The organism is Bacillus sp. Au-Bac7 (assembly GCF_021341655.1).
Taxonomy (GTDB): domain Bacteria; phylum Bacillota; class Bacilli; order Bacillales; family Cytobacillaceae; genus Niallia.
Genome location: NZ_JAJTTG010000003.1, coordinates 1 through 230686, shown reverse-complemented (window position 1 = coordinate 230686; position 230686 = coordinate 1). Strand labels below are relative to the sequence as shown.

Annotated in this window: 217 protein-coding genes, 6 pseudogenes and 3 riboswitches (1 of these 226 cut by a window edge); of the genes and pseudogenes, 174 read left to right on the top strand and 49 right to left on the bottom strand. The window is 38.8% G+C overall.

Annotated features, from left to right (window positions below):
• The 10 genes from LXM54_RS14210 to LXM54_RS14165 all read left to right on the top strand — a co-directional run.
• A protein-coding gene (locus LXM54_RS14210; RefSeq protein ID WP_233315865.1) for a YhgE/Pip domain-containing protein crosses the window boundary here: on the top strand, positions 1-1050 show its 3' portion. It extends 132 nt beyond the left edge of the window; only the last 1050 of its 1182 coding nucleotides appear in the window; its start codon lies off the left edge, out of view; its stop codon occupies positions 1048-1050.
• A gap of 132 nt (positions 1051-1182) precedes the next feature.
• Positions 1183-1647: a hypothetical protein gene (locus LXM54_RS14205; protein ID WP_233315864.1), complete on the top strand. Its 465-nt coding sequence runs from the start codon at positions 1183-1185 to the stop codon at positions 1645-1647.
• A 349-nt stretch (positions 1648-1996) separates the two neighbouring features.
• Positions 1997-2830: a transketolase gene (locus LXM54_RS14200; protein ID WP_233315863.1), complete on the top strand. Its 834-nt coding sequence runs from the start codon at positions 1997-1999 to the stop codon at positions 2828-2830.
• Entirely contained in the window at positions 2830-3774 is a 945-nt protein-coding gene (locus LXM54_RS14195) for a transketolase family protein (RefSeq protein ID WP_233315862.1), read from the top strand. The genes LXM54_RS14200 and LXM54_RS14195 overlap by 1 nt, the downstream gene beginning before the upstream one ends.
• Positions 3775-3797: 23 nt before the next feature.
• Positions 3798-4556, top strand: a complete 759-nt coding sequence (locus LXM54_RS14190) for an SDR family NAD(P)-dependent oxidoreductase (protein ID WP_233315861.1) — start codon at positions 3798-3800, stop codon at positions 4554-4556.
• A 194-nt stretch (positions 4557-4750) separates the two neighbouring features.
• A complete protein-coding gene (locus LXM54_RS14185) occupies positions 4751-5413 on the top strand; it encodes a FadR/GntR family transcriptional regulator (RefSeq protein ID WP_233316148.1) in 663 nt (220 codons plus the stop codon).
• A 239-nt stretch (positions 5414-5652) separates the two neighbouring features.
• Entirely contained in the window at positions 5653-7002 is a 1350-nt protein-coding gene (locus LXM54_RS14180) for a gluconate:H+ symporter (RefSeq protein WP_233315860.1), read from the top strand.
• A 22-nt stretch (positions 7003-7024) separates the two neighbouring features.
• Complete coding sequence (rpiB, locus tag LXM54_RS14175; protein ID WP_233315859.1) at positions 7025-7474, top strand: ribose 5-phosphate isomerase B; 450 nt, start codon at positions 7025-7027, stop codon at positions 7472-7474.
• Between the two features lie 21 nt (positions 7475-7495).
• A complete protein-coding gene (locus LXM54_RS14170) occupies positions 7496-8422 on the top strand; it encodes an ATP-dependent 6-phosphofructokinase (RefSeq protein WP_233315858.1) in 927 nt (308 codons plus the stop codon).
• Positions 8423-8528: 106 nt separating this feature from the next.
• On the top strand, positions 8529-8795 hold the full coding sequence (locus LXM54_RS14165; RefSeq protein WP_233315857.1) for a hypothetical protein: 267 nt from the start codon (positions 8529-8531) through the stop codon (positions 8793-8795).
• A 36-nt stretch (positions 8796-8831) separates the two neighbouring features.
• On the opposite strand, the gene LXM54_RS14160 is transcribed toward LXM54_RS14165, so the two are convergent.
• The 3 genes from LXM54_RS14160 to LXM54_RS14150 form a co-directional block, all read right to left on the bottom strand.
• Positions 8832-8993 (bottom strand): hypothetical protein, encoded by a 162-nt coding sequence (locus LXM54_RS14160; protein ID WP_233315856.1) that lies wholly within the window; start codon positions 8991-8993, stop codon positions 8832-8834.
• An 82-nt stretch (positions 8994-9075) separates the two neighbouring features.
• Positions 9076-9309, bottom strand: a complete 234-nt coding sequence (locus LXM54_RS14155; protein WP_233315855.1) for a hypothetical protein — start codon at positions 9307-9309, stop codon at positions 9076-9078.
• Between the two features lie 66 nt (positions 9310-9375).
• Entirely contained in the window at positions 9376-9645 is a 270-nt protein-coding gene (locus LXM54_RS14150; RefSeq protein ID WP_233315854.1) for a DUF3949 domain-containing protein, read from the bottom strand.
• A gap of 181 nt (positions 9646-9826) precedes the next feature.
• Between LXM54_RS14150 and LXM54_RS14145 the strand changes: the two genes are divergently transcribed.
• The 5 genes from LXM54_RS14145 to LXM54_RS14125 all read left to right on the top strand — a co-directional run bounded on the left by LXM54_RS14145 (position 9827) and on the right by LXM54_RS14125 (position 16078).
• On the top strand, positions 9827-11857 hold the full coding sequence (locus LXM54_RS14145) for a Na+/H+ antiporter (protein ID WP_233315853.1): 2031 nt from the start codon (positions 9827-9829) through the stop codon (positions 11855-11857).
• Positions 11858-11964: 107 nt separating this feature from the next.
• Positions 11965-13887, top strand: coding sequence for a BglG family transcription antiterminator (locus LXM54_RS14140; protein ID WP_233315852.1), 1923 nt, complete (start codon positions 11965-11967; stop codon positions 13885-13887).
• A gap of 136 nt (positions 13888-14023) precedes the next feature.
• The gene (locus LXM54_RS14135; protein WP_285109765.1) at positions 14024-14338 is read left to right on the top strand and encodes a PTS sugar transporter subunit IIB; all 315 of its coding nucleotides are present in this window, start codon (positions 14024-14026) and stop codon (positions 14336-14338) included.
• A 36-nt stretch (positions 14339-14374) separates the two neighbouring features.
• Complete coding sequence (locus LXM54_RS14130; protein ID WP_233315851.1) at positions 14375-15694, top strand: PTS sugar transporter subunit IIC; 1320 nt, start codon at positions 14375-14377, stop codon at positions 15692-15694.
• Positions 15695-15736: 42 nt separating this feature from the next.
• Complete coding sequence (locus LXM54_RS14125) at positions 15737-16078, top strand: PTS lactose/cellobiose transporter subunit IIA (protein ID WP_233315850.1); 342 nt, start codon at positions 15737-15739, stop codon at positions 16076-16078.
• Between the two features lie 14 nt (positions 16079-16092).
• On the opposite strand, the gene LXM54_RS14120 is transcribed toward LXM54_RS14125, so the two are convergent.
• Positions 16093-17523, bottom strand: a complete 1431-nt coding sequence (locus LXM54_RS14120) for an aminotransferase-like domain-containing protein (RefSeq protein WP_233315849.1) — start codon at positions 17521-17523, stop codon at positions 16093-16095.
• Positions 17524-17646: 123 nt separating this feature from the next.
• Here LXM54_RS14120 and LXM54_RS14115 point away from each other — a divergent pair, with 123 nt between their 5' ends.
• The 5 genes from LXM54_RS14115 (at position 17647) to LXM54_RS14095 (ending at position 23687) form a co-directional block, all read left to right on the top strand.
• Positions 17647-18249, top strand: coding sequence for a LysE/ArgO family amino acid transporter (locus LXM54_RS14115; protein WP_233315848.1), 603 nt, complete (start codon positions 17647-17649; stop codon positions 18247-18249).
• A 72-nt stretch (positions 18250-18321) separates the two neighbouring features.
• Complete coding sequence (locus LXM54_RS14110; protein WP_233315847.1) at positions 18322-18864, top strand: YdhK family protein; 543 nt, start codon at positions 18322-18324, stop codon at positions 18862-18864.
• Positions 18865-19545: 681 nt separating this feature from the next.
• Entirely contained in the window at positions 19546-20943 is a 1398-nt protein-coding gene (locus tag LXM54_RS14105) for an NCS1 family transporter (protein WP_233315846.1), read from the top strand.
• A gap of 35 nt (positions 20944-20978) precedes the next feature.
• Positions 20979-22346, top strand: coding sequence for an allantoinase AllB (gene allB / locus LXM54_RS14100; RefSeq protein ID WP_267913401.1), 1368 nt, complete (start codon positions 20979-20981; stop codon positions 22344-22346).
• 81 nt (positions 22347-22427) lie between these two features.
• Complete coding sequence (locus tag LXM54_RS14095; RefSeq protein WP_233315845.1) at positions 22428-23687, top strand: hypothetical protein; 1260 nt, start codon at positions 22428-22430, stop codon at positions 23685-23687.
• Between the two features lie 39 nt (positions 23688-23726).
• On the opposite strand, the gene LXM54_RS14090 is transcribed toward LXM54_RS14095, so the two are convergent.
• Positions 23727-24353, bottom strand: a complete 627-nt coding sequence (locus LXM54_RS14090) for an FMN-dependent NADH-azoreductase (RefSeq protein WP_233315844.1) — start codon at positions 24351-24353, stop codon at positions 23727-23729.
• 215 nt (positions 24354-24568) lie between these two features.
• Between LXM54_RS14090 and LXM54_RS14085 the strand changes: the two genes are divergently transcribed.
• Positions 24569-25147: a TetR/AcrR family transcriptional regulator gene (locus LXM54_RS14085; RefSeq protein WP_233315843.1), complete on the top strand. Its 579-nt coding sequence runs from the start codon at positions 24569-24571 to the stop codon at positions 25145-25147.
• A gap of 94 nt (positions 25148-25241) precedes the next feature.
• On the opposite strand, the gene LXM54_RS14080 is transcribed toward LXM54_RS14085, so the two are convergent.
• Positions 25242-26135 (bottom strand): helix-turn-helix domain-containing protein, encoded by an 894-nt coding sequence (locus LXM54_RS14080; RefSeq protein WP_233315842.1) that lies wholly within the window; start codon positions 26133-26135, stop codon positions 25242-25244.
• Between the two features lie 337 nt (positions 26136-26472).
• On the opposite strand from LXM54_RS14080, the gene LXM54_RS14075 reads away from it, so the two are divergent.
• Positions 26473-26634: a hypothetical protein gene (locus LXM54_RS14075; RefSeq protein ID WP_233315841.1), complete on the top strand. Its 162-nt coding sequence runs from the start codon at positions 26473-26475 to the stop codon at positions 26632-26634.
• Between the two features lie 273 nt (positions 26635-26907).
• On the opposite strand, the gene LXM54_RS14070 is transcribed toward LXM54_RS14075, so the two are convergent.
• Positions 26908-27777, bottom strand: coding sequence for an AraC family transcriptional regulator (locus tag LXM54_RS14070; protein ID WP_233315840.1), 870 nt, complete (start codon positions 27775-27777; stop codon positions 26908-26910).
• A gap of 208 nt (positions 27778-27985) precedes the next feature.
• Between LXM54_RS14070 and LXM54_RS14065 the strand changes: the two genes are divergently transcribed.
• The 4 genes from LXM54_RS14065 (at position 27986) to LXM54_RS14050 (ending at position 33453) form a co-directional block, all read left to right on the top strand.
• Positions 27986-30385 (top strand): hypothetical protein, encoded by a 2400-nt coding sequence (locus LXM54_RS14065; protein ID WP_233315839.1) that lies wholly within the window; start codon positions 27986-27988, stop codon positions 30383-30385.
• Positions 30386-30390: 5 nt separating this feature from the next.
• Positions 30391-31770: an MFS transporter gene (locus LXM54_RS14060; protein WP_233315838.1), complete on the top strand. Its 1380-nt coding sequence runs from the start codon at positions 30391-30393 to the stop codon at positions 31768-31770.
• A gap of 290 nt (positions 31771-32060) precedes the next feature.
• Complete coding sequence (locus LXM54_RS14055; protein WP_233315837.1) at positions 32061-32591, top strand: RNA polymerase sigma factor; 531 nt, start codon at positions 32061-32063, stop codon at positions 32589-32591.
• The gene (locus tag LXM54_RS14050; RefSeq protein ID WP_233315836.1) at positions 32551-33453 is read left to right on the top strand and encodes a hypothetical protein; all 903 of its coding nucleotides are present in this window, start codon (positions 32551-32553) and stop codon (positions 33451-33453) included. Before LXM54_RS14055 ends, LXM54_RS14050 begins: the two co-directional genes overlap by 41 nt.
• Before the next feature lie 264 nt (positions 33454-33717).
• Here the strand turns inward: LXM54_RS14050 and LXM54_RS14045 are convergent, their stop codons facing one another.
• Entirely contained in the window at positions 33718-34017 is a 300-nt protein-coding gene (locus tag LXM54_RS14045) for a hypothetical protein (protein ID WP_233315835.1), read from the bottom strand.
• A 700-nt stretch (positions 34018-34717) separates the two neighbouring features.
• Here LXM54_RS14045 and chvE point away from each other — a divergent pair.
• The 3 genes from chvE to mmsB all read left to right on the top strand — a co-directional run bounded on the left by chvE (position 34718) and on the right by mmsB (position 38594).
• A complete protein-coding gene (gene chvE, locus LXM54_RS14040; RefSeq protein WP_233315834.1) occupies positions 34718-35797 on the top strand; it encodes a multiple monosaccharide ABC transporter substrate-binding protein in 1080 nt (359 codons plus the stop codon).
• Positions 35798-35862: 65 nt separating this feature from the next.
• Entirely contained in the window at positions 35863-37365 is a 1503-nt protein-coding gene (gene mmsA, locus LXM54_RS14035) for a multiple monosaccharide ABC transporter ATP-binding protein (protein WP_233315833.1), read from the top strand.
• A gap of 110 nt (positions 37366-37475) precedes the next feature.
• Positions 37476-38594 carry a multiple monosaccharide ABC transporter permease gene (gene mmsB, locus LXM54_RS14030; protein ID WP_233316145.1) on the top strand — a complete coding sequence of 373 codons (1119 nt, stop codon included), beginning with the start codon at positions 37476-37478 and terminating at the stop codon, positions 38592-38594.
• 52 nt (positions 38595-38646) lie between these two features.
• Here mmsB and LXM54_RS14025 read toward each other — a convergent pair whose 3' ends face one another.
• Positions 38647-39669: a zinc-binding alcohol dehydrogenase family protein gene (locus LXM54_RS14025; protein WP_233315832.1), complete on the bottom strand. Its 1023-nt coding sequence runs from the start codon at positions 39667-39669 to the stop codon at positions 38647-38649.
• Positions 39670-39791: 122 nt separating this feature from the next.
• Here LXM54_RS14025 and LXM54_RS14020 point away from each other — a divergent pair, with 122 nt between their 5' ends.
• Positions 39792-40142, top strand: coding sequence for a winged helix-turn-helix transcriptional regulator (locus tag LXM54_RS14020; protein WP_233315831.1), 351 nt, complete (start codon positions 39792-39794; stop codon positions 40140-40142).
• Between the two features lie 28 nt (positions 40143-40170).
• On the opposite strand, the gene LXM54_RS14015 is transcribed toward LXM54_RS14020, so the two are convergent.
• Complete coding sequence (locus LXM54_RS14015; protein WP_233315830.1) at positions 40171-41088, bottom strand: ArsR/SmtB family transcription factor; 918 nt, start codon at positions 41086-41088, stop codon at positions 40171-40173.
• A gap of 36 nt (positions 41089-41124) precedes the next feature.
• Positions 41125-41751, bottom strand: coding sequence for a YesL family protein (locus tag LXM54_RS14010; RefSeq protein WP_233315829.1), 627 nt, complete (start codon positions 41749-41751; stop codon positions 41125-41127).
• Between the two features lie 350 nt (positions 41752-42101).
• On the opposite strand from LXM54_RS14010, the gene LXM54_RS14005 reads away from it, so the two are divergent.
• The 4 genes from LXM54_RS14005 to arfA are packed head-to-tail and all read left to right on the top strand — an operon-like array spanning position 42102 to position 46763.
• Positions 42102-43403 carry an ABC transporter substrate-binding protein gene (locus tag LXM54_RS14005; protein WP_233315828.1) on the top strand — a complete coding sequence of 434 codons (1302 nt, stop codon included), beginning with the start codon at positions 42102-42104 and terminating at the stop codon, positions 43401-43403.
• 55 nt (positions 43404-43458) lie between these two features.
• Positions 43459-44388 (top strand): carbohydrate ABC transporter permease, encoded by a 930-nt coding sequence (locus LXM54_RS14000; protein WP_233315827.1) that lies wholly within the window; start codon positions 43459-43461, stop codon positions 44386-44388.
• On the top strand, positions 44385-45227 hold the full coding sequence (locus LXM54_RS13995) for a carbohydrate ABC transporter permease (RefSeq protein WP_233315826.1): 843 nt from the start codon (positions 44385-44387) through the stop codon (positions 45225-45227). Before LXM54_RS14000 ends, LXM54_RS13995 begins: the two co-directional genes overlap by 4 nt.
• Before the next feature lie 30 nt (positions 45228-45257).
• Positions 45258-46763, top strand: a complete 1506-nt coding sequence (arfA, locus tag LXM54_RS13990; RefSeq protein ID WP_233315825.1) for an arabinosylfuranosidase ArfA — start codon at positions 45258-45260, stop codon at positions 46761-46763.
• Between the two features lie 195 nt (positions 46764-46958).
• On the opposite strand, the gene LXM54_RS13985 is transcribed toward arfA, so the two are convergent.
• Entirely contained in the window at positions 46959-47123 is a 165-nt protein-coding gene (locus LXM54_RS13985; protein WP_233315824.1) for a hypothetical protein, read from the bottom strand.
• Positions 47124-47208: 85 nt separating this feature from the next.
• Positions 47209-47970, bottom strand: coding sequence for a PAS domain S-box protein (locus LXM54_RS13980; protein WP_233315823.1), 762 nt, complete (start codon positions 47968-47970; stop codon positions 47209-47211).
• A gap of 316 nt (positions 47971-48286) precedes the next feature.
• Here LXM54_RS13980 and galU (LXM54_RS13975) point away from each other — a divergent pair, with 316 nt between their 5' ends.
• Positions 48287-49183, top strand: coding sequence for a UTP--glucose-1-phosphate uridylyltransferase GalU (gene galU / locus LXM54_RS13975; RefSeq protein WP_233315822.1), 897 nt, complete (start codon positions 48287-48289; stop codon positions 49181-49183).
• 298 nt (positions 49184-49481) lie between these two features.
• Here the strand turns inward: galU (LXM54_RS13975) and LXM54_RS13970 are convergent, their stop codons facing one another.
• Positions 49482-53009, bottom strand: a complete 3528-nt coding sequence (locus LXM54_RS13970; protein ID WP_233315821.1) for a S8 family peptidase — start codon at positions 53007-53009, stop codon at positions 49482-49484.
• Between the two features lie 213 nt (positions 53010-53222).
• Between LXM54_RS13970 and LXM54_RS13965 the strand changes: the two genes are divergently transcribed.
• The 18 genes and pseudogenes from LXM54_RS13965 to LXM54_RS13885 all read left to right on the top strand — a co-directional run bounded on the left by LXM54_RS13965 (position 53223) and on the right by LXM54_RS13885 (position 68873).
• Positions 53223-53552 carry a hypothetical protein gene (locus tag LXM54_RS13965; protein ID WP_233315820.1) on the top strand — a complete coding sequence of 110 codons (330 nt, stop codon included), beginning with the start codon at positions 53223-53225 and terminating at the stop codon, positions 53550-53552.
• A 90-nt stretch (positions 53553-53642) separates the two neighbouring features.
• Positions 53643-54575: a glycoside hydrolase domain-containing protein gene (locus LXM54_RS13960; RefSeq protein ID WP_233315819.1), complete on the top strand. Its 933-nt coding sequence runs from the start codon at positions 53643-53645 to the stop codon at positions 54573-54575.
• 166 nt (positions 54576-54741) lie between these two features.
• On the top strand, positions 54742-55116 hold the full coding sequence (locus LXM54_RS13955) for a YkvA family protein (RefSeq protein ID WP_233316143.1): 375 nt from the start codon (positions 54742-54744) through the stop codon (positions 55114-55116).
• Between the two features lie 188 nt (positions 55117-55304).
• Positions 55305-57185 carry a ribonuclease YeeF family protein gene (locus LXM54_RS13950; protein WP_233315818.1) on the top strand — a complete coding sequence of 627 codons (1881 nt, stop codon included), beginning with the start codon at positions 55305-55307 and terminating at the stop codon, positions 57183-57185.
• A 73-nt stretch (positions 57186-57258) separates the two neighbouring features.
• A complete protein-coding gene (locus LXM54_RS13945; RefSeq protein ID WP_233315817.1) occupies positions 57259-57726 on the top strand; it encodes an Imm30 family immunity protein in 468 nt (155 codons plus the stop codon).
• Positions 57727-57756: 30 nt separating this feature from the next.
• Complete coding sequence (locus LXM54_RS13940) at positions 57757-58491, top strand: DUF4261 domain-containing protein (RefSeq protein ID WP_233315816.1); 735 nt, start codon at positions 57757-57759, stop codon at positions 58489-58491.
• A 162-nt stretch (positions 58492-58653) separates the two neighbouring features.
• A pseudogene (locus tag LXM54_RS28525) lies at positions 58654-58941 on the top strand (YxiF family protein).
• A 17-nt stretch (positions 58942-58958) separates the two neighbouring features.
• Positions 58959-59510: an SUKH-4 family immunity protein gene (locus tag LXM54_RS13935; RefSeq protein ID WP_233315815.1), complete on the top strand. Its 552-nt coding sequence runs from the start codon at positions 58959-58961 to the stop codon at positions 59508-59510.
• A gap of 490 nt (positions 59511-60000) precedes the next feature.
• Positions 60001-60162: a hypothetical protein gene (locus LXM54_RS13930; RefSeq protein ID WP_233315814.1), complete on the top strand. Its 162-nt coding sequence runs from the start codon at positions 60001-60003 to the stop codon at positions 60160-60162.
• Positions 60163-60248: 86 nt separating this feature from the next.
• Positions 60249-60736, top strand: a pseudogene (locus tag LXM54_RS13925) (SMI1/KNR4 family protein).
• 32 nt (positions 60737-60768) lie between these two features.
• Positions 60769-60996, top strand: coding sequence for an immunity protein YezG family protein (locus tag LXM54_RS13920; protein WP_233315813.1), 228 nt, complete (start codon positions 60769-60771; stop codon positions 60994-60996).
• Positions 60997-62055: 1059 nt separating this feature from the next.
• The gene (locus LXM54_RS13915) at positions 62056-62484 is read left to right on the top strand and encodes an SMI1/KNR4 family protein (protein WP_233315812.1); all 429 of its coding nucleotides are present in this window, start codon (positions 62056-62058) and stop codon (positions 62482-62484) included.
• Positions 62485-62509: 25 nt separating this feature from the next.
• Positions 62510-62962, top strand: coding sequence for an SMI1/KNR4 family protein (locus tag LXM54_RS13910; RefSeq protein ID WP_233316142.1), 453 nt, complete (start codon positions 62510-62512; stop codon positions 62960-62962).
• Between the two features lie 516 nt (positions 62963-63478).
• Positions 63479-64011 (top strand): annotated as a pseudogene (locus LXM54_RS13905) (T6SS immunity protein Tdi1 domain-containing protein).
• 87 nt (positions 64012-64098) lie between these two features.
• Positions 64099-65073: a hypothetical protein gene (locus LXM54_RS13900; protein WP_233315811.1), complete on the top strand. Its 975-nt coding sequence runs from the start codon at positions 64099-64101 to the stop codon at positions 65071-65073.
• A 31-nt stretch (positions 65074-65104) separates the two neighbouring features.
• Positions 65105-65320 (top strand): annotated as a pseudogene (locus LXM54_RS28290) (hypothetical protein); the annotation flags it as partial.
• Positions 65321-66722: 1402 nt separating this feature from the next.
• A riboswitch (cyclic di-GMP riboswitch) is annotated at positions 66723-66804 on the top strand.
• A 675-nt stretch (positions 66805-67479) separates the two neighbouring features.
• Positions 67480-68715: a YHYH domain-containing protein gene (locus LXM54_RS13890; protein ID WP_233315810.1), complete on the top strand. Its 1236-nt coding sequence runs from the start codon at positions 67480-67482 to the stop codon at positions 68713-68715.
• An 11-nt stretch (positions 68716-68726) separates the two neighbouring features.
• Positions 68727-68873: a hypothetical protein gene (locus LXM54_RS13885; protein WP_233315809.1), complete on the top strand. Its 147-nt coding sequence runs from the start codon at positions 68727-68729 to the stop codon at positions 68871-68873.
• 239 nt (positions 68874-69112) lie between these two features.
• Here LXM54_RS13885 and LXM54_RS13880 read toward each other — a convergent pair whose 3' ends face one another.
• On the bottom strand, positions 69113-69340 hold the full coding sequence (locus LXM54_RS13880) for a hypothetical protein (protein ID WP_233315808.1): 228 nt from the start codon (positions 69338-69340) through the stop codon (positions 69113-69115).
• 134 nt (positions 69341-69474) lie between these two features.
• On the opposite strand from LXM54_RS13880, the gene LXM54_RS13875 reads away from it, so the two are divergent.
• Positions 69475-70344: a PhzF family phenazine biosynthesis protein gene (locus LXM54_RS13875; RefSeq protein ID WP_233315807.1), complete on the top strand. Its 870-nt coding sequence runs from the start codon at positions 69475-69477 to the stop codon at positions 70342-70344.
• Positions 70345-70370: 26 nt separating this feature from the next.
• On the opposite strand, the gene LXM54_RS13870 is transcribed toward LXM54_RS13875, so the two are convergent.
• Entirely contained in the window at positions 70371-70673 is a 303-nt protein-coding gene (locus LXM54_RS13870; protein ID WP_233315806.1) for a hypothetical protein, read from the bottom strand.
• 181 nt (positions 70674-70854) lie between these two features.
• Here LXM54_RS13870 and LXM54_RS13865 point away from each other — a divergent pair, with 181 nt between their 5' ends.
• Complete coding sequence (locus LXM54_RS13865; protein WP_233315805.1) at positions 70855-71265, top strand: VOC family protein; 411 nt, start codon at positions 70855-70857, stop codon at positions 71263-71265.
• Positions 71266-71308: 43 nt separating this feature from the next.
• Here the strand turns inward: LXM54_RS13865 and LXM54_RS28520 are convergent, their stop codons facing one another.
• Both LXM54_RS28520 and LXM54_RS13855 read right to left on the bottom strand, forming a co-directional pair.
• Complete coding sequence (locus tag LXM54_RS28520; RefSeq protein ID WP_442780490.1) at positions 71309-72394, bottom strand: methyl-accepting chemotaxis protein; 1086 nt, start codon at positions 72392-72394, stop codon at positions 71309-71311.
• A gap of 1139 nt (positions 72395-73533) precedes the next feature.
• Complete coding sequence (locus LXM54_RS13855; RefSeq protein WP_233315803.1) at positions 73534-74310, bottom strand: SGNH/GDSL hydrolase family protein; 777 nt, start codon at positions 74308-74310, stop codon at positions 73534-73536.
• Positions 74311-74552: 242 nt separating this feature from the next.
• On the opposite strand from LXM54_RS13855, the gene LXM54_RS13850 reads away from it, so the two are divergent.
• The 15 genes from LXM54_RS13850 (at position 74553) to LXM54_RS13780 (ending at position 89000) form a co-directional block, all read left to right on the top strand.
• Positions 74553-75284: a YveK family protein gene (locus LXM54_RS13850; protein ID WP_233315802.1), complete on the top strand. Its 732-nt coding sequence runs from the start codon at positions 74553-74555 to the stop codon at positions 75282-75284.
• Between the two features lie 9 nt (positions 75285-75293).
• Entirely contained in the window at positions 75294-75989 is a 696-nt protein-coding gene (locus tag LXM54_RS13845; protein WP_325169579.1) for a CpsD/CapB family tyrosine-protein kinase, read from the top strand.
• An 85-nt stretch (positions 75990-76074) separates the two neighbouring features.
• The gene (locus tag LXM54_RS13840; protein ID WP_233315801.1) at positions 76075-76839 is read left to right on the top strand and encodes a tyrosine-protein phosphatase; all 765 of its coding nucleotides are present in this window, start codon (positions 76075-76077) and stop codon (positions 76837-76839) included.
• A 137-nt stretch (positions 76840-76976) separates the two neighbouring features.
• Positions 76977-77594 (top strand): sugar transferase, encoded by a 618-nt coding sequence (locus tag LXM54_RS13835; protein WP_233316139.1) that lies wholly within the window; start codon positions 76977-76979, stop codon positions 77592-77594.
• Between the two features lie 48 nt (positions 77595-77642).
• Positions 77643-78608 (top strand): glycosyltransferase family 2 protein, encoded by a 966-nt coding sequence (locus tag LXM54_RS13830; protein ID WP_233315800.1) that lies wholly within the window; start codon positions 77643-77645, stop codon positions 78606-78608.
• A gap of 21 nt (positions 78609-78629) precedes the next feature.
• Positions 78630-79079, top strand: a complete 450-nt coding sequence (pssD, locus tag LXM54_RS13825) for a PssD/Cps14F family polysaccharide biosynthesis glycosyltransferase (protein ID WP_233315799.1) — start codon at positions 78630-78632, stop codon at positions 79077-79079.
• Positions 79076-79573, top strand: a complete 498-nt coding sequence (locus LXM54_RS13820) for a glycosyltransferase (protein ID WP_233315798.1) — start codon at positions 79076-79078, stop codon at positions 79571-79573. Before pssD ends, LXM54_RS13820 begins: the two co-directional genes overlap by 4 nt.
• A gap of 38 nt (positions 79574-79611) precedes the next feature.
• Entirely contained in the window at positions 79612-80511 is a 900-nt protein-coding gene (locus tag LXM54_RS13815) for a glycosyltransferase family 2 protein (RefSeq protein WP_233315797.1), read from the top strand.
• 73 nt (positions 80512-80584) lie between these two features.
• Entirely contained in the window at positions 80585-82012 is a 1428-nt protein-coding gene (locus LXM54_RS13810; RefSeq protein ID WP_233315796.1) for a hypothetical protein, read from the top strand.
• 67 nt (positions 82013-82079) lie between these two features.
• Complete coding sequence (gene rfbA / locus LXM54_RS13805; RefSeq protein WP_233315795.1) at positions 82080-82958, top strand: glucose-1-phosphate thymidylyltransferase RfbA; 879 nt, start codon at positions 82080-82082, stop codon at positions 82956-82958.
• 14 nt (positions 82959-82972) lie between these two features.
• A complete protein-coding gene (gene rfbC / locus LXM54_RS13800) occupies positions 82973-83539 on the top strand; it encodes a dTDP-4-dehydrorhamnose 3,5-epimerase (protein ID WP_233315794.1) in 567 nt (188 codons plus the stop codon).
• The gene (gene rfbD / locus LXM54_RS13795; RefSeq protein WP_233315793.1) at positions 83536-84390 is read left to right on the top strand and encodes a dTDP-4-dehydrorhamnose reductase; all 855 of its coding nucleotides are present in this window, start codon (positions 83536-83538) and stop codon (positions 84388-84390) included. The genes rfbC and rfbD overlap by 4 nt, the downstream gene beginning before the upstream one ends.
• Complete coding sequence (gene rfbB, locus LXM54_RS13790) at positions 84391-85410, top strand: dTDP-glucose 4,6-dehydratase (protein WP_233315792.1); 1020 nt, start codon at positions 84391-84393, stop codon at positions 85408-85410.
• A 73-nt stretch (positions 85411-85483) separates the two neighbouring features.
• Positions 85484-86824, top strand: a complete 1341-nt coding sequence (locus tag LXM54_RS13785; RefSeq protein WP_233315791.1) for a UDP-glucose dehydrogenase family protein — start codon at positions 85484-85486, stop codon at positions 86822-86824.
• 238 nt (positions 86825-87062) lie between these two features.
• Positions 87063-89000: a heparinase II/III domain-containing protein gene (locus tag LXM54_RS13780; RefSeq protein WP_233315790.1), complete on the top strand. Its 1938-nt coding sequence runs from the start codon at positions 87063-87065 to the stop codon at positions 88998-89000.
• Between the two features lie 556 nt (positions 89001-89556).
• On the opposite strand, the gene LXM54_RS28285 is transcribed toward LXM54_RS13780, so the two are convergent.
• On the bottom strand, positions 89557-90864 hold the full coding sequence (locus LXM54_RS28285; RefSeq protein ID WP_233315789.1) for an O-antigen ligase family protein: 1308 nt from the start codon (positions 90862-90864) through the stop codon (positions 89557-89559).
• Positions 90865-91124: 260 nt separating this feature from the next.
• On the opposite strand from LXM54_RS28285, the gene LXM54_RS13770 reads away from it, so the two are divergent.
• The 6 genes from LXM54_RS13770 to LXM54_RS13745 are packed head-to-tail and all read left to right on the top strand — an operon-like array spanning position 91125 to position 96366.
• Positions 91125-92627, top strand: coding sequence for a BglG family transcription antiterminator (locus LXM54_RS13770; protein ID WP_233315788.1), 1503 nt, complete (start codon positions 91125-91127; stop codon positions 92625-92627).
• Positions 92628-92664: 37 nt separating this feature from the next.
• Positions 92665-93135, top strand: coding sequence for a PTS sugar transporter subunit IIA (locus LXM54_RS13765; RefSeq protein WP_396953783.1), 471 nt, complete (start codon positions 92665-92667; stop codon positions 93133-93135).
• 15 nt (positions 93136-93150) lie between these two features.
• Positions 93151-93468, top strand: a complete 318-nt coding sequence (locus LXM54_RS13760) for a PTS fructose transporter subunit IIB (RefSeq protein ID WP_233315786.1) — start codon at positions 93151-93153, stop codon at positions 93466-93468.
• Positions 93469-93484: 16 nt separating this feature from the next.
• Positions 93485-94567, top strand: a complete 1083-nt coding sequence (locus LXM54_RS13755; RefSeq protein WP_233316138.1) for a PTS fructose transporter subunit IIC — start codon at positions 93485-93487, stop codon at positions 94565-94567.
• Between the two features lie 18 nt (positions 94568-94585).
• Positions 94586-95440, top strand: a complete 855-nt coding sequence (locus LXM54_RS13750; protein ID WP_233315785.1) for a class II fructose-bisphosphate aldolase — start codon at positions 94586-94588, stop codon at positions 95438-95440.
• 26 nt (positions 95441-95466) lie between these two features.
• A complete protein-coding gene (locus LXM54_RS13745) occupies positions 95467-96366 on the top strand; it encodes a ketose-bisphosphate aldolase (RefSeq protein WP_233315784.1) in 900 nt (299 codons plus the stop codon).
• A 309-nt stretch (positions 96367-96675) separates the two neighbouring features.
• On the opposite strand, the gene sinI is transcribed toward LXM54_RS13745, so the two are convergent.
• Entirely contained in the window at positions 96676-96792 is a 117-nt protein-coding gene (sinI, locus tag LXM54_RS13740; protein ID WP_233316137.1) for a DNA-binding anti-repressor SinI, read from the bottom strand.
• 284 nt (positions 96793-97076) lie between these two features.
• Between sinI and LXM54_RS13735 the strand changes: the two genes are divergently transcribed.
• The 7 genes from LXM54_RS13735 to LXM54_RS13710 all read left to right on the top strand — a co-directional run bounded on the left by LXM54_RS13735 (position 97077) and on the right by LXM54_RS13710 (position 101304).
• A complete protein-coding gene (locus tag LXM54_RS13735) occupies positions 97077-97625 on the top strand; it encodes a hypothetical protein (protein ID WP_233315783.1) in 549 nt (182 codons plus the stop codon).
• A gap of 146 nt (positions 97626-97771) precedes the next feature.
• Positions 97772-98059, top strand: coding sequence for a hypothetical protein (locus tag LXM54_RS13730; RefSeq protein WP_233315782.1), 288 nt, complete (start codon positions 97772-97774; stop codon positions 98057-98059).
• Between the two features lie 373 nt (positions 98060-98432).
• A complete protein-coding gene (locus tag LXM54_RS13725) occupies positions 98433-98573 on the top strand; it encodes a hypothetical protein (RefSeq protein WP_233315781.1) in 141 nt (46 codons plus the stop codon).
• A gap of 280 nt (positions 98574-98853) precedes the next feature.
• A complete protein-coding gene (locus LXM54_RS28015) occupies positions 98854-98982 on the top strand; it encodes a hypothetical protein (protein ID WP_267913398.1) in 129 nt (42 codons plus the stop codon).
• Positions 98983-99020: 38 nt separating this feature from the next.
• Positions 99021-99215 (top strand): hypothetical protein, encoded by a 195-nt coding sequence (locus LXM54_RS13720; protein WP_233315780.1) that lies wholly within the window; start codon positions 99021-99023, stop codon positions 99213-99215.
• A gap of 229 nt (positions 99216-99444) precedes the next feature.
• The gene (locus LXM54_RS13715) at positions 99445-100623 is read left to right on the top strand and encodes a processed acidic surface protein (RefSeq protein ID WP_233315779.1); all 1179 of its coding nucleotides are present in this window, start codon (positions 99445-99447) and stop codon (positions 100621-100623) included.
• A 3-nt stretch (positions 100624-100626) separates the two neighbouring features.
• Positions 100627-101304 (top strand): class D sortase, encoded by a 678-nt coding sequence (locus tag LXM54_RS13710; RefSeq protein WP_233315778.1) that lies wholly within the window; start codon positions 100627-100629, stop codon positions 101302-101304.
• A gap of 126 nt (positions 101305-101430) precedes the next feature.
• On the opposite strand, the gene LXM54_RS13705 is transcribed toward LXM54_RS13710, so the two are convergent.
• Complete coding sequence (locus LXM54_RS13705; RefSeq protein ID WP_233315777.1) at positions 101431-104259, bottom strand: Ig-like domain-containing protein; 2829 nt, start codon at positions 104257-104259, stop codon at positions 101431-101433.
• 464 nt (positions 104260-104723) lie between these two features.
• On the opposite strand from LXM54_RS13705, the gene LXM54_RS13700 reads away from it, so the two are divergent.
• Both LXM54_RS13700 and LXM54_RS13695 read left to right on the top strand, forming a co-directional pair.
• Positions 104724-105533: a zinc ribbon domain-containing protein gene (locus LXM54_RS13700; RefSeq protein WP_233315776.1), complete on the top strand. Its 810-nt coding sequence runs from the start codon at positions 104724-104726 to the stop codon at positions 105531-105533.
• A 68-nt stretch (positions 105534-105601) separates the two neighbouring features.
• The gene (locus LXM54_RS13695; protein WP_233315775.1) at positions 105602-106957 is read left to right on the top strand and encodes a zinc ribbon domain-containing protein; all 1356 of its coding nucleotides are present in this window, start codon (positions 105602-105604) and stop codon (positions 106955-106957) included.
• Between the two features lie 41 nt (positions 106958-106998).
• Here the strand turns inward: LXM54_RS13695 and LXM54_RS13690 are convergent, their stop codons facing one another.
• From LXM54_RS13690 to LXM54_RS13680, 3 genes are all read right to left on the bottom strand, one after another.
• Complete coding sequence (locus LXM54_RS13690) at positions 106999-107421, bottom strand: hypothetical protein (RefSeq protein ID WP_233315774.1); 423 nt, start codon at positions 107419-107421, stop codon at positions 106999-107001.
• Between the two features lie 64 nt (positions 107422-107485).
• Positions 107486-107968: a competence protein ComK gene (locus LXM54_RS13685; protein WP_233315773.1), complete on the bottom strand. Its 483-nt coding sequence runs from the start codon at positions 107966-107968 to the stop codon at positions 107486-107488.
• 166 nt (positions 107969-108134) lie between these two features.
• Positions 108135-108380 (bottom strand): helix-turn-helix domain-containing protein, encoded by a 246-nt coding sequence (locus LXM54_RS13680; RefSeq protein WP_233315772.1) that lies wholly within the window; start codon positions 108378-108380, stop codon positions 108135-108137.
• Positions 108381-108713: 333 nt separating this feature from the next.
• On the opposite strand from LXM54_RS13680, the gene LXM54_RS13675 reads away from it, so the two are divergent.
• Positions 108714-109511: a hypothetical protein gene (locus LXM54_RS13675; protein ID WP_233315771.1), complete on the top strand. Its 798-nt coding sequence runs from the start codon at positions 108714-108716 to the stop codon at positions 109509-109511.
• Positions 109512-109548: 37 nt separating this feature from the next.
• On the opposite strand, the gene LXM54_RS28010 is transcribed toward LXM54_RS13675, so the two are convergent.
• A complete protein-coding gene (locus LXM54_RS28010) occupies positions 109549-109677 on the bottom strand; it encodes a hypothetical protein (protein ID WP_267913397.1) in 129 nt (42 codons plus the stop codon).
• Between the two features lie 268 nt (positions 109678-109945).
• Between LXM54_RS28010 and LXM54_RS13670 the strand changes: the two genes are divergently transcribed.
• From LXM54_RS13670 to LXM54_RS13640, 7 genes are all read left to right on the top strand, one after another.
• Positions 109946-110923: a glycosyltransferase family 2 protein gene (locus tag LXM54_RS13670; RefSeq protein WP_233315770.1), complete on the top strand. Its 978-nt coding sequence runs from the start codon at positions 109946-109948 to the stop codon at positions 110921-110923.
• 43 nt (positions 110924-110966) lie between these two features.
• Positions 110967-112058, top strand: coding sequence for a polysaccharide pyruvyl transferase family protein (locus LXM54_RS13665; RefSeq protein ID WP_233315769.1), 1092 nt, complete (start codon positions 110967-110969; stop codon positions 112056-112058).
• A 12-nt stretch (positions 112059-112070) separates the two neighbouring features.
• Positions 112071-113597, top strand: a complete 1527-nt coding sequence (locus LXM54_RS13660) for a sugar isomerase (protein WP_233315768.1) — start codon at positions 112071-112073, stop codon at positions 113595-113597.
• Between the two features lie 15 nt (positions 113598-113612).
• On the top strand, positions 113613-114926 hold the full coding sequence (locus tag LXM54_RS13655) for a glycosyltransferase family 2 protein (RefSeq protein ID WP_233315767.1): 1314 nt from the start codon (positions 113613-113615) through the stop codon (positions 114924-114926).
• 320 nt (positions 114927-115246) lie between these two features.
• On the top strand, positions 115247-116359 hold the full coding sequence (locus LXM54_RS13650) for a DUF2599 domain-containing protein (RefSeq protein WP_233315766.1): 1113 nt from the start codon (positions 115247-115249) through the stop codon (positions 116357-116359).
• Between the two features lie 13 nt (positions 116360-116372).
• Positions 116373-116705, top strand: coding sequence for a hypothetical protein (locus LXM54_RS13645; protein WP_233315765.1), 333 nt, complete (start codon positions 116373-116375; stop codon positions 116703-116705).
• Between the two features lie 83 nt (positions 116706-116788).
• Positions 116789-117127, top strand: coding sequence for a hypothetical protein (locus LXM54_RS13640; RefSeq protein WP_233315764.1), 339 nt, complete (start codon positions 116789-116791; stop codon positions 117125-117127).
• Between the two features lie 41 nt (positions 117128-117168).
• Here LXM54_RS13640 and LXM54_RS13635 read toward each other — a convergent pair whose 3' ends face one another.
• Positions 117169-118560 (bottom strand): amino acid permease, encoded by a 1392-nt coding sequence (locus tag LXM54_RS13635; RefSeq protein WP_233315763.1) that lies wholly within the window; start codon positions 118558-118560, stop codon positions 117169-117171.
• Positions 118561-119078: 518 nt separating this feature from the next.
• On the opposite strand from LXM54_RS13635, the gene LXM54_RS13630 reads away from it, so the two are divergent.
• Positions 119079-120353, top strand: coding sequence for an ATP-binding protein (locus LXM54_RS13630; RefSeq protein ID WP_233315762.1), 1275 nt, complete (start codon positions 119079-119081; stop codon positions 120351-120353).
• A 43-nt stretch (positions 120354-120396) separates the two neighbouring features.
• On the opposite strand, the gene LXM54_RS13625 is transcribed toward LXM54_RS13630, so the two are convergent.
• The 5 genes from LXM54_RS13625 to LXM54_RS13605 all read right to left on the bottom strand — a co-directional run bounded on the left by LXM54_RS13625 (position 120397) and on the right by LXM54_RS13605 (position 125117).
• Positions 120397-120534, bottom strand: coding sequence for a hypothetical protein (locus LXM54_RS13625; RefSeq protein ID WP_233315761.1), 138 nt, complete (start codon positions 120532-120534; stop codon positions 120397-120399).
• 81 nt (positions 120535-120615) lie between these two features.
• Positions 120616-122559, bottom strand: coding sequence for an ABC transporter permease (locus tag LXM54_RS13620; protein ID WP_233315760.1), 1944 nt, complete (start codon positions 122557-122559; stop codon positions 120616-120618).
• Positions 122549-123310: an ABC transporter ATP-binding protein gene (locus LXM54_RS13615; RefSeq protein ID WP_233315759.1), complete on the bottom strand. Its 762-nt coding sequence runs from the start codon at positions 123308-123310 to the stop codon at positions 122549-122551. The genes LXM54_RS13620 and LXM54_RS13615 overlap by 11 nt, the downstream gene beginning before the upstream one ends.
• Positions 123311-123417: 107 nt before the next feature.
• Positions 123418-124431 carry a sensor histidine kinase gene (locus LXM54_RS13610; RefSeq protein ID WP_233315758.1) on the bottom strand — a complete coding sequence of 338 codons (1014 nt, stop codon included), beginning with the start codon at positions 124429-124431 and terminating at the stop codon, positions 123418-123420.
• The gene (locus tag LXM54_RS13605; protein ID WP_233315757.1) at positions 124428-125117 is read right to left on the bottom strand and encodes a response regulator transcription factor; all 690 of its coding nucleotides are present in this window, start codon (positions 125115-125117) and stop codon (positions 124428-124430) included. Before LXM54_RS13605 ends, LXM54_RS13610 begins: the two co-directional genes overlap by 4 nt.
• A gap of 177 nt (positions 125118-125294) precedes the next feature.
• Between LXM54_RS13605 and LXM54_RS13600 the strand changes: the two genes are divergently transcribed.
• The 3 genes from LXM54_RS13600 (at position 125295) to LXM54_RS13590 (ending at position 126510) form a co-directional block, all read left to right on the top strand.
• Positions 125295-126068, top strand: a complete 774-nt coding sequence (locus LXM54_RS13600; RefSeq protein WP_442780489.1) for a methyl-accepting chemotaxis protein — start codon at positions 125295-125297, stop codon at positions 126066-126068.
• Between the two features lie 74 nt (positions 126069-126142).
• Entirely contained in the window at positions 126143-126319 is a 177-nt protein-coding gene (locus LXM54_RS13595) for a hypothetical protein (protein WP_233315755.1), read from the top strand.
• On the top strand, positions 126319-126510 hold the full coding sequence (locus LXM54_RS13590; RefSeq protein ID WP_233315754.1) for a YwbE family protein: 192 nt from the start codon (positions 126319-126321) through the stop codon (positions 126508-126510). Before LXM54_RS13595 ends, LXM54_RS13590 begins: the two co-directional genes overlap by 1 nt.
• Before the next feature lie 402 nt (positions 126511-126912).
• On the opposite strand, the gene LXM54_RS13585 is transcribed toward LXM54_RS13590, so the two are convergent.
• The gene (locus LXM54_RS13585) at positions 126913-127296 is read right to left on the bottom strand and encodes a UPF0715 family protein (protein WP_233315753.1); all 384 of its coding nucleotides are present in this window, start codon (positions 127294-127296) and stop codon (positions 126913-126915) included.
• 234 nt (positions 127297-127530) lie between these two features.
• On the opposite strand from LXM54_RS13585, the gene LXM54_RS13580 reads away from it, so the two are divergent.
• The 4 genes and pseudogenes from LXM54_RS13580 to LXM54_RS13565 all read left to right on the top strand — a co-directional run bounded on the left by LXM54_RS13580 (position 127531) and on the right by LXM54_RS13565 (position 131550).
• A complete protein-coding gene (locus tag LXM54_RS13580; RefSeq protein ID WP_233315752.1) occupies positions 127531-128142 on the top strand; it encodes a PH domain-containing protein in 612 nt (203 codons plus the stop codon).
• 155 nt (positions 128143-128297) lie between these two features.
• The gene (locus LXM54_RS13575) at positions 128298-129110 is read left to right on the top strand and encodes an alpha/beta fold hydrolase (RefSeq protein ID WP_233315751.1); all 813 of its coding nucleotides are present in this window, start codon (positions 128298-128300) and stop codon (positions 129108-129110) included.
• 20 nt (positions 129111-129130) lie between these two features.
• Positions 129131-130333, top strand: a complete 1203-nt coding sequence (locus LXM54_RS13570) for a SpoIIE family protein phosphatase (RefSeq protein ID WP_233315750.1) — start codon at positions 129131-129133, stop codon at positions 130331-130333.
• Positions 130334-130424: 91 nt separating this feature from the next.
• Positions 130425-131550: pseudogene (locus tag LXM54_RS13565) on the top strand (MFS transporter).
• Positions 131551-131590: 40 nt separating this feature from the next.
• Here the strand turns inward: LXM54_RS13565 and LXM54_RS13560 are convergent.
• Positions 131591-133315, bottom strand: a complete 1725-nt coding sequence (locus tag LXM54_RS13560) for a sensor histidine kinase (RefSeq protein WP_233315749.1) — start codon at positions 133313-133315, stop codon at positions 131591-131593.
• Positions 133316-134017 (bottom strand): response regulator transcription factor, encoded by a 702-nt coding sequence (locus LXM54_RS13555; protein ID WP_233315748.1) that lies wholly within the window; start codon positions 134015-134017, stop codon positions 133316-133318.
• A gap of 151 nt (positions 134018-134168) precedes the next feature.
• Between LXM54_RS13555 and LXM54_RS13550 the strand changes: the two genes are divergently transcribed.
• From LXM54_RS13550 to LXM54_RS13495, 12 genes are all read left to right on the top strand, one after another.
• Positions 134169-134342, top strand: a complete 174-nt coding sequence (locus LXM54_RS13550; RefSeq protein ID WP_233315747.1) for a hypothetical protein — start codon at positions 134169-134171, stop codon at positions 134340-134342.
• A gap of 122 nt (positions 134343-134464) precedes the next feature.
• Positions 134465-135145: an ABC transporter permease gene (locus LXM54_RS13545; protein WP_233315746.1), complete on the top strand. Its 681-nt coding sequence runs from the start codon at positions 134465-134467 to the stop codon at positions 135143-135145.
• Positions 135145-136047: an ABC transporter ATP-binding protein gene (locus LXM54_RS13540; RefSeq protein WP_233315745.1), complete on the top strand. Its 903-nt coding sequence runs from the start codon at positions 135145-135147 to the stop codon at positions 136045-136047. The genes LXM54_RS13545 and LXM54_RS13540 overlap by 1 nt, the downstream gene beginning before the upstream one ends.
• 129 nt (positions 136048-136176) lie before the next feature.
• Positions 136177-137082 (top strand): ABC transporter ATP-binding protein, encoded by a 906-nt coding sequence (locus tag LXM54_RS13535; protein WP_233315744.1) that lies wholly within the window; start codon positions 136177-136179, stop codon positions 137080-137082.
• Positions 137079-137813 (top strand): ABC transporter permease, encoded by a 735-nt coding sequence (locus tag LXM54_RS13530; protein ID WP_233315743.1) that lies wholly within the window; start codon positions 137079-137081, stop codon positions 137811-137813. Before LXM54_RS13535 ends, LXM54_RS13530 begins: the two co-directional genes overlap by 4 nt.
• A 9-nt stretch (positions 137814-137822) precedes the next feature.
• Entirely contained in the window at positions 137823-138956 is a 1134-nt protein-coding gene (locus tag LXM54_RS13525; RefSeq protein WP_233315742.1) for a sensor histidine kinase, read from the top strand.
• Positions 138953-139555: a response regulator transcription factor gene (locus LXM54_RS13520; RefSeq protein ID WP_233315741.1), complete on the top strand. Its 603-nt coding sequence runs from the start codon at positions 138953-138955 to the stop codon at positions 139553-139555. Before LXM54_RS13525 ends, LXM54_RS13520 begins: the two co-directional genes overlap by 4 nt.
• Before the next feature lie 283 nt (positions 139556-139838).
• The gene (locus LXM54_RS13515) at positions 139839-144956 is read left to right on the top strand and encodes a PA14 domain-containing protein (RefSeq protein WP_233315740.1); all 5118 of its coding nucleotides are present in this window, start codon (positions 139839-139841) and stop codon (positions 144954-144956) included.
• Positions 144957-145145: 189 nt separating this feature from the next.
• A riboswitch (purine riboswitch) is annotated at positions 145146-145247 on the top strand.
• Between the two features lie 114 nt (positions 145248-145361).
• Positions 145362-145970: a xanthine phosphoribosyltransferase gene (locus tag LXM54_RS13510; protein WP_233315739.1), complete on the top strand. Its 609-nt coding sequence runs from the start codon at positions 145362-145364 to the stop codon at positions 145968-145970.
• Between the two features lie 4 nt (positions 145971-145974).
• Positions 145975-147276, top strand: coding sequence for a nucleobase:cation symporter-2 family protein (locus LXM54_RS13505; protein ID WP_233315738.1), 1302 nt, complete (start codon positions 145975-145977; stop codon positions 147274-147276).
• Positions 147277-147647: 371 nt separating this feature from the next.
• Positions 147648-148829 carry a NupC/NupG family nucleoside CNT transporter gene (locus tag LXM54_RS13500; protein WP_233315737.1) on the top strand — a complete coding sequence of 394 codons (1182 nt, stop codon included), beginning with the start codon at positions 147648-147650 and terminating at the stop codon, positions 148827-148829.
• A gap of 139 nt (positions 148830-148968) precedes the next feature.
• Positions 148969-150027 (top strand): M42 family metallopeptidase, encoded by a 1059-nt coding sequence (locus LXM54_RS13495; protein WP_233315736.1) that lies wholly within the window; start codon positions 148969-148971, stop codon positions 150025-150027.
• A gap of 30 nt (positions 150028-150057) precedes the next feature.
• Here LXM54_RS13495 and LXM54_RS13490 read toward each other — a convergent pair whose 3' ends face one another.
• Positions 150058-150546, bottom strand: a complete 489-nt coding sequence (locus LXM54_RS13490) for a sigma-70 family RNA polymerase sigma factor (protein WP_233315735.1) — start codon at positions 150544-150546, stop codon at positions 150058-150060.
• Positions 150547-150834: 288 nt separating this feature from the next.
• On the opposite strand from LXM54_RS13490, the gene LXM54_RS13485 reads away from it, so the two are divergent.
• Entirely contained in the window at positions 150835-152160 is a 1326-nt protein-coding gene (locus LXM54_RS13485; RefSeq protein WP_233315734.1) for a UDP-glucose dehydrogenase family protein, read from the top strand.
• Between the two features lie 30 nt (positions 152161-152190).
• On the opposite strand, the gene LXM54_RS13480 is transcribed toward LXM54_RS13485, so the two are convergent.
• Positions 152191-152397 (bottom strand): hypothetical protein, encoded by a 207-nt coding sequence (locus LXM54_RS13480; protein WP_233315733.1) that lies wholly within the window; start codon positions 152395-152397, stop codon positions 152191-152193.
• Between the two features lie 177 nt (positions 152398-152574).
• On the opposite strand from LXM54_RS13480, the gene LXM54_RS13475 reads away from it, so the two are divergent.
• The 5 genes from LXM54_RS13475 to LXM54_RS13455 all read left to right on the top strand — a co-directional run bounded on the left by LXM54_RS13475 (position 152575) and on the right by LXM54_RS13455 (position 157811).
• Positions 152575-154266 (top strand): spore germination protein, encoded by a 1692-nt coding sequence (locus LXM54_RS13475; RefSeq protein WP_233315732.1) that lies wholly within the window; start codon positions 152575-152577, stop codon positions 154264-154266.
• Positions 154263-155480, top strand: a complete 1218-nt coding sequence (locus tag LXM54_RS13470; RefSeq protein WP_233315731.1) for a Ger(x)C family spore germination protein — start codon at positions 154263-154265, stop codon at positions 155478-155480. Before LXM54_RS13475 ends, LXM54_RS13470 begins: the two co-directional genes overlap by 4 nt.
• Positions 155477-156589 (top strand): GerAB/ArcD/ProY family transporter, encoded by a 1113-nt coding sequence (locus tag LXM54_RS13465; RefSeq protein WP_233315730.1) that lies wholly within the window; start codon positions 155477-155479, stop codon positions 156587-156589. The genes LXM54_RS13470 and LXM54_RS13465 overlap by 4 nt, the downstream gene beginning before the upstream one ends.
• Before the next feature lie 256 nt (positions 156590-156845).
• Positions 156846-157229 carry a VOC family protein gene (locus LXM54_RS13460; RefSeq protein ID WP_233315729.1) on the top strand — a complete coding sequence of 128 codons (384 nt, stop codon included), beginning with the start codon at positions 156846-156848 and terminating at the stop codon, positions 157227-157229.
• A 108-nt stretch (positions 157230-157337) separates the two neighbouring features.
• The gene (locus LXM54_RS13455) at positions 157338-157811 is read left to right on the top strand and encodes a hypothetical protein (protein WP_233315728.1); all 474 of its coding nucleotides are present in this window, start codon (positions 157338-157340) and stop codon (positions 157809-157811) included.
• Position 157812: 1 nt separating this feature from the next.
• Here LXM54_RS13455 and LXM54_RS13450 read toward each other — a convergent pair whose 3' ends face one another.
• Entirely contained in the window at positions 157813-159438 is a 1626-nt protein-coding gene (locus tag LXM54_RS13450) for a PucR family transcriptional regulator (RefSeq protein WP_233316136.1), read from the bottom strand.
• A 159-nt stretch (positions 159439-159597) separates the two neighbouring features.
• Between LXM54_RS13450 and LXM54_RS13445 the strand changes: the two genes are divergently transcribed.
• The 7 genes from LXM54_RS13445 (at position 159598) to LXM54_RS13415 (ending at position 168468) form a co-directional block, all read left to right on the top strand.
• Positions 159598-160959 (top strand): aspartate aminotransferase family protein, encoded by a 1362-nt coding sequence (locus LXM54_RS13445; protein WP_233315727.1) that lies wholly within the window; start codon positions 159598-159600, stop codon positions 160957-160959.
• Between the two features lie 320 nt (positions 160960-161279).
• Positions 161280-162638, top strand: a complete 1359-nt coding sequence (locus LXM54_RS13440; RefSeq protein ID WP_233315726.1) for an NAD(P)-dependent oxidoreductase — start codon at positions 161280-161282, stop codon at positions 162636-162638.
• Between the two features lie 37 nt (positions 162639-162675).
• On the top strand, positions 162676-163953 hold the full coding sequence (gene preA / locus LXM54_RS13435; RefSeq protein ID WP_233315725.1) for an NAD-dependent dihydropyrimidine dehydrogenase subunit PreA: 1278 nt from the start codon (positions 162676-162678) through the stop codon (positions 163951-163953).
• A 23-nt stretch (positions 163954-163976) separates the two neighbouring features.
• Positions 163977-165395 (top strand): dihydropyrimidinase, encoded by a 1419-nt coding sequence (gene hydA, locus LXM54_RS13430; protein ID WP_233315724.1) that lies wholly within the window; start codon positions 163977-163979, stop codon positions 165393-165395.
• Positions 165396-165483: 88 nt separating this feature from the next.
• The gene (locus tag LXM54_RS13425; RefSeq protein WP_233315723.1) at positions 165484-166959 is read left to right on the top strand and encodes an NCS1 family transporter; all 1476 of its coding nucleotides are present in this window, start codon (positions 165484-165486) and stop codon (positions 166957-166959) included.
• A gap of 16 nt (positions 166960-166975) precedes the next feature.
• Positions 166976-167212: a hypothetical protein gene (locus LXM54_RS13420; RefSeq protein ID WP_233315722.1), complete on the top strand. Its 237-nt coding sequence runs from the start codon at positions 166976-166978 to the stop codon at positions 167210-167212.
• A 23-nt stretch (positions 167213-167235) separates the two neighbouring features.
• The gene (locus tag LXM54_RS13415) at positions 167236-168468 is read left to right on the top strand and encodes a Zn-dependent hydrolase (protein ID WP_233315721.1); all 1233 of its coding nucleotides are present in this window, start codon (positions 167236-167238) and stop codon (positions 168466-168468) included.
• A gap of 21 nt (positions 168469-168489) precedes the next feature.
• On the opposite strand, the gene LXM54_RS13410 is transcribed toward LXM54_RS13415, so the two are convergent.
• The 3 genes from LXM54_RS13410 to LXM54_RS13400 form a co-directional block, all read right to left on the bottom strand.
• A complete protein-coding gene (locus tag LXM54_RS13410; RefSeq protein WP_233315720.1) occupies positions 168490-168714 on the bottom strand; it encodes a hypothetical protein in 225 nt (74 codons plus the stop codon).
• 134 nt (positions 168715-168848) lie between these two features.
• Entirely contained in the window at positions 168849-169508 is a 660-nt protein-coding gene (locus LXM54_RS13405; protein ID WP_233315719.1) for a methionine ABC transporter permease, read from the bottom strand.
• Positions 169508-170527, bottom strand: a complete 1020-nt coding sequence (locus LXM54_RS13400) for a methionine ABC transporter ATP-binding protein (RefSeq protein WP_233315718.1) — start codon at positions 170525-170527, stop codon at positions 169508-169510. Before LXM54_RS13400 ends, LXM54_RS13405 begins: the two co-directional genes overlap by 1 nt.
• A gap of 371 nt (positions 170528-170898) precedes the next feature.
• Between LXM54_RS13400 and LXM54_RS13395 the strand changes: the two genes are divergently transcribed.
• From LXM54_RS13395 to LXM54_RS13365, 7 genes are all read left to right on the top strand, one after another.
• Positions 170899-172428, top strand: a complete 1530-nt coding sequence (locus LXM54_RS13395; protein ID WP_233315717.1) for a glycosyltransferase family 2 protein — start codon at positions 170899-170901, stop codon at positions 172426-172428.
• A 355-nt stretch (positions 172429-172783) separates the two neighbouring features.
• Positions 172784-173614, top strand: a complete 831-nt coding sequence (locus LXM54_RS13390) for a transporter substrate-binding domain-containing protein (protein ID WP_233315716.1) — start codon at positions 172784-172786, stop codon at positions 173612-173614.
• A 112-nt stretch (positions 173615-173726) separates the two neighbouring features.
• A complete protein-coding gene (locus LXM54_RS13385) occupies positions 173727-174389 on the top strand; it encodes an amino acid ABC transporter permease (protein ID WP_233315715.1) in 663 nt (220 codons plus the stop codon).
• Positions 174376-175098: an amino acid ABC transporter ATP-binding protein gene (locus LXM54_RS13380; RefSeq protein ID WP_233315714.1), complete on the top strand. Its 723-nt coding sequence runs from the start codon at positions 174376-174378 to the stop codon at positions 175096-175098. The genes LXM54_RS13385 and LXM54_RS13380 overlap by 14 nt, the downstream gene beginning before the upstream one ends.
• A gap of 14 nt (positions 175099-175112) precedes the next feature.
• A complete protein-coding gene (locus LXM54_RS13375) occupies positions 175113-175958 on the top strand; it encodes a PfkB family carbohydrate kinase (RefSeq protein ID WP_233315713.1) in 846 nt (281 codons plus the stop codon).
• A 22-nt stretch (positions 175959-175980) separates the two neighbouring features.
• Positions 175981-176817 (top strand): sugar phosphate isomerase/epimerase family protein, encoded by an 837-nt coding sequence (locus tag LXM54_RS13370; protein ID WP_233315712.1) that lies wholly within the window; start codon positions 175981-175983, stop codon positions 176815-176817.
• A gap of 67 nt (positions 176818-176884) precedes the next feature.
• Positions 176885-177853 carry an SIS domain-containing protein gene (locus LXM54_RS13365; protein WP_233315711.1) on the top strand — a complete coding sequence of 323 codons (969 nt, stop codon included), beginning with the start codon at positions 176885-176887 and terminating at the stop codon, positions 177851-177853.
• A 41-nt stretch (positions 177854-177894) separates the two neighbouring features.
• On the opposite strand, the gene LXM54_RS13360 is transcribed toward LXM54_RS13365, so the two are convergent.
• Positions 177895-178629 carry a GntR family transcriptional regulator gene (locus LXM54_RS13360; protein ID WP_233315710.1) on the bottom strand — a complete coding sequence of 245 codons (735 nt, stop codon included), beginning with the start codon at positions 178627-178629 and terminating at the stop codon, positions 177895-177897.
• Positions 178630-178873: 244 nt separating this feature from the next.
• Between LXM54_RS13360 and LXM54_RS13355 the strand changes: the two genes are divergently transcribed.
• The 9 genes from LXM54_RS13355 to LXM54_RS13315 all read left to right on the top strand — a co-directional run bounded on the left by LXM54_RS13355 (position 178874) and on the right by LXM54_RS13315 (position 189904).
• Positions 178874-179605, top strand: coding sequence for a ZIP family metal transporter (locus LXM54_RS13355; protein WP_233315709.1), 732 nt, complete (start codon positions 178874-178876; stop codon positions 179603-179605).
• 85 nt (positions 179606-179690) lie between these two features.
• Positions 179691-180542, top strand: coding sequence for an NAD(P)-dependent oxidoreductase (locus LXM54_RS13350; protein ID WP_233315708.1), 852 nt, complete (start codon positions 179691-179693; stop codon positions 180540-180542).
• Between the two features lie 158 nt (positions 180543-180700).
• Positions 180701-181504: a MurR/RpiR family transcriptional regulator gene (locus LXM54_RS13345; protein ID WP_233315707.1), complete on the top strand. Its 804-nt coding sequence runs from the start codon at positions 180701-180703 to the stop codon at positions 181502-181504.
• A 153-nt stretch (positions 181505-181657) separates the two neighbouring features.
• Positions 181658-182101, top strand: coding sequence for a VanZ family protein (locus LXM54_RS13340; RefSeq protein WP_233315706.1), 444 nt, complete (start codon positions 181658-181660; stop codon positions 182099-182101).
• Between the two features lie 250 nt (positions 182102-182351).
• Entirely contained in the window at positions 182352-184559 is a 2208-nt protein-coding gene (locus tag LXM54_RS13335) for a GAP1-M domain-containing protein (protein WP_233315705.1), read from the top strand.
• 139 nt (positions 184560-184698) lie between these two features.
• Positions 184699-186309, top strand: a complete 1611-nt coding sequence (locus LXM54_RS13330; protein WP_233315704.1) for a gamma-glutamyltransferase family protein — start codon at positions 184699-184701, stop codon at positions 186307-186309.
• A gap of 114 nt (positions 186310-186423) precedes the next feature.
• Positions 186424-187344, top strand: coding sequence for an LCP family glycopolymer transferase (locus LXM54_RS13325; protein WP_233315703.1), 921 nt, complete (start codon positions 186424-186426; stop codon positions 187342-187344).
• A gap of 366 nt (positions 187345-187710) precedes the next feature.
• Positions 187711-189141 carry an NAD-dependent succinate-semialdehyde dehydrogenase gene (locus tag LXM54_RS13320; protein ID WP_442780488.1) on the top strand — a complete coding sequence of 477 codons (1431 nt, stop codon included), beginning with the start codon at positions 187711-187713 and terminating at the stop codon, positions 189139-189141.
• Between the two features lie 136 nt (positions 189142-189277).
• A complete protein-coding gene (locus tag LXM54_RS13315) occupies positions 189278-189904 on the top strand; it encodes a cysteine hydrolase family protein (RefSeq protein ID WP_233315701.1) in 627 nt (208 codons plus the stop codon).
• A 90-nt stretch (positions 189905-189994) separates the two neighbouring features.
• Here the strand turns inward: LXM54_RS13315 and LXM54_RS13310 are convergent, their stop codons facing one another.
• Positions 189995-191695: a methyl-accepting chemotaxis protein gene (locus LXM54_RS13310; protein WP_233315700.1), complete on the bottom strand. Its 1701-nt coding sequence runs from the start codon at positions 191693-191695 to the stop codon at positions 189995-189997.
• 243 nt (positions 191696-191938) lie between these two features.
• Here LXM54_RS13310 and LXM54_RS13305 point away from each other — a divergent pair, with 243 nt between their 5' ends.
• The 7 genes from LXM54_RS13305 to galU (LXM54_RS13275) all read left to right on the top strand — a co-directional run bounded on the left by LXM54_RS13305 (position 191939) and on the right by galU (LXM54_RS13275) (position 198145).
• Entirely contained in the window at positions 191939-192448 is a 510-nt protein-coding gene (locus LXM54_RS13305; RefSeq protein WP_233315699.1) for a cupin domain-containing protein, read from the top strand.
• 121 nt (positions 192449-192569) lie between these two features.
• Entirely contained in the window at positions 192570-194306 is a 1737-nt protein-coding gene (locus LXM54_RS13300; protein ID WP_233315698.1) for a phospho-sugar mutase, read from the top strand.
• 216 nt (positions 194307-194522) lie between these two features.
• Positions 194523-194867, top strand: coding sequence for a single-stranded DNA-binding protein (locus tag LXM54_RS13295; RefSeq protein ID WP_233315697.1), 345 nt, complete (start codon positions 194523-194525; stop codon positions 194865-194867).
• Positions 194868-194905: 38 nt separating this feature from the next.
• On the top strand, positions 194906-195067 hold the full coding sequence (locus LXM54_RS13290) for a hypothetical protein (RefSeq protein ID WP_233315696.1): 162 nt from the start codon (positions 194906-194908) through the stop codon (positions 195065-195067).
• Between the two features lie 302 nt (positions 195068-195369).
• Positions 195370-196251, top strand: a complete 882-nt coding sequence (locus LXM54_RS13285) for an ABC transporter permease subunit (RefSeq protein ID WP_233315695.1) — start codon at positions 195370-195372, stop codon at positions 196249-196251.
• On the top strand, positions 196244-197167 hold the full coding sequence (locus LXM54_RS13280; protein WP_233315694.1) for an ABC transporter permease: 924 nt from the start codon (positions 196244-196246) through the stop codon (positions 197165-197167). The genes LXM54_RS13285 and LXM54_RS13280 overlap by 8 nt, the downstream gene beginning before the upstream one ends.
• Before the next feature lie 72 nt (positions 197168-197239).
• Positions 197240-198145, top strand: coding sequence for a UTP--glucose-1-phosphate uridylyltransferase GalU (gene galU, locus LXM54_RS13275; RefSeq protein ID WP_233315693.1), 906 nt, complete (start codon positions 197240-197242; stop codon positions 198143-198145).
• Between the two features lie 135 nt (positions 198146-198280).
• On the opposite strand, the gene LXM54_RS13270 is transcribed toward galU (LXM54_RS13275), so the two are convergent.
• Positions 198281-198436, bottom strand: a complete 156-nt coding sequence (locus LXM54_RS13270; protein WP_233315692.1) for an anti-repressor SinI family protein — start codon at positions 198434-198436, stop codon at positions 198281-198283.
• Positions 198437-198462: 26 nt separating this feature from the next.
• Positions 198463-198551: riboswitch (cyclic di-GMP riboswitch) on the bottom strand.
• A 237-nt stretch (positions 198552-198788) separates the two neighbouring features.
• Here LXM54_RS13270 and LXM54_RS13265 point away from each other — a divergent pair.
• The 3 genes from LXM54_RS13265 to gloA2 all read left to right on the top strand — a co-directional run bounded on the left by LXM54_RS13265 (position 198789) and on the right by gloA2 (position 201161).
• Entirely contained in the window at positions 198789-199547 is a 759-nt protein-coding gene (locus tag LXM54_RS13265) for a WecB/TagA/CpsF family glycosyltransferase (protein WP_233315691.1), read from the top strand.
• Positions 199548-199727: 180 nt separating this feature from the next.
• Positions 199728-200693, top strand: a complete 966-nt coding sequence (gene galE, locus LXM54_RS13260) for a UDP-glucose 4-epimerase GalE (RefSeq protein WP_233315690.1) — start codon at positions 199728-199730, stop codon at positions 200691-200693.
• Positions 200694-200774: 81 nt separating this feature from the next.
• Entirely contained in the window at positions 200775-201161 is a 387-nt protein-coding gene (gloA2, locus tag LXM54_RS13255) for an SMU1112c/YaeR family gloxylase I-like metalloprotein (RefSeq protein ID WP_233315689.1), read from the top strand.
• 416 nt (positions 201162-201577) lie between these two features.
• Here gloA2 and LXM54_RS13250 read toward each other — a convergent pair whose 3' ends face one another.
• The 3 genes from LXM54_RS13250 to tagU form a co-directional block, all read right to left on the bottom strand.
• Positions 201578-202750 carry a CDP-glycerol glycerophosphotransferase family protein gene (locus tag LXM54_RS13250; protein WP_233315688.1) on the bottom strand — a complete coding sequence of 391 codons (1173 nt, stop codon included), beginning with the start codon at positions 202748-202750 and terminating at the stop codon, positions 201578-201580.
• A 1-nt stretch (position 202751) separates the two neighbouring features.
• Entirely contained in the window at positions 202752-203144 is a 393-nt protein-coding gene (gene tagD / locus LXM54_RS13245) for a glycerol-3-phosphate cytidylyltransferase (RefSeq protein ID WP_233315687.1), read from the bottom strand.
• Positions 203145-203474: 330 nt separating this feature from the next.
• A complete protein-coding gene (tagU, locus tag LXM54_RS13240; protein ID WP_233315686.1) occupies positions 203475-204404 on the bottom strand; it encodes a polyisoprenyl-teichoic acid--peptidoglycan teichoic acid transferase TagU in 930 nt (309 codons plus the stop codon).
• A gap of 311 nt (positions 204405-204715) precedes the next feature.
• Between tagU and galU (LXM54_RS13235) the strand changes: the two genes are divergently transcribed.
• From galU (LXM54_RS13235) to LXM54_RS13200, 7 genes are all read left to right on the top strand, one after another.
• Complete coding sequence (gene galU, locus LXM54_RS13235) at positions 204716-205609, top strand: UTP--glucose-1-phosphate uridylyltransferase GalU (RefSeq protein ID WP_233315685.1); 894 nt, start codon at positions 204716-204718, stop codon at positions 205607-205609.
• Positions 205610-205758: 149 nt separating this feature from the next.
• The gene (locus tag LXM54_RS13230) at positions 205759-209664 is read left to right on the top strand and encodes a PA14 domain-containing protein (protein ID WP_325169577.1); all 3906 of its coding nucleotides are present in this window, start codon (positions 205759-205761) and stop codon (positions 209662-209664) included.
• A gap of 233 nt (positions 209665-209897) precedes the next feature.
• Positions 209898-211442 carry a glycosyltransferase family 2 protein gene (locus LXM54_RS13220; protein WP_233315684.1) on the top strand — a complete coding sequence of 515 codons (1545 nt, stop codon included), beginning with the start codon at positions 209898-209900 and terminating at the stop codon, positions 211440-211442.
• Positions 211443-211640: 198 nt separating this feature from the next.
• A complete protein-coding gene (locus tag LXM54_RS28280) occupies positions 211641-213752 on the top strand; it encodes a CDP-glycerol glycerophosphotransferase family protein (RefSeq protein ID WP_282581404.1) in 2112 nt (703 codons plus the stop codon).
• Positions 213753-213826: 74 nt separating this feature from the next.
• The gene (locus LXM54_RS13210; RefSeq protein ID WP_233315683.1) at positions 213827-214648 is read left to right on the top strand and encodes an ABC transporter permease; all 822 of its coding nucleotides are present in this window, start codon (positions 213827-213829) and stop codon (positions 214646-214648) included.
• Positions 214649-214661: 13 nt separating this feature from the next.
• The gene (gene tagH, locus LXM54_RS13205) at positions 214662-215471 is read left to right on the top strand and encodes a teichoic acids export ABC transporter ATP-binding subunit TagH (protein ID WP_233315682.1); all 810 of its coding nucleotides are present in this window, start codon (positions 214662-214664) and stop codon (positions 215469-215471) included.
• A 356-nt stretch (positions 215472-215827) separates the two neighbouring features.
• On the top strand, positions 215828-216889 hold the full coding sequence (locus tag LXM54_RS13200; RefSeq protein WP_233315681.1) for a glycosyltransferase family 4 protein: 1062 nt from the start codon (positions 215828-215830) through the stop codon (positions 216887-216889).
• A gap of 53 nt (positions 216890-216942) precedes the next feature.
• Here the strand turns inward: LXM54_RS13200 and LXM54_RS28005 are convergent, their stop codons facing one another.
• The 3 genes from LXM54_RS28005 to LXM54_RS13190 all read right to left on the bottom strand — a co-directional run bounded on the left by LXM54_RS28005 (position 216943) and on the right by LXM54_RS13190 (position 219116).
• Positions 216943-217077, bottom strand: coding sequence for a hypothetical protein (locus LXM54_RS28005; RefSeq protein WP_267913391.1), 135 nt, complete (start codon positions 217075-217077; stop codon positions 216943-216945).
• A 124-nt stretch (positions 217078-217201) separates the two neighbouring features.
• The gene (locus LXM54_RS13195) at positions 217202-218350 is read right to left on the bottom strand and encodes an LCP family protein (RefSeq protein ID WP_233315680.1); all 1149 of its coding nucleotides are present in this window, start codon (positions 218348-218350) and stop codon (positions 217202-217204) included.
• Between the two features lie 133 nt (positions 218351-218483).
• A complete protein-coding gene (locus LXM54_RS13190; RefSeq protein WP_233315679.1) occupies positions 218484-219116 on the bottom strand; it encodes a YigZ family protein in 633 nt (210 codons plus the stop codon).
• A gap of 490 nt (positions 219117-219606) precedes the next feature.
• Here LXM54_RS13190 and LXM54_RS13185 point away from each other — a divergent pair, with 490 nt between their 5' ends.
• From LXM54_RS13185 to LXM54_RS13115, 15 genes and pseudogenes are all read left to right on the top strand, one after another.
• Complete coding sequence (locus LXM54_RS13185) at positions 219607-220752, top strand: sensor histidine kinase (RefSeq protein ID WP_233315678.1); 1146 nt, start codon at positions 219607-219609, stop codon at positions 220750-220752.
• 33 nt (positions 220753-220785) lie between these two features.
• Positions 220786-221475, top strand: a complete 690-nt coding sequence (locus tag LXM54_RS13180; RefSeq protein ID WP_233315677.1) for a response regulator — start codon at positions 220786-220788, stop codon at positions 221473-221475.
• Positions 221476-221652: 177 nt separating this feature from the next.
• Positions 221653-221784 carry a sporulation histidine kinase inhibitor Sda gene (sda, locus tag LXM54_RS13175; protein ID WP_233315676.1) on the top strand — a complete coding sequence of 44 codons (132 nt, stop codon included), beginning with the start codon at positions 221653-221655 and terminating at the stop codon, positions 221782-221784.
• A gap of 152 nt (positions 221785-221936) precedes the next feature.
• Positions 221937-222776, top strand: coding sequence for a DegV family protein (locus LXM54_RS13170; protein WP_233315675.1), 840 nt, complete (start codon positions 221937-221939; stop codon positions 222774-222776).
• A 116-nt stretch (positions 222777-222892) separates the two neighbouring features.
• Positions 222893-224383 carry a DEAD/DEAH box helicase gene (locus tag LXM54_RS13165; protein ID WP_325169576.1) on the top strand — a complete coding sequence of 497 codons (1491 nt, stop codon included), beginning with the start codon at positions 222893-222895 and terminating at the stop codon, positions 224381-224383.
• Between the two features lie 11 nt (positions 224384-224394).
• Positions 224395-225087, top strand: coding sequence for a ComF family protein (locus tag LXM54_RS28275; protein WP_233315674.1), 693 nt, complete (start codon positions 224395-224397; stop codon positions 225085-225087).
• Between the two features lie 26 nt (positions 225088-225113).
• A complete protein-coding gene (locus LXM54_RS13155) occupies positions 225114-225512 on the top strand; it encodes a TIGR03826 family flagellar region protein (protein ID WP_233315673.1) in 399 nt (132 codons plus the stop codon).
• A 254-nt stretch (positions 225513-225766) separates the two neighbouring features.
• Positions 225767-226045, top strand: coding sequence for a flagellar biosynthesis anti-sigma factor FlgM (flgM, locus tag LXM54_RS13150; RefSeq protein ID WP_233315672.1), 279 nt, complete (start codon positions 225767-225769; stop codon positions 226043-226045).
• A 20-nt stretch (positions 226046-226065) separates the two neighbouring features.
• Positions 226066-226563: a flagellar protein FlgN gene (locus LXM54_RS13145; RefSeq protein ID WP_233315671.1), complete on the top strand. Its 498-nt coding sequence runs from the start codon at positions 226066-226068 to the stop codon at positions 226561-226563.
• 13 nt (positions 226564-226576) lie between these two features.
• On the top strand, positions 226577-228139 hold the full coding sequence (gene flgK / locus LXM54_RS13140) for a flagellar hook-associated protein FlgK (protein WP_233315670.1): 1563 nt from the start codon (positions 226577-226579) through the stop codon (positions 228137-228139).
• 11 nt (positions 228140-228150) lie between these two features.
• Positions 228151-229038, top strand: coding sequence for a flagellar hook-associated protein FlgL (gene flgL / locus LXM54_RS13135; protein WP_233315669.1), 888 nt, complete (start codon positions 228151-228153; stop codon positions 229036-229038).
• 141 nt (positions 229039-229179) lie between these two features.
• Positions 229180-229770 carry a DUF6470 family protein gene (locus LXM54_RS13130; protein ID WP_233315668.1) on the top strand — a complete coding sequence of 197 codons (591 nt, stop codon included), beginning with the start codon at positions 229180-229182 and terminating at the stop codon, positions 229768-229770.
• A gap of 14 nt (positions 229771-229784) precedes the next feature.
• On the top strand, positions 229785-230234 hold the full coding sequence (gene fliW / locus LXM54_RS13125; protein WP_233315667.1) for a flagellar assembly protein FliW: 450 nt from the start codon (positions 229785-229787) through the stop codon (positions 230232-230234).
• 4 nt (positions 230235-230238) lie between these two features.
• Positions 230239-230460, top strand: a complete 222-nt coding sequence (csrA, locus tag LXM54_RS13120) for a carbon storage regulator CsrA (RefSeq protein WP_233315666.1) — start codon at positions 230239-230241, stop codon at positions 230458-230460.
• A gap of 130 nt (positions 230461-230590) precedes the next feature.
• Positions 230591-230686: pseudogene (locus tag LXM54_RS13115) on the top strand (flagellin); the annotation flags it as partial.

The window sequence follows — 230686 nt, the reverse complement described above, 5'->3', positions numbered from 1 at the left end:
GCTGGAGTGAAGATACCAGATCAATCAGAAATGAATGTGGGCAAAACAATAGTGGAAATGATTAAAGAAAATTCACAGACAACTTCAGACCAAGAAGACCCTGCAGTCAAATGGATTGAAGTAAGTAGTCTTAAGGAAGTTCAAAAAGGATTAGATAACCAGGAATATTATGCAGCCATGGTTATTCCGAAAGATTTTAGTGCTAACCAGGCTTCTTTACAAACAGCAGCACCTGCTTCACCATCTGAACTTCAAATCTTTATTAATCAAGGTATGAATACAATGGCATCAACATTGGCAGGGCAAATTTTGAACGGTGTAGTGGACAATATAAACAGCAATGTTCGTACACAACTACTAAATGGACTAGAAAAACAAGGAACAGCAATAAGCATACAACAAGCTGAAGCCCTGGCAACACCTATCACTTCAAAAGTTACTAATGTTAATGAAACTGGTACTAAAAGTGCTAATGGCAATGCACCTGTTTCTTTATTCCAGCCTCTTTGGATGGCAAGCTTAGCGAGTGCTGCCATTATTTTTATTTCACTTAAAAAGACAACCATAACTAGTCGAAAAGAAAGTTTAGTAGTGAGATGTGTGCAGGTTTTTATTGGAGCAATTATCACACTGGTCGTAGGATTTGGATTAACTTGGCTGGCAGATGGAATGGTAGGACTTCATATTCCTGATTTTTTGAGTACAGCTTTATTTTTATCGATAACATCCTTTAGCTATTTTCTAATGATTTCAGCTGTCCTTTCCATTATGGGACTAAGAGGTATGCCTATTTTTATCTTAATGCTATTCTTTGGTGCACCATTACTGGCAATGGCTCCAGAAATGATGTCACCATTCTATCAAAACTGGGTCTATTCTTGGTTACCGATGCGATTTATGGTAGAAGGCTTACGAGAACTACTATTCTTTGATAAAGGTTTAACTTGGGATTCTGTTTCTACCCTTGTTTGGATTGGAGTTGTAGGCTTTGTCGTCATCTTAGCTTCTGCGTTAAAATTCAAAGCAACAAATAAGCAAACCCAAAATTAAAAATTAGAAAAAATCCCAGCTTATCAGAAGTAGGGTTATGGTCAAATGAAAGAGGTATTTTCGTTCTAGACAATCAACCGTTTTGAACTGCGATGCATATAATTTATCTATGTCGGTTTTTAGGTGAGTGTAATGAAGCTGGAGGACAAAACCTTAGATTGTCGTTTATTAAGGGAAATACAACGGGATATTGATATTGTGATTGCTTCGTTGCTTTTAACTGGGCAAATAACCGTTAGCCGAATTTACTTTGGTCCAGGTTACTTTGGTTTTACAGTCGGCGGGCCAATTACAGGTGGATCTAGGCTAGAAGCGAAAAAGGGCAATCAGTTTGCTGATATTTCATTAGATGTTATTGATATTATCTTAGCCATTCTGTTGATAAAGGACGAAATTAATCTTGTTGGTCTGTTTATCTCATCAGATGCGAGATTTTCTTTAAGTATCAGCGGACCCATTTTTGGAAGGGAAAAGGTAGTTCCGGTTCTTCCATACTTAAAAAAGAATCAAAGGGAATTCAGAAATATTGTCAATAACAGCTTTCGTCTCGATACACAGCTAGTGGATAAACTTAAAAAAGCTAGTGAGGTGTTCTAAATGAGTTTAACAGATTTGCCTGTCATTAAAGGAACGAGCAGTACAGGGAAGTTTCTAATCGCATTATCTCTCGTGATTTTTATTTTCTTTTTTACTCAAGATAAGGAAATGGATAAATAAATACTTTCAAACGCTAAACAGCAAAGCTGCTTAGCGTTTTTTGTTGTCGTTAAATAGTGAAAATTCTAATAAATACTAGAAAAATAACAAATCCACCCAAATAAATCGTTTACATTTCTGTTGACAAATGTTGAAAACGTTTTATAATGGTAAACAAAGGTAACTTAGTATACAAGTAGACAAGTAAATAAGTATACAGGTTAAAATTCAATTCCTTGGGGTGATTAATATGAATGCAACAATTATTGAAGAGTTAAAGCAAAATGCAGTTGATCTTAGAAAAACGGCACTGACGATGATTCATAAGGCACAATCAGGGCATCCTGGAGGTTCATTTTCGGCGGCTGATATTATTGCGGCACTGTATTTTAAGGAAATGAACATCGATCCAAACAATCCTAATTGGGAAGATAGAGACCGTTTCGTTTTATCAAAAGGGCATGTTTGTCCAATTCAATACTCGGCTTTAGCGCTAAGAGGGTTTGTTGAGTATGACACCATTTATACACTTCGCCAAATGGGGTCTCCATTCCAAGGTCATCCGGATATGAAGAAGTGTCCAGGAATTGATATTTCTACAGGCTCTTTAGGTCAAGGTCTTTCATGTGCAGTCGGAATGGCGTTGGCAGGAAAAAGAGACGAAAAAGAATATAGAGTGTTTGCAATGGTTGGTGATGGCGAATGTCAGGAAGGACAGATTTGGGAAGCTGCACAAAGCGCCGTTAAATATGAATTAGATAACTTAGTAGTTTTTGTGGATGATAATGGACTGCAAATTGATGGTCCAACAGAAGAAATTATGCCGAACCAAGATCTTGAGCTGAAGTTTAAGTCCTTTGGTTTTGAAACAACAAGAATAGACGGCCACTCAATGGAGGAAATTGTTGCAGCACTAGACAGCGCAAGAAACTCTAAGAATAACAAACCGAAATGTATTGTTTGTAACACTGTAAAGGGAAAAGGTGTTTCCTTTATGGAACATTCGGTAACTTGGCACGGAATTGCTCCTAATGATGAAGAATACCAAAAAGCATTGGCAGAATTAGAGGGAGGGCTAAAATAATGAGTGAAAACAAAGTGTTACAAAAGAAAGCAACAAGAGAAGCCTTTGGTGATGAAATTGTCCGTCTTGGCGGATTAAATAAAGATATTTACGTTGTAGATATTGATATCGGTAAGTCTTGTAAAACAACAGAATTTGCCAATAAGTTCCCGAAACAGCATGTTAATGTCGGGATTGCTGAACAAAATGGCGCTGGATTAGCAGCAGGTCTAGCGACTACAGGCAAAATTCCTTTTGTAAGCACTTACGCGGTCTTCGGCTCGATGAGAATGGCAGAACAAATTAGACAGGAAATTTGTTACCCGAACTTGAATGTGAAAATTGCTTGTTCACATGGCGGTCTGACGCCAGCAAACGACGGTGCGAGCCATCAAGCGATTGAAGATATGGGTGTTTTGCGAACAATCCCTAACATGACAGTTGTGATGGGTGCTGATTATCATTCCACAAGAAAATTGGTGGCGCAAGCTGCTGAGAAATATGGTCCTGTCTATCTTCGTTTTACACGAGATACGATGCCATTCATTTACGATGAGAATGAAGAGTTTATTATCGGCAAAGCGAAGCGATTAAAGGAAGGCCATGATATCGCCATTATTGCAAATGGAGATACTGTCTATCTTGCCTTGGAAGCGGCGAAGCAATTAGAAAGTAAAGGTATCTCTGTGAAACTGCTGGATATGCATACGATTAAGCCATTAGACAGAGACGCAGTTGTAGAGTGTGTGAATATCGGCAAAATCATCACTGTAGAGGATCACAATATTATCAATGGATTAGGCAGCGCTGTATGTGAGGTCGTTGCAGAAGAAGGAAGAGGGAAAGTGCGCAGAATCGGTGTTCAAGACCAGTTTGGGCAATCTGCTCCATATGAAAAATTATTAGAGCTGAACGGCATAACAATAGAAAATATCGTAAACACAGCGCAAGAATTGCTTCAATAATACTATTAAAGGGAGAGAATACTATGTTTAAATTAGATAATAGAGTTGCGATTGTAACAGGAAGCGGTTCGAAAAAGGGAATTGGACGCACGATTGCTTTAACACTTGCGAAACAAGGTGCCATTGTCGTAGTTGCTGATTTAAATGAAGAAGGAATCGAAGACACAGTTAATGCCATTAAAACACAAGGTGGAGAGGCATTTGGTGTGCTGTTGAATGTTACCAGCCAAGAATCCAATGATACAATGGTTCAAAAAGTCTTAGATAAGTATGGCCGCATAGATATCTTAATTAACAATGCTGGAATCTCTCAAAAAGTAACAGTTGAAGACATGACAATTGAGGATATTACAAAAGTATTTAACGTAAATATGTTTGGATTATTCTTATGTACACAAGCAGTCCTAGACACAATGAAAAAACAAAATTTCGGCAGAATCATCAGTCTGTCTTCCGTGTCAGCAAAACGAGGCGGCGGTGTGTTCGGGGGAGCTCATTACTCTGCATCAAAAGCGGCTGTTCTAGGATTTTCGAAAAACTTAGCTCGTGAAGTGGCACAGCACGGAATCACAGTCAACTGTGTTGCTCCTGGTCTTGTAAACACAGATATTTGGAAGTCACTTCCGGAAGAACAGGCAGCTAAAGTAATTGATGGAATTCCAATGGGCAGACCTGGTGAAACAGAGGAAGTGGCTGCAGCCATTGCGTTTTTAGCAACGGAAGAGGCATCCTATATCACTGGGGAAGAAATAGATATTAACGGCGGATCACATATGGACTAATTAACCACTTTCTAAAAATAAATCATAGCCTTAGATAAAAGAAGCTTCGGCTATGATTTATTTTACTTTTATTGCGCTTACATATTTTTATTTTATATAATAACCTTAATAGTATAATAGGTTATCTAATAATATTAACGCAGAGAGAAGTGGTTATTATTAATTTTAATCCAGTTTCCAGCAAAAAATTGTATATGCAAATATATCAGCAAATCTTATCAGAGATTGAGTCAGGAACTTTTAAAGTAGGAGATAAGCTGCCTGCAGAAAGAGAATTATGTGAGCAGTTTGGTGTCAGCCGTGCTCCAGTTCGTCAGGCACTGAGTGCATTGGAGTTAAATGGATTCATTTATTCCCGCCAAGGCGAAGGCGTTTATGTAAAAAGCAATCAAAACCAAGCTAACAATTCCCACGATCCTATCTCATTTGATTCTGTTTCTCCAGAAGAAATAGTAGAGGTTAGAATGAACATCGAGCCTTTAATCATTAAGTTTGCCGCACAGCGTGCTACAGATGAGGAAATTGCTGTGCTCAGGGAAACAATAAACAAGATGGAAGAGGAAACAAAGTCAGGTGTTTACGTTCCGGAAACAGACGAAGCACTTCACTATAATATTGCAAAAGCCTCTCATAATGAATTGTTCATCAATATTATGGCAGCAATCATTAATGCGATGAAGAAACAGGAAATGTGGCAGTTCATACGAGATCGTACTGTAACAAGACCAGATTATTTGGAAGTAAATTTAAATGAACATAAACAAATCATCGAGGCTATAGAAAAACGAGATGAAAAAAAAGCGACAGACATTATGACTAACCATATGCAAAACTTATATGACCGTTATTGGAAATGATGAGCTGCTTTTATTACATAATTTGTTGAGATAGCCTAAACAGGATTGCTTAGGAATGGCTTTAGGCGCTCTCAACATATTATTTAATAGTAACTGCTTTATTTTTTTAGTGTACTTAGCATACAAGAAGATAAGTATACAAATGTTAAGTAAAAAAGAAAGCGTATTCAAATATAATGCTAGACTGATAGATTCATTGTAGTGAAGTTCGAACCAATAAAAAGGCTGAGGTGAATAATATGCCATTACTTTACGTATCTGTTGGGGTAATAATATTAATCTTTTTAATTATGAAGCTGAAATTAAATACCTTCTTCTCACTGATTATTGTCTCTTTTATCGTTGCCCTGCTTTTAGGGATACCTTTAGAAGAGATTGGACTAATTGTTGAAAATGGATTAGGCAGTACATTAGGACATATAGCGTTAATCTTTGGACTTGGTGCTATGCTAGGTAAATTAATCGCTGATGCTGGCGGAGCAAACCGGATTGCGATGACGCTTATCAATAAGTTCGGAAAAAATAAAATTCATTGGGCGGTTGTTATTGCTTCCTTTATCGTCGGTATCGCCTTGTTTTATGAAGTAGCCTTTGTGTTAATCGTACCGATTATATTCACAATCGCAAAAGAAGTGAAAATCTCGATTGTTAAATTGATTTTGCATATGAGTGCGGCTTTGCTGATCACACACAGTTTTTTGCCGCCGCATCCAGGTATTACGACAGTTGCGAACGGACTTGGCGCAGATGTTGGGACTGTTCTTTTATACGGGCTGATTATTTCGATTCCTTGTGTGATTATCGCAGGAGTCATCTATCCGAATATTGCTAAAAGAATCGTGCCAAGTGCCTTTGAAAAGGTTACCCCAGACGGAGTTTTTAAGGAAGAGAAATCTTTTAAATTAGAAGAAACACCAGGCTTTGGCATCAGTGTATTTACAGCGATGCTGCCAGTAATTCTGCTGGCAATTGCTGCTGTTATTAAAATTATTGAAGAAGCACTGAATTATCATGACGGCCTTATTTTTAAGGTGCTGCAATTTCTTGGTGAGCCTTCCACTGCAATGATTATTTCGCTGTTAGTTGCGATTTATACAATGGGCATAAAAAGAAACATTGCTATGGTGGATTTAATGAAATCCTGTACGAAATCTATTAATTCGATTGGGATGATGCTGCTAATTATCGGCGGAGGCGGTGCCTTTAAACAAGTCATCATTGAAGGCGGTGTTGGCGAATATATCGCAGAACTATTTGAAGGCTCTGCATTATCACCAGTTTTATTTGCGTGGATTGTGGCTGCGATATTAAGAATAGCTCTTGGGTCTGGAACGGTTGCGGCCATCTCCACAGTTGGTTTAGTCACACCAATGCTTGCAATGCACCCAGAAGTTAATTTAGCGCTCGTAACTTTGGCAATAGGCTGCGGCAGCACGATTTGTTCTCACGTTAATGATGCTGCGTTTTGGATCGTGAAGGAATATTCGGGCATGACGCTGAAAGAAACATTTGGAACATATACCGTTCTTTCCACAATTTCTTCTGTTATTGGCTTGGTTTGCACGCTGATTTTAGACTTATTTGTATAAACTATAATTAGGAGGTTTTACGATGAAAATAGCAATTGGATGTGACCATGGCGGCGATGATTTAAGACCTGTTATCGCGGAATATTTACAAGAATTAGGGCATGATGTAATAGAGTATTCACCTAAGTCAGGAGAAAGCACAGACTACCCTCAATATGGCAAAATGGTTGCAGAGGATGTTGTGGCAAATAAAGTAGATGCAGGTATTTTAATTTGTGGAACGGGTGTGGGCATATCGATTGCTGCCAATAAGGTCAAAGGCATCCGAGCAGTAGTCTGCAGTGAACCGGCAACAGCAAGGCTATCAAAACAGCATAATAATACGAATATTTTAGCGTTTGGCGGAAGAATAGTCGGCAGTGTTTTAGCAAAAGAAATTGTAAAGGCTTGGTTAGATGCAGAATTCGAGGGAGGCAGACATGCAAGAAGAATTGGCATGATTGCTGATATCGAAGAAGAATTCCTATGCTAAGAAGTATTGGAGGAAGTTACTATGAAGAAGCTCGCAGTCATTACGAGCGGCGGTGATTCACCAGGCATGAATGCTGCCCTGTTTGGAGTCGTAAAGGAAGCAGCACGCCATGAAATACAAGTTTTTGGCTGTGTAAATGGCTATATTGGCATCATAAAGGAAGAGTTTATGCTGTTAACTGAATCAGAGCTGTTTAAAGTCATTGATATTGGCGGAACCATTCTCGGTACGCAACGCTTTCCCGAGTTTGCAGACAAAGACATCCAAACAAAAGCAGTAGATATCTTAAGGAAGCATGAAATAGACGGGCTTGTTGTAATTGGCGGAGACGGCAGTTATCAAGGCGCTAAAGCCTTGTCCCAATTGGGCTTCCCTGTTGCTGCCATACCTGGCACGATAGATAATGATATTGCCCTTACGGATATCACACTTGGCTTTCACACTGCTGTAGAAAATGCCGTTGATGCCATTGATAAAATAAAAACATCAGCAGCAAGCCATAAGCATATTTTTGGTATAGAAGTAATGGGCCGTGAAGCCTCTGATATCGCCATCTGGGCCGGCCTGGCAACAGCTGCTGACGGCATCATCGGCACAAGCGAAGACTGGAACTTAGAAAAAGTGCTAGAAGGAATGAGAAGTTCTGCTGGAAAAAGCCAAATTTATATTTTGGCGGAGGGTGCGATTAGTGCAGAAAAGTTTAAAGCAGAAATCGAAAGTCATTCCGAATTTAAAATCCATCCACTAGTGCTTGGTCATATTCAACGAGGCGGAAAACCTTCTGTTACCGATCGTATCATGGGCATTAAATTCGGTGAAAAAAGTGTGGAAACATTGCTTGCAGGCAAAAGCGGCATATGCCTTGCTGTTCACGCTAATGCTATAGTTGAATTGGAATTAGGGAAGGTGCTTTCTAGTACAAATAAAGAGCCGTTTTTGCCTTATTAAATTTGTAAAGATTTTTTAGAAAGCTGCTGATGGCAGCTTTTTTTGCTATTATCATTGTATATTATCATTAACAGAAAATGAAAAACGCAATATACGAGGTACATAAATGTACGAATTTGAACAGGAATCCAGAAAAAAAGCGAAAGGTTCTAACACTTATATAGTCTTATTTGTTATATCTTTTTTTGTAAATCTTCTTTTTTTCCTAATAGAAGGAAATATCATTCGCAGCTTATTCAGTTTTGTATTTTTCCTGCTAGTACTTGTGTTTGGACTGCGAAAGAAATTATGGGCGCTGATTATTATTAAATATACAGTTTGGCTTCATTTAGTCGCTCTTGTTCTGTTAGCTGTCGGTGCTATCTTTAAATAAAAGGAAGGAAGATACAAATCAGTCTTCCTTCCTTTTCTATGTAGCATCCTTCTTCATTAATGCCGCAATATTTAAGACAATAAACAATAAGACAATGATTACACCTGCCGCATTCATTGTATGATGGCCAATTACTTTATAAGTAATGGCGGCAAGAAATAAAAATAAAGAAATAACATTTAACCACTTAGTATTCATCTAACGCTCCTTTTTACAAATATATCCATATATTTATTTTACCATAAAAATACATATATGTGTGTTGAATACTAAATATTACTTAATTGGTGGTTTCTCGCTTTTTAAATAGGTTTGGCAGTAAAATTCCGAGCCCGATAAGCAAGGCAATCACACTAAGAGTAAGCAAGGGTCCGCCATGTTCTTCAAGTGAATCGTGAAAATTTGCTGCTGAAGTGTTTTGAGTGGTACATAAGATGGCTATAAACATATAACGGGTAGAAAATAATAGCACAGAAGACAGGATACATGCAGCACTGATGATCGTTGTTTTCATAGAGCCTCCATTTAGTGTAATAGGGTAAAAAATCAAAGCAGCCTTGTGGAGGCTGCTAAAGGTTCCTTATATGCTTGTCTTTGGATGTTTTATTTTATAAACGATGGATGCCATAATATTGGCAAGGAAGAATAGAGCATTTCCTTGATTATGGCTGTGCAGCACTAATTCACCTGCATTCATCTCGTCGTACATTTCTCCCTGTGTTTTGCCTTTTGCTTTGTACTTACGTTCTTCTTCCTTTAATGCTACGAGAAAGCGGTATTGAACTGGCAGCATTACAATGGAAAGCAGCACATAAATACCAATCACGGTGAAGAAAATAGTGGAGTACATTTCAGTTACCTCCTTTACAGTAAAATGGGAATTTTCCGTTACTTGTAAATATTATAACATTAAATGTAATTTATTTCCTCTTGAATACTGGTTTTCATTTCACATTCGTTAACGTACTAACATAAAAGTTCCTTACAAGACAAAAACTATGCCAAATTTCATTTTTTCAAGGGAGAATGCCATGGATTTACTGATTACGATTATTTTACTGTTATTATCCTTGCTGATATCTAATATTATCAGTCACTACATACCTTCCATTCCAACGGCGCTCACTCAAATTGCGTTTGGAATGCTGTTAGCTTTCTTTTTTGAGGATATCTCCTTTGAAATAGAAACAGAATGGTTTCTGCTGCTGTTTGTAGCACCGCTTCTTTATAATGACGGACGGTATTTTCCTAGAGAGGAGCTGTGGAATATGAGGGCGCCGATTTTCGGAAATGCGATTATCCTTGTTATCCTGACAGCAATCGGCGGCGGTTATTTCATTCATTGGATGATACCGGTCATACCTCTCGCTGCAGCATTTGCACTTGCAGCCATCCTGTCACCGACAGATCCTGTCGCTGTTAATGGAATTGCCAAACGCATTCACATTCCAGCTGGCGTGCTTCATCTTGTCAGAGGAGAATCGCTGATTAATGATGCCTCTGGCTTAGTTGCCTTTAACTATGCTGTTGCGGCAGTTGTGACAGGTTATTTCTCCTTGCATGAGGCAACTCTTGATTTTGTATATAAATTTATATTAGGAGCTTTGCTTGGAGCGGCGTTGGCGTTGCTAATCACATGGGTGCGATTTATTTTACGCAAACAAGGAATCAATGATGTTACTTTTCATTCCTTGCTGCATATCATTACTCCGTTCATCATTTTTATCGTGACAGAGGATTTGCTTCACGCATCTGGCGTAATCGCTGTCGTTGTTGGCGGGATCGTTCATTCATTAGTAAGGGAAAGGCGCGAATCTGCAAGCCCTGAAGAACAGGTGCTGACAGAGAATATTTGGTCGCTTATTCTGTTTACATTAAATGGAGTTGTGTTCTTACTGTTAGGCTTGAACATTCCATCCTCGATGAGAGAGACCGTTTCAGATCCAAGTATCGGCAATTGGCTCGTTATCGGCTATTGTCTCGCCATCGGCCTTGTTATATTAGGCATTCGTTTTGTTTGGGCATATGTGTTTGCTCATTTTGAATATCGTTATTTGAACAAGGGTGCTAAAAAACCAGATATAAAAAATGCCTTGTTCGTCTGTTTAACAGGTGTGCGCGGTGCTGTGACAATGGCAGGTATATTATCGATTCCCTACTTTTTAGACAGCGGAGATCCTTTCCCAGCAAGGTCCTTGCTCTTGTTTTTAGCAGCAGGAGTTATTCTGTTTACATTAATTGTAGCAACCGTGTTTCTTCCAGTCTTAAGTAAAGGAGAAGATATGGAGGATGCAGAAGGAGAAAAGGATTTGTCTCCATTTAAGCAGAGACTGCTAGAGAAAGCTGTCGACCAGATCAGGTCTGTAGTCAATGAGGAAAATAAGACAGCCGCTTACGAGCTAATCGGAGAATACCGGCGCCGAATTCGTGAACTGGCAAGAGACCAAGGCAAGAAGATTTCGGCAACAGATGTGGAATTGGATGTGAAAACGGAAATCCGCATCAAGGCAGTCAAAGCAGAAAGAAGATATATCCAGTCACTAATGGATAAGAACAAAATCGATGAAGAGCTTTTCTGTACATTTGAGAGGTCGCTTGAATACAGGGAAGAGGCATTAGCTGGCAGTTTGCAGTCTGGTACCCTTTATCTTGTCGGAAGAATGCTGAGAAAGTGGAAAAAGGTAAGAAAGTTTTATCGTAAAGATAAGGAATTGGCGATTGCCAAGCTGGAGAAAGGCAAGGATGTTCAGCTGCAGGCCATGCAGGCAGCAATCGATTTCCTAAAGGACTATGCAGAGGAAATGGAAGAGCTCAAACAGCAGATTCATGCAGTTATCCTTGATTACAAGCTCATGATGGAAAGACTGCGAACATCATCGCGAAATTATGACGAAATACAGGAAGAGCAGAAGGAAGAGCTTCGTATAAAGGTGCTTGATGTAGAAAGAGCAGAAATTCAAAGTATGTATGAAAGTGGAGAGATTAACAGGGACCAGGTAAAGGAGCTTAGACGATTTATTAATTACGTCGAAAGTGCCGCTTTACATGAGCATGCAGAATAAAGACTAACGGCAGCCTATTTTTTACAGGCTGCTGTTTATTTTTCGGAAACAAGAAAGCGGTTTCTGTTATAATGAGAGGAAATACTGCAGGCGAAGGGAGGATTGGCATGCTGTCTGGGAGACAAAGGGGAATCTTGCTGCTGCTGAGCAGACATAAGGAACCGGTTACGGCTGAATGGATAGCGAAAGAGCTGAGTGTGAGCGACAGAACGATTCGCAAGGAATTGAAGAATATGCAGGGTGACTGCAAACAACTTGGAGTGAGCATCAGCCCTATTAAGGGAAAAGGCTACTGTCTACATATATTAGACCATGAAGTGTTCCAGCAGGAAATCAATCCGATTCTGACGGAAGCCGATTCAGGAGGCTATGATTTTTCTGACCAAAAGACAAGGGTGCATTTTCTCTTGAAACATCTTTTGCTGCAGGAGGGTTATGTAAAGCTGGAGCAGTTTGAGAGAGAAATGTATGTTTCGAAATCAACTATTCAAAAGGATCTTCGGCATGTTCGGGAAATGCTTGGTAAATATAAGCTGTCACTGCTAGTCAAGCCTCACTATGGTGTAAATGTCGCTGGGAGTGAATACAGAAAGCGATTATGCTTCGCCAACTACAGGCTGATGGAAGACTCTTCTAAAAACAATAGCAGGTTATCAGAGAAAGCCTTTGCTGACCAAATAAAAAGAATCATTATTAATAAAGTAAATGTTCATAAAATTGAAATTTCTGATGTTGCCTTAGGTAATCTGACAAATCATATTGTGATTGCTTGCAAACGGATGGAACAAGGCTTTGCGATGGGAGAGCTGGAGCATACAATCGGGGAGGCGCATCCCTTCGAGAAAAAAGTAGCGTTAGAAATTATTGGAGAGGTAGAAGCGCTAGCAGGCTTCTCGTTTCCTAGTGCGGAGCTTGAATATATAATTATCCACTTGATGGGCACGAAGCTTCTGCATGAAAATGCGCTGACAGAGTATCGCGAATTTGATGAGACACGAGAAATTGTCAGCTGTATGGTAACAAGGCTGAAAGAGGAGCTCAATTGGGATTTCACATCAGACCGGGAGTTTTTACACGCTTTGGCGCTCCATATTAGGCCTGCCATTAACCGGCTGCGCTTTGAAATGAATATTCGCAATCCGCTCGTTAATGATATTAAAGTGAAATACCCAAGTGCCTTTGAAGGAGCCATCATTGCCAGCAAATGTTTGGAAGACTGGCTGTCCGTTAAAGTGGAAGAAGATGAAATCGGCTATATTGCCCTTCATATCGGTGTTGCACTTGAGCGTATGAAAAGAAAAGCCAGGAAGCAAAAGCGTGTTATTCTTGTATGTGCTTCAGGTGTGGGAAGTGCAAAGCTGCTGTCCTACAGGCTGCAGGAGCAGTTTAGCAGAGAGCTGGAAATTGTGGAATGCATTAATTACTATAAGCTGGCAGACTATGATCTTTCTGCAATTGACCTTGTTATCAGCACGATTCCGATAGCGGAAAGGTTAGCAGCACCTGTGCAAGTTGTCAGCAACTTTCTTGAAGCAGACGATATAAAAGGAATAAAAAAGCGCCTTACCTCAACAAAGAAGGCTACTAAAGACAGTTATCTTGCTGAAGACCATGTGTTTATCGGTAAACAGCTGGAAACGAAGGAAGCTGTTATCGAATTTTTGAGCAATATCCTTTATGAACAAGGTCTTGTTTCCAAACAGTATGGAAGGCTTGTGCTCGAGCGGGAAGGAATTGCCTCCACTAGCTTTGGCAATTTGGTTGCAATCCCTCATCCGACCATGCCGGAAACAAAAGATACATTCTGGACTGTTTGCACATTAGCAAAGCCGATAAGCTGGAATGAAAATCAGATGGTTCAGGTTGTCTGCTTGTTAAATATAAGCAAGGACGCAAAGGGAGATTTAGAGGAAATGTATGAGCAGCTCATTTCCATCATTGAAGATAAAAAGGTGATACAGCAAGTAATCAAGGCAAAGTCCAAAACGGAAGTCATCGAGTTATTTCAAACAGAAACAGTAAGAAGCTAATTGTTTGTGCAATTAGCTTCTTTTTATTTCATGTAGAGATTTCCGCTTCTAAGCGGAAAATGCAAATATGATAAATTAAGCGCTTTCATTATACAATGAGGAAGTAGAGAAATTCCTTATAAGGGGGACAAAAAAAGTGAAGACAGTCATGCTCGTGTGTGCTGCGGGAATGAGCACAAGTTTGCTTGTGACGAAGATGCGCCGGGCAGCTCACGCAAAAGGCTTGGATATCACCATCTTTGCCGTATCTGCAACAGAGATAGATGATGTCCTTGAGACCAGAAAGGTTGATGCCTTGCTGCTCGGCCCGCAAGTGAAGTTCAGAAGGGAAGAAATAGAAGCAAGGTTGCAAGGAGAGAATATTCTGCTTGATGAAATCAACATCCAGCATTATGGCATGATGGATGGAGAAAAAGTACTGCAGCAAGCACTGAGTCTTGTAGGAAGCTAGTATTTTCATAAAACTTAGAAGAAACGAGGGGAGAACATGCAGAAACTTATTGAGAACCTGGAAAGCAAGATGGGTCCACTTGCAATGAAGCTTGATGGAAACAGGTATATTACGGCAATTAAAGACGGATTTTTTGGTGTTATGTCCCTATTGATTATCGGTTCAATCTTTTTGCTGCTTGGCAATATTCCAATCGGCGGCTATGCCGAATTCATGAGTTCCCTGTTAGGGGAAGATTGGGCATCCTACTTTACTGTTCCTTATGATGTGACAATGAATGTGATGACAGTGTATGTCATCATTGCAATGGCAAGAAGTCTTTCGCGCACATATAAGCTCGATGGCATTGCCTGTATCAGCATTGTTGTCGTAGCATTCCTCATTCTAACACCGATGTTAGAGCTGAAAGACGGCGGATTAGGTATCCCTGTAACTAATCTTGGCGCAAGCGGCTTATTCCTAGGGATGATTGTTGCGATTGCAGCTGTTGAAATCGTCCGTTATATCGATAAAAAAGGCTGGAAAATCAAGATGCCTGATTCTGTTCCTGAAAATGTGGCCAGATCCTTTTCAGCACTTATTCCAGCATTGTTTGTTATTATCGTCTTCAATCTTGTCCGCATCATCTTTTCATTAACACCATTTGGGACAGTTCAAGCCTTCATTTATCATTATCTTCAAGTTCCACTCCTGTATTTAGGAGACACATTGCCGGCGACTTTAATTGTTACCGTCTTTGAAGGAGTTCTATGGAGCTTCGGTATTCACGGTTCCAATGTTGTCAGCGGTATTATGAAGCCAATCTGGCTTGCTTTAACAGCAGACAATGCAGCTGCATTCAGTGCAGGTGAAGCCATTCCGCATATTATCAACTTCCAGTTTTACGCGAACTTCATGAAGGTCGGCGGCTTTGGAGGCACACTTGGACTTGCTATTATTTTGTTATTGTTCGCTAAATCAAAGCAGTATAAAACATTAGGCAAGCTGGCGATTGGACCTGGGATTTTCGGTATTAACGAACCGCTTATTTTCGGGATTCCGATTGTTTTAAACCCAATTATGATGATTCCGTTTATTTTAAATCCGCTGATTTTGGCAACAGTTGCATACTTTGCAATGGCATCTGGAATCGTGCCGCTGACAAATGGCACGAATATCCCTTGGACGACACCGCCGATTATTGCCGGCTTTCTCGTCAGCGGCTGGAAAGGCGCATTACTTAACGTCGTGCAAATCGGTATTTCTATCCTTCTGTACTATCCATTCTTCAAATCTGTCGACAGAATAGCATTGCAGAATGAGAAGGAGCAAGAAAAAACAGAAATCTCCAATGATGGCGGAGTTAACTTCAACTAATGAAATGCCAAATAAAAGGCAGGAAAAGGACGTGATATAGAAATGGCAGAGGATGCAATGGAGCTGACAGGCTTTACAATTATCAGCAATGTGGGAATGGCAAAAAGCCTCGTCATGGAAGCTCTCTATGCAGCGAAAAAAGGAGAATATGAGCTGGCAGAACAGAAACTGAAAGAATCTCAAAACTTTTTCCTCATCAGCCACAAGACACATAGCGCATTGATTCAAAGGGAAGCAAACGGCGAAAGCCTGCCGTTTTCCCTCCTCTTCATGCACGCAGAAGACCAGCTTATGAGCGCTGAGACAACTTATGAGCTGGTCAAAGAAATGATTGATATGTATAAACGATTAGATGTAATAGAAAAAGGCAGTGTCAACAGCTGACACTGCCTTTTTTTTTATGCGCGAAAATTCCTAATTATTGTCGCGAGCGTAATCAGGCCCTCCTCGAGCTCCTCGAAGGAAGCGTACGAATAAGACAGGCGGATATGGCTGTTGAAGTTGCCGTAAAGTGTGCCTGGATTAATAAGAATACCGTGCTGAAGGGCTTTTTTAAAAAGCAGCTGCAGCGGGATGTCCTTTATTAGTGACAGCCATATATAAAAGCCGCCTGCCGGCTGTTCCCAAACAGCAAGATCTGCGAAATAGGTGGACAGAAGCTTCTGTACAAAATCCCGTCTAACCTTCAGTTCATGCCGCATTTTCTCTATATGCATGTCATATTGGCCATTTGTTAAAAGCTTTGTGACAGCAAACTGGGAGAGTGTACTCGAGCCGTAATCTGTTTGCATCTTAATGTCTGCGAGCCTTTCAATGACAGGCTCTGGGGCTGCGATAAATCCGATGCGAAGTCCTGGCCCTAACACCTTCGACATGCTGCCTACATACAAAACATTGCCATGTTTATCAAGTGCCTTTAAGGGAGGCGGCGGTGGTGAGTCAAACCATAAATCACCGTAAACATCATCTTCCAAAATAGGCATTCGTTCTTTAGCACATGCCTCCAGCAGCTCCATCCGTTTCGTTTCTGCCATGCAGTAACCTGTTGGGTTATGAAAGGTAGGCGTCGTATACAGCAGTGCCGTATTATGCAGCCGTTTTGCCCGGCTAATCGCCGAGAAAGACAGCTCACCGTTAAGTGGAACCATCCGAATTCCTGCCGATGGAAACACCATAATGGAATTTAAATAAGACGGTGATTCTGTCAAAATGGCAGAATTTTGGTCGAGCAGGCCGACTGAAATCAGCTGCAATGCCTGAATGGCTCCAGAAACAATCATTATGGAATTTGGTGTCGTGCCAATCCCCTTTTTTTGCAAATAGTCACTTACAGCCTTTCTTAAGAGAAAGCTGCCTTTTCCTTCTGGATAGCTTAATGACAAAGCAGCTGTTTCTGCGAAGGCCTGCTGAATCATCGCAGTCGGCAGAAGGCTTGGAGACAGCTCACCTGTTCCAAGTCTAATGATATTAGGGGAGAATTCTGCTTTGTTTATCTCTTGAATCATTTGAATATTAGGCAGATGAGTTCCTGATTGAACATAAGTTTTCCAGTCGGCACGTGATCCTGCTGTAAGCGAACTCCATGTATTTTGACAAACGACTGTGCCTCGTCCGACTTGTGATTCAATCCAGCCATCTGCCTTCAGCTCCTCTAACGCATACACAACCGTGCTTCTGTTGACCTGGAAATTGTCAGCTAACTCTCGTTGGGGAGGCAGCTTGTAGCCAACAGGCCAGTTCCCTGAACTAATCTGTTTTTGAATAAATTCGTAAATTTGCTGATAGAGAGGAAGAGCACCCTGCTTGCTTGGCTTCCAGTGATTATCCATACTTGTTCTCCTGTTTTTGTCTCATTATATAAAATGGTTGGGGAGATTACCAACCAATTGGTTGGAGACAAGGACGAAGTGTTGCCGTAAACTGATGGATATTAACGATTTGGAGGGAATATCATGCTAGAAGCAGCTATTCATGGAATGTTATTAGCACTAGGGCTCATCCTGCCTTTAGGTGTGCAAAATATATTTATTTTTAACCAAGGAGCAGGCCACAGGAAGTTCCGCAGCAGTTTGCCTGCCATTTTGACAGCAAGCATTTGTGACACCTTGTTGATTTTGCTTGCAGTATTAGGAGTATCGTTGTTTTTATTTCAATTCATTTGGCTGAAAAACCTCCTCTTTATAGCAGGGGCTTGCTTCCTTATCTATATGGGCTATGCAATATGGAAAAGCAAGCCGAAGACAGACGGCGGCCACACACTAACACCTTGTAAGCAAGTCGGCTTTGCCATGTCCGTTTCGCTGTTGAATCCACATGCAATTATGGATACAGTCGGAGTAATCGGCACAAGCTCGCTTATCTACAGCGGCACAGAAAAGCAGCTGTTTACTCTAGCCTGCATCGCCGTATCTTGGGTTTGGTTTTTCTGCTTGGCAATTGCCGGAAGAATGCTAGGCAAAGCAGATAAGTCAGGAAAGCTGCTTGTTCTGCTCAACAAAGCTTCCGCTCTCGTTATGTGGGCAATGGCAATTGTGATGGTCAAACAGCTTCTATAACAACCCTTCATGTTTAAAACCCCTCCTTTAGTGATAACAATAGGAATAATACATAAAGGAGGAATTTTACAGATGAAGTGGAGAATGCTAGGATTGCCAATACTAGCAGTTGCCATCATTATGGGCAGTTGTACTGCAAATAACGATAATGAAACAGACCATAATCATACAGATGAAGAACATACACATACAGGCACTGCTGAACTGCCAGAAGGATTAGAGCTTGCCGCTGAACCAAAATTCATTGACGGCAGCCAAGTGACCATCCTCGCTGATCATATGAAGGGCATGAAAGATGCTGAAGGAACGGTGCTAAGCTCCTATGATACGATTGCATATGAAGTATCCTATACTCCTGTTGGCGGAGGCGAAATGGTGCATAACCACAAATGGGTCGTGCAGGAGGAAATAAAAGACGCCGGCAACGAAAAGCTTGCCCCAGGAACAGAAGTAACCCTAGAAGCGGACCATATGGAAGGTATGAAAGGCGCAGAAGCAGTGATCGATGCAGCGGTAGAAACTACTGTTTACATGGTCGACTATACACCAGCAAACGGTGGAGAAAAAGTGACGAATCATAAGTGGCTGACAGAGGATGAACTCGAGGCTAGATAGTGAGGGAAGGAAGCTTGTTATAAGGACAGGCTTCTTTTTTTCTTAACTGTAAAAATATAGGTCAGCTAACAAATAAGCTCAGCTGTTGTTAAGCTTATCCATTTATTAGTCTATTAAACGAACATAACTAAGATAACATCCTTCTCACCAATCATTTTTATAATAAAAGAAATATTGAAATACTGCGGCAATAAGGGGTTATCGTATTTAGCATAGCTATTATAAGTAAGATTTATAGTAGTGCATTTATGCTTAAACTTAGTTCGCGTGAATTTTTTCATGATTTTTACCTCTTCTTATATGTAAAAAAGCTTACATTTGGTTCTGCCATAATAACACTAATAACTGAAAGAAGTAGAGGTGTATTCAGAATAGGGTAACTCCATTTTTTGTGTTGTTAACTAAATGCTTACTTCAAAAGCCGATCTTCCTCCAAAAATGTGCAAACAGTCTAGAAATCTTGTGTAAATTTTACATTTTCTCCAATGCTTTTCAAAAACAACTCTTATATTATTAACACATATTAAAATATGTTAGGTTTATTAACAACTATTGTCACTTTTTATAACGGATGGAAAGGAGCATTTGTCAGACTGTAAAAGGCTCTTTATAACTTAAATTTTCATAATAATCATAATATTCAAGTTGTTGAATCACTTATTTAAAAGGAGATGATGGAACATGTCTACAAACTTGGCAAGTCAACCAATTGCAGAAGCAACACTTCCAAATGGGGGAGATGTAGATGAATCATTAAGACCGAAATCGGTTGAAGAAAGAAGTGTCGGTAAGCTTTCGTACATGTTCATGTGGATTGGTGATGGCGTTAATTTAGGGAATATGACCTTAGGTGCAAGCTTGATTGTCGCTGGAGCAGCAACGCTGAATCTTATGCAAACATTCGTAGCTGCGATTATTGCGATTGGAATTATATCTATATTTTTTACATTGAATGACCGGCTCGGTTATAAAACGGGAGTTCCTTATGTTATGCAGCTGCGGATGTCTTTTGGGATCAAGGGTTCTGCCATTACAGCTTTATTGCGTGGAGTTCCTGCCATCATCTGGTTTGGCTTCCAAAGCTGGCTTGGCGGTACAGCTTTGAATGAGATTGCGAAAATAGTGACAGGCGGTGCTTTTGATAATACGGTTATCTGCTTTGTAGTGATACAGCTAGTGCAAATTGTTCTTTCTTTATATGGATTCCACGCAATTAAATGGGTCGAGATTTTAGCATCTGTTGTTATCATGCTGGGACTTGTTTATGTGTTTTATCTTCTTATGGCATCACACCGCGAAATTATTGCAGAAAGATGGGTTCATTCTGAAGGGACATGGGGGCTGCCATTCTTTGCATTCATCATGGTGTTCCTCGGCAACTATGCAGCCATTTTCCTAAGTGCAGCAGATTACTCTCGTGAGTTGAAATCAGGTGTCAGCAGCACAAAGCGCGGCTTCTTATACTTCTCACCAATCTTCATTGCTTATGGTTTTGTTCTTACAATCGGTGCGATGCTTGCATCAGCAACAGGTATCTCAAATCCGGTCAAAGCATTTGCAGTAGTGGTTGATAATCCTTATATAACGGCAGCTGTTTCGGCATTTATTGTGATTGGTGCTATTGCTGTAAATATGGTAGCGAACATCATTCCGCCAACATATGTGATTACCATGCTGACAAAAGCGAAATACAAAGTTGCTGTCATCATTACTGGCCTGCTTGCATTTGGTTCATTCCCATGGGTGCTTGTCCAAGATGATTCAGCAGCCGGCTTGAACACATTTGTGTTAATCTACTCCGCCTTTTTAGGTCCAATTGTTGCCATCTTGCTCGTAGAATATTATCTATTGCGAAGACAAACGGTGAATGTTGCTGATTTATATGACGAAACCGGCCCGTTTGCAGGCTTCAATCCTTGTGCAATTATTGCGATGCTGCTCGGTGCAGGTGCTGCATTTATTGAAGTAGATCTCGGCTGGATTGTTGGAGTTATTGTTGGCGGATTGTCGTACTTCCTGTTGATGAAATATACCTTTAAAGATTCGGTCTTCAAGAAAGGAACAATATTCGAGCGGTAATGGTATAAACATATGAGAAAAAAGGAGAGATAGTAATGTTTGATATGCTGATTAAGAACGGAAAGGTTGTTTTTCCTGATAAAGTACAGACAACAAATATCGGAGTTAAAGACGGCAGGATTGTGGCGATTGGTGCTGAGTTAGCAGGAGCAGACTCTGTTATTGATGCAGCTGGACAGTATGTTTTTCCAGGCATGATTGATGTGCATGTTCATTTCAGTGATCCTGGCCGTGATTATTGGGAAGGCTTTTGCACAGGCTCACAAATGATGGCAGCTGGCGGTGTGACAACCTTCTTTGATATGCCACTAAACGGCATTCCTTCTACTGTAAACAAAGAAGCTCTTTACTTGAAAAGTGACAGAGGAAAGGCAGAATCTTACACAGATTTCGCCTTATGGGGCGGACTTGTTCCTGGCAATGAAGAGGATTTAGTAGAGCTTGCAGAAGAGGGCGTGATTGGCTTTAAGGCATTCCTGTCTACAACAGGCAATAAGGAATTCGAAAATGTCGATGATATCACCTTGCTGAATGGAATGAAGATTATCGCCGGCTTAGGGAAGGTGCTTGCGCTTCACTCTGAAAGCGGTCCGATTACAGACTGGCTTGCTGCCCGTAAGATAGAGGCAGGACATGTAACAGCAGATGATTATTTAGAAACACGTCCGGTTGCTGCCGAAGCAGAAGCAGTACAGCGTGCTTTGTATTATGCAGAAGTAACTGGCTGTCCCTTGCATTTTGTTCATATCAGCTCACATGAGGCAATCACAAAGATTGAAGAGGCAAAGAAAAAAGGCATGGATGTTACCGTCGAAACATGCCCGCATTATTTGCTGTTTAACCATGAAGCACTGCGTGAGTACGGTCCTGTTGCTAAATGTGCTCCGCCTTTGCGCAAACAAGACGAACAGGAAAAGCTCATCAAACTCCTGATCGACCAGAAATTTGATATGATTTCCTCCGATCACTCCCCATGTACAAGTGATTTGAAGGACTCGGCTGTATATAATATTTTTCAAGCATGGGGCGGCATTAGCGGCGGCCAGTTTTCCTTCTTGTCGATGATGGAATTAGCGTTAAAATACGAGATTCCGTTTGAACAAATCGCCAATATCACAGCCTTAAATCCAGCCGAACGATTTGGACTGAAAGCAAAAGGAAAAATTGCTGAAGGCTATGACGCTGACTTTATCCTTGTGTCTACAGATAAACCATTTACTGTGAGTGAAGATAACTTCTTTGCGAAAAATAAAATCAGCTTATATATAGGCCATACTTTTCCTTGCAGAATAAACAGCACGATTAATCGAGGCAAACTTCTATTTCATGATGGAAGGATTCAGGCAGCTGGCCCTGAAGGAGAATGGATTAAACCAGTACAACAAATAGAAATCAAATCCTAAACCAAAAGTGTTTAGGATTTTTTCTATGTTAGTTAATGGTATAATTTACCTTAAGAGATTATGTACGAGGAGGAAAACAGAGTGGATGCCAGAATACAAGCATTGGTAGATTATACGAAAGAGAAGCTTAGTTTAGGAAACTATTATCTTTACTCCTGTGACCTTGATAGAAAAGTAACAAATCAGAACAAAACAGTGTACTCATTGGAAATGGAATGGCTGCCTGAGCATATTAAAGCATATGATGAGGAGGACGAGGTTCCAGAAGGGACAGCTTCTGTCAGTATTTACATGGATTCAAGGAAGTTTAACAGTATCATCTTTGTCGGCGGTAAATCTTTTTTGAACAAGCCTATTCTACATGTAAAAGATAAAGCGGGGATTATCGATTGGCTAGAGGCGGAAACAGGTTTGACTTATGAGAAGGATTTTGTATTTTGGAAGGAAGAGGAGGATAGGCTTTCTTTTAAAAGAATCATCAATGGTGTGCAAATTTCACCAATAGAGTGGATAGATATCGAGTTTGATGAAGATGGCAGCCTTGTGTTTTTCAGTATGTATGGGGATTTTATAAACAAACTCCCTGTAAAAGAAGAGATATACACACTTGACCTTCACAAAGCAGAGCATATTGCGAAACAACAATTTCAACAATGGGATTTTCCTTTAGATGAGCAAAAGCAAATTATTTCTCTCTATGGATTAGAAGAGATTTATATCCGCAATGACCTTAGCGGAACATTCCCTATGGGGCTAACCCTGAATTCAAAGGATATCGATTATGTAATGGAATGGGATGAGCCTATACATAAATCTTTCACACGGAAGCCAGTTGAATTTACGAGGGAAATAACACTAGAACAGGCTTTAGCATGTGAACCGCATCCGGAAACCTTCCCACTAACGGATGGAGACATTCAAATGTGCGTAAAAGAGGTGCGAAGTTTCTTGCAACAGGTGTATCCACATGATTCAGGAAATTGGAGAATGACTAATATTCACCGTCATTATGACTTTATTGACGTGAAGCTTGTCCAAACAGACATATCTAAAAATATCTTTAAGAGAAAACTACTAATCATGCTGGATGGCAGCAGCTTCAAAGCATTTAATTATATGGATAATGAACCTATGTTTGAAAGATTTTCAGAGTATAAAAAGCCGAGGGAAATCAAAATTTCCCAAGAGGAAGCATATGAAGCAATAAAGGATTACCTCATTTTGAAGCCATGCTATGTTTACGACAAAGAAAAAGAAGAATACGTCTTATGCGGATTCCTTGACTGCCACCATTATGTAGACGGAGAAACAGGCAAAGTCGGACTCTTAAATGACCTGTGAGAACATAAAAAAGGGCTGCTAGATAGCAGCCCTTTATAATTAGAATTTTGCAGCAGCAGTTGCAGCTTTAGAAACACCAGCAGCAATGATTTCTGCAGCTTGATCTGGGTTTTGGTTGTGTCCTTCAATGATAATTGTTTCAGGATTTTGTACGCCCCAGAATGCAAGGATTGTTTTTACATAACGAACTGCTAATTCAACAGAAGCAGCAGGTCCTTCAGAGTAAACGCCGCCAGCAGCGTTCAATAGCATAACTTTCTTATCGCCAACAAGGCCTTCTGGACCTTCAGCAGTGTAACGGAAAGTTTTGCCTGCTTGGCTCAAGTAGTCAAGGTATGTGTGCAATACTGCAGGCACAGTGAAGTTCCACAATGGGAAACCGAATACTACTTTATCAGCAGCAAGGAATTGATCCAAGTATTTAGTTACTAGGTCAGATGCAGCTTTTTCGCCTTCTGTTAATTCCATTCCTCTAGCAAGCTTGAACATACCGTTGATTTTGTCGTTGTCCAAGTAAGGAAGGTTTTCTTGGAAAAGATCCAATTCAGTGATTGTGTCTTCTGGATGAGTTTCTTTGTAGCTTTGCAAGAAAGCATCATATAACTGAACGCTCACTGCTTGATCAGCTGGACGTGAGTTTGCTTTTATGAATAATACGTTTGCCATTCTTAAACACCTCTATTTTAAATTTTATATATTTCTAGCAGTTATAGTTAAACGCTTATCGTTTAAACAACATGTGTTGCTTACTTTATGATAGAATATAATTATACTAGTAGCAATCGTCATTATTTTTAATATGTAGCCTAAACAACATAAGTCGAAAAATGTCGTTTAGTTCAATATATAGAACATTTTTTTTACATATGGAGGTGGGGAAAATGGAAACGACCACAACAAAAAGCGACCCAAGAGTACTTAGAACGAGACAGCTTATTTTGGATGCCTTTACTGTTTTAATCCAGGAGAAGGATTTCAAAGACATAACCGTCAAGGATATCACGGAAAAAGCAACCATCAACAGAGCAACCTTTTATGCACATTTCCTCGATAAATATGAGCTGTTGGACCTGACATTACTTGATGGTTTCAGAGAAACATTGCATCAGCGTCTTTCTTGTCATGCCGTCTTCAACGAAAATTCACTGAGCAGCCTATTTTACGTGATGTGCCAATACCATCAAGAATTAAGCGGCCAATGTGCCAAAAACTATGAATCTCTCGGCGACCACTTCCAGAATAAGATGATTGAGGCAGTTTACGATGTCATCCTTCATCTTCTGGAGCATGAGACAAATCCGAAGGACGAGCATATCGCAATAGCCACCTCATTAAGCTGGGGCATTTACGGAGCGAGTTACACTTGGAATAAAGAAGGCAGAAAAAGATCTGTAGAAGAGCTTATTGAGCAGGTTGTACCGATGTGGACAAGCGGTTTAGAGCATTATTTTAAGGGATAAGTTAAAACAGAAAAAACACCGTCAATTCGGATGATATTGGCGGTGTTTTTTCTTCTATCTTAAATTAGGAATTTAGTTTTTTCCAAGTACATCTTTACATAGAAGAGAAGATATCCTGTTTTTGTTCCTTCACCATAGCTGCATACTGTTCATTTCCAAGCAGTTCAAAGATAAAAAGCGACTTCCTGTATGCCTCTTTGACAGCATCCAAGTCCTCATCCAATTCTTCTAAGCATTCTCCCCGCTGGAAATACAGCTGGCCGGCCATTGAGATATCTTCCTTTTGTTTAGTAAGAGCGATGCCGCTGTCGGCATGCTCTAAGGACCGTATATATTCTTTTTGCAGAAAGAATAATTTCGAAATATTATAATGAAGCTTAATTTGGAATTTATGCTGCTGTTTCAAAAATTCTTGATAAGAAAGGATTTTTTTATATTGCCGCAGGCTTTTCTGAAACAGGCTGTTTTCTGCATAGATGATAGCGATGCTGTTTTGAATACGGAAATCAATGAAGTCTTGCCCGAAAAGGGGATGATCATCATCGAGAAGATTCTCCAGTTCCTTGATAGCGATTCGATAATCGTATTTTTGCAGATAATAACCAGACACAATATGCACCCACGCTATCAGCTGTTCGAATTTATAGCCGAGATTTCTGTTTCCTTGCTTTCGTTCACTTTGACAAATTTCATAGGCTTCTTTATAATTTTTTTGTTTCATTAAATCTTCCAGAAACTCTTCTGTTTCTTTAATATAATCCTCGGCATCATTTAAGAGAATTTTATATAAATATTCTAGTGTTACCTTCAAGCGAATAGAGATAATATACAGAATATCCACACTTGGATAGCCCCTGCCAGCTTCAATGCCGCTGATTGTCGCCTGTGTACAGATTCCGTCTGCAAGCTGTGTTTGTGAAAGCTTATTCAGTTTCCGCAGCCGCTTAACCTCTTCCCCAAGTGCTTTAGCGTTCAACTCTACCATCATTCTCACCATTTTATAAAAATTTTTATATTTTTTGAGGGAAATCCAGCTTTTCTGCCTCTCATTATAGCATATCCGTTGAGACAAGCTCTCATCATAAACGCACCGATTCTTCAGCCAAAGTATACTGGAAAAAAAGCGAAAGATGAGGGTGATCTTATGAAAAAACTATTTGCAGCCATTTTGTTGTTTGGTCTATTGATCTCACCATTTGGAAACATAACTCAATCCTTAGACACTTCAATCGTTAAGGCAGCCGGACTGCCATTTGAGCATTGATAAGTTTTGCAGATATTCACCATGAGTCGCTAATCTCATTCTAAATAGGAGGTTCAACCATATGCTGTCATTGGGAAAAAAGGTCAAATATAAAGGGAGAAAATACCGAATTATACATATCTATAACTCTGGTTTCCTGGAAATAAAGGATCTTCAGCAAAACAGCTATACGGTAGAGCTTGTCAGACGGTCAGAAATTGAGCTGGTTGGTGGAACAGAATAATAGATAGTGAGCTGCTAATTTGCGGCTCTTTTTTTATGCAGTTTTGGTATCATTCGCTAAACAATGATGTTATTAATATTTCAATTATGGATTGTTTAGTTTCGTAAAAGAATTACTGGCAATTGAACCTTATGCATATAAAGGGGACTATACAACCGTGATTAATTGGATTTTTATGATGCACCGTAATAAACTTGCATATTATGAAAAAAGGGGCATACTAGCTGCCAACAAATGAAAATAAAGGTGAATAAAGCCATACGAAGTTTGGCTTCATTTTTCTTTCCCCATATGCTTCTTCCGATAATTCAATGGCGAAATGTCATAAGTCTTTTTAAAAGCACTGGAAAAATATGGACCATAGCTAAAGCCGCACTGCTCTGCAACAGACTGAATTGGATAATCTGTTTTAAGGAGCAGAATTCGGGCTTGCTCTAGGCGGTACGTATTTAAGTATTCCAGTGCCGTGACTTTATAGAATCTTTTCATATACTTTGCAATCGTATTTTCATGAATATTAAATTCCTTTGCCAGAATCGTGTTCGTAATTGGTTTGTGATAATGATCGCGTATATATTGGGCAACTTTTTCAGAGATAATATATCCGCTGTCCTTTGCCATGCCTTGTGATTCTAATAGATTGATAAGAGAGAAGAAGCTGATCTGAATATCCCAGAAAGACAAATCTTTATTTTCCTTCGTGGTGGCCGCTAACAGCTGGTCTATTTTTTTATAAATTTCTTCATAATCAACTAGAGTGCATTGTTTTTGCAGGTGCAGTGTGTAGCTGTGATTATGAAAATGCAATGCTGGGATGGGAATCGTTGATTCTAGCTTCACAGGTTGAATTTCTTCTGTATAGTAGCTGTTTGTATAGAAATGCAGCCAATAAAACTCTGTCTCCTCATCTGTCGGAATGGTGGAGAAATGGTGTTTGAAGGGCAGTAAGAGCAGCATCTCATTCTTATTAACTATAAATTCTTTCTTATTCTCCGTTAAATACAGCCGGCCTTTCTTCACAAGAATAATATCAAAATACTCCAATTCGCTTCTGTCCGGATGGCTTGTTCCTTTTTCATATAACGTTATATTGCCTTCAATAAAGATAGGAAAGGGTGGTACAGCGATTGAAACTATTTCCATCCAACTCACCTCTTTCTCTAAAAAAATTTTGTAAATCGAGTGAAATATCTTAAAAAATGATTAGAATCCTTTATGTTCAATGATAATTTATTTTGTTATATTTTAGTGGCGATATTAAAAGTTAGCGCTTTCAACTTATTATACCTTCAAAAACACCGTTGCGGGATAGGAAATTACCACAGTATTTTAAATAAAGGAGGTATTTTTTATGGAGAATAACCATTTTACATTAGAAATTTCACCGAGTGGAAATTTAACAAATTTAGTTTTAACAGAAGATACACATCAAATGAATTGGGTCATTGACTCAAACTATCTTACGCAAACAGGATATGAAGAAAAAGATAAATTATTTGGGAGCTTTTCACTGACAGTTGACGGTATGAAGCTTACTAGTGCAGATACAGTCCCAACAATTATAAGAGAAGCGGCCCAAGCTTTAGTCACATACACCTTTGAACAGATAGAAGTCATCATGAAGTACGATTTAAAGCAAGCTGAAGACAATCTCGTCTGGAATATAACGATGAAAAACCTGGAAGCGAAGGAAGTGAATATTTCCGATTTTGCCATCTGGTCTTCCTTTTCTTACGTGATGTTCCGCAAGAATGACCTTAATCAGCAAACCAATCATTCTGCGGCTGTATTTACTTCTATCTCTGCCGATTATTCGAAGCTGGCATGTATTCGCAGAAGTAATGAAGCCCCGCATTTAGGTATGTTTCAAACAAAAGGACAAACATTATCGGTAGGAACATACTGTGCGTATAATAATCTCTTTTTTGAAAGCGTTTCCCCATCTCTTGATGGTCTGCTTTTTCACCAATTAATCTTGGCAGGGGGATATCCAGATAGTTTTGAGAATGCCGATTGGTTATACAACAAAACTGACTTTGCGCTGTCTGGCTTAAGTGAGAAGGAATGGGAATACAAGCTGCAATCATTTGAAAGTCAGCAGGACTTCTATCAAATTGGCCAAGAGCAGCACGGCCATCCTGTTTTTAACTTTGAGCCCCTTGCGATAGCAGGTAAATATTATGATTTTTCGGTACAGCTGCCTGACAACAAGTATTTAACAGATGCCTATATCGAGTATTTGGACTGGAATGGCAACCGAAAGAAAGAAAATATTGTCGGTAAAATTAAACGCATGAAACAAACATACGCTGGGAAGCTGCTGTTCACTGTACCTGGCGAACATAAAATTACGATTGAAATAGATGACCAGTCTTTTGACAGCATTATCTTAAATGTAATGGAGCCAATCAAAACCATCATTGAAAATCGCTCCCGCTATATTAGCGATGTGTTATTTAATGGAGCAGACAGCGAAAATCCTTACAGCTATTCGCCGCTATCTAATCAAGGTGAGTCATTAGGAAAATTAAGCTTAGTATTGAAAAATAACCTGCTTGGTAAAGTGAATGCGAAAGAAGTACAGCAAGTAGAAGCAAGCTGCGTTCATTATATTCGTGAAAAATGGTTCGAAAACGGTGAGTTTACAAAGCCTGTTTACCTTTATGGCGACTTCTATCGCTGCATGGATTTCGAATATATAGCCCATGTTTTCTATCTTCTTTCCCAGTTCGATCAAGATATTTTGCAGCTGAATGAGCCAGATACCTATTTATCTTGGGCTGCCGACGTGTTCTCTTTAAGAGTAAACCCTGATCTCCACAATACGCCAAGAGGAAAAGAAGAAGCGCAAATGTTAGGGGTGTTTTTCTTATACATTGACGAATTAATGGCAGAGCTGAAAAATCGCGGACTAACAGAAAAATATGAAGAAATCAGCGCACTATGGACTAACATAGCACAGACTGTAGCTAAAGACAGCTCGACATATAAAGCGGCCATAACAGAGCATTTCTATGATAATGCCGGATTTGGGCCAGCTGCAGGAGCGTTGGCAAGCACAAAACATCATAACGCTGCAAAACGATATGGAGAATTAGTGCTTGCGAATATTGGCTTTTCTAATGACTTCCGGGCCCAAAGCCCTGACCGCTGGTGGGAGGCATTATCTTATATGATTCATTCCCTTTGGGGAGGAGTTACAGCAGCTGCCTGCTTGAAAGTTTACGAGGAATTACAGGATATCCGCTACTTAAAAGCGGCATACCGGGCAACAATCGGGATTCTTTACTGCTATGACACGAATGCAAAAGCAACAGATACGAAACTAACTACTGGAGAGGCTGCTTCCACTTACAGCATTGCTGGTCCTCATATAAACAGGCCAGACCTGTCTCGCAATCGCTTTGGTCAATCAACCTTCTTCCGAGATGGCGGTATATTTACCCGCTTATTTACAAAAGAAGAAGAGACAGCGGATTGGGATATGGGGGAAGAGCTGGTTGCCTATTTAGACGGATTCGGCAAGAAGACATTCTTGTATGAGGAAGACGGTAAAATCGCTGTTGTGAATGGTTCTATTGAAGATACAGAGGATGGACTGTTAATCACAAGCTATGCCCCATACCCGTCTGAATATTATTTTTATGAAAAAGACTTACACTTCGTTTCAGAAAACGGCCGATTAATGCCGCAAATTTTGTTAGTAGATGGACAGTTCAAAGCGAAAGAACAATTACTGACTAGGGAGTGAGTGAGATGGAACAAAGCAGCACAGCTAAACAGTTACCAGAAAATAATATCGATGATAATAATTCAAAAATGCCCCTAAAACGCGTGTTAGCTTATGCAAGTACAGATACAGCCGGAAATTTGCTTTATTGTACGCTTACTAGTTTTATCATGTATTTTTATACCGATGTCTTTGGGATTTCTATTGCAGCAACAGGAACAATATTGCTGGTTGCCCGGATATTCGATGCATTAGATGCACCTATTTGGGGATTAATCATCGACCATACGAACACAAAACACGGAAAGAACCGCCCGTATTGGCTCTGGCTGGCCGTTCCTTTTGGTGTCATGTTCTTTTTAACATTTTTAGCTCCAGACTTATCGGGAAATGCGAAGGTAATTTACGCTTTAATCACCTATATTCTAATGGGGATTGTCTACACAGGAATTGCCACACCAATTACAGCAATTTTGCCGAACTTAACAAATAACTCCAATGAGCGTGTGCGCTTAAATTCATGGAGAAGCAATGGCGGCATGATCGGTTATTTAATTACTGCGTCCTTCACTCTGCCGCTTGTAGCCTTTTTTGGAAACGGAAACGATAAACTAGGCTTCCAAGTAACGGTTGGAATTTACGCTGTTATAGCAATTGCTTTAATGCTGTTCGCCTTCGCAGGAACAAAGGAAATCAATACAAAAACAATCAAATCCATCCCAATTCGCCAAAGCTTCAGAGCAGTTAAAGGAAATTGGCCATGGATAACATTAGTGCTTGCCTTCATCTTTTATTGGTTAGGCAACACATCAAGAACATCGACATTAATCTATTACTCTCAGTACAATTTGGATCAAAAATCTTTAGCATCCATACTAAATGGATTGGTCGTTTTCCAAATGATTTCAATCACGATTATTCCATTTATCGTGAAGAAATTTTTGAAAACGCACACACAAATCTTAGGCTTTGCTGTAGCAGCAATCGGTCAAATAATTATTGCCTTCGCAGGAGCAAGTACGTCGATGATTATCTTTGGCTGGGTTATTGCTTCACTAGGAACAGGAATCGCCGTTACCTTGCCGTTTGCCATGCTGTCTGACACAGTCGACTATGGCGAATGGAAAACAGGTATCCGTGCCAGCGGCTTCCTAACAGCAATCGGCAGCTCCTTCTGTATCAAAATCGGAGCAGGCTTAGGAAGCTTTATTCCATCCATCATTATGGATAAAGCAGGCTATGTAGCCAACGCCACTCAAACAGCTTCCTCACTTGCAGCAATTAAGTTCTGCTTCACATGGCTGCCAGCAATCTTCTTTATAGTTGGAGCAGTAATTATGCTTAATTATATGAAGTATGAGAAGAATGAGGAGAAGGTTCGGAATGAGTTGTTGTTGAAGCGGTAAATAGAATAATAGTAGGAGCTTAAGTAGAACAGCGATGTTTTTACTTAGGCTCTTTTTTCTGTTTCCGTAGTCATAACTATGTTTAGTTCATTGAGAGTATCGTAATCCCTTCATAGAAAATAGGGAGCGCATAGGTGGAGAATTAGTGATAGAATAACCTAGTTTTCTTATAATAAAGTTTCTGGGAAATAATTGCTGGTATGTTTTTTTAAAAAAGTGGAACCTTTTCGATATTAAATACATCCTACACTTGAAAAACAAAATGAACAAAACAATAAGGAGAGGAACTCTTGGATAAGAAGGAAGTATTGGAAGTATGGATAGATAAATATGCGCAACGTCTCGTTAGGCTTGCCTATACATATGTAAGAGATTATTTAAAGGCGGAAGACCAAGTACAAGAAGCGTTTATTAAGGCGTTTCATTCGATGGATCAATTAAAGAATAAAGAAGAGCCTTTTTCTTGGCTTGCACGAATTGTTATTAACGAATGTAAGAGTACTTATAGAAAATCTTTACGGGAGGTTATATCGGATTTTATTCCTGAAAGAAAGCAGGAAAGCAGTGAGGATGCATATCTTCAAAGCGTGAAGGAAGAAGAGATACATAATGCCGTCAATGAACTACCGAAGCACTATAGTCTACCAATAACGCTTTTTTATTTTGAAGAGCTGGCCATTCAGGAAATTTCACAAATTTTAAATCTTAATATAGGTACAGTAAAATCCAGACTTGCTCGTGGTCGGCAATTATTAAGCAGGAAAATCAAGGAGGATGGATATGGAGGAAAAAGAGTTAAGATCAGCAAAAATGCACTTTAATCATAAGGTGAACATGGAGAAGTTTAAAAGAGAAACATTTGAGAAATTAGATCAAAGTAAACAAAAGAAGCTAGAGGTTAAACGAAAGAAAAAATATCCTATGTGGATGATGGCTGTTGCTGCTTCAATAATAATTATTGGTACAGCAATAAATTTCGGAGGTACATATATTGCCGATGCCGCAGAGACATTAATCAACCAACTATTTGGTTCCAAAGAACAGTTTGAAGAAGCTTATCCTAATGAGAGCAGTGAAGAGATTGATATCTTTGAGCAGACCTTAGCGATAGCGAAAGAAAATTTAACAGAAGAAGAGTTTAACCATTATACTCAATTATTAAAAGAACAGACTGAGATTTTTACTAAGGTAGAAAAAGAAGATAGAGAGTATCCTAATGAGGAAGAAGAAAAGAAACTAGACAAAATTCAAGCATCGATGCGAACTTATGAAAATAAAATTATACCAATACAAGCCAAACAGCTGGCAAGCTTCGATTTTATTCAACCAACATTTATACCTGAAGGCTATAAACAAGTCGGTGAAAACTACGATTTAGATAATTTAAAAGAAGAACCAGTTTTTTCAATAGAATATAGCAATGGAAAGTCAGATTTTTGGATACAACAAATAAAAATTGGTCAAAAAGTTGATATGGAATCAAAGGAAGCCGGTTTTTTCGAAAAATCGGAATCATATTCTTTAAATGGATATCATTTTGATTATATTCCCTCTAAAGTGGATTGGCCGTTGAATGGTATGCGGGTCAGTTTCCCAGAAGAAGGGTACAAAGTCATAGTCCTCGCGCATGACTTGTCAAAAGAAGAATTGGAAAAAGTGTCTCTATCTATGATAGAAAAGTAATGGAGATTCGAAGACTAATTGATATTTAAAGGTTGGAAGCGACTGTGAAATAGAAGCAGTCGTTTTTTCATTTTTGAAGCAGCTGAGCAGTTTGAAAATATAAAGCTCCTGACATATAGCTATTCTTCCTCTTAATGCAATACTGTTCGCATTCATAATCTATTGGAGTATTGCTACTGCTCATAGTATTATCATGCTTCTAAAATCAGCATCAGGGTTATTGTATTCTTACTAGAATCCAGTTAATTTAAGCCAGCATAAACACTACTCCCCCCTAAACTTCTCCTGTTCCCTTCTGCAATAATCAACAAACTCTCCCCAGCTTTCACCATTAAGGATAGTCGGTTGCTTTGTTTTAATTCTCCACATCCCGCTGCCAGGATTATTTCGTTTGGCCTCCAGTATCCCTTCGTGACAATACTTTCTGATTACTTCTGGAGGTAACTGCAAAATTTTAGCTGCATGTGTCACTTTTATATAATCTGGTAAAGGAACATCCGGTTCTAATTTTCCGTGTGAATTAATAGTGCTAGCTTTCATTTCTTCATTAAAATTAAGCTTCATTTCATTCACCCTTTTCCTACTGCTAATTTTAATTCTCTATTTCTATAAGTCTCTTAAACTCCTAAAAATTTGTCTTTATAAGGCTCATCTTATTTTTTTGCGTTTATACATAATCTATTATCTTAAACTTCCATTTTTTCTCCTGTAAGGAATTGGTGGATGATGTTGAAAAGCAATAAGCAAAACACAATCATTTTTCATGACCAACTCTCTTTTTTTATCTTTATGTCATCAGGAAGCCCTTTTATATGAATTTCTATATACACTACTATATTAATACAATTTCACAGCAGGAATATTTCAAAAAAGAAACAGCTTATTTTAGAATTGAAACTGCTCTTTCATCCGTTTCTGAAATCCAGAAAATTTACCTCCATATGAATATCGAAAGTCTCAAATCATGAGCATCCTTAAGTAAATATTATCAACCATAGAATTAGCTGAAACTCTGCAGCTGTTAAAACTATCAACTTCCAATCCAACTTTTCCACTTCTTGTCCCGCACACCGGAAAAAATAAACTGGCATATTCCAAAATGGTGGCACATAGCAATATTATTGGGCTTTCGTCGGAGAGATAAGCTCCTTTTTTAGAGATTTAAATGAAAGCGTATACTTGCTTGCGAGAGTCTTTAAAAAAGACAAGTATGGCACCAAGCACAGAAGGCCCAAGAAATAGACATATGGGAAGGGGTTCACGGATGAAGAAGCTTTTATCTGTAATTTTAGCTGCTGTTTTATTGTTTGCGCTGGCTGCCTGTTCGGGGGGCGGCGGAGGCGGTGAGGATGAAAAGGGCTTTGTTGGTGTCAGCATGCCTACGAAATCATCTGAGCGCTGGATTAGTGATGGTAAGTATATGAAGGAAGAGTTTGAGAAGAAAGGCTATAAGGTTGATCTTCAATATGCAGAGGATGTTGTGGAAAACCAGGTTTCCCAGATTGAAAACATGATTACAAAGGGTGTAAATGTGCTTGTTATTGCAGCGATTGACGGCGAGGCGCTGACAAATGTTTTAGAAAAGGCGCATAAGCAGGAAATTAAAGTAATTGCCTATGACCGTTTGATTAAAAAGAGTGAGTATGTCGATTATTATGCTACATTTGATAACTTCCAGGTTGGTGTGCTGCAAGGCAGCTATATAGAAGAGCAGCTTGGCTTGAAGGATGGCGAAGGCCCATTTAATGTGGAGCTGTTTGGCGGTTCTCCTGATGATAATAATGCGTATTTCTTCTTTGATGGGGCGATGTCGATCTTACAGCCTTATATTGATTCAGGCAAGCTTGTTGTTCAAAGCGGACAGACGAAGTTTGAGCAAGGTGCAACATTAAGATGGGATGGAGCGACAGCTCAAGCACGGATGGATAACTTGTTGAGTGCTCATTATACGAAGGAAAATGTGGATGCAGTCTTGTCTCCGTATGACGGGATCAGCATCGGTATTATCGCGTCCTTAAAAGGTGTCGGCTATGGTACAGCAGATAAGCCGCTGCCAGTCGTGACTGGACAGGATGCAGAATTGGCGTCTGTTAAGTCCATCATTGCAGGCGAGCAAACACAAACCGTCTTTAAGGATACGAGAGAGTTAGCGAAGAAAGCAGTTGAAATGTCAGAGGCTGTTTTGAATGGTGAAGAAGCGGAAGTTAATGATACAGAAACATACGATAACGGCGTTAAGGTTGTTCCTGCTTATCTATTAGAGCCAGTGTCAGTTGATAAGGAAAACTATCAAGAAATTGTTATCGACAGCGGCTATTATGATGAGTCTGAATTGAACAACTAAAACTATTTCGGCAGTTCCTCTTCATTAAAGGGGAACTGCCGCAAGTAAAAAAGGGGGAGGACAGCATGGGGAATATTCTCGAAATGAGAAATATTACGAAGGAATTTCCCGGCGTCAAGGCGCTTGATGATGTGAACTTGAAGGTTGAAGCAGGCGAGATTCACGCATTATGCGGCGAAAATGGAGCGGGAAAATCAACGCTCATGAAGGTGCTGAGCGGTGTGTATCCTCATGGCACATATGCAGGAGATATTCTCTTTCAAGATGATGTCTGTATGTTTAAAGACATAAAGAGCAGTGAAAGCTTAGGGATTGTTATCATTCACCAAGAGCTTGCCCTGATACCAGAGCTGTCGATTGCAGAAAATATTTTCTTAGGAAATGAACAGGCGAAAGCTGGTGTCATCAATTGGAATGAGACCGTAGTAAAAGCAAGAGAGCTATTGAAGAAGGTCGGCCTGTCTGAAAATCCGAATACACTCATATCACAAATTGGTGTCGGCAAGCAGCAGCTTGTGGAGATTGCTAAAGCTCTGTCGAAGGATGTTAAGCTGTTGATTTTGGACGAACCTACAGCGGCGCTAAATGAAGAAGAAAGCGAAAATTTGCTGCAGCTGCTGCTTTCCTTTAAGAAAGAAGGTATGACGAGCATCATGATTTCCCATAAATTGAACGAAGTCTCAAAGGTTGCTGACAGCATTACTATCATCAGGGATGGAAGGACAATTGAGACATTGAAATGGGAGGAAGTTTCAGAGGACAGAATCATTAAAGGCATGGTCGGCAGGGAGCTGACGAACCGCTATCCAGACAGAACGCCGAAGATTGGCGAAACCATTCTTGAGGTGAAGGATTGGGAAGTGCTGCAAAGTGACAGGAAAGTCATCGACAAGATTAATATGCATATTAAAAAAGGTGAAATCGTCGGGATTGCTGGGGTAATGGGCTCTGGAAGGACCGAATTTGCAATGAGCATTTTCGGCAGGTCGTTCGGCACGAAAATCTCTGGCCAGCTTTATAAGGATGGCAAAGAAATCACTCTCAAAAATGTTCCAGAAGCTATTGAGAATGGACTGGCTTACGTGACAGAAGATCGAAAGAATTATGGACTTATTTTAATAGAAGATATTAAACAAAATATATCGCTGCCTAACTTAAAAAAGCTTTCAAAATTCACGGTTGTGAATGAGCAAGTGGAAGTGAAAGAAGCGGAAAACTATCGAAGGAAGATGAATATTAAAACACCGTCGATTCTGCAAAAGACAGGGAATTTAAGTGGCGGCAATCAGCAGAAGGTTGTGTTAAGCAAGTGGATTTATGCAGAGCCAGATATCCTCATCCTCGACGAACCGACAAGAGGGATTGATGTTGGCGCGAAATATGAGATTTATACAATCATTAACCAGCTTGCCGAAGAAGGCAAAGGCATTCTTCTTATTTCCTCGGAGATGCCAGAGCTGTTAGGAATGTGTGACAGAATTTATGTGATGAACGAAGGCAGGATAAAGGGAGAGCTAGAAGCAGCGGAAGCGACACAGGAAAGCATCATGAAATATATCACAAGCTGATATTTTCCTATAGTAGGGAAGGGGGAATTAAGGTGAATACACCGTTGGAAGATTATCGAAATAAAGGCTCTGTGTTATCACTGATTCAGAGTAACTTACGCCAATATGGAATGTTTACCGCATTAGTGCTTATTATGATATTGTTTCAAGTTTTAACGGAGGGAATTCTGCTGCGGCCGCTGAATATCACCAATCTGATTTTGCAGAACAGCTATATTCTCGTCCTTGCAATTGGGATGGTCCTTGTTATTATTACAGGCCATATCGATTTGTCAGTCGGTTCTGTTGCTGCCTTTGTTGGCGCCATTTCTGGAATATTAATTATCAACCATGATATGCCCGTCTTTTTGGCCGTTATTCTTTCCTTATTAGTAGGCGCAGTAATCGGTGCATGGCAAGGCTTCTGGGTTGCATATGTCAAGATTCCCGCCTTTATCGTCACACTTGCAGGGATGCTTCTGTTCAGAGGCTTGACGATGCTTGTCCTTAAAGGCAAGTCAGTTGCGCCATATCCACAGTCTTTCCAGGATATCAGCTCAGGCTTTATTCCTGATATTTTTGGCGGCAGCACCTTGCATATGCTCACAATCGTTGCGGGCATTGTCTTTTCAATTATTTATTTGCTGCTTGAAGTACGAAATCGCCGAACACAGCTTCGTTATGATTTTGAAGTTTCTTCAAAAGGACTGTTTATCACGAAAATAGCCGCTGTGATTGTTCTGATTAATGTGTTCACATATGTATTAGCAACATATGAAGGGATACCAATGATTCTAATTATCCTGATTGCTTTAGTTGCTATCTACAGCTTTGTGATGAAGAAAACTGTAATGGGCAGACATATTTATGCGATCGGCGGCAACGAAAAGGCTGCAAGTCTTTCTGGAATCAAAACAAAGAAAGCTACTTTCTGGGTGTTTGTGAATATGGGTGTTCTTGCTGCACTGTCTGGCTTGATTTTCGCAGCAAGGCTTAACGCTGCAACACCAAAAGCCGGGAACCTGTTCGAGCTGGATGCAATCGCAGCCTGCTTCATCGGCGGTGCGTCCGCATATGGCGGAATCGGCACAGTCGGCGGGGCCATTGTCGGCGGTCTTGTTATGGGTGTAATGAATAATGGTATGTCCATCATCGGCCTTGGGATCGACTGGCAGCAGGCCATTAAAGGACTTGTGCTGCTGATTGCGGTTGCTTTTGATATTTATAATAAGAATAAATTAGCATCGTAAATGCTTAAAACCCAAGCTCTAGTAGAGCTCGGGTTTTTGCTTTTATGAGTGATTATGCAAAGTCCTCTAACACTATTTTTCCTATTGTTTTTCCAGACTCGACTAAAGCATGTGCCTTCCTAATATTTTCAGCATGAATAGGAGACAATGTCTTCTTTAATGTTGTTTTAATAACACCTATATCAATTAGCTCACTCAATTGGTTTAAAAGCTGTTGCTGTTTCTCCATATCTTCTGTTTCATACATAGTTCGTGTGAACATAAACTCCCAAACAAATGTAGCACTTTTATTTTTTAACACATTTAAATCAAGAGGCTGGGCATTTTCTACAATGGAACAAATCATTCCTTGTGGTTTAATGGCATCTGCCATGGCTAGCCAATGCTGGTCGGTATTATTCAAGCATAGAATGAAATCAACATTTTCCATGCCATGCTGTTTCAATTGTTCCTGAAAGGAATGATGATGGTTCATAACAAAGTCTGCTCCCAGTTCTTTGACCCAATCGCTTGTACTTTGACGAGAGGCGGTGGCAATGACAGTAAGACCGGCCCATTTAGCAAGCTGAATCGCGATAGAACCAACTCCGCCAGCTCCGCCGATTATTAAAATGGTCTTTTGTTTGTTGTTTTCCTTGTCACTAGCTTCAATGGCTAATCTGTCGAATAAAGCTTCCCATGCTGTAATCGAGGTAAGCGGCAATGCTGCCGATTCGGCAAAAGTTAATGTGTGCGGTTTTTTGCCGACAATCCTTTCATCCACTAAATGGAATTCGCTGTAAGTTCCTGGACGGATAAGGCTACCGGAATAATAGACTTCATCACCGACTTGGAAATCGTGACAATCTTCTCCTGTTTCAACGACCACGCCACTTGCGTCCCAGCCAAGAATCTTTGGCTGTTCTTCTGTTTTTGATTTTGGGGAACGCACCTTTACATCAACAGGATTTATCGATACAGCCTTGACCTTAACAAGCAAATCCCTTCCTGTTGCACGAGGCTTCGGCAGCTCTACATCAAACAAACTTTCTTCATCCTCAATAGGCAAATATTTTAATAGTCCAACAGCTTTCATACTAATGACAACTCCTTTAATCTTTGTTAATTGAAATTATAGGATGATAATCAAAATAATGTAAGAAGGCACATTTATGTTGTATAGTATCATTAATGTTACTAACTGTGAGGTGAGCTTTTATGCGAAACAGAAAAAGCGGGTATGGATGTCCAGAAGGATGTCCTGTCGAATCAACTCTTGATGTGATAGGGGGAAAGTGGAAGGGAGTAATTCTTTATTACCTCCTAGAAGATAAAAAACGATTTAATGAATTGCGGCGCCTGATGCCGGGAATTACTCAGAGAATCTTATCCCTCCAGCTAAGCGAGCTTGAAAAAGATGGAATTATTCACCGTGAGGTTTTTCCAGAGGTTCCTCCAAGAGTGGAATATTCCATGACAGAGTTTGGCAGAACATTAGAGCCAATTATCACCCAAATGAAGGACTGGGGCGATAAATACAAATCAAGAATCGAAAGCGTCAAAGAATAATAAAAGCGGGCAGAAAACCCCGCCCCTATCACTCCGGCAATACTTCCTCATAAAGAATCCGCGCCGTGATATCCTGTTCATAATTCCCAAAGCTTCTGCCGTAAAGGGTCAGGCCGCCAACTGTGCCTTCATCTGTGACAGCAAACTTCAACTTGATGTCAGGATGGTCTTGCAAACCGACATCCTCAATGGTTACATCAGAAATGCGGCAGCCATCAATAAATGTACCGCTTTTATTGATGCGCAAGAGCTTTAACAGCCCATACTGATTCAAGTGAGGCGGCCACCAGCTTGGGTTGCAGGCGCCTTTCGTTCCGCCGAAATCTCCTGGTGAATTCCAATAGCCCAGCTCAACATTATTTAAAGAAAAGAAGATATCAGAAGGCCAGTCATTATTATAGAAGGGTGCTTCTGAGCTGATTTCAAAAATGAATTGGATTTCTTTGAACTGTTGATTTTTCTTTAAATAGTTAGGAATTCGGTATTCTAGATAGCCTTTCTTCAGCCAGACGATTTCGGCATGAATATGGTCAGGGTCGGCAAAGTAGCGGGGGTTGTCAAACTCGCCGATAATGCTGTCCTTTGTCGCAAGGCCGCAGGTTGGATCTGCGGCATAATCACAGTAATGACCGACCTTTATTTCGTATTCGTAAAAGTTCTCCACCCCCTTGTCCTGCAGCTCGATTGTGAGGATATCTTCATTTAAATAACAGATTTTCTGGATTCCATGCTTGCCCCCTGCAGTTGTTATGTCAATCAGCCCGCTTTCCTCAAGCTTTTTTATATGCATTGTTACCGCTCCGTTCGAGAGCTGGAGCTTTTGGGCGATGTCGTTTAAATTTAAACTTTGATTTCTTTGCAAAAGGGTTAAGATTTCAAGGCGGATTTCAGAGCTTAACGCTTTGTAAATATTTAAGCCAGACCGGAGATCTTTTATATGTATCATCGATATTACCTTCTTTCTAAATAGTAATCAGGCTTGTTATTTGCCTGCCCGTTTTTGTTCATATTGAGTAAATGTTTTTAAGCTGATCCACATCATATAAAATGCCGGCACACTTGCGCCAAAGAGAATAATGCTTCCTGGAAAGGTAATAAACAGATAGACGATGACAAGGAGTCCGCCGACCAGCTTTAATCCTGCTAGCGGCATCGCCAAGGTGAACAGCAGCGCATTTTTAATGATATGAAGTCCTTTCAGCTCGTAATGAACATAAATAGAGAAGAAATGGAGAATGCTGCAGGCATACAGTAAAGCGATAAATAACAGTGGAAAATAGAGATACTGCAAGAAAGGAATGGACGTATGCTGAAGCGCCAGTAAATCAGCATATAGAACAAGTCCGCCAAAGCTGAGCAGCATACCTAGCAGATTGCTTTTCATAAATTCCTGCTTAAAAACAGACAAAAAAGTCGCAAAAATCGGCATGTCTGTTTCGCCAAGGAGCCATTTCCGTGTCACTGCAAACAAGCTGACAGTGGCAGGGAAGACACCGAATATTACTAGACCCAGCAAAGAAAATACCATCCATAATAGATGAATATATAAAAAGCGCAGAATCCAGTTGGAGATAGAATAGATAGAATCAATGAGCACAGCTCTTTTCATAGAAGACACTCCTTTTCTTTTAATAAAATATAAAATAAGCAGCTGCTTCTCTTTCATGTTTATGTGAAGGAATCTATAAAAATATAAAAAAGCGGAAAAATCCTCCTATTTTCCTTTGCATAAGGAAAGAATATGTCAATTTGTAAGGGAGTAAAAGGAATTTCCCTTAAAATATTCCAAGTGATTACCGACTATTTTCACTTTATGACAGCGTTTTCCTAGACCATCTTCTTAATTATGAAAACGCATACATTTTTAAAGGGATGGCTTAATACTATGTAAATGTGTAAAACATTTTATGTTCTTTTAAAATAAACTGTTTTCCCAACAAGCTAAGAGGAGGAAAAAGGATGAAAAAGGGTCTTTTAGGAATGCTGGCTATCATTCTAGTAAGCTCCATGTTTTTAGCAGGCTGTAATAAGGGCAGTTCGGATAAAGGCTATTCGAACAGTGGAAAGGGAACAAAGATTGAATTGTGGACCTTCAACGAGCTTCATGAACAATATTATGAGCATATGGCGGACAAGTGGAATGAAGAAAATCCTGATGATCAAATCAGCATCAAGGCCACTACATATCCATATGAGGATTTGCATAACAAGCTGCTTGTTGCCTTGCAGTCAGGCAAAGGTGCCCCGGATATTTCTGATGTGGAAATCTCTAAATTCGGCAACTTCCTGAAAGGTGAACCGCAAATCCTGCCTTTAGATGATGTAATTGACCCAGAAAGAGAAAATATCGTGCAATCACGTCTTGATATTTACGCCAAAGACGGCAAGACATATGGAATTGACTTTCATGTCGGCGCTGCCGTTATTTATTACAATAAAGAAATTTTGGATAAAGCCGGAGTCAATCCAGATGACATAAAAACATGGGCTGATTACAAGGAAGCTGGCAAAACAGTCCTTGAGAAAACTGGCATTCCGATGACGACACTTGATATTGAAGACCAATGGTCGTTCTGGCCGCAGGTTGCTCAGCTTGAAGGAAAAGACGATCTTTTGAAGGAGAATGGCGAGGTTAACCTGACAGATCCGCGCATTGTGGAGGTGCTTCAATATGAACAGGATCTTGTTAAAGAAGGAATTGCGATTCCATCTCCAGGAAATGACCATCATTCTGAGGAATATTACGGCTTCATGAATAATGGTGGAGCAGCCTCTGTGTGGATGCCGATGTGGTATATGGGCAGATTCACTGATTATATGCCTGATTTGAAAGGGAAAATCGTCATCAAGCCAATGCCTGCTTGGTCTGAAGGAGCACCGCGTTCAGCAGGGATGGGCGGTACAGGCACTGTTGTGACAAACCAGTCTAAAGATCCAGATGTAGCGAAGAAATTCCTTGCTTATGCAAAGCTGTCGAAGGAAGGCAATATCGAAATCTGGAAGCAGCTTGGCTTTGACCCGATTCGTTCTGATGTATGGGATTTGCCGGAAGTCAATGAAGAGAATAAATTCACAGAATACTTCGGTCCCAATATTTTCGGCACATTGCTGGAAGTGAAGAATGAAATTGAAGGTGTCAATATTGGCGAAAGAACACCAGATGTCTCAAATGCTGTTAAGACAACGATTTTATTCCAGTCATTAGTCGAAATGAAAGATCCGAAGCAAGCGCTGGAGGAAGCAGCAAGCCAGATTAAATAAATCATCTTCAGGAGGCTTTGCCTTTGCCTCCTGATTCTAAAGGGGGGATCTTTACATGGAAGCAAGCAGCAGACAGGGCGGGAGGAAACAGAAGAAAAGAAGTCTCCTTTATTCTCAAAATGCAGCACCTTACTTTTTCATCTTTCCTTTCATTCTGTCTTTTTTCATCTTTTTTGCGTATCCCGTTGTCACGACGATTATCATGAGCTTTCAGGAAGTGCTGCCAGGGCAGACGACCTTTATCGGCTTAGACAACTATAAGGAATTATGGAATCCAACCTTTCTGACAGCCATCCGCAACAGCACTGTTTATACAATTTTGACATTAATTATCTTAATCCCAGTGCCGCTGATTCTTGCTGTGTTCCTTAATTCGAAGCTGATGTTTGCGAAGAACTTCTTTCGGTCTGTTACGTTCATTCCAGCACTCACATCTGTCGTTGTTGCAGGGATGATCTTCCGCTTAATCTTTGGCGGACAAGAGGGTGCATTGCTGAACTCTATTTTGATTAACTTTGGGATGGAGCCGAAAGCATGGCTGAACCATGGGGGCACAAGCATGTTTGTTCTTGTTGTGCTGGCAACATGGAAATGGATGGGCATCAATATCCTTTATTTCCTGGCAGGACTGCAAAATATCCCGCGGGAGTTGTATGAGTCGGCAGAAGTGGACGGTGCTTCAACATCACGGAAATTCTGGCATATTACCTTACCGCTGTTAAAGCCAATCAGTATTTATGTGTTTACCATCAGTATTTACGGCGGTTTCTCGATGTTTGCTGAAAGCTATATGCTTTATGGAAGCAACAGGTCGCCTAATAATATCGGGCTGACAATTGTCGGCTATTTATACCAAAAAGGCATCGAGCAAAATAATCTCGGCTTCGGTTCTGCAGTCGGCATCGCTTTGCTTGTGATTACGCTGATTATTACGTTAATTCAGCTTAAATTCTTTGGAATGTTCAAAAAGGAGGAACAAGGATGAAAACGAAGAAAAAGCTGAAGCTGTCATCCATCCTATTGATCCTGCTCTTTGTGGCAATCGGTATTTTCGCCTTATTTCCGCTGTTTGCGATTACACTCGGCTCCTTGAAGCCGTCAACAGAAATTATGAGATACGGACTCAATTTAAAGCTGCAGGCAGACCTGTTATCATTCGATAACTATTCTTATTTGTTCAACGGGGAAACAGACTATTTCATATGGTATAAAAACAGCATAATCATCACCATTGCATCAACACTATCCTGCCTGCTTTTAACAAGCATGGTCGGCTACGGTCTTGCTGTCTATGACTTCAAGTTTAAGAACCTTGTGTTTGGACTCGTTTTAATTGTGATGATGATTCCTGTTGAAATCATTATGCTTCCATTATATAAGCTCACGATGAGCCTTGGCTTAATGGACACATTAGTCGGCGCCTTTCTGCCGTTTGTGGTTGCACCGATTCCAATTTTCTTTTTCCGCCAGTATGCGAGTGGGCTGCCTCGTGATTTGCTTGATGCAGCAAGGGTCGATGGCTGTACCGAAATCGGCATTTACTTCCGGGTGATGATGCCGTTAATGACACCAGCCTTTTCCTCGATGGCAATCCTGCAGGCATTAGGAAGCTGGAACAACTTCCTCTGGCCGTTGATTGTTTTACGATCAAGCGAAAATTTAACATTGCCGATCGGCTTATCTACATTGCTAACACCATACGGCAATAACTATGATGTGCTGATTGCCGGGTCTGTGATGGCGATATTCCCAGTGCTGATTCTGTATATTTTCTTCCAGCGCTACTTTATTGAAGGGATGACTGCCGGCGGTGTGAAGGGTTAACTTAAAAAAATGTGAAGGGAAGAAAGATATATGTACAAAAAAGCGAAGATGATTTTAGAAAAAGATTTTAAAATAGCTGAAGTCGATAACCGAATATACGGCTCCTTTATTGAGCATCTTGGCAGAGCCGTTTATGGGGGGATATTTGAGCCAGGTCATCCTGAAGCAGATGAAAAGGGGTTCCGCAAAGACGTAACAGGATTAATAAAAGAGCTGCAAGTGCCGCTAATCCGCTATCCTGGCGGCAACTTCGTATCAGGCTACAATTGGGAGGACGGTGTCGGGCCTGTTGAAAGCAGACCAAGCCGCCTTGAGCTTGCATGGCGGACAACAGAACCGAATGTCGTCGGCACAAATGAGTTCATGGAGTGGGCGAAGCAGGTTAATGCGGAGGTGAATATGGCCGTCAATCTTGGCACAAGAGGGATAGATGCAGCCAGAAACCTTGTCGAGTACTGCAATCATGACAGCGGCTCGTACTATAGTGATTTGCGCATAAGCCACGGCTATCGAGAGCCTCATAAAATTAAAACATGGTGTCTTGGCAATGAAATGGACGGTCCATGGCAAATCGGGCATAAAACAGCGGCAGAATATGGGCGCATTGCTCAAGAAGCGGCAAAGGTCATGAAATGGGTAGACCCGAATATTGAGCTTGTCGCCTGCGGCAGCTCAAACCGAAACATGCCGACATTTGCAGAATGGGAAGCAACGGTTTTGGATCATACGTATGACCATGTTGAATATATTTCCTTACATCAGTACTATGGCAACCATGATAATGACATCAGCAACTACTTGGCTCTGTCTCTGGAAATGGATGATTTTATTTCATCTGTCATCTCGATTGCAGATTATATTAAAGCAAAAAAACGGAGCAAAAAGAAAATCCATCTGTCCTTTGATGAGTGGAATGTATGGTATCACTCTAGAGAAGCAGATAAGCTGATTGAACCGTGGACAGTCGCACCGCCGCAGCTTGAGGATATTTATAATTTTGAGGATGCGCTGCTTGTCGGCTGTATGCTGATTACGATGCTAAAGCATGCCGACAGAGTAAAGATAGCCTGCCTTGCACAGCTTGTGAATGTCATTGCGCCAATCATGACAGAAGAGAATGGGCCTGCGTGGAAGCAGACAATTTTCTATCCATATATGCATGCGTCCGTTTACGGCAGAGGTGTTGCCTTAAATCCAGTTATCTCCAGCCCTAAATATGACAGCAAGGATTTCACCGATGTGCCAACATTAGAATCAACAGCAGTATATAATGAGGAAAACGAAGAACTGACAATCTTTGCTGTCAACAGAGATCTTCAAGAAGGCTTGCTGCTTGAATGCGATCTGCGCAGCTTTGAAGGCTATAAAGTTATCGAGCATATTGTGTTAGAGAATGACGATATTAAACAAACGAATTCTGCTACAGCTGAAGCAGTGAAACCACATACTAATGGAGATGCTGCCATAAGCGGAGGACAGCTGGCTGCGATGCTGCCTAAGCTGTCATGGAACGTCATCCGGCTCGTAAAAGCATAATGGATAACAGCCATGCTAAATTTTTAGCATGGCTGTTTATGTAGAAGAAACTTAAATGTAAAAGTTAAGTAGCACAGGCCCCACCTACGCCTTATGCCATTGATAGCCACTCATGCTATCCACGCTATCTTTATCATAATGGACAAATATGAACAGAATACGGACATACTGTAAAAGGTATGTTAAAAAAATATGTCAACTATGTCTTTTTGTTCGAAAAACAATATATTCTGCCTGAAGCAGCAAAGCGATAAAGAAAATAGGGAAGGAGATAGCTACTAACCTTCTGTGCCAATCTAAATTTCGCTTCAGCAAGCCTCCAGAAAAAAGCATTTCTATTAATGAAAACAAGAATTGCATGTTCACTCAACTCCTTTTTCTTAGTTTGCAATCTTCTGAAGCTGTTATACATAGCCCATAAAAAAAAGCCCGAAACTCCGGGCTGTTATTTCAAGGTAAGAAGCGCCTGTTTACATGATTGGAAGAAACGAATATTCAAGTCATTGCCGTTCGTATAAGTAATCGTATCCTGTGCCATCTTAACCTGCACACCGCTGATAATCAGCTCTGTGCCCATTAAGCCAAGAATATCATTGATCATTTTGAGACCATTATGTACAACTTCATCATATTTCAATAAACCTTGCAAGTCGATAATGAAATAATCTTCCTTAGAATTGCCGACATATGTTGATATATCCTGAACAAGCTGTTCAAACCGATCCATTGTTAAATCGCCAATAAGCGGTAAAATAGATGTTTTTTCGTTAATGGAAATAATAGGAGTAGAAAGATTCGCTATTTGCTCTAAATATTGGTTGATAAGCTGCTCTGATTCTTTTCTGTCAGTAATATCTTTTTGAATGCCAACAAAAAAGAGCTTACTGTCGTCTCCAATGCGAATGGGAGAAAGCTCAAGCTCATTCCAGAACATTTCACCGTTTTTGCGATAGTTACGCAGCTGAACAACAATATGTTCTTCATTTCTGATCGCATCCCGCAATGCTGTTACTGATCCTTGCTTTTTATCATTTCCTTGTAAGAACCGGCAGTTTTTGCCGAGAATGTCTACGGCCGCATACCCCGTCAACCGTTCGAATCCTCTATTTACATAAATGATGGGGTTATCCAGTAAGCTTGGGTCTGTGATGACAATACCGGTTCCAACTCTTTCCACTGCTTCTCTGATAAAGCTGTCTCTAAACATGTCAGGATACTGATTTGATTGGATGTTATTCCCCTCCTCGAAAGTTAAATTCCATTTAATAATAATCATTATAACAAAATGGAAAAGACAATAACATCACAGACTCTTATAGATATGTTAAAATGACAAATGCAAGCAATATGTCACATTATTTTCCATTATTTTTAAAAATTATAAAATAGTGCTAAAAAACCTTTGCAATACTAAGAAAAAGTGTTACTATAATTGTACGTTATTAAGAACATTTTGTTAAGTAAAAATTAAAGTGTACATATTATTATTTTTTAGATAGAGAGAGAAGATTGGAGAGGTTAAAATGAAACAAGTAAAAAAAGCGATCATTCCAGCAGCAGGATTAGGAACAAGATTCCTGCCAGCAACAAAAGCAATGCCAAAGGAAATGCTGCCAATTGTTGATAAACCGACAATTCAGTATATCGTTGAAGAAGCAATCGCTTCTGGCATTGAAGACATCATCATCGTAACAGGAAAAGGCAAAAGAGCAATTGAAGATCATTTCGACTATGCTCATGAGCTGGAGCAAAACTTGCTTGAGAAGAAGAAGTTTGATCTTTTGGAGAAAGTTCAATACTCCTCCAATCTTGCTGATATCCACTATATTCGTCAAAAAGAGCCGAAAGGACTTGGCCATGCTGTTTGGTGTGCGAAAAGCTTTATCGGCAACGAGCCATTTGCTGTCCTGCTTGGTGATGATATCGTTCAAAGTGACACACCTTGCTTGAAGCAGCTGATTGACCAGTATGAAGAAACACTTTCACCTGTCATCGGCGTACAGACTGTTCCAGACAGTGAAACAGACCGTTACGGCATTGTTGACCCTATCGAGCAAGAAGGCAGACGCTATCAAGTAAAGAACTTTATTGAAAAGCCAAAGCGCGGAACAGCACCATCTAACCTGGCTATTATGGGCAGATACGTGCTGACACCAGAAATCTTCATGTTCTTAGAAAAGCAGCAAACAGGAGCTGGCGGTGAAATTCAGCTGACAGACGCTATCCAAGAGCTGAACCAAATTCAACGAGTATTTGCTTACGACTTTGCAGGCAGCCGCTATGATGTTGGTGAGAAGCTCGGCTTTGTGAAGACAACATTGGAATTTGCTCTGCAACAGGACGAAATGAAGCAAGAGCTGATTGATTATATGAAGCAATTGATGAAAAAGCATGATAATGCAGAAATCAAAATTCTTTAATTAGAGCTAAGAACAGGGCATAATGGATGTCCTGTTCTTTTTTGTTCTATTACGCTATTATTCCATAATTTTACTGTATAATAATTACAGTAGAAAGGTGGAGGGAAATGAGTAAGGATACAAAGCAAAATGAAAAGAAGGATTTCACTGATTCAAGCTGGTTTATTTTTGTAGTTGTTTTGGTGGCGGGTCTTATTAATGTTTTTATTATTAAATAAAAGACGAGGGAGTCGCATCTTCGTCTTTTTTTACAACAAAAAAAGACAGACGGAAGATTAGCCTCCGTCTGTCTTGTCGATTATTTCGCTTTTGTGACTGTTTTTTCTGTCACTTTGCTAGTGTTCCCAGCTTTGTCTTTTGCTGTTACAGCAAGCACTGTTTTTTCTTTTTGCTTTTTAATTTTAATCGAGTAGTTGCCTTTTTTATCTGCTTTCCCACTGGCAATAGCTTTTTTATTTACTGTGATAGTAACAGTTGCATTAGCTTCTGTGCTGCCTTTTACCTGTGTTGTAGCAGTTGTTACATTATTTACTTTTGGAGCTTTTGGAGCTGTTTTATCAGCAACCGTGATTGTTTTCGCTTTGCTGACATTGCCAGCTTTATCCTTTGCCGTGATGCTCAATTTCGTGCCGGCTTTTTGTTTTTTGATAGTGATAGAATAAGCGCCTTTACTGTCCGCTTTTCCACTCGCAACTGTCTTTTTACCGTCTTTAATAGTGATCGAAGCATTCGCTTCTGCTTTACCAGCTATTTTCGTGCTGTTATCACTGACTGTACCGATGACTGTTGGAGCTCCTGGAGCTGTTTTATCAGCAACCGTGATTGTTTTCGCCTTGCTGACATTGCCAGCTTTATCTTTTGCTGTAATGCTCAGCTTCGTGCCAGCCTTTTGTTTTTTAATGGTGATAGCGTAAGCACCTTTGCTGTTCGCTTTCCCGCTGGCAACAGCTTTTTTGCCATCTTTAATTTCAATGGAAGCATTTGCTTCTGCTTTGCCTTCAATTTTTGTGCTCTTGTCACTGATTGTGCCAGTCACAGAAGGAGCAGCTGGCGGTGTGCTGTCGCCAACAGTGATAGTCGCAGCTTTGCTTGTCAGCTTCGCACCGTCTGTTGCTGTAATACTTAGCTTCGTGCCCATTTTTTGTTTAGCAATCTTAATAGAGAACTTACCTTTGCTGTCAGCTTTGCCTGTGCCGATTGATTTTTTACCAGCTTTAACGGTAATCGCTGCGAATTCCTCTGCTGTTCCTGTCACCTTCGTATCATTGTCACCAACTTTATTAACTTTCGGTGCATTAGGTGCTGTTGTGTCTTCAAGGACAGCTGTGCGGATCGTTGCTTTTGCTGGTGTTCCATTTACTGTCTTTTCAAATGTTACCTCCAAAATGCTGTCTGTTTTTTGCAGCGGAATTTCGATAGTGTAATTGCCATTTTTGTCTGCTGTTGCTTTTTTTACGTCCTTGCCGATTTTTACACTAACAGCAGTGCCGCTTTCAGCTGTGCCTTTAAGAGCATAGCTGCTGTTGTAAACATCAGCGACAGTTGCTTTCAGCAATGCTGTGCTGTATGCCCCGTAAACATCGAGTCTGCCCCAGCCGGAAACATAATCATAGCCTGGTGGGAGGCTGTCTCCTTCTTCGTAAATAATTTCGCCGTCCTCTGTGATCACTTCTACTATATCCTCAAACTTGTACGGGTTGTCCTGCTCTTCAAAAGCAATGTTTTTTGCTGTTTCTGTCAGGATTTTTTCGACTTGCACAGGCTTCAAGCTGCTGTCTAATGACAGAAGCAATCCTGCAGCTGCGGCAACATGCGGTGTTGCCATTGATGTACCGCTGTAGTAAGTAACATTACCGTTTGGCACAAGGCTTGGGATATTAGTGCCTGGTGCGACTAAATCAGTGCCGATACCATAGTTGGAATAATCGGAAACAATATCCATGTCATTAGTAGCGCCGACAGATGTAGCATACTTGCTTGATGCAGGATAGCCGACTTCTTCCATACCGTCATTCCCTGTCGCAGCAACGATAGTTACATTATGGTTGTACGCATACTGCATCATATATTCCAATGTTCTGCTGTAAGGTCCGCCAAGGCTCATGTTAATGACTTTAGCACCTTTATCAACAGCATATTTAATTCCTTTAGCGATTTGTTCTGTATCACCTGAGCCGCTTGCGTCCAGAACTTTTACAGGAAGAATCTTCGCATTAGCATGAACACCAGAAATCGAATAGCCGTTATCCATACCTGCTGCGATAATGCCGCTCACATGTGTTCCGTGACCGTTATCGTCAAGGGCATTATTATTGTTGCCAATATAGTTATAGCCTTCAGAAGCTAATACATTGCTGCTTAAGTCAGCAAGTGTGCTGTCCACACCTGTATCTACAACAGCAATTACCGTTTCACTGGGCTTAGCAACATTCAGCAAGGAATGAAGGGGACCAAATTGAATATCTGCACCGCTTGTTCCTTGTGTTTGGCCAGTGTTAGATAAAGACCATTGGTATGGATTAGAGACGTCATTTGTTGTCTTACCTAATGCTTTATATGTTTGAATTTGTTCTACATATTCAACTGCCGATGATTTTTTGACAGAGTTCACAATGCTGTTCTTTTGCTGTGTCGAATAGCTGTTGTCTTTTACTTCACTGCCAAGGTCGATTACATATAAATCATCAGCGATTTTATCTGAGTTATTTAAACCTTGGATTGTTTCACTTTGAGCTGCTTGTGCGCTTTTCTTGAAAGTTGATAGGCTTTTGCCTGATTTCAGTTTGACGATATACTTGTTGGAAGTATTCTTGTTAGAAATAGCTGTTGTAGAAGCTCCCAATTTATTAAATACAGTTGAGAGTGTTTTATCTTCTAAGTTGCTGATGTTGATTTTTGCTTCCGTCTTTTTCAGCTGTTCCTTCAATGTCTCAGGTGTAGCATCATAAGCATATTTGTACAAGCTGTTGATTGCTTTCACGTCTGCGCTTGTAAAGGTGTAAGTAGAGCTTGTGCCGTTTTTAAGCAATTCCGTGTAAATTGGCTTAAGCTGACGCAAGTTCTTTAACACATCACTGCGCATGCCTTCATCAAAAACGATTTTTGCACTTAAGAAAGGTGCCACCTTGTAGTATAAAGAAGACAGCTTTTTGCCTTCATCTGTTTGCGATAAAATCGAATCTCTGATTTCACGCAAGTCCTTCAAGATAGACAAACCATCCTTCTGCTCGCTAGTGCTCAATTCAACAGGGCATTCTTCCGCTGTTTCTGTTGAAGGCTCAAGCACTTCGCCTTTCACATTCAGTGTAAAGGAAGTATCAGCTTCGATAGGCTCTGCTTCTTCCGTTTCTTCACCTTCTGGTAATTCTTCTTCTGCTAGCTTCTCTTCTGAGACCTCTTCTTCTAAGACCTCTTCTTCATATGGATAATACTCAACCTTCACATAGTAAGAGCCAATCCATGCTAACGGAAAATGAATAACCGCTGGCGATTCGATAAAGCTGTAGCCTTGATACTGATCAAATGTGTTTTCAGCATTTGCATTTTCAAGACTAGAGTAAACGGAAACATTCATTTCCTCTGTTGAATCTAATGTGAATTCATAGTGCGAAAAGTTCTTAATGTCTTCTGCAGTCGGCGTGAATTTAAACCATTTAACATACTCTCCGTCTGCGAAGCTGTCTTCAATTAGCTTCCCGCTAACTCCAGTGTCTGCTTCATCTGCAGTCGAGGCTGCCGCTGCTGGAAGTGCTGTCCAATTGCTGACAACTAAAACAAAGGCTAGTAAAAAAGTAAAGATCGAACCAATGCGTTTTTTGCTTTTCATCACGTTCCCCCTAGGAAAATTAATAGATTACAAATCTATTAAAGCATGTTTTTGGGAGAAGTGTTAATAATATCTAGTAAAAATGGAAAAATTATTCAGTTATTCCTATTTGTTAAAAAAGTTCGTAGGCATTAAGTCTGGAAATAGGAAATGACAGAAATTTTCTACTATTTATGGTAAAATAAACATTATCTGTAAATAGGAGGAGGAGAAATGAACAAAAAACTGATTCTGCCAATCCTCACACTCGTGCTGGAGGCAGTTGCCACCTTCCTCGTCGCTTCGTTTTTTTCAATTCGCTTTATTGAAGTAATGTTTTTTACTGGACTTGTGTTTACACTGATTATTTTTACCTTTTCCAGCAGCGGCGGAGCATGGACAAGATTTATCGACAGCCAGACAAGTGCACAAACAGGCATTATGCTCGAAAAAGAGCCGTTTTATTTACGAATGAATCTCTCCCTTATCACATCTGCTGTGTATACAGCAATCGGACTTATTCTGTTTATCTTATTAATCGCAAAGGTGATTCCGCCTGCTTAACTTGTAATTAAAAGCCCTCAATTGGGCTTTTTTATAGTTTGCCTGTCTGAAAAACTGTTTTTCTTCTATATATAAGGTAAGAAAGGAGAGATGATGATGGCAAGAGGATTTGATTGTGCAACAAAGCTCAACACTAAATCAGCAAGTGCCTTAAAGAAAGAAGGATTTGACTATACGGCCCGCTATCTTGGGAACAGCTGGAAGACATTTGATAAAACAGAAGCAGAAGCCATCAGCAAGGCCGGCTTAAAGCTGATCAGCATCTTTCAGAAAAGCGCCGACAGAGCAGCCTATTTTACAGAGGCACAAGGCAAGGCTGATGGACTGGAGGCGGTGAAAGCGGCAAAGGCAGTCGGCCAGCCACCGGGAACAGCGATTTATTTCGCAGTTGACTTTGATGCCAGAAGCAGTGCTATGCCAAACATTCTAGCTTATTTCAATGGAGTCAAAAAAACATTCGAAACGTATAAGCTCGGCATTTACGGGTCCTATGCCGTCATGCTTGCAGTAAAGGGCAAGGCCGATTATTACTGGCAGACATATGCCTGGTCGAATGGAAAGATTGCTGACTTCATTCATATGCACCAATATGAAAACAATATTAAAGTCGCAGGGGTGCTGATAGACAGAAATGATGTTCGCAAAGAACCAGGGCACTGGAGTTCGACAGGAAAAAGCTCCGCCACTAAAAGCTTTGAGGTGAAAACAGAAACAGCTGCCTATTTAACAGCAGCAGATGCAAAGCTTGGCAAGCACAAAAAAGGGATTGTAAAGACTGGAAGCTACTATATTTTCAATGAATCAGCAGGAATGGTTAATGTCACGAAACAACAGGGAGTGCCAGGCTCATGGATTAACCCAAAAGCAAGTGGCTCAACAGAATACCATACTGTCGCAAAAGGAGACAGTCTTTCAAAGATTGCCCAACAATATGGCATAACCCTCGCCAATCTCCAAAATCTAAACCCGCAGATTAAGAATATTCATCTTATTTATCCAAACCAAAAAATTAAAGTAAAGTAGGCCAATGCTGCTCCCTAATTCTGAAGGGGGCTTATTTTTTTGTGAAATTTTTTCCAAGTAAGGCGAACAGCAATACATTTTCCCTCTGTTTTTAGTATGATAGAAGTAGATAAATAACAAGGAGGCGATATGGTTGGAGAATAAGCAAGAAGAACTTCAAGTGACGATGAATGCTGCCGGAAAACATTTCTCAGAGGAGAAGTTCTGGGGAAAGCTCGCGAAGTTTGCCAAAAAGGCAGGCGCATCTGTCGTGTATGCAGTGCTGCTCTTGTATTTCACATTAAAGAAGCCAGAAGTGCCGGTTAAAGCGAAAACCACGATAATCGGGGCCTTAGGCTATTTCATTCTTCCCATTGATTTAATTCCAGATATGGCAGTCGGAATCGGATTTACAGATGACCTCGGAGCGTTAGGAATTGCACTGATTCAAGTAGCCATGTATATAGATGAAGATACAAAGCAAAAAGCAAAGCAGAAATTAGCAGACTGGTTTGGAGACAATGTCAGCACAAAAGAGATTGACGCTAAAATCGGCGGTTAACGATAGGTGATAAGAAAGTTGTATGAACAGTGATAGTAAATTATGGGTATTTCGACTGGTGTAAAATGAACCTTTTGGCATATGAAAACAGCTTTTTTCTTTTTTACAATAAAAGGATATTAGGTAATATATCGGATAATGAGGCTTTACATGTTCGAAATCCTTTGTGAAAAAGAGAGGAGAGTTTCGTGAAAATACTAGATGCTTCCAGTTTACAAGATACAATGGAACAGAGGGCGAAGCATTATGATAAGCTTCGCGACCAGTTTACCGCACTACGAAAGGCCTTTCAGGAAATCATTGATTTAGACGACTTCGAAGGAAGAGGCGCCGAAGCAATCAAAGCCTTTTACCAAGGCCAAATCGAAGTAGTCGAAGCATGGCAGCGCCTGTTTGACAGACAAATCGCCTTTTTTGAAAGCGTCGGCGGCAAGCTCAGCGACAAGGATTTAGACGGCAACACAAGAGTAGAGACAGCCTTTCTGGAGGAAGATCTTGTCCAGAAAGAACGCCAAGCAGATGAAATGATAACCGAGCAGCGCCGCGCACTCGAAAACATCTTTCGGGATATCGATGATCTCGTCTCATTAGATGCCTTTTCCCGAGATAAATTCGATGATTTAATGATGGACGCAAGCAAAAAACGCACAAAAACAATTGAAGCAGTCGAAGATACAGATCAAGAGCTCAAAGAAGAATATCTGACCTCAGAAGGGGAAGAAGCCTATGCCATTCAGCTGTTCAGTGCCCTACTTGGCGCAACAAAACAAGGCAGCAGCATCTCCCCCATCCATTTCGACGCAGATGCCTATCAAGCAAGCGACATCTACAAGCTGAAAGGAGAGGCAGAAGCCGCCACCTTAAGCTACATTACATACAAAAAAGAAGAACAACAAGCAAGAGAAATCGCCGAACAGCCCACATCCGAAAAAGTATGGGGCGGCATCAAAAGCTTCGTCGGCGAATTCACCGGCTATTATGATTACAAGCGCGCAGTCGAAGGCGTCGATCCCGTCACAGGCGAAAAGATGTCAACCGCACAGCGCTTAGCAGCAGGCGGCATGGCATTAGCCGGCTTTATCCCAGTCGTCGGCTGGGCAGGCAGAGCCGTCAAAGGCGGAAAAGGCATTTATTCAGCCGCAAAAGGAATCAGCGCCGCCGAAAATGCCATGAGCACCTACAAAAACGTAAAAGCCTTTAGCACTCTAGAAAAAACCGAAATGGGCATCTACGGCCTCCTTTCCGCCAACGGCCTGTCCGAATACGTAACCGGCAAAGACATGTTCGGCAACGAACTCACAGACCAGCAGCGCCAAGCAAGCCTAACCCAGAGCATCTTCGCCGGCCTTCCATTTGTGCCAGGTATGGCGAAAGAAGCAAACCGACTCGGCCAACAAGCCTTGAGCTCCACCGTGCAGATTGGCAAGCAAGGAGCGGATGTTTCAAGAGCGTTTATGGATGATCTTGGACGTAGTCTTAATACTTCTCCTAATGCAGCGTTTGCGGGTGGGGTTGGTAATATGAATTCCTACTTGAAGGCTGAGAGCAGGGCTGATGTTGGGAAGGTTAGTGGGGATAAGAGAGAGTATTTGAGTATGTTGAGTGGGCGTGGGGCAGTTAAGGAAACTGGTCAGTCTACACAAGAAGAAGTTAAGAAAAAAATGTTGCCAAGTGAAGGCGATATAGGCACATACAAAGACTTAAATGATGCTGGTCAAGTTGGTGATGATATTACCCCGCACCATATGCCTTCAAAGGAATATCTAGTAAAAAAACTAGGATGGGACCGGAAAGAAGCTAAGAATGATGGTATGTCCATAAATGTTGAACAACCAAAAACTGGCGGTAGACATAGGAAAACCCAAACGTACGGAAGAAATATGAGCAATGATGCTAAGGAGTTTTATTATTCTTTAGAGCCGCGTTCTGCCATTGCTTTCGATATAAATGACTTGAGAAATATTTATAAGAATGATGGTTTATATAAGGAAATGCTACCTAACTTAAGAAGATATGTTCAAGAAGCAAAAGAAGATTACTACAAAAATTATTTAATAAAAAAAGAATAAAAATGTTATTAAGGCTATAATAGGTTTGGAATAAGCTTTTATAATTGTTTTATTAATTTGGAAGGAGATAAGAATGTCTCTCAAATCTGAAATAGAGAAATTATATGAATGTAGATTATTAGAAACACAAGAAGACTGTGAGGAATTTGACGCTGCATTGGAAAGTATATCTGCAACTGACTTTAATGAGAGGGATATAATTAATGACCTTTTTAGGATATTTGACGACGAAACGGAAGATGAAGAGGTTATGTTTGGACTCCTGCATTTAATTGAAGAATTTGAAATGAATGTATACCTTCTTGGGGTGGCTAATGCATTGCCGTATCTGATGGATAATGCCAAAGAGTGGGCAATCATAATTAATAAAAGAATTTTAAATAGTGATATATATAGGACTGAATATACTAAAGTCTTATTAGAAAAGGACGAAGATATAAAATTAATAGTAAATAATATCCTTCTAGAAATTAAAAATGATAATCCTGATAGGTTTGAGAAAAAATCTAACGAAATTCTTAGTAAATTGGAAGGGAATTGAATTAAATAAATAGAAGAAGGAAGATTAAATGTGAGAGATGACAGAATTGTACTGTGTATACCAGGATTATGGAAAAATAGAAGTGATTTAGTTGAATCGGTCGCTAGAAATAGTGATGGATATATATTAGCAGGAAATAAAATAAGCAAGCTTAATGAAACAGATAGTTCTTTTGAAATAGAGATTGATGGTTATAATGATCAACTAGTAGAAGCTTTTGAAATTGCAGGAAACGGAACTTTTTTAAAAGAGGAACTTGATGAATTAAATAAACACTCCTTAACTATTTATTTGATTGGAGAAGGAGGGGCGTTTCATAGTTTAGAAAAGATAGTAGCAACTGCTTACGCTCTTTTAAAGTCAGGAGGGCTGGGTGTTAAGGTTGAGTCTTCAGGTGTGGCTAGTACCAAGGAAACATGGACAAAAATATATAATGAAAAGGACATGTTAGAATTATTTAAAGGGTTTGTAAGTGTGGTTGAAGATACAGATTTTTATTATACATGTGGAATGCATTGTTTTGGATTGCCAGATGTTATTACTTTTAAAAATCAAGTGTCTACTGCCTACGCACAAGAAGTAATGCAGATTTTTTGTTTATATAATATAATTGAAAACCCGTATTTAACAGAGGGATCAACATTTAGTATTGATGAGAACAGTCCAAGTTTTATTTTGAGACATACAGAATGTAGACATTTTACAGAAGACGACTTGTTCTATAATAAATATGGAATTTGGGCTATGATTAAAAGACAAGCTTAAGTTAAGCTATTAACAGATCAAAAAAATATTATAAATAAAAAACACTTGTTTGCATTTTTTGCCACAAGTGTTTTTTAATATTCAAATAGAAGATATACTGGTGCAGAACTTGGTAGACTTGTTAATCAAAATTATTTAGAAGTAGCATTTACCTGAAGGATATTGTTAGTTATAAAAGAAGGGATAACCATGTTAAATGAGACTATTGATACAATTAAAGTAATCCTGGAAAAAAGAAGAGTATTGTTTTTTAGAGAAAATGAAATAGAAGCCGTGTTGGTTAATATTAACGAAGTGTTTAGTCCCCTAGATGATATTCTGAAGTTAACGAAGTTTCCCGTGGGGTAAGGGAATTTTATATTATTTGCTGAAGATTTTAAATTCGGTTTATGTATTGAAAGAACGGAATATTTTTATGAGTTTAGTGTTTGGGGATTTCATAAAGATTAACTATAGAAGGTGAGAAGATGATGCTACCAGAGGAATTCAATGATAAATGGGATGTTAATAAAGATGGTCCATTAATTACATTTAATTCCGAAGATTTATTGAGCACAAATCTTTCGGATGATATGAAGAAATTTTTGTCTATAGGAGGATTACCAGAAACTCCGTCACCATATTTAGAGTTTACCTCGTCACAATCTTTAATTAGATCTATTACAAATGTATTTAATATGCCAGAAGAGTTTCAAAAATATTGGTTTCTTGGATTAACTAGTTCTGGCGATCCGATATGTATTATTGAGAAAAAAGAAAACATAGTATTTCTCAATAATAGTGATAATTATAAAGAAGTATTTATTAATTCTTCCATAAACCAATTTGCAGAATGTTTATTAGTGTATTCAAAAATGATTGATAAGGCAATAGAGGTAAATGGTGAGGATGCCTTCATTGATAATGATATTCCAGATTCTGTGATTAATTGGTTAAAAGAAGAATTAAAGAGAATTGATGACAAGTGTTTGGAAAAGGAAAGTTTTTGGGTTACTGAGATTGAAAATTTGTATGAATAACTGGCAGGTTATTTTAAATAGATTATTGTTTTTTAGTCTATGGTATATTACAGAAGAACTAGAGTGTATGTCGTAACTTTAAAAGTATTACAAACTTGATTTTTAATTAAATTTGAAAATGAGGAAGAATTTGTTTCTGAATTGTATAGAAAAGAAAATGAGGTAAGAGCTTAAGCATGATGAAATTTTTCCGTGCAATAAATATAGACATGTGGAATGATAAAGAAATTCATACAAACTGTAAGTCCTAACGTAGTATTTGTGACAACATACAAAAAGTAATATACTGCTAAACTAAAACTTACAAGTTTACTGTTACTTAAAAACATATAAATTAAAAGCACTTGACTGTTTATGAAAGGCAACAAGTGCTTTTTTGTTTTTAACGTAAAAGCGCACTATAATTTTAGAAGTGTACTAAGTGTTAAATTTTTTTAGATGATAATGATTGGTATGGCAATAGGAGGGAAGGAAATAAGAGTGTATTTTGGTGAAGGTAAGTTATTTGAATAGGTTGAGTGAGCGTGGTAGTGGGGTTGTTGATAAAGGTACTGGTAATAGTAATGTAGTAAACGAAGTTAAAGTAAATGTAGAAGCTATCGAACTTGTATTGAAAAAGGCTATAGAAATAAATATGCTCAGGCAAATGTAGGGGGAAAAGATAGATTACCAATTGAAGAATTTAAAGATGTAGTGGGCCATGTAGATGAGTATTTAAATGCTGGGAGATGGTATTAGATGAGTAAATTAGAGTGGCAATTTGCTGATAAAACCGTTAGTGAGGATTTAGTGAAAAAAATTGGTGATGATTTAGGGTTTGTTTTTCCAAAAGATTATGTAAGTTGTGTAGCTACCAATAATGGAGCAAATGTTGAACCAGAGTTATTCAATGTGGGAAATAGAGAGAGGGTATTTGGTACACTACTGTCATATGATGATGAAAATGATGAATTTATTGTAGATGTTTATAATAGCTATAAGAATTCATTGCCTAATGAGGTAGTTCCGTTTGCATTTGATCCTGCAGGGAACTTGATATGTTTTGATTATAAAGGTCATAAAGATAACCCATAGTAGTTTTTTGGGAGCATGAGAATGCTTGGGAAAAAGAGATGCTGATGAGTGAAGAGGGAATAACAGCAGAACAGGCAGAAGAACGTGCAAGAAAAAATATATTTTATGTTGCTGGGACGTTTACTAAATTTCTTGATAAGTTACATGACTAAAAAAAAATATTAGAAATTAGAGCTCTCGAAGGTTGTACTATCATTTTATTGATAATAACCAAGATCCTTGGTTTTCAGTGACAATAATATTAAATGATACAGGTAAATTAAAAGTACATTTTGATTATACAAATTGGCATGAAAGTGAATTTGGTCCAACAGGTAGAATTAAGTACTTTGAATATAAATATATCAGTCAAAACAAAGAACATCTAGATTTAGATATAATAGAGAGGATGAAGGAATTTGAAGAAAAGTAAATAATAAAGCACTTGGTTGCCTTTAAGGCAACAGGTGCTTTTGTTTTGGTGAAGTAAGGACAACATATATGAGACCAGTTTAAAATTCAGAGCTCATGAAGGTAACCTTCATGGAGTTTTGTTAAAAGTAGGGTAAGTTGACAAGTACAATAAATAGGTGAAATGACATTTTTAATTTTTACATTGTCTGGGTACTTATAGTACAGGCATGTGGTTTTAAACAATTGGTAACATGAAAGAGTGTTCTTTTACTGCCTTTGACTTATTAAATAGATAGAATACTGTTTCAAAAACTATACAATGGTAATTGGTATTAAAAGAATGAACGTAAGCACTTGAAAATCTGTAAATTTTAAGTGCTTTTTCTTTTTACTTTTAAGTTTTATTATTAGCTATAAAGTATTTTGAGTGGGTATGTTGGTGGTAATATGTATCCTCCAAGATAAGGGGAATTAACCCAGTGTTTCAATTTATGGAATTAGCAGCTGATACTCAATTTAGTGCTTGGTTACTAAAATTCAGACCAACTTATAAGACTATTGCATCTGAAAATAACAATATAAAATTGCAAGCTTAAATAGTTATTATGAATACAGTGAATGGGTAAATAAACTTATGCTCATACCCTTTATTTCTATCACAGTTGGGTAAATCCTGAATCATAATTAATATTTGAGAAAGTTTATAATTAGGATGAAGATACTGTTTTACAATGATATAAAAGATGGAACATTCAATGAAATTATAGAATAAGGATAAAATTACACACTGTATGATTTAGTACGGTTTTAAACCTCTTGCAAAATGAATAAAGGAACAAACATTATTTAGAGGAAACTTTGCCAAGTTTAAACTTCTTAATGAAAAGGATATTTACATGCCAGGAGGACTTATTATACTTGCTGAAGAAACGGTTGAATTCATTGTAGAATAAAGTAGTTTTGTTTGCATTTGATCCTGCAGAAAACTAGACCATTAATAGTTTTTGGGGAGAATGAGAATGCTTGAGGTAAGCAAGAAGAAGAAAATAAGCTAAAAAGAGATTCTGGAGATGATTTCATGGGAGTAGAAAAATGGTTATTTTCGTCAGAAGAACCCTTAGATGAAGATAAAATAATAGAAGTGGAAGAATTGTTTGGTTTCAAACTTCCTAGTGATTATAAACAGTGTATTTTAAAAAACAATGGGGCATATCCCGAACCAAATGTTTTTGATAGTGATGATGGAAGAATAGAGACTGTCTTCAATAATTTAATTAGTTTTACTGATACAAACATAAATATAAAAATGTTTCATAAATTCTCATCACAAAAACTAATTCCTTTTGCTAGAGACCCTTTTGGAAATTTATTATGTTTTGATTATAGTAAAGATAAGGAAGCACCACATATTATTTTTTATAATACAGAAGAATCAGAGATTGGATTGACAAGCCAGGTATGTAATTCCTTTACTGATTTATTAGAGAGATTGTATTCTCTATATTAAATACTATCAAAAAAAACAGAGGTGGATTATGACAATAAATTTTGAATATACATATCAAACTTTAGAGTTTGATGATCTTAACAAGTTTGAAAAGAATTTTAATATTTATTTACCAGACGATTATAAAAGTTTTTTATTAAAGAACAATGGGGGAAAGTCAAATAAAAGAAGATTTAAAACATCTGATGGAACAATTACAACCTCTATTATGTTATTTCTTCCAATATCAAAAGAAGTTGAATTAAATCTGAATAACTTTTATACCAAATATAATTTAGGGAAAATTGTCCCTTCTAATTTTTTGCCTATTGGTATTGACCCAGCTGACAGCTTAATATGCTTAGAAATCGGCGGAGAAGGAAAGGTATACTTTTGTGACATGGATTATTTTGAGGAAGATAATGAGTTAAAAGAGGAATATATTAGTGTAGTGGCAGACAACTTTACTATGTTTCTAGAAAATTTGTCTGAAGCATAGAAATTGCCCTTATTAGTTGAAAGATAACTGAAGTTAAAGATGATAGAGTTAGCATTGTCACGAATATCTGAACTAACATGCCAACATAGCTATAACTAAAAAGCACTTGATTGTCTTTTAGACAACAGTGCTTTTAATTAATGGGTTAAATAGTAGGAATTTGTCGGCAAATTCACAAGCTATTATGATTACAAGCGGGTAGTAATCTCGTCACAGGCGGTAATGGTAAAGGAATCAGCATCGCCGAACAAGCCATGAACTCTACTGTTCAGATTGGCAAGTAAGGAGCAGAGCAAGTGTTACAAGAGCGCTTATGGATGATCTTGGATACTTCTCCTAATGCAACGTTTGCGGGCGGGGATGGTAATATGGGGTCTATTTTAAGGCTGTGAACAGGGCTGATGTTGGGAGGTTCAAAAAATATTTTCAGGTTGAATGTTGAGCAATTGAAAAATACCTATTTGGCTATCAAGTAAACTCATTAAAGGAGGAATGTTTTTGCATAACTTAAAAATAATGAATGAATTTAAGCTCGAAAAAAGTTCCTGAAAATATAATTGAAAAGTATTCTAATACACTGCCTGAATCATTAATTAATATTTGGAAAGAGTATGGATTTGGAACTATCTTAAATGGGTTTCTTAGATTGATTAATCCTGAGGATTATACTGAAATTGTTAAAGAAACGTATATTAGAAATCAAAATACAATACCATTATTTACAACAAGTATGGGGGATTCCTTTTGTTTGAGAAATATGGTGATAAATCTTATATTATTCAATTAAATTATCGTAAAGGGAAATCAAAGGTCATTGCATCTAAATTTAATCTGTTTTTGAGGTTTCTTGAGGAAGAAGAATATTTAGAAGGAGATATTGAATGGAATCCTTATTTATTAGCAATTAAGAATTATGTTATACCAGCTTATAATGAGTGTTTTGGCTCTTTCGTGGATTAGGGGGAGAAGAAAAAGTAGAGAGTCTACAAAAAGTTAAATTGATTGAGCATATTTATATAATTACTCAGTTTATGGGACCGATTGAATAAAGAAAAAGAATAAATGATTGAAGACTAATAGATTACATAAACGTAAAAAGTGAGGAGTAGAAAAAATTAATTCATAGGGAGGATGAAATGATAAACCAAAAAAAGTTAGAAATGGCTTATAAAAGATACAGCAATAATTTTATTGATGGAATCAAATTTGAAGGCGTTAGAGATAAATATAATGTAAGTAGAAAAAAGATTGAGAAAATCGTTGGACAAAATGAAACAGAGAAAGATCACATACTCTTAATAAATCTAAACAAAATTTTCAAATATTACTTGTCACTATGGAAAAACGATGTATTGATCAGCGGTGGAAACAATACAGAAGGACTAAAGAACATGCAGAAGGTCACATTTTACCAGTGTATGGGACATGATATCTATAAAATTAAATATCCTGAGATGATTTTGGGATACTCTTTTAGAGAAATCGTCCTCACATTAGTTCATTTTTCAATGTATGGATGGGAGAAGGAAGAAAATATATTATATAATTTTATGATTCAACACTTCGGGGAACATTTAATAGATGCCAATGAAGAGAACAGACATATTTGGTTTTTATTAGAACTATACCTGCAGTATAGAAATAAGACAATCATGGGAACGAACAAAAAATTATATTTAACCGTGAAAAATATGTTTAAGGAAGTTGAAAAACGATGTGGCTCGATCCCTGAAGACCTGAACATTTATGATGAAGTGCTAGAACGTTGGTCTACTGGGGACTTAGAAGAAATAGAACATCTAATTTCATTAATGTCTGAGTATCATTCTGGATTAGCTTCGGAAATCGGACAGCTAGGTGAATTTGGAGACTTTAGATACGGATTTTACCCTATTGAAATCTTATTCTTAATTCATGTAAGGAAACAATTTGACTTGCCAGTACCTGCTCAAATCGATAACTTTCTGATGAATACTCCAGAAGCGAAACTGGTGTTTGGAGAACGTGAACCATACCCTAAATTGGCTCCTGCACTTGAGATGATCGATCAATTTTATCGTAAAAATTACCCAGAATATATTCCTAACAAGCATGGTGATTTATTCCAATGAAAGGGAGGGAACTAATATGCTTGATTAAGGGATAGCTCAGATTATATTCCCTGATAGCAAGGATTTAGAATCATTTTTGAAGGAACAATGAAGTAATGTTTTACATGAGGATCTATTAAAATATGGATTGGCCACGAGACAATTCTTATATATTGACTATAAAGGTGAACTATATCAAGAAATTGTTAATTTTATTCTTGATTATGAATTTGCCCACCATTATGAATTAGCAACACAAGAAGAATTATTACAGTGAATATAATAGAGACCGTTGTTACTATCAACAAAATCTGGTCTTCCCAAGAGACATGGCAAACTACAAATTAGAGGGAGTAAACTACTTACCGCAATCACTAGAAGGCTTTGCTGCTGATAGTATTACTATCATTTTAAACAGTGCAGTTGAAAAAAATTTAATCCAATAAGAAGACGCAGAGCGAATGGAACTAGCCCTTTATACTAAGAACTTCATCAACACCGATAAAGTGAAAAGGCAAGATTTCTTAAAGCTAATCTAGGAGTTTGTTAAATGCTACGAACTGAAATTGAAAATTAAATATCTGAGCTGGAAATAAACTTAGAACAATGGAATATCGTAGTCGTTAGAGAAAACGCCTCAGCACCTGCAGACTTTGATTTAAATGGATTTTGCGAAGTGATGTTGAGGAGGTTTTTGAGAAAAAACGCCGCTTGTATGACAAATGGGGAGTGACGGAGAGAATGATCTTACCAGAAGAATCATCTACTTCAAAATTTTAGGAACTAAAATCGAGGGAATACAGATTCTGCATTTTGTCTTATCTAAAAGAATTATATCAGAATGACAAAATGGAATTATTAAATAACATCTCCAATTTTCAATATCCAGGTATTATTTGCCGCCCGCTGTGGGATACAATCCAGCAGTATATATGTATGAAGAGGATATTTTGCCAGGATGGTTGATCAGTTTAATGGTTTTTTGAAAGAAGAACGGATGATCCTGCAACTCATAAAGTGTTTAGATGATAATAAATATATTAATAAAGTAATATTAAACTACATAAACAATTGTCGATATATAAGTGTAAGTTTCCCCATCACACACTTAGTACCCCAACCCTATACTATTGTGTTGATGCCGGAGTTTCTTTTCTAACCTTAAGAGCCCGTGTTCAGCGGTGCTTTTAGGGTCTTTTTTATTCCACGCAAAAAAAAGACCTTACCTAGAAAGGTAAGGTTCAAACGTTATTAAGAACTTTAGAATTTTATTGTATAGTAAGAAATTGTGTCTGTCTATGTGCAAATTCTAACAAATATTAGTAGGCTATTTTCAGAAAAACTAGTTGTCAATAGGAAAATCTTATTAAAAAAGGGTCGTTAAACCAATATATAAAGTCGTCAATATGTAAGTAAAGTATAAGTTTCCCGTAAAAACATAGTATCCAGTCTTAAACTATTTTATTGATGCCAAGTTTCTTTTCTAACCTTAAGAGCCTGCTGTTCAACGGTGTTTTTAGGGTCTTTTTTATACTAAGAAAAAGATCTGCAAGTTTAATATTATTATAAACAGTTCTATTGTAATGCCTGTAATAGACGGTAACAATATGTAATCAGTTATTAATGAAAAAACTGCCATTATAGTGTTAGTATATCCATATATCATTCCAATCAGACAAAGGCAAACCATCTTGAAAAAATGGGACGCAAAGTCACAGGTCTAAGGAAATCTATGATGGCTGGACTACCTCGATTGAAATTCATCAAGGGAGTGCTGACATGTTTTTCAAAGCGATTATTTGTCTATGCAAACGTAGGCATAAATTCAGTTATTATACTGATAAGTGTGTACGATGTGGAAAGAAAAGAAATATTGGAAATTAACAATATTGCCCATCTCCTAAATAGAGCTGGGCTTTTTTTGTGTGTTGAAAAATCTGGATAAATTTCCCTCTTTACCAAAGTTGTATTTGGTAATATAATACCATTTATAGGTCTTATTTCCTATCCGAGGTATTCTGTTATTCTCACACACTCACACACCGACAGATGCCTTGGTTCTTTTTAACCTTACATCACCAGAAAGCCCTTATCTTAACGATAAGGGCTTTCATTATTTAACCTTCACCCTTTTCTATTATTTCTTCTTATTTCTTCTTTTTTATAAATTCACTCTCACCCTCTAATAAAGTATTAATATTGATCCTTTCTTAACTGAAGAAAAATAGACTCATATGGACTAAATTACACAAATGTGGAAATTTTATACATTTCCAAAATTATGTATATTTTAATTGGCCAATATAGTAAAATAATATCGCCTTATAGTACTAAAGTACGAAAGGTGTTTCTTGGGTGATTATTAAAAAAATAGATAAACAGCATTCGAGAAACAAAATTAGTTAAGTAAATATAGGGGGAAACAGTTTGAAAAAGTTAGTAGCATTGTTAGTTTTTTTATTTATCATGGCAATTAGCTATGATGCTTCGGCTCATCCGGGCAGAACAGATGCTAATGGAGGCCATACCTGTAGAACCAATTGTGAGAAATGGGGTCTAAAAACAGGTGAATATCACTACCATAACGGTGGAGAAAGCAGTAGTTCAGAAAGTACAGCTGAAGCTGCAACAGAAACTTCAACGTCTTATGATACAAATGATAAGGATTGTGAGGATTTCAGTTCTTATGATGAGGTGGTAGAATACTGGAACGCTAATGGGTATTCTGCAACGAATGATCCAGAGAGACTAGATGGGTGGGGAAATAAAGTCGATGATGGAATACCCTGTGAGGTCCCTAGTGGATATGACACCTCGAAAATTAACGGAAGTCCAGAACAAATAGCAGCAAAGCAAGCAGAACAGGATAAACAAATAGGAGAAGATGATGGTTATACGGCTGGTTTGGAAGCCGGTTATCAAGACAAATCGGACGATTCAAATCCATCAGGTTCAGATGCCTATAAGGAAGCATATGCAGAAGCATTTGATAAAGGCTGGATAAAAGGTAATAATCAATTGACAGAAGAAATGAAAGCAGCTGATGAAGCGGGTTATGCCTTAGGGAAAAAACAGGATAAACTGGAGATCCCGAGCAAATATGCAAGCAATCCGTCTGTAAAAAAATCATTCGAAGATGCCTTTAACAAGGGTGTTAAAAAAAGAGTGGAAGAAACAAAAAAAGAATACTCCGATAAAGGCTATAAAGATGGAAAAAAAGATGAGAGTAATACTCCTAAGGATGTAGACGATATGTATGTAAAAGCATACGAAGAGGGCTATCAAAAGGGCCAAGAAGTCTTGAAGGAGAGCTACTTGGATCAAGGTTATGAAGCAGCATTCAACATGCTTAAATATGAAGAGCCTACTAAGCTAGATAAAGATAAATATGTACAATGGTATAAAGAAGGATTCGAGTCCAATCAAGAGATTGAAAAAATAGCTAAGACTTCCTACGAATCAGGATTAGAAGGCAATACATATGAAGTGCCAGCTGAATATAAAAAAGCTGAAACAGTCTATAAGTATCATTATGACCGCGGCTATGAAGAATATGAAAAAGAGCAGCAAGAAACGAGACAGCAAATCGGTACTGGAGCTGGTGTTGTTATCCTGGCATGGCTAGGCAGGCGTTTCTATGTAGCGAGAAAGATGGTAAGTTAAGGAGGAGAAGGATGGGGATTTACAAGACAGTTTGCTACAAGGTAGAAGATATGTTTGTGAAGGTATTGGCACGGAAGAAAGAAAGGGAGCAAGTGCTGAACAAAGTTGCAGCATATCGTAATAACAAGCAGGAACAAAAACTTCGAAGAAAAGCCTAATAAAGAAAAGTACCTATTTTAACAGTAGGTGCTTTTCTAATTTATAAAGACCTTGTGAAAATAATTAATATCTTCAACGTAGTAAAAGTAGACATATTCCTATAGATTCTATTCTCACTGAGTTCAAACATCCTGTGTTATTATGGAGTTATCCGTACATAAGAAGTACAGCTACATCATCTTCATGGGCAGAACCTGACAAAAGTAGCTGACGATACATGTTTTTTATTTATAGTAATTTAATCAACGAGTCGCAGAATACCGCCATGCACAGAAATAACATCTTCCCCATTATAAATAATATAAGTAACAGCAACTTCTGTATCATATTGTCTTTGATATTCTCCTAATACTGTCACATACCCTTTGTTAAAATGATAGATAAGGTGTTTATCATTTTCTTCACTTTCATAAGCGAGTAAATCATTGTGTAAAAATGCTTTTCTAGGTTTATCGTATAGTAGCATGACAGAACAACTCCTTATAATGATACTCAATTAAACCATATGATTTTTATAATTACTTGATAGGATAAAAGAAAGCATGAAAATGATAGATTTTCCATACACATGGGATAAATAATGAAGGGAAATTAAATGTAATGAACATCCAAGTATTTATAGTAAATGCTTTTACAAAAAACAAATCAGGAGGCAATCCCGCAGGTGTTGTAGTGGATGGAGATGGACTGAGTGCAGAAAACATGCAGTACATTGCTTCTGAAATGGGTCTGTCTGAAACAGCCTTCATTCAAAGTTCTTCTGCAGCTGACTATAAAATCAAATACTTTACACCTGTGTCTGAGGTGGACTTATGCGGCCATGCAACAATTGCTTCTTTTGCTTTATTAGTACAAAGAAAGGCTGTCAGCAAAAACAACTTTACAATTGAAACGAAAGCAGGCATCCTGCCAGTTCGAATAGAAGGGGAGAAAGTTTTTCTAACACAAAATAATCCCCAATTTGGTCAAGAGTTGGATAAAAAGGAAATTGCCGAGTCACTGCAAATTAATGAGGCGGATATCATGACAACTCTTCCTATTGAGATAGTCTCAACAGGATTAAAGGATATCATCATTCCAGTCAAAAATAATCAAGTGCTACAAACGCTTCAACCAGATTTTAATAGAATGAAAGAAATAAGCGCCAAGCTGGAAGTAGTCGGTTATCATGTCTTTACTTTAGATACAGATTCTGGAGTTGATGCCTTCTGCCGTAATTTTGCACCGCTATATGACATCAATGAGGAAAGCGCAACAGGCACGGCAAGTGGAGCGTTAACAGGCTATCTTTATAAACATAATGTAGTGAAGCCAGGCGCCACAAGCCTTATTTTTGAACAAGGACATGCGATGAATGCCCCATCAGAAATTATCTCTCATGTTAAGGTTGATGCTAATAATAATGTGGAAGCATTGGAAGTTGGTGGAGAGGGAATGTATATATCTTCTAAATGGATTGAATTATTATAAGAAAAAGGAGGGAGCACTTCTCCCTCCTAAGCTTTAAAGTCTTGCGGATACACAGTCTGGAAATGATTCAGCAAGGAAGGTAAATGCTTCTGGAACTCAAGGCAAATTTGCTGTCCTGCAGGATATGGATATATGGTTTTATTGCAGAAGGCACATACATCCTTTTCTTTAAAGATATGCATCACATTCAAAGGGAAAGGTCTTTTCTTATTACCCACAAGAAACTGATATAAATGATCATTAAGGCGAAAGTTTATCTGATAGCCATCAAAGGAGCTCAAGTGGCTGATTTTAACATCTTTATATGATAAGCCTCTGACATTCAGCATAAGTACATCTCCGTTCGTTATTATATGTCATACTTATTTTCACTATAACACCCAAGGAAAGCGCATTCAATTATTCTGTTCCGAAACATTATCTTTGCGCAACTGAAAGGTATTTTCATCTAGGAGATAGAATAACAAATTTATGAGAAAATAATCGATTGAATTAAGGAGTGTGAAGAGAATGACAGCTAACATCAGTACAAGGGGAAGAGTATTAGGTATCGCTTATAATGTTATCCCAACAGCAGATATGGAAAGAGCTGCTGAGTGGTGGACGGAAAACTTCGGCTTTAATGCAAGACATCATCAAGAAGATTCCGTCAGTTTATTCCGGGATGACCGACCTATCCTGCATCTTTTACAAAGTGATGACATGTCTCGTGCCCACTTTCGTGTCGAAGGCAGAAAACGCTGGATCATCACCTTCTTCACCGACGATATTGAATTCCTTCATAAAAGGCTGTTAGCAAAAGGAGTACTGGTGAGCGACATCAGCTATGAAGGACATAATGGAAACTTTTTCACATTAGAGGACTTGGACGGGAATTTGTTTGATGTTTGGGAGCATCGGGAGGTTCAGTTGGTTTATTAAAATGTATAGAAAAACGCCGTTTAATAAGCGGCGTTTTGACTAATTATAGCTTGAATCTTTCCATTGTATCATTAAGTTCCTTAGACATCTCATTCAGCTCATTTATCAAACTGCCCACTTGTTCATTAGTTGCAGTTTGATTTTGAGAAGCAGAGGCTACAGCATTAACATGGTCAACATTTTCACTTGCAATAGCGGCCAATTCATCAGCAGAGGCTGTGATTTCCTCAACACTAGCAGACAGTTCCTCAGATGTAGCAGAGATATCTTGAATCTGAGCGACGATATTTTCGATAGAAGCTAAAATGTTTTTAAAGGCTAAACCAGCATTATTAGCTGCAAATAAGCTGCTTTCCATCTCACTTTTACTTTTAATAGTTGAAGTGACTGCTGTTTCTGTATCATGTTTAACTGCTGCAATCAAATCAGCAATTTCCTCTGCAGATGCTTTAGAGTTCTCTGCAAGCTTTCTAACCTCTGTTGCAACCACAGCAAATCCTTTCCCATGTTCGCCAGCTCTTGCAGCTTCAATTGTCGCATTAAGAGCAAGCAGGTTCGTCTGCTCTGCAATATTAGTGATAACCTCTGATATTGCTCCAATTCTATTTGTTCTTTCTCCGAGACCTTCCATAACGGAAACTGTTTCCGTAACAGTACTATTTAAGCCCTTTAACTCATCCAAAGTTTCTTGAATAACTTTATTACCTTCACTTGCTGCGTCATTAACACGGACTGAGTAGTCGGCAACTGAAGAGGAGGAGCTTGCAATAAGCTCAATACCTTTTGCACCTTCAGACATCGTTGCAGCCATGTCATTAGCTGTATTCTTTTGAAGCATAGAACCGATAGATACTTGTTCAAAAGACTCAAGAATTCCACCTGATTGGGCCTCCAAATCCTGTCTTGCACCAAGCAGCTGACTTGAAGTGTTCAACAATCTTCCTTCTGTTGTTTTAATGCGGTCAATCATGCCTACTAAGCTTGCGACCATCATATTCACAGCATTAGCAAGCTGCGAGAATTCATCCTTACTATTGATAGAAAGTGGTTCTCCAGATAAATCATTATTACTAATTTGAGTAAGTCTTCCTTCAATTACTTTGATTGGTTTTACGACAGTGTAAATCATCCATGCAGCCACAGCTAACACGATCACTGCAGTTAAAACAGCCATTACCATAAATACATTCTTCTGGGCATGGTTTTCCGAGATGATGCTATCACTTGTTTTAAATAATTGCCCATCAACTGTATCCTTTATCTTATCCCAAGCATCCATAGCATCTGACGACCACACTTGGCAATATTGCTCCATTAATGGTATTGCAGCATCAAAACCCCCTTCATCGTAAGCAGGAATAACTTGATCTGTAATGAGGTTCTCCCATTTTGCCGTTTTCGCAACAGCATCAGCAAAATCTGCATTATCCCCTAATATTTCTTTCATTTCATCCATTAACAAGTCAGCTTCCTCTGTTTTCTGAGCAAACTGCGTTTTATATTTTTCATTTCCATATAACACATAACCACGAGCGATAATAACACGTTCCGCAACATTTTCCTCCAGGTTATTTGCCAAAGAAACAAGTCTATAATCTGTATCAATTAATGTTGCCATCTGATTATCAGCACGATCATTTCCCCAATAACCAACAACAGCAAACCCAATAATAAACAATAATATCGCACCGAACCCAATAAACACTTTTCTTCTAATTCCCATTTTTGCCCCTCGCAATAACTTTAATTTGTATTTTTTGATGTTAAGAATTTTGAAACTGAAATATATTTGTATAAAAAACGTCCTTAGCAATAACGCTTCAAAGAACATAAATAAATGACTTATTTTTATGAATTAAATCCTGATAATCACCTCATTATTATTAATTTAGAGAAAAAAACATCATAACAGTGACTAAATACCCAAGTATTTTAGCCTATAAACCTAAATTTAATAATTTTTAATAGAAAAATTTATTAATTACAATTCAAGTAGGAGTATAACGGGAAGGTGAGGAAAAAATTATATTTGTGTAACATTACATTCTTCTGAAAAAGATAGTGATATGTTTATATAAACACTGTTTAAATATTTTTATAAATATTCGTATATATAATAGAAGAAACTAGGAAGCGTTTACATGTTTTAAGGAGAAAAATAGGTAATAAATTTACAAAAGTCCTATTTACGAAAGGATTTTTAGGTGTTATTATAAGTTGTGCGTTATATAGAACGAATAAATAGTAAAATAGCGAGCTTAAAGCTCGCTATTCGGAAATCAAATAATCTGAGAGGTAATCACTCCATAATTTAAATCCAGACTCATTAGGTCGTGCATCAGCATTAAGATAATCATTTACAGTACCATCATTGCCTGCTGGCCATACCTCCCAATGATTCAAATATGTAAGGTTTTGGTCTTTTGCATATTCCTGCAACGCAGCAACTTGCATAGGATATAGATTTGCATCATATATTTGATTTGGCGGTTGCAGAATAAACGTAACATCAGGAAGAGCCGCAGCCGTTTCCTCTATAATAGAGGAAATATTTGACACAGTGTCAGGAATTGCCACAACATTATTATCGTTTAAGAGAAATGGTTCAAAAATGACCATATCAGGCTTTAAATCAACTAGCTTTTCTTTTTCATTGTTAAGTACATAATCAGCTGTTGTGTTTTCATAAACAATACTTTCAAGCTCTACATGCTTTTCATATTTTTCAGAGAGAGCTTCTTTTAAATAATTTTGCAAACCAAGAGAATCACTGCCGATTGAATTAGATCCAAGCAGGATAATTTTAAAAGTTTTATTGCTGTTTAATTTGTTTTCTAATTGCTCCTTAGCTTCCTCAGGCCAATTAGCAGCAAGCTCTAAATAATACTCCTTGTCGATTTCAGGTTCAGCTTCTGTATTAGTGTCAGATTTGGTGATAGCTGGAGTAGAAGCTTGTTCAGAACTTCTTGAATTCCAATGAATATTGCCAAATACCAGAACAGCAGCAAGTATTAAAGCAAGAACGGTGACTATTAAAGTTTTCATTATAACCTCCAAACAAAATTAGGATATTTTAATTATGTAAAAAAGAAAATAAAAGGGAAATCCCTGCATTTTTAGGGAAAAATTTCCCAAGTTTAAATTAATACTATTAAAATAACAAAATACTTGATAAAGTAAAAGAGCAAATGTAAGCAATCTACTAAAAGTATGTCAAGAATCGACAAATTTAGCAATTAATTATGTTATAATAATTCATGTTTTTATAATTTTTCTAGGAGGAAGTCATGGAAGAAACAATAAGTCTCAAAGAATTATTTCAGACATTACGAAAAAGATTACTATTAATAATCTCAGTTACATTAATTGCAATGATAGGAAGCGGGTTAGTTAGTTATTTTGTCTTGACACCAGAATATAAATCTTCTACCCAAATACTGGTGAATCAAACGAAGGAAGATCAGTCTGTATATAATTACAATGAAGTACAAACTAACGTTCAGTTAATTAGTACATATAGTGTGATATTAAAAAGTGCAGCTATTCTTAATGAAGTGAAAAATGACCTTGGTTTAGATATCAGTGTCTCAGATCTGAACGATAAGATAATAGTGGAAAGTGCACAAAATTCACAAATTATGACCGTTTCTGTAACTGATCCTAATCCAGCAATTGCGTTAGAGATTGCAAATAAGACTGCTGAAGTATTTGAAACAGAAATAAAAGATATAATGAGTGTTGATAATGTTACAATACTTCCGCTTGCTGATGATCAGGAAAACCAATCACCAGTTAGTCCTAATCCACCATTAAATATTGCTATTGCTGCAGTAATTGGTCTTCTAATAGGTATAGGATTAGCCTTCTTACTGGAGTATTTCGATAATACTGTTAAAACAGAACAAGATGTTGAGAGATTATTAGAATTACCTGTCTTGGGCGCGATTACTGTTATTGATGAAAGTTTTGATGCTAAAGTAAGAGGAACAACTAATGGAAGAATGAAGGGAGCTAGTTAAGTGCCAACTATTACAAGTAGTAAAAGAAAATTATTGGATAGTAAAAGAAAGCTTATAGCAAAGTATGATCCTAAGTCTCCCATATCCGAGCAATACCGAACTATACGTACTAACATTTTATATTCAAGTGTAGACGAAGAAATCCGTTCTTTGATGGTTACTTCCTCTGGACCAGGTGAGGGTAAGTCTACTACTACAGCTAATCTTGCAGTTGTATTTGCACAGCAGGGGAAAACAGTCTTATTAGTTGATGCGGATTTGAGAAAACCAACTGTTCATTATACGTTTAAGTTAACAAATAATACTGGTTTAACTTCAATATTAACTAATCAAATAGGAGTAATGGAGGCAGTGAATAAAACAGACGAAGGTAATTTGTATGTGCTGCCGAGTGGTCCAATTCCTCCTAATCCATCTGAATTGTTAGGTTCAAAAGCTATGCAACATTTTATGGAGCAAGCTTTAGAGGAATTTGATCTTATAGTTTTTGATACACCGCCTGTACTTGCTGTAACTGATGCACAAATATTAGGTAACTTGTGTCAGGGAAGTGTTTTAGTTGTTAGTAGTGGAAAAACAGAAAAAGATTCTTTAATTAAAACAAAGGAACTTCTGACTGCTACTAACGGTCGACTTTTAGGAGTTGTGTTAAATAATAAGAAGATTGATAAAAAGGGAAATTATTATTACTACGGAACAAACTAATGATTTTAGTTTGTTCTGTAAGCTGTACTAATAATCTGAAACATATAGAATAAGATCCTTTTTAAAAGAAGGAAGGTAAATTAGAATGATTGATATTCATTGTCATATATTGCCTGGAATTGATGATGGTCCAGCAACAATTGATAAAAGTTTATCCATGGCAAGGGAAGCTGTAAAGGAAGGTATTAAAACAATAATTGCTACACCACATCACAGAAATAATATGTTTGATAATACAAAAAGAGAAATTGTTAAACATGTAGATAATTTTAATAGTTTGTTAGAAAAAGAAAATATACCACTAACTATTCTTCCAGGACAAGAAAACAGAATTTATGGGGAGATAATAGATGATTACAATAAAGGAGAAATCCTTACTCTTTCCAATACAAATTACTTGTTTATTGAATTTCCGTCTTCAGTTGTTCCGAGATATACTGATAGATTGCTTTATGATATACAACTCGAAGGTTTAACCCCAATCATAGTACATCCTGAACGGAATAAAGAGTTACTTGATAAGCCAGAAATTCTCTACAATTTAGTGAAAAATGGTGCATTAACACAAGTAACTGCTGCAAGTGTTGCAGGATATTTCGGTAAATCTGTACAAAAATTTTCAAAACAGCTAATTGAATATAATCTAACACATTTTATAGCATCCGATGCCCACAACACGAACACTCGCTCTTTTAAAATGAAAACTGCGTATGAGTTAATAAAAGACCAATATGGAATGGAATACGTATACTTATTTTTAGATAATTCCGAAAAGTTATTGGGAAATGAAAATATATATAAAGAAATACCGGAACCTATAAAAAAAAGAAAGCTTTTTGGAATTTTTTAATTAAATGGTAGAATTATAAAGTTTCTGCTATCAGTACTAACTAAATAATCTTAGAAAGTGGTGATTCAAAATTGTCTTATACAACCTCAAATAAAAATGCTGTAAATGAAGCCAAGGAACAATATAGAACAGTTGAAATGAGGGAACAAAAGGCCTATTTGATAACTAAACGTTTTATTGATGTAGTTTCATCAATTTTTGGTCTACTAGTTCTATCACCATTAATAATAATAATTGCAATATTAATTAAATTAGAGGACCCTAAAGGTCCAATCCTATTTAGACAAATTAGAATTGGTAAAGATGAGAAAGAATTTTATATGTATAAATTTCGGTCAATGGTTTCTAATGCAGAAGAATTAAAAGCATCATTATTGGAACAAAATGAAGCTGATGGTCCAGTTTTCAAAATGAAGAACGATCCTAGAATTACAAAAATAGGAAAATTCATCAGAAAAACTAGTATTGATGAATTACCACAGTTACTCAATGTGCTTATAGGAGATATGAGTCTAGTAGGACCAAGACCTCCATTACCCAATGAGGTGGCCCTATATGGGTCATACGAAAAACAACGTTTAAAGGTTACTCCAGGCTTAACATGCTATTGGCAAGTAAGTGGTAGAAGTAATATAGGTTTTGATGAGTGGATCTTATTGGATATTAAGTATATTAATGAGAGAAATACATATCTAGATATTAAATTAATTATAAGGACATTTTTTGTGTTATTTGGGTCCAGAGATGCTTATTAAATGAGCTATATTATTTTATTTGATAGGTTAAAGGAGGTTGGTAGGGAATTGAGTGAATTAGTCACAGTAATTATACCAACATATAAAAGGTCTGATTTCTTAAGCAGGGCTATTGAAAGTGTTTTAGGTCAAACTTATACTCCAATTGAAATTATTGTAGTAGATGATAATGATACTAATAGCAAATATAGAAAGCAAACTGAGCTTTTAATGGAAAAATACAAGGATTATAAAAATATAAAGTATTTACAGCATGAGCAGAATCTTAATGGTTCTGCTGCAAGAAATACTGGAATAAAAAATTCTAATGGTAAGTATATAGCATTTCTAGATGATGATGATGAATTTTTAGAAAAAAAAATTAGTATGCAAGTTGAAATTTTGAGGAAAACTAATAAGAAAATTGGAGCCGTGTATGGTGGTTATAACATTATCAGAGGAAACAAAGTAATTAAGAGAAATATTCCACTGGAAAATGGGAATCTAATTTCCGAATTACTTCAGATGAAATGGGGAACAGGTTCGGGCTCTAATGTTTTATTCAAGTCAGAGGTATTTTCTAATATAGGATTGTTCGATGAATCACTTAAGCGTCATCAAGATTGGGACATTTTATTAAGAATGTTTAGGGAATATGAAATACTATCTATTAATGATGTTCTTATTAACATACATAAAGATTCACGGATTAATATACCTAATCCTCAAACCTTTTTAGAAGTGAAAGAATATTTTCTGTCAAAGTTTGAAGGGGATATTAAGAAACTGACTGTTGATGAGGGTAATACAATTTATAAAATGCATTATATGGAGATTGTTACTGCTTATCTCAAATCAAGAAATTATAAATCTGCTCTTAAATATTATAAGAAGTCTAATCAATATTCAAAGATACAATTGAAACAGAAAATAACGTTAATACTAATAAGTATATTTTTTACATTGCCAAAAAGAGAGTTTCTATTAATATATCTTGGTCCTTTAATTGAAAGAATGAGATTTATAAAAAATTAAAATAATAATAGGAGAAATTATATGAAAATATGCTTAGTAGGTTCTAGTGGTGGTCATTTGACACATTTATACTATTTAAAAGAGTTTTGGGAAAAGCATGATAGGTTTTGGGTAACCTTTGAAAAGGAAGATGCTAAGAGTCTACTTTTGAACGAAAAAAAGTATTGGTGTTATTTCCCAACGAATAGAAATATTAAGAATTTAATAAAAAATACTTTTTTAGCTTTTAAAGTACTTTTCAAAGAAAAACCAGATTTAATTATTTCTTCTGGTGCAGCTCCAGCAATTCCTTTCTTTTACATCGGCAAGCTTTTCGGAGCAAAATTAGTTTATATTGAAGTTTATGATAGAGTTGATCTTCCAACTATAACAGGGAAAATTGTTTATCCTATTACAGATAAATTTATACTCCAATGGGAAGAACAAAAGAAGTTTTATCCTAAAGGGACAAATATAGGAGGCATTTTATGATATTTGTTACAGTTGGAACCCATGAGCAACAATTTAATAGGTTATTAGAAAAAATAGACATATTGAAAGAGCAAGGCGTTATTACTGAAGAAGTAATCGCACAAATAGGTTATAGTGATTATCAACCTCGTACATTTAAATATGAAAAGTTATTATCATTTATCGAAATGAATAATTATGCAGCGGAGGCTGATTTAATAATTACTCATGGAGGACCGGCTAGTATTTTTTTAGCATATTCGCATAATAAGATTCCCGTGGTTGTTCCAAGACAAAAAAAATATGATGAGCATATTGATAATCATCAATTAATCTTTGCAAAAAGGTTAGCAAATGAGAACAAAATCATTCTTGTTGAAGAAATTGATGAATTAAAGTCTTTGTTAAGTAATAAAGATAATCTACATGACAAATATAAGAGTAAAGGTGAATCCAATAAAGTAGCATTTGTAGAAAGATTTGAAAAAGAGATTAGCAGTTTAATAAAAAGTTAATATGAGCGAATGTTATTTATATATAAGGAGAATTCTAAATGAAAGTTACTTTTGTAATTCTACATTATCTAACGTTTGAAGATACTAGGGAATGTATAGATTCTATAATATCTAATGTAGACTACAATGATTATAATATCGTAGTAGTGGATAACGGTTCTCCAAACGATAGTGGAGAAATGTTAGAGCAAACCTTTAAAGGAATTAGCAAGGTATTTATTAAAAAGAGTAAAGAAAATTTAGGTTTTGCTAAAGGAAATAATTTAGGTTATAGGTATGCAAAGGATCAATTAGGAGCAGATTTTGTAATTCTAATTAATAATGACACTATAATTAAACAGAAAAGTTTTCTAAGTGATTTACTAGCAAGATACAATAAAAGTAAATTTCATATTTTGGGACCAGATATTGTATCCACAAAAGATGGATTACATCAAAACCCTCAGTTATTAGAGGAAATAGACGAATCAGAAATAAGAAAAATGATTCTAAGAATAAAAACTAAAATATTTCTTAATCGTATTGGTTGCGAAGATTTGATAATGAATACTTACTTTTCTTTAAAAGGGGAAAATAATAATAATAAGTATTATAATAACGCAAATTGGGAGTCAGAACTTGAAGATATACAATTACATGGTTCTTGCTTGATTTTAAGCCCGGATTTTGTAAATAATTATAATGGTTTGTATGATAATACATTTATGTATATGGAAGAGCACATTCTTTTTTATATAGCAAATAAAGAAAACCTTAAGGTAGTTTATTACCCCAAAATTCAAATTTTGCATAAAGAAGACTCTTCAACAGATGCATTATTCAATAGACCTAAAAAGAAAAGGTTATTTGTTTATAAAAATATGGTTAATTCGTTGAAAGAGTTGTCAAAGATACAAAAAAACAACAAAGTTTATATTGATAATATGAAGAGTGTATAACAAACAAAATTATTTTATTACATTAAGTTTACTTTGTAAACTCTACTTGCAATAATTTTGAAGAGGGATAAATTTGAATAAAAAAGCATTAAATTTTGTTAAGAATTTTTCATATACTTTGACATCAAATTTCTTATCATTATTTATATCAACGTTAGTAATACTTATAGTACCAAAACTTTTAGGTGTTGAGGAATATGGTTATTGGCAATTATATATGTTCTATATTTCTTATGTAGGTTTCTTGCATTTTGGTTGGAATGATGGAATTTATCTTAGATATGGCGGTAAAGATTATATAGATTTAAATAAGAAGTTATTTTTTTCTCAATTTTGGATGCTTGTCCTCTTTCAAAGTGCCTTATTAGTAATATTAATAATAGCATCTAATCTATTTATTCAGGATATTGATAAATTATTCATAATTAAAATGACTGCCATTGGAATGTTAATAGTTAACATTCGAGGGATGTTATTATACTTAATGCAAGCGACAAATAGAATAAAAGAATATGCCCAAATAACAATGTTGGAAAAGATAATCTATTGTCTTCTTATCATTCTATTTTTAGTAGTCGGTTTTAGAAATTATAAGATATTAATACTTGCTGATACTGCAGGTAAATTATTCGCATTGCTATATTCGACATACTGTTGTAGAGATATAGTCTTTAGAAAGATATCTGATTTATATATTAGTATAAGGGAAGCTTTTCAGAATATTAGTGTTGGTATCCAATTAATGTTTGCGAATATTGCCAGCCTCTTAATAATTGGGGTAGTTAGGTTTGGAATTGAGAGGACATGGGATGTGGCTACGTTTGGTAAAGTGTCATTAATAATTAGTATTTCTAATTTAGTTATGATTTTTGTAAATGCTATTGGAATTGTTATTTTTCCTCTTTTACGAAGAACAAATGAGGAAAATCTCCTGAAAATATATCACACTATGAGATCACTATTAATGGTTCCTTTATTGGGATTAATCATTGTTTATTATCCTTTAAAATTAATAATATCTCTATGGCTTCCACAATATGCAGACAGTTTAATCTATTTAGTGCTGATTTTTCCAATGTGTATTTACGAAGGTAAAATGGCTCTCCTTATAAATACATATCTAAAGACACTTCGTAAAGAGAAATTAATATTAGTTATAAATATAATAACTGTAATTTTCAGCTTAATATTTACTATACTATTTACATTATTATTCAAAAATCTGACTTTAGCAGTTACATCAATTGTAATTCTTGTTGCGATTAGATGCATATTAGCAGAGAAAATATTATCAAAAATTTTAAATCTTAATGTAAATAAAGATATATTATTTGAGATGTTGTTATCAATATTATTTATTCTTTTAGGTTGGTATGTAGCATCAATTTATGGAATAATAATATATTTAATAACATATATCATTTATTTAATAATTAAAAGACAAGAAATAGTAATAACTATAAGTGAATTAAAGATTTTGTTAAAACGTGAACGTGGGTAGTAAGTATAACTATATTAATTTTTAGCTTTGGAAAATACTTATAATTAAAGTGAAGGAAGGGACAAGTATGAAAGGTATAATCCTAGCTGGTGGGAGTGGAACAAGACTATATCCGTTAACACAGGTTACAAGTAAACAACTACTACCAATTAATGATAAACCAATGATATATTACCCGTTATCTACATTAATGTTGGCCGGAATTAAGGAAATATTAATTATTTCAACACCAGAGGACACTCCTCGTTTTGAAGCCCTTTTGGGGGATGGCTCTCAGTATGGAATTTCTTTACAATACAAAGTTCAGCCTACTCCTGATGGGCTTGCTCAAGCCTTTATCATTGGCGAAGAGTTTATTGGTGACGATTCTGTCGCCATGATATTAGGAGATAATATATATTATGGAAGTGGCATTAGAAAAATTCTTCAGAGAGCAGCTCAAAAGGAAAATGGGGCAACGGTTTTTGGGTATCATGTTCAAGATCCAGAACGGTTCGGGGTTGTCGAATTTAATACTGATGGGAAAGTTATTAGTGTGGAGGAAAAGCCAAAGGTTCCAAAATCTAGATATGCAATAACTGGTTTATATTTCTATGATAATAGAGTTGTGGATATTGCTAAAAATGTAAAACCTTCAGAACGTGGTGAATTGGAAATAACCTCTGTTAATGAAGCATATTTACAACTAGGAGAACTAGAAGTAGAACTGTTAGGCAGAGGATTTACATGGTTAGATACAGGTACACATCAAAGTTTAGTTGATGCATCTAATTTTGTTCGTACAGTTGAAGATTATCAAGGAATAAAAATAGCAGCATTAGAGGAAATTGGCTATATTAACAATTGGATTACTCGTGATCAATTAGTTGAAAGAGGGAATTTCTATTCTAAAACTGGCTATGGACAATACTTGCTAAAAGTAGCAAATGGTGAAATCAAATACTAGAATGGGAGATTAATATGAATATTATAGATACTTTCATTGAGGGATTAAAAGTTGTAGAACCCAAAGTTTTTGGAGACCATCGAGGCTGGTTTATGGAAACATATAATGAAGAGAACTTTCAAAAAGCTGGTATAGACATTAAGTTTGTTCAAGATAACCAATCCTTCTCTGCAGCAAAGGGCACCTTAAGAGGTTTGCATTATCAGCTCAATCCTAAAGCTCAAACAAAGCTAGTTCGTTGTACAAAGGGAGCTATTTATGATGTTGCAGTCGATATTAGAAAGGGAAGTTCTACTTTTGGAAAATGGTTTGGTATAGAGCTTTCTGCTGAAAATAAAAAGCAATTATTAATTCCACAGGGCTTTGCGCATGGGTTTATGACAATTACCAATGATGTTGAGGTTCAATATAAAGTGGATAATTTATATGCTCCAGAATGCGATAGAGGTATTATCTGGAATGACCCTAATATTAATATAGAATGGCCATTAGATATAACGCCAGTACTTTCAGAAAAAGATCAAAACGCTCCAGGTATTGAAGAAGCAGATAATAACTTTATTTATGGTGAAAGTAAATGAAGATACTTGTGACTGGTTACAACGGCCAACTTGGATATGATGTTGTGCTTGAAGGAAATAAACGTGAATATGAAATGTTAGGTCTTACTCGTAAAGAGTTAGATATAACAAATGAAGAAAGCGTAAAAACATACATACATAACTCAAAACCTGATGCAATCATTCATTGTGCTGCTTATACAGCAGTTGATGCTGCTGAAGATGATAAAGAAACTTGTTGGAATGTAAATGTTAATGGGACCAAATATTTGGCAGAAGCTGCAAAGACAATAGATGCTAAATTTATTTATATAAGTACCGATTATGTATATGAGGGAACGGGAGATACTCCATTTACAGAGGGAGATAAAGCAAATCCTCAAGGATACTATGGTAAGACAAAATATCACGGTGAAAAAATAGTGCAGGAAATACTTGAAAAGTATTTCATTGTAAGAATATCCTGGGTTTTCGGGATTAATGGTAATAATTTTATTAAAACAATGTTAAGACTGTCTGAAACTCGAACAAATTTAAATGTTGTGGGGGATCAGTTTGGTTCACCAACATATACTGTAGATTTGGCAAAGTTATTGCTTGATATGATTGCTACTGATAAATATGGTATTTATCATGCCTCTAACGAGGGATTTACAAACTGGGCTGATTTTGCACAGGAAATATTTAAGGTAGCAGGAAAAGAAGTTGAAGTAAATAATATAAGTACTGAAGAATATCCTACTAAAGCGGTAAGACCAAAGAATTCAAGGATGTCTAAGGATAAATTAGAAAATAGCGGGTTTAATAGACTACCAGATTGGCAAGATGCTTTACAAAGATATATAGCCGTATTACAAGAAGAGGTGAAATAAGTGGAGAGAAAAAAAATATTAGTTACTGGTGGAGCAGGTTTTATCGGAGGAAACTTTGTTCAGTATATGGTAAATAAATATCCTGAGTATGATATATACAATCTCGATCTATTAACGTATGCAGGGGATTTAACAAAGCATAAGTCGCTTGAAGATAAGGAGAACTATCGTTTTGTAAAGGAAGATATTGCAGATCGTGAAGCAATATTTAGACTCTTTGAAGAGGAAAGATTTAATTATGTCACACATTTTGCTGCAGAAAGCCATGTGGACAGATCAATCACTGATCCTGGTATATTTGTGAAAACAAATGTATTGGGCACACAAGTATTGTTAGATGCTGCGAAGGAATTCTCAATTAGCAAATTCGTTCATGTTTCAACAGACGAAGTATATGGAGAACTGGATTTTGATCCAACAACTTTCTTTACAGAAGATACACCATTACAGCCTAACAGCCCATACAGTGCCAGCAAAGCATCATCTGATTTGCTTGTTCGTGCATACCATGAGACGTTTGGTCTACCAATTAATATTACTCGTTGTTCCAATAATTATGGTCCTTTCCATTTTCCAGAGAAATTAATTCCATTGACAATTTCACGTGTTTTAAATGACCAGAAGATACCAGTTTATGGAGACGGGAAAAACATCCGTGATTGGCTTCATGTAATTGATCATTGTGCTGCAATTGATTTAGTACTTCATGAGGGTGAAAATGGTGAAGTGTATAATGTTGGTGGACATAATGAACGTACAAATCTAGAAGTAGTAAAAACTATTATCAGTGCACTAGGAAAATCTGAAGAACTAATTGAATTTGTAACAGACCGTTTAGGACACGATAAACGTTATGCAATTGATCCTACTAAGCTAGAAAAATTAGGATGGGAACCTACTTATACGTTTGAAACAGGAATTGCTCAAACTATCCAATGGTATCTAGATAATAAAGAATGGTGGGAGCAAATTATTAGTGGTGAATATCAAAATTATTTTGAAAGTCAATATACTTTTTAACTTAAGAACAATTAAGAATTAATCTAAATTGCTCCTAATATTGTTTTCAAAATTATAAAAGGGGGACTTCGAATTGACTAATATCACAGTAGCAGGAACAGGTTATGTTGGGCTAGTCACAGGTGTTTGTTTAGCTGAAGTGGGTCATTCGGTTACATGTGTGGATAATATTCAGGATAAGATTGACCTTTTGAACAAAGGTATATCCCCTATTTATGAACCACAGTTAGATGAATTGATCGTTAAAAACTCTCAAGCTGGCAAATTAGCATTTACAACTGATTATGAAAGCTCTTATGCACAGTCAGATGTTATCTTCATTGGGGTAGGAACTCCAGAAAATGAGGATGGATCAGCAAACTTAAACTTTGTTTATACAGTTGCCCGTCAAATTGCCGAAAATATTCAAAGAGACTGCCTAGTTGTCATTAAGTCAACGGTTCCTATTGGGACAAATGATAAGGTGGAAGTCTTCATTAAAAATCATCTAAAACACGATGTGAATGTAGAAGTTGCTTCTAATCCTGAGTTCCTTGCACAAGGGACAGCAGTTAGGGACACATTGAATGCATCTCGTATTGTAATTGGGGTTGAAAGTGATCGAGCGAAGGAAGTGCTGACTGGAATTTATGAACCATTCAATCAGCCAATCCTTTCTATGAACCGTCGCAGTGCAGAGATGGTTAAGTATGCTTCAAATGACTTCTTGGCACTAAAAATTTCCTTTGTAAATGATATCGCAAACCTATGTGAAGCAGTTGGTGCTAATATAGAGGATGTTACGAACGGAATGAGCTATGATGCTCGTATTGGTAATAAGTTCTTGAACCCTGGAATTGGTTATGGCGGATCTTGCTTCCCGAAAGATACGAAGGCACTACACTGGTTATCGGAGGAAGAAGGTTATGTTCTTCGAACGGTTAAAGCAGCTATCGAGGTAAATGAAAAGCAGCGCTTTAAGCTAATTAAGAAGGCAAGACAAGATTTCCCTACCTTCCAAGGATTGAAGGTAGCTGTTCTTGGATTAACGTTTAAACCGGGTACGGATGATTTAAGGGAAGCTCCATCTATTCCAAACGTTCGTTTGTTATTGAATCAAGGTGCCAAAGTTCATGCATTTGATCCAGTTGGAGTAGAGAACTTCAAGAAGATTTATCCGACACAAGTTGTGTATGAGGATTCTGCTGAAAAGGTTTTGGAAGATGCAGACATTTGCTTTGTGTTTACAGAGTGGGATGAAATAAAAACTATTGACTTGAACTTGTTCAGAGAAAAAATGAAGACTCCATATGTATATGATGGACGTAATTGTTATTCATTGACTGCAGCGAAGGAAGCTGGCATTAACTATCAATCTATTGGTAGACCTGATGTTAAGGAATTTTCTTTGATTTTAGAAGAAGTTATAAAGTAAAACGAAATGGGGACTTTCTATGAAAGAACCCCATTTTAAATTTGATGTAATTTATTCTTTTCTTTTTTTCTATCTAATAGTTCTTTTCAATTTAATACTCCTCTTTTTACCTCTGTACAAATTAAAATTGTTATTTTCTAGTCATAATTAGTTTCTCTTTATCCTATTGATTAAAATTTGCAGGATTAAATACTAAATTAGGAATAATTGTCTTCGATAAGGAATGTGGGGGAATTATATGAAGTTTAAGAAAAATCAATTATATATAGTAGCTATCTTAATAATATCTGTTTTCCTCTATCTATTTATACAAATGAAAGGGACAAATGAAATATATGATAGTAAAAAAATGGAAAAAGATAAACAACAGAATGAAAGGGTTGAAAATCCTACTCCCCAAGAAATAATACAAGATTTAAAAAGTAACTCGCCTAATAAACAACATCCCAGGATAATGGCAACTGAAAATGATTTTCAAAAGATAAAAGAGGATATTAAATTAGACAGTTATAGCAAACAATGGTATGAAACTTTAAGTGAGGATGCTAATAACTTACTGAATCAGCCACTTTCCTCTTATGAAAAGAATGATGGTATTAGGATTTTATCTGTGAGCCAGACAGTATTAGATAGGACAATAACCTTGTCCTTAATGTACCAAATTACAGGAGACTGGCATTATGCAGAGAGAGCTTGGAAAGAGTTAGAGAAAGTATCTGGTTTTCAGGATTGGAATCCTTCACATTTTTTAGATACTGCTGAAATGGCAACAGCGGTAGCTATAGGATATGATTGGTTATATGATTATTTAAGGCCAAAACAAAAAGCAGTACTTGAAAATGCAATTATTGAAAAAGCGTTCAGACCTGCTTTAAAGATTTATAATAGTGATCAGGACGTAGATGGTTTACCTATATTTTGGAAGGATGCAACAAACAATTGGAATACTGTTGTAAACAGTGGTCTAATTGTTAGTGCACTAGCAATTGCTGATGAATCATCAAAAACGGAAAATATATCAGCGGATATACTGGATAATGCTGTAGCATCTATTGATAATTCCCTTTCATCTTATGCTGAAGATGGGGGTACAGAAGAAGGACCTGGATATTGGAATTATGCAACAAAATATATAGCGTATTTTATTTCAGCAATGGATACATCCCTAGGTACAGATTATGGCCTTTCCACTAAGAAAGGGTTATCAGAAACTGGTTATTTTTACATATATATGAGAGGTCCAGGTGGACTGTTTAACCTAGGGGATTCAGGAAAAGATAATTACAATAATTTATCTCAATTGCTGTGGTTTTCTAATAAGTATAGCTATCCTGAGCTTGCAGTTCCAGCTATGAAAAAATATAATGCAATGAATTTAATTTGGTATAAGAATTCTTCAAATTATAGTCAAGACAATAATGAACTTCCTCTTGATAGATATTTTTCTAATATTAAAACAGGAACAGTTACTATGAGAGAATCATGGACGAATCCTAATTCAATATTTGTGGGAATTCATGGAGGAGATAATCAAGCGAGTCATGGAGATTTAGATATTGGTACATTCGTCTTAGATGCAGAGGGCGTTCGGTGGGCAGAGGAACTAGGAACTGATAATTATAACTCGCCCGGCTATTTTCAAATGAGTGGAAAAAGATGGTCATATTATAGAAAGGGAACAGAAGGCCAGAATACTTTAGTTATTAATCCAAATACAAATCCAAACCAGATAAGTAATGCTGTTGGGAAGTTAAGTGATTTTAAAACGGATAAGGAAAGTTCTAGTGTTACAGTTGATTTGACTAAAGCATATGAAAATGCAACTTTAATTAAAAGAACTTTGTCTCTTATTAATGATAGAAAGAAAGTATTGTTGGAAGATGAAGTGAAAATGGAAAAAAATTCTGAAGTCTATTGGTTTATGCATACTCAGGCCAATATTGGTCTGAGTACAGACAAAAAAACAGCTATTTTGGTTAAGGATGAAAAAATCCTGTATGTAAAACTTAAATCTCCAGAGAAAGCTAAATTTTCAGTTTTAGATGCTAACCCATTAAGTAATTCAGCAACAGTAAGCAATAGTAAGAATGAAGGATTAAAAAAACTAAGTATACATCTAGACAATATTCAAAATGTAAACATAAAGGTAGAGTTTTCTACATCTGATACTAAATAAATCTATAATAAGCCTTCTTAAACATGAAAAGGTTAATTACCTTATAGTAGAAATTTCTCTGTCCGCTATAAGGTTTTTTTGAAAAAATAAAACAGGATGAATAAAGAAGAAAGAGATATATCTATAATTATAAAAGATTGAGTTTAAAACAGGACAAAGAATAATAGTTAAAGAAATAATAAAAGAAAAGGATGTTAGAGATTTTTAGATTTGAGTAAAAATAGATGTTTATAGGGTGAAAAGGGTAATATAATGTAAGAAAGTAGGAAGTTAAAGATATATATGAAAATCATTATTATATGCAATTGGTACTATGAGTATCTAAAAAAACAGGTATTGATTATTATATCATTCTTTAAAAAATCTATGAGTTGATTAATACTAGTCTAAACAGTGATGTAATAGATGTTGTTAAGCTTTTTATAAAAAAACAGTCTTATTATCAATAAAATAAATAACCTGAATCCGTGTAAAATTAGGACTCAGGTTAAATATATATTCTCATGTAGCTCATTTTATTTTTTAAGAATTTCTTGCTTTATTTGTATATATTTACTTAACTTACATTTTTAAATTCACTTATATTGGTAGTTTCTATTTTATTAGGCTTTTCATGATTGAAAGTTAAGCATGATACAACAAAAGCTAAAATTAACCCAACAGCTTGCCATTCAAAAAGTTCAAAGAAGAATAACTCAATGCTTATTACAATTAAACAAAGTAATGATAATTCTGATACCCAATTCCGAGATTTATTAAATATTTTTTTTAGAATGAAAAAAAGAGTGGCTAAATAGGCTATAATTCCTATAAGACCTAGTTCAAAAAACCAAGCTAGATACTGATTATCTGTAGTGGAAAAACCTTGCATCGTAATTGGATGAGCAACCATAAAAGGTCCTACCTTACTACTCCCATATCCAAAAAATAAATTAACCAAATTACTATTTTTCATGTGTTCAAGTATTAAGCTTATAGTCATAGTACGTTGTAAACTTGATCCATCAGTTGAGTTAAAACTCAATGAGTCCCCAAATCTTTTTATTATAGCTTCATATAACTCATTAAAGTTTAGAATTAACATACCTAAGCCCAAAAGAGCAAAAATTATTCCTATATAAATAAATAGTATTTGATTATAAGTTAGTCGGATATTTTTGGGAATTTTAAATATTTTTTTAAAGTTAAGTATTCCATAAACTAGAAAAACAATAACTAATGCAATCCAAGCACTTCTTGACATTGTAGAATATATATTTAGTAATAGCAAAAATTGTAAAGGATATTTTATTATTGGTGATTTTATTACATAAATATTTATCAAAAATGCAATTACAAAAAATAATCCACAGATAATTGGGTGATCAAAAACAGACATAGTACGATATTGATCGGTTCCTAAATGGTAATTGTACCCTACTGTTCTTAACTCCATAAATTTTAATAATAAGGGTTTATTAAAGATAACTTGGTAAAGATTGAAAACTGAGAGTGTATTAAGAAGTAAGGCCAATTGTTTATAGGTTTTTATTGCATAGCCTTGTCCTTCTTTTGAAAACATAAGATACATATAAAAAATTAACAAGAACATTAGCAAGTAGTTACGAATAAAGAAACTGCTATTATCTAAAGCTGAAAAAGCTAGATAAATAAAACCAAATATAAAAGTGAAAGAAAAAAATAAATTTAAATTTTTAAACTTGATACCAGTTTGTGTAAACCTTATTAAAATCATGACCAATAGTAAGCCAAGAAATAAGTGGTATGCATTATGGGTTATAGGATATTGAATCATAATAGAAGCAATTAATCCAATTAATATCAAGTTTACCCCAAAGGATTTTTCTTGATTTAATTCACTCACAAAATTTAGCCTCCGATACTCTATAATATTGTAAGTATATAATAAACTTCATATATTTAGGAGACTTTTTTATATTTTTTAATGTTTTAGACTAGAATCTCTTCAATTATCGCATGATATTAACCAAAAATAGGAATCTTGAATGATAGGCAATGTTAGTATCCCTCCAATAAGGACACAAAATCCACCCCAAAATTGTAATTGTGTATCCGCTTACACGTTGGTAAGATAAGAGCATAGAAACGAGGTGATGAAAGTTCATGAATAAGCGTCAATGTGAAATTATTGAAATTCTGCTGGGAGAGAGGAGGTTTGTGACGGCCTCTGAGTTGGCGGAGCGGCTGGCTGTTTCACGGAAGACGATTTATCGTGATATGCAGGATATTGGGAATCATTGCTCTGCTTATCGGCTCACGAAGAAAGAGAATAATGGTTATTTGCTGGAGATATTGGAAGAAGAGGAGTCAGCACATTGTGATCAGTTCGAGCATCCTAATGAGCGGCGTTTAGATTTGTTGTTATTTCTCCTTTCGATTGCCCCATGCAAGACTTCTATTCAGAAAATCTCGGAGCGCTATTTTGTCAGTCAGAGCTCTATCTTGAATGATTTTAAGCATATTGAGAAGAAGCTTGTGCCATATGGCATCCGCTTATCTCGGACGAATGAGGGAACCTTCATCAGTGGTGATCAATTCTCTCTGTATAGGCTGATGGCTGTTATTATTGAAAGCTATTTAACGCAGATTGGCGATCCGTTTTGTCAGTATGATATTCCTGATTCCATTAAGGACATTCAGGTGAAGAATGGGAGATTAGCAGAAATAAAGCAGATTCTCCATGAGTTTCAGGAGGAACAGGACTTGCTTTTAGATCAGCCCTATTATTTAACTTTGTTTTGCTCCCTTTTATCCATTATTGAAAAGCAAGCGCATCATCTCCAGCTGTTTCCTAATGAGGAAATCATCTATGAACAGATTGACGACAGCTCTGCCATCTATCCAATGGTTCGTTCTTTAGCTGAAAAGCTTGAAAAGCAATTTTCCTTCCAATTAAAGCATTATGAAATGCTGAATCTCTACTATATTTTAAAGGCTTATAAGCTTAACTCCCGATTTCTGCTTAACCAGCAGTCTGAAGTATTGTTGAATAACCAGGTTATTGCTCTCGCAGACCAGCTTATTTCCAGAGTCTCGAGAAACAGCGGCTACCGGTTTACAGAGGACAGAGAGCTGCGGGAAAGATTGACGATGCATCTTCACTCTATGGTTTATCGCCTTAATCACCAGATTTATATTATTAATCCAATCTTGAAATCAATTAAAACGAATTTCTCTAATATTTTTCAGCTTGTTCGATTTTCGGCAAATGAATTAATGGAAGAAGGTATCTATGATAAGCATCTGACAGATGAAGAAATTGGTTATATTACGCTGTATTTTCAAATTTCCTATGATGATCGCTTTGTGAACCAGATTCCGATTTTAATTGAATGTACGAGTGGAGTTGGCACGTCTCATATGCTGAGTGAAAAAATCAGGAAAAACTTTCCGAATATTCACATTAATAAAATCATCGCTCAAGAGCGCATTAAGCAGTCTGATTATGAGGATGTTGAGCTGGTCATTTCCACAGTGAAAACACACAGCATCAGCGACAAGCCGACAATCCTGGTCAGCCCGATATTAAATGAAGATGATAAATACAAGATTGATCAGTTTATTAAGGATTACTACAAAAATCAAGTAATCATCTATAACAGATGATGGCTATAAAGAAATAAATAGGAGGATCAAAATGGATGTGAAAATGGATGACTTAGACTTTACAAAAGTTGTGACAGAGGAGTTAATTAATCTCGATTTACAGGCGACAACTAAGCTTGGTGTTATTGCTGAATTAACCCACCTTTTATTTGTAAACGGTTGCGTAACAGATGAAGAAGCATTTATAGAGGATGTCCTTTTTCGTGAAAATGCCGGGCCGACTGGCTTGGAAAAGGGGATTGCCATTCCTCACGGTAAGTCAGACTTTGTTCAAAAAACATCAATTGCCATCGGCAGGACAAATAAGGAGATAGAGTGGGAGTCGCTGGATGGGGGACCGATTAATATTATTATCTTATTTGCTGTCAAGAATAGCGACAAGACAACAACCCATATTAAGCTCCTGCAGAAGGTTGCTGTCTTGCTTGCTGATGAGGAGAAAATTGAAAAGTTCCAGTCCCTTAAGACAAGAAAAGAATTCATTGAGATCTTTGCTGAAAACAACTGACAGGAGGAATATCTTATGAACATTGTTGGAATCTCTGCTTGTACCTCTGGAATTGCACATACGTATATTGCGAAGGAAAAGCTGATTAAGGCAGGACAGGAGTTTGGCCATAAAGTCAGGATTGAGACACAAGGAACAATCGGGATTGAGGATGAGCTGACAGCGGATGAAATAAAAGCAGCTGATCTTGTCATCATTGCCGCAGATATAAAGGTGAGCGGAAAGGAGCGTTTTAAGGGCAAAAGAATTGTGGAGGTGCCGACACATATTGCTATTAAAGCACCTAAGCAGCTATACAAAAAGATTGAAGCTGAATTAAACAAAAACCAGTGAAGGGGTCTTTTATATGCTGAAAAAACTGCAAATTAAAAAGCATGCGTTAACTGCAATTTCCTATATGCTGCCATTAGTAGTGGCTTCAGGTTTACTAATTGCGATCGGGAATCTGACAGGCGGGACTGTTATTGAAAACTACCAAGAAGCCTTCTCGATTCCATCCGCTCTTGTGTCATTAGGTGTACTAGGAATGGGGCTGCTTGCTCCGGTCATTGCCGGGGCGATTGCCTACTCGATTGCTGATCGTCCAGGAATTGCACCTGGCTTGCTGATGGGGTTGATTGCTAATGCGATTGGTGCTGGCTTCTTAGGAGGCATGCTTGGCGGTTTTATTGTCGGTTACTTTGTACTCTTCTTAAAGAATAACTTGAAGGTGCCAAGATGGGCGGAAGGGCTTATGCCAATGATGATTATTCCTCTCATCTCCAGTCTCGTCGTCGGGCTTCTCATGTTCTTTGTACTTGGGGTGCCGATTGTGTGGGCGACAGATGGCTTAACATCGTTCTTGACGAGCATGCAAGGCTCGATGAGGTTTGTGTTTGGGGCAATCTTAGGCGGCATGGCAGCATTTGATTTCGGCGGTCCTGTCAATAAAGTCGCCTCCCTCTTTGCCGACGGCTTGCTGCTTGAAGGCATATATGAACCAGAAGCCGTTAAAATACTCGCATCTATGGTGCCGCCATTCGGTGTTGCTATCTCATGGGTATTATCAAAGGCATTAAAGAAAAAGAAATATACGAAATCAGAGGAAGATAATATCAAAATTGCTTTTCCAATGGGTGTTTGTATGATTACTGAAGGTGTTATTCCTATTGCTGCTGTTGATATCGTAAGAGTAGTTGTTTCCTGTACACTCGGTGCAGCAGTTGGCGGCGGTTTCTCCATGCTGTGGGGTGTAGGCTCACCTGTCCCATCTGGCGGCATGTTCATCGTACCAGCCATGAATCATCCGTTTCTATTCTGTCTGGCATTGCTGATTGGTTCTGTTGTAACAGGCTTGATGCTGTTCTTCTGGAAGAAGGAGCCTGTCGAGAAAGCGGAGGAAACAACAGAGGAAGAAGATATGGACTTATCTGATGTAAAAATCTCATTTTAATCAGGAGGGAAGAGGCTTATGTATGTTTCCATGAAAGGCATGCTCGCACGTGCCAACAAAGGAAAATACGCTGTGATGGCTATCAATTGCTTCAATTTAGAGACAGCAAAGGCCGTCATATTAGCAGCTCAAGAATTAAGAGCGCCTGTTATCATTGATCTTCTGCAAGACCATTTACAAGCACATCTTGGCAGTAAATTGCTGACACAGCCGATTATTGAAATGGCACGCGACGCAAGCGTTGAGGTTGCAATTAATCTCGACCACGGCAAGGATGTAGGCTTTGTGAAAAGATGCTTAAGAGACGGCTTTTCAAGTGTGATGATGGATGCATCTGCTTATCCGCTTGAACAAAATATTGAGATTACCAAAAAGATGGTTGAATTTGCTCAAACCTATGATGCCAGTGTGGAAGGCGAGATTGGCAATATCGGCTCTGTTTCCCGCAATAATCTCACCAATGATGATATGTACACAGACCCGGATGCAGCTATTGAGTATGCAAGACGAACAGGAATTGATGCTTTAGCGATTTCTTATGGCTCAAGTCATGGCGACTACCCAGACGGCTATGTGCCGCCATTCCGCTTTGACATAGTCGAGAAAATTAAAGCAGAAACAAATATACCCCTTGTCCTTCATGGCGGCTCAGGCTGCGGAGAAGCAAATATTAAAAAGTCAATTGCCCTTGGCATCAATAAAATAAATGTTGGTTCTGATTTCATGAAGGCTCAAGTCAACAGCATTCAAGAATACTTAAAGGAAAATGAGACTGTCGATTATGTCCGCCTTATCCAAGGTACAGTCGAGGCTGGCAAGGAAATGGTTAAATATTATATGGATTTATCTGAGTCAACAGGCAAGTCTTTATAAAAATCTGATCGAAATGGGGAGAGACAATGTTAGTAAACATGAAGCAATTATTAGAAGTGGCACAGGAGCACCAATTTGCAGTAGGAGCCTTTAATGTAGCGGACAGTAATTTCTTAAGAGTGGTTGTCGAAGAGGCAGAGAAAAACAACTCACCAGCTATTATCGCCGTGCACCCGACAGAGCTAGATTTCACAAAGGATGATTTCTTTCACTATGTGCTTGCTCGGATCAAAAACAGTCATGTGCCATTTGTGCTTCATCTTGATCATGGCGATAGTGTGGAAAGTATTATGAGAGCCATCCACGTCGGCTTCAGCTCTGTCATGATTGACGGTTCGCTTCTACCTCTTGAAGAAAATATCAGAGTTACAAAGCAAATCGTCGATATTGCCCATCCTCTTGGCGTGTCAGTAGAAGGAGAGCTAGGAACAATTGGCAATACAGGCACAACAATTGAAGGTGGCGTAACCGAGGTTATTTACACAAGACCAGAAGATGCGAGGGAATTCGTTGAAAGCACTGGTGTTGACACATTAGCAGTCGCAATCGGCACTTGTCACGGTATTTATCCAAAAGACATGAAGCCACAGCTGCGCATGGATATTTTGCGCCAAATCAAAGAAGTTGTTGATATCCCGCTAGTTTTGCATGGCGGCTCTGCCAACCCAGATGAGGAGATTGCCGAGGCAGTTAAAATCGGCATTCAGAAGGTTAATATCTCCTCAGATTATAAATACGCCTTCTACAAAAAGTGTCGTGAAATACTTGCTGAAACAGAGCTGTGGGATCCAAATGCTATTTATCCTGATTGCATTGACGCTGCAAAAGAGGTTGTTCAATATAAAATGAATCTGTTCCAGTCAGTGGATAAAGCAGATGTGTATAGACGGGAGAATGTGCGGGCTTGGAGAACGGCACAGCTGTAAAAAGTAATAGTAAGGCTTGAATAGAGCAATGAATATTTGTGAAAATAATCACATAAAAGATAGCACTAAAAGCAGGAGATAATCTCCTGCTTTTTTTCATTAAACACTAAGCGAAACAGCTATTTTTATTAGTTGTAGACACATTGGGGTAGGGAACTTGCAGCAACATCTTATAAAGAATTTATCATGACTGGATGAAATCTTAATCCAGTATTTGAGAAGAGATAGTGGAAAGTAATAAAAAACTCTCCTTTCCTTATGGAAGGGAGAGAAAGTTAATGATGAATGATTATTATGCTAAAAAGAACCTTAAGCAGGTTTAAGTATAGTGAGAATCTTTCTAATTTCCTCTATGGACATACCTATCTCCTTAGCATATGAAATCAATTCTATCCAATCTGTATCTAGCTCTTGATTGTCTATCATAGAATGTAACATATGAACTCCTGTATAGGTATTTTGTCGCATTTTTAATATTACTTTAAATAGTTACTTAGATAAAGAAAAAAAGTTCGACAATTTTCTACAGAAGCATAGTACTATAGTAGCTAGTGTCATCTTTGGTAGCTCAGTTAATAAATATATAATTTATCGAAATCGACTTTAGTTTTTTAATTTAATAGAATTAAATTAAGATAAATATACAAAAATGTTATAATTTGTATTAAAGCAATATTCTTTTCTTAATAATAGGCGTAGGAGGCGGTAAATTGAGAAAAATGAAATCTTATAAAGTATATATAATTATTTTTGCGCTTCTTTTGTTGTGGATATGGCTGCTTTTCTACATGCTTAATGAAATAATTGGAGGAATAACTGGAGTTATAGTGGCTTGTATTGGAACACTATTAACATGCTACATAGTGAAGGAAAGAATAGACCGGCGAAACTTTATGCTTTTTTTAGAAGCGTCTAAAGTAAGATTGGAAGTTCTTGAGGAGTTAATTTATAAATGTGAAAATACTTTAGATGAAATTGCTAAGAAATCTCCTGTAAGGAATACTGATATACAACAATCTGTGCAGCATTTTTATCATAAGCTATTAAGTTCTGATTTAGAAATTGTATATAAATATATGGAGTATGACTCCATTGTTAAGGTGACAAATAAATTAACATCACTTAAAGAATTAACTGAAAAAAGTTCCTTTAATGAAGTAGACGCAACTGCTGCTGTAGAAGATATTAAAGCAGTCTATCTTATATTAAATACAAATAAAAATAGCGTAGAGGAAATAGTGAAGATAAAAATTAATTAAAAGTTTTATGGTTACTTGCTGCTAATGGTCAATACTTCTTTTCTCGATCCTAATATTTATGTAGCTGACAATATTTAAAGGAACGATGAAAATCTCCCTCACCCCCAACATACAATGAATTAACAATATAATTGAGGTGATGGGGGATGAAGAAACTCAGCCGTCTCGGGGAGCTTTGGTGGCAAGGCATGACGTTAGAACATGTGTCGCATAAAGCAATTGTCAGGCCTTATTTAGCGTTTCTGTTTGTTACGTTAGTGTTTGAACTGTTTTTAGCTGTTCTTCTTATTTTTGCCTGTTTTATCTTCTATACAAACCATTACTGGCCGTCTGCCCCGTTTTATATTGGTGCTGCTGTGCTTGCTTTGCTGATGGGCATCACGATATCCTCCCTATTTGTTATTCTCCAGCGGAAAAAATGGAGAAAACAATAAAAAATTTCACTTCAATATCTTTCTCTTCTTGAAAATATTTAGTATCAAATAGCATATTGATTCATCTAGATGCACGGCAAGTAACCCTCTGCTTCTAATCATAAACATGAAAAATTCTCTATCCAGAACATTTAACTAAAAGCAGCTAATAACAAAGCGTTATTAGCTGCTTTATTCATTTATGTAAATTAGTCCAAGCTAACCAGTTTATCAGCCGTTAAAAATGGGAATCAATCAGGGATTGTGCTCTTTCATTTTAGAAAGGGCTTAACACTAAATAACGTTCTTGGAAATCAGGCATATAATATAAAATATTTTCATGTTCATGAACTGATGTTTGTTGAAATAAAAAAATAAAAAATGGAGCGATAATATGGCTGACAATAAAGAGGACTTCAAGACATTATTGCTGAGTGTGTACAATAAAGGCAATGAGGGTGCTACAGTGAAGGAATTGATGAGCCTGTTAGAGTCTGAATTGGCAAAGCTGAATACCAATGTAGGCCGCCGGTAAGCTTACCTGCTAAAAGGGAGCTCTATGTGTTTTTTTAACGGCATTTGCCTATGCCCAGGATGTATCTTATGTTATTCATGCATATATGGTGAAAGATTTTTGAGGAAAAGTCCTAATTTTATTAGGGCTTTTTATTTTGTTCAAGAGTTAGAGTATGCTTGTTTGCTTGAAATGTTTACAGTGTTAGAAATAAATTATTTTTTTCAGTGTAGGACAGCTGCTAAGATTGAGGGAAAGCAGTACTGCAGTCTAACTTAACTACACGACAAGGAGTAATGGAATGCTGTCAGATCAAAGAAGAGAAATGCTCACTGCGTTAAAAGAGGTAGTCATTCCTGTTTTAAGGCGACAAGGCTTTAAAGGTTCTCTTAACCATTTCAGAAGAAGGAATAAAACAATATTGATTTAATTACCTTCCAATTCAATAAATGGGGCGTTTCATTTATTGTGGAGTTAGCTGTTTGTCCTAAAGAGGGAACAACCATGATTTGGGGAGAAGAGATTCTGCCTAATAAGGTTACAGCTCATCATATGAATAATCGGTACAGACTGGGAAGTAAATCAATAGATCAAGAGGGCATTTGGTTTGATTATGAAAATGCCGTATCAAAAAGTGGCAGAAAGGATGCTGAAGCTGCTTAACACGGCAGATGTAGATTGGATATCTTCCTTATTTAAGTGATTTTTTCCAAGCTAATCTCCCTTTGTATAATGCATTTATTGTAAAATAGTTACTTTTCTTACTCGGTATGGGTTTCTAGTAAAAAAGCAACAAAAATATTTTATTTTAGGAAAATATTTTTGTTTCTAATCCCTTTTTCTGCAAGTATAATAAATTGAAAACTAAAAATAGAGATAGTAGGGGGAACCAATGAAGCGTTTACTTTGTTTGTTTACAGCTATTTTACTGGCTTTAAGCCTTCTGCCTGTAACTTCGTTTGCAATGGAATCTAATGATAAGGATTTCGAAGCATTTTTAGAAGAAATCGGCTGGGAAAAGCAGGATTATATCGATTACTTAGAAAGCAAAGATTGGTATTTGGAAGATTTCGAATCTGCTGATGAGCTGGGCACACCATTAACAGAAGAATCTATCGAGCCAATTTTGACAGACTATGATCTAACAAGAGAAGAGTTAAATGAGCTTCTTGCTGATTATGGTGATATTGAATTGGGACAAGACGTTCTTGATAGCGAATACCTTCTTTTCGCTGAAGAGGTTTATGATTATGTTGGCTACTATTTAGATGATACTTATGGCACACTTATCAATGATGAGAACCTGCAAGAGCTTGTAGAAAGATACGGCTTTGCATCTGCTGATGAATTAGAAGAGTATCTTCAGCAGTTTGATGAGTCTATCGATCACTATGAATTTATCGAAGACCTTGACTCTACTGTAGATTATTACATGAATGGTGGAGCAGATTTAGAAGCAGAGATTGATGAGCTGTTCCTATCCATGGACCTGACAGAAGAAGAAATGGACAGATTGCTTGAGCATTTTATAACAATTTATGAAGAAAACCCTGATTTTGAGGATCAGCTATATACATTGAGCGAAAGAATGATGGCATTTGGTGAATTCGATTCTGCAGATGACCTGACAGCAGAGCAAATTGCTGAGCTATTGGATATCTCGAATGACATGCTGGATATTTTGCAGCTTGATGTGAAGTATTATCTTGTTAAAGATGGTGTGAAAAAACCATTATCTGTACAAAGCATGATGACGATGACGTCAACAGATGGTGCAGACTTGCTGATTGAGCTTTACAATAAACAAGGTGATTTCCTTGCAGATATCATTCTGACGAATGAAATGTTCGGTTCTGAAATAATCAAAGAGACTGGTAAAGACCTTCAAGAAGCAGAACAAATCGTAAAAGAAATTCCAGTAAAAACAGCTACTAAAGCGGTTGAAAAGACTGTAAAAGGCGGAAAGCTGCCAAACACTGCTTCTGACTACTTGCAAAATACAATCATTGGACTTGTGATTGTGCTTGCTGGTGTTGTGTTGTTTAGACGTGTTTGGGTGAAAGGACAATAAAAAATGCGGGCAGCCAATAAAAACAGAAGAGGAAATAGCCGTAAGCAATGGATTCTTCTTTCATTGACTGCTGCTGTCATTATAGTTGGAGTCTGGTTTACCAGCTCCAACTTTTATCCTTTTTTAAAGGGCTATTTCCTTTATAAGACAGAGCAAGTGAAAGCAGATGATTTGCCGAAGGAAGAAGAGGAGAAAACGGAAGCTCCTCCGGCAGTGGAGGAAGAGCCGGAAGAGCCAGCAGATGAGACTCCGCTTTATGCAGAAATGCCAACAGTAGGGGACTATATGGGGGATCTGCTTATTCCGAAGCTAGAGGCGACTCTTCCAATCATTCATGGCACAGATGAAGATGAGCTGGAAAAGGGCGTTGGTCATTTTGCAGGCAGTGTTATGCCTGGTGAAGAGGACAATACGGTGCTTTCCGGCCATCGAGATACTGTGTTTAGAAGACTTGGGGAAGTTGGCAAAGGTGATCTTCTAACAGTGAAGACAGCTGCTGGGGAATTTACGTATAAAGTGAAACGGGTCAGAATTGTTGATAAGGATGATAGAACGGTTATCGTTCCAAAACCGAAAGCAACATTAACTGTCACAACCTGCTATCCGTTTAACTATATCGGAGATGCTCCGAAACGGTATATTTTAGTTGCTGATTTAGTAGATAAGCAGCTGAACAGCTGATGAAAAAAAGAAGCTCCAGCCATGGAAGCTTCTTTTTTTTCTGCAGTTATCTTTAATCAAACGTTTGTTTAACTAGCAAAAAACGGCGTCCTGAAGCGGTTTTCACCTTCAGAGACGCCGTTTTTATTATTTTACTTTTATGGTTCGATAAGAACTCTTATTGCCTGCTTTATCTTTCGCATACAGCTTCAAGGAAGTGCCTTTTTTCTGTTTGCGCAATTTCACTTTGTATGTTCCGTTTGAGCTGACAGTTGCTTTTCCTAAATATTTGCTGCCTCTGTACACATAAACGGTAGCTCCTTTTTCTGCACTGCCAGAAATACTTGTTGATTTCGATGTGACCGTTTTAGCACTAGGTGCGCCTGGTGCTGTTTTGTCGGCAACTTTAATAGAAACAGAATTACTCTTATTATGGGCAGCATCCTCAGCATACACCGTTAAATATGTGCCTGCCTTTTGCTTCGCTATTTTGATTTTATAGGCGCCCTTGCTGTCGGCTGTTGCTGTGCCAATTGTTGTGCTGCCTCTTTTTACATACACTTTTGCTTTTGCTTCTGTCTTGCCTGTCACATATGTTGTCGCATCACTGATCGAGCTTACACTTGGCTTTGTTGGTGCTATTTTATCGACAACAGTGACAGATGTGTCACCGCTCTTATTGCCAGCTTTGTCTGTTGCATTCACAACCAGCTTTGTGCCTGCCTTTTGCTTCGTAATTGTTATTTTAAAAGCACCTTTACTGTCAGCTGTTGTTTTTCCAATAGTTGAATAGCCTGATCGAACTTGAACAGTCGAACCTGCTTCAGCAGTTCCAGTGACGTTTGTGGAAGAATCACTGACAGTGTTAACCTTCGGCTTGGATGGTGCTGTTTTATCCTGCACGGTAACAGCTGCCTCTGCACTGCGGCTGCCAGCTGTATCAATTGAATAGACGGCTAGTTTTGTACCAGCCTTTTGCTTCGGAATCGTGATTTGGAACGTCCCGTTGCTGCTTGCTGCGCCGCTGCCGATTGTTGTTCCATTTGCTGTAATAAAGATGGTTGTGTATGGGTCGGCAATCCCGCTTAAAGCAGTATCACTGTCACCTATTGCATACACAGTCGGCGTTGTCGGCACATCTGTGCCGCTGCTGTTTGTCAGCATTGTATACGTAATATCGGCACCCTTCGTTGATGGTACAGAAAAGTCTTCTGGTGAGCTTAATCCTTTTACAACAGCACCGCCGCCTTTTAAAGACAAAGTTGTTGTCCCGCTGTACAGCTTCTCTTTAAGGGAATCAAAAGCGGAAACGCCTTTAAAGCCATACGGACCAGAATCCTTCTTCAAGACAAGTGCTGCCCGAAAATTCGTCATAAATTGTCCGAATGTTAGTTTAGGATCAATATATTTATGAATGATGTTCTCGACTGCTTTGTAATTGCTGTTTGTGTCTGCGATAATTTCCTTAAAGATGCTGTCCCCTTGGCCAGCCTGGTATTTCAAATATTGCAGGAACAAGTAGGAAAGGGAGTAATTCGCTAACGTGTCCCCGTAATAATCCCAATTCAGTAAGGACTGCCCTGATGTGATGCTTGTGCTGTAATTATAATAATCAATCCTGCTTTGCAGGATATCCTTTGAATAGATTTGTTCGGCTGCCATCGCCAACCCTTCATCAAGCCATGTGTCCAGCTGTGTAGATCCTTGGATAAACACATTTTGGTTAAAGCTGACCATATGCTGAAATTCATGGGCAAGTGTCATATAAGCCTCAGACACATCGATATCGCCTGCGTCATACATGAGCGGGTACGTATCAATATAGAAAATCTCTGACTTATTTGAGTTTGTATCATTATATAAATCGACAGGCGAGAAATAGCCGGCTACATAGCCGCCGCTACCAGTAAACCCATCCTTAATATCATAGGCAAGGATGTTAACCTTTCCGTCATTATTAACATCTGATTCCTTCCCGAAATTTGTTGCCACAGAAAGGTGAATAGAATCATCGAATTCCTTACCGAGCTGTGCAGCCGCATCTGCCGTAATTTCATTGTTATTTACCCACACATCTGCGTAGGTGCCACTGTACAGAAGCTTTGCAGTCAGCTGGTAATCTTCATTTGTCTCAATATTTGTTACCCAAAATGCTTTGCTGTCGCCCTCATCATAGGAGGCGATTACAGAATTGGTGCTTTTAGTCGTTACTTTGTCCGCATCTTCTGGCTCGAACGGAACGACATAATCAAGCATATAGGCTTCTTTTTCCATGTTTTTGTTGAACGTATATTCGTCATTGTTAATCTCTAATGACCCAGTATTTTCGCTTTGATAAGCATTGGTAGATTCATTGCTGATTAAGCTGTAATAGCTTGTCCCGCTGCTTATGTTTAAAGCAGTTCCTGTGTAAAATGGGTTTGCTACCTTGAAATAAGTTGTATCAGAATAATATAAATCAGACTGGCTTTTCGAGGTGCCAAGACGCAAGTATATGTAGGCACTGTTTTTATAAAGTGACTTTGGAAGCGTTATTCCAAGCTTCATGTTTCCGAAAGAGGAAGACATATCGTTTGAAATGCCGCCGATATAGTCAAGGGCCCCATTATTGTCTGTGTAAAATTCTATATCCAAAAAAGCATCCTTATTTGTGCTGTCATTTTGAACAGCCAGCAGCAAATTCATCGCTTCATCTGCGGTTTCAGAGGAAGAGGTGCCAATATAGGTAACTGTATTGGTACTGCCGACACTGTCGGTCAAGCTTCCCGCCACAGCACCGTCCCTGATAAGCGGATAATCCTCCACATTGTCAAAGTTAAGATGCTTGCTTATATCAAGCCGAGGTACCAAACTTGTGTTTAAGTTTGTATTAACGTTAGCTGCCTTTAAAGATACATTCTCCTCTTGAGCAAAAGTACTTAAAGGTATAGAAAAGAGTAATAGAAAAGCAGAAAATCCAGAAATTATTTTACCCACAAGTGTTCATCCTTCCCGAAAAAAGTAGCCCGGCTTATCGGCATAGACCCTTGGCCGATAAGCCGTCAGCTGGACATCATGTCCTTATATGAATCTCTTTTTTTAATTTATATCGGTAGTGTTTTAGCAGGATGAAATAGTAAATGATTCCATTCGTTACGCTGATACCCTCGAAATTTGTCGAACGAAAGTTCAGAGAAAAATTTACGAGGGTATCCGTATTTTTTTAATTGTTTTAAACCTTGTATTAGCAGGAGGTTAAGGATTGCATTAAAAACTAGAGTGGTATTTTTTAAAAGGGATAATGAGTATAATGGATTATTTATTTACCATATTATTACTGGTGTTAAGTTGATTTACCTATTACAATAAGTGAGGAAATTTAGGGAATTGAATATTTTGTATGAGAATACAGCTTTTTCTTTATTTTCAATATATAGATAGAAAAAAGGGGAGACTTAACAGTGAATTGTGTAAAGTGCGGGCATCCTAATGATAGGGATGCTAGATTCTGTGAATCATGCGGAGCAAATCTGCAGACAGAAACCGGGACACACCCAAATCCAGTATTGTCCAAAGAGGAAGCAGCTGCAGCGGCTTCAACAACTGCTGGACAGACAGGAAGCAGTCAAGCATATATAGAGAAAACGAAGACTGTTTCCAAGCAATACTTTTCATACTTTTTAACAGCATTAAAAAATCCTGTTCAAGCAGCAGCAAATACAGGGAAAGAGAACTTCATCAATGGAATCATTACAATTGTTTTATTTGCTTTGATGATTCCGCTTATGAGTTATTTTGCATTAAAGAGTGCATTTAGCAGCTATAACAGTGGCTGGTTTTCGCCAGATATCAGCTTCGGTGCTGTTGTAATTAAACCATTATTTATTTTATTAATTATACTTGCATTAGTAGTACTAATTATCTTCGGAGCGGTCAAGCTTGGTAAATCTTCTGCCGGCTTTCTTGATGTACTAGCGAGATTTGGTACATTCTTAGTAGTTCCAGCCTCATTTTTTGTGATTGCACTAATTATTTCCTTAATTGGTTCTTATTCTTTTGTATTCTTCCTGTTGTTGGGATTAACGGCATTCTCCTTTGTGATTCCATTGATTATTTACAGCTATAAAAAGCAGAGTAACGGTGGATTGGATGCATTCTACAGCATTCTTTTATCCTATATTGCGATTGCGATTGTATTTATGATCATTGGTGATGCAGCATTGGAAAACATCGAGGAAATGCTCGATATGATGAATCCATTTGGTTTTTAACATAAAGAGAGAACTTAGGGGGCCTGTCGTATTTCGGGCCTCTTATTAAAATATGGGGGAAGAGAAAAATGAAATTTTGTAAAAATTGCGGTACGGAAAGAAAGGAAGGCCAGAATTTCTGTAATTCATGTGGACAGCCATTTGAAGCTGCACAAACCGGCAAAACGGTCCAAGCTCCTTCCAGCAATGCTAATCATCAAACAGCAGAAGCTAAGAGAGAGCCAATGTCCAAAAAAAATAAAATCATCATCCTTTCAGCTGCGCTGGCTGTGGTAATTCTGTTTGGTGCGCATAAGTTCATTGCTAGTCTATATACACCGGAAAAGACAATAGAAGCATTTGAACAAGCTGTCAAAAGCAAGGATGTAAAAGAGGCGAAGAAGGTTATTTCCTTTGAGCAATTTGATGGTGACTTCAAAGAGAAAGACATTAAAAGCTACTTAGCTTATCTGAAAGACTATCAATCCGAAATATCCAGCTCCTTTTCCTATGAAGGTGTCACAGCTGGGGCGACCGTTACAGATAACAGCAGCAATGAAATTGTGCGTCTTGTAAAGGGAGATAAGAAATTCGGCCTTTACCAGCAATACAAAATCGAGGCAATTCCATTTGAGCTAACTGTAAGTGCCAATTTGGACGGAGCAGAAGTAGAATATAGAGACAGCAAGCAGAAGGTGGACGAAGATCTGACCATAAAGGATGTACTGCCAGGTGACACGGAGCTTGCAGGCAGTTATAAAGGCGACTATGCCTCTTTATCACACACAGAAAAGCTCGACTTTGATGATGCTTATGCTAATGTACTGGATATCTATCTTGATTTTGAAGGGGAATATGTAGATATTTATTCTAATATTGATGACAGTATCCTGTTTGTGAATGGAAAGAGTACTGGCAAAAAGGTTGCAGATGTATATGATTTCGGTCCAATTCCTACAGACGGTTCTATCAGTCTTCATGCAGAGTATGAAACAAAGGACGGCGTAATGAAAACTGCTGCTCAAAAAGTTATTAACACGAACTATATTGATTTAGAATTTACGGAGGATACACCAGAAGAAACAGAAGAGGCTTTGAACTCATTCATGGAAGATTATTACTATGCTAGTGTTTCTGCTATGAATGCAGGGGAATTCTCCTTTGTGAGTCCGTATTTAGATCCGAATGGCAAAGCGTACACAGAGTCGAAAGATTATGTAAAGTATATTTACGAAAAGGGCATTACAGAAGAAGTTGTCTCTGTCGAGGTGACAGATTATGAAAAAACAGACGAAGGCTATGTTGTTGATACAGAAGATGTGTATGACATTACTTATGAAGATGGAACAACAAAAAGGCAGGAGTACAAATCCTCCTATAAAGTGAATAAGCTTGAAGATGGTGCGTTGGAAATAAATGAGCTTATCAGCACAGAAGACAAATAAATAGAAAAAGGAAGAACCGCTAAAAAAGGTTCTTCCTTTTTTTACCCTGATCTTCTCGTCCGTCCAGCTTTAGCCTTTTTTCGTGCCATTCGCAGAAAACCATACCGAATAACCCTGTACAGCACATAAACACCGAAAAACAGCAAAAATCCGTAAATCCCAACGACTGCATCCTGAAACTCCATATTGCCGCGGCCGGTGATGCCTTGTTGTATTTCAATCGCAAAAACGAGTACTAATATGAGTGTGAAGGTATAAATGAAGGAGATGCTCGTGATGCTCCATTTTGCAAGCAATTTGAAAACGGCATGAACCGCGAAAAAGGAGAGGATGCCAATGATGCCAATAATCCATAGATGCAAGTCTTTATCACTAGCCTGCCAGCCGAAATGGGCCGCAGCCTGCATGATAATATCATGTATTTCATTGACAATCCCGGCGATGAATCGAATAATCTCTGCCATATCTTCCTCCTGTAACAACTTTTATTCTTCATTAATACCCGATTTTCTTATTGTTGGCAAGAGATTATGTGCTGACAGGAAAATCACCGCTCAATGCTTTCACACACATCCAGGTTCTGTACATCTGTTTGTCGAGAATATGAGCCGATTCCTTAACCTCCAGCTTCCTGCCATTTTGGAAAACAATCATTGTACTTTTATTGCTGACAGAGGATGCTCCTGAAATGAGGTTAACATGGGAGAAAAAAATCCAGTGGCAGTCCATTTGGCTTGGCGATTGTGTCGGGAAAGCGTAGATGTTTTTTTGCGGATTGATGGGAATGGGGATTTTCTTTTTAATGCCGGTCAGAAAGGAAACAGCACAGCGCCGTCCGTCATATTCAGCCCCGCCGAAAAGGGAGGCCTGCTTGATCAGCTCAAGCGGAGTTTTCTTTACATAATATTCTTCTGTTCCTTCAAGAACAATCGTGCTGTACTCCAGATTATAGGCAGGTTTCAAGGCGAGGGTTTTTTCGCTTATTTCATAATCATCATAGAAATTAGCCATTGCGATGCACTCCTTTTTTAGTAGGTGAAAAGGGAGGTTTGCATGCAGTTAATCTTAAGAAGGGAAAAATTTTTTGCGAGAGGTATTGTCTGTTGTTTCTTGGATACAGTAAAAATTACAGGGATTTAGAGAGAATATAAATGGGGAGGGGAAAGGAGTTAGTAAGCTAAATTTGCTCCTTGTACTCTTTTTCTGCTTGAATGAACAGAAAACTAGGATTGATGCCCAATTCCTTGCATAGCTTATATAGAGTAAAGGATTTTGGAATAGATGTGCCGCGTTCAATCCTGCCGATGAAATTGGGGCTCATGCTTGTCCGTTCGCCGAGCTGTTCAAGGGATAAACCCTTCTTCATTCTTGCATAGCGGATTTGTTTTCCTAATGAACTTGCAAAAAATTTTTCATTAATCATGTCAAACCTTCTTTTAGCATTATTATCCATTAAAAAAGAAGGCGTTTCCACAACCAAGAGTTTGCTTTTTTACATTTATAGTAAATGATTGTAAAAAAAAGTTTGAACGCTCCTCTTTCTCTGGTTTTCCTATTATGGCAGGTTTCAAGGCGTGCGTCTAAAGCATTTTGAATCATTCTTTTAAAAAAAGTTTGGATGTGTTAAATCGTTTTGAAGGGAAAACTGAAATAGAGGGCGAAATATTTAGTAGAGCAATACTTTTTTAAAATTCTTGAAAGGGTGATTTTTATTGTTATTCAACCTGCAAAACTAACCAGTCTAGCAAAAGAGTGTTTGGAAAACTTCGAATCAAAAAAAGATTTATCCTATGTTGTGAAATCTTCTATGCCAATTTTGTACTTTGGCAATATCAAAAAATATTTTGAATCCCCGATCCGTATCATTACAGTCGGTTTGAATCCTTCCAAGAAGGAGTTCCCTGACCCAGACCCTTTCCTTCGTTTTCAGTCAATGAAAAAAGATCATTTTTATGATTTTAATCAGCAATATTTGGCTGCCCTAAATGAATACTTCCAAGATAAGCCATACAAAGAATGGTTTGATCCAGCCTATGAGCCGTTATTGAACGGTCTTGATGCCAGCTTCTACGGCAATATGGTAAACACGGCCATCCATACAGACATCTGTTCCTCCCTTGCGACGAATCAGACATGGGAATCGCTCAGCAGAAGTGAACAGAAAAACCTTGAATCAAGCGGTGTTCCAGCTTGGCACAAGCTTGTTGATTATTTGGAGCCAGATATTATTCTATTATCTGTTTCCGGCGGCCATCTTTCCAAAATTGCCTTTGAGACAGTCAATGATTGGGAGACCGTTTATACAACGCAAATGGACCGCCCATATTTGGTAAACAGCAAGAAGGTTGTGTTAAGCAGCGGCAAGCAGTCATCGATTTATTTCGGCAGAGCAGCAGAATTGCCGTTTGGTTTCATCTCCAGTGAGACGAAGTACTTAATAGGCAGACATCTTAAAAAGCTGTCAGATAAACCGGAATATACTCCTGACTTTAATCAAGCTTATATGTACTCTGCTATGGACCTCGACCAAAACGACGGCGAGATTTTTGGATAAACGGAAAGTAAGCCTCCATTTATTGGAGGCTTATTTTTTATTCTTTATTCTTCTTTTCATCAGACTCGTTGTTGTCTTCTTTAATATTCTTTACCTGTTCTTCAACTTTCTTGTCATCAAGTGGACGGTCCACTGTTTTGTCTTTTAAATCATTCGGTATAACCATTTTGGACAGCCTCCTTTAGTGTTGTACTTTATATATAGACGCTGTGAATTTTTTTAAACCATGAATTATTTTAAGAGTTGTAATAGTTTGATGGATAAAGAGAGGGAGTTCATTAAAAGCAACAGGAAAAACTTTAAGTTACTGTAAAGAATTAGTGTTATTTCTGCTAATTAAATTCCATTATTATCTTTGCTTTTCTAATTGTTAGTATAATGAACGAAAGAGGAGCTACCCTAATGTACAACATAGCGGAGGGACAAACAAAGACATGATTAATCCTTTAATAAGTATTATCATACCTGTTTATAATGTAGAAGCATATATAACGAGATGTTTGGATTCACTCAAAAATCAAACGTATAAACATATAGAAATAGTAGTGATAAATGACGGTTCGACTGATAACTCTTTAAGCATTGTAGAGGAAATCGGCAAAACAGAAAATAGAATCCGCATCTATAACAAAGAAAATGGCGGTCAAGCGAGCGCTAGAAACTTAGGGATAAGTATCGCAAAAGGCGAATACTTCCTGTTTGTGGACAGCGATGATTATTTGGACAATAATGCCGTTCAAGCATGTGTGGATATAGTCAACAGCCAACAATGTGACTTGATTGTGTTTGACTATTACAAAGTGAATAAACAAGGCCAGAAACAGCATATTCATCTTGGCACAGAACTGCATACCTGCAGTGCCGGACCTTGTAATAAACTGTTTAGCAGAAAGTTATGGGAGAACTATCGTTTTCCTGAGGGCTATTGGTATGAAGATCTCGGGATTGTCCCAGTGGTTGTTGCGAATGCTAGTAATATAGCAAAAATTGATCAAGCCCTCTATTTTTATGATGTTTCTAGAGAGACTTCTCAAACGAACACAATTAATCCTTTAAAACTGAACGATAAGATTTATATGGTTGAAAATGTGTATAAGGAATTAGAAAGACAAGGGAAGCTTAATAAGAATCTAAATAAGGTTGAATATTTGTTTATCGACCATCTCTTGAATGGATTATTATTTAAACTCATGTACGTAGAAGATACGACTGTAAGAATGAATATAGCCGTGAATATAAAGACAACAATGGACCGCTACTTCCCTAAATGGGAAGCTTCCGTAAAGCATAACAATAAAGGGATAAAAAAATTAATGAAAAGAATTGTAATTCATCAATACTTAAAGGGTCAGTTTCTCCTAGGCGATGTTTTATTAAAGTACCCGAAACAGCTTAAAAAGAAGATTGTGTAAAAAAGCTAACTAACTTAACTGTATGGATAAACGAGGTGTTTCTTTGAAAAGGGTTTTAATATCAGCATATTTAAACAACAACTTAGGAGATGATTTATTCGTTAAAGTTTTATGTGAGAGATACCCTCAAACACAATTCTATATTTATGAAAATAAAGAGAAGCTTAGTGCTTTCACAGGAATAAAAAACTTACATGTGATTTATCCGAATATCCTTTATAAGGTGATTGATAAGATTCCTAATAAACTATTCAGCAAATCCTTTATTAGAACGATGCTTGGTTTAACGATGGACGCACATGTATATATTGGCGGCTCTCTTTTTATCGAAAAAGAGAATTGGCAAACGAAGATAAAAAAGGATAAAGCGAAGCTATTAAATAATAAGTCTAATTTTTTGTTAGGCTGCAATTTTGGGCCATATGAAAATAGCGGCTTTTTTGAAAGCTATCAACATATCTTCTCAAACTATGATGATGTTTGCTTTAGAGATAATCAATCATATGAGTTGTTTAAAGAGCTTCCCAATGTCCGCTTAGCACAAGATGTTGTGTTTAATTTGGATTATCAAGCACAAGGAATTCAGGTGGAGAAAAGGGTTGGTATTTCACTGATAGATGTGAGTAACCGGGAAAACCTAGCACCATTTAAAGCGGCTTATTTACAGAAGATGAAAGAAATTTGTGAATCATTTATTAACAATGATTATCAAGTCACGTTATTTTCCTTTTGTAAATATGAAGGTGATGAAAAAGCAATCGCTGAGCTGCTGCAAGTAATGGACGATAAATACAAGCCTAACATCAAAGTAGTTAACTATGAAAATGATTTAGATACAGCATTGGCGGAGCTTCATAAAGTCGAAATAATGTATGCCACAAGATTTCACGCGATGATTCTTGGGTTGTTATTTAAGAAAAAAGTGTTTCCGATAATTTACAGCAAAAAAATGACCAATGTGTTACACGATATAAATTTTGAAGGAAAATACAGTGAAATCAAGGATATTGGCAAGCTTGATATTACAGAACTTGCGCAGGTAGAGTATCGAGAACTGGATATGGAGCATATTATCAAGGATTCTAACCTGCAGTTTCTACAGCTGGATAAATACTTGTTGAATGACTGGAAATAAAAAGGAGTAAATATGAAAGCCAAAAGAAGTCTGATCAATTTAGCCTTAGGGTTAATAAGTCAGTTACTAATCATAGCACTGGGCATTTTAATTCCGCGTTTACTTTTGGTGAACTTTGGTTCTGAGGTAAATGGATTATTATCTTCTGTTGGGCAAATTATTATTTATATGTCCCTATTAGAAGCAGGGGTAGGAGCTGCCTCCTTACAAGCATTATATAAACAAGTGGCAGGTGCAAATCGGGAAAATATAAATTCTATCCTGTCAGCTACATCAAGCTACTATAAAAAAACGGGTATTTACTATTTTATCTGTATTATCCTGCTTTCCGTTTTCTATCCGCTTTTTATTGATTCATCCATCGATAAAATGACGATTATGTTTGTAATTCTCGTTACAGGTATGGGCGGAGCTATTAATTTCTATTTTCAAGGAACCTTTAAAGTTTTTTTAATTGCAGAAGGAAAAAGCTATGTCGATACATCAATCACAACACTTATTAATATTGTGATAAGTGGATTAAAGATTCTATTTATCCTTAAAGGCTATAATCTTATTGCGATTCAATCGACACATTTTGTGTTAATGATTGTGCAAATTATCATTTATCAAATCTATATTAATAGAAATTATCAATGGCTAGATTTAAAGGTTAAACCAGATTTTGACGCCATTTCGCAAAAAAAATCAGTGATGGTTCACCAAATATCTTCTCTAATCTTTAACAATACGGATGTCCTTATTCTGACTATCTTTACGAATTTAAAGGTTGTAAGTGTCTATGTGCTTTATAATATGCTGTTTTCTGTATTAGATAAAGTCATCAGCACCGTCAACAGCAGTGTCACATTTGCACTCGGACAAACCTTTCATGAAGGCAAAGATAAGTTCTTAAAACTATTTAATGCTTACGAAGTTTGTTTCATGTCCTTTGTATTCTCCTTATTTACGGTCGCCTATATATTCATCTTGCCATTTATGGAGCTGTATACGAGCGGAATTAAGGATATAAACTATATTGATTTTTGGATACCGACCTTATTTGTCATCATTAAATTATTAGTGAATGCGCGAGCAACCTCTAATAATGTCATAAATATTGCAGGGCATTTCAAGAAGACACAAAGCCGGGCGATATTGGAATGTACGATTAATCTAGTCTGCTCCATCACGCTTGTTCAGTTTTTAGGAATATATGGTGTGCTGCTTGGCACAATCGCAGCATTATTATATCGCTCTATCGATATCGTCCTTTATGCGAACAAAAAGATACTGGAAAGAAATGCGTGGATGACAATAAGAAGATGGCTGACAAATATTGTGATATTCTCAATCATCGTAACTGCAGCCAAAGCGATGAGCATTCATCCAACTTCTTATATAACTACAATTCTTAGCGCCGTTATTTTATTAGGATTAACGATTGTGATATTTGCATCTATTAATGCTGTTATCGACAGAGAGGCTTTTAAATATACAAAAGATATTATCGTTAAACTTATTAATCAACAAAAACGCAAAAAATCTATCTCTACATAAGAGAGGAGGATGTTTATGAATTCGGAGCATGAACTAAAACAAACTGGCACTGTGATTACTGACTTTTTCCATACCAATCAGCAAGAAATGGGCACTATAGTGGATATAGCACAACTTCAAAAGTTTTTAAGTGAAAAACTAGCTGACTCTGCCGAACAAAAGGATTATATAGAGAATTTTAACGAAGTGTTACTTGCACTGTTAAAAGGAAAGCTGTCTGCAGAAGTGTTTCTTTTCTATTTAGAAGCGCAATTTTTTCTAGATGAAGCAGCTGCTAAACAAATATTCACTCATATAAAGAGGTTTCAGGCTTTTAAGGAAAGCTCGCTGCATGATGAAATTACGTTCCCAAACCAATCAGCACCGAAAGTGAATGTTATTATTACTACGTATAATAGAGAAAGATTTCTAGAACAAGTAATTGATAGTATTCTAAAGCAAGATTATCCAAATATTGAGTTAATCATCATAGACGATAACTCCCAGGACGGAACAAGCTCTTTAATGGAGAAGAAATATGCTAGTACGTCCAATGTCATTTATATGAGAAATAACAAGAATGAAGGACCAGGCACGAACCGGTTGAAAGCTTTTGTTACACATGCTGACGGCGAGTATATTTTCTTTTTAGATGATGACGATTATCTGATTGATTCGAATTATATAAGCAAAGCAGTCCATTTTCATGAACAGCATCCAGAAGTTTCATTTGTTGCAGCTAATGTATTCTTAGATAAAACGAACAAATCCGAATTAAAACTTTCAGACCTTAAGCTAAACACCATCGTCAAAAAATATGATTATTTTATTAACTTTGAAAAAAAAGGCTACCCAAAGCCAGCATCCACATTAACAACTGTCTTTAAGCGGTCTGCGCTCATTGAGATGGACATTGTAAACATGAAAATGGTCAATGATTCTGCTATCTATTTAAGATCCCTGCTCGTTGGCGATGCCGGCTTTCTTGATACAGTCGCAGGTGTGTATCGAATTCACGGCAATAATATCACCTTTAACTTAAAGAGTGACTTTATCATTGAAAATTTAAACGAAAAAAAGACAATCAAAAATATGGCTGTTAATGACTTCAACTACAATGCCAAAGAAGTAGAGGACTGGTTTGGAAACAGTGTGTACGTTACAGTTATGTACTTCTTAAAATATTCCGCTAAAAACGCAAATGATTATTTTGTGATGTTAAATTGGACAAAGGAAAACTGCAGAAGTATTTATAAAAAGATGCGATATGCAGCGCTGAAATTTGTCATTAAAAGACGGCTGTCCAGACTTCGTAATCTGGGCAGGAAAGCTGTCGTGCAGAAAAGTTAACAAGGAAGGGTGAGTCCGGTTTTATTGGGCTCATCTTTTTTGTCTAAGCATTTATTCTTAGATAGTTAATCCTTACTTTTGAACAAATATCCAAAAAAGCACTCTATGTTAGTTGTGTCCATCAATTAATAGAGAGTGCTTTGTATTAATTCTCCTTCTAACTTAGGTAGAAATATAATGAAAAATTTCCCTTTCAATTTTTAGAGAAATACTACTATGTGCTAATTAATGTGAATAACCCATCTTCCATGATCATTTTGTGAACTCAAAGGAAACGGATGCTTCAATAAAGAAACCCAAAAAAGAAGAGAGGAGGGCAGATGAAATATAAAAAAATCCATGAAGCAAGATGTTTCACTTTAAGTATTACAAATATTGAGGGGGAATTTCTTATGTTTAAAAAAATATTTAGTCTAATTGTAATTACCGTTCTGTTTGTAGGTATGTTTAATCTGCCAATTACAAGAGCAGAGACGAAGGATAATTCTAATATCAAATCTCCTGAAGAATTTGCAGCCAATATGGAGGAGTTACCATTCGATTTAATCGAAGATGTTGAAACAAGTGACTATAAAGAAAATAGGGATAGTATCATATCGGAGGAAGAAGAATACAGTGCAGAGATAGATTTTGATAAAAGTAGTATAGAATTTACAGATGATGATGGAAATAGTATTGAGATTTCTTTAGATGATGAAGAGTTAGAGTTTAAAGAAAATGATGATGGAACTATAGTTTATGAAAATGAAGATGAAGATTATCAGGTGAAAAACCAAATATTGGATGGAGGTTTCAGGCAAATTTATACACTGGAATCTGAAGAATCGCCTAAAGAATTTAAAATTGACATTGAGTTAGAGAAAAACCAATATTTAGTTGAAGAAGACGGATTATATTATGTTAAAGATGATAAGGGAGAAATAATATTCAGTATTGGGAAGCCTTGGGCTGTTGATAATGAAGGTGATTTTATAGAAAGTCAGTATACTCTCAAGGATAATGCAATCTATCAAACAGTAGAATATACAGGCGATAGTTACCCTCTCCAAGCTGATCCTTTGTTCTGTTCAGATACCATAAATAATACTGACTCAAAGTATTTTGGAAATAGTAGCAGTGGTAAATTCTCTGTTTATACAAGAACGTGTGCAAAATTATTCGTAACTTCAAGCTATGTTTTAGGCTCACCATTAACAGGGACATTTGCATCAACTGTTATTGCAAAGGACATGTGGTCTGAGGTTACCGCAGATGCAAATTTCAAGAAAAGTATAGCGAGCTCAAAACATGGTAGGATGAAAGATCAATTTATATGTCATGCGATAAATCCAGGTACTGTTTGGAAAACATCATGGAACTTAGAACCTTGGAGACCTGATAAGTCTCTACTTAACACATATTTAGATGCATGTAATCCGAAAAAAAATTATTAACAGGAGTAAATCAATGGGGCTAATTAATAGTTTAAGTGCTACTGTTTATGAACCAATGATAGTAGTATTTTTGTTATTTTCTGCTGGGTTACTATTTTTTTTCATATTATTATATTGTTTACTGAACTTGAAATTTAATATGATAGGGTTTGTTTTTCTTGGACTGTCTACAATTACCTATTTATTGGTTGGCATATACATGGTGGGTAAAGGTTATTACTATGATACAGACCCGAGAGAAGGTCATATTTTTAATAATTATGGATTTTTAGAGCTGATTCTATTAACATACCCATACATTTTCCTAACACTGGCCTGTAGTATAGGTAAAAAGAAAAAGCAGTGAAAGCAAAAAGGGGAATCGTATATTCAAGTGCGAATCCCTTTTATTAAATGCGAGCTCGTATTAAATAAGAGAAAGGAGGGAGGATGATGAACTTCCCTGGAAGTGAGAGTGATTATTTATATGAGCCATTATATGTATGTGTATTGTTACTATTGTTAGGATTAATCTTTTTTGGCATATTATTATATTGTGTTCTAAATATAAAATTCCATATACTAGGCTATGTTTTGCTTACTATATCATTTGTCACTTATTTGCTCGTCGGCATCTATATGGTGGGTAAAGGTTATTACTATGATACAGATCCGAGAGAAGGTCATATTTTTAGAGAATATGGATTTATAGAGCTGATTCTATTAACATACCCATACATTTTCCTAACTCTTGCCTGTTGTATAGGTCAAAAAAAATCAGCTAAATAAAAAACAGCACTCCTTAATGTTAGGAGTGCTGTTTTCTATATTTAACGGTTTGCTGTTGTAGTAGTGTCCTTTTTGTCTGGGCGTTCCTTGCCGATGCCAAAAGCGAAGAAGCTGATGACAACTAAGAGAAGGAAGATGATTCCGACAACAAGAGAGACTTGTGTGTCTTTATTGAAGGCCATGCCGACAAGGACGATTAATAGAAATACGATAGTTGCATAATTTGTTACAGGTGCAAATGGCATTTTAAATGGATGGCTGCCCATTTCGGCTGCTTTCGCTTTTCTGAAACGAATTTGGCTGATTAAGATGACAAACCATGGCACCATTCCTGGCAAGACACTTGCACTATAAACGTAAACAAAGATGCCCTTTGGTGCGATATAGCTTAAGATAACACCAACTAATAATCCGACCATAACGCCGATTGTGCTGAATAATGGTACGCCATTTGAAGTTAGTTTTCCAAAAAAGGCTGGTGCTTGCTTGTTCATTGCTAATGTATAAAGCATGCGTCCTGCACTGTAAATACCGCTGTTGCAGCCTGACATGGCAGCAGTGATAACAACAAAGTTAATAATACCAGCAGCAGCTGTGATACCGACTTTAGCAAATGTTGCTACAAACGGGCTGCCGACAGAGCTGAGCTGATCCCATGGATACACTGTAACAATAACGAAAATCGCGCCAATATAGAAAATAAGAATGCGCCAGATAATGCTGTTGATTGACTTTGTTAGTGTTTTCTTTGGATCTTTTGCTTCTCCAGCAGTGATCCCAATCAATTCAACTCCTTGATAGGCACCGATAACAAGAGAAAGGGCAAAGAAGAATCCTGTGAAGCCGCCTGAGAAAAAGCCGCCGTGTGCCCATAGATTTGATAAGCCGACAGCTTGTCCGCCGTTTCCAAATCCGAAGAAGATAATGCCTAAGCCTGCTGCAATTAAGAGCACGATTGTAACAATTTTAATCATGGCAAACCAAAATTCAAATTCTCCGAAGGATTTTACAGATACTAAATTAGCAGCACCTAGTATTGCCATGGCGATTAATCCTGGAATCCATGGCGGTAAATCAGGGAACCAGTAGTTCATATATTCTCCGACAGCGATGATTTCTGACATGCCGACAATTACCCACTGGAACCAGTTGCTCCAAGCAGTCATATAGCCTGCAAGCGGGTGGATGTATTTATGGCCGAATGTGGCGAAGGAACCTGTGCTAGGCTCTAGATAAAGCATTTCTCCCATTGCCCGCATGATAAAGAATACAAACATTCCAGCAATTGCGTATGCAAGCAAAACGGATGGGCCTGTCCAGCCGATTGTACTGGAAGAGCCTAGGAACAGTCCGACTCCGATTGTTCCGCCTAATGCAATCATCTGGATATGACGTGATTCTAAGCCTTGGGAAAGCTTGTTGTTGTTTGACATTTATATCCCCTCTTTCACGATTTAGCAGCCGTAATTTTCAAAATATGATAATGCTCATGGAGTAGGTTTCCGGCAACGAAATGATGAAGTTGGAATAAAACCAATCTCATTTCTTGCAGTTTTATTAAAAAGCATCTTTCAGCTGGTTATCTATAATTCTTGATTCAACTTAACTATCATAATAAATTTTTCCTAAGAATACAATTGTATTTCTGGAGAGTACAATAAGAAAGGGTTTTCATGAACAAGAATTCTTTATTTTGCATTAGTGTGTGAATAATGAGACAGCGTTTGAGACCGCAAGCTACAAGGGTAGAAGAAAAATAAAGCTATATAACAATAAAGAAATGATCTTTTTGCGATTTCTGCAGATTTTTTGACAAAAGACACATAATCTAGCCGTAAAAAAACAATCATAAATTTTTACCAATTCCACCAATCAGATGGTAGAATAAGAGAAAAGAATGTTCATCATAAAGAACGTGTTAATACTATTATGTTGCATGGGAGCAATGGATATGATGGGGAAACCTCCAAATATGAAAAGAACTGGACAAGTTGTGTTGGTGTTAGTTTCGGTCCTATTTACGTTGTATCAGAAGATAGCAGACCAAGAGCCTTTCTTTACAATCGACTTCTTCATTTTTACGGCCATTGCATGGTTTGTCGGCTATCATATTGACTTAGGCAGCTATTTTGAGCAAAAAGCCCGTTCGAGTGAGACCAGCTACAGGCTGCTAGTTGATTCCCTGCCAGAGCCGGTGTTTATTCATCACAAGAACAAAATTATCTATGTGAATAAGGCAGCAGTTCTAATGATGGGGGCGAACTCTCCTAGTGAGCTGATTGGCAGGTCCTTCGGAGAATTCATTGCACCTGAATACAAGGAACGCTGGGAAATGCGGATGAGTCTTGTCAAAACAGAGAAGAAGCCGCTCCACAATATTGAATATAAAATGATGCGATTCGACAAATCGGTGTTTTATTTTGAGGTCAGCTGTCTGTCGATTGCCTTTGACGGCAAGGATGCCGTTCTTTCCCTCGGCACAGATATTACAGAGCGCAAAGAGCAGACGAACCAATATGTGCAGAAGTCAGAGAAAATGGCGCTGCTCGGGCAAATGTCTGCAGGAATTGCCCACGAAATCCGCAATCCTCTTACTTCCATCAAAGGATTTATTCAGCTGTTAAAGTCTGATGATAAGCAGAATGAATATTTGGATATTGTTCTATCCGAAATAGAGCGAATAAATACGATTGTCGGAGAGTTTTTGTTTCTTTCTAAACCGACTGCAGACGTTTATAAAAAGAAAAATATTAAAGATATTATTAAAGATGTTGTCACCTTTATCAATGCTCAGTCCAATTTATATAATACACAAATTTACACGAAGATGGATGAAGACATCCCGATGATTTTTTGTGAAGAAAACCGTTTGAAGCAAGTATTCCTTAACCTTCTGCAAAACTCGATCGAAGCAATGCCAAACGGGGGAATTATTGCGATAACAGTAGAAGCGCTAGAAGAAGACAAGATATCGATTCAAATTGTCGACCAAGGGATTGGCATTGAAGAAGAGAGACTTGCGACACTCGGCGAACCTTTCTATACAACAAAGGAGAAGGGGACAGGACTTGGATTAATGACCTGCTTCAAGATAATTGAAGAGGGCCATCACGGCCAATTAAACATTAAAAGTAGGGTAGGTAGTGGGACGACTGTGGAAATAGTGCTGCCAAGCCTTACACAGGAAATGTTAGGAGGGGGCAGCAACTCCAAATTTGCCCAATGAAAAGAGCAGGCTAACGTAAACTAGCCTGCTCTTTTTATACGGGTTATTTATTAAACTTATCTTTCATTTTATCCTTTAACTTTTCACCCATATCTCTTTCTTTGTCTCGGACTTTCTCATTTCTTTGCGCCTTTTTCGCAGCATCGATAGCTTTGTCTTTGTATTGGTCAAAGTTACTCATTTCTATCATCCTCCTTAAAAGGTTATAAAGTATATATAGACCTTCTGACAGAAGATAAACTGCCAATAATAGGTAAAGATTTTAAAGCGCGTTGTTTATTACTTTTTTATAGTATAGGACAGATAATAGTCCAAAGATGGAATAGAGAAGCGTGTAGACGACCATAACAGTAAGCATTGGTGTCCATGCTGTTCCGAAAAAGAACCAGCCTGATTGGACAGCAAAATAACTGTGAGCAAGACCAATCACAAGGGGAATTCCGAAGCTGAACAGCTGCTTGCCTTGAATTCCTCTGAGCAGATCACCCTTCGTATAGCCAAGCTTTCTTAAAATCGTGTAGTTATGCTTTTCCTCTTCGCCTTCATCCATCTGTTTAAAGTAAAGAATACAGCCGGAAGTGATAAGGAAGGTCAAACCTAGAAATCCGACGATAAACATAGTCAGTCCCATATTAGACTTGTTGTTAGTGGCCATATCGAGACGGGAAAGGCTGAATTCCTGCTCCTCTAATTTAAGGTCATGGTAAATGTCATTCGCTTTTTCAATCTCCGCGTTTTTGTTAATATCAACTCCGAAATAAGTGCTTGAAGCTAACTGCAGCTTGTCATTTTTGTTGCTGTTAAGCTGAGCAAATACCTTTTCGTCGACAATCGTTGTCGGCATCCCGCCAGCTGTGTACTTATAGGATATAACTGGCACGTCATCTAAACCAATGAGGTGCAGCGGGATTGCTTCGTCCTTTGTTTCAAGCGTTATATCTCCAGTGTTTTTCATCGGCATAAATTCTTTTAATGCACCATCATAGTTTGTGAATAATGATTCATCCTCCTCTAAATCGACCCCTTTCACACTGTTTTCGCTTACAACAGCAAGTGTCGTCATATTCGGGTCGAAATTAAGATTGTTGAAATCCGCCTTTAAAATTTTGCCGATATTAATATCAGCCATTATTACGTCAATCTTTGTTTCGTCATATGCTATCTTATTTTTGGTTAATTGTTCTGTAAACAACGCAGCTTCCTCACTCGATCCGAATGAAAAATTAGCGGGGATGCTAGTCTCTGCATTTTTCTCAGCAGAATAGTAGGAGATATAGCATAACGACAGCAAGGCAATCGCAAGCGCTGATACAGTTGTGATAATGGTTAACAGAAGCGAATTGGATTTCATCTTGAACATGATGCTCGATAAAGACAGGACCTCATTAATGTTTAAATAGCCGTTTTTGCTTTTGCGGACAAGATTGAACAGAAAGCTGACAGACCCTTTATAGAAGAGATAGGTGCCAAGTATAACAGACCCTAATATAAAGGCCATCGCACCAAACAATGCATTCATTGTCTGAAAATCGCCATCAAACAGCTTTGACGAAACATAATAGCCTGAGATGATTCCTGCTATCCCGATAATCCCGATAATAATCTCCATGACGGACATTTTTTTAACTCTGCCTTCTGCAGATGATGTTACTCTGAACAAGTTTAAGATTGTTTGTCTTTTAATGAAGATGTAATTCATCAGCATAATGAAGATATAGATGACTGCAAACACAAGAATTGTCTGTACTAATGCCTCATTTGAAAAATGAAGTTTTGCAATTCCTTTTACGCCAGTTATCTTAAATAAAACTAAGATAATTAGCTTTGAAAAGGAAAAGCCGATGAAGGTACCGATGAAAAGCGCTCCAAAGTATAACAGGAAGTTCTCCATTCCTAGAAGCCAAAAGATTTTTTCCTTCGTCATGCCAATCAGCTGGAACAGTCCGATTTCCTTGCTGCGTCTTTTAATGAAAATCATATTCGCATAAAAAAGAAAAATGGAGACGATAACGACTAACAAGATAGAGGCAACTTTAATGGCAGCACCGCCTTTAATCGTTCCTTCCACCGAATCCATAGACGGATCATATTGAAGGGTGACAAAAGCGAAATACAAGCAGACACTGAAAATCAAGGCAAATACATACAAGTAATAATGCTTGATGTTTTTGACAAGATTGCGAAAAATGAGCTGATTAATGTTCATATTGCACCCCGCTCAAAATTCCTTGTGTCTTCATGATATCCTGGAAGAAATGCTGTCTGTCCTGCTCTCCCTTATTTAACTGTGTGTAAATTTGTCCATCTTTAATGAAAATGACCCTGCTGCAATAGCTCGCAGCAAGTGGATCATGTGTAACCATCAAAATGGTTGCGGCAAGTGTTTCGTTCAAGCTGCTCAGCTTGTTCAAAAGATCAGAAGCTGATTTACTGTCCAATGCACCAGTCGGCTCATCAGCAAAGATGATGCTCGGCTCATGGATAAAAGCTCTGGCTGCAGATGTGCGCTGCTTCTGGCCGCCGGAAATCTCGTTTGGATATTTATCCTTTAGCTCAAATATGCCGAGCTCATTGGCGATTTTTGTAAAGCGGTTTTCTGCTTCCTTTCTTGGTGTTTTCGTTATTGACAAGGGAAGAAGGATATTCTCCTTCACTGTCAGTGTGTCGAGCAGGTTATAATCTTGAAAGATGAAGCCGAGGTTGTTTTTACGGAACTGAGCAAGCTGCTTCTCCCTCATCCCGGTTATTTCACTGCCTTCAATTTTAATGGTTCCGTTGCTTACTTTATCTATGGAAGACAGCACATTAAGCAATGTTGTTTTTCCAGAACCAGAAGCTCCCATAATGCTGACAAACTCGCCTTTTTGAACAGACAGGCTGACACCTCTGAGCACCTCTTGTTTATTAAATTTGTTTCCATAGCTTTTTTGAATTTGATTTGCTTCTAATATCATCAAATTAAGTCACTCTCCTAACCACTTGTTTATATCTACATTATAGGCACCTCGAACTGTCTCATCCTTCGAATCAGCGAACAAAATAGAAGAAGCATGTGACAGTTTTGTCACATGCTTGCATTGCTTAACAAATGGACAAAGTCATTCTTTCTTGGAAAGGTCAAGGTGAATGCTGTTCCTTTTTGCGGCAAGGAATCGACTTCCATTGTAATATGGAGGGTATCTGCTGCCTTTTTGGCAAGGTATAATCCCATGCCTGTCGCATGCTGGTTTTGATGGTTAGCTGTAGATGTGAAGCCTTTATCAAAAATACGCGGCAAATCCTTTTTCTCCATGCCGATTCCAAAATCACGGATTTGCAGTATAATCTGCTCGTCTTTCCTGCTGCTTGTAATGACAATATCTGCTTTTTCGCTGTATTTAACGGCATTTGTCAGCAGCTGTCTGATAATAAATGCCAGCCATTTACTGTCTGTCAGCACTGCGGTTTCTGAAAGCTCAACCTCAAAACCAATTCCTTTCTGGATACACCATGTCTGCAATGTGCGAATTTCATCGTACAAAATATCCTCTAAAGATACTTTTTCCACATACAAATCATTTTGCATGAAAGGCAAGCGTTTTGAATGAAGCTGCTGGTCAAGAAGATGATGTATCCGCAGCCATTCATATGTTAAATTGCCTCGCATTTCTTTATCGTCAATCCGGTCAATTAGAAGTCGCAATGTTGTCATAGGTGTCTTTACTTCATGAATCCAAGAGAGGAGGTCGTCTTTTTCTTGCTCTAATGCGACTGTATTTGTGAGCAGCTCTTCTTTTAACAACAAGGTTTGTTGTCTCAGACTTTCGGCGACAATTTCCTCGAATGGACTTTCAGGAACAGCGATACCTGATAAATCAAGATTATCGTCCCGCTCGGTCAAAGTCTTATAAAAAGCTGTTTCCTTTTGATATCTCCAAAACAAATACAGCAGGCAAAACAGCAAAGACAAAAATACAGTATATAGAACTGATGTGAAGGCAATTGTATCATCAAGTGCTGCCACAACCAGATTCAATGCTAGGAGAAACAAAATAAATAAAAGCCAGCTTTGTTTTTCTTTAATAAATTTCCAAATCATAGCTCGTCCTCTTCAATGGCAATATAGCCTTGGCCGACTTTCGTCTCAATAAACTTTCCGATTCCAATCTCCTCAAGCCGTTTGCGAAGCCGGTTAACATTCACTGTAAGGGTATTATCGCTTATAAAGCGGCTGTCATTCCAAAGATGTTCAATGAGCGTGTCTCGGCTGACAATTTTATTCTTTTGCTCAACAAGCAATTTTAAGATGAAAGCTTCATTCTTTGTCAGTTCGATTGTGCCATTTTCATTAGCTACAGTGTTTGTTTCATAATCGAGGGTTGCACCGCACCAAGTCTTCTTTTCCGTCTGTTCTAGGCTGTAATTGTACACACGGCGGAGAATTGCTTGAATTTTAGCGATTAGCACCTCGAAATGGAAGGGCTTCTGGACAAAATCATCAGCTCCAAGCTGCATCGACATGACCATATCAGTCGGATGATCTCGTGAGGACAGGAAAATAATCGGCACCTTTGATTGAGAGCGAATCATGCGGCACCAATGAAATCCGTCGAACTTCGGAAGCTGGATGTCTATGATAACGAGATCAGGCTTTACTGTCGAAAAGTCCTGCATTACCTTAGAAAAGTCAGTTATCCCATATACTTCATAAGACCACTGGCTGAGCCGGTCCTTTACTTCAGCAAAAAGGGTTGCGTCATCTTCAATTAATAATATTTTGAACAAAAAATCACCGCACTTAAAAAATTGGTTATATTTGTATTATAAACGTCGATTGAACTAATGTGTAGAGATGTTTAGTATTTCCTTGCTTAAGTGATACTAAGAGTATTACGCGGGAAGGGAGTTCTACGATTGTTAAACAGAGCAGAATCATTAGAAAGCATTATCGACATTATCCCTATGATGAAAATGGCTATCCCGTTAGACTTGTCGATTGCCATTTGTGATAAAGAAAAGTTTGTCGCCTATTTTCCTGGAGATGCAATCGACTTGAAAATTAAAGTAAACCAGCTGCTTTCACGAGAGGAACCTCTTGCCATTGCTCTTCGGGATAAAAAAGCGTTCAAGTCCTCCGTTCCAGCAAATTTTTATGGATTTGAATTTATCGGCACAGCAACGCCGATTGTTAATACAAAGGGAGAGGTGATTGGCGGGATTGCTGTGCAAGTGCGCAGGCAGACTGAACTGCGGGAGATTGTCAATCAAATGCTCGCTTCTTTATTGCAGGCAAACAAACAAATTGGCATGATTACAGACAGCTCTGGATCTTTGGCTAATTTCTCACAGGAACTTCTTGGGCAATCAAAACAAGCAGAAGGAGAGGTGAATAAATCGACAGAGGTGTTGTCTCTTATTAAGCGGGTTGCGGATCAGACAAATTTGCTTGGTCTTAATGCAGCAATCGAGGCGGCCAGAGCAGGCGAAAAGGGGAAGGGCTTTGAAGTTGTCGCAAATGAAATTAGAAAGTTTTCCCGAGATACTGTTCAATCAACCCAGCAAATCCACGCTACAATGGAACAGATAAAGGCGGCGACAAGCAGAATGAATCGTTCGATTGAGAAGATAGCATCTATTGGGGAGTCACAGGCAAATTCAATTAAGCAAACATGTGCATTTATGGAGGAAATTCAGGAAATGGCAGTAAGACTGAATCAATTCGCCGATGAATTGTAGAGAATGATTTCTTCCTATTTAGGTGTGTGTTATAGTAGCAATAGCAAGTCAAAAATGCAATGGAGGAAAACAAAATGTCAGAACAAGAAAAGAAAAAAGTAAGCTTAAAGGATGCAATGAAGCAGCAGCTTGCCAATAAAAAGCAACAATCTCAGCAAGGCCCAAATCTTAACGGCAATACAAAAATGCAAAAGATGAACAGCCAGCAAACGAAAAAAACGAACAACCAGCGAAGAAGAATGGGCGTCTAATGAACGGCCAAAACAGAAAAGACATCACCTCCGGGCTAACGGTTGAAATCGTCTTAAAAGCAGATCAAAAAACAGGAAAGAGAACCGTTGGAGTAGTTAAAGATATTCTCACAAATTCCTCTTTCCATCCACATGGAATAAAAGTAAGGCTAACAGATGGGAAAGTCGGACGAGTGCAGGCCATTCGCTGATTTCCCTTTTTTTTATATCGAGGTAATTAGTACGATATTTTGTTCTTCTGCTAGTACAAGCATTATGAATAAGTAAATGGGAATTAAAATGCTGATTGGTCTGCTGACATCGGTTTCAACTCCTTATTGTTTGTTTTGGAAATAGCTGAAATGTTGTAAAAATTTGAGCACTTTACCAATGGCTTTGGTCTTGAATATTAATCGGGTTGCTTTTAATTATGCAGCATTATTTTATCATGTGATTTGCATTCTAGAAGGTTTTGTTCAATGTTTCGCAAAGAGGTTTGTGTAATGAAAACGCTACCAAGAAAGTGGGCGGTTGCAGTATAATTAATTGTGAAGGAAAAATGAAGAGAACTATTAAACTAAGATCTTGGAATAAGAAAAACCTTACTATTTATACTATTCCTGCTGCTGCAGCAAAACCGAATCATAAATCCAAAAAATAATGGCACCAGCTAAAACCATTAAATAAAACTCCAGGAAATTAAAAGGATTTTGATGCATAGTCATTAACAAGACAGCATTAGTAATCGCAGAGCCAATCAGATAGATGAGAAGATATTTAATACTGAAGCTTTTAGGCTTTTGGTTCAGCTTAATTTGCAGCGGTGTAGCGATAAACAAATAAAAGAAAAAGATAATAAGAGAAAAAATGATAAGTTCCATAAAAGAAAAATAAGTTGACCGTAATAAAATAAAAACAAGACTAAGCGTTATTGCCGATAGAAGAGAGCAGATGAATGACCTGCCGATAAGATCAGAGTCGATATAAACCTTTTCCATATTAAAACACCTCGATAGGACTGTGTGATAGATTTACAATAAACAAAAAATTCCCCATTATTAGTATATGTTTGTATTCTTTCTTATGTAAGATACTTTCTTCCTAGATACAAATGGCACAACTTTTCGAAAAATAGTTTTCAACCTTTCCTTAAATAAGCTAAAATAATAGTAGTGGATGTAAATAAATGGAGTAATATACTAGAAGATTACCATTTAAGGAGGAACTCACCCGTGTTTAAAAAAATCGCGTCTGATGCATTAGGTTTAAGTGATGTAGGAAGTGTTATTCACCCTTCTGATTATGATAAAGTAGATGCTGATGATTATATCCTTCATGAGGATAATGAAAAAATTTACTTTTTGATTAAATCAAAGACAGATGAATATTGCTTTACAAACAGGGCGTTAGTCCATCTTGACGGTACGAGTGCAATCAGCAAAAAGAGAAGCTTGAAAAGATATTCGTATAAAGAGCATGCGATTTCTAATGTGTCGATGGAAACAGCAGGCACGATTGATCTCGATGTGGAAATTAAGTTTTCGATGGGAACTGTTCCATTCAGCATTGATATACATAAAAACCATATTGAAGCTATCAAGGATTTATATAAAGCATTAATCCGAATCAGTGAACTGACACAGGAAAACGAAATTTCTTTGGAATTTGCGAAGGAAAGTCTGCAAATTACGTCTAGTACATTAGTGCGTGCTTCAATAGAGGGAGATGTTTCCGAGCATTTCCGCAACATTAATGATCAAGTTTTTAACTGGCTCATGAACAGCCGTAAGAAATACAATGTAAAAGATTTCGGCTTCGTATTTGAAAAATATATTAATAATTAATAAACTAGCAGGCATCTTCATAGGAAGATGTCTTTTTGTCTAGTGAAAATCTCAAAAAAAAGATATTCAAACTTTGAACTATTTTATTTAATTTTCAAGACTTTTTAGCATATAATGACCTTATCAACTAAAACGAAAAAGTAAAAGGGGACTAAATGGGACAGCATCCAAAAATAACACATCGCAATAATGTTAAAGTTAGTGGGAACGGCTCCAAAACAATGATCTTTGCCCATGGGTTTGGGTGTGACCAAAATATGTGGCGCTGGACAGCCAGTGCTTTTGAACAAGACTATCAAGTTGTCCTGTTTGACTATGTCGGTTCTGGCAAATCTGACATCTCCCAATATGATCAAGAGAAATATGAAAGCTTGCACGGCTATGTACAGGACGTTCTCGACATTTGCGATGAGCTGCAGCTCGAGGATGCTATTTTTGTTGGCCATTCTGTCAGTTCCATTATCGGCTTGCTGGCATCCTTGGAAAGACCGCAATGCTTTAGCAATCTGATCATGATTGGTCCTTCACCATGCTATTTGAACAAGCCGCCATACTATGGAGGGTTTGAGGAGGAAGAGCTTCACGGATTGATTGATTTGCTCGACAAAAACTATATCGGCTGGGCGAAAGGTTTTGCTGCGATGGTCATGGCGAATGAAGACCAGCCTTCTCTTGCAGAAGAGCTGATGATCAGCATTTGTTCGACAGATCCAGTTATTGCCCGTCAGTTTGCGATTGCTACGTTTTTCTCTGATTATCGCCAAGAACTTGCGAAAGCTTCTGTGCCATCCCTTATTATTCAGTGTTCAGATGATGTGGTTGCGCCAAAAGCAGTCGGTGAATATATGCATCAAAATATGCGTGACAGTCTTATAAGAGTAATTGATGCAGCTGGACACTGCCCTCATCTGAGCCATCCGGACCAAACGGTTGAATTAATGAGAGAATATTTAGGCACCCTTGATTAAGGGAAAGGAGCTGGTGATGTATGGATAGACAACTGGATGAAGCACCATGCGGCTTTCTAATGCTTTCAGATAACGGGAATATTCTGTCCGTCAACAGAACCTTGCTGGAGCTGTTAGGGTTTGACCGTCATGACTTGATTAATAAGCATATGAATCAGTTATTGACGAAGCCCTCAAGGATCTTTTGCCAGCTTTATTTTTTTCCGCTAATTCGTCATGAAAATAAAATTGAAGAAATGCACTTTTCTCTGCAGAAAAAAGGCGGCGAGGAGATTCCTGCCTTGATTTTTGCAAATAGACATAAGAAAGAAGGCGTCTTTGTCATTGAATGTGTGCTTGTTCCGATGCATCAACGACTTGAGTTTGAAAGTGAGATTTTGAAGGCAAGAAACATTGCTGCTGCAGCCTTGAAGGAAGCGGCTGAAACAAACAAAGAGCTTGAAAAGGTTCTTTGTGAATTGCAAGCTAAACAAAAGGAGCTTATTAAACTCAATAAACAAAAGGAACAATATCAGGAGCGAATCAAAAGGGAGCTGGATTTGGCTAAAAACATTCAGGGCATTTCCTTATCCACTCCTTTCAGTAATGAGGAGATAAGCATTTCTGCTTATTACCAGTCATCAAACGAGCTGTCTGGTGATATGTACAGCTTTTATCAAATTTCTCCAGGCAAGTATGGATTTATCATTCTTGATGTTATGGGGCATGGGATTTCGTCTGCCTTGATTTCCATGTCGCTCAGGTCACTGTTTCAGCTGTTGATTATGAAAGGCGCTACCGCTGAGGAAATTATGGCAGAGCTTGATACACAGCTTCATCTTCTGTTTCGCAATGGTGATGGCATAAAGCATTATTGTACAGCGATCTTTTTAACCATTGACACGAATACAAAGGAGATAGAATACATAAATGCAGGTCACCCTCCGGCGTTGTGGATTGGGAGAGACACAGAAATCACGGAATTTAAATCAACAATCCCGCCAATCGGCATATTTGAGGATTTAACATTCCGAAAAAGCAGCTTTGCTTATCAAGAAGGCGGCAGACTGTTCTTATATACAGACGGTGTAACAGAAGCCATTACTGCTAACACGCTTAATTTATTGGTGAAAGAACAAGAGCCTATTCACGCTATTAAGGAAAAAATTGTCCATTTTTTAAAGCTCGATGAGGAGATAGGAATAAAGGTAGATGATCGCTGCTTTTTGCTTATTGAGGTGTAGAGGTAAGCTGAAAAGCAGCTTGTTCTTTTTTTACTTTTTTAAAGAGAAGGCAGCCATTGGGCTGTTTTTTTCGATATAATGGTCCTATTTGATGCATCGAAAGGGGAATTATATGAATAAAAAATATCCAGTGGCATTGTGGACATTGGTAATTGGCGCATTTGCAATCGGCATGACAGAGTTTGTTATCATGGGCTTGCTGCCAGAAGTGGCAAGGGATGTTAACTCTTCTATTGCTGCAGCAGGACAGCTTATTACTGGCTATGCCCTTGGTGTGGCAGTCGGCGGCCCTATTCTTGTCCTTATAACCTATAAAATGTCACAAAAGAACTTATTAATGTTGTTAATGGTAATATTTATTCTCGGAAACTTAATGTCAACAATTGCGTCAAGCTACGGTGTACTTATGGCGTCCCGTTTGCTGACGTCATTGGCACACGGCTCGTTCTTTGGAGTAGGAGCAATTATGGCCGCAAGTCTTGTAGAGCATTCTCGCCGTGCCATTCGGTACATTTGTTGGCCAGCAGCTCGGCTGGCGGAGCAGCTTCCTCATTATCGCAGTCATTGGCTTTATTACACTTATTGGAATATATATGCTTGTGCCAAAGCCGAAAGAGCAGAAAAAGGCGGACTTAAGAAAAGAGCTTGCTGTCCTCAAGAACAATCAGTTATGGCTGGCTTTGTTGATTGCAATGTTCTGCTTTGGCAGTGTGTTCACATTGTTCACATACATCACACCGATTTTAACAGATGTAACAGGCTTCCCATCTGCAGCAGTATCGTGGATACTCGTCGTGTTCGGGCTTGGAGTTACAGTTGGCAATATCGTGGGCGGAAAATTGGCAGACTGGAATATTAATTTATCCTTGCAGTATATATTGGTTATCTTCATTCTGTACTTCTTTGTTCTGTATCTGCTGCAATTCTCCACAATATTGATGATTCCAGGCATATTCCTGTTCGGCGTCCTTGCCTTTTCCATGGTGCCAATGCTCCAGTTCCGCATACTCGGGCTGTCAGCAGAAGCACCAACAATTGCAAGCACGCTAAATCAATCGGCAATGAATCTCGGCAATGCCGGCGGTGCATTTGCAGGAGGCTTGTCGGTTACTTATTTGCCACTTCAAGATCTTGTTCTGGTGGCACCAATCATTACAGTAGTCGGATTTGTCTTGCTGTTTGTTCAGCTTAGAGCTGTGAAGACGAAGACAGCATAATGGAAAAAAGACTTCTTCCTATTGGGAAGAAGCCTTTTTTTTATTCATCAGCAAGCGGAAGGAGAATGCGAATATAAGTACCTTTACCAAGTTCGCTTTTTACCTTGATGGAGCCGCCATGGAGTTCAATCAGCTTTTTCGTTATCGCCATGCCAAGTCCAGTCCCATTATTAGAGCTGCTTGTGTTTGTTCCTCTGTAGTAGCGCTCAAACAGCCTGTTCAATGTTTCATTATCCATGCCAACACCGTCATCCTCAATCATAATCATCAGTAAATGCTGATCAAGCTTGCGGATGGATACCGTGACAGTCGTTTCTGGCGGATTGTATTTTAGGGCATTTTCAAGCAGATTTTCCATAATGCGCTGAAACCATTTCGGATCTACTGCTGCGATTACAGAACCTTCATAAGGCTGGAATACAAACTGATATTGCTGTCCAGCAGGTCCATTTACATAATGAATGACCGTTCGCCTAATTTGTTCATTTATCTCTACGTTTTCCTTAGCGATAGGGAAGGCGTCGCTCCTAAGCTGGTATGTTAAGGTCAAATCCTCAAGCAGCTGCTTCATATATTGCGCCTTTTCCGCAATTGTGGCAGAGAATGTCCGAACCTCACTTTCTGACCATGAATATTGGTCTGACTGCAGCATCTCCGCATAGCCCCCAATAGAGGCAAGCGGTGTTTTCAAGTCATGAGAAAGACCGCTGATCCACTCATCTCTGACTTTACTCGCCTTTATTCTTGCTTGTTTATTTTGCTCCAAGGTCTCCGTCAGCTGAGTCAGGGTTGTAATTAATTCCTTGTATATTCTATATTTCTTTTTCAGCTTTCCTTTTTTCGTCATTATTACAGAGTGCTTGTAATGTCCATCCCCATAAACTCCTTTGCCTAGATCTCCAATCCAATTCATGATGGTAACAAGGGGGGCGCCAAACCTATAGCCGAACACAATAGTCACCGCTAATAATAGAAGGAGGCTGACAACAAAAATGATAAAGGCAGTACTTCCAAAGGCCTTCATCATTTCAGTCTCAATTTGTCCGTAATCCACTTTTTCGGTGCCAACAAGGAGAACTTGCCCTGTCTGTTCATAGTAATAGGCTGAAGAATCCTTGTTTTCCACTTTAGTCAGCTGCAATAACTCATAAACAGAATAGTGGTCCTTCTGATTATCTGCCATAAAACCGTCCTGGGTTGACCCATCCACATTGATAAGCTGCACCCAGCCTTGGCTGTTCTTTATGTTTTTTTTAACAGCCTCTGAAAGATCCAATTGGCTTTTCTTCCAATTTACCTCTTTTTTAATAGTTTCTAAAATACCCTTACTGCTGTTTTCTGTTCCAAAGAGAATAATCAGGGGCTTTTTTGTATTCTCACGTATTGTCCAGATTTTATAATCGTACTGCTGCAATGACTGATTTTCAGATAAAAGCAATTTATAATCGGTTTTAGTGAACTCAAAATCTGCTGGTGTGTTGTATGTTTTTAAAAGTTTTCCGTCCTTAGAAAGTACAGCAATCCAGCCATCCTGTTTCTTAGCTAACTTTTTTATGTCAGATTCAATCGTTATTTGTCCTTTATCTATGGAAAAAGAGCCTTCTATAGAAGAAACATCAGCTTTCGTTAAATCACTGTTTACTTCTAATTTTGTTAAAGTGTAGCCGAAGAATACCCAAAATATAAAGATAAGGACAGCAATAAAGGAGGATACAAGAAGAAGCTGAAAAAAGAATTGCAATATAAATCGTTTAGGCATATTCATTTAGTTGCGACCTTCTGCGGCTAATTTATAGCCGAGCCCTCTCACTGTCACGATTAATTGGGGCTTGCTGGGGTCTAGTTCAATTTTTTCCCTGAGCTTGCGGATATGAACCATAATTGTGTTATCCTCACCGAGAAAATCTTCCCCCCACACATTTTCATACAGCTGGGCTTTACTGAAGAGCTGATTAGGATGCTGGCAGAAGAACAGCAGCAGTTGATACACCTGTGCTGGTAAGGACACCTTAACACCTCTAACGATAACTTCACCAGAAGAGCTGTTGACAGATAAATCTCCAAATTGATAATTGGCACTTTCCTTCACATTGCTGACTTTATGTCTCCTTAAATGGGCTTTCACTCTCGCCACTGCTTCAAGAGGGTTAAATGGTTTTGTGATATAATCGTCAGCACCTAACGCAAAGCCTGACAGTTTATCAAGATCAGTAGACCTTGCTGTCAGGAAGAAAATCGTAGCATTCGTTTTTTCTCTGATGAGAGGACATATTTCAAAACCACTTCGGTCTGGAAGCATCACATCCAGAAAAATCAGGTCGTAGCTGTTGAACCCACAAAGCCTGAGCGCTTCCTCTGCTGTTTCTGCCGCATCAATTCGCTCAAACCCTTCTTTCTGCAAAATGATTCGCAACATTTGGTGGATTGCCTGTTCATCATCCACAATCAATAGTCTTGTATTTTCCATATAAATAATCTCCCTAATACAACAATATATAAAAATATCATATCATTTTTTTGGTAATTTATTTGCAATTAAGGAAGAATTAAGGTTCCGATTCAGCAGGGTTAAGGTAGGATAGATATAATCCTTATAGATTAAAAAATGAGGTGACAAAATGAAAAAAGTATTCAGCGTAATGGGAACCTTAGCAGCGCTCCTTATAATTTCGAGACATTTTGGTAATGATTTTGCAGCACAGCATTACGATAAATTATTTCTTCTATTTATTGTAGGATTGTTCGGCCAGATCATCTTTCATCTGTGGGAGAAAAAAAGCCATGAGAATTAAAAGAATGATAGTTATGGAGTGAAGTGAATTTTTTATATTACATGTGTTGTTCATAATCCTGTTGGAGGGCACTTAATTATAGAGGAAGAACGCATAAAGATACTTAATGGAGGGGAAATATTTTGTTTGCAATCGGCAAAAGAGAATTTTTTCAATTATTTAAAGGAGTCAAAGCCATACTGATTATTATACTGTTTTTAGTTACTGCATATTATTCTGCAAAGTTCGCAGGTCCATTAGCATCTATAGCGGAGTTGTCAACAAAGGAAGCTAGTGTTGCAGGGGTGATGTTCTTAATTATGTTTTTCGGGCAGCTGTTTGTTACAAGCCTTTCCCATGATAGCATCAACAGGGAAGTACATGAGCGGACGATGCGGTTTTTAGTAACTAAAACGTCGAGGTCTTCTATTCTTTACGGGAAATTCTTCGGTATCTGGATATTTTGGTTTGTTTCTCTGTTTACATCATTTCTTATCATCAGCATTATTACCAAAAAGATTAATATTTTGATATTCACGCAGACAATGAGTCTGCTCACATTACAGATTGCTTTTGTCCTATGTTTATCAGTTTTAATTCCAAAACCAAGTGTTACTATGTTTTTTGGCATGATAGGAAGTATAATCTTTCCTATTTTAGGGGGATGGTTAGTTCTCACTACTAATCCTGCGATTAGTTGGCTGAAGTATGTAAATCCATATTATTACTTCGATAAAAAGGATTATACGTTTGTAGTAGTCCTTCTGTTCGCAGGAATCCTAATTTACTTAGCTAATCTTGTCTTCAAAAGGAGGGAATGCTGATGACAGCTATTAAAGCACAAAAAATGACAAAGGTGTATAACGGAGTAACCGTTGTGAATGGTATTGACTTAAAAGTGGAAAAAGGAGAGATATTTGGGTTTCTTGGCAGAAATGGTGCGGGAAAATCAACTTTTATTAATATGCTGACGGGCATTGCAAAGCCGACTTCTGGATCATTTACGTTATTAAATGGAGATACCGAAGCCACAGAAGTGAAAAGAAGAATCGGTGTGATGCCTGATTATTCTACTTTCTATGGTTCAACTACGGCACTTGAGCACTTGCGGTTTTTCTCTTCTCTTTCAGGGAAGCCTGCACAAAAAAGTGCTTGTATGGAAGCGTTAGAGGCAGTCGGCCTAGCTGAACATGCCAATAAAAAAGCAGGTAAATTCTCCTTTGGGATGAAGAAGAAGCTTGGTGTTGCGCAAGCGATTATTCATGATCCTGAGCTGTTATTTTTAGATGAACCAACATCCGGTATGGACGCAGAGTCCGTTATTCAAATTCAGCGGCTGATTAAAAGCTTGCATAACAAAGGCAAAACAATCTTTTTGACTTCTCATAATCTGGATGAGGTTGAAAAGCTGTGTACAAGGATTGCCATTATGAAGGAAGGACGCATTGTCAAAATTGGAACGATGGATGAGCTGCGAGCCTTTTACCGTACAAATATTATTGTCAAAATCAGACATAGCATTGTCCCTGTTTCAGAAGAACAGAAGCTTCGTCAATGGTTGGAAGGCAAAGGGACAGATGTCCAGTTTGGCGATAAATTGACATTCATTACTGTGGATGAAGATAAAAGGATTGCAGAAATTACAAGAGCCTTTACTGCCTGCAAAACAGACATCTTCCGTGTGGAGGTCGAAGAGCCGACTTTAGAGGAGATATTTTTGGATTGACCCCTTTAGTTAGGGGTCTTTTTTCTGAGGAGATGACAAATGTCATCTTTATTTCATGACATTTACGACTAAAAAGGAGAGTGGAAGGATTATACAATTAGTTTATCAACAGCGGAGGTGGTTTACGTTTTGGAAAAGGTTATCGAACTTACCAATGTATCAAAGCAGTTTCAGCAGAAAAGGGCTGTGAATGATATCTCTTTTACAATAAAGAAGGGAGAAGCAGTTGCTATCCTTGGAGCAAATGGGGCGGGAAAAACAACGACAATTCTCTTAATGCTTGGGCTATTACAGCCGTCAAAAGGCACTGTTCATTTGTTTCAATCTGAGCCAAAACGAAAGGAAGTAAGAGAGAAAATTGGATCGATGCTTCAGGAAACAAGTGTGATGGACAGTCTGAAAGTAAAGGAAATTATCAAGTTAGTGCAAAGCTATTATCCAGAGCCTTTATCTGCTGATCAATTGCTTGCTATTACTGGTCTTTCTAAACAGGATTGGAATAGACGCACAGAAAAATTATCTGGCGGCCAAAAGCGCAGGCTTCATTTTGCTTTGGCTCTCGCGGGAAACCCGGAGTTAATTTTCTTAGATGAACCAACAGTAGGTATGGACATCAACGCAAGGAAGGCATTCTGGGAGACAGTGGCAGCGTTAAAGAGTCAGGGAAAGACAATTATTTTTACTACCCATTATTTGCAGGAAGCAGATGAGGCGGCAGAAAGGATTATTATGATAAGTGACGGCGAAGTTGTGGGTGACGGAACTCCTGAACAATTGAAAGCAAAATGGACTAAAAAGACGATTTCCTTTAAAGAAGCAGCTGATTACGCGCTGGATATATATGAATCTATCCCATTTGTAGAGGAAGTGATAAGGGAGAAAGGGAGGGTTAGTCTTGTCACAGTTGATTCAGATAAGACAATTTACCATATTTTCGAAATGAAGCTCAAAATCCAGGATATTGAAATTCAGCAAGGGAAATTGGAAGATGCCTTTTCAAAGCTCCTTCAGGAAAAAAGGAGGAAGTTTAAATGAAGATGTTCAGCAGACAAAGCCAGGCAGAACTGATTCGTATGTTTCGCAATCGTTATTATATTTTTTGGTCTTTGCTTATGCCGATTATTTTTTATTATATCTTCACCAAGGTTGTCAGCACACCAAATGTGGATGCTGATTTGTGGCAAGCCCATTACTTAATGTCGATGACAACCTTCAGTGTCATGGGAAGCTCCATTATGACATTAGGCATCAAGATGGTTCAGGAGCGCTCTGAAGGCTGGACCTTGTATTTGAACATTACACCTTTGCCTACAAGCATATATTTTGCTGCCAAGATTGCAGCACAAACTGTTATCCATCTATTTTCGATCTTTGTTATCTTTTTGGCAGGCTATATTATAAATGGTGTCAGCCTTGAGCCAATGCAGTGGCTGTTATGTGTGCTATGGATTCTTTTCGGCTCGTTGCCTTTCCTTGCAATTGGAACATTGGTGGGTTCAATGAAAAAGGTAGAAACAGCAGCTGGCATAAGCAATTTAATTTATATGGCTTTGGCTGTCGTAGGGGGCATGTGGATGCCTGTAGAAGTTTTTCCGAAATTTATGCAGACTATTTCCGTATGGCTGCCGTCAAATTCCTTCGCAGGAGGAGCATGGGAAATAATTAGAGGGAACAGTCCTTCAATTCAAGGTTTTCTGTTAATAATAGGGTACCTTTTCCTATTTATGGTATTATCTATATATATTAGAAAAAGGCAATATGCATAAGGAGAATTTATGGCTAGTACTAAAAAACTGGAGATTTTTCCTGCAAGATTTGGATTTTTTCCATATGTATTCTTAGTTTATATGATTTTGCCAGGTGTTTATATTGCACATGAACGATTGTCAAAACTAGTGTTAGGATATTTTCTTCTTGGTTTATTTCTGATCTCCTACAGACAGCTTTACTTTCTTATCAAGAAAAGGGGCTATACCTTTTGGCTGACCATTCAACTTGCTGTCATCTTAATCTTAAGTATGTTTTATAACTTAAATGTGTTATTCATGGGTTTCTTTCCAGCCCACTTTATTGGTTATTATGCAAACAAACGGTCATTCTCCAAAGCTCTCAGCTTCTTTGCATGCGTGCTTATTATCCCGATTTTGTACCACTGGGAGACAATATCTTTCCGTAGTCTGCTTTACTATATTCCTTTTCTTGTTATCATGCTTGTGTCTCCATTCGGCATTCGCTCAATGGATAGAAGAATGGAATTAGAGCAGCAGCTTGATGCAGCAAATAAGCAAATTAAAGAGCTCGTAAAAAGAGAGGAAAGAGTAAGAATTGCCCGCGATTTACATGATACGTTAGGCCATACTTTATCATTGCTGACACTGAAAAGTCAGCTGATTGGCAAGATGGCAGTTAAGTCGCCGGATTTGATAAAAAATGAGGCAAAGCAAATGGAGGAAATTTCTCGTTCGGCATTGAGACAGGTTAGGGAACTGGTATCGGATATGAGATCAATAACGATACAAGAGGAACTGGTTGAAGTTCAAGCTATCCTAGAGGCTGCAGGAATTGTCAGCCATATAGACGCAAGCCTCAATGAGTATGAAGACATCTCAGCACTGACACAAAATATTGTCAGCCTTTGTTTAAAAGAGGCGGTCACAAATGTAGTGAAGCATAGCAGTGCGAGTAATTGTCATATAAAAATTAAGAACAGCAGTGGACAGCTGACGGTGAGTATAACAGATGATGGCAAGGGTATACCTGAGGGCAATTGGTTCGGAAATGGGCTGAAGGGCATGAAGGAAAGGCTGGAGATACTGGAAGGAAACTTGCATTTGTCATCAGAAGCGGGAACGCTGCTTACTATTAACATCCCAATTGTTATCAAGGATCGGAAGGAGGAGATAATTTGATTACAGTCATTATTTCTGAAGATCAGAGAATGCTGAGAGGAGCTTTAGGTACTCTGTTAAGTTTTGAAGAGGATATCGATGTGATAGGGCAGGCTGCTAATGGAAAAGAAGCCCTTGAGCTGATTGAAACCCTCTCTCCAGATGTTTGTCTGTTAGATATTGAGATGCCTGTTAGGAGCGGTCTGGAGGTTGCTGAAGAGCTGCAAAGAAAAAATACTGCAATAAAAATTATTATCCTGACCACATTTGCAAGACCAGGCTACTTTGAAAAAGCGTTAAAAGCAAATGTTCACGGCTACTTGCTTAAGGACGGACCAAGTGAGGACCTGGCAGAAGCGATTCGTAATGTTATGAAGGGAAAAAGAGAGTTTGCCTCTGAATTGATTTTTGGCAGCATAGGTACAGAAAATCCATTAACAGAAAGAGAACAAGAGATTTTAGCTCTCGTGGCTGCAGGAAAAACTGTCCAAGAAATTTCCTCGACCTTGTATCTTTCTTCCGGCACTATCCGCAACTATATTTCTGAAGTATTAAATAAATTAGAAGTCAAAAACAGAATTGAAGCAATTTCAAAGGCGCAAAATAATGGCTGGATATAAACCAATTTATTACTTTTATTTACTGTCCATCTTTTAAGGCAGCTTTTTATGCTGCCTCCTCACCTCTTTATACCTATCCGACTACCAATTTATAAAACTCCCATTAAATATATTTTTTTGACAAAAACATACATATTTTCTCATATTTCTCCAAAATCTATGAGTATATCGTACTATTTTTGGTAGGTGCTTCAAAAGAATTATTAACAAATTTCGGGTAATATTGCATAATTATAGAGGGTTTATCGCTAAGACTATTTTATCAGACGAATCTTTTTAGGAGGTGTCTTGGATTAAGAAGTTTTTACCCGTAACATTTATGGCTTTAGCATTCGGAATTTCGGGGTTATTTATTCCGGCTAGTCATGATGCAGAAGCAGCAACTGCTGCAAAATGGTCTGTTAGCTACTATAACAATACGAGCATGTCAGGAACTCCTGTCGTAAAAGAGGAGATTTCCCAGAATGAGCTTGGCTTGAAAGTAGAGAACGGCACTAATTCTCCGGCAACCGGAGTGAACAGCGACAACTTTTCTGCTGTTTATCAGTCCGACCAAGTGATGCCTGCAGGGAAGTATATCCTGCGGACAAGGGCAGATGACGGCATTAGAGTTTATGTGGATGGCAAGAAGGTTGTGGATGACTGGACTGCAAGCAGCTATTGGAAAAGTGAGAAGTCCAAAGTGATTACAGTCGCAGACATTAGCGGTCAATCCAACAAACAGCTTCACCGCATAAAGGTAGAATACTATGATAAGACTGGCGGCAGCGGCCTTGAGGTTTATCTTCATCCATATGAGGATGAAACAGAGGATTCCAGCTGGCTAGGACTCTATTATTCTAATAAATCGTTTTCTGGCACTCCCGCATTAGTGGAAGGCGGAGCGACAGCTGGCACTAAGCTAGATCAGCTCCTGAAAGACTGGGGGCGTGAAAGCCCTGCGGACGGCCTGCCTGCAGACAACTTCACTGCAACTTATTTAAAGAAGTTGGCTGGTGGCAAGGATTATTTTGTCCAATCTTATGCAGATGATCAGATTGAAGTGAAAATTGGGAGTCAGACAGTAATCAAGCAAAACTACAACTCATCCGGCGCTATTAATACAGGTGTCGCAACAAATGTTGGCTCTGGAGAACAGACGATGAAGGTAAATTACCTTGAAGCGACTGGCAGAGCGAGATTTGCTGCTGAGGCAGTCGAATTTGGCGACTGGATTGGCTGGTACTATGACAATACCTCTTTAAGCGGAACTCCGAAGAGACAGAATGTTATTCAAGGAAACGGCAAGTCCCTCAAGGTGGAAAACGGTTCAGGATCCCCGATAGAAGGCATTGGCAAGGATAACTTCTCTGTGAGATATTCAACAGCTCAGCATATAAAGGCCGGCAAGTATATCTTGCGAACTCGTGCTGATGACGGCATACGGATTTATATTGACGGCAAATTGGCTGTAGACAGCTGGAAATCAAGCAGCTATTGGAAAAGTGAACAAGCGCATATGATCGAAATAAAGGACAAGAGCACAAGTGATGCTTCTAAGAAGGATGTCCATGAAATTACGATCGAGTATTATGAGAAAACAGGCGGCAGCGGCCTTGAATTTTACTTGAATACTATTCAACAAGAGGCTGCAGCTAATAAATGGTTTGGCTTATATTATAACAATACCTCTTTAAGCGGGCTTGCTTCTGTTATTGAGGGAGGCGCTACTGCTGGAACAAAGCAGAGCCAGCTTTTCCATAACTGGGATAAGAACAAGCCGTATCCAAACATCAATGAGGATAATTTCACAGCAAGCTACTATAAGCTTCTTGATGGCAGCAAGGATTATTATATCCAGACATATGCCGATGACAGAATTCGTGCAAAGGCAAATGGCAACACCGTCATCAATCGCTGGAGCAACTCCTCTGGAATAATGGATACAGGAATTATTACGGATCTTGCATCCGGCAATAATCTGCTTCAAGTCGATTATATGGAAGCAGGCGGCAGAGCAAGAGTAGCGGGAGACGCAGTGCCGCTGGGCAACTGGATTGCCTGGTATTACAACAATACGAATTTAAGCGGCTTCCCGGCAGCACAAAATACAATTTCAAGTGACGGCACTTCCTTGAAGGTAGAGAACGGATATGGTTCACCTGTTAGTGCGGTTGGCGGCGATTATTTCTCCGCAAGCTATTCAACTGCCCAAAGAATTAAGGCAGGCGACTATATTTTACGTACAAGAGCTGACGACGGAATGCGTGTTTATATTGACGGCAAGCTTGCAGTCGACAGCTGGAAGTCAAGCAGCTACTGGAAGAGCGAACAGACTCATGTCATCTCTGTAAAGGATCATACAACAGGGAATGCAGACCATAAAGATATTCACACCATACGAATTGAGTATCATGAGGAGACAAAAAGCAGCGGATTGGAATTTTATCTGCAGCCTGCGAGTGATGAGCTTGAAAAGGACAGCTGGCTAGAGCTTTACTACAATAATACGAGTCAGTCTGGAACACCGGTAAAAGCAGTCGGCGGTGCTACTGCAGGCACTAAGGTGAAGGAGCTTCTTCATAATTGGGGAACAGGCAATCCTTATACAGAAGTGAATGCAGACAACTTCTCTGCTAAGTTCATGAAGCTCATTGAGGGCGGCAAGGATTATGTTATTCAAACATATGCAGATGACGGAGTAAGAGCAACCGTTGATGACAAGACTGTCATTAACCGCTGGAGCAATTCTTCCGGAAAATCAGATTTTGGAACAATCACAGGTTTAAGCACTGGAAATCACCGTTTGACTGTTGATTACTATGAAAGTACCAACAATGCAGGAATCGCAGCAACTGTGGCACCATTCGGAAACTGGATTGCATCTTATTATAACAATACATCTCTGACTGGTATGCCTAAGTCTGTCAAGACTGTTTCTGGAAATGGACAAAGTCTGAAGGTGGAAAATGGCACAGGCTCACCAACTGTAGGGATTAATGCAGACAACTTCTCTGTAAGCTACAAGACAGCACAAAGGATAACTGCTGGTTCGTATATTTTGCGCACAAGAGCAGATGATGGAATTCGTGTTTATCTTGACGGCAATCTTGTTGTGGACAGATGGAAATCAAGCAGCTATTGGAAGAGTGAAACAACTGATATTATTCAAGTTAATGATCGCACTTCAGCTTCTGCTTCTGACAAAAATGTTCATACCATTGAAATTCAATACTATGATCAGACAGGCGGCAGCGGTCTTGAGTTCTATTTGCAAAACGCAGATAAGGAAGTTGAGAAGGACAGCTGGTTCGGTCAATTCTATCCGAACAGCACATTGTCTGGAAATTATGTAAATATAGCAGGCGGAGCGACATCCGGCAATAAGCTTGATACCATTCGCTATAATTGGGGTACGGGGCAGTCCATCTCAGGCCTTTCTGCAGATAACTTCTCTGCTCGCTTCAGAAAACTGATTGCAGGCGGACAAGATTACTTTGCACAGGCGTTTGCTGATGACGGCATCCGCATGAGCCTTGATGGCAGCAAGTTTATCGATAAGTGGACGAACTCTTCAGGAGACATTTACCGTGCAACATTGCCGAAGGTCTCTAGCGGTAATCATACCGTTACTGCTGAATACTATGAAAATACCGGAAAAGCATCTCTGTTTGCTGATGTAGTCCCATTTGGAAACTGGATTGTCTATTATTATGACAATATGGAAACATCTGGTGCTCCTGTGAATGCGAAAGTGCTCAATCCGAACAGCAACAACGGCTTTACAGAAGATTTCGGCTATGATGCGCCGATGGCAAATGTGCCTGCTAATAACTATTCAGCACGTTATGTTACGGCGAAGCGCCTGACTGCTGGCGATTATTATATCAACACAATTGCTGACGACGGAGTGCAAGTGCTTGTCGACGGCAAAGTTGTGATCGACAGATGGAGTGCTGGCAACAGCAAAAATGATGCAGTTAAGCTTTCTGTCAAGAATGGGGCAGAAGGAGATATTCACTGGATTGAGGTTAGATATCTTGAACAGACAGGCAAATCGAATATTGACTTTACGATTACCCCATTCAATGAGAACAGCTTAATCAATAAGGATACTTGGACAGTTCAATATTATCCGAACGTCATTAATCCAAGCAGTCCTGTATCTTCCACAGGACTTGTGGAAGTCGATCAGGAATCTGACGTGAACTTCAATTGGGGTTCAGGCTCGCCTGCTAAGAGTATTCCAAATGATAACTTCTCAGCAGTTATGAGCAAGCAAGTCTACTTCTCTAAGAGCACGAACTATGACTTCACTGTTAATGCAGATGACGGTGTCATTCTGCTTGTCGATGGAAAGACTATCATCGATTCATGGGTAGCGAAGAAGGGCGAGCGAGAAGTAAAAGCGAAGTACATGGACAAAGGATACCACACTGTAACAATCAAGTATTTCGAGAGCACTGGCAACGCAAATATCAGCCTTGATATAAGCGAATCGGTGAAGCAAGAAGTAATTAAAACATACAGTGACTTTTCTCTTACCCTTGACCAAATGACGACAATCCAGAGCAATTCCGCTCCAAAAACAGACAAACGCTATGACATCTACTTGCGTGAAGATGCTTTTTATACGAAAAGCAATGGCAGATTAGCTGTTGAGGGCGGCTGGAATATTCGTACAGGTCCGGGGGCGAACTACAGTGCACATGATCTTCGCTTCCAAGCAGGAGACAGTGATTTCACAGTCCTTAGCACAGTAAAGGGCACGGACGGCATGAACTGGATGAAGCTTGGCGGATGGGTTCCGCCTTCCATAGCGGATCTGAAGTATTATATCAACCCATCTAACTTCCAGGGAACGCTGAAAGCACAGCTGCAATTTGCTAAGCTTTCTGATCCGGGTACAATCAGTGTGGATGAAGTGAATGAGAAGGTTCTTACCGGAAAAGGTATACTTGCTGGAAAAGCAAGCAGCTACCAAAAAGCTGCAGAGCAGTATGGCGTTAACGCCGTTTACTTGATGGCACACTCCTTCTTGGAAACAGGAAACGGAACGAGCCAGCTTGCAAAAGGCGTCACATACAATGGCAAGACAGTGTACAATATGTACGGAATTGGCGCAACAGACAATAATGCCGTTTCAGGCGGAGCAGCTTTCGCGTACAGCGCAGGCTGGTTTACACCAGAAGCAGCTATTATTGGCGGTGCTGAATTTGTGCGAAAAGACTATATTGACAGAGGTCAAGATACTATATATGAAATGAGATGGAATCCTGTCGGAGCAGCTGCAAATGGATATGCTACACACCAATATGCAACAGATATTGGCTGGGCATCTAAGCAAACATCCAGCATGTATAATATTTATAATATACTAGAGTCATATAGTATTACCCTTGACATACCAAGATATAAATAAGAGGAAAAGCCGCCGATAAATTTGGCGGCTTCTTCTTTTGGTTGCATTTCCCAGCATTAGTCTGAAAAACCGGCTAAAGACAGTGACAGCAAGGTTTTTATCCTGTGCTTCCGTGTTGGACTTTGTCGAATATTCTTCGTTTTTGTAAAAATTCAGTTTGCAAAAGTCCAATCTTCGGATATAATTTCTATATAACATTTATATTCATCTCGTATAATAGCAGGGATATGGCCTGCGAGTTTCTACCAGATAACCGGAAATTATCTGACTACGAGTAAGCTATTAATAATAGGATGCTATTTTCTTTAGGGAATAGTGTCATTAATTCTGCTGGAGAACAGCACGCTTACTCTTTTTTAAGTAAACGTGCTGTTCTCCTTTTTATTTTTCAGGGGGATGAACGCAATGAAGCTACTAACAGACAAAATTGAAAGAGAAGGCATTGTGCTCGACAGCAATGTGCTTAAAGTAGACTCTTTCATCAATCATCAAATGGATCCACAGCTTATGAATGAGATTGGCTTAGAGTTCGCAAGAAGGTTTAAAGACGCAGGAGTCACAAGAATCCTAACGATTGAATCTTCCGGCATTGCACCTGCTATTATGGCGGGCCTAGCGATGAATGTTCCCGTCATTTTTGCGAGAAAAAGAAAATCTTTGACGTTAACAAGCGATTTATATACATCGACTGTTTATTCTTTTACAAAGCAGGAATCCAATGAGATTACTGTATCGAAAAAATATCTTTTAAAGGAAGACCGTGTCTTAATTATTGATGACTTCCTTGCAAACGGACAGGCAGCAATCGGTCTGGCAGATTTAGTAGAACAAGCTGGCGCTGAGGTGAGCGGTATCGGTATTTTGATTGAAAAGTCCTTCCAGCCTGGTGCTGATGAGATTCTTAAAAAAGGATATCGTTTGGAGTCATTGGCAAGAATCGCTTCCCTGCAAGAAGGAAAAGTGAAGTTTGCTGCAGACAGAGAAGTGCAAAGCATCTATTCAGGAGGTTACTAATTATATGGGCAAGGAATCTTTAAAGACATGGTCAATAGGCTTTCAACACGTTCTGGCAATGTATGCTGGAGCAGTGCTAGTTCCATTGATTGTTGGCGGAGCGCTGAATTTAACATTTGAACAATTAACCTATTTAGTATCAATTGATTTGCTGACATGCGGTATCGCTACATTGCTGCAAGTTTGGAAAAATAAATTCTTCGGGATTGGTCTTCCAGTCATGCTTGGCTGTACATTTACAGCAGTAGGACCGATGATTGCAATCGGTGCAAATCATGGAGTAACTGCTATATACGGAGCGATTATCGTTTCAGGAGCTATCATTATTATTATTTCTTCCTTCTTTAGTAAGCTAGTTAAATATTTCCCGCCTGTTGTGACAGGCTCTGTCGTAACCATCATTGGTTTAACATTGATTCCTGTTGCTATTAAGGATATGGCAGGCGGCGAAGGCAGTGCAGACTTCGGTGATCCGAAAAACCTGCTGTTGTCTTTCGGTGTGTTAGTGTTTATCCTGTTGCTAAACAAATACGCAAAAGGCTTTATTAAAACTATCTCCATTTTAATTGGATTAATCGTTGGTACAATTGTTGCAGCGTTCATGGGCTTAGTCAACTTTGCTGAAGTTGGGGAAGCTTCCTGGGTTCACGGCTTAAAGCCATTCTATTTCGGAATGCCGACATTTAATTTCTCAGCTATCTTAACAATGACACTTGTAGCAATTGTCAGCCTTATTGAATCGACTGGTGTATATTTAGCTCTTAGCGATATCACAAAAACAAAGGTATCAGAAAAGGACCTTGCAAGAGGATATCGTTCTGAAGGGATTGCCAGCGTAATTGGCGGTGTGTTCAACTCCTTCCCATACACAGCTTACTCACAAAACGTCGGGCTTGTACAGCTGACAGGAGTAAAAACAAAAAGCGCGATTTTCTCTGCTGGTATTATCCTTGTTATCCTAGGCTTCCTGCCTAAAGTAGCAGCAGTCACAACCCTAATCCCAACAGCAGTGCTGGGGGGAGCATCGTTAGCGATGTTCGGTATGGTTTGTGCATACGGTATTAAAATGCTGGGACAAGTTGATTTCAACCAGCAAGGAAACCTGCTTGTTGTCGCATGCTCAGTCGGATTAGGTCTTGGTGTGACAGTAGTGCCAGATATCTTCAAAGAAATGCCTGAAACAATCCGCATTCTGACAGAAAGCGGCATTGTAGCAGGAAGTGTTACAGCTATTGTGCTGAACATCTTGTTTAATCTATTACCAAACAGAAAACCAGCAGTTAAAGCAGAAGAAAAGACTGCATGATTTAGGGAGCCCCTTCATTAATTGGAGGGGTTTTTTGTTATCCAGTTCCTAAGATTTCAATTTGATAAAGGTGCACAAAAATAATCAGACAAATAGAAAAAAACAATAAAACAAGACTAACATTTGACATCTCCACTGATTTAATTCTATAATTCAAATTCTCTCCAATAAAAGGGGAGATAAACAATTGTTTGAATCACAAAACTATATAAATCTTGTGAATTTACTATACTTTTTTGAAGAATAGAACTTTTGTTTATTTGCTTAAAAGCAGTGACATTCCTGCTCCTTTCCAGTATCATAAAAAATTGTGTACTATGTGCGAATCTATTATTCAACATTTGTGAATAACATCCAGGAGGGAAAGGGAAATGTCTATTTTAATAGGAATAATTGGGCTGCTTTTAACATTGGGCTTGTCATATCTTCTGTCAAATGATAAAAAGGCCGTTAACTTTAAAGCGATTCTTATTATGATTGTTATGCAATTATTAATAACTGTTGTGATGTTCAAGACAACTTTTGGCTTGAAGATTATTGAAGCTACTTCTAATGGTGTGTCGAAAGTACTTAGCTTTGGTTATGAGGGAGTCGACTTCGTTACAGGCGGTCTTGTTGATGAAGGAGTAAGTGTATTTTTCCTTAATGTACTGATGCTGATTATCTTTACATCCACATTATTGTCTGTGCTGACTCATATTAGAGTTCTGCCATTGGCTATCAAATATATCGGCGGAGCATTGGCGAAGCTTACTGGTCTTTCTAAGGTTGTAACTTTCAACAGCATTAACTCTATTTTCTTTGGACAGTCAGAAACTATTTTAGCGATTAAATCGCATTTGGATAAAATGAATGACAACAAGCTGTTCGTTGTATCGACTTCTGCAATGGCAAGTGTATCTGCTTCTATCATGGGTTCATATATGAATATGATTCCTGCGAAGTATGTATTGATTGCCATGCTGCTTAATGCGTTGTCTGCCCTTATCATTTCTACATTGTTCTGCCCGATCAAAAAGGAAGAGGACGAGGAAATCAACATTAAAGAGGTTTCTACAACGAATTCTATTTTCGGAGCAATCTCTGCAGGAGCTCTTGATGGTGGACGAGTTGCTTTAATTGTTGCGGCAATGCTTGTTGCTTATGTAGGTTTACTGGCACTAATCAATTCTTTCTTTTCAGCAATCTTCGGTATTGGCTTTACAGGAATTCTAGGCTATATCTTTGCGCCAATCGCTTGGATTATGGGTATACCAGGCCATGACATCCTTGATGCAGGTTCTGTTATGGGTACGAAGCTTGCGGCAAACGAATTCGTTGCGATGCTGCAGTTCCAAGAAATGATTCCAAATCTGTCTGAGAAGACGGTCGGTATTGTTTCCACATTCCTAGTATCATTTGCTAACTTTTCTTCCATTGGTATTATCTCTGGGTCCATCCAGGCAATCAATGGTGAAAAAGCGGATGTTGTTGCTAAATTTGGTTTGAAAATGCTGCTTGCAGCAACTCTATCATCTGTTCTAACTGCAACAATAGTTGGGTTATTTATATAATGTTTAAAAGGCTGGTGCCAAAAACACCAGTCTTTTTTTATTATTATATTGATTTTTCTGAAAAATAGCTTACGATAAAGGAAGGCGGAATTTATTTCGGATATAGAAATAAGGCTGAAATTATCGGAGGTGGAACAAAGTGATAGAATTATTGAAGGAACTGACAGCACTGCACGGACCATGCGGTTTTGAAGATGATGTTGCGGCATTTATTGCAGCACGCCTGCGCGGCACTGTTGATACAATTGAAGTGGACGGTGCTGGTAATTTAATAGTCACGAAAAAGGGCAGCAAGCCAGGACCAAAAATTGTCGTTGCTGCACATATGGATGAAGTAGGCTTTATTGTCAAAAAAGTAGAAGACAATGGTTTGATTCGCTTTGAGAAATTAGGTGGCCATGATGACAGAATCCTTCTTTCGCAGCGAGTACAAATCAAAACTAGCAGAGGTCTGCGTTCAGGGGTTATTGGCACCATATCTGCTCATATGGTGAAGTTTGATGATGCGCAGAAGGTTCGTTCTCATAAACAGCAATACATAGACGCAGGTGTTACAAGCAAAAAAGAGGCAGCGGAACTGGGGATTGAAGTGGGTGATTCGATTGTTTGGCAGCCTCATTTCGACCTGTTAACAGATAAAAGAATCAGCGGCAAAGCTTTTGATGACAGAGCAGGCTGTGCCGTGCTAATTAAAGCGCTTGAGGAACTTGATGCAACTGATTTTGCAGGAGAAATTATCGGCGCCTTTACTGTTCAGGAGGAAGTCGGCTTAAGGGGAGCAAGGGTTGTTAGCCATCAGACGGATGCTGATGTGGCAATTGCTCTTGATACGACAGCAGTCAGTGATACTCCTGAGGAAATGATGGATAAAACACTTGCCTTAGGTGCTGGCACCGGTATTAAAATTATGGATTTTAGCTTGATTTCTAACAGGAAGGTAAAAGAGCAGCTTCAGTCACTGGCAAAAGAACACAGCATTCCTTATCAGCTTGAAGTGTTCCCTGGAATTGGAACAGATGCAGGAGAATTAAGCCTTGCGGGTAAGGGGATACCGACAGGAGTGCTCTCTATTCCTTCCAGATATGCACATTCTCCAAATGAAGTGATTGATATAAAGGATTTAGAAGCGACAAAGGATCTCTTGAAGGTATTTATTCTTCATATGAGAACAGCTAGTGAATATAAATTTAAGATTTAACACTTGAGGATGGCTCCCGAGCCGTCCTTTTTACATTTGCTGGGCAAGAATTTTACGCAGCTTTTCTACCGCACCTTTTTTCCAAGCCTTCACTGCTGACATGCTGACATGCTCTTTTGCAGCAATTTCAGCTATTGTTAACTGCTGGATGGAAAAATAGGTGACCCACTTTGCTTCTTTTGCAGTAAGTGTACTGCACAATGTTTGAATATAGTGCTCATCTAGAGTCAGCATGTGACTTCCAGCCGTTTCCCAAAATGCCTCCTCAGGGTATACAGTCTGCTGTTCCTCTTTAGAACGGCGTTTCAGTTCATCGAGAAATCTTCCTCTCATATACATATACAAATAAGAGTGAAACTTTCCTTTATCTTCTTTATAGTTCTGCCATGCTTCCCAGATGCTGATAAGGCCAATTTGCAAAAACTCTTCTTTATTTTTATAGATAGATATTTTTTTCAGCAAATGGTGAATCATCGGTGTATACTGTTCGGTTAACAATTGATAGTCCTTGTCATTCAACAGAAAATCCCTTCCGAAAAAGCGCTTTTTCTTGTTAGTTTCCTAGGTGCTTTCAATATATAAGAAATATTAACAGGCTGCGAATAGTGGAAATCTATTTTAGACAAAAGAAGTGGGTGTGAAAACTAGGTAATTGCCATGATAGCTGTTGTTTGCCTTAGGCGATAGGGTTAGTTCATACAACCTTTACAAAGATGACGAATTAGCTTTACAAGCCACTGCTAAAATGAAGGGAAAAGATTGCAATCGGGTTTATAGACAATAAAAAGATGAGGGAGTTTCGATCGAATGGAGATTACAGTAGCAGGAACAGGGTATGTAGGATTAGTGACTGGCGTATGTTTGGCAGAAGCAGGCCATGTAGTGACATGTGTTGATCCCATTCAGGATAAGATTGATTTATTGAATAATGGCATCTCTCCTATTTATGAGCCGCAGCTAGATGAGCTGATCGTCAGAAATAAGGATGCTGGCAGCCTGTTTTTTACAACAGACCATAAATCAGCATATGCAAATTCAAGTGTCATCATCATCGGTGTCGGTACACCAGAAAACGAGGATGGCTCTGCCAATCTTACGTTCTTATACACTGTGGCCAGACAAATAGCCGAAAATATCCAAAGAGACTGTTTAGTAGTGATTAAATCGACTGTTCCAATCGGTACAAACGATAAGGTCGAAGCATTTATAAAAGAGCATGTGAAGCGTGATATAAACGTTGAGGTAGCCGCAAATCCGGAGTTTTTGGCACAAGGCACTGCTGTCAGAGACACACTTCATGCATCGCGAATCGTTATCGGTACAGAATCAGAGAATGCAAGACAGCTCTTAACACAAATTTACCAGCCGTTCCAGCAGCCAATTCTTAATATGGGTCGCCGCAGTGCGGAAATGGTCAAGTATGCGTCCAATGACTTTCTGGCACTTAAAATCTCCTTTGTGAACGATATTGCCAATCTATGTGAGGCAGTTGGTGCTAATATTGATGATGTTACGAAAGGGATGAGCATGGACAGCCGGATTGGGGACAAATTTCTGCAGGCTGGTATTGGTTACGGTGGCTCATGCTTCCCGAAGGATACGAAGGCGCTGCACTGGCTGTCTGAGGAAGAAGGCTATGTTCTTCGCACTGTGAAGGCAGCGATTGAGGTTAATGAAAAGCAGAAGTTTAAGCTCATCAAAAAGGCAAGGAAAGACTTTGCCAGTTTTGCTGGCTTGAAGGTGGCTGTTTTAGGTGTCACTTTTAAGCCGGGAACAGATGATTTGCGAGAAGCTCCGTCTATTCCGAATGTTCGCTTGCTTTTGAACGAAGGCGCATCTGTGCATGTCTATGATCCGGTAGGAGAACAGAATTTCAAAAAAATCTACCCGACCGAAGTGGCTTTTGCATCAACCATAGAAGAAGCGTTGCAGGATGCAGATATTTGCTTTGTGTTTACAGAGTGGCCGGAAATCAAGAATGCTCCTTTAACTTTGTTTACAGAAAATATGAAAACGCCGCACGTATACGACGGCAGGAACTGCTATGCACTTGCGGAGGCAGAAGAAGCTGGAGTCCATTACCACTCCATCGGCCGTCCGTCTGTGAATGAAAAGGTTTTGCAAAAAATTTAATAAAATAAAAGGTGGAAAATGAAGCAAAGATTAGGATTCGAGATTCTTTTGCTTCATTTTCTTTTTTGTTTTCTCCACAATCATCTTTCCCCATTTTTTTAAAGCAGTGCCATTCATCAGTCCCCAAATAATCACAGGTGCCATGACGTTTAAGGCAAGCACGGTGTAGACAATCACCCAGATGAACCACTTGGCATTGAGGACATATTCGTAAATCCATGTATGATATAAATTCATTGGCAAATACTCCTTAATAAGTAAAATTCTATTATAGCAATTGGAACTATATTCTATTTAATCAACAAAAGCAGTCATAATTATACATTTTTCAACAAAAAGAATAGAACGGCATACAGTTGGTTATGAAGGATAAAAGAAGCTGTGAATGATACGCAGATTAAAGGATGATGAATAATGGTAGCAAATAATACACCTCAGCGAGATTTCACCTATTCACTAACCTATAACAGTTCCATCATTAAGGAGCTTCTTGGCGGCAGTGCCGATTTTATTGAACGGAAAGTAACCTTTTTAGAAAAAAAGGATGTTCATGCTGCTTGTTTTTATATTGACGGTTTAGTAAATACGCAAATTATTGAAAAGATAGTGCAATCCCTGATGTTTGAAGGAAATGAGGTCATTATCCGCAATGACTTGGATACTCGTGATATTGAGAGGCTCTTAGAAGAGCATGTTCTTATGAACACTAACTTCATTGAAACGACAGAGCTTGAGAGTGCTATAAAATCGATTTTATCTGGTGACACAGTGCTGCTTGTTGAAGGCTGCAACAAAGCCTTTCAAGTGCCGACAAAAGGCTGGGCGCAAAGAGGAGTATCAGAGCCTCAGGCAGAGCAAGTTGTGCGCGGTCCGCGGGATGGCTTCACAGAAAGCATTCGAGTTAACACTGCTCTTGTGAGAAGAAGGATACGAGATACAGGCTTTCGTCTCGAAGAGCTGAATGCAGGGAAACGTACGAAAACAGACATCAATATTGCCTATATAAATGGAATTGTTAAAAAAGGGCTTGTCGATGAAGTGAAGGAACGTCTGAATAGAATTGATATTGATGGCATATTAGAAAGCGGTTATATTGAGGAGCTGATAAGGGACGCACCATTATCTCCTTTCACGACCATCATGAGCACCGAACGTCCTGATAAGGTCGCTTCCTCGCTTCTAGAGGGCAGGGTGGCGATTTTTGTTGATAATACACCCTTTGTTCTTGTTGTACCAACTTATTTCTGGGAGTTCCTGCAGGCGAGCGATGATTATTATTTAGGTTTCATGGCAGGAAGCTTTTTTCGAATTGTCCGCTATACAGCCTTTATTCTCAGCTTAACATTGACGTCGATTTATGTGATGCTTGTCAGCTTTCATCAAGAGATGATTCCAACCCCTCTCGCGTTAACAATCGCTTCAGGGCGTGAGGTTGTCCCCTTTCCTGTCTTGCTGGAAGCGTTGTTGATGGAGCTGACCTTTGAGCTGATGCGGGAAGCTGGTTTGCGCATGCCAAAACCAGTCGGCTCGGCTGTGAGCATCGTTGGTTCTCTTGTTATTGGGCAAGCAGCTGTTCAGGCCGGCATCGTGTCACCATTTATGGTCATTATCGTGGCGACAACCGGGATATCCTCTTTTGTAATTCCGAACTACTCAGCCTCTTATTCAATCCGGCTGATACGATTTCCGTTGTTAATTGCATCAGGAACATTAGGATTGCTTGGCTTTGCATCAATGTTTGCACTTATAGCAATTCACGCCTTAAGCATCCGCTCATTTGGCGAATCCTACTTAGCACCAGCAACGCCTTTTCAGCCGCAGGACCAGAAGGATACTATTTTCCGCATGCCATGGTGGGCAATGAAGAAGCGCCCTCAATTAGCAGACAATGATACTTCTAAGATTGGGGAAAGCCAGCTGCCTCAGCCTCCAAAAGGAGATGAGCATGGAGAAAGCACCCATACGAAGGCAGAGGAAACCTCTGAGCGGAAGGAGCCGGAGAGCAATGCCGAACAGCAGTCAGAAACGAAAGAGGACAGCGGTGGGACAGGCATTAAACAGCTGAAGAGACGAAAGTCACCAAAAGGAAAAGGGGATGAGAAATGATGAAAAAAATCATCCTTTTTCATGCGTTGCTGTCTGTTGTTCTTTTGCTTGGGGCATGCTCGGGCAAGCGGGAAATTAGCGATTTAGCTTTAGTGATGGCAGTTGGCCTTGATAAAGGAGAAAAGGAAGGGACAGTTAAGGTAACAGCCCAAGTAGCCAGACCTGCAGATGCCCGGGGCCAGACAGGAGCACCATCAGGTCAATCAGGAGAGCCAGTTTGGACGGTGGAAACAGAAGGCTCATCGATTTTTGAAGCAATCCGTCAAATGTCGAGCATGTCATCACGAAGGGTTTTTTGGGCTCATAACTTTATTATTGTCATTAATGAGGAGGTAGCGAAGGAAGGAATCGGGGATGTTATCGATTTCTTCACACGTAACCCTGAACTAAGAATGAGAACATGGGTAACTGTAACACCAGAGAAAGCGAATGAAGTCATTTCTACCGTTACAAGTCTTGAAGTAATCCCAGGCGAAGCGCTCGCAAAGCTGTTTCGCTACACAACTATATCTAATCAGGCGCCGAGAACAGTGATTATGGACTTGTTAAGTGCTTATTTAAGTGAGTCGACAGAGCCGCTGCTTGCGAGGGTTGCCTTTGAAACGAGTAAAATTGACAATAAAGCACCTGATAAAGGAGCACAAACGAAGCAGGTCGTCTTAGCAGGGGCCGGTATTTTTAAAGGGGATAAGCTTGTGGGAACATTGAAGCCAGAAGAGTTGAGAGGGCTGGTTTTGTTCAGAGAAAAGCTCGATTCAGGTGTGGCAGTAGTGAGCTGTCCTGATGATTCAAATACGCCTCTAAGTGTGGAGTTAACAAATCAATCCTTTAACGTGAAGCCAAAATATAAGGATGGTGACATCAGCTATGATGCGTCCTTTAAAGCGCATATCCGCGTTGTGGAAGCAGGCTGTTCTCTTGACCTGTCTAATAAAAAGCATGTAAAGAAGCTCGAAGACAATGTGGAAAAAGAGCTGACAAGTCAAATAAAGACAACAGTGGATAAAATCCAAAAAGATTACGGAGCAGATGTATTGGAACTAGGGAAGGTTTTTCAAAACGAATATCCATATGAGTGGAAGCATTATGCTAATTCTTGGGATGAAGTATTTCCAACTGTAAAGATAAATTTAAAGGTTAGTGCAAAAGTAGAGAGCGGATCCCTGCTTTATAAGCCGACAACATCAGGCAAAAAGGAGAAAAAGGAAGAATGAAAGTACAAATAACAAATGGCATGTTCATGGCATTGATTATTAATATGCTTTATGCGAAGTCAATTGGACTGACACAAGGCATTATGGCAAGGGAAGTGGGTGGAGATATATGGATATCCACGATATTTTCTTCGATTCAGGGCATTGTCATTATGGCAATTGTGATTTTTGCGATTAAGCGGCTCCCGAATGGAGATATGATTGATCAGTATGGACAGATACTAGGAAAATGGATTGGCAAAGGGGTCGCAGCCCTTGTATTTTTGTTTTTCTTAGGTGCATATGGCACGATAATGGCTACTTTCGTTTACCATTTGAAAGATTATTTTTTGCCTGAAGCTCATACTATTTTGTTCATTGTTGCTGCCTTTCTAATTGGGTCATATGCCATTCATTTTGGCATAGAAGTAATTGCAAGAATGGCGCTTATCGGTGTTTTCTCTGTGATGGCGTTGAATATTTTGCTTCTGGCAGGATCGATTAGTGAATTTGATATTAAAGAGCTGCAGCCAACCTTTGACTCCGGCTTCTTCTCAACATTATGGGCAAGCAGGCATCATGATGCAGACTGGGCAATGGCGACAATGATGGCTTGTATGATTCTTCCCCTTGTCAGAGATAGTGCGACATGGATTCGATCAAGTACGTCTGGGTTGATTTTCAGCGGTGTCATCATCGTCATGTGGCCGATTTTAGAGGTTGGTGTTCTGTCGCCAGAAGTTGCTGCACAATATATTGTGTCTTGTATGCAAATGGCCAGAAGTGCCGAAATCGGTCTATTTTTGCACCGTTATGAAATGATTATGATTGCCTTTTTCGCGCTGTCCATTTTAACACAAATTATGATGACGTTTTTATGCTCCTCTATAGCTGTTCAAAAAATCATCGGCTTAAAGGATTATCGTCCTGTAATCATTCCTGTTGGTCTTGTTCTAAGTGCCTTTAGCTATTGGATGATAGGCAGTCATCATCGGGCAATGGGCATCATTGAGAAGGAATGGGTTCTTGTCAGCCTCAGCATTGCCATAGGACTGCCTGGGATGCTGTTTGTATTAGGAGCGATATTTAAGAAAAAGCTTAAAAAGAAAGAGGAAGCAAAAACAGTCTAGGATAAAAAGGATGAAATTTAGTGAAAAAATCATTTGCTGCAGGCTGCTTTTGGGGCACCATTATATCAATACCAATTTGGATTCTTGTCATTTGGCTCATCATTAAGCTGTTGTTTTAGCCTTGTTGCTTAAAGGCTTATCCTTTTATGTTTTTTATGTAAAATACATCGTTTAACAGCATATAGTTAAGAAAGAGAGGAGGAAGCATAGAGATAACGTACATAAAAAAGAAGAATAAAATGGGGAGGAGATAAGGTTGAGTGAAGTGTTTATCCCAAAAACGATGATTAATGGCAAGGTAGTCATCTGGACATATGTCGAACATCTTCAGAGTGCTGTAGAGTGGTATTCTTATATTTTAGAGCTGGAACCTACAGAAAGACATGATGCCGCCTATTTCTTTACCATAAATGAATATACAAAATTGGCCTTATGCAACCGTTATTTGAGAAATCCAATAAACCAGCTTCCAGTCAATGATTGCCTTGATTTGCAAGCTGATGACATCTTTGCGGCACATGAGCAGCTAAAGGAAAAGGGTGTGCTGGTCGGTCCTGTTGACAATCCATTCCCCACATACTATGAGTTTTATTTTGTAGACATAGAAAATAACAAAATTAGAATCCATGGCTTTGCTTGAATTAATGAAAGCGTTTTAAATATTTAAATGTTGATTCTTATAACGGTACGGGCACCAAATTAGGCGGGCAGCATACAGTAAAGCATAAAAACTGAAAGGGGATTATGCATGTATTATCCGCCTATTAATCCATACAATGTTGCAAATGAACAAGATCCATATCGTTTAAACCAAATCGGAGGAGGATCTTTCTTTCCTATTCCTGGTGGTCCTCCGAGCGGTCCGCCGCCATTTTCTCCAGGAGGACCTTCCTTCCAGCCGGATTTTGGGGGACCTTCTTTCCAGCCGGATTTTGGAGGAGGTTCAGGAGGCGACCAATATGGTCCTCCATCAGGACCGCCGCCTACCTTTACACCGCAGCTTCAGGGACCACAAGGACCACAGCTGTATGCAGTTGATCCTGGTTCTATGAGAAGATGCAGATTCCGCTACACTTATGTGTGGCTGCGCAATGGCAACTCATTCTGGTTCTATCCTACTTATATCGGCAGAACTTCTGTTGCTGGATGGCGCTGGAGAAATAACCGCTGGGTGTATTACGGAACAGATGCAGACCGCATTTCTTCCTTCCAATGTACGTAAATTAGTTCCGGCCTTCGTGAATCAGCAGATTTTCCTGCTTTTTGCGAAGGCTATTTTCAAGTTCATAGCCTTTAATTGCTGCTTCTAAAGCCAAGCGGCTCGTTGGCTCAGTAAACCCATCGCCAAGGAGACTCCGTAATTTCTCCAGCCTGTGATACAAGGTTTGCCTGACGATAAACAGCCTTTCTGCCGCCATCTTTCTGGAGCCGTTGCACTCAAAGTACACGGCCAATGTTTTGAGGAGCTCGCTGTTATTCACCTTATCATATTCAATAATTCCTCCTATATAATCCTCGATATAGCGCTGTAATGCCCCTGTTTTCTGAAGGGGGAGCAACAGCCGGTATATGCCGAGATTGTCGAAAAAAGGGCTGATTGTTTCGGCCTGTTTTCGTAAATGCAGGACGTCATTTGCCTCTTCATAAGCCTTTGTCACAAGCTCAAGGCTCGAGTAAGACGAGCTTATTCCAAATAATTGACCATTCAAAAGTTTAGCACACAGCTGAGTCAGCTTTACACGGAGCTTTTCCCATTGGCCATTAGTATTTACATTACTGGGACTAGAGAAGATGATACAAATAATTTCATGTGGATGAACTGAAATGATAGGAGAATATCCTTCCTTTTGCAATAATGTCCGCAGCATCATCGCCGTATGCGTGTTTTGAAAATCCGCTTTGCTGTTCATGAAGCTAAGCTGGTTTTGATGTGTTGGAATACACAGAAGCCGGTAAGCTGCATTTGCATAATAGGTAGGCAAGATAGAATGAAAACGATTAAAGTTGACAGAGTCGTTGGACAAGCAGGAGCGAATGAAATCCTCTTCTAAACAATGCTTTTTTTCTGCTAATTCTTTATAGCGCAGAGTCACTTGTGATATGGCAGTTGCCGCTCGGTCAAGTACAAGTGTGGAGAAATCATAATGGATTTGATCAGCTTCCATTAAGACGATATAGCCCCACACCTGGTCAAACATCCGAACTGCTGCTGAAAGAAGGATGTCATCATTATGCTCCATATATGGCCGATTCTCTAAGTCTAGTTCCTTTATAAAAAACGCAGCTTCCTTTTTATTAACTGGATAATATTGAATAGAGTCTGGTGAGAGAAAGCAGGCTGGCTTGTGAAAATACTGGTAAACAGCCTGCAATATTTTCATGATGCCGTTAGGCTGCAAGGAAAGGGAGTGAAATTCCGTTGACAGCCGGTCAAGGTCAGTCAGCATTTCGTGGTGACTATTAATGATTGCAGTATGCAAATCCTGCGTGATTTCGACAAATTTGACTGTTTCTTCAAACACAATAACAGGATAATCATGCATCTCTGCAAGTGCCAGTGCATCTTGTGCAATCCCAAGTATGGAGGAGCCAAGCTCGATACATATGCAAGCAGTATTCAGCTTAATCAGCTTTTCTATATAAGCTAACTGACTTTTTTGACCGTACTGCAGATTCATGCCTGTCGTTAAAATCAGCTCCTCGCCGTTTACAAATTCCTCTGCATTATTAACTTCTAATATATGAGACCACTTCACGGGACGGTTTAGTCCTTTCCTCCCTGCAAGTACCTTTGCAGAATGAAATGGCTTGCGCTGCAAAACATCCTCAACTGTCAGCATCATCTTCATCACTTTAGCCCCCACTTTTGTTAAATGATTTAGCTTACTATGTTACATGATGTTAAATGACAATTATTTAAATAATCTGTAAATTAGATACTATCTTAAAAAATGGCTTGCCGTCAATCCAATTGGAGGGGCACGGGCACAAAGAAAGGGGTTATTAAAATGGATCAGCTGCGAACTGCTTCATGGACTGAAAAGGATCAAGGGAATGTTTGGCATCATATCTCTCCATATGTGGAGGAAAAGCCGGCAATGATAACAGCTAAAGGAGAGGGGGCATGGCTGACTGACCATGAAGGGAACAGGTATATGGACGGTATGTCAGGGCTTTGGTGTGTGAATATCGGATACGGCAGGGAGGAGCTCGCCCAAGCAGCATTTGAGCAGATGAAGGAGCTTTGCTATGCCCCGTTAACACAGAGCCACTTGCCTGCTATACAGCTTGCAGAAAAAATCAATGAATGGCTGGAAGGCGAATATATGATTTTCTATTCAAACAGCGGTTCAGAAGCAAATGAGGTAGCTTTTAAAATCAGCCGCCAATATCACCAGCAAAATGGGAATTCAGGCCGCTATAAGTTCATTTCCCGGCATCGAGCTTATCATGGCAGTTCCATGGGAGCGTTAGCTGCAACAGGACAGGCATTGCGGAAATATAAATATGAGCCTTTAGCGTCTGGATTCCTGCACGTAGCACCTCCCGATCCGTACCGCCGACCTAACGGCATGACAGCAAAAGAGCATAGTAATTTAAGGGCAGAGGAATTGGAACAGAAAATTATCTGGGAGCAGAAGGAAACCATCGCCGCTGTTATTATGGAGCCGTTAATTACAGGCGGCGGCATTCTGATTCCAGATAAAGTGTATATCGAAAAGGTGCAAGAGATATGCGAGAAATATGGTGTCCTTCTCATCATTGATGAGGTGATTTGCGGGTTTGGCCGAACAGGGAAAAAATTCGGTCATCAGCATTTTGGAATAAAACCGGATATTGTGACGATGGCCAAGGGGCTGACAAGTGCCTATCTGCCTTTATCTGTGACCGCCGTAAAAAAGGAAATCTTTGAGAAGTTCAAAGGAACTGAAGAGAATGTCCATTTTCGCCATATCAATACATTTGGCGGAAATCCATCCGCCTGTGCTGTCGCTTTGAAAAACCTTGAAATTATCGAGGCGGAGAATCTGGTAGACAGATCAGCAGAAAAAGGCTCCTTTCTTCTCAAGGAGCTGCTGCCCCTTGCCGAGACTCACCCGAACATCGGGGATGTCCGCGGATTAGGAATGATTGTCGGCATCGAGCTTGTTGCTAATAAACAAAGCAAAGAGCCAGCACCGTCTGCTTTTGCTGCCAAGATTGTTCAAGCGTGCCGGCAGGAAGGACTCATTATTGGGAAGAATGGCGACACTGTCGACGGCTACAATAATGTGCTGACCATTTGTCCGCCCTTATCAAGTACAGATGCAGATCTCATGTATTTGATTGGGACATTGAAGAAAGTATTGGCTGAGAATATTTGTAAGTAGATTGTAAGATTATCTGCCATTAATAATATTAATGAATAACGGATGCCATCATGGGGGAATTTGCCTTTTCCCATTGGTATTACTGGCATGAAGCAAGATAAGAGCTTGTTCTCCTGTTCGTAATGAAGCTAAACTTGATTGAATACTATATAGACTAACAAATAATTACCAATTATAATTTATGAAACTATTCCTTAAAATTGTAAGCTTTCCTTCCACCAATGAATCTTCGTCCTAGACTTACCATAAAACTCCGAGTAACAAGAATACCCAATAGATCAATAGGAAGTAAATCCTTCCCTAAATATAAGGAGGTTTCTATGAGTCTCATTTCAAAAGTAAATTTATCCGCTAATTTTTTAGAAGCAGCACCGCCTCTTTCAGCACAGGAGGCAACAGAAGAAGCGAACCGCTGTCTTTACTGTTATGATGCGCCGTGTATTACTGCATGTCCTACAGGAATTAATATTCCGTCTTTTATTAAAAAAATCGCGTCAGGAAATATGAAAGGGTCTGCTAAAACAATTATGACAGCCAATCCTGTTGGTGCCAGCTGTGCAAGAGTATGTCCGACAGAGGAATTGTGTGAAGGAGCTTGCGTGTTGAACTCCTCTACAAAGCCAATCATGATTGGCAATCTCCAGCGTTATGCGACAGATTGGGCAATAAAGAATAAGCAAGTAATGTTTAAGGCAGGCATAAGCAATGGCAAAAGGATAGCGATTGTCGGGGGAGGACCTGCTGGCCTGTCTGCGGCAAGAGAGCTTGCACTGCTTGGCTACAAGGTGACCATCTTTGAAGCAGAGAAGGAGGCAGGCGGGCTGAACACTTATGGAATTGTCTCGTTCCGCCTTCCGAAGGAAATTTCCTATTGGGAAGTGGAGCAGGTGAAGAGTCTTGATGTGGAAATCCGCACAAATACAAGAGTAGGCACTGATATTTCTGCGAGTGCTCTTCTCGAAAACTATGATTCTGTTCTCTTGGCAATAGGGATGGCGAATGTCCCTGACTTGAATATAGCTGGTGAGAACCTGGATGGTGTGTATGATGCCATTGAATTCGTGAAGGAAACAAAGACAAAGCCCATTACGAATCACTTAGTCGGAAAGAAAGTAGCAGTTATCGGGGCAGGAAACACAGCGATTGATGCTGCTACTTGTTCTGTCCGCCTCGGAGCAGAGCAAGTTCAGATTGTATATCGTCGGACAGCAGTGGAAATGACCGCCTATCGATTTGAATACGAATTTGCTAAACAAGATGGAGTAGAGTTTAAGTGGCTGACAGCTCCTCAAACGATTATCAGCGATGAGGCTGGCAACGTCACAGCTCTGGAGTGTGTGAAAATGGAGCTTGGCGAGCCTGACGAGCATGGCCGCTCTAAGCCCGCAGCTGTCTGTGGTTCGGAATTCAAGCTTGATGTTGACGTCGTAATAAAGGCGATTGGGCAATCACGTCATTTGCCCCTGATTGAGCAATTTGAACTTGATCATGATGGCGGAGTCATTTCTATTAATTTAAATTCTTATCAAACTTCTAACGAAAAGGTATTTGCATGCGGAGATGCGATTTTTGGCAAAGGACAGGGAGAGGCAATGGTTGTGTCTGCCGCACAGCAAGGGAAGGAAAGTGCTTATGCGATTCACAGGAAACTGACTCAAGAAACAGCAGAGACAGCTTAAATAAGCATGCCTTTTTACTAAAACTAGGAGGTCGTTTATGGCAGACTTAAGCATTAATTTAGCAGGCATTAAATCACCTAATCCGTTCTGGCTTGCGTCCGCTCCCCCAACTAATTCAGGCTATCAAGTGCAGCGTGCGTTTGAAGCTGGCTGGGGAGGAGCTGTCTGGAAAACACTCGGTGACCCGATATTAAATGTATCCTCGAGATTTGCTGCAGTCAGCTTTAATGGGCAAAGAGTGGCAGGCTTTAACAATATTGAGCTCATTACAGACCGACCATTAGAAGTAAACTTGAAGGAAATTTATGAAACGAAAAAAAGATTCCCAAATCATGCGATTATAGCAAGCTTGATGGTAGAACCGCAGCAGGATAAATGGCATGAAATTGTGAAAAGAGTGGAGGCTGTCGGCGTTGACGGGCTTGAACTGAACTTCGGCTGTCCTCACGGTATGGCAGAACGGGGGATGGGAGCCGCTTCAGGCCAAGTGCCTGAACTGGTTGAAAAGCAGACATACTGGGCGAAGGAAGTTGCCACAACACCTGTTATTGTCAAGCTTACTCCAAATATTACAGACATTACCGCAACAGCTGAAGCAGCTGTTCATGGCGGCGCCGATTCCATCAGCATGATCAATACCATTAACAGCTTGGCAGGTGTTGATATTGACACATGGGAAACAATTCCCCATGTTGCTGGGAAAGGCGCCCATGGCGGCTATTGCGGACCAGCCGTCAAGCCAATCGCCCTTCATATGGTTGGAGAATGTGCCCGCAACCCGCATATCAATGTGCCGATTTCCGGTATTGGGGGGATATCGAGCTGGCGAGATACAGTCGAATTCATGCTGATGGGTGCCACAGGTGTGCAAGTTTGCACGGCCGCCATGCACCACGGATTCCGAATTGTCGAGGATATGATAGAAGGGCTCGACTTCTACTTAGAGGAAAAGGGACTGTCATCTGTCATGGATTTAGTCGGAAAGTCAGTGCCGAAGTATTCTGACTGGGGCGACTTGGATCTCAACTACAGCGTTGTTGCCAAAATCAATAATGATGTTTGTATCAATTGCAATAAATGCCATATCGCTTGTGAAGATACTTCTCACCAATGCATTGATATGCTAAAGGACGCAAGCGGCATGAGCTATTTAAAAGTGAGAGAGGAAGATTGTGTCGGTTGCAATCTATGTTCTATTGTATGCCCTGTGGAAGGGGCGATTGATATGGTTCAGATGCAAAATGGACTTCCGCCAATGACTTGGAACGAGCGCCAAGGCGCATTAGGTGCATTAGCAAATTCTGTTCGTCCATAAAAAACTACGAGGAGCGGTGATTGATGAGAAAAATCATTAAAAATGGAATAATCGTGACAGCAGCAGATACGTATCAGGCAGATCTATGTATAGAAAATGGCATAATCGCCCAAATTGGCAGTCAATTGGATGAAACCGGGGCAGAGATTATTGATGCAGCTGGCTCGTATATTTTTCCAGGGGGAATTGACCCGCATACCCATTTAGATATGCCATTCGGAGGCACTGTCACAAAGGATGATTTTGAAACAGGAACAATGGCGGCAGCCTTCGGCGGAACAACAACAGTTATCGACTTTTGTCTAACTACAAAAGGTAAGCCTTTAAAGGCTGCAGTAGAAGCATGGCATGCAAAAGCAAAGGAAAAAGCGGTCATAGACTATGGCTTTCATCTTCAAATTGTGGAAGCAAATGAAGCTGCCTTGAACGAGCTGCCTGCGATGATTAATGAGGAAGGAATTACTTCCTTAAAGGTGTTCATGGCATATAAAAACCAGTTTCAAGCAGATGACGAGACTCTTTTTCGAACATTGCTTGCAGCCAAGGAATTGGGCGCATTAGTGATGGTTCATGCTGAAAACGGCGATGTAATCGACTATTTAGTGAAAAAAGCATTGCAAGAAGGCAATACAGCGCCTATTTATCATGCCTTAACAAGGCCGCCGGAAGCAGAGGGAGAAGCGACAGGCAGGGCAGCAGCATTAACAGGGCTGGCAAAATCACAGCTGTATGTTGTGCATGTAAGCTGTGCCGAGGCGGCAGAAAAAATCGCAGCCGCAAGAAATAGCGGAATTGATATTTGGGGAGAAACATGTCCCCAGTATTTAGTGCTCGATCAATCCTATTTAGAGAAGCCTGATTTTGAAGGTGCGAAATATGTTTGGTCACCGCCGCTTCGAGAAAAGCATAATCAGGAAATTCTGTGGAATGCTTTAAAAACAGGCCAGCTCCAGACTCTCGGCTCTGACCAATGCTCTTTTGACTTTAAAGGACAGAAGGATTTAGGCAAAGATGATTTCTCTAAAATCCCGAATGGCGGTCCAATTATTGAGGACCGTGTCAGTATTTTATACTCAGAGGGTGTTGTTGGTGGACGGATATCTCTTAACCAGTTTGTGGATATCATGTCAACAAAAGCAGCAAAGCTGTTTGGTCTTTATCCGCAAAAGGGGACAATCGCCGTCGGTTCTGACGCAGATTTAGTCATTTTTGATCCTGATGTAAAGCGGGTTATCTCTGCAGAAACACATCATATGGCTGTCGACTATAATCCTTTTGAAGGTATGGAAGTAACAGGTGAGCCTGTGTCTGTTTTGTCCAGAGGAGAGTTTGTCATTAAAAATAAACTGTTTACAGGTCAAGCTGGGGCAGGGCAATTCATTAAACGGGCAAAATATGGAGAAGCAAAGAAAATCTCCGCAGGCAGCACGATTACGATTTAAAAGACAGAATAGGCTGATATAAAATCAGCCTGCTTTGTGATTTAAATATTTTCAATATTCAAATAAGTTTAGGCGGGTGAAGATAGGTATGGAAAAGAAAAGCAATTATTTACGATCACCTGATTTATTGCCGATTGCTTCAAGTGAACGGAATATTGGTCCGTTTGGATTTGCCGTCATCTGGGTCGGTATGGCCATCGTGCTGGCAGCTTTTGCAATTGGAGGAGGCGCAATTATACACCTGCCCCTTGGCCTGGTGATATTGGCAACACTTCTTGGGTCTGTGGCAATTGGAGTATTAATGACCATCATCGGTGATATTGGAGTTGAGCATGGCCTTTCCTTTCCTGTCTATATGCGGGCGCCGTTTGGAACAATCGGAACTCATATTCCATCGATTGTCCGCGGCATCACTGCCGCATGCTGGTTTGGGATTAACACCTATTTTGGCTCGACAGCAATCAATGCCATTTTGAATCTATTATTTGGTTTTGATAATTGGTTTATTTGTTTCTTGCTGTTTGCAGCATTCCAGCTGATTAATACTTCTCTTGGCATCAAGTCAATCGAACGCTTTGCCGATTTGGCTGCCCCTATTATTATCTTAATTTCCTGCTGGATGTATATTGCTTTGTCTGACAAAGCGGTAGAGCAGGGAAAGAATATCTGGACATGGGTGGAAAGTCCAGTCACAGGGGGAGCAGCATTTACTGCCTTTATGGTTGTCGTTATGAGCAATATGGGTTTTTGGGCTACCCTTGCAGCCGATATGCCAACACTTTCCCGCTATTTCCGGGCACCGAAAAAGGAACGAAATTGGTTTAAAAGAAACAAAACACAGCTGTTGGGCAGCATTATCATCATGCCAATTGTGAATACCTTTATGATCATTATTGGTGCTGTTTCCTATATGGCTGTAGCTAACTCCGATCCTGTTGTCGCCCTTCAGGAAACGGCAAGCGGAATTACATTAGGTGTTCTAATGCTTATGATTGTGCTTGCACAGTGGTCAACTAATACATCGGCCAATGTTATACCGGCTGCGACCATCTTTTCTAATGTGGGCGGACCGAAAATGCCCTTCTGGGTGGGAGTTGTCCTTGCTGGCATCATCGGCATGCTCGCCCAGCCTTGGAGTTTGTTTACTGTTCTTAACAGTGCTCTGCTTGTAATTGGCGGGATTCTTACTAGCATTGTCGGCATCTTGTTCGCCGATTATTATTTGCTTCGTAAAAGGAGAGTGAATGTGCAGGACTTATATGAAAAAGACGGCCAGTTCCGCTATTTGAAAGGTTTTAATCTGGCAGGCTTCATTTCCTGGATTGTAGGTGGAGTCATCGCCAACATGCTGTCTGCTTATTCCTCTATTGTCGGCTTTGTGGTTGGTGCTGGGCTTTATTATATTTTAGCAAAATATTGGTGGTTCAAAAAATATCCGCAGGCAGAAATGGTTGATCCAGATGACAGCCAGTATTTAGGAATAACGGCAGGCCGCGATTGGGCAGTAGAGGGAGCAGACATAGAGGCAGAAGTTATTACAGATGCTGCTGCTGAAAGAGTGTAAAAGGAGGGTTCGATTTATGTCAGATTATGAGCAGTTCCTGCAAGAGAGAGAGCAGATGGATATCCTCTTGGAAAAAGGGTATAAAATCGCCAAAGTAACAGAGAACTTAGATGGAGCGTTTGTAGATTTTGCAAAACGAGATGCTAAGGAAGAAGAGGCAGAGATGGAAACAGTGCATCTATCAACAGCGAATGCTCGGAAATATTTTGCTGTAAAGCTGATAGAGCAGCAAGCAGTAAACTTTGCTAAATAAGTTAAAGAAGTGGAGGAGTTAGCATGGAAGGGCAAAAGCTGTTGATTAATGGCAAGAGATTGCAAGATTCATTAGAGAGATTTGCAGACTTTGGCAGAACAAAGAACAATGGAGTAACAAGGCTGTCTCTATCAGAGGAGGACCGGCAAGCAAGGGATTATTTTTACGATTGTTGTGAAGAGCTTGGCATGGCAGTGACAGTTGATGATCTAGGCAATATGTATGCGACTCTTCCCGGCCAAGAGGCTAAGCCGCCGATAGCAATCGGCTCCCATCTCGATACGGTTAAAAAAGGCGGACGTTTTGACGGTGTCCTCGGTGTTGCCGCAGGCCTTGAGGTTGTGCGCACACTTGTTGAAAACAATGTAAAACCTGCTGTTCCGATAACGGTCATCAACTTTACTAACGAAGAGGGAGCAAGGTTTGAACCATCAATGATGGCATCAGGCATTCTATCCGGCAAATTTGAGAAAGATACCATGCTGAAAAAAACAGATACAGCTGGTATTACCTTTCAGGAGGCATTAAACAAAATCGAGTATGCAGGGCTAAAAGAGTCCCGTTTAAAGGAAGCAGCGGCATTTTTAGAATTGCATATTGAACAAGGACCAGTGCTTGAGCGTGAGAACTTGTCGATTGGCATTGTGGAGTGTGTTGTCGGGATGGTCTGTTATGAAATAGAAGTGACAGGTGAGTCGGACCATGCGGGAACAACACCAATGGATATGAGAAAAGATGCCTTATTTGCAAGTCATAATATTATCGCAGAGATACGAACAAGGCTCGGAGCTTTAGCAGATGACCTTGTATACACAATTGGAAGAATGAATATCTCCCCAAATATACACACCGTCATCCCGAATAAAGTTGTCTTCACTTTAGAAGCCAGACATAAGGAACCAGCTGTCATTCGTGAAGTGGAGAATATTATTGGGAGTCTTACAGAGGTCTCTGCTTTAGAAGGCTGTGCAATGAAGGCAGAGAAGCAGTGGGACCGGACGACTGTCTGGTTTGATGAAGCTATTCTAGCTGTGATGGAAAACGCCGTTAAACAGCTTGGATATTCGTATCGAAAAATGGCAAGCGGCGCAGGTCATGATGCCCAATTTATCGCCAGCTACATTCCGACAGCAATGCTGTTTGTGCCGAGCATTAATGGAAAAAGCCATTGCGAAGCAGAGCTGACATTATGGGAGGATTGTGAAAGAGGAGTTAACCTGCTGTTGGAGACAGTGCTGGAATTGTTGAAGAAATAGGGTAGTACTCACAAGGAAGAATCATGCATTGGTTCTTCTTTTTCTTATCCATTTAGCAAGTATTTCACTAGTGAAAAAGATGACTAATCCCGAATTCAGCAGAAATAGGGAATTGACTAGCGGCCCTTTTCCATAGGTTTCGTAAAAGCCGTTAATAAGTAAAAAAATTCCCCAATAAATAAAAGCAGAATAGCTTGCTATATTTATACTTACCCTGTCGAAATTTTTATCTTCTTTAAAAAACATCAGACCAACTCCTTTTATCTTATTTTACCATTTAGAATTGTGGCTTCTATTAAATGAATGCACGTAAATATGGAAATTTTCGTAACAACCAAAAAAACTGACCTATTGAAGCGGTCAGTTTTTTTGTGTTTTTTTTATCTTCTCCGAACTTTACGGGCTAAAAAGGTTCCTAGAGATTGAATCACTTGGACAAGAATAATAAGGACGATCACTGTTATTACCATAACGAATGTGTCAAAACGCTGATAGCCATATGTTAACGCAAGGCTGCCGACACCGCCGCCGCCGACTGTTCCGGCCATTGCAGTCGCACCAAGCAAGCCGATTGCTGCCGTTGTAATCGAGAGGATGAGCGAACCGAAGGCCTCTGGCAGCAGAAAATACCAGATAACTTGAAAGGGAGTTGCTCCCATTGATTCAGCAGCTTCTAAAATACCAGGGTTCACTTCTAAGATGGAATTCTCAACAAGTCTGGCTATGTATGGTGCAATATAAATAATCAGCGGCACAATCGCTGCTTCTGTCCCAATCGTCGTTTGGACGACAAATCTGGTAAAGGGAATGATGGCAATCAGCAGGATAATAAATGGCAGGGAGCGGATAATATTTATGATCGGATTCAGGATATTATACAAGAGCCTGTTTTCCAAGACCCCGCCTTTTCTTGTTACAACAAGCAGGATACCGAGCGGTCCTCCAATCAAGGTACCTATTAAAAGCGACCATCCTACCATATATAAAGTTTCGACGATTGCCTGCATAAATAAATCTGTCGTTATAAATGTATCAAACATTATTCAGCCACCTCCTTCACTTGTATTCCTTGTTCTTTTAAATAAGAAAGTGCTGTTATAATCTGTTCGTCTTCGCCACTCAGTGTGACAGTCATTGTGCTGATCAAATGCTCCTGAATTTCGACCGTGTTGGCAAACAATATTCTCGGACTTACTCCAAAGCGAGTAACTAATTCATAAAGAAATGGCTGTGCCATTTCACTTCCGAGAAACTCTAGCTTAACTAATCTGCTGCCAGGCTCGTTTTTGTATTTGCCTTTCATGCTTGCAGGAAGATCATGCTGAACAATCGTGCTCACAAAGCTTTTGGTAGTGTGATGAGCAGGATTGGAGAATACGTCAAGAACAGTGCCTTGTTCAATAATCTCTCCTTGTTCCATAACGGCAACCTTATTGCAGATTTCCTGAATGACAGCCATTTCATGGGTAATAATCATAACCGTAATATTATATTCTTCATTAATTCGCTTTAACAGCCGGAGGATTGACCTTGTCGTTTGCGGGTCTAAAGCGGATGTTGCCTCATCGCATAACAGGACAGAAGGATTGGTGGCAAGTGCTCTTGCAATGCCGACACGCTGTTTCTGTCCGCCCGATAATTCATTAGGATAAGCTTTCTCCTTGTCTGCCAGGCCGACAAACTCAAGAAGCTCCATAACCCGCTTGCGGATCTCTCCCTTTTTTCTTTTTTGCAGAATAAGAGGTATTGCTATATTGTCAAACACACTCTTTGATTCTAATAAGTTAAAATGCTGAAAAACCATGCCAATTTGCTTCTTTGCTGTCCGCAGCTGTTTACTGTTAAGGTCTAGCAGAGATTGACCGCCAACGATTACCTCTCCTTTAGTCGGCCGCTCCAGCAGATTAACAAGGCGGATGAGCGTGCTTTTGCCAGCACCGCTAAAGCCGATGACACCAAAGATATCTCCTGTTTCCACCTTAAGATTTATATTTTTTAATGCCTGCACTTCGTTGTCTTTTTGTATAAATGTTTTATAAACGTTTTTTAACTCAATCATGGGCAATCCTTTCATTAAAACTTACTATAATCTTTGCTGCATTAATAATAATGAAATACTGGCGGGAATACAATATTTAATAATCATAATAGTAAAAACCAGCTGTTCTTTATAAAGAAATAATTTATTTGCCTTTACAAAGGTTATGATAAGGATTTCACGAATGGTTCACTTAATTTTTTGTCGGTTTATTTATAAAATAAATTGACGCTGCAATAGAGAGATGTTAATATGTTCTTAGTTAAGAACAACTGAAAGAAAAATATAGAACAGTTTCTTTTTCCTATTTTTTTGGTTGAAACGTTCTTTTTAAAGAACAAGCAAACGATACGTTTTCTATAAAACAAAAAAGAGAGAGTTGGTGAATTCATATGTCATTATTAGTACAAAGAGAACAAGGTAGAATGTCGATTTTTAGTATGCCAGGTGTAAAAAAAACATATATGAGGCCGCGGATCATTGCGTTGATTCCTGCTCATAATGAGGAAAATTCGATTCGAGATTGCCTTGCTGGCTTAAGAGATCAAACATTGCCAAAAGGTGTAGACCTTGATGTTTATGTTATTGCTGATAATTGTTCTGATCGCACAGAGGAGAGAGCCATTGCAGCAGGTGAGGAATTCAATCTGAACTTAAAGGTCATCGTGACAGACGGAAACAAGCTCCGTAAAGTTGGTGCGTTGAATTCTGGTTGGAAGCTGTTATACGGCGATTTGCTAGATATTTACGATAAAGAGCTGACAGACTCGCAAATCATCTATAAACAAAGCATTAAAGGCGTGCTTGGAATGGATGCAGACAGCAGGCTTGCTCCTAATTGCTTAAAGCATTTATGGGAAGGCCTGATGAGCGCACGAAATATTGGCGGCGTTATGGCCAAGTATACGATGCGCATGCCTAAGAAGAAAAGCTTGCTGAGCAAGGACGATGTTTTCTATGAAGAAAAGATTGCAAACGGAGAATATGGCGGACCGATGGCAAGATGGTGGACACATCAGCAGAAGCAGGATATGGCGAGCTGGCTCCTTGATCTTCAATACCATGGCGGAAGCACTTATGTTCTTGGCGGTCAGGCAACATTGTTCAGACCTGAAGCTTTGCAGGAGGTTGTGAATGATAATAAACTTGATGGACCGTGGCAAAATGACAGTGATGTAGAGGATATGCTGCTTACTTGGCAGCTGCAGAAATCCGGCTGGAAAACGTTAATCAGCCCTGAAGGACGCTGCTTTGTTGATGCGATGCGTTCTTATCATACCTTCCGGGAGCAGCGGAATAAATGGAATTCAGGAACGGTGGACTTGCTGACAAATAAAGATTTGAGTGTGAAGACAAGACATAAGGGGAAAATTTGGCGAAATCAGGTTAAGCTCTTTTCCGACTTGCTTATTCGTGTGATGTTTATCGTCTTGCTAGCGCTCGCCCTTGCAACAGACCAGTATTATTGGTCATGGATATGGCTGACACCTATTGCCCTTGCATCTGTGTTAAATATAATTCTTGCGATAAAAACACCGATGTATCGACCGATAGATGTGGTGATGGCAGGGTTATTGATAAGTCCCGAAATGTATTTATGGGTTAACTTAATGACATTTGGCCAAGTATGGCTCGGTAAGCTTTCCGCCAACAAGAAGGACGGCTGGGCAAACCAATATGCAGCAGAATCAGGGAAAACAAAAAGTAAACTGGCACAAGGTATTTTATTAAGTATACTTGGCGTAGCGTTAATTGCTTACTTATGCTACGATAAACGCGATTTCTTAACGAGCGCTTCTGTGCAAGCAAATGTTGAACCGTACTTGATGGGAGGCTGGGTTGTGCTGACTTATTTGACAGTCATTAAATCTGCAATGATGGTTTATCAAATTTGGACACTGCGCGGCAGACATACAGCCTGATGAAAGTTTAATATTTTAGTAGAGATAGAGTATAATGCTCTATCTTTTTTTTGTTTTGGGAGGAAAGTACGATTAATTTTTAGTTTAGTAGAAATTTTCAGAATAATATTGACAGGTGTTAGCGTGGGTATTATTATAACGTTATATAACGTTATATAACAAATAGATGAAAAACAACTGTTGGAGAATACAGGATTACTCGTTTTAATTGTAAGGAGCTTTATATGTATCAGTTGAAATATTAGCTGATAAGCAAGGACAGTAAAATAGCCGTAAATTTTTCTAAAGAGTTATTTGAATATTTAGTCTTATTACCGAGTTAGATAAAACTATTATTTAAATGGGGGAGAAATGAATGAAGAAAAGGCTCTTTAAAGCAATGACAACATTAATGATGGCAGGAACAACTATTTTGGCTTTAGCAGCATGTGGATCTTCATCGGCTACTAGTTCAAGCGGCGCTGTCGACAGTCTGGAAGACCTGCAGAAAAAAGGAAAGATTGTCGTAGGCACAATGGCTGCAACCCCGCCATATGAATACCATCTTGTCGAGAATGGAGAGGACAAAATTGTCGGGTCGGACATTAAACTACTTGATGAGGTAGCAAAAGATTTAGGGGTCGAGTACGAGATTAAGGATATGGACTTTGACGGGCTGCTTGTCGCACTGCAAAGCGGAAAGATTGACATGATTATTTCGGCGATGAGCCCGACAGAGGAAAGAGAAAAGAATGCTGACTTTACAGATGTTTACTATAAAGGGCGCAATGTGATGATGGTCAGGAAGGGAGATTTGGACAAGTACAAGTCTGAAGAGGATTTTGCAGATAAGAAGATAGGAGCAATTAAAACTTCCGTTCAGCAAGCTATTTTAGAAAGTGAACTGCCAGATGCAACCCTAAAGCTTCTTGGGAAATCTACTGAACTGTCGCTTGATTTAGCTAACAAGAAAGTCGATGCGGTGCTTGTTGACATTCCGACAGCAACGCTCCTTGCTAAAGCAAACAGCAGCATTGTCGCAAGTCAAGTTTACTATGAAGATCCTTCTGCTGGTGCAGCCATTGCCATGCCGAATGGCACAAATGAGGAAATTATGAAAGCTATCAATGGAACAATTGAAAGAATTAAGCCAGATTATGAGAAATGGCTGAAAGATGCCATGGATGGTGTAGAGCTCGAAGACTGATTGTTTAGTAGTTATAGCTAATAAGCATGGCTGGCAGCTTCCCCTTATTGGGCTGTGAGCTGCCTTCTCTAAATATTGTATGTGAGACAGTTTTGGGATAAGGGGTGACACAATGAACTTTTCATTTTTCGGGGATTACTATCAGTTCTTTTTAACTGGGGCATACATCACTATTATCCTGGCTGTCATTGCCGTGATATTGGGAAGCATCTTTGGAGTTGGTCTGACACTGCTAAGGCGGTCAAGATTTACTGTTTTAAGGTGGATTGGCGATATATATGTCGAGTTTATCAGGGGTACACCGCTGCTTGCACAAATTTACATCATTTACATAGGGGTGCCGCTGTTGTTCGTCGGCTATGACATTCCTGATCTGGCAGTAGGCGCCATTGCTTTATCACTTAATGCAGCAGCATATATTTCAGAAACTATTCGCTCCGGAATTGATGCAGTAAACATTGGGCAAATGGAGGCAGCAAGAAGCCTTGGTATGAGTCAGAGACAAGCAATGTTTGACATCATTCTTCCACAAGCATTCAAGAATATTTTGCCAGCACTTGGAAATCAGTTTATCGGCAGCATTAAGGACTCGTCTATCGTGTCTATTATCGGTGTTGCAGAGCTAATGTACAAAACAACGATTGTCAGAGGAAATACGGCATTAGGATTAGAGCCAATCATCATTGCCTCTATTGGCTATTTAATCATGACTTTTACATTGTCGAGACTGTTGGCAGTGGTTGAAAGGAGACTGAAAACAAGTGATAGGCGTTAAAAACTTGCATAAAAGCTATGGGAAAAGTGAAGTGCTCAAAGGCATTGATGTAACCATCCAAAAGGGGGAGGTTGTCGTCATTATCGGTCCTTCCGGTTCTGGAAAAAGCACGTTACTGCGCTGTTTAAATCTTCTTGAAATACCGACAAGCGGTCATATTTATGTGAATGAGCAGGACATCACATCGAAGGATACCAATATTGATAAAGTCAGGGAGAAGATGGGGATGGTCTTTCAGCAATTCAATCTTTTCCCTCATAAAACCGTTTGTCAAAACATCTGCCATGCACCTGTCCGTGTAAAGGGATTGAAGACAGGAGCGGCAAAGGACTTGGCAATCGGACTGTTAAAAAAAGTTGGACTTTTGGAGAAAATGGATGTTTACCCATCCTCTCTTTCAGGCGGGCAGCAGCAACGGATTGCCATTGCCCGGGCTTTGGCGATGCAGCCGGAAGTGATGCTGTTTGATGAGCCGACATCAGCACTTGATCCAGAGATGGTCGGAGAGGTTCTTGCCGTCATGAAGGATCTTGCAAAGGAAGGAATGACAATGGTTGTTGTAACACATGAAATGGGCTTTGCCAAAGAGGTCGGAGACAGGATTTTATTTATCGATCAAGGAAAAATCCTTGAGGAAAATAACCCGCAAGATTTCTTTGCGAAGCCTGAGCATCCAAGAACCATCGATTTTCTATCAAAAGTTCTTTAAATGAGGTGGGATTTATGCTGAAAGTAATCGGAATAGGCGATAATGTCGTCGATAAATATGAACATACTCAAACGATGTATCCCGGGGGCAACGCGCTCAACTTTGCCGTATATGCACAGCGGTTTGGCGCAGCAGCAGCCTTCTTAGGAGCTTTTGGAACAGATAAAGAAGCAGACCATGTTCAAGCAAGCATTAAGGAAATTGGATTAGATGTTTCCCGAAGCAAAGTGTATGAAGGGGAAAATGGCTGTGCCAGAGTAACGCTAGTGGATGGAGACAGGGTGTTTATTGGCAGCAATCGCTGCGGCGTTCTCCGGGAATACGGCTTGAACCTGACAGACGAAGATTATCGTTATATAAGCACATTTGATTTAGTGCATACAGGGCTTTACGGTTTCGCAGAAAAGGAATTATCGAAAATAAAAGCACTGGGAGTGCCAATCGGCTTTGATTTTTCGTCTGATTTCACCAAAGAACAGGTCAATCAGATTGCACCCCAAATAGATTTTGCCTATTATTCCTGCAGTCATATGAAATTAGACCATATTTTAAACTTAATGACCAAAACAATCGATTTAGGATGCGAGCTTGTATTATGCACACTGGGTGAAAAGGGAGCTTTGCTTTTTGATGGAGCAAGATTTTATATGCAGGAGCCAAAGCTTGTAAAAGCTGTCGATACGATGGGGGCAGGAGATTCATTTATCACCTCCTTCATTATCCATTATTTAAATGGAAAAGGGCAAGAAGGCAGGGATGCTGCGATTAAGAAAAGCTTGCAGACAGCCGCTGATTTCGCTTCAAACCAATGCTTAGTAGACGGCTCCTTCGGATACGGCAAGGTATATGAAACGGTATAACTATACAAGGAGGGTATAAAGGATGTCTTTTATAAGAAGAGACCAAGTAGCAGGTATGAATATTCATTATATGCGTTACTCGCTCGACTCCTTTTTGGATGCACAAGTTGCAGCAGGAATCCAATCTATCGAATTCTGGACGGGAGTTCCCCATTATTATTTAGATCCGACGGTCTATTCTGACTGCAAGGTTCTTAAGAAAAAGCTAGTAGAAAGAGGCTTGCAGCTCGTCTGTTTCACTCCGGAAAACTGTATGTACCAATACCAGTTCGCGGCAACAAAGCCGGAAATCTTTGAAAAAAGCTTTGAATATTTCTCTAATGGCATTAAAGCAGCTGCTGAGCTGGGCTGTGAAATCATGCAGTGCAATTCAGGCTGGGGCTATCTTGATGAAGATCGAGAGGAAGCGTGGAAGCGATCCAGTGAAATGCTGTCCAGACTCACCGCAACGGCTGAAAGGGAAGGTGTCACTTTGGCGCTCGAAAGCTTGCGGCCAGAAGAATCCAATCTTGTTATTACGGTGAATGATGCGAAAAGAATGTTTGATGAAATTAATCATCCACATATGAAGATTCTGGTAGACACAACTGCAATGGGTGTTGCAGGGGAAACATTGCAAGACTGGTTCGATGTCTTTGGGGCGAACATCATCCATACTCATTTTGTTGACGGCAATCCTTATGGCCATTTGATTTGGGGAGATGGTCATCATAACCTCGGCGAATTTCTGGCCACGCTGAAGCAATACGGCTATACAGGCTATTTAGGCCAAGAAATTACTGACTCCAGATATTTCACAAATCCTGGTGAACATGACAAGCGCAATATGAAGGCATTTGAACCTTATTTCAGCAATTGAAAAATGGGAATTCGGCAGCATTGCTGCCTGTCACAATATATATCAAAACTTTAGGAGGAATGAAAAAATGGAATTGAATAGAATTATCTCAGCTATTAAGGAACAACAACCCGAAATTAAAAGTGTATTCTTCGTTGGGTGCGGTGCATCCAAAGCGGAGCTGTATCCGGCCAAATACTTTTTAGAAGGAAATGCAAGACAGCTTAGAACAAGTCTTTATACTGCGAATGAATTTAACTTTGCTACACCTGTTTCAGTTGATGACACAAGCATTGTTATTACATGCTCACTAGGAGGAGCTACTCCGGAAACAGTCGAAGCAACTTCTCTTGCTAAGGAAAGAGGAGCACATGTCATTGCCGTTACACATGTGGAAGATTCAGCTATTACATCAGATGCTGAATATGTTGTGTACCATGGCTTTCATGAGAGCTATGCAGCTAAAATGGAGAAAATGACAAAAGTATTAGGTTTGGCAACAGAAATATTGAATCAATTTGAAGGATATGAGCATTACGAAAAAATGCTCGATGGCTTTGATAAAATTTATGGCTTGATAAACAATGCAGTAGCTTCTGTTGTTCCACAAGCTAGAAATTTTGCTGATGCGTATAAGGATGATGAAGTCATCTATGTAATGAGCAGCGGTGCCACACATGAGGTAGCTTATTCCTTCTCGATTTGCTTGCTGATGGAAATGCAATGGATTAATTCAGGCACATTCCATGACGGAGAGTTCTTCCACGGCCCATTCGAAGTGGTGGATAAAGACGTGCCATTCCTTTTGCTGATGAATGACGGCAGAACAAGAAGCATGGATGCGAGAGCATTAGAATTCCTCCAGCGCTTTGATGCAAAAACAACGGTTGTGGATGCGAAAGACTTTGGCCTTGGCTCCGCGATTTCAAGCGAAGTAGTCGACTACTTTAATCCAATGTTGATTTCTGGAGTCATCCGAGTTTATGCAGAGCAGCTGGCAATCGTCCGCAATCATCCTCTTACAAAAAGAAGATATATGTGGAAATTGGAATATTAATAGGAGGAAACAAACTAAGGCTGGCATCAAGAGATGCCAGCCTATTGTTGGTCAAAGGGGCTTGAAATCGTAAAGCTGACATGATTTGTGTGATAGTAAAGAATAGACATATAAATAGCCACCTGTTCATCATTATACGCAATCTTCTCTAGTTCATATAAAGCATCACTTATACCGCAGCTTAAAGCCTCAGCTTCTTCAAAACTCGCAAAGACTACATTCAGAATCTTATTGTTACGGGCAGGAGCAACATCATATTTATCCCTTAAAATGCCGTGCATGGAAACATCCTCTGAAATATGCTGATCCAAATCAGGAAACAGATCGAGAGAATAAGTCGAAATTTCATAAGACAGAGGCTCCTTATCACGGTACAGAATTCTTCTCAGCTCCAGCACATTACAGCCGATTGGAATATTCAGCTTCTCAGAAATATCTTTTGAAGCCTCTTTAATCGTATAAGAAAGCAGCTTGTAATGCGGTGTATTTCCCGATGACACCATATATTCTGAATAGCCATTCACAGAAACAAGCTCTCTCTTCAGCTTTGGCCGCTTCACAAAAGTCCCCTTGCCTTGCTGCCTTACAAGCAGACCTTCCTCAACCAAATCCAGCACTGCTTTACGGACAGTAATTCTGCTGACATTATAAGCCTCACAAAGCTCCGTTTCTGTCGGCAGCTTTTCACCTTGCAAATATACCCCGCGATTAATGTTCTCCGTTATGGCCTGCTTCAACTGTAAATAGAGCGGGATAGAACTGTCGCTGTTTAGCATCGAGTTGTCCTCCTTTCATAAGTTATTTTAAAAATATTATAGCAGATTCGAGGGAGGGGCAGTGTGGTTAGTGTTTGCTGAGAGAATATAGAAGCTTTTTCCTAATTAATGATGTTAAGATAACCACAAATTTACTATATGGAGAAAATTTCCATTGTTGTAGTTCTGCCAAACCAACCACTGGTTTTAATAGAACAAAAAAAGAGAAAGATATAAAAAGACATAAGAATAAGGAGGGTTACGCATGTGGTCTGCAGCGATGTGGGGCGGTATTTCTGGCTCGGCTGTTTTATTAGGTGCTTTAGCTGCACTATTACTGCCGATTAAAAAGAGGATAATAGGCTTTATAATGGCATTCGGTACAGGAGTGTTAATTGGTGCTTCTACATATGAGCTCCTTGGTGATGCGGTGGAAAGCGGAGGTTTGCTGCCGACAGGTATAGGATTTTTGGCTGGGGCAGTTGTCTTTTTTGTATTGGATTTGCTTGTATCGCGAAATGGTGCGAAGGACAGGAAAAGGTCTTCTGGTGACAAAGAGGGCAATCAATCAGGGCTGGCGATTTTTATTGGGACAGTTATGGATGCGATTCCTGAGTCGATTATGATTGGGGCCAGTTTAATAGGACAAAACAGTGTGAGTGCTTTGCTTGTGATCGCCATCTTTATCAGCAATATTCCAGAAGGACTTTCTAGTACAACTGGGCTGCTGAAAAGCAACTATTCTAAAAAGAAGATTCTCGTACTGTGGATCAGTGTGCTAGTAATCTCAACAGCGAGCTCCTTCTGCGGCTATGTTTTCCTTGATCATGCTTCAGAAGAATTAATGGCTGGAATAGGTGCGTTTGCCGGCGGGGGAATTATTGCCATGGTAGGCTCGACGATGATGCCAGAAGCATATGAAGAAGGTGGATCTGTTACAGGATTAATTACTGCCTTAGGGCTGCTGACTTCTCTCATTCTTGACTATTTTTCATGATTATCGCTTATCGCAACCCAGTCACTGCTAATGGATATTATGGTAAAATATAAGAAAAATAATCCACAAGGATGGTGCTTTAATAATGCAGTTAGGATGGATCGGTTTAGGAAATATGGGTGTGCCAATCTCCTTAAATCTGTTGAAGGCAGGTTACAGTGTGACAGTTTTTAACAGAACAGCATCAAAGGCAAGTGAGCTGATTGAAGCTGGAGCAATACAAGCGCAATCCCTTGAAGAGCTTGTGCAAAGCAGTGATGTTATTTTCACGATGGTTTCTGATGATGAAGCAGTTAAGGATTTATATTTTTCAAAAGGACTGCTGGATTCAGCAAAGAAGGGACAGGTTTTCATTGATATGAGCACGGTCGCACCATCTACGTCGCAGCAGGTCTATGCAGCGGCGAAGGAGAAGGGAATCGGCTTTGTAGATGCTCCTGTGTCTGGAAGTGTTGCTCCTGCAAAGGAAGGCAAATTGCTTGTGCTTGCAGGTGGCGAAGAGGAAACTTTTAACTCGGTGAAGGAATTGTTTGAGCCGATGTGCAAAATGTCCATTTACTTAGGAGAAAGCGGATCTGGCAGCAATGCGAAGCTTGCAATCAACCTGCTTCTTAGCATTACTGTGCAAGGAATTGCTGAATCTGTACTGTTTGCCGAAAAACAAGGAATTCAAATAGAAGACATGCTCACAATCATTAATGAGAGTGCAGTAGGAACGGCGATTTCTAAAATGAAAACACCAGCCATTCTAAAGGATGAGTATCCGGCTGCCTTTGCATTGAAGCATATGGCAAAGGATTTGCGTCTTGCTAAGGAAACAGGAGAATTAAATGCGATTGGAAATTCTGCCTATCATACATACAAGGATGCCCTTGATGGCGAGCTTGGAGAGATGGATGTTATGGCAGTGATTAAAGAGCTCCGCAGTAAAAAGTAAGAGAAATATACATAGAAAACTGCTCTGTTAAATAGAGTGGTTTTTTTTGTATGTATCAAAAGACTTGCTTTTTCATTCTTATGAAATCAAAATAAAACTAGGAAAGATGGCAGGGTTTTCATTTTAGCTGTACAACTATGAAGCAAGTGGTGATAAAGATGAAGGATATTATATTTAGATTGTTGGACTTTATTAATAATCATAAAACGAGGGATACGAATTATTTCATTGCATTGAAATTGCTAGGCGATGTTTATAAGATTCCAGATATGAATATAAGTGCATTGGCAGATTCCTGCTTTACTTCACCTGCTGCTGTTACGAGGTTTTGCCGCAGGATTGGCTACAAGAACTTTCAGGAATTTAAGGATTATGCCAAAATAAGTGTGATGGATGCGTCACCAGCTTTCCAGTCGCAGAAAGTGGATAATCCAGAGCAGATTGGCGAAGTCCTGCAAAAAGTGCTTTATGAAAAGATTGTCGGCTGGCTGAAGGCATCAGAGAATATTATTGATGTCGAAAAGGTGCAGGGCATTATGGAATGCATTCACCATGCTAATAAGGTTTCTTTTTATGGCACACAGCTGTCTCAAGCAATGGCACAGGATTTTCAATTCAGGCTTGTAAGATTAGGAAAATTTGTAAGCGCTTATTCAGATGTGCAGGAACAAAAGACAGATATGGACGACTTAGATGAAAATTCCGTTGCGATTGTTGCAAGTCCGTCGGGAAGATTTGTTAAAGGCAATGAGGAATTAATGACAAAGCTGACAAAAACGAAGGCGAAAATCATCCTAATAACACATAATCAGGATGAAGACCTTTTAGAAAATGCTGATATTGTTTATTATTTAAATGGTGACACTCATGACAAAACAGGATTTTCCTCAGAAAGATTTTCGCTAATGTACTTTTTTGATTTTGCCATCGCTTACTATCAGCAGCTTTTCTATAAACAATAAGCTGTTAACAATTCGATAATTCATAAAAATAGGAGTCATGCCTTTATTTTAAAAGGCAGGCTCTTTTTTGTTTGAGGATTATTTTATGGAAATTTTGGAAAATGTGTTATGATAAGCAAAACTCAAAATTGAAAGAGCAAGGAAGATGATTAGGTGGTCAAATTAAATAAAAGGAACAAAAGGCTGATGCTGCTTGCTTCCATCTGTTTTATTTTTATCATGACAATGTTTCCAAATCGTTATTTAGGTATCGGAATTGAACCAGGCGGGCATAACTTTGTTCCGTTTTTGATGATAAAGGAAATGTTTGTTGAGCGGTCCGTTTTTACTTTCATCGTTAACAACATTGGCAATATCGCCTTGTTTATGCCATTCGGCTTTTTTCTGCCGCTTGCTTTACCGAGATTTAACCAATTTATCTTATGTACGGCAGTTGGCTGCTGCTTATCGGCAGCGATTGAATCCATCCAATGGTTTATGGAATACAGATGGAGCGATGTGGATGATCTTATTTTAAACACGGTGGGCACAATGGCCGGTTTTGGTCTATATAAAGCAGTAAAAAAAGCAGCAGACAGTATTTCAATTTCTGTATAGGCAGGCACGTATTTACGTGTCTGCTTTTTTTATTTGCTGCAAATATAACGGCTCGTACAGTTTTCTTGCAAAACGTTCTATTATACTAGTAATAATCCGTTTACGGTAGTACTAATATAGTGTAATATTTGCATTATATGACAAATAAAAAACAACATTTGGCGGACGAGCTATATACGTCCAAAGCAAGCTTTAAAAAATATGTTTCTCTTTTATGATCGGCAATTTTCACAGAAGGGAGGGGCGCCATGTGGGCAATAACTTTATTAAGCAATACATATATATGAAGAGTAAAAAAGGGCTCGGGGAAGGAATAGACAGAGCCATATTCACTCCTGAGCTTGATGAGGACTTTATTGAAAAGTATCTTCAACCTCTTTCCAGTTTAGAGATACAGAAGGATAATAAGCATAAGGATAACTATCCTCCTTCTTTTCTGCTTATCCAGCCTGAAACAGGACAACTTGTCATCGGCCAACAGCTGCTTAATGCTCAGTCTAATATACTATCGGCGCATTATTTTATCATTCCTGGTGCAAGTAAGGATGAGTGGGTTAAAAATCCTGAAAAACTGTTTCATGCCCAGTTTGCAAATGGGACGGAAGTGGATGATGAGGAATCATTGGCAGAATTAGCGGATATTCCCTACAAAAAGACGGAAAATATATATAGAAAAAAGCAGGAGCTGTTTTACAGCCTGAAAATCGATGAAAGCATCTTTAAAAAACTGTTGTTGGCTTGTTTAGCTGCAACAGAAAGCGGAAAAACCGTATATATATCCCTAGATGTACCTATTCTTGAGCATAGTAGGCATGCAATGACTTTATTAGAACTGCTGTACATACATTTGCCATATGCTGCGAGGGCAGTATTGGGGGCTGTATCGTTCAAGGAAGCTGCAGCAAAGCAAAAATATGTTCATTTGATGTTTGTGGAGCCAGGGAGCATTCGACTAAGAAATCATGTATTCGAAAATCAGTTTGTTTTTGATTTTACAACGAAAAGAATAAGTGGTGTGGATATGGAAGGACAAAAACATGAATACCTCGATTTTGCATATGATGCCCTGCAGACAGCTTCAAGACTGGATGATTTTTTCCTATTTGCAGAAAGGGCACTGAAAGGTTTAAAGCTGGCTGATCAACTGAATATCAGCTATTATAATCGATTATGTGCCATCTATTTGCTGGAGGAAACCGCTTATGATGGTTATGAACGGGATAAGCTAGGTATTTTGCAGCTTCTATTGGCATTGCTTCAAAAAAACCATAAAGAAAAACCAGAAATAATCGACATAACAGGGAAGATTCTGCACAGGGAAAGGCTCCAAAAAGACCCGGGGATTGCAAAAGAGTATATGAAGGCTGTGTTTGCGATCAACCAAATAACTCGTCAGGTCGAAGCGGTGGAGTTTACGGTAAGGACACTTGCTTATTTCAATGATGAGCAGCTTGCTCATGAGATTTGGACATTATTGCAGAAATACCCACTTTTATATAAGCAGGTTCTTCTCTTTATGGATGATATTAAAGGGTCCTATCAAGAGGTCCTATTTCTTCATGTAGACGATAAACTCAGTCAGCGCCACTCGCTTGAATTATTCCTAGCCAATTTGGCAGATCTTTTGCATGCGCATTCTTTCTTTATTGATGATAAGGAATTTGTTAAGCGTGTTAAAAAACGATTCCTGCTTGAAGTGAAAAAAAGCAGCAAGCCCTTCTTTGTTGCAGAAGAATTATTTGTCTTTTTAACAGAACAGCACATACATCCTGACTTTATAGAGGTAGTAATGCCAGATATAAAGCTGGAGCTTTTGAAGCTGGCTCAATTGGAGCGCTTGCAGCTGGAGGATGTCCGCATTTTTGGAGTGCTGTTTCTTTCACCTCAAGGGCAAAGGGATGCTGCCCTTTACAAAAAGGGTGTGGAAGGGGAAATCTTTAGACTGCTCAGTGCGCTATATAAAGCATTTTTTGAGCAGATAGATCATATTTACAGCATAACAGAGCTTGTTGATGGTTATCTTGTAGATGATGCAAAGCAAGCTGGAAAAAATATGATGAAAGAAGCAGGTCTGTTTGAACCATTTGAAAGACTTGTCCTTTTCTTCCAAAGACGTGACGGGAAGGTAGAACATGACAAGCTGTTTGCTTTTCTTGCTATTTATGGTACTGGTGTGCAGATGCTCGAGTATATTAGATGGTCATACAAGAAATATGGAATGCAGGATATTGGCTATGTTCGGGCACTCAAAGGCTATCTAGCCGGAGACCGTAATTCAATCTGGAAGGATAAAGACTATCAGCGTAAGTTAAAGGCAATAAGATCACAGTCTTTTAAGAAGCTTCTAAAGGAAGTAAAGAGGAAACGCTCAAGCAAGGTCTCGCTATTATTTGGCAAATACGGATTTTTGCTAGTTTTGATAGCTATCCTTGCCGCAGGCAGTTTTCTGTTAATATGAGGCAGCAATTCATCAAGAATTGCTGCTTTTTTTAATTTGCTGTATAGCTAAATGATTTCTTATGTTAAAATAATAGAAAATTGTAAATTTTCATTATAAAAGGGTAACCCTGCCCAATACATACATAACAGGAGGCACTATGCTAAATCACGATCCGCTTTACAATCCATATCCATCAAAAAGAAACACCATTTTTGCGAAGAAAGGAATGGTTGCAACATCCCAGCCCCTTGCTGCACAAGCAGGAATTGATATTCTAAAAAAAGGCGGGAATGCAGTAGATGCGGCAATAGCTACTGCAGCAGCCTTAACTGTCGTTGAACCTACTTCAAACGGCATTGGCGGGGACGCCTTTGCAATTGTTTGGATTAATAATAAGCTTCATGGCTTAAATGCCAGCGGCCCTGCTCCAAGTGCAATCTCGATTGATGCTGTGAAAGAGGCAGGTCATGAAAAGATGCCTAAGTATGGCTTAACTCCAGTAACGGTGCCTGGCGCACCTGCAGCTTGGGTTGAATTATCTAAGAAGTTCGGTAAGCTGCCATTAACAGAGGTGCTAAAACCGGCGATTGCTTATGCAGAAGAAGGCTATCCTGTATCGGCGACATTAGGCCACTTTTGGGAGAAAGCACATCAAGCATTTTCTAAAGCCTGTACAGATGATGTTTTTCAAAATTGGTTTGAAACCTTTGCCCCAAATGGCACACCGCCAAAAATCGGCGATATATGGAAGTCTGAGTATCACGGCAAAACACTGCGCGCTATCGCCGAGACGAATGGCGAGGCTTTCTACAAAGGGGAAATTGCTGATAAAATTGATGCATTTTCTAAAAAATACGGCGGCTATATTAGGAAGGAAGACTTGGCAGCTTATGCTCCTGAATGGGTCGACCCGATTTCTGTCCACTATAAAGGTTATGATGTTTGGGAAATACCACCTAACGGCCAAGGACTGATTGCCTTGATGGCGCTTAACACGCTGAAGGAGGATCAGTTCTCTGCAAAGGATGCAGTTGAAACATATCATCTTCAAATTGAAGCAATGAAGCTTGCTTTCACAGATGGTCTTAAATATATCACTGAGGAAGATAAAATGAGTGTTAAAACTGCAGAGCTTCTGTCTGATGAATATGCCAAGGCTAGACGCAGCCTTATTGGTGAAACGGCCATTGAGCCAATGCCAGGTAATCCGCCAAAAGGAGGAACAGTCTATTTAGCAGCAGCAGATGAAGAAGGCAATATGGTTTCCTTTATTCAAAGCAACTATATGGGATTTGGGTCTGGTGTAGTTGTGCCCGAAACAGGCATAGCCCTGCAGAACAGAGGCCATGGCTTCAGTCTTGATCCTGAGCATGATAATGCGCTCGTTCCTGGCAAAAAAACATATCATACAATTATTCCTGGATTTATCACAAAGGATAATGAAGCGGTCGGCCCATTTGGTGTAATGGGTGGCTTCATGCAGCCTCAAGGTCATCTGCAAGTAGCGATGAACTTGATTGACTTCTCTCTAAATCCGCAATCTGCATTGGATGCTCCACGCTGGCAGTGGGTGGAGAAAAAGGTCGTTCATATTGAGCCGTCCTTCCCTGAGCATATTGCTCACGCATTAGCAAGAAAAGGCCACGAAGTGCAATGGGCTCTTGATTCTGGTTCGTTCGGAAGAGGCCAGATTATTGTTCGTCAGAAAAACGGTGTTCTTGCAGGCGGAACAGAGTCGAGAACAGATGGCTGTGTAGCTTCTTGGTAAGGAAAAAGCTTCCTCTTATGGAAGCTTTTTTTATGTGAATCGCCTGTTTTTCATGTTCTTTTAATGTTTATTTGCTATTATCAAACATATTTTGACTAAGAAAGAGAGAATGATATGAAGAAAAAAATTCTGATAACAATCGGCTGTATCCTTGCCGTGCTTGTGTTAGGAATTGGCGGATATGCGGCTTATCTTTATCATTATGTGGAAAAAACGGCAGATAAGATGTACCAGCCAATTGATGATGAGGAGCAATCTGCGGCAAAGAAAAGGGAAGAAAATTTGTCCAACAGTAAGCCAATTTCGATTGCATTAATGGGTGTGGACGAAAGAGAAGGGGATGTAGGGCGCTCTGATACGCTTATGGTATTGACAGTCAACCCGCAAGCGAAAAAAATGCAGATAGTTAGCATCCCAAGGGACACAAAAACAGAAATTATCGGTGCAGATAAAACAACAAAAATCAATGCAGCTTATGCCTACGGCGGTGTGAAGATGGCTCTTGATACGGTAGAGAATTTCACTGGCATTGATATTGATTATTATGCACAAGTAAATATGGAAGCTTTAAGTGATCTTGTTGATGCAGTCGGTGGAATTACAGTCAATAATGAACTGGACTGGATTGATGAAGGCTACTATAAAAAAGGTTATCATTATGCAGAAGGCAACATCCAATTGGATGGTGCGAAGGCACTTGGATTTGTACGTATGCGCCATCTTGATCCAAACGGAGATTTCGGCAGAAATGAACGCCAGCGGAAGGTGCTGACAGCTATCATTGACAAGGCAGCAAGCATTTCTTCTGTCTCTAAGTTCGATGATATCTTAAATGTGCTTGGCAGCAATGTGAAAACAAACATGACTTTTGACGAAATGATGGATATTCAAAAGAACTATCGCAATGCAAGAAATAATATAGAACAGTATGAAGTTGCTGGAACAGGTGATACTTCCACTGGAACGTATTACTTGCTTGTTTCTGATGAGGAAAAGCAAAAGGTTCACGATATGCTTGCTGGTAACTTGGAATAAGAGCGGGAAACCGCTCTTTTTTTATACCTTCCAAGCATATTAATTTGAAGACTGAACTCCCCGTTAAAGGGCAATATAAGGCAGACTGAAGTATCATTGGTGTTATTATCCAATCCTGCTGTGAGCTTCTAGGCAGGGGATAGCCTGTGCAATCTGTTAAAATAGGATTGTATCTTATAAAACACATAAACCGAATTTAATGAAAATACATGCATCGGGTAACAGCTTTTTGGATTTAAAACCTCATCGAGTTTTTAAGATGAAAAGAGGTGTGCTTTAAGGAACGTAAATATGTGTACTTTAGCACAATGTTTTGGTAATCCAACAACTTAAATTGCCCGCATCCAAAAAGGAGGATTATATATGTTGTATATAAATGGAGAATGGTGTGAAGCGCTAGGCGGTGAAACATATCCTGTTCATAATCCGGCCACAGGAGAGCTGATTAAAGAAACAGCAAAAGGCGGAAAGGAAGATGCACAAATAGCTATTGGCGCTGCTAAAGAGGCGCTTAGTGCGTGGTCGAAGCTGACAGCAAAAGACAGGTATGTATATTTGAAAAAAGCGGCTGATTTACTTCGTGACCGTGTTGGTTCATTAGCAAACACCATTACAACAGAGATGGGAAAACCTCTTGCAGAAAGCAGAGGAGAAGTGCAGCTTGCAGCAGAATACCTTGATTGGTATGCAGAGGAAGGAAAACGCATATATGGCGACACAGTTCCTTCCAGCTCTCCAACGAAGAGGATTCTTGTATTAAGGCAGCCAATTGGTGTCGTTGGCGCTATTACTCCTTGGAATTTTCCGATAGCGATGATACTAAGAAAGGTTGCGCCAGCTCTTGCAGCAGGCTGTACGGTAGTAATTAAACCGGCAGAGTCCACGCCGCTGACTGCCATTGAAGTCATGAAGGCTTTTCATGATGCTGGTTTGCCGAAAGGCGTATTAAATCTTGTTCACGGCATGCCGAAGGAAATTGGAGATGCGATGATGGAAAGCTCAGATGTTCGCAAGATAACATTTACTGGTTCAACTAAGGTAGGTAAAGAGCTTGCGAAGCGCGCGGCAGATACAATGAAAAAAATCTCGATGGAACTTGGCGGTCATGCTCCATTCCTTATCTTTGAAGATGCAGATTTGGAGAAGGCAGCAGACGGTGTGATTGCAAGTAAATTCCGCAATGCAGGCCAAACCTGTGTATGTACAAACCGTGTTTATGTACAGAAGAGCATCAGTGAAAAATTCGCTCAAATACTGACAGAGAAAATGACAGCACTGGTTGTTGGAAATGGGCTTGAGGACGGCATCACAATCGGGCCGCTCATCAATGAAAATGCGGTTAAAAAAACAGCTGAGCATGTTGAGGATTCTATCAAAAAAGGAGCGAAGCTGCTTACAGGCGGGAAAAAACCGGAAGGAGACCAATTCAAAAATGGTTTCTTCTATGAACCGACTATCCTAGCACATGCCACACATGATATGAAAATTGCTTCGGAAGAAACGTTTGGGCCGGTTGCTCCACTCTTTGATTTCGAAACAGAAGAGGAAGCAGTAGCATTAGCCAATAATACAGTCTATGGCCTTGCTGCTTATTTTTACACTAATGACGTTTCGCGAATCTTCCGCGTGTCTGAATCGTTGGAGTATGGCATCATTGGCATTAATGATCCGCTGCCAACAGTTGCACAAGCACCGTTTGGCGGCGTTAAGGAATCTGGTGTTGGCCGTGAAGGCGGTAAGTATGGAATTGAGGACTATTTAGAGTATAAATACTTGTCTCTTGAATTAAATATTTAAGTTTCAGGCTGATTACAAACAACTGCTTTAAGGTATTCACTCCTTCAAGCAGTTGTTTTTTTGTGGATACAGTTTAGCCTTTAACAAATACTAAGAAGGAGCAATGCTTAAATGACTTAGGAAAGGGTGAATATGGATGGGTGTAGAATGGAATCCAGCTCGAAGTGCACTTGTTATTGTCGATGTGCAAAACGACTACTGTCATAAAGAAGGAAGCTTGGCAAAGCAAGGCTTGGACGTCTCAATGGCGGAACAGATGATGCCAAATCTTCATAGAATGATACGTGCATGCAAGGAAAAGAACGTGCCGGTAATCTACATTCAGACAATTCATGAGGACAGTACAGACTCAAAGACTTGGGTAAAGCGATTAAAGGGTAAAAGCCAAACAGATCTTTGCCGCAAAGACACATGGGGTGCTGAATTCTTCCAATTAACTCCAGACGAAAAAGAGGATGTTATTGTGGTGAAGCATCGTTATAGTGCTTTTATCAACACAAGATTTGATTCTGTCCTCCGCGCCATGGAAATTGAAACATTGCTTATGGCAGGTGTCAGCACAAATATATGTGTGGAATCAACTGCCAGAGACGGCTTTATGCTTGATTATGATGTGCTTCTATTGTCTGATTGTACAGGCGCTTTCACCCGTGAAGCGTATGATATGTCATTAAAGACAATACACCAGTTTTTTGGTACTGTAACTAGCTCTGAAGAAATTCTGAAAAGCTTAGATGTAAAGGTGCCAGTAGGACAGGCGTAGTCTTTTTTGAAATGTTCAAGCATACAATAAAAATAAGCACGAAAAACCCACAAAGGAAATATCCTTTGTGGGTTAAAATAGTTTCAGATTTTAGATTTTGAATTGGTTCACAACTGTCATCAGTTCTTCAGCCATGCCAGCTAATACTTGTGCGGAAGCCTTGATTTCTTCCATTGAAGCTAATTGCTCCTCAGTCGATGAAGCAACTTCCTCTGTATTATTGCCATTTACTTTTGATAATGTGGCGATTTCATCAGCAGAGGCTGTTACTTCTTTTACATAAGAAGCGATGCGCTGAATCGTTTCTGCCACCGCGCTGATTTTAGGTGTAACCATTTTTGTGCTGTTCAAAATCTCACCAAATGTAGCAGCAGTTTCTGTTGAGATTTTCACACCATTTTCTGCTTGTGACTTCGCATCATTTAATAGTTCAACCGATTCAGCAGTATCCTTTTGAATGCCGCTCAACAGTCTGGAAATATCCTTTGCTGATACTTGTGATTGTTCTGCAAGCTTGCGCACTTCATCTGCAACAACAGCAAAGCCTTTGCCGTTCTCTCCGGCTCTGGCAGCTTCAATAGCCGCATTCAATGCAAGCAGGTTTGTCTGTTCAGCAATATTGCTGATAATATCAATAATCGAACCGATTTCCTTAGACCTTTCAGAAAGAGAAGCGATAACACTATTGGAACGATTTACAGACTGAAAGATGGATTCCATTTGAGCCAAGGAGCTGCTGATAGAATTTGAGCCCTTTTCTGCATTGCTAGAAGCTGTTTTGGAAAGCTCTGAGACAACATCTGTATCCTTCTCAATTTTAAGAATACCATTAAGGATGCCAGACAGAGAGCTGGAGTTATCGTTTGTTTTAGCAATTGTAATGTCTGTGCTGCTAGCAATCTGCTGAATGGAGGATGTGATGTTTTCCGCTGCCCGTGTTGACTGGTCGGCACTTGCATTCAGCTGTTCTGCACTTGAAGCAACATGGTCTGCATTGCTGGCAATTTTCGTAATCATGTCTTTTAAGCTGTCTTGCATTTGTGTAAATGATTCATTCAAGTGATAAATTTCATCTTTATTTTTAAGCAACAGCGGTTCTGTGTTTAAATCTCCGTCTGCGACTTGCTGCATTTTTCTTTGCAGCTTGCTGATTGGTTTTGTAATAAAGAGCGACTGGAACACACCTGCAGCAATAGCAATGACAGTTGCTGCAATGCTGACAATCAAGATGATAAGGGAACGGTTTTGCGCATCTTGTTGAGCTTCAGCTATTTTTGGTTCCATAATCTCGTTATTTAGCCATGTTATTAAGGAGGTGGTTCTGTCTAACATATTATTTGAAAGAGGTGTAATTGTTTCTAAGCCTTCAGCAATAGCTGCCTCTTTATTGGTGGACGGGCTTGACAGGCTGTTCATAACAGAGTTTGCATTTTGGAAGAATTCCTCATTCAGTTTTTGGATTTCATCGAGTCTGTCTTTTGTTTCTTTAAGTGTTGCGAGCTTTTTGCCTTTTTCAACAAGATTTTTAATATTGCTGTTTGCTCCATTTAGCTGGCTTTTAAATTCTGGTGTTTCATAAAGCATAAAGCCTCTGTAGCTTGCTACTTGCTGTGCTGTATTAGTTTTGATTTCATCACTGATAGTGCGCAGCTCAGCAACAGTGTTAATAAGATATTCAAAAGAATCTTCTGTTTTTTTGGAGCTGCTGTAAGAGTAATAGGAAGCAATGGTAAAAATGAGGGAAATGATAATAAAGCTTCCGATAAGTTTTTGTTTAATGCTGATGTTCATTACCTGTCCTTCTCCTTTAAGAAAAATAAGTTGTAGAAACGAAAACAAAGCACCGTATGTAAAGGGATAAAATTAGATCAAAAGGCGCTGTTCCTTTTCTTATGTGGGTTCTTTCTATATCGGCAAGAAAAATGGAATTTAAAGTATATTGATGAAAATACAAAAAACTTTTTTAATGCTTTAGTAGGAGTGATTTTTGCTTAAAGGGGGTATAGGGAAGGTAGAGAGGGGGAGTGGGCTAAGATGACTCGAGATATCACGCTCTACTACTTTGAGCCAAATGGCTTTATTCCTAATCATCCTACATTTCCAGTCCTGCATTATAAGCGGGTGTTAAAAAATAGTGAACATAATATAGGGAAGATATTCCAATCTCATAACTGGAGAAACAGCTGGGTGGATGGAGTTTTCTCATACCATCATTATCACAGTAATGCCCATGAGGTGCTTGGGATAATGAAGGGTTCTGCTTTGGTGCAAATTGGCGGGGAACAAGGGAGCAAGCTTGTTCTTCATGCAGGTGATGTTCTGCTGCTACCTGCTGGAACTGGCCATAAGAAGCTGTCCGGGACTCCGGATTTGCAAGTCATTGGTGCATATCCTAACGGACAGGATTATAATACAAGAAGGGATACGGAGGAGGATTACCGTGCTGCTATTGCAGAAATAGAAAAAGCTCCATTTCCCGAAGAAGATCCCATATTTGGTAAGCGAGGACCGCTGATTGAAATATGGACGAAAACTAAGGAGTAAATACCTAAATTAGTAAAGGGAAAACGATGGCTTCTGCCCCGGATTGCCCTTTACATAAATACATATTTTAGGTAATGTTAAGACAGGTAAAAATATTAATTAAAGGTGGGAATCTGGCAATATGGTTTATCAAGATATAGTAGCAAAATGGGCTAGTTTTGAAGATTTAGAGCCAAATTTAAAAGCGCAATTGCTGGAATTGCAAAAATCTGAAAAACTGCTCGAGGATAGCTTTTACAAGCATTTAGAATTTGGCACTGGCGGAATGCGCGGCGAACTTGGCCCCGGCATCAACCGCATGAACATCTATACAGTGCGTAAAGCTGCCCAAGGATTGGGAAAATACATACTAGAACAAGGCAAAGAGGCGATGGAGCGCGGTGTGGCAGTAGCATATGACTCCCGTCACCAATCACCAGAATTTGCGTTGGAAGTTGCAAAAGTAGTGGGCAAGCTTGGTATCAAATCCTATGTATTCGAAGAGCTCCGCCCAACACCTGAGCTATCATTTGCAGTGCGCCACCTTAATACATTTGCTGGTGTCGTTATCACTGCAAGCCATAATCCGCCTGAATATAATGGCTTTAAAGCATATGGGGAAGATGGTGGGCAGCTGCCTCCGGAAGCCGCAGATGTGATTATTAAATATGTAAACGCAGTAGAAGATGAGCTTACAATCGAAGTGCTCGAAGAGTCTGAGCTATTAGAACAAGGCTTATTGACATATATCGGAGCTGACGTTGATGCAGCTTATGTGGAACAGCTGAAAACTATTCAGCTTAACAAGCTTCCAGAAGCGGAAGATTTGAAAATCGTCTTCACACCGCTGCACGGTACGGCGAATAAGCCTGTGCGCGCAGGACTACATGCATTTGGCTTCGGCAATGTAACAGTTGTTAAGGAGCAAGAGCTGCCAGATGCAAACTTCTCTACAGTAAAATCTCCAAACCCGGAAGAGCATGCTGCATTTGAAATTGCTATCCGTTATGGAAAAGAAATTGATGCAGATATTCTTTTAGGAACAGATCCAGATGCAGACCGCCTTGGTGTTGCTGTGAAGGACTTAACAGGAGAATATACAGTTCTTACTGGTAACCAATTAGGAGCGTTAATGCTTGAGTACTTGCTGTCAGAGAAAAAAGCAAAAGGTATTCTGCCTGAAAACGGTATTGTTATTAAAACAATCGTAACATCTGAAATTGGAAGAACAATTGCAGAAGCATATGGTATTCCAACATTAGATACATTGACTGGCTTCAAATTCATTGGAGAAAAAATCAAAGAATTTGAACAAACTAATCAGCATACTTTCCTATTTGGATATGAGGAAAGCTATGGTTACTTGATTGGTGATTTCGTACGCGATAAAGATGCTGTGCAGTCAGCAATCTTTGCGGCAGAAGTTGCGGCGTATTACAAAGCAAAAGGCATGACATTGTTTGAAGGCTTGCTTGCAATCTTTGAAAAATACGGCTTCTACCAAGAAGGACTTGAATCTCTAACTCTTAAAGGAAAAGATGGCGCGGAGCAAATCTCTTACATTATGGATACATTCCGTCAAGATCCTATTTCTGAAGTGAGCGGGCTGCAAGTTGTTGCAATCGAAGATTATCAGACAAGCAAACGTACGGAGAATGTGAAGGAAATCCTAATCGATCTTCCAAAATCCAATGTTATTAAATACTATTTAGAAGACGGCTCATGGTTCTGCCTGCGTCCATCAGGAACGGAACCAAAAGCTAAATTCTATTTCAGTGTTACTAGCTCTTCTCTTGAAGAAAGCCAAGGGAAGCTGGCTCAGCTGAAAGCTGGCGTTATGGATAAAGTCCAAGCAGTAATCGCATCTTACGAGCAATAATAGAAGAAGCGGATAAAGCATTTATGCTTTATCCGTTTTTTTATATAAATTACCGAAAGATAAAATTTGCCCATAAAAACCTTTGATAATGTTAATTTTTCTAAAAGGAAACATGAGTTTTCTAACTGCTAACTTCTATTCCTATTAGGCTTACTGATTTTTCAATATTCTCCTCTTTTAGTATGATAAGCTTGCTAGGAAGAAAGGGGTGATCCATTGATAAATCAGGTCACATTAGTAGGGAGATTGACCCGTGATCCTGAACTGAAGCTAACACAAGGAGGTACTTCTGTCACTAATATTTTGCTTGCAGTTCAGCGAAACTATCGCAATCAAGCAGGTGAGTACGAAGCAGATTTCATTCCGTGCATTTTCTGGAACAAAGCAGCAGAAAATATCGTCCATTACTGCCGCAAAGGCTTTATGATAGCCTTAATCGGGAGAATCCAGACGAGAAACTATGAAAATGAAGAAGGAAAAAGAGTTTATGTGACGGAAGTGGTTGCAGAATATGTTCGGTTTTTGGAACCGAAAAATCAAGAGCAGCTCATTCCAACATGATGCCAAGACAATGAAGCGAAAAAGGAGGTGGCAAATGGATGAACAGCAGTGAAAATATGTCCGACTTGCTGTCCGCTTTAATTTCCATGCAAGCTAAAACACTAAAAAAAATGGAACAGCAAAATGTTCGGATTCGCCAATTAGAATATGTAATACAAGAGGAATTCTCCAAAACACAACGCTCCTTGCCTACACTCTAAAAAGCATATATTCCCAAAAAAGAAGTAGATTTCTCCCTCCCGTTTAAAGGTCGTTTTAAACAAAAACCTTCTTAAAGAGAATCAATCAAATCCCCATACCAACCCCAAATTTAAAGAGCGTCCAAAAAGAGACGCTCTTTTCTGTTATACAGATATAATGCTAAAGTAAATCTATTCGTTTATTCTAAATTGTAAAAATCTTTATTGATAAGCACTAGAATTATATGGTAGATTAGTATGGTTGGTATTTAGTGAATCGAATTATATATAAAAATAGTAATTAACAGAACGGGAGGAATTTTATGAGAATATGGAAGGCAACCTTTGCCCAATTGCTCAGCCTCATTTTCTTGCTTGTGCTTGCTGCATTTCCTCTTGTTTTGTTCAGTGGGAACAGTGGAGAAATTGTATTTAATGTTTCTGGAGTTTTTGCCATCATAAAAGTTTTTTTCATAGGATTGTTTAGCGGAGATTCCTATTATTTTACCCAAGGAGATCGGTCTGTTTTTATCTTTACTGTTATTGGGGACAGTTTTGCCGATTCTTTTTATTATTTAATAATTGCCGGTATCAGTGTGCTTGCACTGACTTTTCTGCTCGGAATATGGTTTTGGAAGGTGAACGAACGCTTTTTTGGCAAGGTAATCAGCCTGCTAGGTATATTGCCTGATTTTATCCTTATATTGCTGCTGCAGCTGTTCGTAACCATTGTATATAAAAACTTTGGTATTAAGCTTGCTAAAGTGGCTTCCTTTGATTCGAATGATACAGCAGTTCTGCTGCCAATTATCACTTTGATTATTATTCCGCTGTTGTATGCCGTTAAAGCGTTAAATGAAAAAACAAAGGATGTGCTGACACAGGATTATATTCTTACAGCGATTGCTAAAGGGGTTAAGAAAAAGGATATTTACTTGTACCATGTTACAGCGAATGTGACCCCTTATTTAAAAGCAGATTTGCATAAAATTTTGGCAATTATGATCAGCAATTTATTCATTGTAGAATATATCTTTAACCTGAACGGAATAACGGCCTTGTTCTTTCAGACACAAGCTTATTTTGGCTATCAGTATAATTTGGTCATATTTTGCCTGGTAGCTTTGTTCTTGTTATATGGAGCAGTTTTTTTCCTGCTGTACATGCTTATTATTTTTATGGAAAGGATCTTGAAGTATGACTAAGAAATGGAATGTAAAGCTTGTCACAGGTCTGTTCCTATTAGCAGTGTTTGTGCTGATTGGTTTGTTCGGTTCTTATATTGCTCCATATCCTGCTGATTATAAGGTGAAGGTAGGATACATGGAGACAGATAATGGCAAAGAATTTGTTGCTCCGCCATTAGAACCATCAGAGCAATATTTATTTGGAACAGATAAATGGGGGAAGGATATATTATCCCTTATTCTTCATGGTGCTAAATATACAGTGTTTACGGTGTTAATTGTTGCTGCAGTCCGGCTTTTTGCAGGAGGAATTGCTGGTGTATTTGGCGGATTGGCTGCAAACGGAAGAAAAAGAAGCAAGCATGGACGAATAACACTATTAACAAGTATTCCGCCTGTTATCATCATTTATTTCATTATGCTCGGAATCAATATAAACCCAAGTCTGTCAACATTCTCTCTTATTATGATACAAGGAGTGCTAATGGCAGCACTTGGAGTGCCAGGTGTGTATAATGTTGTTTATTCAAAAACAGCCGAAATAAAAGAAAATCTTTTTATTATGGCTTCCGTCACACTTGGCGGGAACAAAAGCCATATTTTAAAAAAACATATCCTGCCTATTTTAAAAGGGGATTTTATCATTCTGTATTTGAATGAAACCATTCAGGTGCTGCATTTAATGGGACAGTTGGCGATATTTAATTTGTTTTTTGGTGGAACTGTGTTTCAGCCTGATTTCTCTACTTATATCTCTATGACAAATGAATGGTCTGGGCTGATTGGGCAGTCTCGTGCGTTTCTATCTTATACACAGTGGATTCTTATATATCCTTTACTAGCTTTTATGCTATTTCTATTTTCGTTCTATTTAATCTCCCAAGGCTTAAGTGAACAAAGCAGAAAAAGCCACCGGAAGAATCCCTATATCTAATAGTAGAAATGATAGTTTATCCTGATAGAAACAAGGGAAAAGAATCCTATAATAATTAGGAGGGAATACACCATGAAGAAAATTAGGAAGGCTATCATACCAGCAGCAGGACTTGGAACTAGATTTTTGCCTGCTACAAAAGCAATGCCAAAGGAAATGCTTCCTATCGTAGACAAGCCGACTATCCAGTACATAGTAGAGGAAGCGGTCGCTTCTGGAATTGAGGACATTATTATTGTCACTGGTAAAGGAAAAAGATCAATCGAGGATCATTTTGACAGTGCCAATGATTTGGAATGGAATCTTGAAGCAAAAGGCAAAGATGATTTGCTGAATAAAGTCCGCTTTGCCTCTAATTTGGCTGATATCCATTATATCCGTCAAAAGGAGCCTAAAGGGTTGGGGCATGCAGTTTGGTGTGCAAGGAATTTCATTGGGGATGAACCTTTTGCCGTGCTCCTTGGAGACGACATTGTGCAGAGTGATGTTCCGTGCTTAAAGCAGCTGATTAATCAATTTGAGGAAACTCAGTCCTCCATCATTGGAGTTCAGCAAGTTCCAGAAGAAGAAACAGACCGATATGGCATTGTTGATCCTGGAGAGAAAGCAGGCAGAAGATATCAAGTGAAGAATTTCGTTGAGAAGCCGGAGAAAGGGACTGCGCCATCGAATTTGGCGATTTTAGGCAGATATATCCTGACACCGGAAATTTTTATGTTTTTAGAGAACCAAAAAACAGGTGCAGGCGGAGAAATTCAGTTGACTGACGCTATTCAGCAGCTGAATCAAATACAGCGCGTCTTTGCTTATGATTTTGAAGGAGACAGATATGATGTCGGTGAAAAGCTTGGCTTTGTAAAAACGACCATTGATTTTGCACTTCAGAATGAAGAAATTAAAGATGAGGTTTATAAGTTTTTACATGACAGGATAGAGAAAACGAAGGGTAATAAGGCAAATGTGGAGCAATATGGATAAGAAGCACAGATAACGTTCTTTACGGCAAACATTTCATTATATGGAATGTTTGTCTTTATGTACATAAACTGTGCCATGCATGTTGCATATCCATAAGAGGTGTTTTTAAAAGATTGTTCAGAAAAGTAGTGTATACTATTTTAAATCTGGTTTTTGATTGGAAAGAAAAGCACTTACTTGTTTGCTAGTAAGTCCTAAGCGTTTGGCTTCAAGCACCAATTCAACCCACTCGCTATCTAGCTCTGCTGGATCTATCGTTTCTAGTTCTTTTACTGGTAACAAATTTAACACCGTAATAAAACCTCCTTATATTCTCATAAGGTGACCCAGCCATCATAGCAGTATGAGCTGCCTTAGATCTGTAGCTTTGCGTCCCATCTTTTCAGATGGTTTGCCTTTATCTTGGATAATTTGTTTTGTTGCTGTCTTAAGTTCAAGCATATTGCTAGTTTGAAAAGTCTTTTAAAAACACATGTATATTTTATCACTTTTTATTCACATATTAAAAGTTTTTAGTGAGGTAAAGTTTCGACAAAATCCAACAAAATGACTAGTTTCAGCAAAGAACCATGGGGATAATTGTAACATGCCTTAAATTTTTATATAATGAAGCTACACTATGCAAGGCAGGAGACATTACGAGATGGACAAGAAGTGGATGGGAAACATTGAGGTGAATGTTCTTCATACAAATGAAGCGATTGCCGCAATGACAGATAAATTAAAGGCATATGATAAAGCAAATGTATTTTTCCTGAACGATCATTGTTATAACTTAGCCCAGAAGGATAACGAATACTTAAACCTTCTTAACAGCAGTGAATTTTTGCTGAATGACGGAATCGGGATCGAAATTGGCGCTAAAATGTTTGGCTTTTCTTTTAAGGAGAACTTGAACGGCACAGACTTTATTCCGGCTTTGTTTAATAAGCTTAAAAGTCATAAAGATAGACAATATAATGTATATTTACTCGGAGCAAAGCCTGGTGTTGCTGAGGCGGCTCTGCATAGATTACAGCAGCAGTTCCCTCATTTGAACTTTGTTGGAGAACAGCACGGCTATTTTGATTCCGGCAGTGTAGCTGATGTTATTGCGGATATTAATGACAAGCAAACAGACATCCTTCTAGTAGGATTAGGGATGCCTATACAGGAAAAATGGATTGCTGAAAACAGGGAAAGGTTAAATTGCACGCTGGCATTTGCAGTCGGGGCATTTTTAGACTTTTCGTCAGGCAATGTTACAAGAGCCCCGGCTTTTTTTCGCAAGCTGCGTCTTGAATGGCTTTATCGAATGCTGAAAGAGCCGAAGAGATTATGGAAGCGTAACTTAGTCGGTCATGTGGAATTTTTTTATTATGTTTTAAAAAACAGAAAAAGAAAAATGCCGGCAGCTGGCTGACGAAAAAGGGGGGATGATGACATCCTTCCTTTTTTTCTAGGGAAATTCACACCTGTACAAAGTATGAAATAAGGAAAATTTGCCAATGAAAATTTTTTTCTAAATAGTCATGTGATAAAATGACAATATACGGGTATTAATAGATTGTGAGAAAAATTATGTATATAAAGGAGATTTAATATGATTCTAGTAGTAGGCGGAGCCGGCTATATCGGCAGTCATCTAGTAAAAGAACTAGTTGAAAAGGAAGAAGTCATCGTACTCGATAACCTGGCGACAGGCCATCAGGAATCTGTGGATGAAAGAGCAGTATTCATTAAAGGAGATTTAGGAAAAGAAGAAGATTTGGAGCCGATTTTTTCTAAATATCCAATTAAAGCAGTTATGCATTTTGCTGCGTTCAGCTTAGTCGGCGAATCAGTGCAAGACCCATATAAATACTATGAAAATAATGTTGCCAATACTTTAACATTGTTGAAGACAATGCTTAAATATAATGTTAAAAATTTCATTTTTTCATCAACAGCAGCTACATACGGTATTCCAGAAGATGAAATTATTTTAGAAAGCTCTAAAACATCCCCAATCAATCCTTATGGAAAATCAAAGCTGATGGTAGAACAAATCTTAGCTGATTTTCATGCAGCATACGGATTGAACTATGTGGTTCTTCGCTACTTTAATGCAGCAGGTGCCCATGAGTCAGGAGCTATCGGTGAACAGCATGATCCGGAAACACATTTGATTCCGATTATCCTGCAGCATTTATTAGGACAAAGAGAGTCTATTTCTGTTTTTGGAACAGATTATCCGACAGAAGATGGCACATGTATCCGTGACTATATCCATGTAACAGATTTAGCAGCTGCCCATATTAAAGCAGTGGAGGCTCTTTTAGATGGCAGCAAACAGGCGGAAACATATAATCTGGGAAATGGTGTTGGCTATTCCGTTAAAGAAGTCATTGAAACATGTGAAAAGGTGACAGGCAAACAAGCTAATGTTGTTTTGGCAGAAAGACGAGCAGGAGACCCTGCAAGACTCATTGCCTCATCAAGCAAAATCTATGAAGATCTTGGCTGGAAGGCAGAAAGAGGCTTAGAGACTATTATCGAAAGTGCTTGGGACTGGCATAAAAAAGCATGATGTTTGCTTTGGCGGAGGAATGCAGCTTGCATTTCTTCGCTTTTTTTACAGAATGAAACATATGGAAAAAGGAGCGATAATATGAAAGTCAACAAAGTGCATCATATAGCAATTATTTGCAGTGATTATCAAATTTCTAAATCATTTTATGTGGATATTTTAAAATTCAAACCAATTAGAGAAGTCTTTCGGGAAGAGCGTAATTCATATAAACTCGACCTTATGGTTAACGATGTTTATCAGCTAGAGCTATTCTCTTTTCCCAATCCGAAGAAAAGGCCGAGTTTTCCGGAAGCAGCAGGCTTGCGTCATATCGCATTTGAAGTGGATGACATTGCTGAAACAGTTTCCTATTTACAAAGTCAATCTATTGAAGTAGAAGATATTCGTGTAGATGAATTTACAGATAAAAAATTTACATTTTTTGCAGATCCAGATGGGCTGCCAATCGAAATTTATGAAAAGTGACAGCTTTCGCCCTTTTTATTTTCCGCCCTTAAATTTAGAAAGAATACTTAATGTGTGCAAGATGAACTGCTTGTCCTGAGTAGTTAATAGTCTCCAGCTTCCTGCTTTTATTTTCATTTAGTATCATCCTTTCCTATTGGAAGTTTGTTTTCATATACTACTTATACCGCATTCGGACAAATAAGAAACAACAAAAATATCAACAAATGCTGACATTTTATTTCCCGAGAAATTTCGGGGAATTTCCTTATTCCAGCATGTTCTGCATTATTTCGTCAAAAAACCGACTAAAGGGCGCTTTAGTCGGTTTTTGCTGTAGACATTTTCAGGGGGGCGTTTAGAAGGAGGATGTTAATTTCTGATAGCTCCAATTAATATTTTCTACTATATATAGAAAAAAACGACTGAAGACAGCTTCAGTCGTTTAGCCATTCTATTATTAATGCAGCGACTTTTTCGCTGGACTGTCCTGTGGAATATTCGTTCCAGCGTTTATGGAATGTATCTATGCGATTTAAGTCATACTCATTTTTTGTCAGGATGTCTGCGAGCTCTGCTGTCGTATGGGCGACAGGACCTGGTACGAGTTTGTTATAGTCTGTCCAAAAACCTCTGTCCTTTGCATATTCTTCGAGATCATATGGGAAGAATATCATTGGTCTTCTCAAGAAAGAGTACTCGAATGGGATAGAAGAGTAATCCGTAATGAGCAGGTCGGTAATGAGAAGCAGTTCATTAATATAAGGATATTCTGAAACATCATAGACAGCAGCATCCATTTCAGGCAAGTGTGCCTTTTCTTTAATAGATGGGTGAAGTCTAATTAAGATGACAATGTCCTCACCTAGCCTGTTTTTCAATTGCTTTATGTCGAGGTTTGAATTTGTAATGCCGTTATTTTCGCCTCTGAAGGTTGGAGCATATAATAGAATTCTTTTATTTTCAAACTGAGGGTACTCGCTATATACTTTTGTTATTGTTTCCTTTTTGCGTGTTTCGTCAAAAAAAATATCTGTGCGAGGTATTCCGGTATGCATTATTTGCCGTTCTTGAATCGAGAATGCTTCATGAAAAATATGATCCATCTCATGTGAGCCGGTAATTACATATTGAAACTTGCTGTATACATCCTTAAATCGCTGATTAGCTTTGCTTGTCCGATTTTGAATACTCGAATCCTTCAATCCAAAGGTTTTGATGGCACCGGCAGCATGCCAAATTTGAAGCACCTTAACATTTGGCTTGAATGTAATGCTTGAGAGGAAGCCGAAATAATTATCAAGAATAACTACTTTTGCAGTCGCAAGATACCGAATTCCTGCCAAAAAGGCTTTAGGCTTTCGTGGTGTAAATTCAAGCACTTGACCAATTTGTTTTTCCTCGAGCATTTCTTTCGTTTGTGCTGTTGCTGCCAGAAAAATACAGCGTTTGTCGTCAGCAGTTTTCTTAAGTTCTTCATATATATGCATGCTGTTTTCAGGGAAAGACACACAAAAAACTATTTTCTTTTGTTGCGGGAATAGGCTGCTAATCCGAAACAACAAAGAAAATAGCGTTAAATACAAGGAAATCGCAAATTCCCTTATCATATTACTTTACCTTGAATAGGTCCTTCTTGATTTTAGAAGTAGAGATACCGACAGTTCTAGGCAGGTAAACAACTTCGCAATAATCTTTCAAGAAGTCGAACTTCCCTTCCCAGTCATCACCCATTACGAATACATCGATATTATGGTCAACAACGTCTCTAACCTTTTGATCCCAATCATGTTCAGGGATAACTTCATCCACATAACGGATTGCTTCCAAAATCATTTTTCTGTTTTCATAGCTATGGTATGCTTTTTTATCTTTAATTGCATTGAATTCATCGCTGGACAGGGCAACTGTTAAATGATCCCCAAGTTCTTTTGCTCTTTTCAAAATATTAATATGACCCCAGTGCAATAAATCGAAGGTGCCATAAGTGATTACTTTTTTCATTTGTATCCTCCTAAATGTGAAGTTCCTTGTGCTTCTTATAATAACGGCTAGTCATTCTGTTATTTTATTTAGCAGTGTTAGTCAATGTGCATGGATTTTTGTCCAAGCGTTTTCTCATAATTACCTTAAATTTATGATTTATTGTTTCCCAATTACCTTATTTTAAAACCTTTCCCCCATTATGACAAGTATTTCTATATTAATCGCCAGCTGCTTTCATAAAATTGAAAAATTGCTGAAAAAAATGTCATCTAAACATATTTTCTGTCAAACAGTGTCATAAAGGCAAAGGGAAGGAGATAAGCAGCATATGCTTATCTCCTTCTAAGGTTAGTTTACTTTTAAATGGTCTTTTAGTTCCGTCTGGATGTTAGTTTTTTCTGCATCATCCACAATTAAATACCAAACGCCGTCAATTGTCTGGCCTGTGCCATTAATCGTTAATTGCTCGATGTTGCCGGCAGCTTGTTTATAATTCTTTTGGATATCTACCATTTCATCAAATGTAAGGTTTGTCTTAATGTTTTTGCTTAACGCAGCAAAGATATCATCGAAGTTAGTAAGCGAGTTTAAACTTGCCCCTTCCTTCAACACTGCTTGGATGATCATGCGCTGTCTCAGCTGGCGTCCGAAGTCTCCGCGAGGGTCTTCATAACGCATACGAGAGAATTTAAGTGCTTTTTCACCGTCAAGGGTAACCTGTCCTTCAGGGAAATGAACACCTTCATACGTGAAATCAAGGTCATTATTCACAGTAACTCCGCCAACAGAATCTACAATATCTTTAAAACCTTCCATATTGATTTGCATATAATAATCAATTGGGATGTCCAGGAAGTTCTCAACAGTATCCATAGACATGGCAACACCGCCAAATGCATAAGCGTGATTGATTTTATCTGTTGTTCCGTGTCCGACAATTTCTGTCCGTGTATCGCGAGGGATGCTGAGCATTTTTACAGATTTCTTCTCTGGATTAACGGTCATGACAATCATCGTATCTGATCTACCGCTGTCTCCGTCGCGTTCATCGACGCCGAGCATCAATACTGAAAAAGGCTCCTGCTGCTCTAAACTTAACGTTTCTGTTCGTTTTGTTGTTTCCCTGTCAACAGGCTCGTGCATTGAGTTCACGGCATTTGATAGGGAATTATAAACCGTATATACATAAGCACCGATACCTATTAAAAGGATCAGCAGTATAATGCCAGTGATTCGCAGCCACTTTCGTTTCTTCTTTTTAGGTTTTTCCGACCTCATATTGGCTATACCTCCATATCTTGACAAATATTGATAAAACTACTTTTAAGATAGCAGAAATACGTGGGTTTGAATACAAATTTCAACAAATTATTATATTAATATTCGTTTCTGAATCAGCAATTATGCCTAGTAACATAGAAGTACTCCAATCAGATGTATTTGTACATATGTATCAGAACAAACATTTTTCTGTATACTAATTAATAATTGAAACAAAATAGAAACTTTTGCCCTGCTGTAATCGGTGGACAATAAATAGTATTGCATATAAAATAGAGGTAAGATAGGAATAATTTGGAGGTAAATAAATGTCTAAAGTAAGAAAAGCGATAATACCAGCTGCAGGTCTTGGAACTAGATTTTTACCAGCTACAAAAGCGATGCCAAAGGAAATGCTACCAATCGTAGACAAACCGACTATCCAATATATTGTTGAAGAAGCAATTGCTTCTGGAATTGAAGACATCATCATTGTTACTGGAAAAGGGAAAAGAGCGATTGAGGACCATTTTGATAACGCTTGGGAATTAGAAGAAAACCTAGTTGCGAAAGAGAAGTTCGACCTTCTTAAAAAAGTGAAAGAATCATCTAATGTTGATATTCACTATATTCGTCAAAAAGAGCCGAAAGGTTTAGGTCATGCTGTATGGTGTGCGAGAAACTTCATCGGTGATGAACCATTTGCAGTCTTGTTAGGCGATGATATTGTCGATAGTGAAGATCCATGTTTAGGTCAGCTTATGTCCCAATATGACCAAACATTATCATCCGTAATCGGTGTTCAAGTTGTTCCTGATTCAGAGACACACCGATATGGTATTGTTGATCCGATTGACGACTCTGGAAGAAGACACCAAGTGAAAAAGTTCGTAGAGAAGCCAAAGCAAGGTACTGCTCCATCTAATTTAGCGATTATTGGCCGCTATATTTTCACTCCGGAAATTTTCCGATTCCTTGAAGAGCAAGAAGTAGGTGCAGGCGGAGAAATCCAGCTGACAGATGCGATCGAAAAGCTTAACCAAATCCAACGAGTGTTCGCTTACGAATTTGAAGGAAATCGTTATGATGTCGGTGAGCAGTTAGGTTTCATTCAGACAACAATCGAGCTTGCTTTAAAACGTGATGATATTAAAGACAAGTTGGAAGTGTACTTAAAAGACTTAGTTGAAAAATTGCAGGATGAGCCTGTAAACAATAAATAAGAAGCTTTATAAAAGAGGGTGAAAACCCTCTTTTTTTTATTGCCAGTATTAGGATGATTTACCTGTGATTTTCATACTAGATGCTATTAACATACACCCTCTTTTCATAGATAATATAAGTATATAAAACTACTAAAATGATGAGGTGTATGATTATAGAAAAGTTACTAGGCAAGAAGACTTATGTTTTGTTGTTTTTTTCTATTGTTGGTCTTTGGTTTATTTGCCCTGAACAAAAAAAGGCAGCAGAAGCAGCCTGGTCAGGGAATTTCTATAATAATTCCAGCCTGTCAGGAGAAGGCATAGCTGCACAGTTTCAAAATCTTCATCTGAACTGGGGCTATGATAAGCCGATGACTGGTGTTGGGACGAATAATTTTTCCGCATCATTTACACAGACCATTAATGTCCAAGATAGTCAGAAGGATTATTTTCTGCAAGCATTTGCTGATGATGGTGTCAGGATGTATCTGGATAATAAATTATATATAGATGGTTGGAGCACCTCTGGCCAAACCTTTTCTACACCTATGAAAAATATGACAGCAGGAGCCCATAATGTAACTGCAGAGTATGTGGAGGCAGGAGGAAAGTCTATCCTGTTTGCTGATGTGTTGCCTTTTGACAGTTGGGTCGGCTATTTCTACAATAATACAACTAAAAAAGGTGCACCTGAAGATGCCTTTCATTTCACATCTTCAGAGTCAGACCTCGCATTTAATTATGGCTATAATGCACCAGGTGCAAAAAATATTGGTGCAAATAATTTTTCGATGAAGCTGTACACCTATAAAAACCTTGCCGCAGGGCAGTATGTGATCAGCACAAAATCTGATGATGAAATCCAAGTTTTTATAGATAATAAAAAAATCCTTGAAAAGAAAAGTCCGGGAGAAGAAAAAATCCTAATTAATGTGGCTGATTCTGCCCAAGGAAGCGCGCATGCAATCAGAATTGAATATGTGGAAAAAACGGGCAAAAGCTATTTAGATTTCTCCATTAAACCTGTTAAGGAAGAGTTAACTGCCAACTCGTGGTTAGGTGCCTATTTTAACGGAACAACTGCAGCTGGAACAGGAAATGTGTATGGAGGAATCAGCAATGTGTTTTTCAACTGGAAAACTAATGCTCCAAACTCGAAAACTAGTAAAGATAATTTTTCTGCTTCTTATTATAAGCTGCTGAATGCAGGTAATTACTTTGTTCATACAATTGCAGACGATGGCATTAGTGCAGCAGTCAATGGACAGTCTTTATTCAATCGCTGGACTTCATCTTCAGGTAAAGAGAATAAAGCAGCAATAACAAATCTGCAATCATCTAATAATGTTTTGCAAATTAATTATTTGGAAAAAACAAGCAATGCTTTTGTGAGTGCAGATGCCCTTCCGTTTGGACAGTGGCTTGGTTATTATTATGCAAACACTGGATTAAAAGGAGTGCCTGCGAACAATAAAAGTATAAAGGGAGACGGAAATGGTGCTTTCAGCTTTGATGTTGGCACTGGAAGTCCTGCATCCGGCGTTCCAGCTGACAATTATACAGCACAGTTCATTACTGCGATGAAGCTGTCAGCAGGAGATTATGTTATTCGTGCAATGGCAGATGACGGAATCCGTGTTTATGTAGATGATAAGCTGGTGTTAGACAAGTGGGGCAGCAGCTCAGCAGAAAATGCAATGAAAATCAGCATTAGTGATCTGGAAGTATCAGATGCCGCTAAAAGGGATGTTCATTGGATTAAAGTTCAATACTTGGAGAAAAGCGGGAAGTCAAAGCTAAGCTTTGATATCAAACCATTGGAGCAAACTGTTACTTCAAGTGATTGGCTGAATATATTTTATCCAACAAAGAGTCTATCTGGAAATGGTATAGTTGTCGGCGGAAAGAATGCAAAGCAAACGGTCAAGCTTATTCAATATAAATGGAATAAGAGTGCGCCACTTGCTGGAATTCCCGCAGATGGTTTTTCTGCATCCTTCCTGAAAAAGATCACAGGAAATCAGGATTATTTTGTTTCAACGTTTGCAGATGACGGCATTCGTGTCAAAGTAGACAATCAAGCTATTATCGACCGCTGGAAAAATTCAGGCGGCGTGTATAATAACGGATTGATCACAGGTTTAAGCTCTGGCGATCATCTAATCCAGACAGACTACTACGATAATGGCAGCAGTGCCTATGCTTTTGCAGATGTACAGCCATTAGGCAACTGGATTGCGTACTATTATAATAATATGACATTGGCAGGAGCTCCAGTGAATTCAAAGGTTGTAAATAACAGCAACAGTTTTACACTTACCCAAGATTTTGGTACAAATGCACCTGCATCAACAGTGAAAGCAGATGGCTTCTCAGCAAAGTATGTGACAGCAAAACGAATCGAAGCAGGAGAATATATCATCCGCGGGCTGTCTGATGATGGGGTTCAGATTTTTGTTGATGGTCAATTAGTCATTGATCAGTGGAGTAACGGATCTTACCGTGAGAAGGCTACAAAAGTTAAGATTGCCGATACGAAGGACGGCAATATCCACTGGATTGAAGTGCGGTATTACGACAATAAGAGTGCTGCGAAATTCCAGCTATCCTTTGTGCCGTACTCAGAAGATAATTTAGTTCATGATTCTGGCTGGTATGCAGAGTATTATCCGAAGATTATCGGGGAGGATGAGATTCCTGTCTATACATTGACAGACAGTGTAAAACCAGTCATTGTCGGGGGCAAGGATTCAATTGCAAAGGTAACAGATGTTTACTTTGACTGGGGTTCAGGATCGCCATCCGGCTTGAGTGCAGATAAGTTTTCGGCTGTTTACCGGAAAAATATTTATATCGCAGAAGACGGTTTATATAATTTCACAATCCTTGCTGATGATGGTGTCATCTTAGAGATAGATGGTGAAAAAGTAATAGATTCATGGCAAAGCAGTGCTGGCAAGCGGGAAGTTTCGGGCTACAGCCTTGCAAAGGGTGAGCATAAATTTGTTCTTAAATATTACGAGAACACTGGAAATGCCTCAGTGAAGTTTGAAATGAAGAAAGCAAAAGCTGTATTTACAGCATATGACTATTTATCTTATTCATTAGATGATGCGGTTACAATTCAGGCGAGCAAATATGCTCAAACAGATAAAAAGTATAAAGCATATATGAGAGAAGATGCGTTCTCTTATATTAGCAGCTATAGTAATTACGGACTTATTACAAGCGGCAGCTGGAATGTCCGAGGAGGTCCAAGCCTGACTGATTGGGTAATCGGCAAATTTACAACTGGTGATAAAGTGACTATTTTGTCAAAGGTAGCGGACGATTCCGGGATGGACTGGTATGAAGTAGATTTCTATAAATATTATGATGAAACTGCTGCAGCCACATCTGATGTGCCTGCACAATATAGGCTGTCCTATCACACATGGGTCAACGCAGGTCCTATGGACATTAAATACTATTTAAATCCAGAGAACTTTATGAATGATGAAAAGCAGAAGCTTCAATTCCTGAAGCTGTCTGAAAGTGCGAACTTAAATGAGACCGAAGTAAACGAAAAAATTCTGAATGGCAAAGGAATTTTCGTCGGAAAGGCGAGTTCCTTCATAGATGCTGGCAAGCAGTATGGAATCAATGAAATATATTTGATTTCTCATGCTATGCTTGAAACAGGAAACGGAACCTCTGAGCTTGCTACAGGCGTAACCGTTTCGAGCGTGGACGGCAAAGCAGTAACACCAAAAACTGTTTATAATATGTATGGAATCGCAGCATACGATGATTCACCGACTAAGAGCGGATCAGAATATGCTTACAAACAAGGCTGGACAACGCCGGAAAAAGCAATCGTCGGCGGAGCAGAGTTTATCGGCAAAAATTATATAAATAATGCCACATACAAACAAGACACGCTCTATAAGATGAGATGGAATTCCGACAATCCAGGAGTTCACCAATATGCTACAGATGTAGGCTGGGCAAGCAAACAAGTAAACAGAATGAAATTATTATATGATTTGCTTGATTCCTACGAGATGTATTTTGAAGTTCCGATCTATAAATGATAAAGATGCCAGCACTTTCTTTAAGGAGTGCTGGCTTTTATTTGATTTAGTGCAATACTACTATTTAGAATAGTAGTAATAATGCTTATTTTTGCTTGCTTGCCTAAATATGATAGGTTAATGTTTAAGAAAAACTGCAAAATGTGTATAATAATAAAATGGTTACTTTTGTAAACAAAAAGTCCATCTAAAATACATAGTGTATTTGATAATGAAGAGGCGGTGTTTTTATAGTGTCTAGCTATAATAAAAAACAATTCGAAGCACAACATAAAATTGACTATAATAATGAAGGCTACTATGTCTACAATAAAAAAAGCAGCATATTCAATGTCTTAAAAAAGAAGAAGGATAAGCTGGTAACAGTAGTCACACCTGTTTATAATGCAGAAAAATACTTAAGCAAAACAGTAGATTCTGTTATCAACCAGACAATCGGCTTTGATAATGTGGAATATATTCTTGTTGATGACGGTTCAACAGATATGTCCAGACCAATGCTGCTGGAATATGCTCAAAAACATCAAAATATGATGGTTGTTTTCTTGAAGGAAAATACAGGAACGCCTGCACAGCCAAGAAACCTTGGTATCGAGCTTGCAACAGCTCCGTATATTACCTTCCTTGATGCTGATGACTGGTTGGAAAGCAACGGCTTGGAGATTCTTTACAATATTCTTAAAGAAACAAATGATGATTATGTTGTTGGGAAGACAATCCAAGTAGAAAGCAAATCTACTAAAATAGTTGGGGAACATGAGTCATGCAAAGAAAGAAGAGGCATTCTCGCAACATCAATCCCACATATATTCCAGCATTTAGGGCCGCGTTCCCGTATGATGAAAACAAGCCTGCTAAAAGAAAACAATATCCGTTACCCGGAAATGAAATACGCAGAGGACAAGCAGTTCTTTATTGATGTTTTAGTAGCAACTAAAACAATCTCAACGACTACTAATGTTATCTACTACTTGAACAGGCTTGATGAAAACGATGCTTCACTGACGAAACAGACGAGCATTATGCAAAAGATGGATACAAACATTAAAGTTATCAACTATGTGAAGGCAAAGAAACTCGATGAGAAAACGGAAAAGATGATTTTGAATCGTCTCTACGAATTCGATTGCATCACAAGATTCTTTAATCGTCAGCATTTCTTTAAAAGCAAAAATAAAAAAGCATATTACGATAAATTTAATGAAGTTCTTGAAACAACAAAGGATCTTGGCTACAACATTGAGGATCAATTCTTCCATCCGATTAATAAAGTTGTTTATAACATGTACTTAAACGGTGAACAAGATAAAATTGCCGATTTGTACAAATGGGATAAAAAAGAAAAAGTGAAGGATATTGTCGTGCGTGATAATGAGCCTTACATGGTTACACCATTTGAAGATAAGAAGCATATTCGCGTTGCTATGGCCGGCTTTTATGAAGAGGGTGTGTTCGGCGAAAACGATTATACATTGGACTTCCATTTATATGGTGATTCCATTGATAATGTGGATGATATGATTCTCCGCGACCGAGGAAATACGGAAAATCAGTATTCCTTTGCTGTCGAGAGAGTCGATAAGCATCATTTCCGATTGACTATTCCATTGACTACAATGCTTGAGTTCTCAAAAGGAAGCTATGCAATATTTGTCCGCTATAATGAATACCAAAAAATCAGCTTAATCCGCTTAGATTACACACAAAAGATTATGGATAAGAAGCTGTACCAATTCTATACGACGATCAATTCAAATCTTGGCTTGAATATTAAGTAAGCTCATCCTATAGTGCGGGCCTGTAAAGGCCTGCAGCTATAGGTTTTTTTCATTTCTGTGACAAGAATGACGATTGTCAATGACTTTGGGCAGGGGTCTTCTAAATAAGTTTGAAATCCATTCACGTAACCTATATAATGTTTGATAGATTGTAAAGTACGTGAATTTCGGTACTGTATGTTTGAGAGGAGTAGCATAATGAGTGAATCTGGATATGTTCATAAACAGGCACATAAGGTATTTATCAATAATGATCTATTATCTGTGAAGTTCTGTTTTAAACATGAATTGCTTGAGGCGAAGCAGACAAGCCTTGTACTAATTCAAAGGGGCTCTGAAAATGTAGTCGCAGGATCCATCAAGCAAATTGATATAAATGAGGATTTTGGAATTTACGAATCGGCAATAAGCCTGACTGACAATAAAGAGGATTTCAGCAAAGAAGCTGTTTGGGATCTGTACTTAGTTGTGAAGGACGAAGAAGCAGACATAGAAAAGAAATATAGAATAAAAAGCAATAAGGCAGCACTAGAGCTTAACTTCTACCTATATGAAGAGGGTACAATGTTCTATGCTTATACAACGAATAAAGGAAATGTGTCCTTTAAGACAGTTGTCCAAAGAATTATTGCGAATATTGAGGAAGCCCATCTCACAAGCGGTAGTCTTGTGCATATTTCTGGATACGGCTTCAATCCGCAGTCACAAAAGCAGCCTGTCGAAAAAAAGCTGATTATCACGAATAATATCAATGAGGAAGTATATAATATTGCTCTTGAGAACAAGCATCGAAGCGACTTGCAGGAAATGTACGGCGGTACCGACCATAACTACGAAACAATCGGCTTTGAAGGCAAACTTGACTTGAGCCAATATCTTTTCCAGTCAGAAGCTATCTATTATCGCTTCTATTTGGAGCTTACGTATGAAGAAAATGGCGAAACAGTAAAAATACTCAGCCCGAGATTAAAGTTTGTGTCCTTTAATCCAAAATATAAAAGACAAAGAACTCGTATTACTACGATGTACGGCAAAAAAAGAGTATTGCTTAAATCAACAGCGAAAAACAATTATCTTTCTGTTAAAGTTGCTGATTTTAATGCAAAAATGGAGCTTAAAGCAAGAATTAAAGGCAAGCTTGTGCGTATTAAGCGAAGCAAAAAGGCGAAGAAGCTCTTTAAGCTTGCATTTAAAATGCTCGGCATGCTTCCAGCAAGCAAAAATACAGTCATATTTGAAAGCTTTTTGGGTAAACAGTACAGTGACAGCCCAAGAGCGATTTATGAATATTTAAAAGAAAACCACCCAGAGTATAAGCTGTACTGGAGTGTTGATAAAAGATTCATTCAAAACTTTGAGGACAGAGGCATTAACATCACGCCGAGATTCTCTATCAAATGGCTCTTCAGAATGGCGCGAGCTCAATATTGGGTAAGCAACAGCCGTCTGCCGCTTTGGATTCCAAAACCAAAGAATACAACATACTTGCAGACTTGGCATGGAACACCGCTGAAACGACTTGCTGCCGATATGGATGAAGTGCATATGCCTGGCACCAATACAAAGAAATATAAAAGAAATTTCCTTAAAGAAGCAAGCAACTGGGATTATCTTGTATCACCAAATGCTTATTCAAGCGAAATCTTTGCAAGAGCTTTCGATTTCGACAGAACGATGATTGAATCAGGTTATCCGCGGAATGATGCGTTGATTAATGATAATCATGTGGATAATATCACTGCCATTAAGGAGAAATTCGCCTTGCCGATGGATAAGAAAATTATCCTTTATGCACCAACATGGCGTGATGATCAGTTCTATGGAAAAGGAAAATATAAGTTTGATTTAGAGTTAAACCTTGACCAGCTAAGAGAAGAGCTTGGTGATGATTATATCGTCGTTTTACGGATGCACTATTTAGTTGCAGAGAACTTCGATCTTACTCCATATGTAGGCTTTGCCTATGACTTCTCGAATTATGAGGATATCAGGGAGCTTTACTTGATTTCTGATTTGCTGATTACTGATTATTCTTCCGTATTCTTCGATTACGGTAACTTAAGAAGACCAATGATCTTCTACGTATATGATATTGACACATATCGTGACAAGCTTCGCGGCTTTTACTTTGATTTTGAGCAAAAGGCACCAGGTCCATTAGCAAAAACAACGGATGAAGTTATTGAATATATCCGCCAAGCGGAAAAAGAGCCTCTTAACGAACAGTTCGAGGAGTTCTATAATACGTTTTGTTATTTGGAAGATGGGGAAGCATCTAAGAGAGTGGTTGAAGAAGTATTCCTTAAGTAGAGCAAACATACTTAAGCTTACATTAAAAAGCCCATTTAGTCCTATTTGGCTTATGAGAGAAGGGTTAGGTTTACATGGTTTCAATGTTTAAAGTAATAAAAGAACAATATGATAATTTTCATTTGATCAATAGATTGGCTGCCTATGAACTGAAAAGTGCCAACAACAATAACTATTTGGGAAGCTTATGGGAACTGTTGAACCCTGCTATTCAGATTGCAATTTATTGGTTTGTTTTCGGGTATGTACAAGACAGGGATCCTATTGAATATGCTGGTGGAGGAACATACGAGTTCTTCCCATGGATGCTTGCAGGGATTACCATCTGGTTCTTTATTTATCCGTCAATAACACATGGTTCGAAATCGATTTATACAAGACTGAAGATGGTTTCTCGCATGAACTTCCCGTTAAGTGCGATCCCATCCTATGTGATTTTGTCGAAGTTAATGCCGCAATTGCTGCTGATGCTTGTGACAATCATTATTTTTCAGTTTATCGGATTACCAATTAACATATACTATTTGCAGCTTCCATACTTTTTGGTAGCAACAATTCTGTTTTTATTTTCTTTGTCCTTAATCACATCGACAATTTCAACAATAGTGAGGGACTTTCAAATGCTCGTTCAATCATTAATGAGGGTTTTGCTTTATATTACACCGATTCTTTGGCCGTTACAGGACCGCTTCGGTGAAACATTCCAATTTGTAATGCAGCTGAATCCATTTTATTATTTGATTGAAGGTGTCCGCTATTCGCTTTTAGGCGAAGGCTGGTTCTTTATCGAGCATGGCTGGTTAACCCTTTATTTCTGGGCTATTCTGCTTGTCTTCTTATTCCTAGGTTCTTATTTACATGTAAGGTTCAGAAGGCATTTTATTGATTTCTTATAATGGAAGTGATTGTATGACAAAATCTGTCGTAGTGAAGAACTTGACGAAAAGATATAAACTATACAGCAGCAACAAGGAAAAAATGATGGATATTTTCTTGCCGAAAAGCTATGGCGAGCCTTTCTATGCTCTTCGAGATGTTAGCTTTGAAGCGGAAAAAGGGGATACGATCGGCTTTGTCGGCATAAACGGTTCTGGTAAGTCGACGCTTTCCAATATTATTGCAGGCATCGTTCCAGAAACGAGCGGGACTGTTGAAATAGATGGACAGGCTTCCTTGATTGCTGTTGCAGCAGGGCTTAATAATCAGCTGACAGGTAGGGAAAACATTGAGCTGAAGTGCTTAATGCTCGGCTTCAGCAAAGAAAAGATTAAGGCTCTTGAGCCGGATATCATCGATTTTGCGGAGCTCGGCAAGTTCATTGATCAGCCAGTTAAATCCTACAGCAGCGGGATGCGTTCTCGTCTTGGTTTTGCAATATCTGTTCATACAGATCCAGATGTCCTTATTATTGATGAAGCTTTGTCAGTAGGGGATAAGGCATTTGGCGAGAAATGTTTGGAAAAAATGCAAGAATTTAAGGAACGCGGCAAAACGATGTTCTTTGTCAGCCACTCTATCGGCCAAATGAAGAAATTCTGTGAAAAAGCGATTTGGCTTGAATTTGGCAAGGTAAAAATGGAAGGCAGCATTAAAGACGTTATCCCAGCTTACGAAAAATTTATGGACGATTATAAAAAGATGTCCAATAAAGAGAAGAAGCAGTACAGGGAAAATGCTTTTAAAGAACGAAGTGAAGAGAAAGAAACAGTACACAGCTAATTATATGCAGCATCCAAAAGAGGCTTTGTTGTTCGGTCAGCCTCGCTTGGATGCTGTTTTTTATTGCAATTGTAAAGGTAAGGAATGATTGGCAATAGAGAAAAGCGGGGAAATAGCATTAAGATGGAGATTTTATGTCCATATTATAAGTAAACAGTGCAACTTTTTCTTGTGATACTACGTCTTATATTATATATTTATAAAGGGTTTTAACATATTGTAATTTAAATGTAAACTATCATGAAGATTTAAACAAGATTTATTAAGATGAAATATGCTATAATCATTTTTGAAAATATAAGCTTAAGAAGAAAGCGCAGATGCCTAATATTTAAAGGGGCATTGGGGAGGATCTTATGATTTATATAATACTTATTACATGTTTTTTTGGATCCATCATACTTACTCCTTTAGTGAAAAAACTGGCATTTAAATTAGGAGCAGTAGATAAACCAGAACAACGTAAAGTACATCAGAAAATTATGCCCCGTATGGGCGGTTTAGCAATATATATCAGCTTCATTATCGGAGCTTTAATTATCAATCCGAATAAAGATTATCATTTCCCGATTTTAATCGGAAGCACAATCATTATCATCACAGGCATATTAGATGATATTTATAATCTGTCTGCCAAGATTAAATTTTTGACGCAAACATTAGCAGCGGTAGTTGTGGTTGTGTGGGGCGGCGTACAAGTTGAATTCATCAACTTGCCGTTCGGGGGTCAAATTGAGTTTGGGTTCCTCGATGTTCCAATTACGATTCTTTGGATCGTCGGAATTACGAATGCGATTAATTTAATTGATGGTCTGGATGGACTAGCTGCAGGAGTTTCCTCCATCGCCTTGTTCACGATTACTGGGATGGCGATGATTATGGGCAATGGTTATGTTATCGCCATTTCATCAATTGTGCTTGCAAGTACATTAGGATTTTTGTTCTTTAACTTTTATCCGGCGAAAATCTTTATGGGTGATACAGGTGCATTATTCCTCGGATATATAATCGCTGTTATGTCCTTGCTAGGCTTTAAAAACGTTACATTAATCTCGTTCGTCATTCCAGTGATCATCTTAGGTGTACCGATTTCAGACACGTTTTTTGCAATTATCCGCAGGCTTATTAACAAGCAGCCTTTATCTGCACCTGATAAATCCCATCTTCATCACTGTCTGCTTAATATCGGCTTCACACATAGACAGACGGTTATCGTGATTTATGCAATGGCGACATTCTTTGGATTAGTTGCTGTCATCTTCTCACAAGCGAAGGTGTGGGGAGCTATTCTCCTGATTGCGACAGTGCTGCTGATTATAGAGTTATTTGTCGAAAAGATAGGGCTTGTCGGCAAGAATTATAAGCCTATCCTTAAATTCATTAACGATATACGATATGCAGCAGATAAAGAGCGTTAAAGCAGAATCAAAAAAAGCTTACCAATGGGTAAGCTTTTTTTGATGATTACTAATTACAAATCATCATCTGTAATGCTCTCAAGCACTGGAAGTTCGTCCTCTTCATCATCCATCAAAAATGAATCATGTTCCGACCACAGCGGCCTTTCGAGCGCATAATTAATTAATGACCAAACTGATTTAATCATCGATGTTTCCCTCGTTCGTGATAGTTTTTATGGCATCAATAGTATTTACAAAAACTAGCCATTTTATAGGGAAAACAATAAAAAAGACGATGGGAGGCTTGTCCCATCGTCTTTTTTGTGACTTTTAATTAGTTGTCGTTGTATCTGTTGTGGATTCATTATATGTCGAATCCGTCGTTGATGTGCCTGTGCTGTCCGTCGTTCCAGTAGTGCTGTCTGTAGAAGTATCAGAAGAACCAGTAGTATCCGTTGTTGTGTCATCACTGCTGTTTATATCATCTTTAATTCCTAGATGCTCCTGCAGGATTGCTTTTGTTTCTTCCAATGCTGTTGGGTCTAACTGGTACACATATGCACCATCTACGTTGCCGTCAGAGCCAGTTAAAGTCAAGCTTTCCACTTGCAGGCCGTTTTCAGCTGTCGCATATGCCAGAAGGGACTGAATATTGCTGAATGAAAGGTCTGTTGTCATGTTATCGCCGACAGCCTCCATTAGCTTGGAATACTTTGTAATAGCTTGAGCGGAAACAGCTTTATCCATAATTGCCTTCATAATCAATTGCTGGCGTTTCCCGCGTTCAATGTCATTGTCGATTTTTCGTGTTCTAGCTAGTGCTAACGCTTCTTCACCATTAAGAGTCTGTAAGCCTTTTTCTAAATGAATAGCATTTTCACCTTTTTGGTCTTTCGAGTTTTGCTCTGTAAATGTTACAGGAACGTCAACTTCAATGCCGCCAAGTGCTTCAACAACATCCATGAAAGCATCAAAGTTCATTTTTGCGTAATAATCTACAGGTACATCCAATAAGTTCTCTACTGTTTCAATGGTCGATGTTACACCGCCAAAGTAATGGGCATGTGTGATTTTGTCGTTATAGCCTCTTTCAGGGATATAAACATAGGAATCACGGGGAATGCTCAATAGCTTGACTGATTTTTCTTTTTCATTCAATGTTGCAAGCATTAATGCATCTGAACGAGATCTCGTCGTTCCAGATGATGACGAACGTTTTTCACTGTCATCGACACCGATAAACAGAATCGATATATCATCTATATCAGGGTCTACTGCCGCATCACGGAGAGAAGATTCTCTGTCAATCGGCTGGTAGGAGTCTTCTACCACTGATTTTGCCTTTGTATAGAGGAATGCGCCATAGCCAATGCCACTTGCGGCAATCACCAGTAATGGTACTAGAATGAAGGTTAGGATTTTCTTTCTCTTTCGCTTCTTTTTATTATGGTTTACATAAGATTCTCTATTTGATGCCATTGGTTTCTCCTTTAAAGTGTTGATTTTAGAAACTATTTATAGCCATTATTCTTATCTTACTATCTCGTCTCATATTAATAACTAGTGTTTTATTTCTTATTAAGGAATAATTTAATAAGAAAAGGGAAAATATTCATATAAGGGATTCGAGATAGACAGCTTCTTTTTCTGTTAGTATGCCCTGGCCATTCGTTAATTCTGTCATCCAATCCTTGTATGATTCAATATTTTCTGTTTCAACATACACATCAATCTCTACTGCCTCTAAATAGTGGATTTCCTTCAATTGATAAGGGGAGGATCTTAATTCATTTTCTATTTTTCCGAGGAAAGTATAGTCGATAGTAACACCTATTACTGTCATTAATTTTCTCTCTACAACACCAGTTGCTGTGATGCCTTCAGAGGCTGATTTTCCGTATGCACGGATAAGACCGCCGGCACCAAGCTTAATTCCCCCAAAGTAGCGTGTTACGACAACTGCTGTATCTTTCAGCTTCCTTTTTTTCAGCACTTCTAAAATCGGGACTCCGGCTGTACCGCTTGGCTCTCCATCGTCATTTGCCTTTTGAATTTGGTCATTTTCACCGATTAAATAAGCTGAACAGTTATGGGTTGCATCTTTATGCTTTTTTTTTATATCTATAATAAACGCTTGTGCTTCTTCTTCACTAGTAGCTCTGCAGACATGTGCGATGAAGCGCGATTTCTGTATGATGATCTCATGTTCTCCATAGCCTTTTACAGTATGGTAGCAAGGAAGCATTCAAATCGCTCCTTTCTAATAAAAAACTCATAAAATGTTTGTTATAACGAACGAATAAGAATATAATATTTTATAGCCTTATTTCATTATAATTCGACATTCTTCATTCTTCAATTGTTGATGTGTTTGTAACAGAATTTTAATATTAGTCCGATATCTCCATGTTATAATAAGTAAAACTCCATGCCCAAAAAGTCCCTTGCAAAAAAAGCGGATTTAACGTGATTTAAACGTAAATACAGAACTGCCACGGATTGGCTGTATTGACGCAAGATGGCAGAATAGGGCAAAGGACATTTGTATATGATAAAATAAAATCCTTAAAATTTTCTTAAATAGGTAATTAGTATCACTCTTATTGGGTAATATATATGTCGAAATAACGATTTTATAATATTTAACCATGAAATTATACATATTTTCTACTTTCACGCTAAAATAAGATTTGATACAGGAAGGGTTTTCAGCCTTTTTGGAGGAATTATATAATATGATAATAAGGAAATTTGATACGAAAACACTAGATTTCATATTAGAAAAAATGGTTGAGACTGTCAGCTCCAGCAAGGATGAAATATTTCGCATTGGAGAACAGTGTCGAAAGGATTATGAGAAGCTGACAGAAGAGCTAAAAGAAATAAGAAATCTAGTCCTGCAAACAATTGAAGAAGGAGATAAGCTCGAGGCGCAATCCCGCTTTGCAAGGAAACGCTTGTCAGAAGTAAGCAAGCATTTCAATGAGTACTCCGAGCTTGAAGTGCGTGAGGCGTATGAAAAGGCGCACAGCCTGCAAATGGACCTCAGCATGAACAGACATCTGGAAAAACAATATCGTGAAAGGCGCGACGATATTGAGAGAAGGCTCATTGGGCTTGACGAGACAATTGAAAGGGCCGATCATCTTGTCACCCAAATTACCGTTGTAATGAAATACTTAATCAGTGATTTGAAGCAGGTAGGGGAAGTCCTTGAGGATGCAAAACAAAAGCAGGACTTTGGCCTAAAAATAATCGGAGCCCAGGAAGAGGAGCGAAAGCGGCTTTCAAGGGAAATTCATGACGGTCCCGCTCAAATGATGGCAAACGTTATGATGCGCTCTGATCTAATTGAAAGAATATATAAGGAACATGGTGCACAAGAAGCATTTGAAGAGATTAAAAATCTTAAGCTGATGGTCCGCAGTGCTCTGTATGAAGTGAGACGAATCATCTATGACCTTCGCCCGATGGCTTTGGATGATTTAGGTCTTGTTCCTACATTAAAAAAATATTTAAAGACAACAGAAGAGTATTATCAAACAGCTAGTATCAGCTTTTCAACAATAGGCAAGGAAATAAGGCTGCCAGGCAAATATGAAGTAGCATTGTTCCGGCTTATTCAAGAATCCGTTCAGAATGCGTTGAAGCATGCAGAAGCAAAGACAATCCTTGTAAAAATAGAGATGAGACGCGATCAAGTAATCGTAGTCATCAAGGATGACGGCAAAGGGTTTGATAAGACGGTTAAAAAGCAAGAATCCTTTGGGTTAATTGGGATGAGAGAGAGAGTAGAGCTGCTTGAAGGGGAATTATCAATTGACTCTAAAATTGGATCAGGAACACTTGTTATGATTAATGTTCCAATAAAAACTACTTAAATTGATAGTGTGAGAATAGGGGAGGCGAAGCAATTGGCTACAACGAAAATAGTTATTATAGATGATCATCAATTGTTCAGGGAAGGTGTTAAACGTATCTTGGATTTCGAATCAAGCTTTGAAGTTGTCGCAGAAGGCGATGACGGTTCACAAGCGATCCAGCTTGTAGAAGAATATCAGCCTGATGTAACAATCATGGATATTAACATGCCGACAACAAATGGTGTGGAAGCGACAAGACAGCTTTTGGAGAAGTTTCCAGAAACAAAAGTCATTATCCTTTCCATTCATGATGATGAAAACTATGTAACACATGCACTAAAAACAGGAGCAAGCGGCTATCTATTAAAAGAGATGGATGCAGATGCACTTGTAGAAGCAGTTAAAGTAGTGGCGGACGGCGGGTCATACTTGCATCCGAAAGTTACGCATAACCTTGTAAATGAATACCGCAGATTGGCAATGGAAGAGTCAGGCGGCGGAGAGCATTATGTACAAACAGTTGAAATAAGAAGACCGCTACATCTGTTAACACGCCGTGAGTGTGAAGTATTGCAGCTTCTTGCAGACGGTAAGAGCAACAGAGGTATAGGTGAAGCATTATTTATCAGTGAAAAAACGGTAAAAAACCATGTCAGCAATATCCTGCAAAAAATGAACGTAAACGACCGGACACAAGCAGTTGTCGTAGCGATCAAAAACGGCTGGGTAGAAGTGCGCTAAAAGAGTTTCCCTCTATTGGGAAGCTTTTTTTTTTGCGAAAATGTCGATTTTTGTCCAAAGAAGCAGAAAAATTCATATTTTTGTAAAAAAGTCGACGGAATTAGGATAAAATCCCTATGTGCAACAGCGGTTAGATAGTGCAGAATATTCATAAATAAAGGGATAGGAGTGCTTGAGATGAGCGGAGTAAATATTCTTTCAAATGCCGAGCTGGTAAAAGCATATCGCCTGGCAATCTCACTTGATTTGGAAGTCGAATTTATCGCCATACTTTTTGAAGAATTGAATCGCAGAGAATTGAAATACTGACATAATGTCTTTCTATATATGATAAACGTCTGCTATAAACTACCTTTTTTGTCTACAATAATAAAATTAGCCTATATTTGATGCAAATATTTTATTTTTTAGTTAAAATATACATCATACAATTGTATAGATAAGGAAGGTATTACACAAAAATGAAAACAGCTATTGTAACAGATAGTACTGCTTATATAACAAAAGAAGTAAAAGACAAATATGATATACATATGATTCCGTTAACGGTTGTGTTCGGAAATGAAATTTACGAAGAAGAGGTAGATTTGGAGGCTGGTCAATTTTACGAAGAAGTAAAAACAAAACCGCTTCCGACTACCTCTCAGCCGTCGATTGGGAAGTTTGCTGAACTATTTGAGCGCCTTTCACATGATTACGATGAAGTAATCAGCATCCATCTATCAAGCGGCATCAGCGGGACTTACCAAGGTGCAATAACTGCTGGCACTATGGTTGATAACATCAATGTTTTTGCATTTGATACAGAAATCAGCTGCATGGTTCAAGGTTTCTATGCAATAGAAGCTGCCAAGCTTTCCAAGGCTGGCAAAACTGCTGCAGAAATTATTCCTATACTTGAAGAGCTTAAAAAGACAAGCCATGCTTATTTCATGGTGGATGATTTAGCTCATTTGCAGCGCGGCGGACGCTTGTCCAGTGCACAAGCATTGATTGGCAGCCTGCTTCAAGTAAAACCGCTATTGCATTTCGAAGACAAGGTCATTGTTCCTTTCGAAAAGATTCGCACAAGAAAAAAAGCGATGAAGCGCATTGTCGATCTTCTTGCAGAAGCAACTAATGGCGAAGAGTACCAGGCAGTCATCATCCATGCAAACCGAGAAGAGGAAGCGATTGAATGGAAAAGGGGGCTTTCAGAAACATACCCTAATATTGAGTTTTCCATCAGCTACTTCGGTGCAGTTATCGGCACTCATCTTGGCGAAGGGTCCATGGGCCTTGGCTGGATGAAAAAACTATAAAACGTTCAAGATCCTGTCTATTAATAGAGACAGGATTTTTATTTTGTTAGGAGGAATTAAAGCATGCATAAAGAATAATGAATAAGTAAAATAAAATGAATAAGGAGGCGCACATAATGCTTTTTAGCATTTCCCCACAGAACGAGCTCATTCCTGTCCTCGCTCCTCGGCCTGATTTAATGCGTATTACAGACCTTCCTCTCCAAACTCCTCATCCACTAGACACTAATTTCTGCTACAGTAAAAATCTCCAAGCAACCTTAGAAGGTAAAAAACTGCTTTTTGAGGAAATTTCCATTTCATTAGAAGAAATCCAAGAACACTACCTGAAAGGCTGTTGTGCCTATCATCCTGGCATTAGAAGAAATAGCAATAAGCTCATTTGCGCACGATGCGGAAATAAGCGCCAAGAGCTTTTTGCTTCCTACCAATGTGCCCGGTGCAAGAGGGCCTGTGCTTATTGCCGCAATTGTGTGATGATGGGCAGAATATCTGAATGTAGCCCGCTGATTAGCTGGACAGGTCCAGCAACCGTTATAACTCCTTGCACATTAGAATGGCAGGGTAGCCTTTCTCCAGGACAGCAGCATGCCTCCAGCAAAATAGTGGAAGCTGTCGAACGAAACAGTGAAATTCTTGTGTGGGCAGTTTGTGGTGCAGGGAAAACGGAAGTTTTATTTAAAGGAATAGAAAAAGCCCTCAGCACACAAAAAAGAGTGTGTATTGCCAATCCAAGAACAGATGTCGTCCTTGAACTGACACCGAGGCTGCAGCGAGCCTTTCCAACAATCAACGTAATCCCTTTGTATGGTGACAGCGGCAACAAGCTGAAGCACAGCTCACTGTTTATCAGCACAACGCATCAGTTATATCGCTTTGAGCAAGCTTTTGACCTCATTATTCTTGATGAAATGGACGCATTTCCATACTCTGCTGATGAAACATTGCAGCATGCCATAAATAAAGCGAGAAAAAGTAAATCAACATTGGTGTATTTAACAGCAACTCCTAATAAAAGCTGGCAGCGTAAATGCAAACATAAAAAGATAGCGTATGTAAAAATCCCGGCACGTTATCACAGACACCCATTGCCTGTTCCTCGCTTTATATGGTGCGGCAATTGGGAAAAGCTCCTAAATCAAGGCAAGCTGCCCCAAAGGCTGCTTGTATGGTTAAAGGAGCGGCTAAGCAAGGGCAAACAAGTTCTCTTATTTTTGCCGAAGATAGCGCAATTAGAAAAAGCAAAGACTATTTTGGGACAGTTGGACAGCAAGGTGGAATCAGTTTTTGCTGCCGATCCGCACAGAATAGACAAGGTGAAAAAAATGCGAAACAAGGAAATAAATCTGCTGATTACTACGACTATATTGGAAAGAGGTGTTACTTTTCCAAATATAGATGTTGCTGTATTAGGTGCAGAAAATGATGTGTTCACTGATAGTGCTCTTATTCAAATTGCCGGGAGAGCTGGAAGAAGCAGCGAGCATCCAGACGGAGATGTGGTGTTTTTTCATCATGGGAAAACATGGAGTATGGTCGAGGCAAAGAATCAAATCGAAAACAGTAATAAGGAAGCTGCCCAAACAGGCATGCTTCTGCTTAGGTGAGGAGGAATAAAGTGCATTGTACATTTTGTTTAACTTCCCTAAGACCTGTCTTAAACTGGACTAGTTTATTTGCTGAGCAAAAAAGCGAATTGCTTTGTGAAGAATGCAAAAGTAAATTAGAGTTCATTACAGGAAGTCGGTGTTCTATTTGCAGTCGGCCTTTCTCTCGCATTGATTCAGAATATATAAGGGGCAGCTTGTGTCTTGATTGCTATAAGTGGGAACAAGATCCTCAATGGAAAGGAGTGCTGGATGGCAATACCTCTATTTTTGTGTATAATGACTTTTTAAAAGAAATCATTGCCCTTTTTAAATACAGAGGAGATCATAAAGTAGCAGGAGCGTTCGCTGCATACTTTCCCAAAAAAACTGCAAGAGGAAGAGTGGTATCACCTATACCGTTAAGTGAGGAAAGACTGTATGAGCGAGGCTTTAATCAATCAGAGGCAATTCTTGCATATACTCATTTAGGCTACAAGCAGCTATTATCTCGCGTTCATGGTGATAAACAGTCGAAAATCAGCAGACAGGAAAGATTGGAAAATACTGCTGTGTTTTCTGCGGCAAATATTGAGGGCTGCCATGCTCAACATGTGCTGCTCGTTGACGATATATATACTACAGGTGCAACGGTAAGGCAGGCGGCTAAAGTGTTGAAAAATGCAGGAGCCAATACTGTCATTTCGTTCACTGTTGCGAGATGACAATTACTATGGGAGGAAAAGAGAAAATGGCTGAATTAGCGAACTGCCCTAAATGTGGGGACATTTATGTAGTAAATAATCTTAGGGATATTTGCCCTAAGTGCTATAAGCAAGAAGAAGCGGATTATGAAAAAGTGTATCAATTCATTCGCAAAAAGCAAAACAGAACAGCACCGATGGAACAAGTTGTGGCAAATACAGGAGTCGAAAAATCGTTAATATATAAATGGATTAAAAAAGGACGCATTAAGCTGTCCCAATTTCCTAACTTAGGTTATCCATGTGCAAAATGCGGCACACAAATCAGAGAAGGAAAGCTTTGCACGAGCTGTCTGTCGAACTTGCAAGGAGATATTAAAAGCATGGAAGCAGAAGAGGAACGAAAAAAACAGGCAAAATCAGCCACTTACTTTACTGGTAAATAATAGATAAACCTTAGCTCTTGGGCTGTACGTGACAGCCCAGATGCATACTTCGTTACCTTCTCTGTAGAATCTCCTAGACCAATCCTCACGACTTATTCATCAATATAGGAAAATACTCTTGGTGTTCCTGTTTTAAATTAGTCTTTTTGGCGCATTTTAAGAAAAAGCGAAGGAAATGTTTAAATAAAACGCTAATCATCCGATACTAGAGGTAGAGCTTTTCTGTACGGAAAAAAAGAAAGCGAGGAATAAACATGAAAATTAATAATTACGGAACACAAGGAATTAATCCATATAAAAAACAAGTAAGTAAAATAGATCAAGTAAAAACAGAAGCAGTTAAGGGGACAGACAAAATTGAAATCTCCTCTGCTGCTAAAGAACTTCAGCAAGTGACTCAAGTGTCACAAGCAAGAACTGAAAAAATTGAAGCATTAAAAAAACAAATTCAAAATGGCACATATGAAGTTCGTTCAGAGGATATTGCAAACAGCATTGTCAATTTCTATACGAAGAATAATCAAGCTAACTAATACTAAAAGGAGGGTCTCTAATGTCTGCGTCCTTATTGATTGAAGTGCTGGAAAAGCTCGTTAACTCTCATGCAAGCCTGTATGAAGTGGCGAAGAACAAAACAGAGATCATAAAGAAGGGGGATATAGAGTCCCTTCAGCAAGTAATGAAAGATGAGCAAGCGCATATCATGAGCATTCAAAAGCTGGAAGCGGCACGAGTAGAAGTTTGCCGAAAAATTGTTAAGACCGTTCATAATCCTACTATTTCTGATTGTTTAGAACTGATGGAGCCAGAACCTGCGAAACAGGCGGGCGAGGCAGCGGATAAACTGCGAAGCATTATTGGAGAGTTAAAAGATGCGAATACGTTAAATCAGCAGCTGTTAAGACAATCGATGCAATTTGTGAATGTATCATTAAGCTTGTTAAAACCAACCAAACAAAGCCTTAATTACGGTAAGCCGGTAAATGGAAATTCTGTTCACACAGGCAACATCGGAAAAACATCAAGCAGTCTTTTAAATATGAAGGCATAATGGAGGAGAAGTCATGGGATCAACCTTTATGGGACTTGAAACAGCAAGACGAGGGCTGGTAGCGCAGCAAAGTGCCCTATATACAACAGGTAATAATATTTCAAATGCTAATACTCTAGGCTACACTCGTCAAAGAGTTGACTTAGAGCAATCACAAAGCTTTCCTGGAGTCGGACAGAATGCGCCGAGAATTGCAGGACAATTAGGTACAGGTGTTACAGCAGGATCTGTCAGCAGAATCAGAGACAGCTTCCTTGATACACAATACCGCTCTGAGTCAAGCAAGCTGGGATATTGGGAAAACCGTACTACAGCAATGAGCAATTTGGAGACAATCATGAATGAACCTTCTGAGTCCGGGCTGTCTTCTTCGATGGATTCTTTCTGGGAATCATTGCAGGATTTGGCAACAGATCCACAGAATTCTGGAGCACGTGCCGTTGTGCGTCAACGCGGTATTGCCGTATCAGAAACATTCAATTACTTGCATAAAACAGTATCAGCTGAAAAGAGCGATGCGAAAAACGAGCTTGGTGTTGCAGAAAAAGCAATTAATACTATTCTTACTCAGTTAGACCAAGTTAATAAACAAATCGGCAGTGTAGAACCAAACGGATACTTGCCAAACGATTTATATGATCAGCGAGACAGCTTGCTGGACGAGCTTTCTTCTTATGCGAATATTAAAGTATCGTATGAAGCTTCTGGAGGCAATGCATTAGCACAAGCTGAAGGTAAAGCTGTTGTTACATTAGTTGATGATAAAGGCAACGCCTTGGGTACTTTAGTTGATAAAAATGGATATAACACAATCAAAGTTAACAGCAATGCTGATGACAGTGCTGTAACAAGCATAACCATCGGAGATTCAGAGATTAATATTAATGACTTTGAATCTACTGGGAAATTAAAGAGTATCGTAGAAGCATATGGCTATGAAGATGCAGATGGCAATTTGAAGGGCATATATAATGATATGTTGACAGAGTTAGATAACCTTGCTTATACATTTGCAACGAAGTTTAATGAGGTTCACCAAGAAGGAATGAGCCCGAACGAAATTGAAGCAGGCGAAAACCAGTCGATCTCCTTCTTTGCTGATTCTGAAAGTGCAGATGGATCCATTACAGATCGCAGTGGATTTGCAAGCAGAATCTCGATTTCTTCGAGCATTGAAAGCAGCTTAGATAATATTGCGAATGCTTCACCTGGAACAGATCCTTCGCAAGCAACACTTGGTGATGCAACATATGTGAGCAAATTGGCTGACATCATTAACCAGAAGTATGATTACGGCAACAATTCAGAGATGTCTAACTTCCGCAACTACTATGAAGGGGTTATCGGAAGTATGGCAGTTAGCGCACAGGAAGCAGAGAAGATGACTTCAAATGCAACGACTTTGCAGCAGACTGTTGAGAACAAACGGATGAGTACAAGTGCTGTTTCACTGGATGAAGAAATGACAAATATGATTCAATTCCAACAGGCTTACAATGCGGCAGCAAGAATGATTTCATTATCAGATGAACTTTTAGATACGATAATAAACGGCATGGGTGTCGGAGGGAGATAGGTGATTAAGCAATGCGCGTAACACAATCAATGCTTTCAGCAAACAGCTTGCGTAATATCAGCAACAGCTACAATAAGATGAACCAATTATCGAACCAAGTAGCAACAGGAAAAAAAATCACAAAACCATCAGATGATCCAGTTGTAGCGATGAAGGGTATGTACTACCGCTCCAGCCTGTCAGAGGTAGAGCAGTATAAACGCAACCTGTCAGAGCTGTACCTGTGGATGGATAACTCAGAGGCGTCAATGAACCAAGCAAGCTCAGGGCTAGACCGGGTAAGAGAATTGCTTGTTCAAGGGAAAACAGATACGAACGGTGTGGATGAAAGAGGCGCAATCGCTGAAGAAATTAACCAGATTAAAGAAGACTTGGTAAATGTAGCGAACACAAAGGTAAACGGAAAATACCTGTTCCATGGTACAGATATTTCTAATCCACCAGTAACTGCAGGAAACCCTCCGCAGGTTGCAGCGAATATTGCCGACGGATCAATTGACAGTTATACAGTGGAAGTTTCAAGCGGCGTTTCAATGAAAGCGAACGTGAATCCGGCAACCTTCAACCAAGAAATGTTTGATGTTGTACAGGAAATTCAAGACAAAATGGAAAACAATGATACAACAGGATTAGATGAATTGCTGACAAGACTTGATTCTGTCATGAATTCCTTGTCTAGCGAAAAGTCTGAGCTTGGTGCAAGATATAACCGCTTAGAAATGGTTGAGTCTAGAATTGACGCACAAGAAGTGCTTGCTAACAAAGTTCTTTCAGATAATGAAGATGTTGATATGGAAGTAGCAATCACAAACTTGTCTGTTCAGGAAAGTGTTCATAACGCTTCATTGAGCGTAGGAGCAAGAATTATTCAGACATCATTAATTGACTTCTTAAGATAATATAACTGACTTGGCTGGAAGCTTCGTTTTAAGACATTCCTAATCACTAGGCAAACGTCTCATTTCGCCTCAGTATTGTATAAACACTTGAAGCTATTCTGTAATGAATAGCTTTTTTTTATAGAAAGGAGAGAAATATTCATGCAAATACCACAGCTGCGGATTGATTCAACACCTGCTAAGCTTGGACTTACAACAGTCCAGCCGCAAGTTCAAATGGAGCAAAAGCCTGCTGATTTGTATATTGAGCAGCCAAAGGCAGAGCTGATTATTGATAAAAAAGCTGCTACTTTGACAATCGACCAAACAGAGGCAAGAGCCTATGAAGGTATGAAAACACGAGAAAGATTCATTGATGATTATGTCCAAAAAGGCCGCCAAGAATGGCTTAAAGGAATTGCAAGACGCATAAAAGACGGACAGCAGCTTGCAGCAATTGAAAATAAAGGTAATCCGATTCCGCAAATTGCCAAAAGAAACAGCGAAGGACCGCCGAAGCAGTTTGGTCTAGGCTGGATACCGCCAGCAAACAGTGTCAAAATCCAATATGATCCAGGCTATGTGAAAACATCCTTTGAAACACATGAACCAATTATTGATGTTAACCAAAATAAGCCACTAATCGACTATACACCTGGAAAAGTTATAACAGAATTAGTTCAATATCCAAGTTTAGAGATTCATTTTGAAAATTTAAAGTCCAATGGGGTAAACTATCAACAATCAAAATAAAAGGACTGATGTAATTGAAAATTAATACAAAGTTTCATGGAGAAAAAGAAATAACCGACAAGGAAATCATTCATTTTCCAAAAGGAATTCCTGCATTTGAAGAAGAACAACAATTCGTCATCCTGCCGATCGATGACCAAGAGCATATATTTATCCTTCAGTCTGTCACAAATGAAAATCTTGGTTTTGTTGTTGCAAACCCTTTCGTTTTTTTCAAGGAATATGAGTTTGAACTAGCAGAATCTACGACAAGCTTTTTAGAGCTAGAGTCAGACAGAGATGTTCTTATCTTTACCATTTTGACAGTCCAGGATCCTTTTGCAAAAACAACCGCTAATTTACAGGCGCCGATTATTCTTAACATAAAAAACAATCAAGCCCAGCAAGTAATTCTAAATTTGCCTGAATACAAAACAAAGCACAGCATTTTTTCACAACAACAATCAGAAGCGGTAAAGGGGTGAGAAGATGCTTGTACTATCCAGAAAAGTCGGCGAAGTAATCAAAATAGGCAATGACATCGAATTAACAGTCGTGTCAGTCAGCGGAGATCAAGTGAAGATAGGAATCAATGCACCTAAACAAGTCGAAATACATCGCAAAGAAGTATTCGATCAAATTTATAATGAAAATAAAGCAGCATCTGTTGACATCAGCAGTGTGTTAAATGTCTTCAAAAAAAATCCATAAAAATCGTTAAACAAAAATTTCTCCTGCCGATATATAAAGTAGAGCGGGGAAGGGCGGCCGACCTTCCCTAATCCTATAAAAGACAGTCCACAAGGATGTGGGCATATAATTCAAGGAGGAGAAATTTACAATGAGAATCAATCATAATATTGCTGCATTAAACACATACCGTCAATTGAGCTCTGCAACAACTGCTCAATCTAAATCAATGGAGAAATTGTCTTCA

Bases quoted from the DNA above. Each gene is read 5' to 3' on its own strand.
- LXM54_RS14205 (WP_233315864.1), top strand. From the start codon at position 1,183: ATGAAGCTGGAGGACAAAACCTTAGATTGTCGTTTATTAAGGGAAATA.
- LXM54_RS14200 (WP_233315863.1), top strand. From the start codon at position 1,997: ATGAATGCAACAATTATTGAAGAGTTAAAGCAAAATGCAGTTGATCTT.
- LXM54_RS14195 (WP_233315862.1), top strand. From the start codon at position 2,830: ATGAGTGAAAACAAAGTGTTACAAAAGAAAGCAACAAGAGAAGCCTTT.
- LXM54_RS14190 (WP_233315861.1), top strand. From the start codon at position 3,798: ATGTTTAAATTAGATAATAGAGTTGCGATTGTAACAGGAAGCGGTTCG.
- LXM54_RS14185 (WP_233316148.1), top strand. From the start codon at position 4,751: ATGCAAATATATCAGCAAATCTTATCAGAGATTGAGTCAGGAACTTTT.
- LXM54_RS14180 (WP_233315860.1), top strand. From the start codon at position 5,653: ATGCCATTACTTTACGTATCTGTTGGGGTAATAATATTAATCTTTTTA.
- rpiB (WP_233315859.1), top strand. From the start codon at position 7,025: ATGAAAATAGCAATTGGATGTGACCATGGCGGCGATGATTTAAGACCT.
- LXM54_RS14170 (WP_233315858.1), top strand. From the start codon at position 7,496: ATGAAGAAGCTCGCAGTCATTACGAGCGGCGGTGATTCACCAGGCATG.
- LXM54_RS14165 (WP_233315857.1), top strand. From the start codon at position 8,529: ATGTACGAATTTGAACAGGAATCCAGAAAAAAAGCGAAAGGTTCTAAC.
- LXM54_RS14160 (WP_233315856.1), bottom strand. From the start codon at position 8,993: ATGAATACTAAGTGGTTAAATGTTATTTCTTTATTTTTATTTCTTGCC.
- LXM54_RS14155 (WP_233315855.1), bottom strand. From the start codon at position 9,309: ATGAAAACAACGATCATCAGTGCTGCATGTATCCTGTCTTCTGTGCTA.
- LXM54_RS14150 (WP_233315854.1), bottom strand. From the start codon at position 9,645: ATGTACTCCACTATTTTCTTCACCGTGATTGGTATTTATGTGCTGCTT.
- LXM54_RS14145 (WP_233315853.1), top strand. From the start codon at position 9,827: ATGGATTTACTGATTACGATTATTTTACTGTTATTATCCTTGCTGATA.
- LXM54_RS14140 (WP_233315852.1), top strand. From the start codon at position 11,965: ATGCTGTCTGGGAGACAAAGGGGAATCTTGCTGCTGCTGAGCAGACAT.
- LXM54_RS14130 (WP_233315851.1), top strand. From the start codon at position 14,375: ATGCAGAAACTTATTGAGAACCTGGAAAGCAAGATGGGTCCACTTGCA.
- LXM54_RS14125 (WP_233315850.1), top strand. From the start codon at position 15,737: ATGGCAGAGGATGCAATGGAGCTGACAGGCTTTACAATTATCAGCAAT.
- LXM54_RS14120 (WP_233315849.1), bottom strand. From the start codon at position 17,523: ATGGATAATCACTGGAAGCCAAGCAAGCAGGGTGCTCTTCCTCTCTAT.
- LXM54_RS14115 (WP_233315848.1), top strand. From the start codon at position 17,647: ATGCTAGAAGCAGCTATTCATGGAATGTTATTAGCACTAGGGCTCATC.
- LXM54_RS14110 (WP_233315847.1), top strand. From the start codon at position 18,322: ATGAAGTGGAGAATGCTAGGATTGCCAATACTAGCAGTTGCCATCATT.
- LXM54_RS14105 (WP_233315846.1), top strand. From the start codon at position 19,546: ATGTCTACAAACTTGGCAAGTCAACCAATTGCAGAAGCAACACTTCCA.
- allB (WP_267913401.1), top strand. From the start codon at position 20,979: ATGTTTGATATGCTGATTAAGAACGGAAAGGTTGTTTTTCCTGATAAA.
- LXM54_RS14090 (WP_233315844.1), bottom strand. From the start codon at position 24,353: ATGGCAAACGTATTATTCATAAAAGCAAACTCACGTCCAGCTGATCAA.
- LXM54_RS14085 (WP_233315843.1), top strand. From the start codon at position 24,569: ATGGAAACGACCACAACAAAAAGCGACCCAAGAGTACTTAGAACGAGA.
- LXM54_RS14080 (WP_233315842.1), bottom strand. From the start codon at position 26,135: ATGATGGTAGAGTTGAACGCTAAAGCACTTGGGGAAGAGGTTAAGCGG.
- LXM54_RS14075 (WP_233315841.1), top strand. From the start codon at position 26,473: ATGCTGTCATTGGGAAAAAAGGTCAAATATAAAGGGAGAAAATACCGA.
- LXM54_RS14070 (WP_233315840.1), bottom strand. From the start codon at position 27,777: ATGGAAATAGTTTCAATCGCTGTACCACCCTTTCCTATCTTTATTGAA.
- LXM54_RS14065 (WP_233315839.1), top strand. From the start codon at position 27,986: ATGGAGAATAACCATTTTACATTAGAAATTTCACCGAGTGGAAATTTA.
- LXM54_RS14060 (WP_233315838.1), top strand. From the start codon at position 30,391: ATGGAACAAAGCAGCACAGCTAAACAGTTACCAGAAAATAATATCGAT.
- LXM54_RS14050 (WP_233315836.1), top strand. From the start codon at position 32,551: ATGGAGGAAAAAGAGTTAAGATCAGCAAAAATGCACTTTAATCATAAG.
- LXM54_RS14045 (WP_233315835.1), bottom strand. From the start codon at position 34,017: ATGAAGCTTAATTTTAATGAAGAAATGAAAGCTAGCACTATTAATTCA.
- chvE (WP_233315834.1), top strand. From the start codon at position 34,718: ATGAAGAAGCTTTTATCTGTAATTTTAGCTGCTGTTTTATTGTTTGCG.
- mmsA (WP_233315833.1), top strand. From the start codon at position 35,863: ATGGGGAATATTCTCGAAATGAGAAATATTACGAAGGAATTTCCCGGC.
- mmsB (WP_233316145.1), top strand. From the start codon at position 37,476: ATGTTTACCGCATTAGTGCTTATTATGATATTGTTTCAAGTTTTAACG.
- LXM54_RS14025 (WP_233315832.1), bottom strand. From the start codon at position 39,669: ATGAAAGCTGTTGGACTATTAAAATATTTGCCTATTGAGGATGAAGAA.
- LXM54_RS14020 (WP_233315831.1), top strand. From the start codon at position 39,792: ATGCGAAACAGAAAAAGCGGGTATGGATGTCCAGAAGGATGTCCTGTC.
- LXM54_RS14015 (WP_233315830.1), bottom strand. From the start codon at position 41,088: ATGATACATATAAAAGATCTCCGGTCTGGCTTAAATATTTACAAAGCG.
- LXM54_RS14010 (WP_233315829.1), bottom strand. From the start codon at position 41,751: ATGAAAAGAGCTGTGCTCATTGATTCTATCTATTCTATCTCCAACTGG.
- LXM54_RS14005 (WP_233315828.1), top strand. From the start codon at position 42,102: ATGAAAAAGGGTCTTTTAGGAATGCTGGCTATCATTCTAGTAAGCTCC.
- LXM54_RS14000 (WP_233315827.1), top strand. From the start codon at position 43,459: ATGGAAGCAAGCAGCAGACAGGGCGGGAGGAAACAGAAGAAAAGAAGT.
- LXM54_RS13995 (WP_233315826.1), top strand. From the start codon at position 44,385: ATGAAAACGAAGAAAAAGCTGAAGCTGTCATCCATCCTATTGATCCTG.
- arfA (WP_233315825.1), top strand. From the start codon at position 45,258: ATGTACAAAAAAGCGAAGATGATTTTAGAAAAAGATTTTAAAATAGCT.
- LXM54_RS13985 (WP_233315824.1), bottom strand. From the start codon at position 47,123: ATGCAATTCTTGTTTTCATTAATAGAAATGCTTTTTTCTGGAGGCTTG.
- LXM54_RS13980 (WP_233315823.1), bottom strand. From the start codon at position 47,970: ATGTTTAGAGACAGCTTTATCAGAGAAGCAGTGGAAAGAGTTGGAACC.
- galU (WP_233315822.1), top strand. From the start codon at position 48,287: ATGAAACAAGTAAAAAAAGCGATCATTCCAGCAGCAGGATTAGGAACA.
- LXM54_RS13970 (WP_233315821.1), bottom strand. From the start codon at position 53,009: ATGAAAAGCAAAAAACGCATTGGTTCGATCTTTACTTTTTTACTAGCC.
- LXM54_RS13965 (WP_233315820.1), top strand. From the start codon at position 53,223: ATGAACAAAAAACTGATTCTGCCAATCCTCACACTCGTGCTGGAGGCA.
- LXM54_RS13960 (WP_233315819.1), top strand. From the start codon at position 53,643: ATGATGATGGCAAGAGGATTTGATTGTGCAACAAAGCTCAACACTAAA.
- LXM54_RS13955 (WP_233316143.1), top strand. From the start codon at position 54,742: ATGAATGCTGCCGGAAAACATTTCTCAGAGGAGAAGTTCTGGGGAAAG.
- LXM54_RS13945 (WP_233315817.1), top strand. From the start codon at position 57,259: ATGTCTCTCAAATCTGAAATAGAGAAATTATATGAATGTAGATTATTA.
- LXM54_RS13935 (WP_233315815.1), top strand. From the start codon at position 58,959: ATGATGCTACCAGAGGAATTCAATGATAAATGGGATGTTAATAAAGAT.
- LXM54_RS13915 (WP_233315812.1), top strand. From the start codon at position 62,056: ATGGGAGTAGAAAAATGGTTATTTTCGTCAGAAGAACCCTTAGATGAA.
- LXM54_RS13900 (WP_233315811.1), top strand. From the start codon at position 64,099: ATGATAAACCAAAAAAAGTTAGAAATGGCTTATAAAAGATACAGCAAT.
- LXM54_RS13885 (WP_233315809.1), top strand. From the start codon at position 68,727: ATGGGGATTTACAAGACAGTTTGCTACAAGGTAGAAGATATGTTTGTG.
- LXM54_RS13880 (WP_233315808.1), bottom strand. From the start codon at position 69,340: ATGCTACTATACGATAAACCTAGAAAAGCATTTTTACACAATGATTTA.
- LXM54_RS13875 (WP_233315807.1), top strand. From the start codon at position 69,475: ATGAACATCCAAGTATTTATAGTAAATGCTTTTACAAAAAACAAATCA.
- LXM54_RS13870 (WP_233315806.1), bottom strand. From the start codon at position 70,673: ATGCTGAATGTCAGAGGCTTATCATATAAAGATGTTAAAATCAGCCAC.
- LXM54_RS13865 (WP_233315805.1), top strand. From the start codon at position 70,855: ATGACAGCTAACATCAGTACAAGGGGAAGAGTATTAGGTATCGCTTAT.
- LXM54_RS28520 (WP_442780490.1), bottom strand. From the start codon at position 72,394: ATGATTTACACTGTCGTAAAACCAATCAAAGTAATTGAAGGAAGACTT.
- LXM54_RS13855 (WP_233315803.1), bottom strand. From the start codon at position 74,310: ATGAAAACTTTAATAGTCACCGTTCTTGCTTTAATACTTGCTGCTGTT.
- LXM54_RS13850 (WP_233315802.1), top strand. From the start codon at position 74,553: ATGGAAGAAACAATAAGTCTCAAAGAATTATTTCAGACATTACGAAAA.
- LXM54_RS13840 (WP_233315801.1), top strand. From the start codon at position 76,075: ATGATTGATATTCATTGTCATATATTGCCTGGAATTGATGATGGTCCA.
- LXM54_RS13835 (WP_233316139.1), top strand. From the start codon at position 76,977: ATGAGGGAACAAAAGGCCTATTTGATAACTAAACGTTTTATTGATGTA.
- pssD (WP_233315799.1), top strand. From the start codon at position 78,630: ATGAAAATATGCTTAGTAGGTTCTAGTGGTGGTCATTTGACACATTTA.
- LXM54_RS13820 (WP_233315798.1), top strand. From the start codon at position 79,076: ATGATATTTGTTACAGTTGGAACCCATGAGCAACAATTTAATAGGTTA.
- LXM54_RS13815 (WP_233315797.1), top strand. From the start codon at position 79,612: ATGAAAGTTACTTTTGTAATTCTACATTATCTAACGTTTGAAGATACT.
- rfbA (WP_233315795.1), top strand. From the start codon at position 82,080: ATGAAAGGTATAATCCTAGCTGGTGGGAGTGGAACAAGACTATATCCG.
- rfbC (WP_233315794.1), top strand. From the start codon at position 82,973: ATGAATATTATAGATACTTTCATTGAGGGATTAAAAGTTGTAGAACCC.
- rfbD (WP_233315793.1), top strand. From the start codon at position 83,536: ATGAAGATACTTGTGACTGGTTACAACGGCCAACTTGGATATGATGTT.
- LXM54_RS13780 (WP_233315790.1), top strand. From the start codon at position 87,063: ATGAAGTTTAAGAAAAATCAATTATATATAGTAGCTATCTTAATAATA.
- LXM54_RS13770 (WP_233315788.1), top strand. From the start codon at position 91,125: ATGAATAAGCGTCAATGTGAAATTATTGAAATTCTGCTGGGAGAGAGG.
- LXM54_RS13760 (WP_233315786.1), top strand. From the start codon at position 93,151: ATGAACATTGTTGGAATCTCTGCTTGTACCTCTGGAATTGCACATACG.
- LXM54_RS13750 (WP_233315785.1), top strand. From the start codon at position 94,586: ATGTATGTTTCCATGAAAGGCATGCTCGCACGTGCCAACAAAGGAAAA.
- LXM54_RS13745 (WP_233315784.1), top strand. From the start codon at position 95,467: ATGTTAGTAAACATGAAGCAATTATTAGAAGTGGCACAGGAGCACCAA.
- sinI (WP_233316137.1), bottom strand. From the start codon at position 96,792: ATGATAGACAATCAAGAGCTAGATACAGATTGGATAGAATTGATTTCA.
- LXM54_RS13730 (WP_233315782.1), top strand. From the start codon at position 97,772: ATGAAGAAACTCAGCCGTCTCGGGGAGCTTTGGTGGCAAGGCATGACG.
- LXM54_RS13725 (WP_233315781.1), top strand. From the start codon at position 98,433: ATGGCTGACAATAAAGAGGACTTCAAGACATTATTGCTGAGTGTGTAC.
- LXM54_RS28015 (WP_267913398.1), top strand. From the start codon at position 98,854: ATGCTGTCAGATCAAAGAAGAGAAATGCTCACTGCGTTAAAAGAGGTA.
- LXM54_RS13715 (WP_233315779.1), top strand. From the start codon at position 99,445: ATGAAGCGTTTACTTTGTTTGTTTACAGCTATTTTACTGGCTTTAAGC.
- LXM54_RS13710 (WP_233315778.1), top strand. From the start codon at position 100,627: ATGCGGGCAGCCAATAAAAACAGAAGAGGAAATAGCCGTAAGCAATGG.
- LXM54_RS13695 (WP_233315775.1), top strand. From the start codon at position 105,602: ATGAAATTTTGTAAAAATTGCGGTACGGAAAGAAAGGAAGGCCAGAAT.
- LXM54_RS13690 (WP_233315774.1), bottom strand. From the start codon at position 107,421: ATGGCAGAGATTATTCGATTCATCGCCGGGATTGTCAATGAAATACAT.
- LXM54_RS13685 (WP_233315773.1), bottom strand. From the start codon at position 107,968: ATGGCTAATTTCTATGATGATTATGAAATAAGCGAAAAAACCCTCGCC.
- LXM54_RS13680 (WP_233315772.1), bottom strand. From the start codon at position 108,380: ATGATTAATGAAAAATTTTTTGCAAGTTCATTAGGAAAACAAATCCGC.
- LXM54_RS28010 (WP_267913397.1), bottom strand. From the start codon at position 109,677: ATGGTTATACCGAATGATTTAAAAGACAAAACAGTGGACCGTCCACTT.
- LXM54_RS13670 (WP_233315770.1), top strand. From the start codon at position 109,946: ATGATTAATCCTTTAATAAGTATTATCATACCTGTTTATAATGTAGAA.
- LXM54_RS13660 (WP_233315768.1), top strand. From the start codon at position 112,071: ATGAAAGCCAAAAGAAGTCTGATCAATTTAGCCTTAGGGTTAATAAGT.
- LXM54_RS13655 (WP_233315767.1), top strand. From the start codon at position 113,613: ATGAATTCGGAGCATGAACTAAAACAAACTGGCACTGTGATTACTGAC.
- LXM54_RS13650 (WP_233315766.1), top strand. From the start codon at position 115,247: ATGAAATATAAAAAAATCCATGAAGCAAGATGTTTCACTTTAAGTATT.
- LXM54_RS13645 (WP_233315765.1), top strand. From the start codon at position 116,373: ATGGGGCTAATTAATAGTTTAAGTGCTACTGTTTATGAACCAATGATA.
- LXM54_RS13640 (WP_233315764.1), top strand. From the start codon at position 116,789: ATGATGAACTTCCCTGGAAGTGAGAGTGATTATTTATATGAGCCATTA.
- LXM54_RS13635 (WP_233315763.1), bottom strand. From the start codon at position 118,560: ATGTCAAACAACAACAAGCTTTCCCAAGGCTTAGAATCACGTCATATC.
- LXM54_RS13630 (WP_233315762.1), top strand. From the start codon at position 119,079: ATGATGGGGAAACCTCCAAATATGAAAAGAACTGGACAAGTTGTGTTG.
- LXM54_RS13625 (WP_233315761.1), bottom strand. From the start codon at position 120,534: ATGAGTAACTTTGACCAATACAAAGACAAAGCTATCGATGCTGCGAAA.
- LXM54_RS13620 (WP_233315760.1), bottom strand. From the start codon at position 122,559: ATGAACATTAATCAGCTCATTTTTCGCAATCTTGTCAAAAACATCAAG.
- LXM54_RS13610 (WP_233315758.1), bottom strand. From the start codon at position 124,431: ATGATTTGGAAATTTATTAAAGAAAAACAAAGCTGGCTTTTATTTATT.
- LXM54_RS13600 (WP_442780489.1), top strand. From the start codon at position 125,295: ATGATGAAAATGGCTATCCCGTTAGACTTGTCGATTGCCATTTGTGAT.
- LXM54_RS13595 (WP_233315755.1), top strand. From the start codon at position 126,143: ATGTCAGAACAAGAAAAGAAAAAAGTAAGCTTAAAGGATGCAATGAAG.
- LXM54_RS13590 (WP_233315754.1), top strand. From the start codon at position 126,319: ATGAACGGCCAAAACAGAAAAGACATCACCTCCGGGCTAACGGTTGAA.
- LXM54_RS13585 (WP_233315753.1), bottom strand. From the start codon at position 127,296: ATGGAAAAGGTTTATATCGACTCTGATCTTATCGGCAGGTCATTCATC.
- LXM54_RS13575 (WP_233315751.1), top strand. From the start codon at position 128,298: ATGGGACAGCATCCAAAAATAACACATCGCAATAATGTTAAAGTTAGT.
- LXM54_RS13570 (WP_233315750.1), top strand. From the start codon at position 129,131: ATGGATAGACAACTGGATGAAGCACCATGCGGCTTTCTAATGCTTTCA.
- LXM54_RS13560 (WP_233315749.1), bottom strand. From the start codon at position 133,315: ATGAATATGCCTAAACGATTTATATTGCAATTCTTTTTTCAGCTTCTT.
- LXM54_RS13555 (WP_233315748.1), bottom strand. From the start codon at position 134,017: ATGGAAAATACAAGACTATTGATTGTGGATGATGAACAGGCAATCCAC.
- LXM54_RS13550 (WP_233315747.1), top strand. From the start codon at position 134,169: ATGAAAAAAGTATTCAGCGTAATGGGAACCTTAGCAGCGCTCCTTATA.
- LXM54_RS13540 (WP_233315745.1), top strand. From the start codon at position 135,145: ATGACAGCTATTAAAGCACAAAAAATGACAAAGGTGTATAACGGAGTA.
- LXM54_RS13530 (WP_233315743.1), top strand. From the start codon at position 137,079: ATGAAGATGTTCAGCAGACAAAGCCAGGCAGAACTGATTCGTATGTTT.
- LXM54_RS13525 (WP_233315742.1), top strand. From the start codon at position 137,823: ATGGCTAGTACTAAAAAACTGGAGATTTTTCCTGCAAGATTTGGATTT.
- LXM54_RS13510 (WP_233315739.1), top strand. From the start codon at position 145,362: ATGAAGCTACTAACAGACAAAATTGAAAGAGAAGGCATTGTGCTCGAC.
- LXM54_RS13505 (WP_233315738.1), top strand. From the start codon at position 145,975: ATGGGCAAGGAATCTTTAAAGACATGGTCAATAGGCTTTCAACACGTT.
- LXM54_RS13500 (WP_233315737.1), top strand. From the start codon at position 147,648: ATGTCTATTTTAATAGGAATAATTGGGCTGCTTTTAACATTGGGCTTG.
- LXM54_RS13485 (WP_233315734.1), top strand. From the start codon at position 150,835: ATGGAGATTACAGTAGCAGGAACAGGGTATGTAGGATTAGTGACTGGC.
- LXM54_RS13480 (WP_233315733.1), bottom strand. From the start codon at position 152,397: ATGAATTTATATCATACATGGATTTACGAATATGTCCTCAATGCCAAG.
- LXM54_RS13475 (WP_233315732.1), top strand. From the start codon at position 152,575: ATGGTAGCAAATAATACACCTCAGCGAGATTTCACCTATTCACTAACC.
- LXM54_RS13470 (WP_233315731.1), top strand. From the start codon at position 154,263: ATGATGAAAAAAATCATCCTTTTTCATGCGTTGCTGTCTGTTGTTCTT.
- LXM54_RS13465 (WP_233315730.1), top strand. From the start codon at position 155,477: ATGAAAGTACAAATAACAAATGGCATGTTCATGGCATTGATTATTAAT.
- LXM54_RS13455 (WP_233315728.1), top strand. From the start codon at position 157,338: ATGTATTATCCGCCTATTAATCCATACAATGTTGCAAATGAACAAGAT.
- LXM54_RS13450 (WP_233316136.1), bottom strand. From the start codon at position 159,438: ATGAAGATGATGCTGACAGTTGAGGATGTTTTGCAGCGCAAGCCATTT.
- LXM54_RS13445 (WP_233315727.1), top strand. From the start codon at position 159,598: ATGGATCAGCTGCGAACTGCTTCATGGACTGAAAAGGATCAAGGGAAT.
- LXM54_RS13440 (WP_233315726.1), top strand. From the start codon at position 161,280: ATGAGTCTCATTTCAAAAGTAAATTTATCCGCTAATTTTTTAGAAGCA.
- preA (WP_233315725.1), top strand. From the start codon at position 162,676: ATGGCAGACTTAAGCATTAATTTAGCAGGCATTAAATCACCTAATCCG.
- hydA (WP_233315724.1), top strand. From the start codon at position 163,977: ATGAGAAAAATCATTAAAAATGGAATAATCGTGACAGCAGCAGATACG.
- LXM54_RS13425 (WP_233315723.1), top strand. From the start codon at position 165,484: ATGGAAAAGAAAAGCAATTATTTACGATCACCTGATTTATTGCCGATT.
- LXM54_RS13420 (WP_233315722.1), top strand. From the start codon at position 166,976: ATGTCAGATTATGAGCAGTTCCTGCAAGAGAGAGAGCAGATGGATATC.
- LXM54_RS13415 (WP_233315721.1), top strand. From the start codon at position 167,236: ATGGAAGGGCAAAAGCTGTTGATTAATGGCAAGAGATTGCAAGATTCA.
- LXM54_RS13410 (WP_233315720.1), bottom strand. From the start codon at position 168,714: ATGTTTTTTAAAGAAGATAAAAATTTCGACAGGGTAAGTATAAATATA.
- LXM54_RS13405 (WP_233315719.1), bottom strand. From the start codon at position 169,508: ATGTTTGATACATTTATAACGACAGATTTATTTATGCAGGCAATCGTC.
- LXM54_RS13400 (WP_233315718.1), bottom strand. From the start codon at position 170,527: ATGATTGAGTTAAAAAACGTTTATAAAACATTTATACAAAAAGACAAC.
- LXM54_RS13395 (WP_233315717.1), top strand. From the start codon at position 170,899: ATGTCATTATTAGTACAAAGAGAACAAGGTAGAATGTCGATTTTTAGT.
- LXM54_RS13390 (WP_233315716.1), top strand. From the start codon at position 172,784: ATGAAGAAAAGGCTCTTTAAAGCAATGACAACATTAATGATGGCAGGA.
- LXM54_RS13385 (WP_233315715.1), top strand. From the start codon at position 173,727: ATGAACTTTTCATTTTTCGGGGATTACTATCAGTTCTTTTTAACTGGG.
- LXM54_RS13375 (WP_233315713.1), top strand. From the start codon at position 175,113: ATGCTGAAAGTAATCGGAATAGGCGATAATGTCGTCGATAAATATGAA.
- LXM54_RS13370 (WP_233315712.1), top strand. From the start codon at position 175,981: ATGTCTTTTATAAGAAGAGACCAAGTAGCAGGTATGAATATTCATTAT.
- LXM54_RS13365 (WP_233315711.1), top strand. From the start codon at position 176,885: ATGGAATTGAATAGAATTATCTCAGCTATTAAGGAACAACAACCCGAA.
- LXM54_RS13360 (WP_233315710.1), bottom strand. From the start codon at position 178,629: ATGCTAAACAGCGACAGTTCTATCCCGCTCTATTTACAGTTGAAGCAG.
- LXM54_RS13355 (WP_233315709.1), top strand. From the start codon at position 178,874: ATGTGGTCTGCAGCGATGTGGGGCGGTATTTCTGGCTCGGCTGTTTTA.
- LXM54_RS13350 (WP_233315708.1), top strand. From the start codon at position 179,691: ATGCAGTTAGGATGGATCGGTTTAGGAAATATGGGTGTGCCAATCTCC.
- LXM54_RS13345 (WP_233315707.1), top strand. From the start codon at position 180,701: ATGAAGGATATTATATTTAGATTGTTGGACTTTATTAATAATCATAAA.
- LXM54_RS13330 (WP_233315704.1), top strand. From the start codon at position 184,699: ATGCTAAATCACGATCCGCTTTACAATCCATATCCATCAAAAAGAAAC.
- LXM54_RS13325 (WP_233315703.1), top strand. From the start codon at position 186,424: ATGAAGAAAAAAATTCTGATAACAATCGGCTGTATCCTTGCCGTGCTT.
- LXM54_RS13315 (WP_233315701.1), top strand. From the start codon at position 189,278: ATGGGTGTAGAATGGAATCCAGCTCGAAGTGCACTTGTTATTGTCGAT.
- LXM54_RS13310 (WP_233315700.1), bottom strand. From the start codon at position 191,695: ATGAACATCAGCATTAAACAAAAACTTATCGGAAGCTTTATTATCATT.
- LXM54_RS13305 (WP_233315699.1), top strand. From the start codon at position 191,939: ATGACTCGAGATATCACGCTCTACTACTTTGAGCCAAATGGCTTTATT.
- LXM54_RS13300 (WP_233315698.1), top strand. From the start codon at position 192,570: ATGGTTTATCAAGATATAGTAGCAAAATGGGCTAGTTTTGAAGATTTA.
- LXM54_RS13290 (WP_233315696.1), top strand. From the start codon at position 194,906: ATGAACAGCAGTGAAAATATGTCCGACTTGCTGTCCGCTTTAATTTCC.
- LXM54_RS13285 (WP_233315695.1), top strand. From the start codon at position 195,370: ATGAGAATATGGAAGGCAACCTTTGCCCAATTGCTCAGCCTCATTTTC.
- LXM54_RS13280 (WP_233315694.1), top strand. From the start codon at position 196,244: ATGACTAAGAAATGGAATGTAAAGCTTGTCACAGGTCTGTTCCTATTA.
- galU (WP_233315693.1), top strand. From the start codon at position 197,240: ATGAAGAAAATTAGGAAGGCTATCATACCAGCAGCAGGACTTGGAACT.
- LXM54_RS13265 (WP_233315691.1), top strand. From the start codon at position 198,789: ATGGACAAGAAGTGGATGGGAAACATTGAGGTGAATGTTCTTCATACA.
- galE (WP_233315690.1), top strand. From the start codon at position 199,728: ATGATTCTAGTAGTAGGCGGAGCCGGCTATATCGGCAGTCATCTAGTA.
- gloA2 (WP_233315689.1), top strand. From the start codon at position 200,775: ATGAAAGTCAACAAAGTGCATCATATAGCAATTATTTGCAGTGATTAT.
- LXM54_RS13250 (WP_233315688.1), bottom strand. From the start codon at position 202,750: ATGATAAGGGAATTTGCGATTTCCTTGTATTTAACGCTATTTTCTTTG.
- tagD (WP_233315687.1), bottom strand. From the start codon at position 203,144: ATGAAAAAAGTAATCACTTATGGCACCTTCGATTTATTGCACTGGGGT.
- tagU (WP_233315686.1), bottom strand. From the start codon at position 204,404: ATGAGGTCGGAAAAACCTAAAAAGAAGAAACGAAAGTGGCTGCGAATC.
- galU (WP_233315685.1), top strand. From the start codon at position 204,716: ATGTCTAAAGTAAGAAAAGCGATAATACCAGCTGCAGGTCTTGGAACT.
- LXM54_RS13230 (WP_325169577.1), top strand. From the start codon at position 205,759: ATGATTATAGAAAAGTTACTAGGCAAGAAGACTTATGTTTTGTTGTTT.
- LXM54_RS28280 (WP_282581404.1), top strand. From the start codon at position 211,641: ATGAGTGAATCTGGATATGTTCATAAACAGGCACATAAGGTATTTATC.
- LXM54_RS13210 (WP_233315683.1), top strand. From the start codon at position 213,827: ATGGTTTCAATGTTTAAAGTAATAAAAGAACAATATGATAATTTTCAT.
- tagH (WP_233315682.1), top strand. From the start codon at position 214,662: ATGACAAAATCTGTCGTAGTGAAGAACTTGACGAAAAGATATAAACTA.
- LXM54_RS13200 (WP_233315681.1), top strand. From the start codon at position 215,828: ATGATTTATATAATACTTATTACATGTTTTTTTGGATCCATCATACTT.
- LXM54_RS28005 (WP_267913391.1), bottom strand. From the start codon at position 217,077: ATGATTAAATCAGTTTGGTCATTAATTAATTATGCGCTCGAAAGGCCG.
- LXM54_RS13195 (WP_233315680.1), bottom strand. From the start codon at position 218,350: ATGGCATCAAATAGAGAATCTTATGTAAACCATAATAAAAAGAAGCGA.
- LXM54_RS13190 (WP_233315679.1), bottom strand. From the start codon at position 219,116: ATGCTTCCTTGCTACCATACTGTAAAAGGCTATGGAGAACATGAGATC.
- LXM54_RS13185 (WP_233315678.1), top strand. From the start codon at position 219,607: ATGATAATAAGGAAATTTGATACGAAAACACTAGATTTCATATTAGAA.
- sda (WP_233315676.1), top strand. From the start codon at position 221,653: ATGAGCGGAGTAAATATTCTTTCAAATGCCGAGCTGGTAAAAGCATAT.
- LXM54_RS13170 (WP_233315675.1), top strand. From the start codon at position 221,937: ATGAAAACAGCTATTGTAACAGATAGTACTGCTTATATAACAAAAGAA.
- LXM54_RS13165 (WP_325169576.1), top strand. From the start codon at position 222,893: ATGCTTTTTAGCATTTCCCCACAGAACGAGCTCATTCCTGTCCTCGCT.
- LXM54_RS13155 (WP_233315673.1), top strand. From the start codon at position 225,114: ATGGCTGAATTAGCGAACTGCCCTAAATGTGGGGACATTTATGTAGTA.
- flgM (WP_233315672.1), top strand. From the start codon at position 225,767: ATGAAAATTAATAATTACGGAACACAAGGAATTAATCCATATAAAAAA.
- LXM54_RS13145 (WP_233315671.1), top strand. From the start codon at position 226,066: ATGTCTGCGTCCTTATTGATTGAAGTGCTGGAAAAGCTCGTTAACTCT.
- flgK (WP_233315670.1), top strand. From the start codon at position 226,577: ATGGGATCAACCTTTATGGGACTTGAAACAGCAAGACGAGGGCTGGTA.
- flgL (WP_233315669.1), top strand. From the start codon at position 228,151: ATGCGCGTAACACAATCAATGCTTTCAGCAAACAGCTTGCGTAATATC.
- LXM54_RS13130 (WP_233315668.1), top strand. From the start codon at position 229,180: ATGCAAATACCACAGCTGCGGATTGATTCAACACCTGCTAAGCTTGGA.
- csrA (WP_233315666.1), top strand. From the start codon at position 230,239: ATGCTTGTACTATCCAGAAAAGTCGGCGAAGTAATCAAAATAGGCAAT.